The 226,055-nt window shown below is 70.8% G+C and carries 200 protein-coding genes, 16 pseudogenes and 1 riboswitch (1 of these 217 only partly in view); of the genes and pseudogenes, 96 read left to right on the plus strand and 120 right to left on the minus strand.

From position 1 onward, the window contains the following. The first annotated feature begins 87 nt into the window (after window positions 1-87). Window positions 88-600: an ATP-binding protein gene (locus ACIQ7Q_RS10350; protein WP_403858627.1), complete on the plus strand. Its 513-nt coding sequence runs from the start codon at window positions 88-90 to the stop codon at window positions 598-600. Here the strand turns inward: ACIQ7Q_RS10350 and ACIQ7Q_RS10355 are convergent. The 3 genes from ACIQ7Q_RS10355 to ACIQ7Q_RS10365 all read right to left on the minus strand — a co-directional run bounded on the left by ACIQ7Q_RS10355 (window position 544) and on the right by ACIQ7Q_RS10365 (window position 2,609). Further along, a complete protein-coding gene (locus ACIQ7Q_RS10355; RefSeq protein WP_403858629.1) occupies window positions 544-975 on the minus strand; it encodes a hypothetical protein in 432 nt (143 codons plus the stop codon). The two genes, ACIQ7Q_RS10350 and ACIQ7Q_RS10355, sit on opposite strands and share 57 nt — an antisense overlap. A gap of 353 nt (window positions 976-1,328) precedes the next feature. Beyond that, the gene (locus tag ACIQ7Q_RS10360) at window positions 1,329-1,562 is read right to left on the minus strand and encodes a hypothetical protein (protein ID WP_403858631.1); all 234 of its coding nucleotides are present in this window, start codon (window positions 1,560-1,562) and stop codon (window positions 1,329-1,331) included. A 129-nt stretch (window positions 1,563-1,691) separates the two neighbouring features. Further along, entirely contained in the window at window positions 1,692-2,609 is a 918-nt protein-coding gene (locus ACIQ7Q_RS10365; RefSeq protein WP_403858633.1) for a S1 family peptidase, read from the minus strand. Between the two features lie 723 nt (window positions 2,610-3,332). Here ACIQ7Q_RS10365 and ACIQ7Q_RS10370 point away from each other — a divergent pair. Further along, entirely contained in the window at window positions 3,333-4,007 is a 675-nt protein-coding gene (locus ACIQ7Q_RS10370) for a DUF6629 family protein (protein WP_403858635.1), read from the plus strand. A gap of 239 nt (window positions 4,008-4,246) precedes the next feature. Here the strand turns inward: ACIQ7Q_RS10370 and ACIQ7Q_RS10375 are convergent, their stop codons facing one another. Next, on the minus strand, window positions 4,247-5,824 hold the full coding sequence (locus tag ACIQ7Q_RS10375) for an MFS transporter (protein WP_403858637.1): 1,578 nt from the start codon (window positions 5,822-5,824) through the stop codon (window positions 4,247-4,249). A 344-nt stretch (window positions 5,825-6,168) separates the two neighbouring features. Between ACIQ7Q_RS10375 and ACIQ7Q_RS10380 the strand changes: the two genes are divergently transcribed. The 7 genes from ACIQ7Q_RS10380 (at window position 6,169) to ACIQ7Q_RS10410 (ending at window position 11,507) form a co-directional block, all read left to right on the plus strand. Continuing rightward, window positions 6,169-6,555, plus strand: coding sequence for a hypothetical protein (locus ACIQ7Q_RS10380; protein WP_403858639.1), 387 nt, complete (start codon window positions 6,169-6,171; stop codon window positions 6,553-6,555). An 88-nt stretch (window positions 6,556-6,643) separates the two neighbouring features. After that, a complete protein-coding gene (locus tag ACIQ7Q_RS10385; protein ID WP_403858641.1) occupies window positions 6,644-8,038 on the plus strand; it encodes an NADP-dependent succinic semialdehyde dehydrogenase in 1,395 nt (464 codons plus the stop codon). 12 nt (window positions 8,039-8,050) lie between these two features. After that, window positions 8,051-9,016 carry an LLM class F420-dependent oxidoreductase gene (locus ACIQ7Q_RS10390; protein ID WP_403858643.1) on the plus strand — a complete coding sequence of 322 codons (966 nt, stop codon included), beginning with the start codon at window positions 8,051-8,053 and terminating at the stop codon, window positions 9,014-9,016. Window positions 9,017-9,025: 9 nt separating this feature from the next. Continuing rightward, entirely contained in the window at window positions 9,026-9,562 is a 537-nt protein-coding gene (locus tag ACIQ7Q_RS10395; protein WP_403858645.1) for an isochorismatase family cysteine hydrolase, read from the plus strand. 140 nt (window positions 9,563-9,702) lie between these two features. After that, window positions 9,703-10,059: an STAS domain-containing protein gene (locus ACIQ7Q_RS10400; RefSeq protein ID WP_403858647.1), complete on the plus strand. Its 357-nt coding sequence runs from the start codon at window positions 9,703-9,705 to the stop codon at window positions 10,057-10,059. Continuing rightward, window positions 10,056-10,979, plus strand: coding sequence for an anti-sigma factor RsbA family regulatory protein (locus tag ACIQ7Q_RS10405; RefSeq protein WP_403858649.1), 924 nt, complete (start codon window positions 10,056-10,058; stop codon window positions 10,977-10,979). Before ACIQ7Q_RS10400 ends, ACIQ7Q_RS10405 begins: the two co-directional genes overlap by 4 nt. A gap of 171 nt (window positions 10,980-11,150) precedes the next feature. After that, window positions 11,151-11,507, plus strand: coding sequence for a hypothetical protein (locus ACIQ7Q_RS10410; protein WP_403858651.1), 357 nt, complete (start codon window positions 11,151-11,153; stop codon window positions 11,505-11,507). Between the two features lie 101 nt (window positions 11,508-11,608). Here ACIQ7Q_RS10410 and ACIQ7Q_RS10415 read toward each other — a convergent pair whose 3' ends face one another. The 20 genes from ACIQ7Q_RS10415 to ACIQ7Q_RS10510 all read right to left on the minus strand — a co-directional run bounded on the left by ACIQ7Q_RS10415 (window position 11,609) and on the right by ACIQ7Q_RS10510 (window position 41,363). After that, a complete protein-coding gene (locus ACIQ7Q_RS10415; RefSeq protein ID WP_403858653.1) occupies window positions 11,609-12,481 on the minus strand; it encodes a peptidoglycan-binding protein in 873 nt (290 codons plus the stop codon). A gap of 24 nt (window positions 12,482-12,505) precedes the next feature. Beyond that, entirely contained in the window at window positions 12,506-14,071 is a 1,566-nt protein-coding gene (locus ACIQ7Q_RS10420) for a DUF6519 domain-containing protein (protein WP_403858655.1), read from the minus strand. Window positions 14,072-14,119: 48 nt separating this feature from the next. Next, window positions 14,120-16,288, minus strand: a complete 2,169-nt coding sequence (locus ACIQ7Q_RS10425) for a hypothetical protein (RefSeq protein WP_403858657.1) — start codon at window positions 16,286-16,288, stop codon at window positions 14,120-14,122. After that, complete coding sequence (locus ACIQ7Q_RS10430) at window positions 16,285-20,073, minus strand: putative baseplate assembly protein (RefSeq protein WP_403858659.1); 3,789 nt, start codon at window positions 20,071-20,073, stop codon at window positions 16,285-16,287. The genes ACIQ7Q_RS10425 and ACIQ7Q_RS10430 overlap by 4 nt, the downstream gene beginning before the upstream one ends. Next, window positions 20,070-23,336, minus strand: a complete 3,267-nt coding sequence (locus ACIQ7Q_RS10435; RefSeq protein WP_403858661.1) for a putative baseplate assembly protein — start codon at window positions 23,334-23,336, stop codon at window positions 20,070-20,072. The genes ACIQ7Q_RS10430 and ACIQ7Q_RS10435 overlap by 4 nt, the downstream gene beginning before the upstream one ends. Further along, window positions 23,333-23,710 (minus strand): GPW/gp25 family protein, encoded by a 378-nt coding sequence (locus ACIQ7Q_RS10440; protein ID WP_403858663.1) that lies wholly within the window; start codon window positions 23,708-23,710, stop codon window positions 23,333-23,335. Before ACIQ7Q_RS10440 ends, ACIQ7Q_RS10435 begins: the two co-directional genes overlap by 4 nt. Then, on the minus strand, window positions 23,707-24,057 hold the full coding sequence (locus ACIQ7Q_RS10445) for a hypothetical protein (RefSeq protein ID WP_403858665.1): 351 nt from the start codon (window positions 24,055-24,057) through the stop codon (window positions 23,707-23,709). The genes ACIQ7Q_RS10440 and ACIQ7Q_RS10445 overlap by 4 nt, the downstream gene beginning before the upstream one ends. A 21-nt stretch (window positions 24,058-24,078) precedes the next feature. After that, window positions 24,079-24,606, minus strand: a complete 528-nt coding sequence (locus ACIQ7Q_RS10450) for a phage baseplate assembly protein V (protein WP_403858667.1) — start codon at window positions 24,604-24,606, stop codon at window positions 24,079-24,081. A gap of 34 nt (window positions 24,607-24,640) precedes the next feature. Beyond that, a complete protein-coding gene (locus ACIQ7Q_RS10455; protein WP_403858669.1) occupies window positions 24,641-25,780 on the minus strand; it encodes a hypothetical protein in 1,140 nt (379 codons plus the stop codon). Further along, a complete protein-coding gene (locus ACIQ7Q_RS10460) occupies window positions 25,773-26,147 on the minus strand; it encodes a hypothetical protein (RefSeq protein ID WP_403858671.1) in 375 nt (124 codons plus the stop codon). Before ACIQ7Q_RS10460 ends, ACIQ7Q_RS10455 begins: the two co-directional genes overlap by 8 nt. 9 nt (window positions 26,148-26,156) lie before the next feature. Further along, window positions 26,157-26,849 carry a hypothetical protein gene (locus tag ACIQ7Q_RS10465; RefSeq protein WP_403858672.1) on the minus strand — a complete coding sequence of 231 codons (693 nt, stop codon included), beginning with the start codon at window positions 26,847-26,849 and terminating at the stop codon, window positions 26,157-26,159. Then, window positions 26,846-27,622, minus strand: a complete 777-nt coding sequence (locus ACIQ7Q_RS10470) for a hypothetical protein (RefSeq protein ID WP_403858674.1) — start codon at window positions 27,620-27,622, stop codon at window positions 26,846-26,848. Before ACIQ7Q_RS10470 ends, ACIQ7Q_RS10465 begins: the two co-directional genes overlap by 4 nt. A 29-nt stretch (window positions 27,623-27,651) precedes the next feature. After that, complete coding sequence (locus tag ACIQ7Q_RS10475) at window positions 27,652-34,005, minus strand: DUF4157 domain-containing protein (protein ID WP_403858676.1); 6,354 nt, start codon at window positions 34,003-34,005, stop codon at window positions 27,652-27,654. Beyond that, the gene (locus tag ACIQ7Q_RS10480; RefSeq protein ID WP_403858678.1) at window positions 34,002-34,304 is read right to left on the minus strand and encodes a hypothetical protein; all 303 of its coding nucleotides are present in this window, start codon (window positions 34,302-34,304) and stop codon (window positions 34,002-34,004) included. Before ACIQ7Q_RS10480 ends, ACIQ7Q_RS10475 begins: the two co-directional genes overlap by 4 nt. Then, entirely contained in the window at window positions 34,295-36,505 is a 2,211-nt protein-coding gene (locus ACIQ7Q_RS10485) for an ATP-binding protein (RefSeq protein WP_403858680.1), read from the minus strand. Before ACIQ7Q_RS10485 ends, ACIQ7Q_RS10480 begins: the two co-directional genes overlap by 10 nt. 32 nt (window positions 36,506-36,537) lie before the next feature. Further along, the gene (locus tag ACIQ7Q_RS10490) at window positions 36,538-37,428 is read right to left on the minus strand and encodes a Pvc16 family protein (protein WP_403858682.1); all 891 of its coding nucleotides are present in this window, start codon (window positions 37,426-37,428) and stop codon (window positions 36,538-36,540) included. 4 nt (window positions 37,429-37,432) lie between these two features. Then, window positions 37,433-38,143 carry a hypothetical protein gene (locus ACIQ7Q_RS10495; RefSeq protein WP_403858684.1) on the minus strand — a complete coding sequence of 237 codons (711 nt, stop codon included), beginning with the start codon at window positions 38,141-38,143 and terminating at the stop codon, window positions 37,433-37,435. Further along, window positions 38,136-38,882 carry a hypothetical protein gene (locus ACIQ7Q_RS10500; protein WP_403859170.1) on the minus strand — a complete coding sequence of 249 codons (747 nt, stop codon included), beginning with the start codon at window positions 38,880-38,882 and terminating at the stop codon, window positions 38,136-38,138. Before ACIQ7Q_RS10500 ends, ACIQ7Q_RS10495 begins: the two co-directional genes overlap by 8 nt. Window positions 38,883-38,958: 76 nt before the next feature. Further along, window positions 38,959-39,483, minus strand: coding sequence for a phage tail protein (locus tag ACIQ7Q_RS10505; RefSeq protein ID WP_403858686.1), 525 nt, complete (start codon window positions 39,481-39,483; stop codon window positions 38,959-38,961). Between the two features lie 29 nt (window positions 39,484-39,512). After that, window positions 39,513-41,363: a phage tail sheath family protein gene (locus tag ACIQ7Q_RS10510; RefSeq protein WP_403858688.1), complete on the minus strand. Its 1,851-nt coding sequence runs from the start codon at window positions 41,361-41,363 to the stop codon at window positions 39,513-39,515. An 883-nt stretch (window positions 41,364-42,246) separates the two neighbouring features. Here ACIQ7Q_RS10510 and ACIQ7Q_RS10515 point away from each other — a divergent pair. Then, a pseudogene (locus ACIQ7Q_RS10515) lies at window positions 42,247-45,323 on the plus strand (carbohydrate-binding protein); the annotation flags it as partial. A 151-nt stretch (window positions 45,324-45,474) separates the two neighbouring features. Here ACIQ7Q_RS10515 and nagB read toward each other — a convergent pair. After that, complete coding sequence (gene nagB, locus ACIQ7Q_RS10520) at window positions 45,475-46,260, minus strand: glucosamine-6-phosphate deaminase (RefSeq protein ID WP_403858690.1); 786 nt, start codon at window positions 46,258-46,260, stop codon at window positions 45,475-45,477. Between the two features lie 154 nt (window positions 46,261-46,414). Next, window positions 46,415-46,630, minus strand: coding sequence for a hypothetical protein (locus ACIQ7Q_RS10525; protein WP_403858692.1), 216 nt, complete (start codon window positions 46,628-46,630; stop codon window positions 46,415-46,417). Window positions 46,631-46,720: 90 nt separating this feature from the next. Here ACIQ7Q_RS10525 and ACIQ7Q_RS10530 point away from each other — a divergent pair, with 90 nt between their 5' ends. Then, window positions 46,721-47,056, plus strand: a complete 336-nt coding sequence (locus ACIQ7Q_RS10530; RefSeq protein WP_403858694.1) for a hypothetical protein — start codon at window positions 46,721-46,723, stop codon at window positions 47,054-47,056. A 314-nt stretch (window positions 47,057-47,370) separates the two neighbouring features. Here ACIQ7Q_RS10530 and ACIQ7Q_RS10535 read toward each other — a convergent pair whose 3' ends face one another. Continuing rightward, entirely contained in the window at window positions 47,371-47,781 is a 411-nt protein-coding gene (locus ACIQ7Q_RS10535; protein ID WP_403858696.1) for an ArsR/SmtB family transcription factor, read from the minus strand. Window positions 47,782-47,904: 123 nt separating this feature from the next. Between ACIQ7Q_RS10535 and ACIQ7Q_RS10540 the strand changes: the two genes are divergently transcribed. Then, window positions 47,905-49,872, plus strand: coding sequence for a heavy metal translocating P-type ATPase (locus ACIQ7Q_RS10540; RefSeq protein ID WP_403858698.1), 1,968 nt, complete (start codon window positions 47,905-47,907; stop codon window positions 49,870-49,872). Window positions 49,873-50,376: 504 nt separating this feature from the next. On the opposite strand, the gene ACIQ7Q_RS10545 is transcribed toward ACIQ7Q_RS10540, so the two are convergent. The 10 genes from ACIQ7Q_RS10545 to ACIQ7Q_RS10590 all read right to left on the minus strand — a co-directional run bounded on the left by ACIQ7Q_RS10545 (window position 50,377) and on the right by ACIQ7Q_RS10590 (window position 58,982). After that, window positions 50,377-51,246 (minus strand): energy-coupling factor ABC transporter ATP-binding protein, encoded by an 870-nt coding sequence (locus tag ACIQ7Q_RS10545; RefSeq protein WP_403858700.1) that lies wholly within the window; start codon window positions 51,244-51,246, stop codon window positions 50,377-50,379. Further along, a complete protein-coding gene (cbiQ, locus tag ACIQ7Q_RS10550; protein WP_403858702.1) occupies window positions 51,243-51,992 on the minus strand; it encodes a cobalt ECF transporter T component CbiQ in 750 nt (249 codons plus the stop codon). Before cbiQ ends, ACIQ7Q_RS10545 begins: the two co-directional genes overlap by 4 nt. A 6-nt stretch (window positions 51,993-51,998) precedes the next feature. Then, complete coding sequence (locus ACIQ7Q_RS10555; protein WP_403858704.1) at window positions 51,999-52,361, minus strand: energy-coupling factor ABC transporter substrate-binding protein; 363 nt, start codon at window positions 52,359-52,361, stop codon at window positions 51,999-52,001. After that, window positions 52,358-53,047 carry an energy-coupling factor ABC transporter permease gene (locus ACIQ7Q_RS10560; RefSeq protein ID WP_403859172.1) on the minus strand — a complete coding sequence of 230 codons (690 nt, stop codon included), beginning with the start codon at window positions 53,045-53,047 and terminating at the stop codon, window positions 52,358-52,360. Before ACIQ7Q_RS10560 ends, ACIQ7Q_RS10555 begins: the two co-directional genes overlap by 4 nt. A 29-nt stretch (window positions 53,048-53,076) precedes the next feature. Continuing rightward, a riboswitch (cobalamin riboswitch) is annotated at window positions 53,077-53,272 on the minus strand. Between the two features lie 95 nt (window positions 53,273-53,367). Further along, window positions 53,368-53,778 (minus strand): dihydroxyacetone kinase phosphoryl donor subunit DhaM, encoded by a 411-nt coding sequence (gene dhaM / locus ACIQ7Q_RS10565; protein WP_403858706.1) that lies wholly within the window; start codon window positions 53,776-53,778, stop codon window positions 53,368-53,370. Then, a complete protein-coding gene (gene dhaL, locus ACIQ7Q_RS10570; RefSeq protein WP_403858708.1) occupies window positions 53,775-54,392 on the minus strand; it encodes a dihydroxyacetone kinase subunit DhaL in 618 nt (205 codons plus the stop codon). The genes dhaM and dhaL overlap by 4 nt, the downstream gene beginning before the upstream one ends. Before the next feature lie 71 nt (window positions 54,393-54,463). Then, complete coding sequence (gene dhaK / locus ACIQ7Q_RS10575; protein ID WP_403858710.1) at window positions 54,464-55,456, minus strand: dihydroxyacetone kinase subunit DhaK; 993 nt, start codon at window positions 55,454-55,456, stop codon at window positions 54,464-54,466. 164 nt (window positions 55,457-55,620) lie between these two features. Continuing rightward, window positions 55,621-55,836 carry a YbdD/YjiX family protein gene (locus ACIQ7Q_RS10580; RefSeq protein WP_403858712.1) on the minus strand — a complete coding sequence of 72 codons (216 nt, stop codon included), beginning with the start codon at window positions 55,834-55,836 and terminating at the stop codon, window positions 55,621-55,623. Window positions 55,837-55,841: 5 nt separating this feature from the next. Continuing rightward, window positions 55,842-58,037: a carbon starvation CstA family protein gene (locus ACIQ7Q_RS10585; protein WP_403858714.1), complete on the minus strand. Its 2,196-nt coding sequence runs from the start codon at window positions 58,035-58,037 to the stop codon at window positions 55,842-55,844. Window positions 58,038-58,511: 474 nt separating this feature from the next. Further along, window positions 58,512-58,982, minus strand: coding sequence for a hypothetical protein (locus ACIQ7Q_RS10590; RefSeq protein WP_403858716.1), 471 nt, complete (start codon window positions 58,980-58,982; stop codon window positions 58,512-58,514). 440 nt (window positions 58,983-59,422) lie between these two features. Between ACIQ7Q_RS10590 and ACIQ7Q_RS10595 the strand changes: the two genes are divergently transcribed. The 3 genes from ACIQ7Q_RS10595 to ACIQ7Q_RS10605 are packed head-to-tail and all read left to right on the plus strand — an operon-like array spanning window position 59,423 to window position 62,957. Beyond that, window positions 59,423-60,637 carry a lycopene cyclase family protein gene (locus ACIQ7Q_RS10595; protein ID WP_403858718.1) on the plus strand — a complete coding sequence of 405 codons (1,215 nt, stop codon included), beginning with the start codon at window positions 59,423-59,425 and terminating at the stop codon, window positions 60,635-60,637. Next, window positions 60,637-61,371, plus strand: coding sequence for a class I SAM-dependent methyltransferase (locus ACIQ7Q_RS10600; protein ID WP_403858720.1), 735 nt, complete (start codon window positions 60,637-60,639; stop codon window positions 61,369-61,371). The genes ACIQ7Q_RS10595 and ACIQ7Q_RS10600 overlap by 1 nt, the downstream gene beginning before the upstream one ends. After that, on the plus strand, window positions 61,368-62,957 hold the full coding sequence (locus ACIQ7Q_RS10605; protein ID WP_403858722.1) for an FAD-dependent oxidoreductase: 1,590 nt from the start codon (window positions 61,368-61,370) through the stop codon (window positions 62,955-62,957). The genes ACIQ7Q_RS10600 and ACIQ7Q_RS10605 overlap by 4 nt, the downstream gene beginning before the upstream one ends. Before the next feature lie 58 nt (window positions 62,958-63,015). Here the strand turns inward: ACIQ7Q_RS10605 and ACIQ7Q_RS10610 are convergent, their stop codons facing one another. The 6 genes and pseudogenes from ACIQ7Q_RS10610 to ACIQ7Q_RS10635 all read right to left on the minus strand — a co-directional run. Beyond that, window positions 63,016-64,023 carry a DUF5914 domain-containing protein gene (locus tag ACIQ7Q_RS10610; RefSeq protein ID WP_403858724.1) on the minus strand — a complete coding sequence of 336 codons (1,008 nt, stop codon included), beginning with the start codon at window positions 64,021-64,023 and terminating at the stop codon, window positions 63,016-63,018. Beyond that, window positions 64,020-65,006, minus strand: coding sequence for a phytoene/squalene synthase family protein (locus ACIQ7Q_RS10615; RefSeq protein ID WP_403858726.1), 987 nt, complete (start codon window positions 65,004-65,006; stop codon window positions 64,020-64,022). The genes ACIQ7Q_RS10610 and ACIQ7Q_RS10615 overlap by 4 nt, the downstream gene beginning before the upstream one ends. Continuing rightward, window positions 64,993-66,555, minus strand: coding sequence for a phytoene desaturase family protein (gene crtI / locus ACIQ7Q_RS10620; protein WP_403858728.1), 1,563 nt, complete (start codon window positions 66,553-66,555; stop codon window positions 64,993-64,995). The genes ACIQ7Q_RS10615 and crtI overlap by 14 nt, the downstream gene beginning before the upstream one ends. Further along, window positions 66,552-67,688: a polyprenyl synthetase family protein gene (locus ACIQ7Q_RS10625; protein WP_403858730.1), complete on the minus strand. Its 1,137-nt coding sequence runs from the start codon at window positions 67,686-67,688 to the stop codon at window positions 66,552-66,554. The genes crtI and ACIQ7Q_RS10625 overlap by 4 nt, the downstream gene beginning before the upstream one ends. A 318-nt stretch (window positions 67,689-68,006) precedes the next feature. Further along, window positions 68,007-68,051, minus strand: a pseudogene (locus tag ACIQ7Q_RS10630) (hypothetical protein); the annotation flags it as partial. A 17-nt stretch (window positions 68,052-68,068) separates the two neighbouring features. Then, window positions 68,069-68,245: pseudogene (locus ACIQ7Q_RS10635) on the minus strand (deoxyribodipyrimidine photo-lyase); the annotation flags it as partial. A 193-nt stretch (window positions 68,246-68,438) separates the two neighbouring features. Here ACIQ7Q_RS10635 and ACIQ7Q_RS10640 point away from each other — a divergent pair. Together ACIQ7Q_RS10640 and ACIQ7Q_RS10645 are read left to right on the plus strand one after the other, a co-directional pair. Beyond that, window positions 68,439-69,017: a Dps family protein gene (locus ACIQ7Q_RS10640; protein WP_403858732.1), complete on the plus strand. Its 579-nt coding sequence runs from the start codon at window positions 68,439-68,441 to the stop codon at window positions 69,015-69,017. 20 nt (window positions 69,018-69,037) lie between these two features. Then, window positions 69,038-70,150 (plus strand): amidinotransferase, encoded by a 1,113-nt coding sequence (locus ACIQ7Q_RS10645; protein WP_403858734.1) that lies wholly within the window; start codon window positions 69,038-69,040, stop codon window positions 70,148-70,150. Between the two features lie 30 nt (window positions 70,151-70,180). Here ACIQ7Q_RS10645 and ACIQ7Q_RS10650 read toward each other — a convergent pair whose 3' ends face one another. The 4 genes from ACIQ7Q_RS10650 to ACIQ7Q_RS10665 all read right to left on the minus strand — a co-directional run bounded on the left by ACIQ7Q_RS10650 (window position 70,181) and on the right by ACIQ7Q_RS10665 (window position 73,408). Beyond that, entirely contained in the window at window positions 70,181-70,855 is a 675-nt protein-coding gene (locus ACIQ7Q_RS10650) for a pyridoxamine 5'-phosphate oxidase family protein (protein ID WP_403858736.1), read from the minus strand. Then, window positions 70,852-72,009 carry a globin domain-containing protein gene (locus ACIQ7Q_RS10655; RefSeq protein ID WP_403858738.1) on the minus strand — a complete coding sequence of 386 codons (1,158 nt, stop codon included), beginning with the start codon at window positions 72,007-72,009 and terminating at the stop codon, window positions 70,852-70,854. Before ACIQ7Q_RS10655 ends, ACIQ7Q_RS10650 begins: the two co-directional genes overlap by 4 nt. A gap of 653 nt (window positions 72,010-72,662) precedes the next feature. Beyond that, window positions 72,663-72,911, minus strand: a complete 249-nt coding sequence (locus ACIQ7Q_RS10660) for a helix-turn-helix domain-containing protein (RefSeq protein ID WP_403858740.1) — start codon at window positions 72,909-72,911, stop codon at window positions 72,663-72,665. Then, a complete protein-coding gene (locus tag ACIQ7Q_RS10665; RefSeq protein WP_403858742.1) occupies window positions 72,911-73,408 on the minus strand; it encodes a DUF2975 domain-containing protein in 498 nt (165 codons plus the stop codon). The genes ACIQ7Q_RS10660 and ACIQ7Q_RS10665 overlap by 1 nt, the downstream gene beginning before the upstream one ends. 269 nt (window positions 73,409-73,677) lie before the next feature. On the opposite strand from ACIQ7Q_RS10665, the gene gvpO reads away from it, so the two are divergent. The 10 genes and pseudogenes from gvpO (at window position 73,678) to ACIQ7Q_RS10715 (ending at window position 81,109) form a co-directional block, all read left to right on the plus strand. Further along, complete coding sequence (gene gvpO, locus ACIQ7Q_RS10670) at window positions 73,678-74,130, plus strand: gas vesicle protein GvpO (RefSeq protein WP_403858744.1); 453 nt, start codon at window positions 73,678-73,680, stop codon at window positions 74,128-74,130. Continuing rightward, window positions 74,060-74,882: pseudogene (locus ACIQ7Q_RS10675) on the plus strand (GvpL/GvpF family gas vesicle protein). Before gvpO ends, ACIQ7Q_RS10675 begins: the two are co-directional and overlap by 71 nt. Before the next feature lies 1 nt (window position 74,883). Next, window positions 74,884-75,144: a gas vesicle protein GvpG gene (locus tag ACIQ7Q_RS10680; protein ID WP_403858746.1), complete on the plus strand. Its 261-nt coding sequence runs from the start codon at window positions 74,884-74,886 to the stop codon at window positions 75,142-75,144. Further along, window positions 75,141-76,085, plus strand: coding sequence for a histone H1-like repetitive region-containing protein (locus ACIQ7Q_RS10685; RefSeq protein WP_403858748.1), 945 nt, complete (start codon window positions 75,141-75,143; stop codon window positions 76,083-76,085). Before ACIQ7Q_RS10680 ends, ACIQ7Q_RS10685 begins: the two co-directional genes overlap by 4 nt. A gap of 6 nt (window positions 76,086-76,091) precedes the next feature. Further along, window positions 76,092-77,072, plus strand: coding sequence for an SRPBCC family protein (locus tag ACIQ7Q_RS10690; protein WP_403858750.1), 981 nt, complete (start codon window positions 76,092-76,094; stop codon window positions 77,070-77,072). A 9-nt stretch (window positions 77,073-77,081) separates the two neighbouring features. Further along, window positions 77,082-77,171: pseudogene (locus ACIQ7Q_RS10695) on the plus strand (gas vesicle protein); the annotation flags it as partial. 47 nt (window positions 77,172-77,218) lie between these two features. Then, complete coding sequence (locus tag ACIQ7Q_RS10700; RefSeq protein ID WP_403858752.1) at window positions 77,219-77,446, plus strand: gas vesicle protein; 228 nt, start codon at window positions 77,219-77,221, stop codon at window positions 77,444-77,446. Continuing rightward, window positions 77,443-77,721: a gas vesicle protein K gene (locus ACIQ7Q_RS10705; protein ID WP_403858754.1), complete on the plus strand. Its 279-nt coding sequence runs from the start codon at window positions 77,443-77,445 to the stop codon at window positions 77,719-77,721. Before ACIQ7Q_RS10700 ends, ACIQ7Q_RS10705 begins: the two co-directional genes overlap by 4 nt. A gap of 235 nt (window positions 77,722-77,956) precedes the next feature. Continuing rightward, window positions 77,957-79,474 carry a PHB depolymerase family esterase gene (locus ACIQ7Q_RS10710; protein ID WP_403858756.1) on the plus strand — a complete coding sequence of 506 codons (1,518 nt, stop codon included), beginning with the start codon at window positions 77,957-77,959 and terminating at the stop codon, window positions 79,472-79,474. Between the two features lie 177 nt (window positions 79,475-79,651). Continuing rightward, entirely contained in the window at window positions 79,652-81,109 is a 1,458-nt protein-coding gene (locus ACIQ7Q_RS10715; RefSeq protein WP_403858758.1) for a 3-hydroxybutyrate oligomer hydrolase family protein, read from the plus strand. A 10-nt stretch (window positions 81,110-81,119) separates the two neighbouring features. On the opposite strand, the gene ACIQ7Q_RS10720 is transcribed toward ACIQ7Q_RS10715, so the two are convergent. Next, the gene (locus tag ACIQ7Q_RS10720) at window positions 81,120-83,177 is read right to left on the minus strand and encodes a phosphocholine-specific phospholipase C (RefSeq protein WP_403858760.1); all 2,058 of its coding nucleotides are present in this window, start codon (window positions 83,175-83,177) and stop codon (window positions 81,120-81,122) included. Window positions 83,178-83,925: 748 nt separating this feature from the next. Between ACIQ7Q_RS10720 and ACIQ7Q_RS10725 the strand changes: the two genes are divergently transcribed. Beyond that, window positions 83,926-85,722 (plus strand): protein kinase, encoded by a 1,797-nt coding sequence (locus ACIQ7Q_RS10725; protein ID WP_403858762.1) that lies wholly within the window; start codon window positions 83,926-83,928, stop codon window positions 85,720-85,722. A 532-nt stretch (window positions 85,723-86,254) separates the two neighbouring features. Here the strand turns inward: ACIQ7Q_RS10725 and ACIQ7Q_RS10730 are convergent. Continuing rightward, window positions 86,255-86,803 (minus strand): hypothetical protein, encoded by a 549-nt coding sequence (locus ACIQ7Q_RS10730; RefSeq protein WP_403858764.1) that lies wholly within the window; start codon window positions 86,801-86,803, stop codon window positions 86,255-86,257. 105 nt (window positions 86,804-86,908) lie between these two features. Here ACIQ7Q_RS10730 and ACIQ7Q_RS10735 point away from each other — a divergent pair. Continuing rightward, window positions 86,909-87,153: pseudogene (locus ACIQ7Q_RS10735) on the plus strand (transposase family protein); the annotation flags it as partial. Here the strand turns inward: ACIQ7Q_RS10735 and ACIQ7Q_RS10740 are convergent. From ACIQ7Q_RS10740 to ACIQ7Q_RS10755, 4 genes and pseudogenes are all read right to left on the minus strand, one after another. Beyond that, window positions 87,143-87,418 (minus strand): annotated as a pseudogene (locus ACIQ7Q_RS10740) (inositol monophosphatase family protein); the annotation flags it as partial. The pseudogenes ACIQ7Q_RS10735 and ACIQ7Q_RS10740 overlap by 11 nt on opposite strands. Window positions 87,419-87,653: 235 nt before the next feature. Next, window positions 87,654-88,523, minus strand: a complete 870-nt coding sequence (locus ACIQ7Q_RS10745; RefSeq protein ID WP_403858766.1) for a hypothetical protein — start codon at window positions 88,521-88,523, stop codon at window positions 87,654-87,656. Between the two features lie 519 nt (window positions 88,524-89,042). After that, on the minus strand, window positions 89,043-89,207 hold the full coding sequence (locus ACIQ7Q_RS10750) for a hypothetical protein (protein WP_403858768.1): 165 nt from the start codon (window positions 89,205-89,207) through the stop codon (window positions 89,043-89,045). A gap of 300 nt (window positions 89,208-89,507) precedes the next feature. Next, entirely contained in the window at window positions 89,508-89,882 is a 375-nt protein-coding gene (locus tag ACIQ7Q_RS10755; RefSeq protein ID WP_403858770.1) for a hypothetical protein, read from the minus strand. Between the two features lie 101 nt (window positions 89,883-89,983). Here ACIQ7Q_RS10755 and ACIQ7Q_RS10760 point away from each other — a divergent pair, with 101 nt between their 5' ends. Then, complete coding sequence (locus ACIQ7Q_RS10760; protein WP_403858772.1) at window positions 89,984-90,178, plus strand: Tn3 family transposase; 195 nt, start codon at window positions 89,984-89,986, stop codon at window positions 90,176-90,178. Here the strand turns inward: ACIQ7Q_RS10760 and ACIQ7Q_RS10765 are convergent. Continuing rightward, entirely contained in the window at window positions 90,171-90,455 is a 285-nt protein-coding gene (locus ACIQ7Q_RS10765; protein ID WP_403858774.1) for a hypothetical protein, read from the minus strand. The genes ACIQ7Q_RS10760 and ACIQ7Q_RS10765 overlap by 8 nt on opposite strands. A gap of 260 nt (window positions 90,456-90,715) precedes the next feature. On the opposite strand from ACIQ7Q_RS10765, the gene ACIQ7Q_RS10770 reads away from it, so the two are divergent. Further along, window positions 90,716-90,868 carry a hypothetical protein gene (locus ACIQ7Q_RS10770; RefSeq protein ID WP_403858776.1) on the plus strand — a complete coding sequence of 51 codons (153 nt, stop codon included), beginning with the start codon at window positions 90,716-90,718 and terminating at the stop codon, window positions 90,866-90,868. Between the two features lie 49 nt (window positions 90,869-90,917). On the opposite strand, the pseudogene ACIQ7Q_RS10775 reads toward ACIQ7Q_RS10770, so the two are convergent. From ACIQ7Q_RS10775 to ACIQ7Q_RS10785, 3 genes and pseudogenes are all read right to left on the minus strand, one after another. Continuing rightward, window positions 90,918-91,208: pseudogene (locus ACIQ7Q_RS10775) on the minus strand (transposase); the annotation flags it as partial. Between the two features lie 111 nt (window positions 91,209-91,319). Further along, complete coding sequence (locus ACIQ7Q_RS10780; RefSeq protein WP_403858778.1) at window positions 91,320-92,105, minus strand: hypothetical protein; 786 nt, start codon at window positions 92,103-92,105, stop codon at window positions 91,320-91,322. Window positions 92,106-92,517: 412 nt separating this feature from the next. Continuing rightward, a complete protein-coding gene (locus tag ACIQ7Q_RS10785) occupies window positions 92,518-93,102 on the minus strand; it encodes a DinB family protein (RefSeq protein WP_403858780.1) in 585 nt (194 codons plus the stop codon). Between the two features lie 27 nt (window positions 93,103-93,129). On the opposite strand from ACIQ7Q_RS10785, the gene ACIQ7Q_RS10790 reads away from it, so the two are divergent. Both ACIQ7Q_RS10790 and ACIQ7Q_RS10795 read left to right on the plus strand, forming a co-directional pair. After that, window positions 93,130-93,357 carry a hypothetical protein gene (locus tag ACIQ7Q_RS10790; protein WP_403858782.1) on the plus strand — a complete coding sequence of 76 codons (228 nt, stop codon included), beginning with the start codon at window positions 93,130-93,132 and terminating at the stop codon, window positions 93,355-93,357. 129 nt (window positions 93,358-93,486) lie between these two features. After that, complete coding sequence (locus ACIQ7Q_RS10795; RefSeq protein WP_403858784.1) at window positions 93,487-94,716, plus strand: PP2C family protein-serine/threonine phosphatase; 1,230 nt, start codon at window positions 93,487-93,489, stop codon at window positions 94,714-94,716. 137 nt (window positions 94,717-94,853) lie between these two features. On the opposite strand, the pseudogene ACIQ7Q_RS10800 reads toward ACIQ7Q_RS10795, so the two are convergent. The 4 genes and pseudogenes from ACIQ7Q_RS10800 to ACIQ7Q_RS10815 all read right to left on the minus strand — a co-directional run. After that, window positions 94,854-95,081 (minus strand): annotated as a pseudogene (locus ACIQ7Q_RS10800) (IS5/IS1182 family transposase); the annotation flags it as partial. Window positions 95,082-95,376: 295 nt separating this feature from the next. After that, complete coding sequence (locus tag ACIQ7Q_RS10805; RefSeq protein ID WP_403858786.1) at window positions 95,377-95,667, minus strand: hypothetical protein; 291 nt, start codon at window positions 95,665-95,667, stop codon at window positions 95,377-95,379. Window positions 95,668-96,243: 576 nt separating this feature from the next. Beyond that, a pseudogene (locus ACIQ7Q_RS10810) lies at window positions 96,244-96,675 on the minus strand (inositol monophosphatase family protein); the annotation flags it as partial. 109 nt (window positions 96,676-96,784) lie between these two features. Further along, window positions 96,785-98,173 (minus strand): amidohydrolase, encoded by a 1,389-nt coding sequence (locus ACIQ7Q_RS10815; protein ID WP_403858788.1) that lies wholly within the window; start codon window positions 98,171-98,173, stop codon window positions 96,785-96,787. 246 nt (window positions 98,174-98,419) lie between these two features. On the opposite strand from ACIQ7Q_RS10815, the gene ACIQ7Q_RS10820 reads away from it, so the two are divergent. Then, window positions 98,420-98,755 carry a hypothetical protein gene (locus ACIQ7Q_RS10820; protein ID WP_403858790.1) on the plus strand — a complete coding sequence of 112 codons (336 nt, stop codon included), beginning with the start codon at window positions 98,420-98,422 and terminating at the stop codon, window positions 98,753-98,755. Window positions 98,756-98,776: 21 nt separating this feature from the next. On the opposite strand, the gene ACIQ7Q_RS10825 is transcribed toward ACIQ7Q_RS10820, so the two are convergent. Continuing rightward, window positions 98,777-100,006, minus strand: a complete 1,230-nt coding sequence (locus ACIQ7Q_RS10825) for a cytochrome P450 (protein WP_403858792.1) — start codon at window positions 100,004-100,006, stop codon at window positions 98,777-98,779. Between the two features lie 104 nt (window positions 100,007-100,110). Between ACIQ7Q_RS10825 and ACIQ7Q_RS10830 the strand changes: the two genes are divergently transcribed. The 4 genes from ACIQ7Q_RS10830 (at window position 100,111) to ACIQ7Q_RS10845 (ending at window position 103,040) form a co-directional block, all read left to right on the plus strand. Continuing rightward, window positions 100,111-101,388, plus strand: coding sequence for an FAD-dependent oxidoreductase (locus tag ACIQ7Q_RS10830; protein WP_403858794.1), 1,278 nt, complete (start codon window positions 100,111-100,113; stop codon window positions 101,386-101,388). A gap of 96 nt (window positions 101,389-101,484) precedes the next feature. Continuing rightward, the gene (locus tag ACIQ7Q_RS10835) at window positions 101,485-102,141 is read left to right on the plus strand and encodes a maleylpyruvate isomerase N-terminal domain-containing protein (protein ID WP_403858796.1); all 657 of its coding nucleotides are present in this window, start codon (window positions 101,485-101,487) and stop codon (window positions 102,139-102,141) included. Between the two features lie 151 nt (window positions 102,142-102,292). Further along, entirely contained in the window at window positions 102,293-102,529 is a 237-nt protein-coding gene (locus ACIQ7Q_RS10840) for a winged helix-turn-helix domain-containing protein (protein ID WP_403858798.1), read from the plus strand. Between the two features lie 262 nt (window positions 102,530-102,791). After that, complete coding sequence (locus ACIQ7Q_RS10845; RefSeq protein ID WP_403859174.1) at window positions 102,792-103,040, plus strand: transglycosylase family protein; 249 nt, start codon at window positions 102,792-102,794, stop codon at window positions 103,038-103,040. A gap of 34 nt (window positions 103,041-103,074) precedes the next feature. Here ACIQ7Q_RS10845 and sbnA read toward each other — a convergent pair whose 3' ends face one another. The 7 genes from sbnA to ACIQ7Q_RS10880 form a co-directional block, all read right to left on the minus strand. Then, complete coding sequence (sbnA, locus tag ACIQ7Q_RS10850; protein ID WP_403858800.1) at window positions 103,075-104,115, minus strand: 2,3-diaminopropionate biosynthesis protein SbnA; 1,041 nt, start codon at window positions 104,113-104,115, stop codon at window positions 103,075-103,077. Window positions 104,116-104,280: 165 nt separating this feature from the next. Beyond that, complete coding sequence (sbnB, locus tag ACIQ7Q_RS10855) at window positions 104,281-105,348, minus strand: 2,3-diaminopropionate biosynthesis protein SbnB (protein ID WP_403858802.1); 1,068 nt, start codon at window positions 105,346-105,348, stop codon at window positions 104,281-104,283. Continuing rightward, window positions 105,345-106,334 carry a TauD/TfdA family dioxygenase gene (locus ACIQ7Q_RS10860; protein WP_403858804.1) on the minus strand — a complete coding sequence of 330 codons (990 nt, stop codon included), beginning with the start codon at window positions 106,332-106,334 and terminating at the stop codon, window positions 105,345-105,347. The genes sbnB and ACIQ7Q_RS10860 overlap by 4 nt, the downstream gene beginning before the upstream one ends. A 21-nt stretch (window positions 106,335-106,355) precedes the next feature. Then, window positions 106,356-108,839 (minus strand): amino acid adenylation domain-containing protein, encoded by a 2,484-nt coding sequence (locus ACIQ7Q_RS10865; protein WP_403858806.1) that lies wholly within the window; start codon window positions 108,837-108,839, stop codon window positions 106,356-106,358. Beyond that, the gene (locus tag ACIQ7Q_RS10870) at window positions 108,839-111,391 is read right to left on the minus strand and encodes a Pls/PosA family non-ribosomal peptide synthetase (RefSeq protein WP_403858808.1); all 2,553 of its coding nucleotides are present in this window, start codon (window positions 111,389-111,391) and stop codon (window positions 108,839-108,841) included. Before ACIQ7Q_RS10870 ends, ACIQ7Q_RS10865 begins: the two co-directional genes overlap by 1 nt. 285 nt (window positions 111,392-111,676) lie before the next feature. After that, window positions 111,677-112,441, minus strand: a complete 765-nt coding sequence (locus ACIQ7Q_RS10875) for a 4'-phosphopantetheinyl transferase family protein (protein ID WP_403858810.1) — start codon at window positions 112,439-112,441, stop codon at window positions 111,677-111,679. Continuing rightward, window positions 112,441-113,991 carry a SpoIIE family protein phosphatase gene (locus tag ACIQ7Q_RS10880; RefSeq protein ID WP_403858812.1) on the minus strand — a complete coding sequence of 517 codons (1,551 nt, stop codon included), beginning with the start codon at window positions 113,989-113,991 and terminating at the stop codon, window positions 112,441-112,443. The genes ACIQ7Q_RS10875 and ACIQ7Q_RS10880 overlap by 1 nt, the downstream gene beginning before the upstream one ends. Window positions 113,992-114,228: 237 nt before the next feature. On the opposite strand from ACIQ7Q_RS10880, the gene ACIQ7Q_RS10885 reads away from it, so the two are divergent. From ACIQ7Q_RS10885 to ACIQ7Q_RS10895, 3 genes are all read left to right on the plus strand, one after another. After that, a complete protein-coding gene (locus ACIQ7Q_RS10885; protein WP_403858814.1) occupies window positions 114,229-114,669 on the plus strand; it encodes an ATP-binding protein in 441 nt (146 codons plus the stop codon). 99 nt (window positions 114,670-114,768) lie between these two features. Continuing rightward, a complete protein-coding gene (locus tag ACIQ7Q_RS10890) occupies window positions 114,769-115,107 on the plus strand; it encodes a hypothetical protein (protein WP_403858816.1) in 339 nt (112 codons plus the stop codon). A gap of 134 nt (window positions 115,108-115,241) precedes the next feature. Beyond that, window positions 115,242-115,910: a dienelactone hydrolase family protein gene (locus ACIQ7Q_RS10895; protein ID WP_403859176.1), complete on the plus strand. Its 669-nt coding sequence runs from the start codon at window positions 115,242-115,244 to the stop codon at window positions 115,908-115,910. A 61-nt stretch (window positions 115,911-115,971) separates the two neighbouring features. Here the strand turns inward: ACIQ7Q_RS10895 and ACIQ7Q_RS10900 are convergent, their stop codons facing one another. Next, window positions 115,972-116,298 (minus strand): hypothetical protein, encoded by a 327-nt coding sequence (locus tag ACIQ7Q_RS10900; protein ID WP_403858818.1) that lies wholly within the window; start codon window positions 116,296-116,298, stop codon window positions 115,972-115,974. A 111-nt stretch (window positions 116,299-116,409) separates the two neighbouring features. Further along, window positions 116,410-117,315, minus strand: a complete 906-nt coding sequence (locus ACIQ7Q_RS10905; RefSeq protein WP_403858820.1) for an SDR family oxidoreductase — start codon at window positions 117,313-117,315, stop codon at window positions 116,410-116,412. A gap of 180 nt (window positions 117,316-117,495) precedes the next feature. Here ACIQ7Q_RS10905 and ACIQ7Q_RS10910 point away from each other — a divergent pair. Both ACIQ7Q_RS10910 and ACIQ7Q_RS10915 read left to right on the plus strand, forming a co-directional pair. Beyond that, window positions 117,496-117,724 (plus strand): annotated as a pseudogene (locus ACIQ7Q_RS10910) (DUF2945 domain-containing protein). Next, a complete protein-coding gene (locus ACIQ7Q_RS10915) occupies window positions 117,721-118,065 on the plus strand; it encodes a DUF3140 domain-containing protein (protein WP_403858822.1) in 345 nt (114 codons plus the stop codon). The pseudogene ACIQ7Q_RS10910 and the gene ACIQ7Q_RS10915 overlap by 4 nt, the downstream one beginning before the upstream one ends. A gap of 73 nt (window positions 118,066-118,138) precedes the next feature. Here the strand turns inward: ACIQ7Q_RS10915 and ACIQ7Q_RS10920 are convergent, their stop codons facing one another. Both ACIQ7Q_RS10920 and ACIQ7Q_RS10925 read right to left on the minus strand, forming a co-directional pair. Beyond that, window positions 118,139-118,633, minus strand: a complete 495-nt coding sequence (locus ACIQ7Q_RS10920; RefSeq protein ID WP_403858824.1) for an MSMEG_6728 family protein — start codon at window positions 118,631-118,633, stop codon at window positions 118,139-118,141. Window positions 118,634-118,678: 45 nt separating this feature from the next. Beyond that, window positions 118,679-120,202 (minus strand): SDR family oxidoreductase, encoded by a 1,524-nt coding sequence (locus ACIQ7Q_RS10925; protein WP_403858826.1) that lies wholly within the window; start codon window positions 120,200-120,202, stop codon window positions 118,679-118,681. 143 nt (window positions 120,203-120,345) lie between these two features. Between ACIQ7Q_RS10925 and ACIQ7Q_RS10930 the strand changes: the two genes are divergently transcribed. The 4 genes and pseudogenes from ACIQ7Q_RS10930 to ACIQ7Q_RS10945 all read left to right on the plus strand — a co-directional run bounded on the left by ACIQ7Q_RS10930 (window position 120,346) and on the right by ACIQ7Q_RS10945 (window position 125,360). Then, on the plus strand, window positions 120,346-121,554 hold the full coding sequence (locus tag ACIQ7Q_RS10930) for a DUF4032 domain-containing protein (protein WP_403858828.1): 1,209 nt from the start codon (window positions 120,346-120,348) through the stop codon (window positions 121,552-121,554). Window positions 121,555-121,957: 403 nt separating this feature from the next. Beyond that, window positions 121,958-123,143 (plus strand): annotated as a pseudogene (locus tag ACIQ7Q_RS10935) (right-handed parallel beta-helix repeat-containing protein); the annotation flags it as partial. Window positions 123,144-123,412: 269 nt separating this feature from the next. Continuing rightward, on the plus strand, window positions 123,413-124,162 hold the full coding sequence (locus ACIQ7Q_RS10940) for a tRNA-dependent cyclodipeptide synthase (RefSeq protein WP_403858830.1): 750 nt from the start codon (window positions 123,413-123,415) through the stop codon (window positions 124,160-124,162). Continuing rightward, complete coding sequence (locus ACIQ7Q_RS10945; protein ID WP_403858832.1) at window positions 124,152-125,360, plus strand: cytochrome P450; 1,209 nt, start codon at window positions 124,152-124,154, stop codon at window positions 125,358-125,360. The genes ACIQ7Q_RS10940 and ACIQ7Q_RS10945 overlap by 11 nt, the downstream gene beginning before the upstream one ends. A gap of 169 nt (window positions 125,361-125,529) precedes the next feature. Here ACIQ7Q_RS10945 and ACIQ7Q_RS10950 read toward each other — a convergent pair whose 3' ends face one another. After that, window positions 125,530-125,823, minus strand: a complete 294-nt coding sequence (locus ACIQ7Q_RS10950; protein ID WP_403858834.1) for a hypothetical protein — start codon at window positions 125,821-125,823, stop codon at window positions 125,530-125,532. Between the two features lie 254 nt (window positions 125,824-126,077). On the opposite strand from ACIQ7Q_RS10950, the gene ACIQ7Q_RS10955 reads away from it, so the two are divergent. Continuing rightward, complete coding sequence (locus ACIQ7Q_RS10955; protein ID WP_403858836.1) at window positions 126,078-126,914, plus strand: alpha/beta fold hydrolase; 837 nt, start codon at window positions 126,078-126,080, stop codon at window positions 126,912-126,914. 25 nt (window positions 126,915-126,939) lie between these two features. On the opposite strand, the gene ACIQ7Q_RS10960 is transcribed toward ACIQ7Q_RS10955, so the two are convergent. From ACIQ7Q_RS10960 to ACIQ7Q_RS10995, 8 genes are all read right to left on the minus strand, one after another. After that, window positions 126,940-127,512 (minus strand): YdeI family protein, encoded by a 573-nt coding sequence (locus ACIQ7Q_RS10960; protein WP_403858838.1) that lies wholly within the window; start codon window positions 127,510-127,512, stop codon window positions 126,940-126,942. A 260-nt stretch (window positions 127,513-127,772) separates the two neighbouring features. After that, on the minus strand, window positions 127,773-128,297 hold the full coding sequence (locus tag ACIQ7Q_RS10965; RefSeq protein WP_403858840.1) for a hypothetical protein: 525 nt from the start codon (window positions 128,295-128,297) through the stop codon (window positions 127,773-127,775). Between the two features lie 112 nt (window positions 128,298-128,409). Next, entirely contained in the window at window positions 128,410-129,639 is a 1,230-nt protein-coding gene (mmsB, locus tag ACIQ7Q_RS10970) for a multiple monosaccharide ABC transporter permease (RefSeq protein ID WP_403858842.1), read from the minus strand. Window positions 129,640-129,648: 9 nt separating this feature from the next. After that, entirely contained in the window at window positions 129,649-131,184 is a 1,536-nt protein-coding gene (mmsA, locus tag ACIQ7Q_RS10975; protein WP_403859178.1) for a multiple monosaccharide ABC transporter ATP-binding protein, read from the minus strand. A gap of 17 nt (window positions 131,185-131,201) precedes the next feature. Next, window positions 131,202-132,356, minus strand: coding sequence for a multiple monosaccharide ABC transporter substrate-binding protein (gene chvE / locus ACIQ7Q_RS10980; RefSeq protein WP_403858844.1), 1,155 nt, complete (start codon window positions 132,354-132,356; stop codon window positions 131,202-131,204). Window positions 132,357-132,360: 4 nt separating this feature from the next. Then, window positions 132,361-133,329, minus strand: a complete 969-nt coding sequence (locus ACIQ7Q_RS10985; protein WP_403858846.1) for a hypothetical protein — start codon at window positions 133,327-133,329, stop codon at window positions 132,361-132,363. 121 nt (window positions 133,330-133,450) lie between these two features. After that, the gene (locus tag ACIQ7Q_RS10990) at window positions 133,451-134,482 is read right to left on the minus strand and encodes a zinc-binding dehydrogenase (protein WP_403858848.1); all 1,032 of its coding nucleotides are present in this window, start codon (window positions 134,480-134,482) and stop codon (window positions 133,451-133,453) included. Next, a complete protein-coding gene (locus ACIQ7Q_RS10995; RefSeq protein WP_403858850.1) occupies window positions 134,458-135,612 on the minus strand; it encodes a mandelate racemase/muconate lactonizing enzyme family protein in 1,155 nt (384 codons plus the stop codon). The genes ACIQ7Q_RS10990 and ACIQ7Q_RS10995 overlap by 25 nt, the downstream gene beginning before the upstream one ends. Window positions 135,613-135,816: 204 nt before the next feature. Here ACIQ7Q_RS10995 and ACIQ7Q_RS11000 point away from each other — a divergent pair, with 204 nt between their 5' ends. Then, window positions 135,817-136,587, plus strand: a complete 771-nt coding sequence (locus ACIQ7Q_RS11000) for an IclR family transcriptional regulator (protein WP_403858852.1) — start codon at window positions 135,817-135,819, stop codon at window positions 136,585-136,587. Next, a complete protein-coding gene (locus ACIQ7Q_RS11005; RefSeq protein WP_403858854.1) occupies window positions 136,584-137,435 on the plus strand; it encodes an SMP-30/gluconolactonase/LRE family protein in 852 nt (283 codons plus the stop codon). Before ACIQ7Q_RS11000 ends, ACIQ7Q_RS11005 begins: the two co-directional genes overlap by 4 nt. Before the next feature lie 3 nt (window positions 137,436-137,438). On the opposite strand, the gene ACIQ7Q_RS11010 is transcribed toward ACIQ7Q_RS11005, so the two are convergent. Further along, window positions 137,439-138,437, minus strand: a complete 999-nt coding sequence (locus ACIQ7Q_RS11010) for an MASE1 domain-containing protein (protein WP_403858856.1) — start codon at window positions 138,435-138,437, stop codon at window positions 137,439-137,441. Between the two features lie 64 nt (window positions 138,438-138,501). Continuing rightward, on the minus strand, window positions 138,502-139,365 hold the full coding sequence (locus tag ACIQ7Q_RS11015; RefSeq protein WP_403858858.1) for a PP2C family protein-serine/threonine phosphatase: 864 nt from the start codon (window positions 139,363-139,365) through the stop codon (window positions 138,502-138,504). A 176-nt stretch (window positions 139,366-139,541) separates the two neighbouring features. Here ACIQ7Q_RS11015 and ACIQ7Q_RS11020 point away from each other — a divergent pair. Beyond that, window positions 139,542-139,750: pseudogene (locus ACIQ7Q_RS11020) on the plus strand (VOC family protein); the annotation flags it as partial. Window positions 139,751-140,075: 325 nt separating this feature from the next. Then, window positions 140,076-141,800, plus strand: a complete 1,725-nt coding sequence (locus ACIQ7Q_RS11025; RefSeq protein WP_403858860.1) for a SpoIIE family protein phosphatase — start codon at window positions 140,076-140,078, stop codon at window positions 141,798-141,800. A gap of 111 nt (window positions 141,801-141,911) precedes the next feature. Here ACIQ7Q_RS11025 and ACIQ7Q_RS11030 read toward each other — a convergent pair whose 3' ends face one another. The 3 genes from ACIQ7Q_RS11030 to ctaD all read right to left on the minus strand — a co-directional run bounded on the left by ACIQ7Q_RS11030 (window position 141,912) and on the right by ctaD (window position 145,036). Next, window positions 141,912-142,796 carry an oxygenase MpaB family protein gene (locus tag ACIQ7Q_RS11030; protein ID WP_403858862.1) on the minus strand — a complete coding sequence of 295 codons (885 nt, stop codon included), beginning with the start codon at window positions 142,794-142,796 and terminating at the stop codon, window positions 141,912-141,914. A 114-nt stretch (window positions 142,797-142,910) separates the two neighbouring features. Then, window positions 142,911-143,279, minus strand: coding sequence for a hypothetical protein (locus tag ACIQ7Q_RS11035; RefSeq protein ID WP_403858864.1), 369 nt, complete (start codon window positions 143,277-143,279; stop codon window positions 142,911-142,913). Next, window positions 143,276-145,036, minus strand: a complete 1,761-nt coding sequence (gene ctaD, locus ACIQ7Q_RS11040; RefSeq protein ID WP_403858866.1) for a cytochrome c oxidase subunit I — start codon at window positions 145,034-145,036, stop codon at window positions 143,276-143,278. Before ctaD ends, ACIQ7Q_RS11035 begins: the two co-directional genes overlap by 4 nt. Before the next feature lie 241 nt (window positions 145,037-145,277). On the opposite strand from ctaD, the gene ACIQ7Q_RS11045 reads away from it, so the two are divergent. Further along, the gene (locus ACIQ7Q_RS11045) at window positions 145,278-145,445 is read left to right on the plus strand and encodes a hypothetical protein (protein ID WP_403858868.1); all 168 of its coding nucleotides are present in this window, start codon (window positions 145,278-145,280) and stop codon (window positions 145,443-145,445) included. A gap of 8 nt (window positions 145,446-145,453) precedes the next feature. After that, entirely contained in the window at window positions 145,454-146,194 is a 741-nt protein-coding gene (locus ACIQ7Q_RS11050) for an SDR family NAD(P)-dependent oxidoreductase (protein WP_403858870.1), read from the plus strand. Window positions 146,195-146,232: 38 nt separating this feature from the next. Here ACIQ7Q_RS11050 and ACIQ7Q_RS11055 read toward each other — a convergent pair whose 3' ends face one another. Continuing rightward, the gene (locus tag ACIQ7Q_RS11055) at window positions 146,233-147,342 is read right to left on the minus strand and encodes a galactosyldiacylglycerol synthase (RefSeq protein ID WP_403858872.1); all 1,110 of its coding nucleotides are present in this window, start codon (window positions 147,340-147,342) and stop codon (window positions 146,233-146,235) included. Between the two features lie 288 nt (window positions 147,343-147,630). On the opposite strand from ACIQ7Q_RS11055, the gene ACIQ7Q_RS11060 reads away from it, so the two are divergent. After that, window positions 147,631-148,506 carry a DMT family transporter gene (locus ACIQ7Q_RS11060; protein ID WP_403858874.1) on the plus strand — a complete coding sequence of 292 codons (876 nt, stop codon included), beginning with the start codon at window positions 147,631-147,633 and terminating at the stop codon, window positions 148,504-148,506. Then, window positions 148,500-149,246 (plus strand): polysaccharide deacetylase family protein, encoded by a 747-nt coding sequence (locus ACIQ7Q_RS11065; protein ID WP_403858876.1) that lies wholly within the window; start codon window positions 148,500-148,502, stop codon window positions 149,244-149,246. Before ACIQ7Q_RS11060 ends, ACIQ7Q_RS11065 begins: the two co-directional genes overlap by 7 nt. A gap of 25 nt (window positions 149,247-149,271) precedes the next feature. On the opposite strand, the gene ACIQ7Q_RS11070 is transcribed toward ACIQ7Q_RS11065, so the two are convergent. Then, entirely contained in the window at window positions 149,272-149,502 is a 231-nt protein-coding gene (locus ACIQ7Q_RS11070) for a DUF1737 domain-containing protein (RefSeq protein ID WP_403858878.1), read from the minus strand. 161 nt (window positions 149,503-149,663) lie between these two features. Here ACIQ7Q_RS11070 and ACIQ7Q_RS11075 point away from each other — a divergent pair, with 161 nt between their 5' ends. From ACIQ7Q_RS11075 to ACIQ7Q_RS11100, 6 genes are all read left to right on the plus strand, one after another. Continuing rightward, window positions 149,664-150,425 (plus strand): DeoR/GlpR family DNA-binding transcription regulator, encoded by a 762-nt coding sequence (locus ACIQ7Q_RS11075; protein ID WP_403858880.1) that lies wholly within the window; start codon window positions 149,664-149,666, stop codon window positions 150,423-150,425. Then, window positions 150,422-151,369 carry a 1-phosphofructokinase gene (pfkB, locus tag ACIQ7Q_RS11080; protein ID WP_403858882.1) on the plus strand — a complete coding sequence of 316 codons (948 nt, stop codon included), beginning with the start codon at window positions 150,422-150,424 and terminating at the stop codon, window positions 151,367-151,369. The genes ACIQ7Q_RS11075 and pfkB overlap by 4 nt, the downstream gene beginning before the upstream one ends. A 166-nt stretch (window positions 151,370-151,535) precedes the next feature. Further along, a complete protein-coding gene (locus tag ACIQ7Q_RS11085; RefSeq protein WP_403858884.1) occupies window positions 151,536-153,602 on the plus strand; it encodes a fructose-specific PTS transporter subunit EIIC in 2,067 nt (688 codons plus the stop codon). A 198-nt stretch (window positions 153,603-153,800) separates the two neighbouring features. Then, window positions 153,801-154,079: an HPr family phosphocarrier protein gene (locus ACIQ7Q_RS11090; RefSeq protein WP_403858886.1), complete on the plus strand. Its 279-nt coding sequence runs from the start codon at window positions 153,801-153,803 to the stop codon at window positions 154,077-154,079. Next, window positions 154,076-155,806 carry a phosphoenolpyruvate--protein phosphotransferase gene (gene ptsP / locus ACIQ7Q_RS11095; protein ID WP_403858888.1) on the plus strand — a complete coding sequence of 577 codons (1,731 nt, stop codon included), beginning with the start codon at window positions 154,076-154,078 and terminating at the stop codon, window positions 155,804-155,806. Before ACIQ7Q_RS11090 ends, ptsP begins: the two co-directional genes overlap by 4 nt. Window positions 155,807-156,320: 514 nt before the next feature. Beyond that, window positions 156,321-158,195, plus strand: a complete 1,875-nt coding sequence (locus ACIQ7Q_RS11100) for a SpoIIE family protein phosphatase (RefSeq protein WP_403858890.1) — start codon at window positions 156,321-156,323, stop codon at window positions 158,193-158,195. Here the strand turns inward: ACIQ7Q_RS11100 and ACIQ7Q_RS11105 are convergent. Further along, a complete protein-coding gene (locus ACIQ7Q_RS11105; RefSeq protein WP_403858892.1) occupies window positions 158,163-159,035 on the minus strand; it encodes a universal stress protein in 873 nt (290 codons plus the stop codon). The two genes, ACIQ7Q_RS11100 and ACIQ7Q_RS11105, sit on opposite strands and share 33 nt — an antisense overlap. Window positions 159,036-159,178: 143 nt before the next feature. Here ACIQ7Q_RS11105 and ACIQ7Q_RS11110 point away from each other — a divergent pair, with 143 nt between their 5' ends. Together ACIQ7Q_RS11110 and ACIQ7Q_RS11115 are read left to right on the plus strand one after the other, a co-directional pair. Then, complete coding sequence (locus ACIQ7Q_RS11110) at window positions 159,179-159,475, plus strand: DUF1876 domain-containing protein (protein WP_403858894.1); 297 nt, start codon at window positions 159,179-159,181, stop codon at window positions 159,473-159,475. Between the two features lie 170 nt (window positions 159,476-159,645). After that, window positions 159,646-162,045 (plus strand): glycoside hydrolase family 65 protein, encoded by a 2,400-nt coding sequence (locus ACIQ7Q_RS11115; RefSeq protein WP_403858896.1) that lies wholly within the window; start codon window positions 159,646-159,648, stop codon window positions 162,043-162,045. Window positions 162,046-162,121: 76 nt separating this feature from the next. Here ACIQ7Q_RS11115 and ACIQ7Q_RS11120 read toward each other — a convergent pair whose 3' ends face one another. Together ACIQ7Q_RS11120 and ACIQ7Q_RS11125 are read right to left on the minus strand one after the other, a co-directional pair. After that, window positions 162,122-162,721, minus strand: a complete 600-nt coding sequence (locus ACIQ7Q_RS11120; protein ID WP_403858898.1) for a CBS domain-containing protein — start codon at window positions 162,719-162,721, stop codon at window positions 162,122-162,124. Window positions 162,722-162,814: 93 nt separating this feature from the next. Next, the gene (locus ACIQ7Q_RS11125; RefSeq protein ID WP_403858900.1) at window positions 162,815-163,381 is read right to left on the minus strand and encodes a rhodanese-like domain-containing protein; all 567 of its coding nucleotides are present in this window, start codon (window positions 163,379-163,381) and stop codon (window positions 162,815-162,817) included. Between the two features lie 260 nt (window positions 163,382-163,641). Here ACIQ7Q_RS11125 and ACIQ7Q_RS11130 point away from each other — a divergent pair, with 260 nt between their 5' ends. Continuing rightward, window positions 163,642-164,352 (plus strand): helix-turn-helix domain-containing protein, encoded by a 711-nt coding sequence (locus tag ACIQ7Q_RS11130; RefSeq protein ID WP_403858902.1) that lies wholly within the window; start codon window positions 163,642-163,644, stop codon window positions 164,350-164,352. Between the two features lie 75 nt (window positions 164,353-164,427). Here the strand turns inward: ACIQ7Q_RS11130 and ACIQ7Q_RS11135 are convergent, their stop codons facing one another. Then, window positions 164,428-164,925 carry an ATP-binding protein gene (locus tag ACIQ7Q_RS11135; RefSeq protein WP_403858904.1) on the minus strand — a complete coding sequence of 166 codons (498 nt, stop codon included), beginning with the start codon at window positions 164,923-164,925 and terminating at the stop codon, window positions 164,428-164,430. A 192-nt stretch (window positions 164,926-165,117) separates the two neighbouring features. On the opposite strand from ACIQ7Q_RS11135, the gene ACIQ7Q_RS11140 reads away from it, so the two are divergent. Both ACIQ7Q_RS11140 and ACIQ7Q_RS11145 read left to right on the plus strand, forming a co-directional pair. After that, the gene (locus tag ACIQ7Q_RS11140) at window positions 165,118-165,378 is read left to right on the plus strand and encodes a DUF397 domain-containing protein (RefSeq protein WP_403858906.1); all 261 of its coding nucleotides are present in this window, start codon (window positions 165,118-165,120) and stop codon (window positions 165,376-165,378) included. Window positions 165,379-165,468: 90 nt separating this feature from the next. Next, window positions 165,469-166,371, plus strand: a complete 903-nt coding sequence (locus ACIQ7Q_RS11145; RefSeq protein WP_403858908.1) for a helix-turn-helix domain-containing protein — start codon at window positions 165,469-165,471, stop codon at window positions 166,369-166,371. A 198-nt stretch (window positions 166,372-166,569) separates the two neighbouring features. Here the strand turns inward: ACIQ7Q_RS11145 and ACIQ7Q_RS11150 are convergent, their stop codons facing one another. Both ACIQ7Q_RS11150 and ACIQ7Q_RS11155 read right to left on the minus strand, forming a co-directional pair. Further along, window positions 166,570-167,379 carry an SAM-dependent methyltransferase gene (locus tag ACIQ7Q_RS11150; RefSeq protein ID WP_403858910.1) on the minus strand — a complete coding sequence of 270 codons (810 nt, stop codon included), beginning with the start codon at window positions 167,377-167,379 and terminating at the stop codon, window positions 166,570-166,572. 165 nt (window positions 167,380-167,544) lie between these two features. After that, a complete protein-coding gene (locus tag ACIQ7Q_RS11155) occupies window positions 167,545-168,450 on the minus strand; it encodes a LysR family transcriptional regulator (protein ID WP_403858912.1) in 906 nt (301 codons plus the stop codon). Window positions 168,451-168,569: 119 nt separating this feature from the next. Here ACIQ7Q_RS11155 and ACIQ7Q_RS11160 point away from each other — a divergent pair, with 119 nt between their 5' ends. After that, the gene (locus tag ACIQ7Q_RS11160) at window positions 168,570-169,274 is read left to right on the plus strand and encodes a type 1 glutamine amidotransferase domain-containing protein (RefSeq protein ID WP_403858914.1); all 705 of its coding nucleotides are present in this window, start codon (window positions 168,570-168,572) and stop codon (window positions 169,272-169,274) included. Between the two features lie 52 nt (window positions 169,275-169,326). On the opposite strand, the gene ACIQ7Q_RS11165 is transcribed toward ACIQ7Q_RS11160, so the two are convergent. Then, on the minus strand, window positions 169,327-169,734 hold the full coding sequence (locus tag ACIQ7Q_RS11165) for a VOC family protein (RefSeq protein ID WP_403858916.1): 408 nt from the start codon (window positions 169,732-169,734) through the stop codon (window positions 169,327-169,329). 203 nt (window positions 169,735-169,937) lie between these two features. On the opposite strand from ACIQ7Q_RS11165, the gene ACIQ7Q_RS11170 reads away from it, so the two are divergent. Together ACIQ7Q_RS11170 and ACIQ7Q_RS11175 are read left to right on the plus strand one after the other, a co-directional pair. Continuing rightward, the gene (locus tag ACIQ7Q_RS11170; protein ID WP_403859180.1) at window positions 169,938-170,756 is read left to right on the plus strand and encodes a VOC family protein; all 819 of its coding nucleotides are present in this window, start codon (window positions 169,938-169,940) and stop codon (window positions 170,754-170,756) included. Between the two features lie 21 nt (window positions 170,757-170,777). Further along, complete coding sequence (locus tag ACIQ7Q_RS11175; protein ID WP_403858918.1) at window positions 170,778-171,449, plus strand: HAD family hydrolase; 672 nt, start codon at window positions 170,778-170,780, stop codon at window positions 171,447-171,449. 25 nt (window positions 171,450-171,474) lie between these two features. Here ACIQ7Q_RS11175 and ACIQ7Q_RS11180 read toward each other — a convergent pair whose 3' ends face one another. Then, complete coding sequence (locus ACIQ7Q_RS11180) at window positions 171,475-172,512, minus strand: NAD-dependent epimerase/dehydratase family protein (protein ID WP_403858920.1); 1,038 nt, start codon at window positions 172,510-172,512, stop codon at window positions 171,475-171,477. Between the two features lie 184 nt (window positions 172,513-172,696). On the opposite strand from ACIQ7Q_RS11180, the gene ACIQ7Q_RS11185 reads away from it, so the two are divergent. The 6 genes from ACIQ7Q_RS11185 (at window position 172,697) to ACIQ7Q_RS11210 (ending at window position 177,905) form a co-directional block, all read left to right on the plus strand. Further along, window positions 172,697-173,383, plus strand: coding sequence for a HemK2/MTQ2 family protein methyltransferase (locus ACIQ7Q_RS11185; RefSeq protein WP_403858922.1), 687 nt, complete (start codon window positions 172,697-172,699; stop codon window positions 173,381-173,383). Between the two features lie 61 nt (window positions 173,384-173,444). Continuing rightward, window positions 173,445-173,627 carry a CDGSH iron-sulfur domain-containing protein gene (locus ACIQ7Q_RS11190; RefSeq protein WP_403858924.1) on the plus strand — a complete coding sequence of 61 codons (183 nt, stop codon included), beginning with the start codon at window positions 173,445-173,447 and terminating at the stop codon, window positions 173,625-173,627. Window positions 173,628-173,632: 5 nt separating this feature from the next. Then, window positions 173,633-174,652: an iron-containing redox enzyme family protein gene (locus ACIQ7Q_RS11195; protein ID WP_403858925.1), complete on the plus strand. Its 1,020-nt coding sequence runs from the start codon at window positions 173,633-173,635 to the stop codon at window positions 174,650-174,652. 177 nt (window positions 174,653-174,829) lie between these two features. Further along, window positions 174,830-175,084, plus strand: coding sequence for a DUF5133 domain-containing protein (locus ACIQ7Q_RS11200; protein WP_403858927.1), 255 nt, complete (start codon window positions 174,830-174,832; stop codon window positions 175,082-175,084). 65 nt (window positions 175,085-175,149) lie between these two features. After that, window positions 175,150-176,391 carry an aromatic acid exporter family protein gene (locus tag ACIQ7Q_RS11205; protein ID WP_403858929.1) on the plus strand — a complete coding sequence of 414 codons (1,242 nt, stop codon included), beginning with the start codon at window positions 175,150-175,152 and terminating at the stop codon, window positions 176,389-176,391. A 23-nt stretch (window positions 176,392-176,414) separates the two neighbouring features. Beyond that, entirely contained in the window at window positions 176,415-177,905 is a 1,491-nt protein-coding gene (locus ACIQ7Q_RS11210) for an MFS transporter (RefSeq protein WP_403858931.1), read from the plus strand. 88 nt (window positions 177,906-177,993) lie between these two features. Here the strand turns inward: ACIQ7Q_RS11210 and ACIQ7Q_RS11215 are convergent, their stop codons facing one another. Continuing rightward, window positions 177,994-178,686 (minus strand): ANTAR domain-containing response regulator, encoded by a 693-nt coding sequence (locus ACIQ7Q_RS11215; protein ID WP_403858933.1) that lies wholly within the window; start codon window positions 178,684-178,686, stop codon window positions 177,994-177,996. Between the two features lie 121 nt (window positions 178,687-178,807). Between ACIQ7Q_RS11215 and ACIQ7Q_RS11220 the strand changes: the two genes are divergently transcribed. Then, window positions 178,808-180,019, plus strand: a complete 1,212-nt coding sequence (locus ACIQ7Q_RS11220; protein ID WP_403858935.1) for a PAS domain-containing protein — start codon at window positions 178,808-178,810, stop codon at window positions 180,017-180,019. On the opposite strand, the gene ACIQ7Q_RS11225 is transcribed toward ACIQ7Q_RS11220, so the two are convergent. From ACIQ7Q_RS11225 to ACIQ7Q_RS11240, 4 genes are all read right to left on the minus strand, one after another. Beyond that, window positions 180,000-180,788 (minus strand): RNA polymerase sigma factor SigF, encoded by a 789-nt coding sequence (locus ACIQ7Q_RS11225; RefSeq protein ID WP_403858937.1) that lies wholly within the window; start codon window positions 180,786-180,788, stop codon window positions 180,000-180,002. The genes ACIQ7Q_RS11220 and ACIQ7Q_RS11225 overlap by 20 nt on opposite strands. A gap of 165 nt (window positions 180,789-180,953) precedes the next feature. Further along, complete coding sequence (locus ACIQ7Q_RS11230; RefSeq protein WP_403858939.1) at window positions 180,954-181,706, minus strand: metallophosphoesterase; 753 nt, start codon at window positions 181,704-181,706, stop codon at window positions 180,954-180,956. Then, on the minus strand, window positions 181,703-181,957 hold the full coding sequence (locus ACIQ7Q_RS11235; protein ID WP_403858941.1) for a BON domain-containing protein: 255 nt from the start codon (window positions 181,955-181,957) through the stop codon (window positions 181,703-181,705). Before ACIQ7Q_RS11235 ends, ACIQ7Q_RS11230 begins: the two co-directional genes overlap by 4 nt. Then, window positions 181,944-182,639 carry a nucleotidyltransferase family protein gene (locus tag ACIQ7Q_RS11240; protein ID WP_403858943.1) on the minus strand — a complete coding sequence of 232 codons (696 nt, stop codon included), beginning with the start codon at window positions 182,637-182,639 and terminating at the stop codon, window positions 181,944-181,946. The genes ACIQ7Q_RS11235 and ACIQ7Q_RS11240 overlap by 14 nt, the downstream gene beginning before the upstream one ends. Before the next feature lie 279 nt (window positions 182,640-182,918). On the opposite strand from ACIQ7Q_RS11240, the gene ACIQ7Q_RS11245 reads away from it, so the two are divergent. From ACIQ7Q_RS11245 to ACIQ7Q_RS11255, 3 genes are read left to right on the plus strand one after another with little or no spacing between them, the layout of a single operon-like run. Further along, complete coding sequence (locus ACIQ7Q_RS11245) at window positions 182,919-183,317, plus strand: STAS domain-containing protein (protein ID WP_403858945.1); 399 nt, start codon at window positions 182,919-182,921, stop codon at window positions 183,315-183,317. Between the two features lie 56 nt (window positions 183,318-183,373). Next, complete coding sequence (locus ACIQ7Q_RS11250; RefSeq protein WP_403858945.1) at window positions 183,374-183,772, plus strand: STAS domain-containing protein; 399 nt, start codon at window positions 183,374-183,376, stop codon at window positions 183,770-183,772. A 14-nt stretch (window positions 183,773-183,786) separates the two neighbouring features. Further along, a complete protein-coding gene (locus ACIQ7Q_RS11255; protein WP_403858947.1) occupies window positions 183,787-184,236 on the plus strand; it encodes an ATP-binding protein in 450 nt (149 codons plus the stop codon). Here ACIQ7Q_RS11255 and ACIQ7Q_RS11260 read toward each other — a convergent pair. Further along, on the minus strand, window positions 184,199-185,104 hold the full coding sequence (locus tag ACIQ7Q_RS11260; protein ID WP_403858949.1) for a SigB/SigF/SigG family RNA polymerase sigma factor: 906 nt from the start codon (window positions 185,102-185,104) through the stop codon (window positions 184,199-184,201). The two genes, ACIQ7Q_RS11255 and ACIQ7Q_RS11260, sit on opposite strands and share 38 nt — an antisense overlap. A 128-nt stretch (window positions 185,105-185,232) precedes the next feature. On the opposite strand from ACIQ7Q_RS11260, the gene ACIQ7Q_RS11265 reads away from it, so the two are divergent. Next, window positions 185,233-185,658 (plus strand): ATP-binding protein, encoded by a 426-nt coding sequence (locus tag ACIQ7Q_RS11265; RefSeq protein WP_403858951.1) that lies wholly within the window; start codon window positions 185,233-185,235, stop codon window positions 185,656-185,658. Window positions 185,659-185,805: 147 nt separating this feature from the next. Then, the gene (locus ACIQ7Q_RS11270; protein WP_403858953.1) at window positions 185,806-188,745 is read left to right on the plus strand and encodes a HAMP domain-containing protein; all 2,940 of its coding nucleotides are present in this window, start codon (window positions 185,806-185,808) and stop codon (window positions 188,743-188,745) included. Window positions 188,746-188,794: 49 nt separating this feature from the next. Here ACIQ7Q_RS11270 and ACIQ7Q_RS11275 read toward each other — a convergent pair whose 3' ends face one another. Then, the gene (locus ACIQ7Q_RS11275; protein WP_403858955.1) at window positions 188,795-191,095 is read right to left on the minus strand and encodes a SpoIIE family protein phosphatase; all 2,301 of its coding nucleotides are present in this window, start codon (window positions 191,093-191,095) and stop codon (window positions 188,795-188,797) included. Window positions 191,096-191,352: 257 nt separating this feature from the next. Between ACIQ7Q_RS11275 and ACIQ7Q_RS11280 the strand changes: the two genes are divergently transcribed. Then, complete coding sequence (locus ACIQ7Q_RS11280; protein WP_403858957.1) at window positions 191,353-191,676, plus strand: plasmid stabilization protein; 324 nt, start codon at window positions 191,353-191,355, stop codon at window positions 191,674-191,676. A gap of 89 nt (window positions 191,677-191,765) precedes the next feature. Here the strand turns inward: ACIQ7Q_RS11280 and ACIQ7Q_RS11285 are convergent, their stop codons facing one another. Continuing rightward, window positions 191,766-192,440, minus strand: coding sequence for an endonuclease (locus ACIQ7Q_RS11285; protein WP_403858959.1), 675 nt, complete (start codon window positions 192,438-192,440; stop codon window positions 191,766-191,768). Further along, a complete protein-coding gene (locus ACIQ7Q_RS11290) occupies window positions 192,437-193,588 on the minus strand; it encodes a Vms1/Ankzf1 family peptidyl-tRNA hydrolase (protein ID WP_403858961.1) in 1,152 nt (383 codons plus the stop codon). Before ACIQ7Q_RS11290 ends, ACIQ7Q_RS11285 begins: the two co-directional genes overlap by 4 nt. A gap of 102 nt (window positions 193,589-193,690) precedes the next feature. Here ACIQ7Q_RS11290 and ACIQ7Q_RS11295 point away from each other — a divergent pair, with 102 nt between their 5' ends. Further along, entirely contained in the window at window positions 193,691-193,936 is a 246-nt protein-coding gene (locus ACIQ7Q_RS11295) for a DUF6158 family protein (protein ID WP_403858963.1), read from the plus strand. A gap of 125 nt (window positions 193,937-194,061) precedes the next feature. Here the strand turns inward: ACIQ7Q_RS11295 and ACIQ7Q_RS11300 are convergent, their stop codons facing one another. The 5 genes from ACIQ7Q_RS11300 to ACIQ7Q_RS11320 form a co-directional block, all read right to left on the minus strand. Further along, window positions 194,062-194,619 (minus strand): type 1 glutamine amidotransferase domain-containing protein, encoded by a 558-nt coding sequence (locus ACIQ7Q_RS11300; protein WP_403858965.1) that lies wholly within the window; start codon window positions 194,617-194,619, stop codon window positions 194,062-194,064. Window positions 194,620-194,621: 2 nt separating this feature from the next. Beyond that, window positions 194,622-195,050, minus strand: coding sequence for a CBS domain-containing protein (locus ACIQ7Q_RS11305; RefSeq protein ID WP_403858967.1), 429 nt, complete (start codon window positions 195,048-195,050; stop codon window positions 194,622-194,624). A gap of 279 nt (window positions 195,051-195,329) precedes the next feature. Continuing rightward, the gene (meaB, locus tag ACIQ7Q_RS11310) at window positions 195,330-196,325 is read right to left on the minus strand and encodes a methylmalonyl Co-A mutase-associated GTPase MeaB (protein ID WP_403858969.1); all 996 of its coding nucleotides are present in this window, start codon (window positions 196,323-196,325) and stop codon (window positions 195,330-195,332) included. A gap of 8 nt (window positions 196,326-196,333) precedes the next feature. Beyond that, window positions 196,334-198,541 carry a methylmalonyl-CoA mutase gene (gene scpA / locus ACIQ7Q_RS11315; RefSeq protein ID WP_403858971.1) on the minus strand — a complete coding sequence of 736 codons (2,208 nt, stop codon included), beginning with the start codon at window positions 198,539-198,541 and terminating at the stop codon, window positions 196,334-196,336. After that, the gene (locus ACIQ7Q_RS11320) at window positions 198,541-200,436 is read right to left on the minus strand and encodes a methylmalonyl-CoA mutase family protein (RefSeq protein ID WP_403858973.1); all 1,896 of its coding nucleotides are present in this window, start codon (window positions 200,434-200,436) and stop codon (window positions 198,541-198,543) included. Before ACIQ7Q_RS11320 ends, scpA begins: the two co-directional genes overlap by 1 nt. A gap of 224 nt (window positions 200,437-200,660) precedes the next feature. Between ACIQ7Q_RS11320 and ACIQ7Q_RS11325 the strand changes: the two genes are divergently transcribed. The 6 genes from ACIQ7Q_RS11325 (at window position 200,661) to ACIQ7Q_RS11350 (ending at window position 206,432) form a co-directional block, all read left to right on the plus strand. After that, entirely contained in the window at window positions 200,661-200,888 is a 228-nt protein-coding gene (locus ACIQ7Q_RS11325; protein ID WP_403858975.1) for a DUF6458 family protein, read from the plus strand. A 126-nt stretch (window positions 200,889-201,014) separates the two neighbouring features. Then, entirely contained in the window at window positions 201,015-202,340 is a 1,326-nt protein-coding gene (locus ACIQ7Q_RS11330) for an NAD(P)/FAD-dependent oxidoreductase (RefSeq protein ID WP_403858977.1), read from the plus strand. A 1-nt stretch (window position 202,341) separates the two neighbouring features. Further along, the gene (locus tag ACIQ7Q_RS11335) at window positions 202,342-204,186 is read left to right on the plus strand and encodes a transketolase (protein WP_403858979.1); all 1,845 of its coding nucleotides are present in this window, start codon (window positions 202,342-202,344) and stop codon (window positions 204,184-204,186) included. Then, window positions 204,183-205,094: a non-homologous end-joining DNA ligase gene (gene ligD, locus ACIQ7Q_RS11340; RefSeq protein ID WP_403858981.1), complete on the plus strand. Its 912-nt coding sequence runs from the start codon at window positions 204,183-204,185 to the stop codon at window positions 205,092-205,094. Before ACIQ7Q_RS11335 ends, ligD begins: the two co-directional genes overlap by 4 nt. Window positions 205,095-205,164: 70 nt before the next feature. After that, window positions 205,165-205,674 (plus strand): DUF6328 family protein, encoded by a 510-nt coding sequence (locus ACIQ7Q_RS11345; RefSeq protein WP_403858983.1) that lies wholly within the window; start codon window positions 205,165-205,167, stop codon window positions 205,672-205,674. Between the two features lie 119 nt (window positions 205,675-205,793). Then, a complete protein-coding gene (locus ACIQ7Q_RS11350; protein ID WP_403858985.1) occupies window positions 205,794-206,432 on the plus strand; it encodes an LAETG motif-containing sortase-dependent surface protein in 639 nt (212 codons plus the stop codon). A 118-nt stretch (window positions 206,433-206,550) separates the two neighbouring features. Here ACIQ7Q_RS11350 and ACIQ7Q_RS11355 read toward each other — a convergent pair. The 5 genes and pseudogenes from ACIQ7Q_RS11355 to ACIQ7Q_RS11375 all read right to left on the minus strand — a co-directional run. Next, a pseudogene (locus tag ACIQ7Q_RS11355) lies at window positions 206,551-206,911 on the minus strand (TauD/TfdA dioxygenase family protein); the annotation flags it as partial. After that, window positions 206,906-207,163, minus strand: a pseudogene (locus ACIQ7Q_RS11360) (ATP-binding cassette domain-containing protein); the annotation flags it as partial. The pseudogenes ACIQ7Q_RS11355 and ACIQ7Q_RS11360, both read right to left, overlap by 6 nt. 3 nt (window positions 207,164-207,166) lie before the next feature. Then, window positions 207,167-207,808, minus strand: a complete 642-nt coding sequence (locus ACIQ7Q_RS11365; protein ID WP_403859181.1) for an ABC transporter substrate-binding protein — start codon at window positions 207,806-207,808, stop codon at window positions 207,167-207,169. 18 nt (window positions 207,809-207,826) lie between these two features. Further along, window positions 207,827-208,192, minus strand: a complete 366-nt coding sequence (locus ACIQ7Q_RS11370) for a hypothetical protein (RefSeq protein ID WP_403858987.1) — start codon at window positions 208,190-208,192, stop codon at window positions 207,827-207,829. Between the two features lie 262 nt (window positions 208,193-208,454). Continuing rightward, window positions 208,455-208,538, minus strand: a complete 84-nt coding sequence (locus ACIQ7Q_RS11375) for a putative leader peptide (RefSeq protein WP_403859183.1) — start codon at window positions 208,536-208,538, stop codon at window positions 208,455-208,457. Between the two features lie 280 nt (window positions 208,539-208,818). Here ACIQ7Q_RS11375 and ACIQ7Q_RS11380 point away from each other — a divergent pair, with 280 nt between their 5' ends. Further along, window positions 208,819-212,301: a phosphodiester glycosidase family protein gene (locus tag ACIQ7Q_RS11380; protein WP_403858989.1), complete on the plus strand. Its 3,483-nt coding sequence runs from the start codon at window positions 208,819-208,821 to the stop codon at window positions 212,299-212,301. A gap of 172 nt (window positions 212,302-212,473) precedes the next feature. Continuing rightward, a pseudogene (locus ACIQ7Q_RS11385) lies at window positions 212,474-214,673 on the plus strand (SpoIIE family protein phosphatase). Window positions 214,674-214,784: 111 nt separating this feature from the next. On the opposite strand, the gene ACIQ7Q_RS11390 reads toward ACIQ7Q_RS11385, so the two are convergent. After that, on the minus strand, window positions 214,785-215,888 hold the full coding sequence (locus tag ACIQ7Q_RS11390) for an enoyl-CoA hydratase/isomerase family protein (protein ID WP_403858991.1): 1,104 nt from the start codon (window positions 215,886-215,888) through the stop codon (window positions 214,785-214,787). 147 nt (window positions 215,889-216,035) lie between these two features. Between ACIQ7Q_RS11390 and ACIQ7Q_RS11395 the strand changes: the two genes are divergently transcribed. Continuing rightward, window positions 216,036-217,202 (plus strand): serine hydrolase domain-containing protein, encoded by a 1,167-nt coding sequence (locus tag ACIQ7Q_RS11395; protein WP_403858993.1) that lies wholly within the window; start codon window positions 216,036-216,038, stop codon window positions 217,200-217,202. A 118-nt stretch (window positions 217,203-217,320) separates the two neighbouring features. Further along, a complete protein-coding gene (locus ACIQ7Q_RS11400; RefSeq protein ID WP_403858995.1) occupies window positions 217,321-218,508 on the plus strand; it encodes an acyl-CoA dehydrogenase family protein in 1,188 nt (395 codons plus the stop codon). 26 nt (window positions 218,509-218,534) lie between these two features. Here ACIQ7Q_RS11400 and ACIQ7Q_RS11405 read toward each other — a convergent pair whose 3' ends face one another. Beyond that, window positions 218,535-219,491, minus strand: a complete 957-nt coding sequence (locus tag ACIQ7Q_RS11405; protein ID WP_403859185.1) for a DUF4344 domain-containing metallopeptidase — start codon at window positions 219,489-219,491, stop codon at window positions 218,535-218,537. A 253-nt stretch (window positions 219,492-219,744) separates the two neighbouring features. Then, a complete protein-coding gene (locus ACIQ7Q_RS11410) occupies window positions 219,745-220,236 on the minus strand; it encodes a lamin tail domain-containing protein (RefSeq protein ID WP_403858997.1) in 492 nt (163 codons plus the stop codon). Window positions 220,237-220,981: 745 nt separating this feature from the next. Between ACIQ7Q_RS11410 and ACIQ7Q_RS11415 the strand changes: the two genes are divergently transcribed. Together ACIQ7Q_RS11415 and ACIQ7Q_RS11420 are read left to right on the plus strand one after the other, a co-directional pair. Then, on the plus strand, window positions 220,982-223,246 hold the full coding sequence (locus ACIQ7Q_RS11415) for a tetratricopeptide repeat protein (RefSeq protein WP_403858999.1): 2,265 nt from the start codon (window positions 220,982-220,984) through the stop codon (window positions 223,244-223,246). Window positions 223,247-223,300: 54 nt separating this feature from the next. Next, complete coding sequence (locus tag ACIQ7Q_RS11420; RefSeq protein WP_403859001.1) at window positions 223,301-224,833, plus strand: phytoene desaturase family protein; 1,533 nt, start codon at window positions 223,301-223,303, stop codon at window positions 224,831-224,833. Between the two features lie 52 nt (window positions 224,834-224,885). On the opposite strand, the gene ACIQ7Q_RS11425 is transcribed toward ACIQ7Q_RS11420, so the two are convergent. Further along, on the minus strand, window positions 224,886-226,055 hold the 3' portion of the coding sequence (locus ACIQ7Q_RS11425; protein ID WP_403859003.1) for a serine hydrolase. 666 nt of this gene lie beyond the right edge of the window; only the last 1,170 of its 1,836 coding nucleotides appear in the window; its start codon lies beyond the right edge, outside the window — the gene reads right to left on this strand; its stop codon occupies window positions 224,886-224,888.

The raw sequence follows: 226,055 nt of genomic DNA on the forward strand, positions 1-226,055 counted from the left end.
ATGCTTACCCAGAAGCGACACAGGCTCACTCTTCGTACTCGGGGGCCGCATACGAATGACGGGCCGTCGCGGTGAGGAGCCACGGTCATGAACGTCCCGGTTGCCTGCCACTACAGAATCGAAGTGCCGGCCTCCCCAGAGCGCATTCCCCGGATACGGCGTATCCTCGCCGCGCATCTGCGGCACTGGGGCCTCGATACCCATGTCACACCGGTCTGCAGCGCTGTCGACGAACTCGTCGACAATGTCGTCCATCATGTCGACGGCGACAAGACGTGCGTGGTGGAGCTGCGCTGGACGGGCCGTCATCTCAACGCGTCCGTCTCCGACCTGGATCGCACCCTGCCGAGGCTGCACACCTCGTCACCCACCAAGGGCGGGCTCGCCAAGGTCGCGATGCTCAGCGACAGCTGGGGAACGTGTGCGACGGACGAGGGCAAGGTGATCTGGTTCAGCCGCCGGGTGAAGGAAACCCAGCGCGTCCTGTGCGGTCCGCAGGTGACCAAGCCGCCGGTCCGTGAGTTCAGGCCGATTCCGCTGGAATCAGTGCCCGCCGACCGGTTCGACGCACCCGCCCTCCACGTAGAAGCCGTGCGGTGACACGTCGATGTCCTTCCCCACGAAGATGTCTCCGGTGACGCACGGGCCTGTCTCCGGGACCGTCACCGTGAAGTGCACCTGGCCCGACCACTCGGACACCTGCACATTCTCCTCGGGGTAGCCGAGCTCGACGAGCGCGCCGGTCATCTGACGGGCGCTCGGTGCGGCGGAGCCTCTGGCGGTGTCACGTGCCCGGGCGATCCGGTCCGCGTGGGCCGCCCTCCCCCTGCACTGGGCGGCGCCGTCCAGCGGCACCTGCTTCTTGAAGGCGTGGTTCTCCGCGTACGTGGGGTTCTCCGGCGGCGGGCCATCCTCCGTGGTCCGCGACGGCGAGGGGCTCGTTGCCGCCGGGCGACCGTGGCAACGTGCTGCCACGTCCCTTGAACATCCGGTCGTGCTGCCCCGATGTCGCCTTCTCCGTCCCCGTCCGGCCCTGCTGCGCGGAGGGCGCGGCGGAGTTGGCCTTCACCGATGACGGGGTGCGCGCCTCGACACCGCAGCCGGTCAGCGCGACAGCGAGGAGCGTGGCGGGGTGGCGGCCGTGTCCCCGGTCACCCCGACGGTGTGTCCGGCCGTCTCGGGCCCGACGGGCGTCGCGGGCCTGGCCGAGGACGGTCGTCGCACGGCGAGTTGCTCCGTTTCCGGTGGCCGTCGGCGGGCAGGACGATTGTCAGGGACCGGTCGGACCGTCGCCTGAGTACGCGTACTCAGGCGACGGTCGCGGGACTTCATGCCGCCCTTGGGTCCTGCCGCTCCGCGGGGTGCACCGTCGCGAGCAGCCGGAAGAAGTCCGCCTCGTTGCCCGCGAGGCCCACAGCGCGCAGTGCGTCGTCCGCCTCCGCCATCGGCCCGGCCAGCAGCGGGACCGCGAGCGGCGCCCGCTGAGGATCCGCCAGCACGGCCCTGGTGGTCTGCAGCAGTCGCACGTACGCCTGGGCGGCGGCGAGCTCGGGATCGTTCATCTCGCTGTTCCCCTCGTCAAGGTGTCGTGTCGTCAAGCATCTCCCGAGCCACTGACAAGGGGCCTGCGGCAACAGCGAAGCCGGCGGCCCGCCCAGGGGTGGCGGACCGCCCGCTCGACGCCTTGGGAACTAGAAGACGCTCACGCCGTAGGCGCTGAGCGCCTCGGTGACGGGCTGGAAGAACGTGGTGCCGCCCGAGGAGCAGTTGCCGCTGCCGCCGGAGGTCAGGCCGAGGGCCGTGCTACCGGAGAACAGCGCGCCGCCGCTGTCGCCGGGCTCGGCGCAGACGTTGGTCTGGATCATGCCGTAGACGATGTCGCCGTTGCCGTAGTTGACGGTCGCGTTCAGGCCGGTGACGGTACCGCTCCGCAGGCCGGTGGTGGAGCCGCTGCGCTGTACGGACTGGCCGACGTACGCGTTGCCGGCGCCGGTGATGTCGCGGTAACTGCCGTTGTAGAGGTAGACACGGCCGTCCGCTGCCGCCGCGTTGGAGTGGCGGATGATGCCGTAGTCGTTGTTCGGGAAGCTGGAACCGGCCCTGGTGCCGAGCACCGTCGTGTTCGACGAGTTGGTGTACCAGGTGCTGCCGATGTTGGTGCAGTGACCGGCCGTCAGGGCGTAGTAGGTGCTGCCGCTGCGGACGTTGAACCCGAGCGAGCAGCGTCCGCCGCCCGCGTAGATGGCCTGGCCGCCCGCGATGAGCTTGTTGAAGGTGCCGGGCGTGCGCTTGATCTCCAAGGCGCCGGCGCGGTCGCCCGCCGCCTTCTTGATCTGGGCGATCTCGGCGGACGAGACGGTCGAGTCCGCCGTGACGACGAGCTTGCCGCTCTCCTTGTCGGTGTACCAGGCGGTGCCGGGCACATCCGCTCCGAGTACGGCGTCACTCGCCTGGGTGAGCTGGGCAGTGGTGGCCCGCGCGGAGTCGGCCGGTTCGGCCATGGCGGACGGGACTGCAAGCGCGGATGCGGCCACGAGTGCGGAAGCGACGGCGATCAGCCGCGCGCCTCTCGAGACGTTGCTGAGGGGTGACAGGCGCTTGATGTTCACTACATCCTCCGGTGGGGGATCCGGGGCCCGCTGGGTGGTCGGGCCCGTCAAACGCGCCGGCTGCCGGAACGTGACACGAGGTGCTGCGTCATGATCCTGACAACCGCTGCGCAACGAATCCTGGGCTCCGGCCCGTTTCCCGACAAGATCGCCTTTCGGCCGCTCTACGCGCGTCCATTGGGCAGGGCTGCCGGGGCGCCGGGGGTGGCGGTCATCTCCGCTGCGTGGCCTCCGGTCGCAGTGGGCGTCTCCCGGCGTGGAGGAGGTCGTCGGTGACGGCGGAGCAAATTCGACGGATCGTTTGCTGACACGCCGTCAGTCAGTCGGTGTGCCGGAGGTGGTGCCGCCGTCGCGCATGTTGCCCTCGGGGTCACAAGCGGAATGACGCTTTTCGTTTTGGCTGCTCAGGGTCGACAGGGGCTGACCGGCGAGTGATCACTGCGCCGATGTGCCAGTTTCGATTGCTTACTCCGACGTCCGGGGGTTGCCCCGACCCGTTGCAGTGGCTCCCGCACATCCGCTGTACCGGGCCCGCCCCTGCGTCGCGTCCGCGAAGAGGCGCCTTGCGGGCCGTCCGCCCCCGGCGTGCCGGCGCGCCTCGGACGCGGAGGCGACGGCATCGCCTGCCCCTGGGGTCGCGCACACCACACCTTTATGCCTCAATCACTCCCGTTCGACCGGCGTCAACGGGTGGCCGAATATCGACCGTCGTACGGTGACGCCATGTGCTGGAGCGCGACGGCCGATCTCACGGCCGGCACGGGCATCGCGGCCGTCGGCGTGGCATGCGCGGCAGTCGCCGTGCGCCGCCGCCGGCTCAGGGATCTGCCGCTCGCCGCGCTGCCGCTGCTGCTCGGAGCGCACCAGATCGTCGAGTCGGTGGTGTGGCGCTCGGGCGGCGGGGCCGGCCCGGCCACCACCGTCTGGGCCGTCATCGCCCTGTCGGTGCTCGCCGTATGGGTGCCGTTCGGGGTGCTTCTCGCCGCGTCGCCGCCCGTGCGCGGCAGGCTCGTCGCTCCGGCGGCCTCCGGTGTGATCGTCGCGGCACTGCTCGCGCTGCGGATGATCACCGGCACCGTGACGGCGGAAATCCGACGCCACACCGTCGGCTACGCCGTCGACCTCCCGTATGCGCCACTCCTCGTCGCCGCCTATCTCCTCGCCACCGTCGGTTCCCTGCTTCTCGCCGGGGGCCGGGTGCTGCGCCTGGTCGGGGTGCTCGTGGGGGCGGGCGCGGTGGTGTGCCTCGCGCTGTGGCGTACGGCGTTCTTCTCCACCTGGTGCGCGGTCGCGGCGGTGGTCTCCGTCGCCCTGCTCGCCTGGGTGTGTCGTCCGGCGGGCCGAGGCACAGGGCGGGACCTTGCGGACACGGCATCGCCGGGTCACCCGCCCCACTAGTTGTGTCCGTGGTCAGACGGATACCGACGCTCGCCGGGAGCGGGTGCTCGGGGTCAGTATGGGATCGCACTCGACCGTGGCACTGCCCTGCCCCGTACAGCGCCCAGCGGGCGGGTGGCTCGTGGCCCGCCGCAATGCCGGCCGGCACACAGCCGCCGGTGGCCGGCGGCGCGAGCGCGTACCGCCCCTCGGTATCGTGGTCGTGAGACCCGTCTGCCGGCCTGCTCCGTCGATCAGCCTCATGCTCGCCCGGGTGACGGGGACGCGGTCCGTGTCCCGCACCCGGGGGCGGAGCCGTGCAGGCCCGCCGCCGAGCGCGCCGGACCAAGGTCCGTCTCCGCCATGTCGTCCGGCCCCGAGGCGACCGGCCACTGGTGCTCGACGTTCTCGCGGGCGGGCAGGAAGGCGGCCAGTACGAACCCGACGAGCACGGCCGCCGTGGCGATCAGGAACGCGATGCGGAAGCCCTGCATGCTCGGCACCTCCGCCGCGCCGACGCGCACGGAGGTGTGCGCGAGCACCATGCCGATGACCGCGCTCGACACGGACGTGCCGATGGAACGCATCAGCGTGTTCAGCCCGTTGGCCGCCCCGGTCTCCGACGGGTCGACGGCGCCGATGATCAGCGTCGGCAGCGACGAGTACGCAAGGCCGATGCCGGCGCCCACCACCACGGAGACGACCACCGTCTGCCAGGCCGCGCTCATCAGCCCGAGACCAGCGCCGTAACCGATCGCGATGATCAGCAGACCGAGCATCAGCGAGACCTTCGGTCCGCGCCGGGTCGAGATCCGCGCGTACAGCGGAGCCACGAACATCATCGTGATGCCGAGCGGGGCGACGCACAGACCCGCGACGACCATCGACATGCCCAGGCCGTAGCCGGTCGACCGGGGCAGCTGCAGCAGCTGGGGGAGCACGAGGGAAATCGCGTAGAAGGCGACTCCCACCATGATCGAGGCGAGATTGGTCAGGAGCACCTCCCGCTTCGCGGACGTCCGAAGGTCGACCAGCGGCGTCGAACTGCGCAGCTCCCACACGCCCCACAGAAGCAGCAGCACCGCGGCCCCGCCGAACAGGCCGAGTGTGGTCGGCGACGTCCAGCCCCAATCGGCGCCCTTGGTGACCGGCAGCAGCAGACACACGAGTCCGGCGCTCAGCCCGAGCGCGCCGAGCCGGTCGAAGCGGCCGGGCGCGCGCAGCGGCGACTCCGGGACGACAAGAACGGTCAGCAGCATGGAGAGAAGGCCCAGGCCCGCGGAGGCGAAGAACAGTGCGTGCCAGTCGGCGTGCTGGGCCACGAGTGCCGCGGCGGGGAGCGCCAGCCCGCCGCCGACCCCGATCGACGAGCTCATCAGCCCCATCGCGGCCCCGAGCCGCTGCGGCGGCAGCAGATCGCGCATGATGCCGATGCCGAGCGGTATCGCACCCATGCCGAAGCCCTGCAGCGAGCGCCCGACGATCATGATCAGCAGGTTGTCGGTGAAGCCGCAGACCAGGGAGCCGAAGACCATCACCGCGAGGCTGGTCAGCAGCGTCCGGCGCTTGCCGTACAGGTCGCCGAGCCGTCCCATGACGGGGGTCGCGACGGCGCCCGCGAGCAGTGTGGCGGTCAGCACCCAGGTCGCGTCGGCGGGCGACGCGGCGAGGAGCGCCGGCAGGTCCTTGATTACCGGGACCAGGAGGGTCTGCATCACGGCGACAGCGATGCCCGCGAAGGCCAGGACGGGCACGACGCCCCTGGTTCTGTCCTCCGGAGGGTCCACGGACATGTCCCGGGGCGTCCGCGCGGGCTGTTCGGTTGTCGGCTGCGGCATGCGGGCGCCTCCGGGGGCGGCGGTCGTGAAGGAGCGCCGGGCGATCGGCCCGGCGCTCGTGAGCGAGGGCGGGCGTCTGACGCCGTCCGCCCGAAGTACGTGAACCTTGAACATTCTTACGGTCCGCAGATATTCCGGGCCGCTACACCTTTCTCCATGTTCCGGCCGGAGGGCGCGTGGGTACCCGACGGTCCCCGCGGTCCGCCTCGGGCATCCGGCCCGGGTCGGCTCGCACCAGGACGGCCGCCGGGTCAGGCTGGAGTGGTTGCGGAGACTGCACGGCGGCGCGCCGGGAAGCAGGAGCAGGACACGCGGGGACAACATCCCGAGAGGCAGGAATCACGGTGAACAGTGCACAGGAATCCGCGACGTCCGTCGCTGTGTCGCTCAGCGGCTGCTCCAGGGAGGACGCCGACGCCGTCTTTCGCGCCCTGAGCCGGTCGTTCGACTCGGAGCGTGAGGCGGGGGACACCCCCCAGTACGTGTCTGAGGGGCACATGACGGTGTGGTCCTCGATCTTCGACGTGGCCGAGCCGCACGGCGAGGCGGAGCCGGTGCGGCTCGCGGCGCCGGTGACGGCGGAGCTGCAGGGCGGCTACTGGGCCGTGGACCGGATGCAGGCCACGCTGGCCGCCGCCTTCGACCTGGTGGAGGAGGGCATGGCCGCGGGCGACCAGGAGAAGGACGTCCAGCTGCGGCTCTGCAGCGGCGTCCACCAGGACGAGATCTGACGTCCGCGCCCCGTCGCCCGCTCGCCAGAACCCCCGCCCCGGCACGGCACAGGACCAACCGGGCACAGCAGCAGGAGGAGGACCGCTCATGCCCATCGCCACCGTCAACCCAGCGACCGGCGAAACTCTCAAGACCTTCGAAGCGCTGGGCCCCGAGGAGATCGAGCGACGTCTCGCCCTGGCCCGGTCAGCCTTCGAGCACCACCGCACTCTGCCCTTCAAGGACCGGGCCGCCCTGCTGAACCGTGCCGCCGACCTGCTGGAAGAGGACCAGCAGGACATCGCCCGGGTGATGACCACGGAGATGGGCAAGCCGATCGGCGCCGCCCGCGCGGAGGCGGCCAAGTGCGTCAAAGCCATGCGGTGGTACGCCGACCGCGCCGAGAAGCTCCTGGCCGACGAGCAGCCGCCGGCCGGCGACGTCGAGGACTCCGGAGCCGCACGGGCCACCGTGCGCTACCGGCCGCTCGGCGTGGTACTCGCCGTCATGCCGTGGAACTTCCCGCTCTGGCAGGTCGTCCGCTTCGCAGCGCCCGCCCTGATGGCCGGCAACGTCGGCCTGCTCAAGCACGCGTCCAACGTGCCCCAGACCGCGCTGTACCTGGAGGACCTGTTCAGCCGTGCCGGATATCCGCAGGGCTGCTTCCAGACCCTGCTCGTCGGCTCCGGCGCCGTCGAGTCCGTCCTGCGTGACCCCCGAGTGGCCGCCGCGACACTGACCGGCAGCGAGGGCGCCGGCCGGGCCGTCGCCACCGTGGCGGGAGACGAGATCAAGAAGACCGTGCTGGAGCTCGGAGGCAGCGACGCCTACGTCGTCATGCCGTCCGCGGACCTCGAGCGCGCGGTGGGCACCGCGGTGAAGGCCCGCGTCCAGAACAACGGCCAGTCCTGCATCGCCGCCAAGCGGTTCATCGTGCACACCGACGTGTACGACGACTTCTGCGACCGCTTCTCGGCCGCCATGAAGCAACTCACCGTCGGCGACCCGATGGACGAGGCCACGGACGTCGGCCCGTTGGCCAGTGAGCAGGGCCGTCAGGATCTCGAGGAGCTCGTCGACGACGCCGTGCACCGCGGCGCGACGGCACGGTGCGGAGGCCGCCGGCCGAGCAACCTCGACCGCGGCTGGTACTACGAGCCCACCGTGCTGACCGGTATCTCCGAGGAGATGCGCATCCATCACGAGGAGACCTTCGGGCCGGTCGCCGCCGTCTACCGGGTGTCCGGTGCCGACGAGGCCGTCGCCGTCGCCAACGACAGCCCCTTCGGCCTCAGCTCGAACGCGTGGACCCGCGACGAGGCCGAGGTGGACCGGTTCGCCCGGGATCTCGAGGCGGGCGGCGTGTTCTTCAACGGGATGACCGCGTCCCACCCGGCGCTGCCGTTCGGCGGTGTCAAACGGTCCGGCTACGGGCGCGAGTTGTCCGGTCACGGAATCCGCGAGTTCTGCAACGTCACGACCCTGTGGCACGGCGCGCAGTAAGGAGAACTGAGCATGGTGCGGTTCGGATACACGATGATGACCGAGCAGGCCGGCCCGCGGGAGCTCGTGGGCCATGTGGTCGCCGCGGAGAAGGCGGGCTTCGACTTCTCCGTCATCTCCGACCACTACTTCCCCTGGCTTGCCTCGCAGGGGCATGCGCCGTACGCCTGGAGCGTCCTCGGAGCAGCCGCCCAGGCCACGTCGCGCATCCCGCTGATGACCTTCGTGACCTGCCCGACCACCCGCTACCACCCGGCGGTCGTCGCCCAGAAGGCCGCGACGGTGCAGCTGCTGTCCGAGGGGCGCTTCCGACTCGGACTCGGCTCCGGCGAGAACCTCAACGAGCATGTCGTCGGAGCCGACTGGCCGGCCGCGCATGTGCGCCTCGAGATGCTCGGCGAGGCGGCGGGCATCATCCGCAGGCTCCTCGACGGCGAGCACGTCACCCACCACGGCGCGCACTTCGACGTCGTCGACGCCAAGCTGTGGGACGTGCCCGAGGAGCGGGTGCCGATCGGAGTCGCCGTGTCGGGCGACAAGTCCTGCGCGGTCGCCGGCCGGACGGCGGACCTGGTCATCGCCACCGAGCCGAAGCGGGAACTCCTCGAGGCCTTCGACCGGTACGGCGGTTCCGGCAAGCCTCGCATCGGACAGCTGCCCGTCGCTTACGACACCGACCGCGATGCCGCGGTGAAACGGGCTCACGACCAGTTCCGCTGGTCCCTCGGCGGCTGGCGGGTCAACGCGGAACTCCCGGGACCCCCCTCGTTCGAGCAGGCCACCTCACTGGTCACGCCGGACGACGTGGCCGAGGTGATTCCCTGCGGTGACGACGTCGGTGCCTTCACCGAGGCGGTGCGCCCCTATGTCGAGGCGGGCTTCACGGAGGTCGCCCTCATCCAGATCGGCGGCGACCAGCAACAGCCGTTCCTGGACTGGGCGCAGAGCAAACTGCTGCCCGCGCTGCGCGCACTGTGAGGCGGTGAGATGGGCGGCAGCGCGGTCATCGTCATCGACATGATCAACACCTATGACCATGCCGACGCCGACCTGCTGCTGCCTTCCGTCGAGAAGGTTGTGCCCGCCGTCGTGCGGCTGTTGGAGAACGCGCGCGACCAAGGCGTCCCTGTCATCTACGTCAACGACAACTTCGGCGAGTGGCGTTCCCACCACGGCGAGATCCTGCGGACCGCGCTGTCCGGCGACCACTCCCACCTCGTCGAGCCCTTGCAGCCCGACGAGAACTCGCTCTTCGTCGTCAAGGCCCGCCACTCGATCTTCTACGAGACGCCGCTGGCCTACCTGCTCGGTCGGTTGGACGTCCGGCACGTCGTACTCTGCGGTCAGGTGACCGAGCAATGCGTCCTGTACTCCGCCCTCGACGCCCATATCCGCCACCTGGACGTGAGCGTGCCGCGGGACGCCGTCGCCCACATCCACGAGGACCTGGCGGACGCCGCGTTGCGGATGATGCGGCGCAACATGGGCGCCGAGATCGTCACCGTCGACACCGTCCGGTTCTGAACCCCGCTTTCACGTACTGCCGGGCGGCGCCGCAGCTCTTCCGAACCATGAGCCGCACCACCAAGAAGCGAACGCCAGTGCCGGCCCGCCCCGTGCCGTGGGATGATGCCCCGGTACCCCATGGTCCTGGAGGTCCGCGGGTGGCTGACTCGTACGACGCGGACCCGCAGGAAGCACCGTTGCCCCAAAGGGTGGCCGCATTGAAGATCCGTCCGACGACGGACCCGCCGGGAATGCAGGTGACCGGCGAGGTCGTCCTGACCACGCACGACGCGTGGGAACATGCCCTCGAGGACCTTGTCGCAGGGGAGGGCGACGTGCATCTGGACCTGTCCAGCGTGACGTTCGTCGACGTCGCGGGGGCGTCCGCGGTGGCCGTCGCGGCCCAGCACCTCGGCACAGGACGACGCATGATCCTGCAGAGACCGCCGCGCGCACTGCGCCGTGCGCTGGAGATGTTCTGGCCGGATCTGTCGGTGATCGAGGTGACGCGATGACCCGCGTCGCCGATTCGTTCGTCCACCCCGCGCTGTTCTACCGGGGCACCGAGGAGTATCTCGCCGGGACGGTGCCGTTCATCCGGGACGGTCTCTCCGCGGGCGAGCCGGTGGCGGTTGCGGTCCCCGGCCGCAAGCTCGCACTGCTGAGGGCGGAGCTTGGGGCGGATGCCCAGGCCGTGCACCTCGTCGACATGGAGGACGCCGGCCGCAACCCGGGGCGGATCATTCCCCGGGTGCTCCGGGCCTTCGCCGACGCCCATCCGACCGGGCGGGTGCGCATCATCGGCGAGCCGATCTGGCCCGGCCGCACGCCGGTCGAATACCCCGCCTGTGTCCAGCACGAGGCGCTGATCAACGTCGCTTTCCATGGCCGGAGCGTCACCATCCTCTGCCCGTACGACGCCGCAGGGCTCGACGCCGAGGTCCTCGCCGACGCGTACGCCACGCATCCCGTCGTCGTCGAAGGAGGCAGACAGGAGCGCAGCGGTACATATGACCCCGACGGTGTCGTGGCCGCCTACAACCGGCCGTTGGTCCGACCGCCGCACGCCGACCCGTTGACCTTCGACGCCGAACGCCTCCCCGAAGCACGGAACTTCGCGGTCGGACAGGCCAAGGCCCTGGGCCTGTCCGGCGATCGCCTGGAGGACTTCGCCCTGGCCGTCGCCGAGCTGACCACCAACAGTGTGGTGCACGGCGGCGGGTCCGGCACCGTGGCGGTATGGGCGGAGGACGGCCAGATCCTCTGCGACGTCAGGGACTTCGGGCAGCTGAACGACCCACTTGCCGGCCGCCGCCCGCCCGCCCGCGACCAGATCGGCGGCCGGGGCCTGCTGATGGTCCACTACCTCTCGGACCTGGTCCGCGTCCATACCGGCCCGGAGGGCACCGCGATCCGCTTCCACCTCGCGACCTGACGGCGCCAGGCGGCGGCCACCAGAGCGAAGACCCAGGTGGCGGCAGTACGCGACGGAGACTGCGGCTATCCTGTGGGGCGCGCGCCGACGCGCGTTCAGCCCGCCCGGCAACGGGTGAACCACCCGACATGCCGGGGCCTTGTTCGGTGGCACGGCGGAAACGGAGCCGTCATGGACCAGCTGCACTTCGAGACGATCACCTCGTTCATCGAGGACCGGCTCCGCCCGCTCTTCGACGCCGGGACCGGCAGCGACCACGGCTTCGGGATGGACGACACCTCCCGGGCCCTGCGCGCACTGCGCGGCACCGTGTCGAGCGCGGCGGCGGTCAAGGGCATCCTCGAACAGCGCCCCACGGCCGAGGCAGAGCTCCGACAGGTCATGGACCAGACCATCGCGTACAACTGGGACCACCTGGTCGCCGTCGCACGGCACTGGGAGGACCACCCCGACTTCCGGCCCGCCTTCAAGCGCGGCTCCTGGGACTTCGACACCGAGCCGACCGGCCCGGCCGCCGCCAAGGGCTGAGCGGCGAAATCCCAAGACCGTGAGGGGTGGCACATACGACGGCCCGGCGGCCCCGTGCACAGCGCACAGGGCCGCCCGGCCGCTCGGCATGGGGCCGCCGGTCAGACGTTGGGCACCTTGAGCTTGTCCCAGCTCGTCTTGCCCGGAACGCCGTCCGCGTCGCTGCCCGAGTAGCCGAGCTTGCGCTGCCAGGCGGCGTACGACTTGCGGTCGGCCTCGGACCAGTCGGGCCCGGGGCCCACCTCGTACCGTCCGCAGCCCTCGGCGACCAGGCGCTTGCCCATCGCCGTGATGATGGCGCTGCGCCGGCCCACCTGGAAGAACGCCGCACCCGGAAACGGCTCGTACGTCGGAGCGGGCGGATTCGTCGGCCCCGGCGGCTTGCCGCCGAGCCGTTCCCGGATACGGCTGCGCATCGAGTCCATCGTGAACCCGCGCGGATCGACCTTCCCCGGCTGCCACTCCTTGTGCCCGATCACCGAGCGGTACGTCCAGCCGTGGGCACGGCAGATCGCGGCCGCCGCCTTCTCGACGGCTTCCAGCTGCGCCGCCGGCCACGGGTCCTTCCCGTCGCCGAGGTTGATGCACTCGAAGCCGTAGAAATGGCGGTTGCCATCGGTGTTGGCCTCGTTGTCCGCGGGCAGCGTCGACTCGTTGATCACGGCGCGCAGCACGTCGTCGTCGCCGAGCCCCGCGTGGTTGGCGCGCCCGTTGCCCACGAGGTACACCGTGCCGTCCTTGGCGATCACCCCGTGGCAGAGCGGGCCGGGCAGGCTCGAGTGGCCGTTGTAGCAGAGCTCGACGGAGCTCGAGGTGCCCGAGGTCACGGTGTGATGGATCATCACACCGTTCACCGGCCCCCAGGGGCCCTTGTGGTTGCGGTTGTGTGTGCGCCAACTGCGGTGCTCGACCACACGCAGTCCCTCGTTGCGTAAGGCTCTGAGCAGTTTGTCGGCGGTCAGAGGCGTTGCCATCGTGGTGCTCCTTCCGGGAGACGGTCAGTTCTCGGGCCGTCCCTGATCGTTTTGCCCGGTCGCGGGCCCGGCCGAACTCCCCGAGGCGGAACGCTCCGCCGCGACGGCCTCCTCCTCCGCGCTCGCCTCCGCGGCGAGCGCCTCCGCGTCCGCCGCGGGGATCGGCGCGGCCAACGGTCCGAAGACCAGGCGGAGATCGGCCACCGATCCTTCGCCGAGCACCCACGCCAGCGGCGCGTGGTGCACCCGGACGCCGTGCGGGGAGCGCAGCAGGGGGCGCCGGGCGGCGTCCGTCGGCCACTCGACACTGCCCGTCGCCGTACGCGCCGGCACCGTCCAGAAGTCACCGCTGCGGTACGTGCGTCCCGGCTCGAAGTACACGAACACCCCGTCCTCCAGGGACAGCCAGGTGCCCTCCTCGATCCGCAGCGCGCCGCCCCGCGACTTCAGCGCGCCGCCCTTGGACCGTCCGGAGCCCGCAGGGCGGGAGCCGGGGCGGTGGTCCCAGCGGCGGAGGTAGGGGTGCAGCTCGGGGCGGCGGCCCACCGTTGGATGCGGCTCAGCCGAAAGCCGCACCCGGCGTCCGGGCAGGTCGAGTTCCTCGATCCGCAGCAGCGGCAGGGGCTCCCGGCGGCTGGTGTAGGCGGTGTCGACGAACTCGACCCAGTCGCCCACGTTCAGATCGAGCTTGTCGTCGCTGCCGAGTGACGCCAACTCTGCCCAGGTGCCGTTGAGTTCGTCGACAGGGAAGGTCACGGAGCCGTTCTCCCTCGACCACTTGAACGTCGCGTCCTTCGCCGCGCCGCCCTCGTGGATCTCCACCCGGTACAGCTGGTTCTCCGGGCCGCGGTAGCGGGCGTCGGGCTTCACCAGGCACGGGTCCTCGTCCGCGTGGTCCGGCCGTTCGCTGCGTGCGGCCAGCCGGGCCGTCGGCGCCTGCGCCGCCGCCCACTTGTGGAACGCCTCGCGCACCTGGTCCTTCGTGGCGCCGTCCTCCACGTCCAGCTCCGAGCCGGGCACCGGCACCACCTGCCACACCACCTTCAGCCTGGCGGCCGTGTCAGGCATCGCGGACCCGAGCGCCACTTCACGCAGCAACGGGTCCTCTGCGGCGGTGACCGTCCGTTCCCACACCTTGAGGCAGGCCAGATAGGGGAACTGGGTGGGCAGCCGGTCGCCCGGCCGCTCCGGGTCGCGGTACCCGTCGGGCTGATCCCAGTACGTCCACGTGGCAGGCGGCTCCGGGGTGTTCGGGGCGGCCTCGTCCGTGCCGCCGTCGTCGACCACGGGGACGCCGGGCGCCGGGCGGGTCGCGTCGACGAGGATGCCGTCCACGTAATAGCGGCCCGCGCCGATGGACACGTCGTCGAGCTCCCGGCTGCCGCCGAGGAAACGCACCTCGAATCCGGCCGCGTCGCGCGGGCCGCCGTGCGCGCCGATCAGGTCGGACGCGACGGTACGGGCCTGGTGCAACTGGATCGCCGCCTGCTCGTTGGCGTCCGCGTCCAGCTGGACACGGCCCTGCTGCGCGACCACCGCCGAGTAGTGCCGGTCCGGCCGGAAGGTGTCACGGGAGATGTCAGCGTGCATGAGGAGGGGTCCCCCTAGATGAGATTCGCCAGTCGGAAGAGAGTGGTGTCAGGTGACGGGGATGATCCCGGCGTCCGTCCCGGCCGGGATGTACTCGGCGAGCCGGGCTCGCAGGCTGTCCTCGCGCTGCGGCTCGTACAGATCGTGGAAGACGCCCATCTGCGAACCGTCGTCCGCGCCCCGCCGGATCTCGTCGGGGCAACCGTCCGAGAGCCGGCCGTAGTCGGGAGTGCCGTACCGCTCACCGGCAAACAGCGGCCGCACCGGCGGCGTGGCCCCGCCGCCCGCGAGATCCGGTTGGCACCGGTGGCGGCGGGGAGTGCGCGAGCCGGGCGGCACATACGAGAACCGCAGACAGCCGACGCCCCGCCGGGCCACCCGCATCCGGCCGGTGAAGATACTGTTGCCGCCGATCTCGACCGCGTGCGTGTGCACTTCGCCGATGACGGTGGTCCGGTACACGTGCAGCACCGCGTGTGCGTGACGGCAGTCGGGGGCCGACAGCGCGGCACGGTCGTGACCTGTGGCGTCCAGGACGCTGTCCCGGATGTGGATGGGCAGCGGATCGTGATTCACCTCGTCGCCGACGACCTCGATCGTGCCGAGGATGCTGCGCTCGATCTGCACGCACGCCGTGGTGCGGTCCAGGACCAGGCTCGGCTCCTCGGGGGAGTGCGGATCGCACTCCGGCTCCAGCGACCAGCCGGGCACCAGCGTGCAGTGCCGCAGCACCACCGCGCCGACCGGACCGCTGACGTTGAGCCCCCGGCCGGTGACGAGCAGCCCGTCCAGCACGATCCGCGGCGCGTCGGGGCCGGGGCCGCAGTCGTCCTCGCCGGCGCGGACGTTGAGGGCGTCCGGCCGGTTGCTGTACCAGTCGAGCAGCCGGATCACCGGGCGGCAGCCCTCGGCGGCCCGCAGCTCCAGCCGGTCGCCGCGCTCCAGGTCGAAGTCCAGTTGCTCCTGGTAGGCCCCGCTGTGCGTGATCTCGATGACGCCTTCGGGACCGCAGCGGCCGGCCCGCCGGTCGCCGCGCCACTGCTCGTACGCGTCCATGATCCGCTGGAAACGCTGCCCGGGGCCCACCCGGTAGAACTCCGCCGCCGGCGAGGTGTCGCGCTCGCGCGGGTACTCGCCGCCGCCGATGTCGTCGCCGAACGCGTAGTGGTACGTGACCCACACGCCCTGCCGGGGTGCGGAGCGCGAACCGAAGGCGATCCGGCCGAGCACCGGGTCGACGGCCACCTGACCGCGCCGGGGCCGGTAGCGCCACTGGGAGAGATCCGCCACGACGAGGTCGGACATCGGCACCGGCTCGTCCTGGCCGTCCCGCCAGATCGTGAAGCTCTTGCCCGGCCCGTAATGGTCGGCGAGCCGTTCGGCGAGCTGCCGCCGTCGGATGTACGCGGGCACGTTGTCGATCGTCGCGATGTGCGTCGCCGACGGCTCCGACACCGGCCGGGTCACCAGCGGGCTGTCGTTGCCGAGGATGGAGAACGTGTACAGGCTCCGCGCCCGGTCGATGCAGTAGGCCGGCGCGCGGGTGACGTGGTACGGCTTCAGCCGCCATACGAACAGCCCCACACCGGCGGGGGACCAGCCGCCCTGACGCCGGGCGGAGCCCGCCCTGCGCACATCGACCGACCGGGCGGCCGTGCCGAACGGGCCGCCTGCCAGGTCGAGTCCGTAGCCGTCCCGTACGTCGCCCGAGCGGCCGCGTCCCAGCCGGCGGGCATCGGCCGCGGGCGTGCCCGAACCGTACAGCCTGACCGGCTGCTGGTGGGACACGAGCCGGGAGAACTCGACCGCGCGGGCCGGCCATCCCGCGACCTCCTGTGCCAGTTCCTCCAGCAGATGCAGGGTGCCCTTGCGCCGTCGGTTGGCGACGGTCCGGGCTACGTCACGGCGCGGCGCGAGAGCCTCGGCGAGTCGCCGGCGCGACTCGTCCTCGCCCGCGTCGCCCAGCCCCTGCGTCTGCACCCGCTCGTAGCCGGGCAGCGGCGTGTAGCCCACCAGATCGCCCAGATACGGCAGCGCCCAAGGGGCCGCGGTCTCCACGAACAGGTCCTCGTAGCCCTGTTCCACGCCGTCGCGCACCCGGTCGACCTGCTCGGCGATCACCGCGAGGAGCGCGCGCAGCGGCTCCCCGTGCTCGGCGTCGCGGAGCCGGTGCCACTGCGGCAGCAGCTCCCCGAGCCCGTCCGGTTCCCTGCTCATGCCGTGACCTCCGTCAGAATCAGTGTGTCGGCGACCTGCGGTGTCAGCAGGGCGAGTTGGGCGGGCCGGATACCGCGGAAGACGAACACGGCGCGCCCCTTCTCCAGCGGACGTGTGTCGGTGATGTCCGGGTTGAGCCGCAGCAGCTCGGCGAGCGGGATGCCGTGCCGCCCGGCGACGGCGGTCAGCGTTTCGCCGCCCTCCGCGGTGACGCGGTACACCACCTCGTCGTACTCGGCGAGCCGCGCGCCGACCGCCGTCCGGGGCTCACCGATCCGGTCCGCGAGGCCGGCCAGCTCACCGGGGGTGACCGAGGCGGGCACCCCCTCGAACACGTCGACGTCGACGAAGTCGACCCCCGGCACCCGGTGGGCCCTCGCCATCACCTCCGAAAGCCGCGCCGGACGCCCCAGCTCCCTGCGGACCGGCCCGAACTCCCGCAGCAGAGCCTGCCGCAGCCGGGGTTCGACCACCCGCCAGCTGTGGTCCGTGGCGACCTTCACCCTCACCGTCAGCAGCAGCAGGACCAGCTCGCGGACGTCGACCCGCACCGGCAGCCGCGCGTCGCCGTACTGGGCGAGCGACGACCGCAGTGCCCGCAGCACATCGGAGTCGGCGGCGATGGGGATGTCGTCGACGCCGGAGACCGTCACATGCAGCACCCGGCGACGCCCGTCGAAGACCTCCCGCGCCACGGCGCGGCCGATGCCCGCCCGGGAGCGCGCGAAGTCCTCGTAGTCCCGCACCGATACCAGCCGGTCGAGCGCCGAGACGGACAGCGGGACCGTGCGCCGGGTCAGTCCCGGCCCGTCGGCGTCCGCGCCGCCCGTCGCCGCCTGCGGGTTGGTGACACCGGTGACGCCGAGCGGGCGGGTGACGGCCTGGGTGATGCGGTTCGCCCGCACGTTCGCCGCCCGGCCCGTGCCGAAGCGGTAACGGGCCCGGACGTTCTCGCTGCCGCTGGGGAGCCGGGCGCCGTGCACCCCGTCGCCGAACGTCACCGTGGTGCGGCCGTCGCCGGTCGTGCCCGTCACATAGACGCGATCGCGCGGCCCGCGCCCCGCGAGACTGTCCACCTCGTGCCACAGCAGACCGTCCACGCGGACCTCCAGCGCCGGTTCGGCGCCCAGGGGATTGTCGGCGGGCAGCCACGTCAGCGGCGACTGCCACAGTGCGAACGTCTGATGGGCGCGATCGGCGTCGCCGCTGCCGATCGGTTCGTCCCTGCTCTCCCCGTGGGTCGCCGCCACCACATTGCCGAGCACGCGGACCGTGTCCCGACGGTAGCGGTAGGCCAGATCGGTGGTGAGCGTCAGCCTGGTGTGCACATGATCGCCGGGCAGCAGCGGGTCCACTACCTGCTCGACGCCGGCGACGGCCACCACTTCGGTGCCCGTGATCCCCGTCCCGGCGGCCGCGCCCGGCAGCACGTCCGTACGCTCGCCCGACACCACCAACTGCCGGCCGGGCCGCAAACCGTCGTACAGCTCGGCCAGTTCCAGCTCGTTGCCGTGGACGTCCTCGCCCAGCGGCTCGTCGGCGAGCCGCAGCGGCTGCCCGGCCGCGTGGACTGTGGCGTCACGGATGTTCGACAGCAGCACGTCGTGCTCGTCCAGCCAGGGGTCCGCCAGCGTCAGCTCCGTACCGCGGCCCGTGATGCCGAAGTCGGTGTACACGGCGCTTCGTACCGCGGTGACCCTGGTGGTGACGAAGGCGAGCGCCGGGTCGCCGGGAATCCCGTTCGGCGGCGCCTGCCCCTTACGGGGACGCTCGACGGCGACCCAGCTGCCGACCGTGATCGAGTCCTGTACGGAGTCGAGCGCGAGGACGTGCCGATTGGCGGGCTCCGGCACCGTCGCGATACCGATCTCGACGTTCGCGGGCTCAGTGCCCACCGTGTACCTGACCGTCAGTTCGTGGTCGCCGTGCCGGATCTGGTGGTGCTCACCGGGTGCCAGCAGCCAGCTCTTCGTCTCGCCGTTGTGCACGGCCACACGGACGCGGCCGTCGTCGCCGGGCCGCGACACGAACAGCGTCCGCTCGGGCAGCCCGTCCTCCAGCCGGGCCGTGACCCCCGGCTCCTGCGAGTCCGCCGGCCGCCGGCTCAGCCAGCTCAGGTCGTGGTCCTGGCCGGACCGGGTGCGCAGCGTGATCCGCCCGGGGCCCAGGTCGAACGACTTCTCCGACGGCAGATTCTCCGACAGCTGCACCGACGAACCCGTCTCGGTGTGCTGGAACTCGGCGCGAACCGGAACCCGCCCCGCCGGGTCGTAGACGACCCGCATCGAGGTCAGCGCCGCACCCGTCAGCGGCCAGTCGGTCTGCCTGATCACCCGGCCGCGGGCGTCCTGCACCGGCCTCAGCGGCGCGGTCGAACCGAACGGGGCCGCCCGCACCCGCATCGCCAGCACCTCGTGCAGCAGCGGCTGCGGCGCCGGGGCGGCCTGCCGCCACGCCGGGTACAGGCCGTCCGCCACCCGCGGGTCCAGCGCCGACAGCAGTTGCGCCCCCAGGTCCGAGCCCGGCGCCGACTCGGGGTGGGCGCCGCCGGAGCGGGCTCCCGCACCGGGCCGCACATCCCTGGTGCGCAGCGCGGGCAGTACCGCGCCGAGCGCCATCAGCGCCGAGGCGCCCGGGGACGGCAGCGTCTGATCGGGCGGTGCCGGGCGGGACGGTTCCAGGTCGGCGGCCCGCTCACGCAGATCGCCGACCACCGCCTCCAACTGCTCGAACCAGGCGGCCACATCCTCGTGCGCCGCGGCCACGACCCGAGCCTCCGCCAGCCGTTCGTGCGGACCGGCGAGGCGCGCGGCAAAGGCGGCAGGCGACTTCACCGAGTCCAGATCGGCCCGCAGCGGGGCCAGCACCTGGGCGTCGAACTCCTCGATGTACCGGCTCACCGGCCGCGGGTTGGGGTTGTCCGGGGCAGGCTGCCCGTCCTCCACCGCCCGCTCGTCCTCGGTGATCCACTCCCGCAGTTCGTCGACGAGCTCGCTCAGAATCGGCGGTGCCGACTGCGGCAGACCGATCACGGTGACGTCGTCGTCCCGGTCGATCCGTATCCGGGCAACGGTCAGGAGGCGGCGGTCGCCCTTCGTGGCGGCAGGGCCGTCACCCTTGCCCCGTTCACCCCCGAAGACGAAAAGCAGCCGGTCCCCGGTGTTCAGAGCCGACACCGTCCCCGCGATCTGGATCTGCGAACGCCGCGCGAGGTCGGCCGGGACGAGCAGTGACGGCCTGCGCCGCCGCACCGCCAGTTCGTTCCACGACGCGCGGGCGGTGAGGTCCTCGCCCGTCTCGAACACCTGGGACTGCTCGTCGGACGTCGTCGGCACGCTGTTGCTGCGCGCGCCCCGCGGAATCACCACGGAGACCTCGGCCTCCCGCGGATCCCGGTCCAGCGTGTACGCGAGATGCGTGTCCGCGGCGACACCCGGACGGGGACGGTGTCCCACCAGCCGCCCGAGCAGCGCCAGCGAACGGTGCTCGTTCGCCGTGCGCAGGTACGCCTCGTCCGCGATGCGCTCCGAGTGGAACGTGAGGAGGTCTCCGACGACCGCCCACGACTGCAGCAATCCGATCGCCGGATCGTCGGGCGCACGCACCGTAAGCCCCCGCAGCGCCGGATAGGCGGGGGAGGCCAGTCGGTCCAGCATGGCCGCCAGGAACGAGCCGTACTCGCCGACCCGGTAGTCCAGCGACGTACGTCCGGGCGGGTTGTGCAGGGTCGGCGGGGCTTGGCGCTCGCCGTGGCCACCGCAGCCGCAACCGCACATGCCGCTCATCGCGCACCTCCGCCGAGCTCGATGGACAGCCGCCCGTTCTCGGGCCGTTCGGGGTCGTTGTCGCAACGTGCGATCTCCAGCGGGCCGAGCCGCAGCACGCCTGCCTCCAGTGCCGTGTCGTCGAAGCCGTCGGGGTTGTACGTGGTGTCGGGCCGCCCGGCGTCGAAGAGCCGTGCCAGGCGGGTCACCCGTACGCTCTCCACGCCCTGGACGGCCGCCGCCGCGGCCACCAGGCGGCTCAGCCGCACCGGTTCGCCGAACGTGAGCGCGTCCGGATGGAAGAAACCGAGCCGCCCGTCGGCCAGGCGTCCGCGACCCAGCAGCCGGTACAGCTCGGCAAGGATCTGCCCGTGCTGATGCCCGGGCGCGGCGCACACCGTGAGCCCGATGTCGAGCGGGACCACGCGTGCCGGTCCGACCACCAGGTCGTGGCCGATGCGCCGGTAGCTCTCGAGCGCGTGCGACACCGAGTCGAGCAGCTCCGCGTCAGGCTCGCCGGCGCCCAGCGCGTCGATCGCCACATGCGCCTCCTGCACGCTCCCCGTCCAGCGGATCTCCGCGGCCGCCCGCTGAACGCCCGGCAGGCCGGAGGCGAGGGCCGCGTAGTCCGCGGCGGTCACCGCCCGCATCCGGGTGCGCTTCAGATCGAGCGGAGCGAGTTGCCGCACCCGTTCCAGCGGCTCGGGTTCCGTGCCGCCCACGGCGGGAAGCGGATTGCGCACCCCCGCCACCGGCAGCGGGTCGCCCGCCTCGGTCTCGTCCGGCTCGCGGCACAGCACCAGATGGTTGATCGCCTCCGCGCCGACATTGCCCGGCGTGCCGCCGCCGAGCCGGTAGTGCAACTCGAGGCGCGCGCCGGGGCGGGGCCGTGCCCCCTGCCTGCCGTCGCCGAAACGCAGGGCGATCCGACCGTCGTCCTCCAGTTCGCCCACGACGTGCCGGTCCCTGGCGCCGCTCGCCAGCAGATCCCGCTGCGGCGTCCAGACCTCGTCGCCGTCCGTGACGCGCACCGCCGGCAGCGCCTGGCGCGGATCCTGGACCAGGGCGGTCGCAGGGCCTCGTAGTTCGGCCTCGTCCGGGTGCAGCCCGCCGGCGTACGCGGGCCCCCATGTCCGCGCGATCTCCCAGGCGATGTCCCCGTCGAGCACCGCGCCCGCCCGGGCCCTGGCCGTCAGCACGCCCAGCCTGCGCCGCTTCGACGTCAGCAGCCGCTCGCTGCGGTGCAGCAGCTCCCGCAGCGCACGGACCGGGTGGCGGCGGAGCTCGAACCGCTCCAGTACCTTCAGCCCGAACAGCACGGTCAGTTCGGCGATCTCCTCCTCCGTCAGCCCGTCGCAGTCACGGGCGCTGCGCCACAGCTCCACCAGCCGCTGCCGCACCCGCGCCGGGATGCCCGCCAGCCGGACAGCCTGCCCGGCGCTGACATGCGCGGGCAGCGGGAACGGCACGCACTGGACGACGGGGGAGCGCTGCAGCCGGGGACGGAACCGAGGCCGGATCCCCGGGTACACGACTTGGGCCAGCAGGGTCTCCAGCGCCTCTGCCTGCTCGTACGCGGTGCTCGGGACCACCTTCTCCCGTCGCCGTCCCGCCAGTTCGAGGCCGAGCCCCGCACGGGCCGTCTCCGCTTCGCCGACGACGGCGGACAGCTCCCGCATGTGCTCGGCGGTGAGCAGCCGGCCGTGCCGGGCCCCGTCGAGCCGTGCGGTGATCAGGTCGGCCGTGGCGTTGCCGGCGTCCGGATCCCAGCAGCCGAAGCCGGCGGGGTCGCAGGAGCCGAGCACCGCCGGATCCGGCGGCACGGTCACGGTCTCCGGCGACGGGCCGCCGAACGTGAGCGACCGCCCGTGGTCCACCAGCGCCACATTGGCCCGCGCCACAGTGACATCGCCGACCGGCTCGCAGTCACGGCCCGCACGGGTGGTGAGGCAGACCGGGAACGCGGGCGCGTCCTCGGCGGCCCAGGTCACCTCCAGCACCGGCTGGTCGCACAGCGCGTCCACGACCGGGGTGACGGAGGTGAGCCGTACGGCCTGCCGGTGCGCAGGGTCCGCGTCTCCCGGCGTCCCGGAGCGCGGCCCGCGCACCTCCTCGATCAACAGCACGTCACCCGGACGCAGTTGCAGCCTGCGCGTGGCGCACTCCTCGTCGGCCCAGTCGTCGCGCAGGGTCGCGGACGTGGCCCCCTCCGGGAGCGAGCAGACCTCGTCGCCCCATGTCCAGAAGCGGATCGTGTTGTGTTCGGGGCGCAGGACCAGCGGCTCGCCCGCCACCACCGGCTCGAACACCTCGACGGAACCGCGCTCCCCGAGAACCGCCAGGTCACGGTCCTCGATCACCGCGCCGATCTCCGGACGGTCCCGCGGCCCCAGCGTGCGGACGTCGACGGCGGCGAACCGGAACGTGCCCGGCAGCAGCGTCAGCTCCCGCGCCACCTCCACCGTGACGAAGGCGCGCGCATTGCAGCCGTCGTGCATCGGATAGTCGATCAGCCGCACATGGCGCCGCACCGACACCCGGCGGCGCGCCGTGTCCAGATACGCCTCGGTCGCCACGGCGTCCTGCTGGTAGCTGATCCGGTCCCCGGTGTGCGCCAGCAGCTCCACCAGCGTCATGCCGAGATCCGCCGGGTTGCGTTCCACCCAGCCGGGTGTGGTCAGCGCCAGCCGGTCCAGGATCAGCCGGCGGATCGAGTCGTAGTCCCGGGCGGTGTAGTCGATGACCGGCGCCGCGGTGGGTGCGGGCGTCGGTTCCGGCGGACCGCCCGCCGTGTCGTCCTTGCAGTCCAACGGTGTCGGGCAGTCGGCACGGAAGTCGAACTCGGCCGAGTAGTACCGCTGGTCGAAGCCGGGGAAGGGCTCCGTACCGGGCCGGCCGTACGGGTCCGTGTCCACGACCGAGAGCCGGTAGCGGCTCGTGTCCCCGGACCGGTCCAGTGTCACCAGCAGCCGGTCGTCGAGTTCCGGGTCCTCCTCGCGCTCCATGGCGACGTCGACGGCCTCGATGCCGGTGATCCGGCGGCCGCCGTCGATGCGGATGTTCTCCGGGCAGAGTCCGTGCGGAGCCTTGCCGAGGAACGTGACGGTCAGCGTCAGCCCGTCGTCACCCACCTCCACGGTGTCCACGCCGCCGAACTCCGCGGTCCGGACCCGGGCGCGTCGGCTGCCACCGCGCGTGCCCACCTCGTGCCTGCCGCCAACGCGTCCGCCGTCCTGGTGCCTGCCGCCGCCGCGGCGGGCCGGCTCCTCGCTCGTGTTGCTCATGCGGGGGCGCTCCCTTCGAACACCTCGTCGCGACGGCTCTGCGTGGAGCGCACCACGTAGCGCAGATACACCCGGACCACGTTCTCCTCGCTCACCACGTCCAGCGCCTCCACCTCGATCAGATCGCCCAGCCAGCGCTGCAGCGACGCCTGCACGGACAGCTCGAGGGCGGAGGCCAGCTCGGGACTGTTGGGTGTGAACACCAGGTCGAGCAGCCCGCAGCCGAAGTCGGGCCGCATGACACGCTCGCCGGGGCTGGTGAACAGCAACTGCTCCACCAGATCCCGCACATGTTCGTCGTACGAGGCGTGCCCGGTACGCCCGCGCCGGTCGGAGCGGAACGGAAAGGCGATGTCGTCGCGTACGGTCCTCATCGGCACATCACCCCGTGCCGCGCCGCGAGCACGACCGGCGGGCCCTGGGGAACGAGCGTCGCACCGACACAGACGGCCTCCGTCGTGTCGAGCAGCGCCGGCTTCCCGTCGACGAGCACTCCGCCCGCGTGCGGACTCCACCGCACGGAGGTGCAGGGGTGCGGCACCCGGTCGATCGTGTGCGTGCAGCCCGACACGGCGAAAGTGTCGGACCCGGTGTGGACGGGCAGCCCGTCGATCCGCACGTCACTCGGCGCGGACGTGGCGAAGACACGGCCCCCGTGCGGGCAGTGGAGCGCGGCTGCGGCGCTGACGAAGGTCCCGGTGGTCCCGGAGTGTCCGGACATGACTTCTCTCCCCCTGGTCGGTTACTGCTTCTTCGGCACGATCAGCCGGCCGTCGTTGATGTTGACCTCGCCGCCGGTCAGCAGGATCGACGCGCCCTGCCCGTTGGCGATCGTCACGCCCTTCTCGTCGACCTGGATGTACGCCCCGGTCGCGGCCTGGAGCCGGATGCCGTTGCCGCCGGGCACGTCGCCCATCACGAACTTGTGCCGGTCCGAGGTCTGGATGACCACGTTCTGATGCGCAGGCCCACCGGCCAGCGCGTCCGGCGGCAGCTCGGCACTGTCCCCGTACCAACAGCCGCTCCAGATGGGGTAGCTGGGGTCCCCCTGCTCGAACTCCACCCACACGCCCGCCCCGGCCGAAGGAACCACGTACTGCCCGGACTCCCGCCCCGTGAACGGCAGACAGGGCAGCGCCCACGTGGACGTCTCGTCTCCGAGCACGTCCGGCACCTTGACCGTGACACGGCCGATCCGCAGCGGATCCTCGTTGCTCACCACCCGCCCCCGGAACTTGCCGAGAAACCGGTTGTTCGGTCCTGCAGCCATGCGAAGTTCTCTCCCTGGTCCTTGCCTTCAGGCCTCACGGCCGTACGGTGCCGCTGCGGGCGATCAGTCCCTCGCGCGACAGCGTGAAGTTCTGCTGGTACGAGCCGGGCCTGATGTTGTGCGTCACCGACCTCACGTAGTAGTCGCCGTCGTACGTGACCCCGGCGCCGCGCACCCCGACCAGCTCGCGGGGCCGCAGGATGTAGCCGTGCCGGTTGACGTCGAGCGATCCGGAGCCGGAGACGGAGTCCGCCGACACGGCCGCCCGCGCCAGCAGCTCGGCCCGCGCCTGCGCCGACTCCTTCTTGGCCGTGCCGGACAGCGTCCTGCGCTTGAGGGCGGGCGTCGCACGGCGCCCCAGCGGAGGGCGTAACGGCCCGATGTCGGGCTGCGGCAGGAGCACGGTGTCGCGGGTCGCGGGATTCTGCACGCGCGCCTGCGGCTCCTCGCGAGCCGTCCCGTCGTAGGCGAACGTCAGCTGGTCGACGGTGGAGTTGGCGTCCATGTTCACGTTGAGCGCGTGCTGACGCTGCCCGAGCCGGATCTCCGGCCCCCACACGGCGGTGGAGTGACCGGGGCGGGGGCCGGGCTCCAGATAGAAGATGTAGCCGTTGGCGCGGGCGAGTTCATTGACGTAGCTCAGATCGGTGCCCGTCTGGTACTCGACCCTCAGCTGCTCCCGCGGCGGCTGCTCGATCTTCTCCTGGAACACGCGCGACCCGATGCCGTAGTCCGCGTACTTGGCGAGGATGCGGGCCACCCGCTCGGACGGCCGCAGATTCGGATACCGGTCGGTCCGTTCCTCCAGATCCATCAGCACGGTGAGGTCCTCGCCGGTCACGGTGAGAGTCGAATGCCCGGGCTGATTGCTCGCGCCGACCTCCTGCCGCACGATCAGCCCGTCGAGCAGCACGACGGCCGTGCCCCTGACGCTCACGGTGAGGATGACCCGGGTCTTCGGGTCGAAGAACCCTTCGGGGAGCAGCCGGCGCGACAGGGCGCCCTGCTTGGTGAGATCGAACGCGATCTGGAACCCGCTGCGTTCGCCCGCGGTCGTGGTGACCTGGGCGGACAGCAGCGCCTCCGTCACCTCCGGCGGAACGGGCCGGGTCAGCTGGGGGCCCATGTGCAGGGTGACGTGGATGGGCCCACGCCCGACGGGCTGATCAGGCATACCGGTCTCCCGGCGCCGGGAAGCCGCCGGCGTGCGGGATCTCGATGACGCGGCCGGCCTCCTCCGTCAACTCCTGTGGATCCAGCACCGGGTTGGCGTCCGCCAGCTGCCACCACTGTCCCGGGTCGCCGAAATACCGCTGCGCGAGCAGGTCCGGCCGCTCACCGCTGTTGACCGTGTGGGGGGCGCTCTCCCCCCTGGCCGCCTCCAGCGGAGGCAGCAACCGGCGCTTGGCGTACCGCACTTCGGTACCGTCCCGCAGCCGGTGCACACCGATCTCCGCGTCGTGGTAGCGGCTGGAACGGGGATAGGGGTGGGCGCCGGGTATCGCGTCCAGCGCGTTCTCGTACGGCTCGATGCCTGCCATGTCCGCTGCTCAGCCCCTTCCCAGCCCGGCGTCGCGCCCGGCCAGCCCCAACGCCGCGAGCCCGCCGCTGCGCGCGGCCCTCGCCAGACGCTCCTTCTGCGCAAGATGCGCCATGTACAGGTCCGCCCCGCGGTGCCCGGCCGGCAGGTCGCTGACACTGAGCACCTTCATCCCGATGCTCAGCGAGGCCCGGATCGGATTCAGATTGACGTCGAACGCGGACTCGTTGACGGACAGCTCGGTCAACCGCACCGGCATGACGCGCTTGCTGCCCCAGGTGAAGAGGGTGAGCGGCATCTCGATCGGACTGATCTCGATGGTCCCCTTCTTCGTCAGCCGCGAAGCCTCCAGGAGCTGTGCGGTGGTGGGATGCACGAGCATCTCCAGGGTGGCCAACTCGGGATGGATCCCGTCGGGCGCCGCGACCTCGAACTGATCGGTCGCGTCGATCTCGGCGGTGAACTTCCATGTCTCCTCGGCGGGCCCCTTGAGCCTGAGCGCCTCGTTCCTGTCCCCTCCACTTCCCCCGCCGCCCCCGCCCCCCGCATCGCCCGCACCGCCGGCGGCCTGGGGGGCGAGAGATCGCTCAAGGGTGTCGGGGTTGAACTGGAGGACGATGATGCGCTGGGGGGTGCCGCGTTCAGGGTCGACGACGACGATGCCGGAGCGGATGGGTTTGGGTATGTCGGCGTAACGGGTCACTGGATTCCCTCGCTGTCCTCTCGCAGCAGACGCCGGACGTCTGCGGCCGGGTAAGGCGCTTCCTCGGGCCAGGAGGCCGCACGTTCTCGGACGAGGTCGCGGTAGGTGTCCATGTCGTGGAAAGCGAGCGCCTGGACGGCCGTCACCTGCAGAGTCAGCTCATTCACCGCAGAGACCCGAACGTGCACAGCCACCACATCGGGAGAACTCCCCTGGGCGAGTGCCTGCAGCGCCTCCAGCCGCTCGTCGAGGTCCGCGGACTCGTCGAACACGATGCGTTCCAAGGCGGCGACCAGGCGCCCGCCGGGTTCAGGGGCGGAGCCCAGGATGGTGCCGGCAGCCAGTAGAGCCGCGGAGAACTCATCAGGCCCGGGACGGTCTTCGATGCTCTCGGCGATCAGCTCGGAGTCCTCGGGCGTGGCCTCGTTGAGCAGGACGAGCAGCGCGCTGGCACGACCTGCCCGGTCCACATCGGTACCCGCAGTCGGGTCGAGGGACGAGGCTCGCCGGAGAATCATCCTGGCGCGGTCCAGTACCTCGGAAGCGTAGGGGGCGAAGAGGCCGGCAATTCCGTGCCGTTCGCCCGACAACCCGTAATGGTAATGATCGAGTGCGATCCCGATCGCCGGAACGCTGGTGCTGTGCAGGAGTCGGGTGAAGGCGCTCAGTGCGCCATCTCGGGTCCGGGGCGCCACCAGTTCGAGCCGTGCCGCCTCGAGTTCAGGGTCCTCCAGGCGGTGTCTCTGCCAATGGTAGGTGTCGAATTTCTCCATGCTCTTTCCTGGTTGGTGGCCGGACCGCCTCAGCGAGTGACGCGCTTTCCGTTCTTGTCGATGATGAGGGTGATGGCGCCGGGGGGGACGGTGCCACGGACGAGGACCTCTTGCGTGCGTACGACGTCGCGGAGTGCCTGTTGCCTGATTTTCTTGCCAGGCGCCTTGAGATCCCACTCCTGCTGACCCTTCCTCGTCGTGAGGTCGAGAATATAGTCAGGGTTTATATGGGCTAGGTCGATCTTGATGGTGCCGTAGTAATTGAAGCCCTCCGCGGTGCTCCATTCCTTACCTTTAGGGTCGGTGATCTTCCCTTCTCCGATTTTCGTGGTGGATATGAAGGGTGAATTCTTCGCGCCGGTGACATGTTGCCACGGAGCAATGTTGGCACGCTTCTTCCGTGCCGATATTCCATTGTCCTTGTAATTTGCCAAGTCCGCCTCGGACATATTGCGGGTCACGTATCGAGGGACGTACTGGCCCTTCTGATCCCGCACGTACTGGCCTCCGTTGCTGTCCGCGAACACACTCTGGGCAAGCACCTCGCCGGTGGGTTCGTACAAGCTCTGCTTCTGGAAACGTCCAACGGCTGAAATGGCGGCGCCCGGGTGATCGATCAACAGCGTCGACGCATCAGGCGATTCGTCGAGCCACTTCAACTGCTGAGCCTTGATGCCGCGTGACGTGTTGGCCAGGCGGGCGCACAAACCCTTGACCTCGTTGAGGGTGGCGTCTTCGTTCAGGTCCTTCAGCCGCTCGGCGACAGCCCTCCTGAACGCTGCGACGTCGGGGTCATCCTCCTTGAGGTCCTTGTCCTTCTTGTCCGGTGGATTGGTTTCGAAAGGTTCGAAGCGGGCTACCTTGTAGCCGTCCTCGTCCTCGTCCCAAGTTCCTGGCGTGACAGTGCCACTGGGATTCAGAGTGGCGGTGACACGGAAATCGGGACGGCCGGACGATGTGAGACGCGTCAGTCGATGCCATACGCGAAGCGCCTGGAGCAGACCGTAATAGATCGGCCCCCGAAGGCCCTTCTTCAGAAGGGGGACGATTGTGCGCCGGAGGCGCTCAATGATCAAAGAGAGACGTCGCTGCTTCGACTCAGGGGATCGTTCATTCCTGCGCCGGTCATCGTGGCGCCTTTTCCTGTCGTCGACGCGTCGCCTGTGGCGATCGCGCATCCGGTCACGCTTCTTCGCGAACGCGTTCCGCAGCTTGGCCGCACTGTTCTTCAGTGCCTTGCCCGGCTTGCTCTTCTTCAGCTTCTTGCCCAACGTCTTCGCCGCGTTACGGACCTTCTTCAGCGCGGTCTTGACAGCCCTCTTCGCTTTGCCGAGAGCGTTGCCGAGCGGTGACTTGGGCTTCTTCGGCGTGGTGGGCTTCGGCCCCTCGATCTCTTGTCGCTTCTTGGAGGTCTGCGGTGTGTTCTCGGAGGACTTGTCCTTCGACCGCAACGGCGCCGTGTCCTTCGGCTTCGACGGAGACGGCGTCTTCGCCGGCCCCTTCGGCGTCGCCGTGTCCTTCGGCTTGACCGGACTCTTCGGGTTCGGCGAAGGCGCCGCCTTCGGCTTCGGCGCCGTCGCCGGCCTGCGCATCGCCGTCTTCGCGTTCCGCACCGCGTCCCGCGCCTTGTTGACCGCGGAGCCCGCCGCCTTCTTCGCGCCCTTGCCCGTCTTCTTCAGGCCCTGCATGATCTTCTGGGCCATCGCCTTCAGGCGCTTGCCGACGCCCTTCGTCGCGCCCGTCAGGCGGATCATCAGGAAGTTGGCGATGAAGTCCAGCAGCGCCACGATGCCCGCCGCGACCGCCTCCGCGAACAGGCAGGCGGCCGGACCCGCCTTCACCGCCTTCAGGTAGGCCCAGAACTTGCCGAACGCCGTGAGGATCGAGCTCAGGCTCTGCCAGGCGGCCATCAGGCCCTGAACGATCGTCAGGATTGCGCCCGCCGCCGGCACCAGCATGGAGACGACCTTCTCGATGACGATCGACGCGATCATCATCGGCAGCGACGCGATGATCGCGTCCCACGCCATCTTGCCGATCTGCTTGACCGACACGCAGCCCTTCACCAGGACGTCGATCACGGTCTTGCCGAGCCCGAGGATTCCCTCGACCTTCGTGTCGAACCACCGCTTGACGCCCGTCTTGATCGCGCCCCACAGATGGTCCTGGATACCGGACTTCGCCGAGCTGCCCGCCTTGCTCAACCAGCCGCCCGGGTCCGGCGCGATGTCCGCGACCAGCGCCGCGAACTTGCCCAGTGCCTCGATCGCCGCCTGCGCGAACTTGATCGCACCCAGGATCACCGCCTCGTACGCCTTGATGACGGCCTTGAGGCCGGCCTCGAGGACGTCGAGCAGCTTGTTCAACCCGGCCGCCAGCGCGTCCAGCAGCGCGTTCACGGCCTTCTTCAGGCCGTCCGCAAGCCGGTTGACCGCGTCGATCGCCTTGTCCCGCAGGCCCTCGATCGCCTTGCGGAACTTGTCCCGCAGCTCCGGGAACGCCGCCAGCAGCACGTCCCCGATGGCGATCAGCGCATCCGCCAGCACGTTGATCGCCTTGATGGCGAGATCGCGTACGAAGTCGATGGCCTTGTCGGCCCACTCCTTGAACGTGTCGATGATGCTGTTCACGGCCTTGCGCGCGGCGTCGAAGACCGCGGTGACCGCCTCCAGGAGCGCGTTGAAGAAGCCCTTGACCTTGTCGGCGAGCCAGCCGAAGAAGCCTCCGGACGGTTTCTTCTCCTCCTTCTTCTTCTCCGCCTCCTTCTCCGCGTTCTCGCGCTCCGTGTCGATCTGCTGGTTGTCCTTGTCCTTCCTGTCGTTGACCTCCTTGTCCTTGTCGTCGCGGGCCTTGACGATCTCGGTGTTCTTCTCGCTGTGCTCCTTCTCGGACTTGGTGTCCGCATCCTTGATCTTCTTGTCCTGCTCGGAGCGCCAGCTCTCCCGCTCCCGCTGCGCCTGCTCGGCCGACCTGCCGCGTTCCGCCGTCTGCTTCTCGGCGTTCTGCGCGACCTCACGGTCGATCTCGGTCTGCTTCTCCTGCTTGGCCTGCTGCTCGCCCTGCTGCTGTTCCTTCTCCTTGGCGACCAGATCGCCCTGCGCCTGGCCCGCCGCCCCCTGGATCTCGCCGCCGCGCTCCTGCTTGGCGACCGCGCCCACACCGGGCTTGGCCGCCGAGCCCTTCTTCGCGCCGCCGACGCGGCCCTTGCCGCCCACGCGGCCCGTCGCCTTGCCGACCAGCTGCTCGCGCGGCGCGTCGGGGAAGATCTGGTCCTCGCCCATCGGCTTGGAGGTGTCCTCGCGCCCCGTGCGCTGGATGTCGGACTGCTTCTCCTTGAGGGCCCTGGCCTGGTCGTCCGTGCGTTTGGGGTCGCTGGCGCCCTCCAGCCTGATCTTGGGCGCGGGGCCGACCGTCTTGTTGCGCAGTTCCGGGTCGACGGTCGGCACGGCGTCCGCCGCGGCCTCGACGTTCTCCGCCTCGTCGGCGCTCAGCTCCGCCGTGACCGGCATGGGGGGCGGGGGAGTGCTGTCCGTGGGCTTCGCGCCGGCCGCCTTCTCACTGCCCTTCGCCTGCTGCTTGTCCCCCTGCTCCTTTGGCCCCAGCTTCTCGACCTTGCCGGTCACCGCGGCGGCCGGCGGGGCCGCCTCCGGCGGGCCGGACTGCGTACGCGGCGCACCGGAAGGGCGCTCCCGGGTCGGCGGGTCGGCTGCCAGACGACGTTGCTCCTCGCCGACCTTCTTGTCCGCCGCCGCGTCCACGCCGGGCATGGCAGCAGCCGCCTGGTCCGGCGCCAGCTTGCTCACGGTGCCGATCGCGGCCTTGGGGTCCTGGCCGGAGACGTCCGGCGGCGCCTCGTCCTTCTTCTCCTCCGGCGCCGCGCCGCCACCTCCGCCGCAACTGCCGCCCGCCTCCTCCTTCTCCGCCGCGGGCTCCGGCGGTGCGCACCCGCCGCCGTCCTTCTCCAGCGACGCTTCCGGCGCGGGCCGAGCGCCCTCCGGTGCCGGGGCGCCCATCGCGCCCGGGCTGGGGGCCTGCTCGGCGACCGGGCTCACAGCGGCCTGGGCGGCCGACGGTGCGGCGCCGGGTCCCGCGGCGGCGGTCGGGCCCGTTGGCTCGTTCCGGCCGACGGTGCCCCGAGGGGCGGCTCCGGGGCCGGTCTCCTTGGGGATGCCGCTCTTCGGACCGGCCGCCTCCCGTTCCGGCTTCGGCGGCTCTGCCTCGCGCCGTGCCGCGGGGGAGGGGTTGCGGTCCTCGACGGACGTCCTCTGCGGCTCGGCACCGGCCGGCCGCGTCGTCGCGGGGCCGGGAGGCGACGTCGTGGTCGGAGACGGCCCGTCGGCACCGCTCTGCGGCGCGCCGGCGGCTCCCCGGCGTGCCTCCAGCTGCCCGCGCTCGCTCAACTGCCGCTGCTCGTCCTGGGCGTCGGGCCCGTCCTCGCGCTCCGCCGGCTCGGCGGCCTGCTTCTCCTGGTCCTGCGCGGGTTCCGGCTTTTCGGCCTCCGGCGCCTGCTCGTCCTTGTCGGTCGTCTCCGGGTCGGGTCCGACTTCCTGCTCTGTCGACTGCTCCGTCTGCAGGTCCTTCGCGCTGCGGTCCTGTGCCTCCGCCGCCGGGCTGCCCTCGGGCTGCGGGGCCTCGCCCTCGACAGGGCCCTCGTCCTGGCCGGGTGCCTTCGCCTCGGGAGCCGCGGTGTCCTCGTCCTGCTCCTTCTCCCTTTCCTGCGCGACCCGTTCGGCCTTGGTCGGCGGCGGCGCCGGGAAGGAGGGCAGAGTGGGCTGGGCGTCACCGGGCTTCATCCGGTCGGCGGTCGGGACGCCGGACAGATCCGGATCCGTGTCCGGCAGATGGTCCTCGGGCTTCAGTTCCTGTTCGCGACGGCCACCGTCACGGCTCTCTTCGCGCTCCTGGTCCGCGCCGATCTCGTCCCCGGCGCCCGCCTCCAGGCCGAGCGGCTTCTCCTCCTCGCGCGGCTCGTCCTCGTTCTCGTCCTGCTCGTGGAGGCCGTGCTCGGACAGGGCGCTCTCGCGCTGCTCGGCCCGCTCGTCCACCTTCTCCGGCCGCACACGACCGGGCTGCGCCCCCGCCTTCGGGTCGACATCCTCCGGTTTCGAACCGGTCGCGGGTTTTGTCGCGTCGTCCTTGCGCTTGCGTTTGTCCGCACCAGGCGCGTTGGTCTGCTCCGGGTCCTGCTCCTCCCGGTCGCGCTGCGCCTTGCGCTCCTCCTTCGCCTGCTCCGTGCCCTCCTGCCGGCCCTGGGCCCGTTCGTCGGAAGCCTCGTCGACCCGCTGCCGTTCCTGGGACTGCTTCTCCTCCTCCTGCTTCTGCTCCTGGTCGGCACGCTTGCGGGACTCGGCGCGCTCCTCCTCCTGATCCTGGCGCTGCGCCGCCTCCTGGTCCTCCGCAGCCGCGTCGGCAGCGGCCCGGCTGCGGTCGCTGCTGCGCTTGGAGTCCCGGGCACCGGCCTCCTTCGCCTCCTCGCGGGCGTCCGCCTCGCGCTGCTCGTCGGATCCGCGCGCGCCCTCCTGGGCGTGCTTCCACCGCGTGCGCTCGACGCCCAGTTCCTCGAAGAGGTCGACCTCGGGCGCGGGCACCCCGGCCGAGGTGAGGCTCTCCGGACCGGTCTCCGATTCCTCCACCAGGTCGAGCAGCCGGTCGTACTCGGGCGTCAGCAGCCGGGCCTCCAGCCGGCCGAGCACAGAGTCCTGCAACTGCGGTGAGAGCCGGCCGAGCTCCCACCGCACACGGCCCGACAGGTCCTGCGGGTCGCCGCGCAGCGAACGCAGTAGGCCGTTCGCCAACCGGTCCACGAGCGTCGCCGGATCCAGCTGCTCGAGCCGGGTGCGGTCGGCGTCCACGGTCGCGTAGCGGAGCCAGCCGGGGGTCGACTGCCCCTCCTCGACCGCCTCGCCGATGCCCGGCCGCGACCCCTCGCCCCGCACCAGGTCCTGGGCCGCCGACTCCGCCTCGCGCTCCATCGCCTGCTGCGGCAGGCTCACCGCGCCGAGGTCACGGCCCGCGCGCAGCGCGCCCAGACCGTGCGGGTTCTGCACCGTGTGCAGCAGCTCATGGGCGAGCAGCCGCCGACCGTCGAGCGTGCCGGGCCGGTACGCCCCCTCGCGGAGGAAGATGTCCTGCCCGACCGCCACCGCGTCAGCGCCCAGCATCTCGGTCAGCGCGCCCGCGTCCCGGTCGGTGTGCAGCCGCACCCGGCCGAAGTCGTGCCCGAGTTGCTCCTCCAGCTCCCGGCGCACACTCACGTCCAGCGGCTGGCCGGCCCCACTGACGATGTTCTTCGGCTCCGGGGCGTGCGAGGTGACACGTTCCTTGCGCTTGCGCCGCTTGCCGCTCCGGTCGGCGCCGGTCTCCTGCGAGTGGGAGGTGCTCATGCCGTCACCTCACCCCGGCCGCATAGTCCCTCGTGCACCGCGCGCGCCAGCTCCTGGCCGAGCCGGCGGGCCGAGGCCGTCGCGGGCAGCGGCGGCAGCCCGGCGAGCCCCTCCAGCGCCCGGCCGCCGCCGGCCGCCAGCGGAACACCCCGCTCCCGCACCAGCCGGGACAACTCGTCCCGGAAGGCCGCCGACACCCGTTCCGGATCGACACCGCGGCCGAAACCGTCGAGCACCAGCTCGCCGATGTCCACACGCACGGCGCGCGGGTCGTCGCGCCGAGCCTCGTTCAGACCCATCCGTGGACCTCCGAGGGTGTCAAGGAGCGGTCCAGCTTGAGGTATTCGGTGCGCGCAGCCTCCAGCATGTGGCGCATCTGGAGCCGGTCGCCCTCCTCCGCGGCGAGGAACGCGCCCGAGAGCGCGATGTTGCGGATGGAACCTCCGGCCACGGTCAGGCGCGCCAGCAGCTCCGGGTCCACGCCCTTCATCGGCGCCTGCGCGGGCAGCACCCGGCGCCAGATCTCCGCCCGTTCGCTCTCCCCCGGGAACGGGAAGTCGACGACGAACCGGATGCGCCGCATGAACGCCGTGTCCAGCGCCTGCTTCAGGTTCGTCGTCAGGATCGCCAGACCGCGGTACGCCTCCATCCGCATCAGCAGATAGCTCACCTCGAGGTTGGCGTAACGGTCGTGGCTGTCCTTGACCTCGCTGCGCTTGCCGAACAGCGCGTCGGCCTCGTCGAACAGCAGCAGCGCGCCGCCGCGTTCGGCGGCGTCGAACACCTTGCGCAGGTTCTTCTCGGTCTCGCCGATGTATTTGCTGACGACCTGGGACAGGTCGATGATGAACAGGTCCAGGCCCAGCTCCTTGGCCATCACCTCGGCTGCGAGCGTCTTGCCGGTGCCGGACCCGCCGGCGAACAGGGCGGTCACGCCGAGACCGCGGCGCAGCGTCGCGGCGAAGCCCCATTCCTGATAGACCGTCGGCCGCTGCCGCACATGGGCCACGATCTCGCGCAGCACCCGCAACTGCCGCTCGGCGAGCACCAGGTCGCGCCAGCCCGCCCGCGGTTCGATCCTGCGGCCGAGCTCGTCCATGCCCATCCGGGCCTCGGTCAGTCCGGCCTGCCAGGCCAGCCCCGCCGCGTCCAGCTCGTCCTCGCCGGACAGGTCCCGTACGACGGCCGCTCCGGCGGAGCGCACCAGATGCGGCGGCAGCGAGAACTGTTCCACGAGCGCCCGCAGATCGTTCTCCGACACCTCGGGCACGCCGGCGAACGCATCGGCCCACACGCCGAGCCGCTCGTCCGCGTCCAGGTCCGGCACGGTCACCCGCTCACCGCGCGGCCGTGCCGTCTGGCGCGGATCGGGGCTCGCGACCACGAGAGGAACGGCGGCGCTCTCGATGAACGCCTCCGTGGCGGCGACCTGTTCACGGTCCATGTCGCCGACCTCGATCAGCAGTGCGGCGGGCAGCAGAACCGCCTCGCGCTGCCACAGCCGTGCGAGCCGGTCCCGCTCGGCCGGGTCGCTGGGAATGTCGTCCGCGGCCATCTCGTAGAGGCCGAGCCCGGAGCGGCGTGCCGCAGCCGCCGCAATGTCGGTGCGGGTCCGCAGATCGCCACCGACCAGCTCCACGCGGCGCGTGCGGCCCGCCCATCCGGCCGCGACGCGGTCGGCGGCCAGGCCGTACGAGGCGGGCAGCGTGTCCGGCGCGGTGGTGCGGCGCAGCAGTCCGTGCAGCCGGGCGTCCAGGTACGGCGAGCCCACCAGGAAGTGCAGGATGCGTTCGTCGAGCCTGAGCCGGGACGTGGTCAGCCGGGACTCGTCGTCGAGCTCGACGATCCGCCACCGCCGCAGGGGCGCCACGGGGGTGAGGGCGCTCCAGTGGGGGGCGCCGAGCGCGGCGAGCGCGAGGGAGAAGGTGGGGTAGGCCCGCTCCGGGTCGCCGCTCGCCGCGGCGCACCTCGCGTTGGTCGTGGGCTCCAACTCGGCTGCCGCCGCGAGCAGGACGAGGTCACGCTCGAAACCGCTGAGTCCGAAGCAGGCGACGAGCGCGTCGAGTGCGGCGGGCGCGGCGACCGGCGCGCGGGCAGAGCCCCGCTGCGTGCCGGTCGCGCTGCCGGAGTCGTCGGTGCCCGGGTCGTCGGGTGCGGCGTGGGGCGCGTCCTGGGTGGCGCTGTGCGGCGAGAGCGCCGAGTCGGTGTGGGGACGGGCGGCTTCGGCCGCCGTCGATGCCGTGCCCGCGGCACCGTCCGTTGCCGGCCTGGGGGAGGTGCCTGCCGGGTCGTTCAAGGCGGCGGCGCGCTCCCGGGCGGCGCCCCCGCCGCCGGTCGCCGTCGCCTTCGCCGTGGGCGCCGCGGGTGCGCTCCCACTGCGCGCGGCACGTGCGGCGTGGGCGTCGATGCGGGACAGGACGGCCTGGACCGCAGCCGCCAACGCACGGCTGTTGGCCGCCGTCTCCGCGACGTCGCCTGCTCCCTCGTGCGTGCCGCCCATGTCCTCACCCGCCCCCGTCGTCCGCACCCGGCTCAGTTCTTTCCGTCCCGCTTCGGCTCTTCCGCCTTCGGCGCTTCCTCTTCGGATGCGTTCGCCTTACGGGCACGCGCCGGTGAACCGGCCCGTTTCGCCGCCGGCGTGCGCCCGCCGCGCTGCGCCGTCGGGGCGGCCCGTTTGGCCCCGGCCTTCCGGCCCTCCGGGACGGGCGAGGCCGCCTCCGCGGGCTCGCCCGTCCCGGAGGGCTCCGCGATCTCCTCGGCCCTCGGACCGCCCCCGGCGGGCTCTTCGGCCCCGGGCGGCACGGGCGCTCCTGGTGCTCCGAACGGCAGCACCGTGACGGTGCGTTCGGCCACCTGCTTCGCCGGCACCGGTCGCTCCCGGCCCTCGACGAGCACGAGTGACGCCTGGTAGGCCACCGAGAGCGAGTACGGGGTCTGGTGCAGCATCCCCCACAGCTTCGACGTCTCGTCGACGTCCATCACCGTGGGGGAGAAGCGCACCTTCTGGGCCGACGCCGCAAGGTCGCTGCCCGCCAGATACGGCCGTTCCGCCGCCAGCTCGATCAACTCCCGTGGAAGCACGGGCGTTTCGTGCAGCGTCCGGACGACGCACCCGATCAACCGCTGGCCGACGAGTTCCGCCTCCTCCCCGTAGGCGCTGATGAGGTAGTGCAGGTCGAGTGCCGCTGCCGGGCGCTTGCGCAGCGAGCCGTCGGGGCCGCGGGTCGGCAGATCGACATGGCGCATGGAGACGTTCGGTGTCACCTGGTAGAGGAATACGTTGATCGTCGGTTCGAGCGGCGGCTCGGCCGGTGGCTTGCGTGTCTCCACCTTGACCGCGATGTCCATCTCCGGGCCGAGGCTGCTCTCGATGAGGATGGCGAGCGCCTGGGTGACCGTCGCGAGGGCGAGTGCGTTGCTCATGACGTCAGTCCCTCTTCCCGCCGCGTGACAGATAGTCGTCCAGGGTCAGTACGGGGGCCGCGCGGCCAGGTCGGCTCGATCCCGCGGGCCCGCGGTCCGCCCCCGGCGGCGGCGCCGTGGTGACCTCCAGGCGCCCGATCTGCACATGCACGACCCGCTCCGCGGGCTTCGGGGCCCGGCGTCCCACCGAGCCGAGCGCGGCGCTTCGGGCGGCGGCAGTGTCGGACCCGCGCGGCACGGCCGGCGCAGCGACGGCAGTGGGCGGTGCGGCAGACAACTTCGGAGCAGGGGCAGTTGGCCGTGAGGGTGTGTCAGCGGCGTCGGCCGACTGTCCGCGGCGCTCCGCACGCGGCACTGCTGTTGCCGCCGCGGGCCGAACCGTGGGCGGCACTGCGGTCACCGGCCGCGGCAGCCGCTCCTGAGCCGCCGGAGCCGCCTGCGGCGTGTCCGCCTCCCGGATGTGTTCCGTGCGCACCACCGTGTGGTGGTCGGTGCGTACCTCGCGATCGTGCCGGACACTCTCCCCGGCCGCCGGCGCGGCCACCGGGGCAGCCGGGATCAGGGCGGCGGGCTCGTCCGGCTCCGGCGGCCCGTGCCGCAGGGCCTCGACCCGTTCGAACGGGCCGGGCAGGCGCGGTCGCACCCGGGTCGTCACGCCGTCCCGCGCGCCCACCGGGGTGTACCGGGCGAGCAGCCGGTCGAAGTAGTCAGGCATCTGCGCACAGCTCCAGGTAGTAACGACGCCGCAGTGGACTGAGCGCCAGGATCTCCGGCTCGCTCCAGCCGTAGGCCGTCGCGAGCAGATGGACGTCGAGCATCAGATCCCGGGCCCAGGTGTCCAGCTCGGTCCACAGGTAGGAGGCGATGTCCAGCTCGGCCCGTGTCGCGTCACCGCAATCGGGGCACGACACGTTCAGGGTCACGTCCGCGGTCGGGTCGGCCTCCGCAGCTTTTTCCGCGATGCGCCGCTCCACCCGTTCGGGCAGCAGATCGGCCAACTGCCGGGAAGCCACCGGCGTTCCGTCGCGCAACGCCCGGACCGTGCACCGCGTCACCAGCAGCCGGCGTGCCTTGTCCGGCCCGTCGGCCGTGCCTGCCGCCGCGAGGTCGGCGACGGTGGGCAGCCGGAACTCGACCGCCCAGTCGTCCACCTCCACCCTCAGCGGCGCCTCGGACGGCGCTGCTCTCGTGGCGAGAGCGCCGGCGTCGAGGTCGAACTCCATGGCCTCGCCGCAGGCACCGCACTCGATCCGAACCTGCATCCGCTCGCCGAACAGCGCCCTGCGCAGCGCGAACAGATCGGCTTCCCGTTCGCCGACCGGCACCGACAGCAGCTCGTCGGTACCGGCCTCGGGCCGGGCAGCCCGGTGCAGCAGCAGCGGCCGGTCCCCGGCGTGCCCTGCGAGTCCCGCCTCCCAGGTGGCCAGCAGTTCCACCGGACCCACCGGACCCACCGGACCCACGGGACCCACCGGACCCACCGGACCCACAGCGCGAGTCATACCCCGTTCCTCCGTGCCCGTGCCGCGGTCAGGCCGGGTGGGTGTAGGACGGCTCCACCGGTTCCGGCACCTCGTAGTCCCGCTCCCAGCCCTCGCACTCGAGCTTGACGCTCTGAATGGCGACCGCGTTGGCGTTGGCGTCGAGCTCACCGAGCACCTGGTACTCGCTGACCCAGGCCCGGTACAGCTTGTGCGAGACGGCCACCTGCCCGGCCTCGTTGAGGACCTGGATGATGATGTCCTTGCGGAAGTCGCGCAGCGAGACCTCGGAGCCGAGCCCCGCGCCGACCTGCCAGACCTTGTTGGCCCAGCGGTCGAACTCGGGGTCGTGCGTCACTCCGCGTTCGAGGGTGACACCCTCGAACTCGGAGCGCCCGGGCGACTTGCGCGGGGAGCTGGGGTCGCCGCCGTGACGGTGCTTGACCACTTCCGTGGTGCGCTTGAGCGGACTGATCTTGCTGATGCCCGCGACCGTTCGACCGTCCCACAGGACCAGGAACTTGAAATTCTTGTAGGGGTCAAAGCGATGGGCGTTTACCTGGAACTCAGCCATCGGTTTCCTTCGCGTTCCTATTCCTGTGGTTACGAGAGATCGAACTGACCGGCCATCTGCTGGATCTTCACGATCACGAACTCGGCGGGCCGGACCGGCGCGATACCGATCACGACATTCACCACTCCGCGCTCGATGTCGGCGTCCGTGGTGGTGTCCTTGTCGCACTTCACGAAGTACGCCTCGCGTGGCGTTCCTCCCTTGAACGCGCCCTGCCGGAAGAGGTCGTTGAGATACGCCGACGCCTTGAGCCGGATCTGCTGCCACAGCTGTTCGTCGTTGGGTTCGAAGACGACCCACTGCAGACCCCGGTACAGACTCTCCTCGACATTGAGCGCTAGCCGGCGCACCGGCACGTACTTCCACTCGCTGTCGAGCGCGTCCGCGCCCTGCAGGGTGCGCGCGCCCCACACCAGGGGGCCCACCACCGGGAACGTGCGCATGCAGTTGATCCCCAGCGGGCCCAACAGGCCGTTCTCCCTGTCGGTGAGTTTCACCGACAGGGACCTGACGCCGGCGAGGCGTGCCTCGGTGCCGGCCGGTGCCTTCCACACGCCCCGCTCACCGTCTGTGCGGGCGATGACCCCGGCGACGGCGCCCGACGGCGGGAACGACCGCAGCCGGCCGGTCAGCGGGTCGGTGAGCTGCAGATGCGGGAAGTACAGCGCGGCATGGTCGCTGCGGACCGGATCGAAGGCGCCGATCCCCGCGCGCGCCGCGTCCACACTGCCCCAGGTCGACGGCGAGTCGACCAGCAGGAAGATCCGCCGCTCCCGGCACAGCTGCCCGGCCGCGGAGAGCACGGTGACCATGTCCTGGGAGGACTCGTAGGCGGCGAGCTCGGGCAGTGCCAGCAGGTTGACGTCGTCGACGTCGCGCAGGGCCTGGATGCCGGTCTTGCGCGCCTCGCTCCCGATGAGGTCCCCCGGGCCGGGCGCGTCGCCGTCCTTGCCGCCCTCGAGCGGGAAGACCGGCGGGTTCACCGAGGACTCGAGGCCCAAGTCGTTCGCGCACTCCCCGACGAAGCGCACCACGTCCTTCGGGTCCAGGGAGCCGGCGACGACCTGGAGACGGCGGCCGAACGCGGTGACCTCCACGCCCGCGAACGCGTGCTTGCCCGGTGCGTCCGGCAGCGCCCGCAGCTTGCGCTCCAGCAGGAGGGCCAGCTCCGTGACGTCCGTCGGCGGTTCACCGTCGTGGTCCGGTTCGAAGAGGGTGAACTCCCGCTCCACGTCGCCGATCTTGACCTTCAGCTCGACGTTCAGGTCGGGCAACTCGGCGGCGAACGGCTTGGAGACGGTGCCCGACGGGTCGGGCCGGCCCTCGTCGAGGACCTTGACGCGCACCAGCGAGGACCCGGAGCCGACCACGGTCTCCACGAAGCGGCCGTGACCGGAGTGCATCGACAGCCCGGTGAACGACTCGCGGGCGCCGCCGCGCGCATCCAGAATGTGCAGGTTGAACGTCTTGTCGGGGGTCCGGGTGTCGTGGTCGACGGCCACCCGCAGCCCCGAGCCCCAGACGCCGGGCTCCTTGGCGTGCACCTCGAGCACCGGGCACTCGCTGTGCCCCTCGGTGGACTGCAGGGTGACGCACGCCTCCTCGCCGGTGCCGGCCTTGGCCACGCGGACGATGACCGCGAGCGTGCCGCCGTTGCCGAAGAACTGGTGCACCGCGTAGCCGACCGCGCTCTGCGCGGTGAGCCCGCCGAAGCGGCGCTCGAAGTCGGCGAAGCTGGTGATCCGGACCGGCTGGTTGAGCGGCCCCCGGCGGGTGTGCCCCACGAACGCGGTCACCGATGTGGTGACCGAGGCGATGGTACGGACGCTGCTGGGAAGTTCCTCGATGTATACGCCGGGATAGCCCATGTGCGTCGGCATTCCCCCTCCATTCCCTTCCGCGCACCAAGAGATGAGGGGAGGAGGTGCAGGAATTGCGCGCACGCGTCGACGCATGCGAGACCATCACTGTTTTCCCCCGCCACACACCCCGTGCGATATCGGTCTCGCAGGGCCATTTGCAAGCACAAGTGCTTGTGGCTCCTGATGCATGAGTGCCACTGCGAGTCTCGTTCGTCGCTCGAGTGATGGTCAAGAGACCGATTCAGTCATCGGTGCGGAAATCGAATGTGAATGGCGTTGGCACTGATATGCGTGGTCAGGGCGGTGCCGGCGGTCCTTCATGGAGGAGGATTCACGAGCGCTTCACATGATTCGGGCCCGTGAGGGGCAATTCCAGCCGATCCTCGGTGCCGTCGGCGCGCCGTCTTGAGTCCCTTTGGCGAGGAACGGTCTGTTTGTTCGCTTTTGTTCGGTCATGTTCGACTTCGTCGTTCGAGTCCGCGCCGCTTGAGCCGGCGTCGTTCGAGCCCGCCGGGCCGAGGTCCGGCAACCGCCGCCGCCCGCCGTCCACTTGGCGGCTCGTCACGGAATTTTGACATAGCCTTGACAAATTATTCTTGCGTTGCGAGCATGCAAAACACTTGCACAGCAGAGACAAGAGTTCCGTGATCTACGCAAGAACTCTGCACGCAATGCGCGACGGCGCGCGCCTTGCCTGACGCACCCCCACAGCAGGTCAGGAAAGGAACCCCATGCCCTTACGCCTTTTCAGGGCGTCATCGCTCTCTCTCGCGCGCTCGTGCTGTCCGGCGGCGCCGTAGCCACCGGCACGGCCACTGGAGCGCAGCACGCGATCCCGCCCGGCGACTACCAGCAGGTGCAACTCGCCTATGGGACCGCCGAGATGGGAGAGGCCATGTCGCTGGCGGTGCTGCCCGACCGGGCCGTGCTGCACACCGCCCGCGACGGCACGGTCCGCCACACCGACGCGGCAGGGAACACCAAGGTCGCCGGCCGGCTCGATGTCTACACCCATGACGAGGAGGGGCTCCAGGGCGTCGCGGCCGACCCCGGGTTTCGCCACCAACCGCCATGTGTACCTCTACTACTCGCCCAGGCTGGCCACTCCGGCGGGAGACGCCCCCACCTCAGGCAGTCCGTCCGACTTCGAACCGTGGAAGGGGCACCTCAACCTGTCCCGCTTCACCCTCAAGGCGGACAACACCCTCGACATGGCAAGCGAGAGGCCCCAACGACCGCGGCCAGTGCTGCCACGTCGGCGGTGACATCGACTTCGACGCCGCCGGAAACCTCTATCTGACCACCGGCGACGACACCAACCCCTTCGAGTCGAGCGGCTACTCGCCCATCGACGAACGCACCACCCGCAACGCCCAGTTCGATGCCCAGCGCTCCTCCGGCTCGACGGCCGCTTCTTCGCCGCCGAGTACGGACGCCGCTGGATCAAGTCCGTCGAGGTGAAACCGGACGGCTCGTACGGCGTGATCGAGGACTTCCCCTGGACAGGGACTCAGGTGATGGACACCGAGTTCGGTCCCGACGGCGCGCTCTATGCCCTCGACTACGGTTCCGGCAGCGGCAATCAGGCGCTCTACCGCGTCGAGTACATCGGCGGCAGCAACCGCAACCCGGTCGCAAAGGCCGCCGCCGACAGGACCTCAGGTCCGACACCCCTCACCGTTGCGTTCTCCTCCGCGGGCAGCTCCGACCCCGAGGGCGGAGCGCTCACCCACCGCTGGGACTTCGGCGACGGCACCACATCCACGGCCGCCGACCCGGGCCACACCTACACGAGCCCCGGCACCTACCGGCCCACACTCACCGTCCGCGATCCCGAAGGGCTGACCGGCACCGCCAGCCTGGTGATCACCGTCGGCAACACCGCCCCGAGCGTCAACCTCACCACGCCCGCCGACGGGGCTCTGTTCACCTTCGGCGACACCGTGCCGTTCACGGTCACCGTCACCGTCACCGACCCCGACGAGGGCACCGTCGACTGCTCCAAGGTGAAGGTCGCCTACCTCCTCGGACACGACAGTCACCGACACGAGATCACCTCCAAGAACGGCTGCAGCGGGTCGATCACCATCCCCACCGACGGCGAACACGACAGCGCCGCAAACCTCTACGGCGTCTTCGACGCGCAGTACACCGACACGGGCGGACTGACCTCCCACAGCGTGCGGATACTCCAGCCCCGCCACCGCCAGGGCGAGCACTTCGGCGCCCAGTTCGGCGTCCAGACCGCCGACCACCAGGGCGCGGAGGGTGGAAAGACCGTCGGCTTCACCGACAACGGCGACTGGATCTCCTTCGAGCCGTACAACCTGGCGAACGCCAGGACCTTCACCGCGCGTGTCTCGTCCGGCGGCGCCGGCGGCACCATCGAGGTCAGGGCGGGCTCCGCGACCGGGACCCTGCTCGGTTCAGTGAGGTCGCCCCCACCGGGGGCTGGGAGACCTTCGTCGACGTCAGCACCGGCCTGTCGGGCGCCCCGGCGGGCACGACCAAGCTGTTCCTCGTCTTCAAGGGGGTCACCGGCCAGGGCAACCTCTTCGACATCGACGCCTTCACGCTGGCGACCTCGGGTGCCACCGGGCCGCCCGTCGAGGGGGAGTCGTACAGCTCGGGCTCCGGTGTGCAGCGGGCCGGTCATGCGAACGCGAGTGGTGGGCAGACCCTCGGGTACATCGACAGCGGCGACTGGGTCGGTTACGCGTCGGTGTCCACCGCGGGTGCGACGTCGTTCAGCGCGAAGGTCTCCTCGGCGGGTGCGGGCGGCACCATCGAGGTGCGCTCCGGCTCGCAGACCGGCACATTGCTCGGGTCGGTGGACGTGGCGCCGACGGGAGGCTGGGAGACCTTCACCACCGTGTCCACCGCGCTCACCGCGAGCGGGAGCGGCCCGTTGTTCCTGACCTTCACCGGCGGTGCCGGCGCCCTGTTCGACATCGACACCCTCACCCTCGCTTCCGAACCGGCCGCGGAGGAAGGCCTCTCCGCGAATGTGCACCTCACTACTACCCCTGGTACGGCAGCCCGGCCGTCCTCGGCAGCTGGCGCCACTGGCAGCAGGGCGGACACACACCACCCCAGGAGATCGGCGCCGACCTCTAACCGAAGCTGGGCGCCTACGACTCCGGTGACCTCGCCGGAGCCGTCGACCAGCACATGGAGTGGGTCGCCAGGTCCGGAGCGGGCGTCATCGTCTACAGCTGGTGGGGCCGCGGCGGCTACGAGGACGGACTCGCCCGCCGTGTCATGGACGCCGCCGACCGCCACGACATCAAAGTGGCCTGGCACCTCGCGCCGTACGGGGGGCGCACCGCCCGGTCGACGGTCGACGACATCCGCTACATCAACCAGACCTACGGCAGCCATCCGGCGTTCTACCGGGACGCCGCCCATGGCAACGGCTCGGCGTTCTACGTTTTCGAGAGCCTGCGCATCAGCGACTGGTCCGCGCTCGACGAGGTGACGTCGTCCAGCATCGTGCTGGCGCAGACCACGGACACCACGAAGATCGCCCACTTCTCGGGTCTCTACACCTACGACGGCATCGCCGGCGCGACCGCGCCCGGCTGGAAGCAGGCAGGGGATTACGCCAAGGCCAACAACCTCATCCGGGCGCCGTCGGTCGCCCCCGGCTACATCGACGACCGCGCCGTGCCGGGCAACACCACGCCCACCCTGGGCCGTGCCGACGGCGCCACGTACGACAAGGAGTGGTCCAACGCCCTGGACCCGGCCATCGGCGGTGACCCCACCTGGGTGTCGGTGACCTCGTTCAACGAGTGGCACGAGGGCAGCTCCATCGAGCCGGCCGCGAGCGACCCGCCGGCGGGGCATGGCTACCGGACGTACTCGGGCGCTTACGGGAAAGCCGGCGCGGCCGCGGAGACGGCGTATCTGGACCGTACGCGGTACTGGGCGGACAGGTTCGAGACGAGCCGACGGGCGAAGGCCGGAGGTCCCTGACGCCGGCGGGTCCTGACGCCGGCGGGTCCTGACGCCGGCGGGTCCTGACGCCGGCCGGTCCTGAACGCCGGCCGGTCCTGACGGGCCATCGCGGGCGGGTGGCGGCCCACGAGGGGCCGCCGCCCGCCCGGCGAAGTCCGGACGAAAGGCCTTACACGCCCTGCCACTTCGGCTTGGCCGCGTACGTCGCGCGGAAGTAGTCGGCGAGCTTCAGGCCGGCCGCCGCCGCCTCGTCGACCACCACAGTGGCGTGCGGGTGCAGCTGCAGGGCCGACGCCGGGACCATGGCCGACAGGGGGCCCTCCACGGCCCGCGCCACGGCGTCCGCCTTCGCCGCCCCGGTGGCGAGGAGCACCAGGTGGCGTGCCTCCAGGATGGTGCCGATGCCCTGGGTGATGACGTGGTGGGGGACCTGCTCGATGTCGCCGTCGAAGAAGCGTGCGTTGTCGACGCGGGTCCGCTCGGTGAGCGTCTTGATGCGGGTGCGGGAGGCGAGCGAGGAGCACGGCTCGTTGAAGCCGATGTGACCGTCGGTGCCGATGCCCAGCAGTTGGAGGTCGACGCCGCCTGCTTCCGCGAGGGCGCGGTCGTAGGCGGCGCAGGCGGCGGCGACGTCCTCGGCCGAGCCGTCGGGCCCCATGAAGCAGCCCTCGTCCAGCCCGAGCGGTTCGACGACCTCGCGCAGCACCACAGAGCGGTACGACTCGGGGTGCCCGGAGGGCAGGCCGACGTATTCGTCGAGCTGGCAGATGCGGGCCCGGGAGGCGTCCACCTCCTTGTCGCCGACCTTGGCCGCGAGGGCCTGGTAGACGGGGAGCGGGGTCGAACCCGTGGCGACGCCGAGAAGGGCGTCGGGCTTGCGTCGCAGCAGGTCGGCCATGGCTTCGGCGATGAGCTCGCCGCCCGCGGCGGAATCCGGAACGATGACAACTTCCACGAAGATCCCTGTCTCTGAAAACACCCAGTGGTGTAGACCAATCTACTCGGTGACGGGGGTGCTGTCCTGTCCTGACAGCATGTGGACACCGTGGCGCGGGTGTCTTTTCCGTCGAGCGGGCCGCCGCAGCTCAGGACATGCGGGTCGCCGCAGCTCAGAACAGCGGCAGCTGCCCCGGGAAGTCGTGATCGAAACTGCCGTCGAGAGAGGGCTGAAGCGCGGGATCGAGCGGCGCCTGCCGCCTCGAGCCGGGGCAGGACACCAGCTCCGCCCCCGTCCTCGACCCGGCAGGGTCGTGACGGGCGAACCGGCCGGCCACGACGGCGATCTCGCGGCGGCACACGGGGCACAGGCGGCGGGGAGCAGACATGCCATAAGTCTGCCTGCCTGCGGGGGCCGCGCGTCCCATCCGCCGGGACCGGCACGAGCCTCGGACGCCGGCCCGGACGGCGACGATGAGGTGGCGACCTACCGCTACCTCGTCCTCGGCACCACCCGGGCCCTGCGCCCCGACGGTTGTGACGCTCCCGTGAGCGGAGCCCGGCTGCGCGCGCTCCTCGCCGCGTTGGCCGCCGGCGCCGGGCAGCCGGTGCCCGCACGGGAGCCGACCGCCCAGTCGTGGGGCGGTGAGGACGGGCCGGCCGACGCGGTGCCTGCCATGTTCACCGGCGCGGTGGCGGGCCTGGACTGCCGGCTGGACTGCATCGACGGCGAGCACGGCAGCGCCCGTGCCCGCGCGCGGCACAGGCGGTGCGGCGGCTGGAGCCGTTCGTCCACAGGGTGGCTCCTCATCTGATGGACGATCAATGTTGTGTGCGGGCTGGGCGATGGTGCAGACGAGGGCCACGCCGGACGGCGCTCGGCTTTGGGCGCGTACGACAACAGCGACCGCCTGTCGGGCGGGCTGGGATTCCGGCCGTTCGGCTTCTGGGATCGCCGAGTGCGCGGCGTGCCAGCGCATCACGTCGCCGTCGGCGTCCGGCTCCGGCAGCCTGGGCGCCTGGCGGCCGGTACGGGGGAAGTGCAGCTTTACCTGCTGGTCGGGCCGGCGAGAGACGGATCGGCGAGCTCGGGGCCGCCGAAGGCCTGATGCGCCGCCCGTCCCAGCCGTCAGCCGGTGCGGGCCGCGTGGTCCCCGCCGTCCGCGCCGTCGGCGCTGTCGTCGTCGGTCTCCGGCAGGTCGCGGGAGCCCAGCCGCAGATGCTCGATGTGGTAGACGGCCTCGTCGAGAAGCTGGGCGACGTGGTTGTCGTAGAGGCTGTACTCGATGCGGCGGCCGTGCCGGGTGCCGGTGACCAGGCTCAGTGCCCGCAGCAGCCGCAGCTGGTGGGAGACGGCGGACTGCTCCATGTCGACCGCCTCCGCCAATTCGGTGACTCCGCACGGCCCCTGGCGAAGCCGCGTGAGGATCATCAGGCGTGACGGCGTGGCGAGCGCCTGCAGGGTCGCGGCGATGGTGGCTGCGGAGTCCGCGTCCAAGTGGGCGGCCGGGGTGGTCCCGCCGCTGACTCCGTGTCCCATGGTGCACATCGTAGCCGCGCGACGAATCGTATGAATGAAGAGCTCTTCATGTGTTCCACTATGCTGATGGTGATGGCGTTCCGTTCCGAGCCTGCGCGCGGAACCCGACGAAGAGGTGTGCCGATGGCTTCCCCGATGCCCCCGCCGGCCGCGCCGGTCCGCGACGCGGTACCCGTCGCCCCACGGCCCGCAGTGCCGGGTCGGCGGCAGACCCGGCTGTTCGCGCTCCCCGAGGTCCGGTGGGCGGCGCTCTCCGCCGCCGCGTTCCTCTGTGCGCTGCCGCTCGACCTCGGGGGTGCTCCGGCATGGGCCTGGGGCCCCCTCTACGCCCTGTGCTACGCGGCCGGCGGCTGGGAACCGGGCTGGGCAGGTGTCCAGGCACTGCGCGACAAGACCCTCGACGTGGACCTGCTGATGGTCGTGGCCGCTCTCGGAGCCGCGGCGATCGGGCAGTTCCTCGACGGCGGCCTGCTCATCGTCATCTTCGCCGTGTCCGGCGCGCTGGAGGCGCTCGCGACCCGGCGCACCGCCGACTCCGTCAGCGGCCTCCTCGACCTCGCGCCCGCGCAGGCCGTCCGCCTCGTCGACGGCGCTGAACAGGTGGTGCCCGTCGCCGACCTGCGGGTCGGCGACACCGTCCTCGTGCGGCCCGGTGAACGGCTACCGGCGGACGGGACCGTGGTGGAAGGGGCCAGTGAGGTCGACCAGGCAACGATCACGGGAGAGCCGCTCCCCGTCGACCGCGCCGCCGGCGACACCGTCTTCGCGGGCACCCTCAACGGCACCGGCTCTCTGCGCGTCCGCGTCGAGGCGGACGCCGCCGAGTCTGTGATCGCGCGGATCGTGGCCATGGTCGAGGAGGCGAGCGCGACCAAGGCACCCACGCAACTGTTCATCGAGAAGATCGAACAGCGGTACTCCGCCGGGGTCGTGGCGGCCACGGTCGCGCTGGTCGCCGTACCGCTTGCCTTCGGCGCAGACTTCACCAGCACGCTGCTGCGCGCCATGACGTTCATGATCGTCGCTTCGCCGTGCGCCGTCGTACTCGCCACCATGCCGCCGCTGCTGTCCGCCATCGCCAACGCGGGCCGCCACGGCGTGCTCGTCAAGTCCGCCGTGGCGATGGAGCGCCTGGGCTCCGTCACCCGGGTCGCACTCGACAAGACCGGCACGCTGACCGAGGGCGCGCCCCGCGTCGCCGAGGTGCGGCTGCTGCTCGCGGCCGGCCTCGACGAGGACACGGCGCTGACGCTCGCCGCGGCGGCGGAGCTGCACAGCGAGCACCCCCTCGGCCGGGCCGTCGTCGCGGCCGCCCGCGAACGCGGACTGACACTGCCGCACGCGCGGGAGTTCGTCTCGGCGCCCGGGCGGGGCGTCTCGGCGCTCGTCCGCGGACGCGAGATCCGGGTGGGAAGTCCCGCCGCACTGCTCACCGACGAGTGCCCGGCCGTCACGGCCGCCGAGGCCGGCGGCCGCACGGCGGTCGTCGTCGTGGCGGACGGCGAACCCGTCGCGGTCCTGGCGGTCGAGGACCGGCTGCGGCCCGGGGCCCCCGAGGCCGTCGCCGCTCTCGCCCGGCTGACCGGCAAGGGACCGGCGCTGTTGACCGGCGACAATCCGCGGGCGGCGGCGCGCGTAGCGGACGAGGTCGGCATCGGTGACGTACGGGCCGCCCTGCTGCCCGAGGACAAGGTCGCGGCGGTACGGGAGTGGGAGCGGGCGGGCGACAAGGTCCTTGTCGTCGGCGACGGCGTCAACGACGCCCCGGCGCTGGCCGCGGCGAGCGCCGGGGTGGCGATGGGCAGGGCAGGCTCCGACCTGGCGCTGGAGAGCGCGGACGCCGTCGTCGTACGCGACGAACCGGCCGCCGTCCCCGCCGTCGTGGCACTCTCGCGGCGCGCCCGCCGACTGGTCGCGCAGAACCTGGTGATCGCGTCCGTGTGCATCGGCGTGCTGGTCGTCTGGGACCTCGCCTGGCACCTGCCCCTGCCCCTCGGGGTCGCGGGTCACGAGGGCTCCACGGTCCTGGTCGGCCTCAACGGCCTGCGTCTGCTGCGCGAGTCGGCATGGCAGGACGCCACGCGCGCGTGACGTGCGGGCCCGGACGGCGCACGGTGCGCGGGCGTCGCGGCCAGGGGCGCGGTGCGTGGGTGTCACGGCGGGGGTGCCCGACCGGTGGCGGGGGCCCGGGCCGCGGCGCGGCTCGCGAGGCCATGCGCCCCCACGCGGTGCGCCCGGACGCCGTGCGTGCGAGGGCGTTGCAGCCGGGGTGTGGTGGACCGAGGGTCGGCCCGGACGGCGCGCGGCTCGCGACGCCATGCTTCCGGACGCGGCGGGCCGCATGCCGCGCGGTGCGCGGGTGTGCGAGGGGTGCGCGGTACCGAGGGCCGGCCCCGGACGCCGCACGGACCGTCTGGGTGTCATGGGGGGCGCCGGACCGGTGGCGGGGGATGCCGCACGTCACGCGCGCGTGTCACGGCCGGGGAGGGCCGCACCGATGGCGGGCGCGACGCAGGCGCCCGGCAAGTTGGGGGGCAGCCCCGGGGCGCCCACCGCCCGGCGGGTCGGGTGCGCCCCCCAGCGCCCGCCCCCTCCTCAGACCCCCGCCCCGCCCACAGACGCCTGCTCCGCCCACGCTGCAAGCTCCTCCGGCGTACGCGGACCGATCTGCGACGCGCCCAGCAGCCCGTGTGCCCGCAGGACCTCCGCGACCGCCGTCCCCCATGGCCTCCGCAGCCGCGCCGCGTCCAACAGCCCCTGATCCGCCAGGAGTTCTGCGACCGGGCCGGTGCGCAGGCCGTCCGGCGAGAGTACGGCCGCGTCATCGGCCCAGCGCAGCGCCAGATCGACGTCGTGCGTGGCCATGACGACCGTCGTGCCGGACGCGCCCAGCCCGCCGAGGACGTCGAGCAGCCGTTCCTGTCCGTGCGGATCGAGCCCGGCGGTCGGCTCGTCGAGGATCAGCACCCGAGGTCGCATCGCGACCGCACCAGCGATCGCGGCCCGTTTCCGCTGCCCGTACGAGAGCAGGTGCGTCGGCCGGTCGCGGAGCGCCACGATGTCCATCGCGGCCAGCGCCTCGTCGACCCGCGCACGGACCTCGTCCTCGCCGAGCCCCAGATTCATCGGACCGAACGACACGTCCTGCTCGACCGACGCCGCGAACAGCTGGTCGTCCGGATCCTGCACGACCAGCTGCACCGTCGTACGGAGCCTGGTCAGTCCCGCCCGGTCGTAGGTCACGGGCTCACCGTTCAGCCGCAGTTGGCCGGTGGCGGGACGCAGTCCGCCGCTCAGGAGCCGCAGCAGGGTCGTCTTGCCGCTGCCGTTGCGTCCCAGCAGCGCGGTCGACCGGCCCTCCGCGAGGCCGAGACCCACGCCGCTGAGCACGGCGGGACCGTCCTCGTAGGCGTAACCCGCGTCGAGGAGTTCCACGACGGCCGGGGCCGTGGGGGAGAGGTTCACAGCGCGTACCTTTCGAGCAGGAGGGTGAGGGCGACGATCCCGGCCAGCAGTGCGCCGACCCCGGCGAGGAACGGACGCGACACCGTCGCCCGCGGTACCAGCACCCGCAGCGTGCCGTCGTAGCCGCGGCCGGCGAGCCCGGCCTGCAGCCTGCTCGCGCGGTCGAACGCCCGCACGAACGCGGTGGCTCCCAGCCCCGCCAGCGAACGCCACGCCGCGGCCCTGCTCGTGTGGCCGAGACGGGCGGCCTGCGCCTGGCGGATGTTGGTGACGGCGTCCAGCAGCAGAAAGCTGATCCGGTACATCACCAGCGCCACATCGACCACCGCCGGCGGCACCCCCGCCCGTACCAGCCGCGGCAGCACGTCGGACACCGGTGTGGTGAAGGCGAACAGCAGCACGCCCAGCGAGGCGGCGGAGGTGCGCAGCAGCAGCCGTACCGCGTCCGCCGGTCCGCCGGGCGCCGGCGCGACCAGGCCGTCCGGGCCGCCCACCGCGAACAGCAGCGGCACGGCGCCGGTGACACAGAAGCCCAGCGGGATACGGAAGGCCCGCCACAACTGCCGCGGCGCCACACCGGCCGGACCGAGCAGTACGGCCAGGGTCGCCGCGGCGACGAGGACGGCCCCCGGCCAGGGCGGCAGGCAGACGGCCGTCACGGTCAGACCGAGCCCGAGGACGGCTTTTTCGCACGGGTGACGGCGGCGCCAGCGACTGCTGTGCGCTGCCGCGTCGATCGGCAGCATCTGCGGCTACGAAACCGTCGTGGTGCTGTCCGCGTCCCGGTCGGCGGCCTCGGGCACCTTCCCCAGGGCCCGTTCCTCACCCTGCCGACGGCCCTTGCGCAGGCCGAAGTAGTACGCCAGCACACCCGCGCCCAGCGCCGCCTGCAGCGAGAACAGCGCCGATTCGACCTCACCGGACGGCGGTTCGTACAGGGGCGAGAACCACGGTTCGTAGTCCGGCTCGAGCTCCGTGATCGCCGCCTCCGCCTCTCCGTCGGCGCCGGCGAACGGCTCCTCCTTGTGGTCACCGAGCCCGAGGACCAGCGGCAGTACGGCCAGTGCCGCCACGATCAGCAGCAGCAAGGTGTTGATCTTCGCGTTACGGCTCATCGGACCGCCTCCTCCTTCTTCGCACCCTTGACCAGGACACCGAGCCGCGACAGCTCGCCCTTGCTGGACTGGCTGAGCAGCCGCATCACCAGCACCGTGAGCAGCCCCTCGCTCACGGCCAGCGGCAGCTGCGTGACGGCGAAGATCCCGCCGAACTTGGCGAGCGCGCCCAGGAAACCGGTGCCCGGGTCGGGGAAAGCGAGTGCCAGCTGGACGCTGGTGACGCAGTAGGTGGACAGGTCGGCGACGAACGCGCCGAAGAAGACGCTCACCATCAGCGGCACGTCGAACCGGCGCAGCAGCCGGTAGATCCCGTACCCGGCCCACGGCCCGACGATCGCCATCGAGAAGACGTTGGCGCCGAGTGTGGTGAGCCCGCCGTGCGCCAGCAACAGCGCCTGGAACAGCAGGGTGATGGTGCCGAGCACCGCCATGATCGGAGGTCTGAACAGAATCGCACCCAGACCTGTACCGGTCGGATGCGAGCAACTGCCCGTGACGGACGGAATCTTCAGCGCCGACAGGACGAACGTGAAGGCCCCGGACGCGCCGAGCAGCAGGGTCGATTCGGGATTGGCCCTCACCTCTCGGGTCAGGGCCCGTACGCCGTGGACGACGAACGGGGCGGACGCCGCGCCCCAGGCGGCCGCGTGCAGCGGGGGGAGATAGCCCTCGGCTATGTGCATGATGTGGGAGACCCTCTCCAGCACCTCGTGGATGGACAACGCACCTTGGCCGGTCTCCTGGCTGACGGGTCATGCCGTCCGGGCTCCGCCTTCCCGGGCACCACGCGCAGGCGCGGTGTCCCAGTGGCTCCCCGTGAGGGGTGGAACCGGACTTCCCGATCACAGTGGCGAGGGCCGCACCGGTACCGCACCGGTTTCCCGAACACCAAGGCCCCGTGACAGTAGTGCGCCGACCAGGGACATCACAAGCCGCGCACGGGCGCACCGGCCCGCGGCCGGGTGAGCTGTTCACCACACCCCGGCCGCGTGCCGCCCACGGGTCACTGTTTGCGGTAGCCGTACGCCTCCGACGCCGCGGCCTCCACCGCGTCCAGATCGCCTCCCGCGCCGGCCGTCACGACGGCGGCGACGGCGCCCTCCAGGAACGGCGCGTCCACCAGCCGTGTCCCCTCAGGAAGTTCATCACCCTCGGCCAGCAGCGCCTTGACCGTCAGCACGGCGCTGCCCAGATCGACGAGGACCGCGACGCCCGCGCCACGGTCGACCTGCTCCGCGGCCGCGGTGATCAGCTCCGAGCTGGTGCCGAGGCCGCCGTCCGGGGTGCCGCCCGCCGGGGCCACAGGAGCTGTACCGCCGCCTCCCGCCAGTTGCCTGGCGAGTTCCGCGACGGCCGTGGCCACCTCCTTGCTGTGCGAGACCAGCACGATGCCCACCTGCTTGCCGTCGCTCATGAGCCCGCAGCCTCCACCGTCTCGGCGAGCGTGGCCACGATCAGGGCCGAGGAGGTCGCTCCTGGATCCTGGTGTCCGATGCTGCGTTCGCCGAGATAGCTCGCCCTGCCCTTGCGCGCCTGCATCGGAATCGTCGCCAGTGCTCCCTGTTCCGCCGCCTCCCGGGCCGCGGCGAACGACTCGGTGCTGTCGCCGAGCGCCGCCACCGCCGGCTCGAGGGCGTCCAGCATCGTCTTGTCGCCGGCCTTCGCACCGCCCAGCTGCGCCACCGCCGCGACGCCCACCCGCAGGGCCTCGGCGAACTGCCCCGGGGCCACCTGCTCCTCGTCGCCCAGCGCCTTGCCGGTGCGCCGCAGCAGTGTCCCGTACAGCGGCCCGGACGCGCCGCCGACCGTCGACACCAACTGCCGCCCGGCCAGCATGAGCACAGCCCCCGGCGTCGCCGGCGGCTCCTTCTCCAGAGCGGTGCCGATGGCCGCGAAACCGCGCCGGAGATTGCTGCCGTGGTCGGCGTCGCCGATCGCCGAGTCCAGCTCGGTCAGTCGGTCCGCCTCCCGGTCCACGGCGACCGCGGTGGCGGCCAGCCAGCGGCGGAAGAATTCGGCGTCGAGCACAAGCACTCCCTGGGGTGAGTCGAGTCTTCACAGCGTTGACATACGGCGCACGACGTATGGTTCGGGCCCTCTCACCGCCCCCAGCGCAGCCCCGGCGTCTGCACCGGCGCGTCCCACAGCCTGAGCAGCTCCTCGTCCACCTGGCAGAGCGTCACGGAGGCGCCCGCCATGTCGAGGGAGGTCACGTAGTTGCCGACGAGCGTGCGGGCGACGGGCACCTCCCGCTCCGCCAGTACCCGCTGGACCTCGGCGTTGAAGCCGTACAGCTCCAGCAGCGGCGTGGCACCCATTCCGTTGACGAGCGCGATGACGGGGCCCTGCGGACGCAGGTCCTCGAGCACGGCGTCAACGGCGAAGTCCGCGATCTCCCGCGAGGTCATCATCGGGCGGCGTTCCCGCCCCGGCTCGCCATGGATGCCGATGCCCAACTCCAGCTCACCGGGCGGAAGTTCGAACGTCGGGCTGCCCTTGGCGGGTGTGCTGCACGCACTCAGCGCCACGCCGAAACTCCGGGAGGACTCGTTCACCTGCCGGGCGATCGCCTCCACCCGCTCGAGCGGCATCCGTTCCTCCGCGGCGGCCCCGGCGATCTTCTCCACGAACAGGGTCGCCCCCGTACCGCGCCGCCCGGCGGTGTACAGGCTGTCGGTCACGGCGACGTCGTCGTTGACGAGAACCTTCGCGAGCCGGACCCCCTCGTCCTCGGCGAGCTCGGCCGCCATGTCGAAGTTCAGCACGTCACCCGTGTAGTTCTTCACGATGAACAGCACGCCCTCGCCACTGTCCACGGCGGCGGCGGCCCGCGCCATCTGGTCGGGCACAGGGCTCGTGAACACCTCCCCCGGGCAGGCCCCGTCGAGCATCCCCACCCCGACGAACCCGCCGTGCAGCGGCTCGTGCCCCGACCCACCCCCGGAAATCAGCGCCACTTTCCCCGCGACGGGCGCGTCACGCCGCACGATCACCCGGTTGTCCACGTCCACGGCCAGCTCGGGATGGGCAGCCGCCATGCCGCGCAGCGCGTCCGCGACAACGGTCTCCGGCACATTGATGAGCATCCTCACGGTTCCTCCTGGGAAGGTTGAAATCCGGGCCTCTGAAGGGGATCTTGCAGGTCGGCGGGTGGACGGAGGCATGGCCCCGAGCCGTCGCCGGCGGCTCGGGCGGAGGCGGGGCCGACGCCGACCCCATGCCCGCAGCGGACTCCGCCGCACACATGGGTTCTGTCTCAGCAGCAGCGGAACCCCTCACGGGGATCGGCCTCCCGGGCATCCATGCGGCTGCGTTCGAACTCGCGGCGGGACATCAGCTTCGCGCCCGGGTCGTGCGACCTGGCGTGGGCGACGTAGTGGTCGTACACCGACTCTCCCGACACCTCGCGCACATACCAACGGGCCCAGCCCGCTGCACGCCGCGCCCCGTTCACCGCCGTCCTGCATGCCATCGTGATCACGCCTTGCCGCCTCCCGTGGCCTCGCGGTCCCTGCCGCCGGCCGCGGCCGCCGCCAGCTCCGCCTTCTCCTTCGGGGTGGTGATCAGCCCGGCCGGCGCGACCAGTTTCGACTCGACGTACGGGACCTCGGAGAGGCGGACGCTCCGCGGATCGCGGATCGCTCTGACACTTACCCTGGCCGCGTCCGCGAGGACCACCACGATGAGGATCGCGAAGAGGGCCGCGAGAACGCCGTCGACGGTCGAGTTGGTCACGATGGTGCGCATCTCGTCCATCGTCGTCGCCGGCGGCAGCACCTCGTTGGCGTCGATACCCGCCTGATACTTGGCGCGCTGGGTGAAGAAGCCCACCTTGGGATCGCCCGAGAAGACCTTCTGCCAGCTAGCGGTGAGGGTGACCGCGGCGTCCCAGACAAGAGGAACGGCCGTCACCCATGCCCACTTGAGACGCCCGGACTTGATCAGAAGCGTGGTGCAGACGGCGAGCGCCACGGCGGCCAGCAGCTGGTTGGCGATGCCGAAGAGCGGGAAGAGCTGGTTGATTCCGCCGAGCGGGTCGTGCACACCGACCCAGAGGAAGTAACCCCAGCAGCCGACGACGATGGCGCTTGCGAACCAGACGCCCGGCTTCCAGCTGACCTGCTTCATCGGCTTGTAGACGTTGCCCAGCGTGTCCTGGAGCATGAACCGCCCCACCCTGGTCCCCGCGTCGACCGTGGTGAGGATGAACAGCGCCTCGAACATGATCGCGAAGTGGTACCAGAACGCTTTCAATCCGGCGCCGCCCACCACCGCGGAGAAGATGTCCGACATGCCCAGGGCGAAGGTCGGCGCTCCACCGGTGCGCGAGAGCAGGCTCGCCTCCTCGACTTCCTCAGCGGCCTGTGTCAGCTGCTCGGGGGAGATGGTGAAGCCGAGATTCGCCACGGCCTGCGAAGCGGATTCCACCGTGGTGCCGAGCACGCCCGCCGGGGCGTTGATCGCGAAGTACAGACCGGGACTGAGGATGCAGGCGCAGATCATCGCCATGACCGCGACGAACGACTCGGTCAGCATGGCGCCGTAGCCGATCATCCGGATCTGGGACTCCTTCTGGATCATCTTCGGGGTCGTACCCGAGGCGATCAGGGAGTGGAAGCCGGACAGCGCCCCACAGGCGATGGTGATGAAAACGAACGGGAACAGCGAGCCGGCGAAGACCGGCCCCTGGCCGCTGCCCGCGAACTCGGTGACCGCCGGCATCTTCAGCGTCGGCAACGCGAGCACCACGCCCAGCGCGAGGAGCAGGATCGTGCCGACCTTCATGAAGGTGGAGAGATAGTCGCGGGGCGCCAGCAGCATCCAGACCGGGAGTACCGAGGCGACGAAGCCGTACGCCACCATCCAGATGACGAGCGAGCTCGGCGCCAGGGTGAAGAAGTCCGCGAGCGAGGACTCGGCGACCCAGCCGCCCGCGACGATGGCGAGCAGCAGCAGCGCGACACCGATGACCGACACCTCGACGACCTTCCCCGGCCGCAGGACGCGCAGGTAGAAGCCCATGAAGAACGCGATCGGGATGGTCATGCCGATGGAGAAGACGCCCCACGGCGAGTTCGCGAGCGCGTTGACGATGACCAGTGCCAGCACGGCCAGCAGGATGATCATGATGACGAAGACCGCGAGGAGGGCCGCCGCGCCGCCGAACGGGCCGATCTCGTCCCGCGCCATCTGGCCGAGCGAACGGCCGTCGCGGCGGGTCGAGAAGAACAGCGTCACCATGTCCTGGACCGCGCCGGCGAAGATCACACCCGCGATGATCCAGATCGTTCCCGGCAGGTAGCCCATCTGGGCGGCGAGAATCGGACCGACCAGCGGACCGGCCCCGGCGATCGCCGCGAAGTGGTGCCCGAAGAGGACGCGGCGGTCGGTGGGGTGGAAGTCGATGCCGTTGTTGAGCCGCTCGGCGGGGGTGGCACGCGTCTTGTCGGTTCGGAGCACGCGGTGCTGGATGAAGCGCGCATAGAACCGGTAGGCGATGGCGTAGGAACCGAGGGCGGCCGCGAGCATCCAGACGGCGGAGATCTCCTCGCCGCGTGAGAGGGCGAGCACGCTCCAGCCGACCGCGCCGACCAGGGCGACGATCACCCAGATGACGATCGACTGTGGACTCATGCGCCGCTGGGCAGTGTTCGTCGACTCCGGCTCGGCCATGGCGTGGCTCCCGTCCCGTCACGATCACCTGCAACGCGAAGTGATCCAGTGGACCGTTCACCAGACTACCCGCGCCCTGTGACGATCACCGAAGTTCGGCCTGCGCCACAGCGGCGCTGCTCCGTGCGTGAGCACCGGTCGGGCCATCCGGAGCAACCTCCCATCCGGAGGAACCTCGGACGCGCGCGAACCGCGGGGCGTCGTGCGGCATCCCGCACGATCCGTCCCGCACGCCGTGCGCGGCTGCCGCCCGCGATGTGCTCGCGCGCGGGAGGAGCGGCAGCGGATGCGCGGCGGGCCTCAGGAACCCGGCGGGCGGGTAGGCAGGCGCAGGACCACGTCGATGCCTGTCTCACGTGGGGCGGGGGCCCTTCCGGCACCGGCACTCGCACGCTGTCGGTGAAACCCAGGCGCGGGGCGACGGATCCGCCGGCGGTCCCCGGGATCAGCAGCGGCGCCCGGGCCCTGACCGTGTCACCGTGCCCTGGGCTCTTCGCCGTCGAGGGACGACGCGGTGGCCGTATGGTCCGGGTGGTTCCTGGTCCGGCGGGTCTCTTTCATCTCTGCTTCGTAGAGATGGTCTCTCCCGTCCGCCAGAGCGTGGCGAATCGACTCTTCGATCGTGCGGAAGGGGCGGTAGTAACTGGCGTTGTACTCCTCGACGATCTGAAACGTCCAGTGCCCGGGGATCACGTTGCGGCCGAGGACTTCTCGTTCGACGCGGTCCGCGTCATCGTGGTGCCCGGCCTCGCGCAGCAGCCGCACGGCGTCGTCCAGCTGGAGATCGGCAGTCCCGGTGAGCTGATGGAACTCGTAGAGCGCGCCGCGAGCCCGCTCCGTGGTCTCCAGCGCCTTCGAGAGAGCCCCGAGTGCTTCCACGGTGAGGTCCGTGACACCCGCGGGCCGTCGGTGCTGGTCGTCCGGGCCGTCGTGCTCAGTGGTCATGTGCTGTCTGCTCCCCGCGTGGTCGATCCGGCATGGGGATGGCGGCGGGCCGGTCGAACACGAAGCTGTGCGCGCAGGCGCTCGGGCTGCTCGGCCGCTCGGGACGCTCGGGACGCTCGGGCCGCTCGGGCCGCTCGGGCCGCTCGGGCCGCTCGGGCCGCTCGAAAGGAAGAGCGTACCGGCGATCACGTCGAGGGTGGAGGAGGCACCGCCCGGTCGGGTCACACCGAGTGGTAAGTCCGTGGCGGCTCCTGGCATCGGCGTCCGAGGCGTGGTCGGCTTGGCCGCCCCTCAGCTGATGCGCTCCGCAAGGTGAAGGAGACGGATGATGACCGATCAGCACCGTCCGCTGCCCGATGCCCTCGTCGTCGGTGCCGGTCCGGCAGGCCTTGCCTGCGCACTCGACTGACGCGCGCCCGGACCGAAACAGGGCGGACCAGGTGAGCCGACATGGCCTCGACGAGAACCGGGTGGCCGACGCTGTGATCGTGGGCGGTGGCGCGGCCGGTCTCTGCCTCGCCCAGTCGCTGACCACCACCGGCACGACCGCCGTGACGGTGGTGGAGGCACCCGACGGCCCGCTGCGGCCGGCGGAGCGCACCTGGTGCCACTGGGAGGACGGGCCCGGAGAGTTCGAGGACGCCGTCGCCGCCTCCTGGCCGCGACTGCGCGTCCGGGGCACCGACGGCCACGTCGTCGAGGCGGCCCCCGCGCCGCTGCGCTACCGCATGATCCGCTCGGGCCCCTTCGAACGACTGGTCCACGCGCGCCTGGCCGCCTGCCCGGCAGCACATGTCCTGCGAGCGACCGCCGAAGCCGTGCGCTCCGTGCCGGAGGGAGCCGAGGTCCGCTGCACGACACCCGATGGACGGGTGCTGACCGTGCGCGGCAGGTACGTCTTCGACTCGCGGCCGCTGCGCAGTCCGCCACCTGCCCGTACGGTCCTGCTCCAGCACTTCCGCGGCTGGTTCGTACGCACCGCCTCCGCCAGGTTCGACACCGAGGTGGCGGACCTCATGGACTTCCGGGTGCCGCAGCCGCGCCACGGGCTCGCCTTCGGATACGTCCTGCCGCTCGGTCCGGACCGCGCACTGGTCGAGTACACCGAGTTCTCCCGGACCGTGCTGACGACGGCCGCGTACGAATCGGCCCTCCGCCAGTACACGACGAACATGCTGCGGCTCGGCCCGTTCACCGTCGAGTCCGCCGAGCAGGGAATCATCCCCATGACCGACGCGCGTTTCCCGCGCCGGATCGGACCGGCCGTCTTCCGTATCGGGGCCGCGGGCGGCGCCACACGGCCGGCGACCGGATATACGTTCGCCGCCGTGCAGCGGCAGAGCCGGGCCATCGCCGCCGCGCTGCACCGCGGCGGTGAGATCGTTCCCAGGCCCCACGGCCGCAGGGCGCTCGCGATGGACGCCGTCCTGCTGAGGGCACTCGACACAGGCCGGATCGACGGGCCGGGGTTCTTCACCGACCTGTTCCGCCGCGTCCCCATGGAGCGGTTGCTGCGCTTCCTCGACGGCGGGAGCACCCCGTGGGAGGAGTTCGGCATCGGCCTGCGCACCCCTGTCGGCCCCATGCTCCGCACGGCGGCCGAACTGCCCTTCCTGCCCCGCCGTGCCCCCGCCCGACCCGAGGAGAGCCACTGATGACGCTGCTGCGAGACCAAGACCTCGCCCGCGCCTTCGATCACGCCTCGCACACCTACGACCGCCTGACGGCGGTGAACCCGGGCCACCGCACCGATCTGCTCCGCTCGGCACGCCGTTTGCGACTGCCCCGCGGCGGAGAAGGCCTTCGGGTGCTCGACCTCGGCTGTGGCACGGGCGCGTCGACACGGGCCCTGCTGCGGGCCGCCCCTCACGCGCGTATCACTGCCGTCGACGCGTCCGCCGGCATGCTGGAACGGGCTCTCACGAAGCCCTGGCCCTCGACCGTGCGCTTTGTGCACCTGACCGCAGAAGAACTGCCCGGGGCCGACGAAGACGCCCCCTACGACGCCGTCTTCGCCGCCTATCTGTTCCGCAACGTCACCGAACCCGACGCCGTCCTCGGCGCCGTCCGCGCACTGCTGGGACCTGGCGGACGCCTGGCGGTGCACGACTACTCTCTGAGCGGTTCCTTCGTCCACCGGGCCCTGTGGAACGCGGTCTGCCGAGGCGTGATCATCCCGGCGGGCACGCTGACCGGAGACCGTGAGCTGTACCGCCATCTGCGGCGCAGCGTCCTCGCCTTCGACACCGCCCCCGCTTTCGCGGCTCGCCTCACCCGCGCAGGCTTTCCGTTCGTCCGCGTCCTGCCGGTCGGTGGCTGGCAGACCGGCATCGTCCACACCTTCCTGGCCGGGGCGCCTTCCCGCCCCGAGAAGGGCGGCTCCTCATGAGCGCGTCGCAGCAGCGCACGGCCTCCCGGCACGGACGCGACAGGCAGACGGCGACCCGGCACGGACGCGACCGGAAGGCCGCCGTCATCATGCCCGCGTCGGGACGCGACCGCTTCACCGGCGACGCGCCCAGCACCGCGGTGATCGGCGGCGGTATCGCTGGTCTTGCCGCGGCGACCGCGCTGGCCGAACGCGGGGTCCGGGTCACCGTGTACGAGCGTGAGGCGATGCTCGGCGGACGGGTCGCGGGCCGGCGCACCCGTCTCGCGGACGGCTCCGAGGTGACCATGAGCCGCGGCTTCCACGCCTTCTTCCGCCAGTACTACAACCTGCGCGGGCTGTTGCGCCGCACGGACCCGGACCTCTCCGCGCTCGCACCGCTGCCGGACTACCCCCTGCGGCACAGCAGCGGCCTGACCGACAGCTTCGCCCGCGTGCCCCGGACGCCGCCGTGGAGCGCCCTCGGATTCGTCGCCCTCAGCCCCACCTTCGGATGGCGCGACCTGGCATCGATGCATCCGCGCGCGGCGCTGGCCCTGCTCGACGTCCGGGTGCCCGAGGTGTACGAGCGGTACGACGGCGTCAGCGCCGTGGACCTCCTACGGGGCATCCGCTTTCCCGAGGCCGCCCACCATCTGGCCTTCGAGGTCTTCTCCCGCAGCTTCTTCGCCGACCCGGGCGAACTGTCCGCCGCCGAACTGCTGGTGATGTTCCACATCTACTTCCTGGGATCGTCCGAGGGCCTCCTCTTCGACGTGCCGCGCGAACCCTTCCCGCAGGCGCTGTGGGAACCGCTCGGTCGCCACCTGGAACGACTCGGCGTCGATGTGCGCACCGGCACGCCGGTCCTCGGCGTCCGGCCGGTCGCGGGCGGCGAGCTGGCCGTGGACAGCGACCGGACGACCGACCGGTACCAGGCTGTGGTCCTCGCCCTGGACTCGACCGGCCTGCGTCACGTCGTCGGCGCCTCCCACGAGTTGGGGAATGCGAAATGGCGACGGGACATCGCCGGCCTGCGCACCGCACCGCCCTTCCTCGTCTCCCGTCTCTGGCTCGACCGGCCCGTACGTGCGGAGCGCCCCGGATTCCTGGGCACCAGCGGCTACGACGGCCTCGACAATGTCAGCGTCCTCGAACGCTGGGAGGGCGAAGCGGCCCGCTGGGCGGAGCGAAGAAGCGGATCCGTGGTGGAACTGCACGCCTACGCCGTGGAGGAGAGCGCCGAGCCGAAGGACGTCCAGGAGCGGCTCGTCGCCCGGCTTCACGAGATCTACCCGGAGACCCGGGACGCCCGGGTCGTCGACGCCCGCCACGAATGGCGGGCGGACTGCCCGCTGTTCCCCGTCGGCGGCTACAGCCGCCGCCCGTCCGTCCTGACCCCGCACCCGCGGGTGATGGTCGCGGGCGACCTGGTCCGCACCGGCCTCCCCGTGGCTCTGATGGAACGCGCGGCGACGTCGGGTTTCCTGGCGGCCAATGCCCTGCTCGCCGCTTGGGGGGTCCGTGGACAGGTGCTGTGGACGGTGCCGCGTGCCGGCCGCTCCTGGGCGCTGAGGGCCCTCGCCGCTCTGGCTCCCCGCGAGTGAGGCCCCCGGCCCGGCAGCGGACCCCTCGAGTGCAGCCCGTGGCAGGTCGCGACGCCCGTCAGCCGGGGAAGCGTCCCGTGCTGCGCAGCGACCAGCGCCGCTCGGCGTAGGCCAGATCGTCGCGCCACAGGCGGCCGGCCGTCCGGCGCATCAGGGGGCGCAGTGCAGGGGCCGCGGCGCGCGCCATGGCGAAGCCCCGCCGGTCAGAGGCCGCGACGACTGCCTCCACCACGGCCGTCCGTGGGCTCGCGTCCCCCTCTGGGGTGAGCGGCGTGGCATGCGTCTCCACCACCGAACCGGTCCCCTCGCCGTCCGTGATGTGCATGACGACCGTGCGCGGTGCGGGCGCGGTGAACTCCGCCCGCACCGGCACCACCAGTCGGCCTGCGACCTTGAACGACACATCAACGGCGAACGCGTCGTCCTCGTCGCCTCGCGGGGTGCCGACCACGCGCAGGTCGACGAACGCATACGGGTGGAACCAGGAACCGTGCCAGGGATCGAGCCGGTTCGCGACCACATCCTCCGGCTCGCACCGCCCCACCGTCCTGAACACCGCGTCCACACCGCTCCCGGAGCGGGGCCGCACCGGCACCACGGGGCGCTCCAGAGGAGGCTCGCCCCCGACCGCGTCCAGCCGTACCCACACCAGCACTCCGTCGTCATGGACGGGAAACGGCTCCCAGCCGGCGAACGGGCCGCCTCCCAGGGACAGTCCGTGCCAGTGGCACACCAGCCTCCCGCACACCACCCTGCTGTTGCGCAGCGGAGCCCCGAGGTGCGGGCACACCCCCGGCCCGGCCAGCAGCTCTCCCGTACTTGTCCGCCACAGGACGACCTCCACGCCGCCCACGGTCCTGCCGTACGGGCGGCTGCCTGCCAGGATCTCCCGGGACGCCCCGACCACGAACCAGTTGCCCGACGGCCTTGCCGCTGCCCGCTTGAGTGCGCCGGCGATCACGGCGGGCTTCGCCTCCCGCCACGTGGACGCCTGCCGTGCCCATCCAGGGCCGCGACGCACCCGCAGCGGCGAGGTCCACCGCTTCCCGCCTTCCCGGTCGTTCATCGGCCGGATCCCTCCGCTCGAGCCACCGTGCTCCGCGCCGGCAGCGGAGGCCGGGTGCGCAACCGTGCCCCGGTGATCCGCACGACGCCTGCGGCCGCCGTGGCCGCCCGCCGTCGGCGGGGCACGGCGGCGCGGCGGTGCAGCACGGCGTAGTCGTCGTCGGCGATCGCGTCCAGGATTCCGCCGTACAGGGTGAACGCGGTGCGGATGCACGGCCGTACGCGAGGGTCGAGCATGGCGATGCCCGGCTCTGCCTCCCGGTACACCGCCCGGGTCATCGCCTCGGCTTCGACGAAGGCGGCCCGGATGCGCGGGTCACGGCCCCCGGTGCGACGGCTCCACTCGAGCAGCGGCCGCTCCACCCCGTGCGCGGCGAGCAGATCCGTGGGCAGATAGACACGCCCCCGGTCCAGGTCCTCGCCCACGTCACGCAGGAAGTTGGTCAGCTGGAACGCCACCCCGAGAGCCGACGCGTGCGGAGCCGCCTCCTCACGGGCGACGACGGTCCCGAGCACCGGCAGCATCTGCAGTCCGATCACCGCGGCCGAACCGTGCATGTAGGCACGCAGATCCGCGTACGTCGGGTAGTCCGTGACGCTCAGGTCGCTGCGCATCGAGGCCATGAAGTCGGCGAAGAGCCGGGGGTCGATGGCGTAGCGCTCGGCGGTGTCGGCCACAGCCCTCACCACCGGCTCGTTGCCACGGCCCGTGCGCAGTCCCTGTGCGAGGTCGCTCTCCAGCAGGCGCAGCAGGCGGTCGCGTTCCTCTGGGGTCTGCCGGCGGTCGAGGTCGTCGACGATGTCGTCCGCCCACCTGGCGAAGCCGTACAGCGCGTGCACGGCACTGCGGCGTTCGACCGGCAGCAGACGGGTGGCCAGGAAGTACGTCTTGCCGTGGCGGGCGTTGAGCCGACGGCACTGCTCGTAGGCGCCGCGGAGCGCGGGGTCGGTGATGCCGGCGGTGTCCAGTTCACGACGGGTCATCAACGCTGCCTTTCGAGGACGGGACAACGGCGCGCGTCGCCGGTACGCCGGACGCGCGTACCGGACGAGAGGTGCCCGTGATGCGGGCGGCGGCGAGCTTCCCGCTGATGAGGACCGTGGGGACGCCCACCCCGGGTGTCGTCCCGCACCCGGCGAGGACGACGTTCTCGTACCCACGCACGAGATTGCGGGGCCGGAACGGGCCGGTCTGCGCGAAGGTGTGCGACACGGAGAACGGCGTTCCCGCCCCGTGACCCTGTGCGATCCAGTTCACCGGGGTGATCAGCGCCTCCCGGTCGATGGACGCCCCGAACCCGTGCAGACCCCGGCGTTCGAGCTGGGCCAGCAGGCTGTCGCGGTAACGCGGGCCGAGGTCGCGCCATGCGCCGGCCGACGGGCCCGTCACGGTGTTGGGGCACGGCGCGAGGACGTAATGCAGGTGCTTTCCCTCGGGCGCGAGCCCCGGGTCGTGCGTCGTCGGCCTGGTGATCAGCAGTGACGGGTCGCTCATCAGCCGTCCGGTGCGGGTCAGTTCGTCGAAGGTCCGCTCCCACGCGGCACCGAACGAGATCGTGTGGTGGGCTAGTTCGGGCCAGGTGCGGTCCGTACCGGCGTGGAGGATCACGGCGGAAGGCGAATGACGGAGACGTACCGGGCGCCGTGGAGCCCGTCCCAACAGGCGGTGCGCCACGGGCAGATCCGGTGTCAGGACCACCGCGTCGCAGGCGATCCGCTCGCCCGACGCCAGCCGCACGGCCCGTACCCGACCGGCCGAGCGCTCCAGTCCCGTCACCTCGGCCGACCAGCGGAACTGCCCGCCCGCGTCGCTCGCCGCGTCCGCCATCGCCCGGGGGAGCGCGTACATACCGCCCCGGGGGAACCAGACGCCCGCGACCGTGTCCATGTAGGCGATCACGGCGTAGGCGGCGAGCGCACGGGCCGGCGCCACTCCGGCGTACAGCGACTGGAAGGAGAACACCCTCCGCAGCCGTTCGTCCGTGAGGAACCTGCCGATCTGCCGGTCCAGCCTTCCGAAGCCGCCGAGGGCGGCCAGCCGGGCCAGGTCGGTGTGCACGAGTTGGAAGGGGGAGTCGAAGTTCGTGTCGATGAACCGGCGCATCTGCGCCTGGTACAGCCGTCGCAGCCAGTCACGCAGCCGGCGGTAGCCCGCGGCCTCGGCGGGACCGGCGAAGCGCCGCACCTCGGCCTCCATGGCGTCGCCGTCGGTGTGGACGTCCACCTGGGCGCCGTCGGCGAAGCGCGCACGGTAGGCCGGATGCAGCGGGATCAGATCCACCCGCCGGTCCAGACTGTCGCCGACCGCGGCGAAGGCCTCGTCGGCCAGGTGCGGCATGGTCAGCACGGTGGGGCCGGTGTCGAGCCGGTAGCCGCCGAGTTCGATACGGCCCGCGCGACCGCCGGGGCCGGTGTCCCGTTCGACGACGGTCACCCGGCGGCCGGCGCCGAGCAGATGCAGGGCTGCGGCGAGACCCGACAGACCCGCACCGACCACGACCACATGGTCCGTGGCCCCCGGCACGGTTTTCACGCGTTCTCCCTGCTCCGGGCCGGCGCGTTGCCCACCGCGCTCTGCACCAGCGAGGCGAACTCCCGCCGGGCGTGCTGATCCGCCCCGCTGGCCCCGAAGTGGCGCAGGCTCAGCGCGGACAGATCGGCGATCTCCGCCTCCACGGATGCGCGTGCGCCCGTGCGTTCCAGGGCGGCGCGCATCCGGGCGACCTGGTCGTCGGAACGGGGGAGCCCGTGCGCACTGAGGGCGAGGGCCGCCGCTCTGTCGTTCGACGCGCCCGCGAGCCGTACGGCGACGGCGAGGAGGTACGTGAGTTTCCGTCCACGCAGGTCCTCGTCCGCCGGCTTGCCCGTCACCGCCGGGTCTCCGAAGGCCCCCAGCTGATCGTCACGAAGCTGGAAGGCGAGACCCACGCCTCGGCCGGCCGCCCGGAGCGCTTCCATGGTGCGGGCGTCGGCGCCGGCCAGGGACGCGCCCAGCGCGAGCGGCCGCTCCACGGTGTAGCGGGCGCTCTTCAATATGGCGATGGTCCTTGCCTCGTCCACGGCCGTCGAGCCGGTCGCCTGGGCACGCATGTCCAGGTACTGACCCGCGACCATCTCGGTGCGCATCGCCTGCCATTCACGGTGCAGCCGGGGCCCGTGCGGCGTGCTGAGCGCGACGTCGGCGAGCAGGTCGTCGGCCCATGCCAGGGCCAGGTCGCCCGCGAGCACGGCAGCAGCGGTCGAGTAGGACTCCGGCGATCCGCTCATACGACTGTTCCGGTGTATCCGTGCGAACTCGGCGTGCACGGCCGGCGCGCCCCGGCGCAACGGGGAGCCGTCCATGACGTCGTCCTGAATGAGCGCGCACGCCTGGAGGAGCTCGAGGGCCGCCCCGATCCGCAGCGGCGTCCCCGCGGCGCCGTCCCCGCCGGCGGCCCGCCACCCGCACCACACGAACGCGGTCCGAAGCCGTTTTCCCCCGCGCCGGACGAAATCGGCGACCCGGCCCGCCACCTCACGGGCGAACACGGCGTCCGTCTCCTGGGCCTCCTGGAGCCTGGCGTCGAGGTACTCAGCGAGGACGCCGTCGACTGCTGCGGCCGCCTCGCGAGCCGTGCACGGCCCCGTACCGGAGCCGGCACCGCCGGCCCGCCGCAGTCGTGTCATCCGCGTACCCGGCATCGGCAACCCCCTTCAGTCCTGGCTCCGGCTCATCAGGTACTTCGTCTTCGGCGGGATCCGGATGCACCTATCCCTGCCCGATACGCGACCCCATCGGAGCGCCGCTCACTCCAACGGCCCAGGAGAAGTCCGCTCCATGTGCCGGCGCTCAGTCCCTGCCGCGGGCGTGCTTGAAGCGGGCCGGCCCTTCCGGAAGGCCGATCAGCGGCTCCGGACAGTCCAGATCGGCCAGATCGCCCGGGGGCAGCCGCCAGGGCTCGTGCACGAATCTGTCCGCACATCGCGGAGCTCCGGCACCCAGCGGCGCACGTAGGCGCCCTGCGGGTGGAAGCGCTTGCCCTGGATCACGGTGTTGAGGACGCGGTGGCCAAGCAGTCGGCCAGGAAGGCACGGCGGTTCGGCGCGTCGAAACCTGCCGCATGAATGGCAGGGTCGGGGACGGAAAGGGGCACCACCGCGTCGGCGGAGCTCGGGGCGGCCCGCAGAGGCGGATGGTCGTGGAGACGCAGGTCCGAGGTGAAGAGGACGACCGCGACGGTCATGGGTGTCACTCCGGTGCTGTGCGGGAGGTGCTGAGGGGATGCCGACCGCAGCTTCCCCCCGCGCCGATTCCGCGGACCTGCCCATACGTCCGCCAAGGTGAAAGAGCGGTCGGATCTGCGCGGCCACCGAAGGAGCGAGCCCCACGGCTGATTGTCTGACGAAATCAGCTCAGACCACGCTAGGAGCACAGCCATGGCATCCCAGGCCCAGGACGTCTCGTACACAGTGCCGGGCATGAGCACCGAAGACAGCAGCCGGATCATCACGCTGCTCCAGATGCGCCTGCACTCTCTCAACGATCTCACCCTGACTTTGAAGCACATCCACTGGAATGTGGTCGGCCCGCACTTCATCGCCGTCCACGAGATGATCGACCCGCAGGTCGACCAGGTCCGGGAAATGAGCGACGACCTGGCCGAACGCATTTCCACCCTTGGTGGCGAACCGAAGGGAACCCCCGGGGCCCTGGTCGACGAGCGCACGTGGGACGACTACTCGATCGGTCGCGCGGAATCCATCGAGCACCTCGGCGCCCTCGACCTCGTCTACACCTCGATCATCAAGGACCACCGCGAGGCCATGGAGGCCACGGAGACCTCCGACCCGGTCACTCAGGACATGCTCATCGAGCAACTGCGCAGCCTCGAGCTCTTCCAGTGGTTCGTCCGCGCCCACCTGGAGTCCAGCGGGGGCAAGCTCAGCACCCGCGGCGCCACGACGGAGACCGCCGCCGCCGGCCAGGCCGCCGACCAGGCCCGGAAGCAGCCCTGACCGGGACGGGTGGGACGCCGATGCGCGCGCAACCTGTCGGCGCTGCCGAATCTCTGGTGTCGCCGGTCAATTCGCACAACGAGTGGGACCCGCTCGAGGAGATCGTCGTCGGGCGTCTCGACGGCGCGACGATTCCCTCCGACCATCCCGTCGTCGCCTGCAACATCCCGCCATGGGCGGCCCGGTTGCAGGGGCTCGCCGCCGGTTTCAAGTACCCGCGCATGCTGATCGAGCGGGCGCAGCACGAGCTGGATCAGTTCATCTCCCTCCTGGAGTCCCTCGGCGTCACGGTCAGACGTCCCGACGCGGTCGACCACAAGCAGCGCTTCGGCACCCCCGACTGGTCGTCGCGCGGTTTCTGCAACACCTGCCCGCGCGACAGCATGCTCGTGATCGGCGACGAGATCATCGAGACGCCGATGGCATGGCCGTGCCGCTATTTCGAGACCCACTCCTACAGGACTGTTCTCAAGGACTACTTCCGGCGCGGCGCGCGATGGACGGCGGCGCCCAAGCCGCAGCTCACCGACGAACTGTTCGAGGCGGATTTCCGTATCCCCCGGGCGGAAGAGCCCATGCGCTACATCCTCACCGAGTTCGAGCCGGTGTTCGACGCGGCGGATTTCGTGCGCGCGGGACGCGACCTGTTCGTCACGCGGAGCAATGTGACCAACCGGATGGGCATCGACTGGTTGCGCCGTCACCTCGGATCCGGCTATCGCATCCACGAGATCGAGAGCCGCTGCCGCACACCGATGCACATCGACACGACGTTCGTCCTGCTCGCGCCCGGCAAGGTGATGGTCAATCCCGAGTACATCGACGTCGACCGCCTTCCGGACGTGCTGAGTTCATGGGACATCCTGGTCGCCCCCACACCCGACCCGATCGGCGAACGCCTGCTCAAAGTCACCTCGATGTGCGGCAAATGGCTCAACATGAATGTGCTCATGATCAACGAGAAGCAAGTGATCGCGGAGCGGCACCACACCGACATGCTGCGTGCGCTCGAAAAATGGGGGTTCGAGCCGATCCCCTGCGATCTGCTGCACTACGCGCCGTTCGGCGGCTCGTTCCACTGCGCGACACTCGACATCCGGCGTCGCGGCACGCTCGAATCGTATGTCGACTGATGCCGGCCCGCGTTCGGCACCCAGTACGGGTCAGCCGTAGATCGGAGCCTGCGGGCTGTACGGGCTGCTGCTGGGTGCCGGCGCCGGCGCCGGCGCGCGATCGTGCCGGACCTCCGTTGCCGGGACGAAGTACTCGGCGTCCTTCGGGCGACCGGCAGACGCACTGCGGGGGCGCGCCGCCGGCTCCAGGTGGGGGATGTGCTTCGAGCAGTGCACATAGGCCTCCTCCACCATGATGTGGACCCACAGTTCGGGGCGGCGGCCGGGCGCGGTGTCGACCGGAAGCTGCGGGTAGGCCAGTCGCTGGTCCACATCACGGTGGAGCCGTGCGATCCCATTGACGTGCAGACCGATGTGGTGGTGGGTGAAGTCCATGAAGAGAAGACCGATGTGCGGGTTCTCCGTGAGGTTTCCGGCGCTGGCCATCACGCCGTTTCCCCGGTACTCGGGGTAGGTGAGGGTGTGGTCGTCGAGAACGGTGACGAAGCCGGGCGGGCCGGCGCGGAAGCTGCTGTCGCAGGCCCCGTTCGCGTCGGCCGTCGATATGAAGACCATCGTCTGCTGGGCTATGAACTCCCACATCCGGGACGTGAGGCGGCCTTGGACCTGACGTCGGTAGAAGCCCGACGCCTGATGCGTGGTACCGAGCCGGCTCTGCAGCTGACGCTCACCGATCGACTGCGACGGAACGCTGTGACTGCTCACGGAAGTCGGGCCTCTTCGTCTCGGGGGTAGGCGGATTGCAGGGGGATGCTCAGCACGGGTACGTCGAGCGGATCGTGGTGAATGTGTGAGGGCGTGACGCCCCGCTCCAGCAGCACCGCTGTTGCCGCTCTGATCATGCCGGGAGGACCGCTGAGGAACACGTCGTGCCGTAGCCACGGTCCGAACTGAGCGATGACGTCGGGCAGGTTCCCCTCGGTCCCGGGGATGCGCTCATGGGAGACGGCGGCTCTGACATTGAGCCAGTGGTACCGCTGCGACATGCGGAGCATGTCGTCGAGGCCGTACAGCTCCTGCCCCGTCCGGGCGCCGACGAACAAGTCGACGCGACGCTCGGTGTGGCCTTCGGCAATCTGCTCGATCAAGGCCCTGATCGGGGCGAGCCCCGTGCCGCCGGCGACGCACAGCAGATCCCGCCGTGACTGCGCGTTCAACGTCATGTCGCCCTCGGGCGGGCCGAGACGGATGAGGTGTCCTGGCTGCGCCTGCTGGACAAGGGCATTGCTGACGCGGCCACCGGGCACGGCCCGCACATGGAACGTCAGTGTCGAATCCGCTCGGGGAGCGTTGGCGGGGGAGTAATAGCGCCATTCCTTGGGCCACCACGGAGTTTCGACGCTCGCGTACTGACCGGGAATATAGGGGTATTCCGGTGCGGGCAGCACGGTTATCTCCGCCAGCCCGTGTCCCAACCAACGATGGTCGACGATCTGGGCGTCCCATACCGCGGGGCGGAGCCGGGCGTCGTTGTCCGCGGCGAGCATCATGGTTCGCGAGGCCGCGGTGTACGCGCGCTCCCATGCGCCGGCGAGCTCCGGAGTCCAGGCAGGGCCGGCGAACCGCGCCAGCGAGTCGAGCAGGCACTCGCCGACGGCCGCGTAGTGGGCGTTGACGGTGCCGAACTTCCGGTGGTCGCGGCCCAGACGGGAGCAGAACTGGACGAGGTGGTCCGGATGGTCGACAAGGTCGACAATCCGGAGCAGAGCTCGTAGCAGCCGGTCCCGCTGAACATCCATCTCCGGCGGGAACAGGCCCCGCACCTCGGGGTGGCGTACGAAGAGGATGGCGTAGAAGTACACGGCCATCTCAGCGGCCTGAGGCTCGACGACCGTGAGGCTGGCACGTATGAGCGCCACGTCCTCGGGTGCCAGCGCCCCCGGCAGGGCGGCGAGGGGGCTCCCCGGCGAAGTCGGTGCTCGACCGGCCGCTGGGGGCGGAACCGGTCCTGAACCGCTCAGTGGCGAAGGCACGTCGGGGCGCGACTGGCGGAAGAAGGGCGTCACCGTCGAGCTCGCAGGCTTCCCGTTTCTGGTCCGTAGGGGCCTACGTCGAAGTGCCCGTTCACGCCGTACGTCCTTTTCATGGCTTGCGGGGGATCGGGGCCGGAATTGCTGTGGGGGAGGTCCCGGATGATCTTTGCCTTGCGGCAATGCTTACCATTGGTAATGCATTGATGCCGGTCAGGGCAAGCGAGTCGAGCGCAAACAGAGTTCGTCGGGGGTTCACTCCGGTGCTTGGGCCGTCGTCGACGCGCAGGGTAGCCCAGGCGGGTCCGGTGGGCGGCATTCGGCCGGCCTGTCCGGCAATTCGGCGGACCGCCAGGGTAGTCGGCCGATCGGGTGATCCGGCTTCGTGTCGTCGTGGTGGTGCTCGCTTTGGGGCGGTGGGCCGGTGTCAAAGTGGTCGGGGCAACTTCTGAGCAGCAGCCACGCCGGAGTTGCCGAGCTGGGGCCTCCGAGGTCGTTGTCACGTCCGGCCCGGAGGCCCCAGCCTGTAGAGGCGGCCGGCGTCAGGCGTGCGCGGCGTCTTCGGTGTCGGCGGCGTCCTCCGTGTCCTCGGCTTCCCAGCGCAGCAGGTCTCCCGGCTGGCACTCGAGCACCTCGCAGAGCGCCGAGAGCGTCGCGAAGCGCACCGCCTTGGCGCGGCCGTTCTTGAGCACCGCCAGGTTGGCGGGCGTGATTCCGACGCGTTCCGCGAGCTCGCCCACGGACATCTTCCGCCTGGCCAGCATCACGTCGATGTCGACGGTGATCGGCATCAGATCACCTCGTCCAGTTCGGCCTGCATCTGTGCCGCCTGGGCGTCCCGCGCGACCGCCTGGGCAAGCAGCATCCGTAGCACAAGCACGATGAGCGCGACCCCCAGCACCGCAACGCCGACCCCGCCCACCAGGAGGACGACGCCCGGGGCGACAGCCTCTCCGGGTGCCAGGAAGCAGCCGAGCACGAACACCAGCACGGCGGCCGCCGTGAACGCGCCGATCACGACGTCCACGTACCGGAACGCCGCATGGGAGAAGACCGTTCCCCGTCGTACCATCGTCACCAGTCGCCACACGCACACCAGGACGATCTGGGCCGCCACGACGCCCAGCACCGTGATCACGAGAACCGGAGTGCGCGGGAACGCCAGGTCCGTGTCGAGCCCCTCCAGGTCGGCGGCCAGCAGCGGCACCATCACTGCTTCAACGAACACCGAGCCGGCGAGCAGCACCCCCAGTACGGCGCGCAGCGCAAGCGCTGTCAGCTTTCCCATCGCTTCTCCTTCGATCGATCCACGATGGAAATCTATCGAGTTTCGATAGGTGCGGCAAGGGGTGGATCGGTGGGCAGGAGAGGCGAGCGGGCGCGTTCAAGGCGCCCCGCGACCGTCCTCGCACCCATTGGGCGTACCGCTCGCGCGGCATCGCGCCTGCCGTGCGGCCGAGGACGCAGCCGAACCGCCTCGCCAACGGACCGCAGCCACCCCTTGTCGCGGTCGCCGCCCAAGATGCGCGAGGCGGGATCGTGACCAGACTTGGCCGTATGGCAGAGCGACGTCGCACCCAGGCCCGGCCTGCGTCCGCAGCAAGCAGTCGGCGCAACTCCTCCCAGCCGGGGCTGCGGGGCGCTGCTCGTGCTGCCTCCGACGAATTGCAGGAGCTGATCGGTCACCCCGCGGAGGGGGTCTCGGCGGTGCGGCGCAACGAGGACGGCTGGTGTGTCGTGGTGGACGTTCTCGAGGTCCCCCGTATCCCGGACACGACGAGTCTGCTCGCGGCCTACGAGGTGCAGCTCGGCGGCGTCGCCAAGTCCGTGGGCAAGCGCAAGGTGAGGAAGGCGGCGGAATCCGACGGCGACACCGTGCGCAGAGCAGTCGGCGGTGGCCGCGCAGACGAAGCCGACGAAGCCGACGACGCGTACGAGGATGAGCAGGAGCGGCCGCGGCGCCGCGCACCCGCCCGGAGCAGCAGCCGTCGCCGGCGCGTGGAGGCATGACGTGAGCGACAGTGGCGTGTACGTCTACGCGATCCTCTGGTGCGATGCCGCACCACTGCCGGCGGACATCACCGGCGTGGGAAGTCCTCCTGGACTGCTGCGGGTGCTGGAAGGGGGAGCGGTCTCAGCGGTTGTCAGTGACGCGCCGCCGAAGGTGCGCGCGCGTCGGCGGGACCTGCTCGCCCACCAAGGGCTGCTCGATCACCTCGCCGACGCCGGCACCCCTCTGATCCCCATGCGCTTCGGCATGGTGGCTGCCGACGAAACGACCGTCCGCGCACAGCTGCTCGCGAATGAAGCCAGGTATCTCGAGACGTTGCAGCGGCTCGCGGATCGGGTTGAGATCAACGTCAAGGCGCTTCCGGCCGAGGACGCCCTGCGAGGCCTCGTTGCCGAGGACGACACAATCCGCAGGCTCAGGCAGGCGGCACTCGCACGGCCCGCCTACGAAGCGAACCTGCGGCTGGGCGAAGCCGTTCACACGGCCCTGACGCAGGGCCCTCCAGGCGGGGCGGCGCATGCTGCGGGAGCTCACCCCCATGGCGCATGCGGTGGCGGCCGGGCCGGAAGTCCACGGCTGCGTTCTCAACACGTCGTTTCTCGTCGATCGCGGAGAAGTCGAGAAATTCGAGGCGGCAGTGCGGACCTTCGCGGAAGGCAACCGCACCTACGTCGAACTGCGTGTCGCCGGTCCCTTGCCGTGCTACAGCTTCAGCTCCTTCGAGCACACTCTCGAAATGTCCGGAGCCTGAGATGGGGGTGATCACGGGACTTCTCGCACTGCCCCTCGCTCCGGTGCGCGGTGTCGTCTGGGTGGCGGAGCAACTTCAGGACGCCGCGGAACGGGAACTGAATGATCCGCTCGTCCTGCGAGCCCAACTCGCAGCGCTCAACCAGGGCTTCGAAGACGGGCTCCTCGGAGAAGAGGAGTTCGAGCAAGACGAAGAGCGGCTTCTCGACCGGCTGCACGAGTCGGTTGCACGCGCCGAACGATCGAAGGTGACTTGCTCATGAATGACTCGGAAAAGGTAGCGCTCGCGGCGGCAGTCGTCGGCGGCTACGTACTGGGCCGCACCAAGAAGGGCCGGCTCGCCATCACGGTGGCCACCTATCTGGCAGGCAGGCGATTCGGTCTCGAACCGCGCCAGCTCGCCGCGGAGGGCATGCGCAGACTCGGCGAGCTTCCGCAGGTCGCAGAACTTCAGCAACAACTCAAAGGGGAAGTCCTCGAAGCCGGTCGCAAAGCGGTGACCGCCGCGGCGAACCGCAGCATGGGCTCCCTCGCCGACGCCCTCCGCGACCGCACCGCCGGCCTTGGCCGGGCGGCTGAACCGGAGGAAGAAGAGGAGGAGGAGCCGGAGGAGGAGTACGAGGAGGAGGAGGAAGAGCCGGAGGAAGAGGAGGAAGAACCGGAGGCAGAGTACGAGGAAGAACCTGAAGAGGAGGAAGAGGAGGAGGAAGAAGAGCCCGAGGAGGAGCAAGAGGAAGAGGAACCTGAGGAGGAGGGAGAGGAGGAAGAGGAGCCGGAGAAGGAGCGCCCCGCCAGGCGCCGTCCTTCCAGGGCGGAGGCCAGGAGGAGAACCTCGAGCCGACAGCCTGGGAAGACCTCTGCTGCGCACCGGAGGGCAGGTCGGGAGGAAGCGCGAAAGCCGGCGGCGGAGAAGGCCGCGGCCAAGAAGGCGGCTCCGGCCAAGAAGGCAGCCGCGAAGAAGGCTCCGGCCAAGAAGACCGCAGCCAAGAAGACGGCCCCTGCCAAGAAAGCCCCGGCCAAGAAAGCCCCGGCCAAGAAAGCCCCGGCCAAGAAAGCCCCGGCCAAGAAAGCCCCGGCCAAGAAGGCGCCCGCAAAGAAGGCTCCGGCAAGAAAAGCCGCGGCCAAGAAGACGGCGTCGAAGAAGACAACGTCGTCGAAGCAAGCGGCCAAGAAGACAGCCAAGCGCTCAGATCGCCGGAGGTAGGCGGCCATGGCAAAGACTCTGCAGAACGAGCCCGAGGAACAGGAATCCGGCATCGACCGGCTGCGCGAGGAACTTTCGAACTACCTCACTGCCCAAGTGGAGAGCCTGGCCGAGAAGGCGAGCGGCAAACTGACCGACGTCACCGGTCAGCTGTCCGACGTCGCTGAGAAGGGAGGCTCGCTGCCGGCCATCGGCTCCAGGATCCTCCAGGGCGAATCGCCGGTGAAGGCGTTCCTGTCCGAGAAGGCGAAGGGCGTCAAGGACTCCGTGGTGGGCAAAGCCAAGGAGGCTCTCGGCGGCGGGAAGGGCGGCGGCCGGAAGGCCGGCGGCAAGGTCATGAACATCATCGAGGTTCTCGATGTGGGAGTGCCGCTGCGTACCGCGTACGACCACTGGACGCAGTACGAGAACTTCAGCAGCTTCGCCAAGGGCGTCCGCAGTGTTTCCACGAGCGACGAAGTGACCAGCGGCTGGCAGGTCAAGGTCGGCCCCTCTTCCCGGAGCTACAGGGCGACGGTGCAGGAGCAGATTCCCGACGATCGCATCGTGTGGACCTCGGAGGGCGCCAAGGGGACCACGCGCGGGGCCGTCAGCTTCCACGAGCTGGCTCCCAATCTCACCCGCATCGTCCTGGTCCTCGAGTACTACCCCGCCGGATTCTTCGAGAAGACCGGCAACCTGTGGCGCGCTCAAGGCCGTCGGGTGCGGCTCGACTTCAAGAACTTCCAGCGCTATGTCTCGCTCACCGACGAGGAGCCCGACGGCTGGCGCGGTGAGATCCGCGACGGCGAGGTCGTCGTCACGCACGAAGAGGCGATGGAAGAAGAAGAGGCGGAGAACGAGAACGGCGAGGACGAGGCGTACGAGGACGAAGCGGAAGAGGCTGAGGGGGAAGGCGCCGAGGACGAGGACGAAGAAGCCGACGAGGGCGAGTACGAGGACGAGTACGAGGACGAAGATGAGGATGAGGATGAGGATGAGGACTGAGGTGCGCACGTGACCGACGTGGAGTTCAGGCCCGCCGCCTACCCGGCCCCTGGGCCCACGACCACCAATCTCGCGGACATCCTCGAACGCGTCCTCGAGGTCTCCGGGCCCTGGGTCCCGTATTCCTTTGTCGGCGAGCCTAGGAGATGACCCACGAAGCAGCACCCTGGGACAGCCCGGAGCCGCTCTCGGGCCCCGTCGGAGTCCCGTTGGTCGACCTCCTCGACCGTGTCCTGGCGACGGGGGTGGTGATCAGCGGCGATCTGGTCATCGCGATCGCCGATGTACCCCTCGTCCGGCTCTCGCTGCACGCACTGCTGTCGTCCGTCAACGAGCGTGTCCCCGCCCCCTGGGCGGACGGAGGGCCCCTGTGACCGACACCCGGGTGGTTCTGGACCGCGAACAGATGGGACGAGACCTCGTTGCCCTGGTCCTCACGATCGTGGAGCTGCTGCGGCAGCTGATGGAGCGCCAGGCGATCCGCCGGATCGACCAGGGCGACCTCGACGAGGAGCAGGTCGAACGGATCGGTACGACGCTGATGCTGCTCGACGAACGGATGACCGAGCTCTGTGAGCAGCACGGGCTGAGCCCCGACGACCTGAACCTCGACCTTGGGCCTCTCGGTACGCTCCTCCCTCGCAGCTGAGCCGCATACCGGGACTCACCAGGACCGCACCACGGGAGAGGGCGGGCGGATAGCAGCAGAACGGTCCGTTCCGCAACGGGCTGTGCGCCTGTGCAACTGCCGTGGTTGTGGCATCCGGAGACATTTCGAGGTGGCAGGCGCCTTCCTAAGGTGACGGCACCTCGGCCGCAGCCCCGCTCGGGCGGCTGAGCCGCAGGCCAACCGGCCCCGGTGCCGCCACCCGCAGGAGGCTCGAATGCCGCTCGTCGAAAGACCATCACCGCCCGTACCGGGCAGCCGTCCGCCCCGCAGATCGGGGCGGCTCGCACGACGGTTCGCAGGCGCCGTCAGGACCGCGACCGCCTTGGCACTCGCCTTCGGTGCGGCGCTGGTCGCCCCCGCACCAAAGGCGCACGCGGCGGTCACCCTGGAGAAGGTCACGAACTTCGGGTCCAACCCGGGCGCACTCAACATGTACGTGTACCGGCCGGCGTCGCCGGCCGCGGACCCGGCTGTGGTCGTGGCCCTGCACGGCTGCAGCCAGGACGCTCAGCTCTACGCGGACAATTCGGGGCTGAGCAAGTTCGCGGACCGGCACGGCTTCCTCCTCGTCTTCGCCGAGACGACGACATCGAACAACGGCAGCAAGTGCTTCAACTGGTTCGAGCCCGCGGACACCGCTCGCGGCAAGGGCGAGGCCGCCTCGATCCGGCAGATGGTCGCCCACGCGGAGTCCGCCTACAACGTGGACCCGGCACAGACGTACGTCACGGGCCTGTCCGCCGGCGGAGCGATGACGTCGGTGACGCTGGCCACCTACCCGGACGTCTTCGAAGCCGGTGCCGTGATCGCGGGCGTGCCGTACGGCTGTGCCGGCGACATCCCCTCGGCGTTCACCTGCATGAGCCCGGGGGTCGATCGGACCCCCGCTGCCTGGGCGCAGGGCGTACGTGACGCGAATCCCGGCTACGGCGGTCCGTGGCCGAGGGTCGCCATCTGGCACGGCGACAACGACCCCACGGTCGTGCCGAGGAACGCCGACGAACTGCGCGACCAGTGGACCGCCGTGCACGGCCTCGACCAGAGTCCGGACCGCACCTCCACGATCGGTCCCGACTCGACCCGCAGGGAGCAGCACCTCTCGCCGGCCGGCACCGCCGCGGTGGAGGTCGACCGAGTACCGAGGATCGGCCATGGCACACCCGTGGATCCCGGCACGGGAGCGCAGCAGTGCGGCGCCACGGGGACGGCCAACTTCATCGCCTCCATCTGCTCGAGCTACTGGATCACGTCCTTCTTCGGCCTGAACGGCTCGACCCCCGAGCCGGGCGGTCTGCCCGCTCCGACCGGAGTGACGGTGACGGGCACCACGGACACTTCGGTGGGCCTGAGGTGGAGCAGCGTGACAGGAGCGACTTCGTACGCGCTGTACCGCGACGGCTCACGCATCGCCGTTCCTTCGGGCACGGAGTTCACCGACACCGGTCTCAGCCCTGGGACCAGCCACACCTACACGGTCGCGGCCCGCGACAGCGCCGGTGCGGAAGGTGCCCGTTCCACGACGGTCAGCGCGACCACCGCCGGCTCCCCGGCAGCCTGCTGGACCGCCTCCAACTACCACCATGTGCAAGCAGGACGAGCCACCACGAACGGCGGCTACGCCTACGCCAAGGGCTCGAACCAGAACATGGGCCTCTACAACACGTTCGTCACCCACACCCTCAAGGAATCACCGGCCGGCTACTACGTCATCGCTGACAGCGGCTGCCCCTGAGCGGAGGCCCTGCCGCGGCGCGGGGTGAGCCCGAGAGGCCCACCCCGTGGCTTGCCACATGGTGGAGAGCACCATTGCCACGGCTCGGAGTGTGTCGCTGCGCCACCCTGTTTGCGCGGTGCGCCCTCGATAGCGTCCGGCCACTGTCGAGCGACATCCCGCAACGGAGGTCTGCCCATGCCCCTTGCCACGCCATCTCCCCCCGAGCCTGCCGAGCCGCATGTCCCCGCCCGACGCCACTGGGCCCGCGGAGGCGCCGCCGGGGCCGCGCTGCTCCTGGCCCTCGCCGCATCCCCGGCCGGCGCACATGCTCCGGAGTCCGCCGACGGCACGCACTGCCGGTGGACGCACAGGCTCCAAGTCCCCGGAGCGGAACGGCAACAGGCCGCATGTCTGACGGAGTTGACCACGGCTGGGACCGTTGCCTCAGGGCACACCGACCCCGCCGACTGGGCAGGGCTGACACCCGCCGGCCTGGCCACACCGTCGGGTGTGCCCGGGGTCCAGATCGACGGCTACTTCCCGGACACCTCCACGACGAACACCAATCACGGCTGGAAGCACGACGCCCAGTTCGTCATCCGGCTGCCCGACGACTGGAACGGCGGTCTGGTGATCTCGGGAACCCCGGGAAATCGCGAGCAATACGCCAATGACCGGGCCATCGGCGACTGGGCCCTCGCACGCGGCTACGCGTTCGCCGCAACGGACAAGGGCAACACCGGCACCGGCTTCCATCGCGACGGCACGAAACCGGGCGACGCCGTCGCCGAATGGAACGAGCGCGTCACCCAACTCACCCGCGCAGCCCGCTCGGTGGTGGCCCAGCGCTACCACCGGCCTCCCGCGCGCACCCTGGCTACCGGCATCTCCAACGGGGGCTACCTGGTGCGCTGGCAGCTGGAGAACCATCCCGAGCTGTATGACGGTGGTGTGGACTGGGAGGGCACGCTCTGGCGCAAGGGAGGACCCAATCTGTTCACCTTCCTTCCCGCCGCCCTGACCTCCTACCCCGCGTACGCGGCCGGGGGAGTGGAGGCGGACCGTGCACAGCGGGACATGGTCTCCGCCGGTTTCCCCGCCGGCTCGGAGTTCCTGTGGCCGTACCACCACAAGGTCTACTGGGATCTGACCCAGCGGATCTTCCGCGAGGAGTTCGACCCCGCCTTCGACGGGGCCACTGAAGCGGGTACGCCGTACTGCCTGCCCGGCACTCCGGGCTGCGATGCGGACTACGACTACGCGGCCCGCCCGCCGGAGGTGCACGACGCCGTCGAGAAGGTCGCGCTCACCGGGCGCATCGGGAAGCCCCTGATCACGCTTCACGGCACACTCGATGTCCTGCTGCCCATCGGCCGTGACTCCGACGTCTACGCCGGCATGGTGGAGAAGGCCGGCCGTGGCAGCTTCTTCCGCTACTACCGTGTCGACGGCGGCACACATGTCGACTCGCTCTTCGACACGTTCCCGGACCGGCTCAGGCCCTTGGTTCCGTGTCATCGCGCCGCGTTCACGGCGCTCGAGAAGTGGCTCGACAAGGGGCAGCGGCCCCCGGCGAGCCGGACCCTGCCCCGCCCGCCGGACGCGGATCCGGCCGCCTTGGTCTCCCACTGCGCGCTGAACGGGCGTGGTTGAGCAGGCCCCCTCAGTCCGTGAGGATCCCGGGGTCGGACATGCTCGGGCTGCCGGTCTCCACATGGCCCGCGAGCCGGCGGAGGAAGACCGCGGATGCGTTGGACGTGACCGTCACGTCGTACCAGTGGTCGGAAGCCGCCAGGCCGACGGAGTGCCTGACGGTGCCGCCGGCGCCGACCGTGAAGCTCCTGGACGTGCCGCCGTAGGCGTTGGTCACGGTGAGCCGGACGGCGGTAATTCCGGCGTTCGCGAGGACCAGATCGAGGTTGCCGGACGACGTGTTGTGACGTGCGGTGACCTCGGGGCCCGGCGTCCTGCCCGGATTGCGGAAGCCGCGCAGGAAGCCGTTCGGACCGTGCACGGTCAGATCGGTCGTGCCCTTGGAATAGCGGGTGTTCCACGTGTCCGCGATCGATGCGCCCGGCTCCGCCGTGTAGGTCCAGGGGGCGTCGGTGCGGTTCGCGGAGGTGACGTAGAACTGGGCGCCCGCGGCCGGTCCGCCGCTGAAGGAGAGCCGGTACGTGCCGGCGGCGGGGTCCGCGGCGCCGTCGACGTACGGCGCGTAGGTCAACGGGCGGGTGGGTTTGCGCCCCGGTTCCTGTCGCGGCATCGTGCCGACGGCCGGGGCGGTGGGACGGAAGTCGGGGTGACGGTCGCGGTCCGGCGGGTAGTAGCCGGCCGTCGGCGGAAGCCCGGACGGCGGAGCCTGCGCGCTGGCGAAATCGAACGCCGAGGTGAGATCGCCGCAGACGGCACGACGCCAGGGCGAGATTTGGGGCTCGCGCACCCCGAAGCGGCGCTCCATGAAGCGGATGATCGACGTGTGGTCGAAGGTCTCGGAACAGGTGTACCCACCGGTGCTCCACGGCGATATGACAAGCATGGGCACACGGGGGCCGAGGCCATAGGGGCCGGCCACATAGCCCGGGGCACCGGGGAAGCGGTCGAGCTTCGTGGGCGTCGTGGACAGGCCCTGGGAGGCGTCCGCGGGGGCGTACGGCGGCACGACGTGGTCGAAGAAGCCGTCGTTCTCGTCGTAGGTGATGAACAGTGCGGTCCGGGCCCAGACATCGGGGTCCGACGTCAGGGCGTCGAGAACCTGCGCGATGTACCAGGCACCGTAGTTGGACGGCCAGTTGGAGTGCTCGGAGAACGCCTCCGGCGCCGCGATCCAGGAGACCTGGGGCAGGCGTCCGGCCTGGACGTCGGCCTTCAGGACGTCGAAGAAGCCGTCGCCGCGGCGGGCGTCGGTGCCGGTGCGGGCCTTGTCGTACAACGGGTTGCCCGGCTGGGCGCCGCGATAGGTGTTGAAGTACAGCAGGGAGTTGTCGCCGTAGTTGCCCCGGTAGGCGTCGCTGATCCAGCCCCATGATCCGGCGGCGTCGAGTCCGTCCCCGATGTCCTGGTAGACCTTCCACGAGATCCCGGCCGCCTCCAGGCGTTCCGGGTAGGTGGTCCAGCCGTATCCGGCCTCGGCGTTGTTGAGGACGGGGCCTCCGCCGGTGCCGTCATTGCCGGTGTGGCCAGTCCACATGTAGTACCGGTTGGGATCGGTGGAGCCTATGAACGAGCAGTGGTAGGCGTCGCAGACGGTGAAGGAGTCGGCGAGCGCATAGTGGAAGGGGATGTCCTCGCGGGACAGATACGCCATGGTGGTGGCGGTCTTCGCCGGCACCCACTGGTCGTACCGGCCCTTGTTGAACGCCTTCTGGCCGCCCGCCCAGTCATGGTTGAGACCTTGGAGGAACTCCATGCCCAGGTCGTCCCCGGCGGGGCGGAACGGGAGGGTCACCGTCTTTCCGTCCGACTGGTTCCAGACGCTCTTGCCGCTGGGCAGCGTGACGGGCCGGGGATCACCGAAGCCGCGTACGCCCTTCATCGCGCCGAAGTAGTGGTCGAAGGAACGGTTCTCCTGCATCAGGACGACGATGTGCTCCACGTCCTGGATGGAGCCGGTGCTGCCCTGGGCGGGGATGGCCGCCGCGCGGGCGATGCTGTCGGACAGCATGGTCAGAGCGGTGGCACCACCGGCCAGTTGAAGAAAGCGGCGGCGGTTCAGCGGCGTCATGGATGGATGGTCCCTTCCTGTGGGGGGTCGGCCCGCGGTCGTCCGTAGTCCGTGGCGCGTTGGGCCGTCGGCGATGTGGCGGACGCGTCGTACGTCCGTCTCATGTGTCATATCCGACGCGGAGGAGGAGAGGTGTGTGAAAGTGCTTCGTTCGCCTGAAGTTCACGCAGCTTTGCGCAAGACTTTGAGGGTCAATCGACCATGCGTCAAGAGGTGTTCGCGGAGGAGGTGACCGCCGTGGCTGATGCCGACTCCTCCGTCCGGCGGGGACTTGGTCACGACCCGACCTCCAGCCGGCCGGCTGCCACGGACGGTTGATGCGATCGGCGCACATTTGAGCTCGTTCAACCAGGGGGAGGTCGGTGATCGATCCGGCCGTGCCCGACCGATCCGGCACACCCGCCGTCGCCCTGGGCTCCACGGCCTTGACCCTCGGAGTCGTCTCCGCCGTCAGCGCGGGGGTGCCCGCGCTCGCGTTCGTGACGCTCCCGTGGGGGATCATCGCCGGAGCCCTTGCCGTCACCCTCGGCGCCGCGGGCATCCACCAGGCCCGCAACGGGACCGGCCGCCCGGGACCCCCATCGCCGGAACCTTCCTCGGTGCCATCGGATTCACCGCCGCCACCCCCGTCCGATCGCTCGGCGCCTGACTGAGCCCCCCATGCCAGGTGCACGGCCGTCGCCATGCGGGCGATTGCCTTTAGTCTTGGTGCGCCGTAGTGATGTTCGCGGGGAGGGAGTCGTCAGCGGTGCAGCCTCTGCAGGGACAGGACCCTGATCGGATCGCGGACTACCGGCTCATCGGCAGGCTAGGGGAAGGCGGCATGGGCGTGGTCTACTTGGCCCGCTCCCCGCGTGGCCGGATGGTGGCGGTGAAGACGATCCGCACGGAACTGGCGGCAACCCCGGACTTCCGGCTCCGGTTCGCCAAGGAGACCGCCCTCGCCCAGCAGGTCGGCGGGGAGTGGACGGCAGCCGTGCTGGACGCCGACCCCGACGCGGAACTCCCCTGGGTCGCCACCGCGTACGTCGCAGGGCCGACCCTGCACCAGGTGGTGGCCGAGCAGCACGGGCCTTTGCCGGAACGCTCGGTGCGCGGTCTGGCCTCCGGCCTGTACCAGGCCCTCGGTGACATCCACGCCGCAGGTCTCGTCCACCGCGACCTGAAGCCGTCGAACGTCATGGTCACCATCGACGGGCCCAAGGTGATCGACTTCGGTATCGCCCGCGCCCTGGACTCCTCCACCACAGAGGGGCTGACCTCCACCGGAGTGGTGGTCGGCTCACCCGGCTTCATGTCACCCGAGCAGATCCGGGGCGAGAGACTGACCGAGGCGAGCGACATCTTCTCCCTGGGAACGGTACTGGCCTACGCCGCCGCCGGACGGCTGCCGTTCGACGCGACCGAGGGCCAGTTGCACGCCCTGATGTACCGGGTGGTGCACGAACCACCGGATCTCGTCGGCGTGCCGGAGCCGCTGCTGGGGCTGATCAAGGACTGTCTGGCCAAGAACCCGGCCGACCGGCCCTCCCTGGCCGAGCTGCGGGACCGGGAAGAGACGCAGTACCGCTCGCTGGGGCCTTGGCTGCCGCCGGAGGTCCTGGCTCGGCTGGGCCAGGAAGCGGTGCAGCTCCTCGATCAGGAGGACCCGCACACTCGGATGGCCCCCGGCGCACAGGCGGATGCTGAGGCGATGGCCGCGGCCGGGGCCGTCCTGCCCAAACCGCCCACCGCGCCGCTGACCGTGCCCTCCGGTGACTCCGCGGCCCGCGACGGCGCCGGCACCGGTCAGGCGGGGGCGCCCAAGCTGCGGCTCGCCGACGAACGCCGCCGCGCACGCAGCCGCGAGGCCCCGGCCGACGGGTACCGGGCCGCTGTCTCCTGGCTCCTCGCCCTCGTCGCCCTGACCTCCGCGCTCACGGTCATCCACCAGCTCGTCACTACCTCCGAACCGGGCCGCCTGCACGACGAACCTCTCCCGCACGCAGACGAGCTTTGGGAGGAAATGTTCTTCGTGGACAATTGGGGCAGCCCCGCCTACCACCTTCTGTGGAACGCCCAGCTCTTCTTCGGCGCAGCCCTGCTGGTGTGCTGGCTCATCTGGTTCGCCCGCGTACGGGTCACCGCCGAGAAGTTCGCGCCCGGTCGGCTGCGGTACCGCCCCTCCATGGCGGTGATCGGCTGGTTCATCCCCATCGCGAACGTCTTCCTCCCCAAACAGATCGCCAACGACGTCTGGCATGCCTCCAGCCCGCCCGGCCGCAGCTACGGATCCGCCCCGACCCATGCGCTGAACGCTTGGTGGGCGCTGTGGCTGCCCACCTTCCTGACCTGGCCCCTCTTCTGGACCCCATGGGCGGACCTGCTCAGGGAGCGGACCGAATTCTCGGATGACGGGAACCTGAGCACCCTCTACCGGTACGAATTCCTGCCAGAAACCTGGATCAACCTCATCCTGCACGTCCTCGTTGTACCGGCATCCGCCGCCGCAGCGCTCTACGTCCATCGGCTGACCGCCATGCAGGCCGCCCAACTCAACAACTGACCACTCGGCACGCCGCTCATCCGCATGCCGAAGGTGTGATGGTCGTGCGGCGGCCGTCAATCACGCAGCGGGACTGGCTCCGGACCACCGGGCGCCTGGCCACACGGCGCGGGTCTGCCTGGGGAATCAAGTCGAGCAACTTTGAGGTCACCCCGAGCACCTGGTGGGGAGATTCAGATATCGCCATCAGGGTGCGGTCGGCGAGCTGGAGCACGAGGGCGGCGGGGCGGTCTTGGCGGCCGGTGAAGCCGACCACCGCCGCGTCTGATGTCTCGGTGTGGCGCAGCTAGGACCAGCGCATTGCTCTTCGGTCCCGGCGGCTTCGGGCAGCAGGTCGTGCCACAGCTGGGCTTGGTCGGGGTCGCGAGTCATCAGGACTGGCTGCAGTGGCGGCACCGATGTTGGTCAGGACCTGCTCCAGCAGCGCGCGGCGCCGCTCGTAGGCAAGGCTACGGATGTCGCCGGCCTTGGTGGCCAGGACGACTTGTCCCGCAATTCTTTGCGGGCCTTCGCGAGGGCTGACGGTGGGCGCTCAGCGCCTCTCCATCAGTGTCGAGTAGGCCCTCTCAAGGCCCTGGGCGTAGTCGGCCCCCAAGTCGACGTAGACGTGCCCGCTGGCCGCACAGGCTTCACGCAGGGCAGTGCTTTGTTCCCTGACCCACGCGGCGATCTCCCGATAGGTGGTGTCATCCGCTCCGTCGAGCCAGTCCGGGGCAGCCCTCAAGTGTTCGGTGGTCAGCTCCGCCTTCCCAAGGAAGACGCAGCTCAGTGGCATCCCGAGACCAGCGGCGGCTGTGGCCGCCGCCGGCGTGACGATGTCGCCCTCGACCACATAGCCGTCCAGGGGATCAGAGTCGTCGAGGCTCTCCGCGGTGGCACGGATGAACTCAACGAGGAAGGGCTGCGCCGGTACGGCCTTGTCCGGGTGCGTGCCGTGGCGCACGCCATGCTGGGGCGCGGCGCGCTGCAGCATCGAAACCAGAGCGTCGGTCGGGCATCCCGGGATGCCGTCCCGTTCCAGCAGCATCCACGCGAGGGTGCTCTTGCCCACCCGTGGTGGGCCGCCTATCAGGTAGATCATGTGCAGACCGTACCCCGGGCGGCAGTTCGGGTGATCTCACGGTGGCAGAGCCGTGACCACACCTCCAGATCGGGCAGGTGAACGCTCCATGGGACGATCTTGGCCGTGGCTGGTGTGATCACGGCGTCGCAGCCGTCCTGGATAGCCCCGTTCACCGGGCTGAGCCCCCGGTTTTTCGGCAAGTTGGTGACGATGCTGCGGCGTGAAGGCGCGAACGCGGTCCGCCGGGGCCGAGCGTGGAACCTGCCGCTGGAAGACCGGTGCTGCTGGTCGCGGCGTACTGGCGCAGCAACTTGACGCGGCGGCAGCTCTCTGCGCTGTTCGGCATCTCGAGGTCCGCGGAGCGCCGTCGATCCCGGTGACCACGCAACCGGCGGCCTGGCACAGGGCGATGCCTGCGGCGAAATGCACGCTCCCGGACAGATCGCCGCCGTCCGTGACGTACGCGGCGCGCTTGCCTGCGGCGACCCAGGCCAACGCCGGCGTCGTGGACACCACCCGGGGCCGGAACCGTTCCACGAACCCGGCGTGTGCCAGCAGGTCCACAGTCCGAAAGCCGGGCGCGCTGGGGAACGGCGGGTCCAGATTGACATCCACGAGTCGGGTGGCGGGCGTGGCTTGTCCGCCGCCCGCCCGGCCTCGCGCGGAAGGTGAGCGAATTGGTAGGCGTAGCCGAACGAGCGAGTTGAGGCGTCCAGCAGCCTCCGGTATGCCTCCGCCCGATCTTCCTTGCTGCCTAGGCGGGGGACGCCCGTGGGCCGGTAGCGTCCGATCAGGGCACCGGCCACGCTGCCCGTGGCCTTGATGCCGGCAGCGGCCAGGCCGGGCGTTATGAAGGTCATGCCACCTTCTACCACCCGGCGGGCCCGGCGACGGCCGAGACGGTGCAGCAGCGGTGTGAGGTTGCTCCGCCTGCTATGGCGACCGTGGTCTCGCATGCCTCGCCGAAGGCGGTGTCGCCCGCGGGGATACCGCCTTCGGCGGGCTCGAAGGTCTGGATGGGGGCGCCGCCGTTCGCGATGTTCCACGGGAACAGGTGGACGGCGTGGCCGGCCTGCGGGCCGTACGGCATGCCGACGTACAGGCCCGCCGTGGAGCCCGCGACGCTGAGGCCGGCGAGCTGCACGGGGGCGGGCTCGCGGGGGATGCCCCGGCCCGGGTCGATCCAGGAGTCCGACGCGCCGGGCGCGCCGACCATGGGCACGATGTGGACACCGCCCTTCTCGCGGTGCTCCTCGGCCGACTCCTCACCCGGTACGCCGATCGCCAGGCGGGCGGTCGTGCCGGATGTGGTGCTGCTCGGGGCGGTGTTGACCGCGGCGAGGCGCTGGCCGAAGAAGTTGCCCGGGTCGCCCTCCTGCTCGACGTTCGCCGTGTCCTGCGCGATCTCGGTGAACGTCCCGGACGCGGTGACCCGGAAGACCTGCACCGCCCCCGCGTCGACGGTGGAGGACAGGTCCTCCCCCGGCACGCCGGCCGCGAGCAGCGACTCGGTGGTGGCCGTGGCCCCGGAAGCCCGGCACGGAACCATCGCGAGGGCGGTGGCGAAACCGTCGCCGAACTCCTCAGCGCCGGCGACGTCGCTCTGGTCCTGGCCAAGGGGCTTGGGCCAGCCGTAGACGATCCTCACGAGCCCCGCCTCTGCCCGGCCGGCGACGGTCGCCTCCGGGTCGGCGATCGCCGTGTCGCGGATGCCGTCACCGTTGAAGTCCGACTCCACGCCGGAGCATCCGGCGGCGACCGCGGCGACCGGCGCCGGGGCGGGCCCCAGGGGCGGACGCGGCCAGGACGAGTGCGCCCCGCCGTCGGACCGCCCGCGACCGAGGGCGCGTTGGACTGCTCACTGATGTGATCCCTCCCCTGGGCCGGCGGCATCTTCCGCCGGCTGTCCGGAGGCAAGTGCGGGAGGTCCCGCCTCGGCCTGCCGGCCGTGCGCGGGGCGCACTTGAGCACTGCTGCCTTGCCCTGTCCTTCCGGACAGGGCGGGCCCTGACGGCCCGTCGGTCCGCCCCGCGCGGGGCGGTTGCGACGGGCCGTCAGGGCCGGTGGGTCGACTCTGGTGGGGCCGCGTTCCACCGGGCCGGACACGTGGCCCGGCCGGTCCGGCGGAACGCCCCTCTACGGGGCTGCCGCGGTGTCCACCCGCACGGGTTCTCCCCGGGGACGCGCTGATTCCGTGCGGCCCCCGGGGAACCGGCGACGGCCGGTCCGGGCACGTGGCCCGGCCCGGCCGGTCCGGCTACGGGCCGAGGTCGAGCCCTACCTCGTCCGCCAGTTGCCGGGCGGTCGGGTTCATCGCGAGCGCCGGGTGGTCCGCGACGACGACGGCCAGTTCCCGCCGGACGAAGTCGCGGCACGCGTCGACGAACCTCCGTGTACGTGGGTGACAGCACGATGTCGTCACCGCGGCGCACGATCCGGATGTGCTCGTCGTTCTCCGTGAAGTCGATCCGGTCGTGCGCCTCGCCTTCACGGGCGGACTCCATGACGTCCCGGACGCCGTAGAAGGCGTCGAAGAGCGGCGTCCAGCCCCACGGGGGGCTGATGTCCGTCGTTCCGTGCTCGATCCGCCAGGCACCGAGGAAGCAGTACCACCGCAGGTCGGAACGGGAGACGGTCGTCAGGTCCACACGGGACTCGTGTCCCTGCGGCCCGTACCAGGCGTCCGCCGAGAAGGCCATCCGCATACTCGTTCCCTCCTCCTCTACCGCTTCACCGGGAAGGCCTTCTTCACGTGGTTCTCGTCCGGGTCGTAGTAGACCCGCATCACGTACAGCTTGTTCCTCGGCACCTTACGGTCGTAGCCGATGGGGTCGCTGTACCGGAACTCGAACACCTTTCCGTCCCTGTTCTTGGTGTCGTGCACCTCCCGGCCCTCGCTGAGAACCTCCTTGATGATCTTCGCCCGCGAGTCCTGGGTCGTGCCCGGCAGCCACTCGGTCTTCGAGGCGTCGTTGTTGTTGAAGCCCTCCGGAGTGTGGTTGAAGACGATGTGCGAGTCGGCGATCGTCAGGCAGTCCAGGTTCATGTTGTGCACGAGCACCGGTTCGGCGCCCGCCAACACGAAGTACGCGTGCACTCCGGAGACCGTGAGGTCGTGCGTGCGCTGGCGCTTCTCGAAGCAGGAATCAGCTGTCGGCGCTGGGGCTCACTCTCAATGCCTGCATCCTGTGGAATTCGGTGTATCTCCAGGAGGCCGTCAACCAGCTCCGCGCCGAGGGCCGCCACATTTCCGATGCCGACCTCGCCCGGCTCTCCCCGCTCGGCCACGACCACATCCGCATGATCGGCCGCTACCACTTCCGGCTCTCGCCGGAACTCGCCGCCGGCAAGCTCCGCCCCCTGCGTACCACGCGGGAGACCGTCGTCAGCTGACCGGCGGGCCGCCCTGGGCCTGACGTTCGGCCAGCAGCCGCCGCACCTGTTCGTGCGAGACCCCGCAGAACGCCCCGATCCGCCGCAGCCCCCACCCCTCATCCGAGGCCGCCGCCATCGCCTCCACCCGGGCCTCGTCCAACGCACCCACCAGCGCGCTGCGCAGCTCCTCCAGCAATCGCATCCGCAACGCCGGGGCCAGCCCGTCCAACTCCCGGCAGAAGCGCTCCACATCCGAACGCAAGAACCCCACCCGCGGGTCACTCACCTCATCCACGCGGCACAGCGAACAACCAGCTCAACGCAGGTGACAAATCATGTGACAGTAAACTGCACTCTCTGCATGGTTCCTACTCGACCCCCGAGGACACCAAGTACCGCTACACCACCGCCCTGGCCCACTGGCCCGTCCACCCTCCAGGCCAAGCACCCCACGACCAGGCCTGGTTCACCCACATCGGCCCACGTATCTGGCACCTCACGCCCGCCGACATCCGCGCCTGGACCAGCGGCCACACGAACCACGACGGCACCCCCATGAGCGACGCCGCACGATCCCGGGCCGCCTCCGCCGTCCGCTCCTTCTACACACACTGCGAGGAAGCCCTCGGAGCCCGCTCCTGGAACCTCCCCCCACGCTCCCAGCTCGTCGGCCCCCTCCCCACCACCGAGCAACAGACCCTCATTTGAGCGCACCCCGTGCGGGGGGCCTCTATGTCTTTCGTCAAGCCGGAGCTGGTCATGCGAGGGCTGCTTCGGGGAGGCGTGGTTCGTAGAAGGTGCCGTCGCGGAGCATGGCGAACAGGACGCTGATGCGGTGGCGAGCGAGTCGGAGGAGGGCTTGGGTATGGGTCGTCCCGCGGGCACGGCATCTGTCGTCGTAGGTGCGGGAGGCTGGGTCGTGGAGGGCGGCGAACGCGGACAGGAACGTCGCCCGTTTGAGCTGACGGTTTCCGCTTCGAGGTGCGTGTTCGCCGTGGATCGAGGTTCCCGAGGACTTGGTGGCCGGAGCGAGGCCGGCGTAGGAGGCGTGAACGGGCCGTTATCGGAAACAGAACGTCTGTCATGGGTGCGGTCATCGTAGGCAGGTGGACCTCGGCGGCCGCGGGAAGCGTGCGGGTCCGCGCGTGGCGCGCAGACGTCAGCCTTTGACGATGTCGTCGGCGACCGCCACCAGCGTGCCGATGGCGGCGACGCCGGCGACGGCCACTCCAACGGCGGTGATCTTTTCGATCGCGCTGAGCTGCTGCCACGGGCTGCCGGGCAGGAGGTCCTGCGTCGGCTCCAGCACTCCCCTGGTCGCCCGCTCCCGCAGTAGAAAGCCTCCGAGCCGCGCGAGGCCGACCAGCAGCAGGATGACGGCGCAGGCACAGATGAGCAGGAGTGCTGCGGGCCACAGGTGGGCCGTCTCCGGTTGCAGGTACGGATCCTCGAGCGGGTGGAAGTACAGGACCAGCGTCCACGCCACTATGAGGAACGGGAGCAGCACAGTCGAGAGGCGGCGCCTCATTTCATACCACTTGTGCGGTGCGTGCCTCGAGCCTCCGATCGCTTCGTCCGTCAGGAACAGCATGATCTGGGTTTGGGTGCCGTAGACGAGGGTGGCGTCGGTGCCGGTGACCGTGAGGTCGGCCTTGTCGGGTGTCAGGCGCAGGGTCAGGGTGCGGCGGCCTGCGGGGTCGGTGGCCGTGAACGTCAGGTTGGCCCACACGTCCGGGTCGCCGGGCAGGGGTGCCGCCTGGACGTCGGCTATCAGGCCGGCCAGGGTCGCCGAGGTGAAGGTCCGGCTGTGCCGTTCGTGGGAGAACTGGAGCTCGCCGGGGGCGTAGCCCTGGGAGGCGACGGTGAACAGGGAGCCCAGTTCCCGCTTCCCGAGTCTGCAGCGGTACAGGGTCAGGGTGAGGTGCAGGGCAGGTGGGGTGCACATGGCCCGAAATCCTCCCACCATCAGTCCCTGATGCGGGGGGAGTTGGGAGCTCAGGGCTACCCCTTGCAGCGGCGTCACCGAAGCGGGGGGCCGCCCGCCCGCCGTGCCCGAGCGCCGAGACAGCTCAGGCCCACCGGGACGCGCCTCCCGGTGGGCCTGAGCATCACGGCGCATCCGCGCGCCGGGACGGGTTCGGAGAGCGCGAAGGACGCCCCGGCTCCCCTAGAACTCCACCCCGGCCGCCGGCGCCCTGCGCCCGCTGCGCGACCCGGACGCGCCCGAGCTGGACGAGGACGACGAAGACGGGCTGAACGCCCACATCGGGTGACGCGAGCATTGCCAGGTAGTCGGGGTGTTCGGAAATCGCAAGCGCCGGTAGGGGAGCTGATGTCAGGCTGCCTGGCTTGTCCAACTAAGCCTTGATTGGTGCGGCCGATCTGGCGGCCTGCTCGATCTTCGCCCAGTGGGCTGCACGGGCTTCCCCGTCGATCTGCTGCTCGTGTTCGGGGCGCATCCCGGTCCGGCCGTCGAGGCCCTCGCGCAGGATGTCGGCGTGCCCGGCGTGCCGGTTGGACTCGCCGAGGACATGGACCATGATGGCGAACAGGTTCGTGTTGAGATAAGGCTCCGGCCACCACGGCACGTGGCCCGGGGCGTCGAGGGGAAGCTCGTTGATCGTCGCGTCCGAGTGTTCCCACGTGCGCCGGTAGAACCCGATGATCTGATCGCGGGTCTCGTCCTCGGCGGCCCACTGATCGCTGCCGTCGGAGTCCTGCCACCGGGGCAGCGGTTCCGGGGAAGGGCGGTCGAAGACCTCGCCGAAGTACCTGGCCTCGACGGTGGCCACGTGTTTGACCAGGCCGAGGAGGTTGGTTCCGGTCGCTGTCAAAGGTCGGCGGGCGTCGTATTCGGACAAGCCGTCGAGTTTCCAGAGCAACGCCTTGCGGTCCCGCCGCAGTCTGCCGTGCAGGTTGTCCCTCGCGAATTCATCGATCATGCGGCATGAGCCTGCCATGGGCTGCTCGTGGTCTCAAGATCCACCAGGGCCAACCTGATCTACAAGCGGGTGTCGACCGACCAGCAGTCGACCGACCGTCAGAACCTGGTCCTGGACGAAGCCGGGATCGAGGACCCGGTCGTCTTCGAGGAGGCCGCGGGCACCTCCAGCCGCCTCCACCCGCGGGAGCGTCCGAAGTTCGCTGAGAACCTGTGTCTTAACCTCGAACCCGCAGGTCACAGCACGGACGGCTGACAGATTGCAGCAGCGGCGCCATTCGCTTGGGCTCATATCGTCAGTCTTCACTTACCGTGACGGGCGGCGATTGACGTTCACCGTGGCGGTGCCCAAGCTGGTAGCAGGGGCCGGTGAAGGGATCGTGACGTGAGTGGTGGGCGGAGTGAGCTTCCCCGGCTGCTGACGGCAGCGGAGCAGGCGGCGCCGGTGGAGGCCGCCGATGTTGTCGCGGAGGACCTGCGGCGGCGTTTCAGGGCCCGAAACGTCTCTTTCCTTATCGTGGACCTGACAGGGAAAGCGGTGGCACGGCTGTCCACCGTCGGTGCCGCGGAAGGGGGGCGGGGAGCGGAGCGGATCCCGCTCTTCGGCAGCGTCTACGAAAAGGTGATCCGAACCCAGCGGCTGTACCAGGAGGCCGCCGACCAGGGACAGCGGGTGATCGTGCCGGTCACCAATCGGGGGGATGCGATCGGGCTCCTGGAACTCCTCTTGTCGGCTGCCCCCGGCGAGGACGTCCTTGATGAGATCGGGGAAGCCGCCCACGTCCTGGCCTACATCGTGATCGCCAACGGCCGCTTCACCGACCTCTACACCTGGGGCAAACGCTCCAGGCCCCCCACCCTGGCAGCCGAGATTCAGTACCAGCTGCTGCCCTCGTCACTGACGTGCGAGGCCGCACAGTTCACACTGTGCGGGAGCCTGGAGCCCTCCGAAGACCTCAGCGGCGACACCTTCGACTACACCCTGGACCGCGACGCCCTTCACCTGTCGGTGACCGATCCCATGGGCCACGACATCGACGCCGCCCTGGCCGCCACGGTCTTGGTGAGCGCTCTGCGCGGCGCCCGCCGGGCAGGAGCCGGCCTGGCCGAGCAGGCCCACCTGGCCGACCGAGCTCTGGCCGACCACGGCCACGGCCACGCCACCGGACAGTTGCTGCGCATCAACCTCCACACCGGGCGGGCCCAGCTCGTCAACGCCGGCCACCCCTGGCCACTGCGCATGCGGGAGGGGACCGCGGAGACGATCACCTGCGAGGTGGACCATCCCTTCGGGCTGTCCGTGCGCGTGCCCCACCCCTACCGCGTTCAGGACATCGATCTGCGCCCCCATGACCGTCTGCTCATGCTGACCGACGGCATGCTCGAACATCATGGAGAGAAGATCGACCTGCCCGCCCTGCTGGAGCGCACCCGGGACCTGCACCCTCGGGAGGCCGCGCTGACACTGACGTCCGCCATCCTGGACGCTGCCGGAGGCCAGCTCGACGACGATGCCACCGTGATGTGCCTGGACTGGCACGGCCCCCAGGAGACCCAGCGGCACGTCAGCTCCGGCGCGGACACCGGGCAAGCCTCAGCCACCCGTACGAAGTAGGGCCATGACCAACCTTCCTCGCCCGACGGGCCTTCGGCATCTGGTCACCGGAGTGGCTCACCAGCGTTGAGCAAGATGGCTCGGACGTTCCCCAAGACCGTGTCCGCGGTGCTGCCCTTGTCTCGTTAGAAGGCCTGCTCAGGCAGAACGTCGGCGGTGAACTTGGGCTTCTTCGACCAGGTGGTGGGGCCTTTGCGGGCCAGTCGTTTGGTCATCAGCGTGATCGCGGCCCAGGTGATCAATGTTTCGGAGTGCTGGACGAGCCGTTCGTAGTCCCGGGCATGCCGACGCGCGTGCTCGGCCGACGTGTAGTGCGCGTTCAGGGTGTTCTGTCGGGCCGCTACCCATTCACGCTCGGACAGCAGCGGCCGGACCTGCTCCCGCGCCCCTCGGTGAAGGACTCCCAGCGCTCGACAGCCCGCTCGTATGCGTCATCCGATGGGAACGCCTGGCGCGCCGGCCGCATGTTGAAGATGGCGGGCAGTGCGCCCCACCCGGACCAGCGGGCCAGGACCGCCTGCTCCGCCGCGGTCGCCGGACGCTCCTCGGCCTCCAGCGCCTGCAGGGTCTCCAGGGCCGCCAGGTTGGCGCGAGCCCGCTCACGCTGCCCGGAAGGGGCCAGGTCGCCCTGGCCGCCAGGCCGGAATCTCGGCAGCGCTGCTAGATCTCCCGGTGCTCCGTCCCCGGCTCCTTCTCCAGGAAGACTTCCTCCGCGTACACCCTCTCCTGCGCCTGCGAGCGGACCGCCCGCCGAGCCGTCGCCCGCTTGTCCGACGGGAGCTCCTGCAGCAGGTCGTCTGCCAGCATCCCGATCCTCTCCGTCAGCCGCAGATCCAGGGCGTGGAAGAACTCCGCCTGCTCCTCCGGGCTGCCCAGATTTGCCAGGGCCCGCGGCCGGTACGCCTGCCAGTACTCCAGAGCTAGCTTCCCGTGCCTGCTCAACTGCGTCACTACGGCTCTCCTCGTCCCCGCGGAGCAGCGGCTCCACTCCCTCAGCACTCAACGGCGTTCTCCCCCGTAATGTTGCCGCGGTGACCTCTCGTCAGCCGGCGCCGACGTCCGGCTCGAAGACCCGGCAGGGGTCCCGGCTCCCGACTCCAGCGCCCCAGCTCCGGGTCCGGCGTTGAGACCCGCTCCTCCGCTGCACTCGCCACAGCGCCACACCGCGCGGCCGACGCGTCGGCGAGCACCCCACTCATCCTTGCGACATACGCAAAACGCGCCACTAAAGGGAAATCCGGTTTCCCCTTCCCTGTGGGGGAGCCGGAACCACCCCTGCCCCACGGAGGCACCCGCCACAGTTGTCTGGCGCCGCACCGCCTACTGCCCCGGCACGGAACCGTGGAGGCCCTACACCAGCGGGCCGACCGCTGGGCGACGGTGTCGAAGTTGCCACGCGTGAAGCCGAACGCGACGTCATCCCTGCGGAACTCGCCCTCATCGCGGCCTCCGGACACCTCTCCGCCCCTCAGTCCGCGCTAGAGATCCACAACCGACTCCCTCAACATTCGCGCCGCAGCAGAGCTGCGCCAGCGCGGCATCGGCGCCGTCGTGCCGTACCCGGCCGGTCTCACCGTCGGTGAAGAAGACCTCGCCGCTGAACGGGTCGGCCACCGCCGCCGCACCGCCGCGCAGGGACACGTTGACGGCCACCAGCATGTTGCCGACGGCGTAGTTCAGCGTGCCGCACAAGGGATCCACCAGCCACTGACGCGCGGCCCCGGCGGCACCCTGCCGGCCGCCCTCTTCGCCGAGCACGGCGTCATCGGGTCTGGCGGCATGAAGGATGCCGAGGATCGTCTTCTCGGCCTCCAGATCGGCGGCGGTGGCGAAGTCCCCGGCGCCCTTGTCGATACGGGTGAGCCGCCGGCCGTACACGCCGCGCACGACGTCCGCTCCCGCCCGCGCAGCGACTACGGCGACCTCGGTATCGTCAAGGCCTGCATAGGAGTTGAGCATGTCCGGCAGGATATCGGCGGCAAGGAATCGGAACCGCGCCGTTCGACGTGTGCGCCAGACAGCCGTTCCCGTACCGGCAGTCAGCCCTGCGCGACGCGTGACGCACCGCTCAGGTGTCGTACTGCTGGATGCGCCGGCCGTCCTTCCTGCGGGTCAGCGCCGGGAGCTGTTCGGCCAGTTCGGAGGCGATCGCCGCCACGTCGAGCGTCAGCAGCCGGCGGTCCCGCATCAGTACGCGTCCGTCCACGACCGTCGCGCGGACGTCCGACGAGCGTACGCTGTGCACCAGCGTCGCCGCGTGATCGTGCAGCGGCAGCGTGTGCGGTCCGGTGAGGTCGACCAGGATCAGGTCCGCCCGCCGGCCGGGAGCCAGCGACCCGATCCGGCCCTCCAGGCCGAGAGTGCGGGCGCTCTGCGTCGTGGCGTGGTCGAGCGCCTGCCGGGCGGTCAGCCATGTCGGGTCGCGTTCGACGGACTTCTGCACCAGCGCGGTGAGCGTCATCGACTCCCACACGTCCAGGGTGTTGTTGGAGGCCGCGCCGTCGGTGGCCAGTCCGACAGGCACTCCGACGGAGGCGAGTGCTCTGACCGGCGTCGTGTCCCAGCCGAACTTGAGGTAGCCCCTCGGCGAGCTCGCGACCGCGGTCCGACCGCTTGCGTGCCCCAGCATCGGCAGGTCGTCCTCGGTGATGCCGGTGCCGTGCGCGATCAGCAGGTCGGTGTCGAGCAGCCCGGCCCGGTCGAGGACGGCGATCGGCGTGAGGCCGTGCCGTTCACGGCTGTGGTCGGTCTGCGCCCGGTTCTCCGCCGCGTGCAGATGGACCGGCAGGCTGTGTTCCCGGGCGAGTTCGGCGGTGGCGGCGAGATCCGCGTCGGTGACGGTGTACGGGGCGTGCGGTGCGAGCGAGGTGGTGATCCGCCCGTCGGCAGCGCCCTGCGTGCGCAGCGCGAAGTCGAGTGAACGCTCCCTGCCTTCGGGACCCTGACTGGAGAAGAACGCCCAGCCGAGATCCGCTCGCAGTCCGCTGCGGGTCACCGCCGCGGCGACCCTGTCCATCGCGAAGTAGTGGTCGGCGAAGGTGGTGACACCGCCGCTGATCATCTCGGCGCAGGCCAGCAGCGCACCCAGTTCGACGACGGATTCGGTGAGGTTGGACTCGATGGGCCAGATCCAGTCGTTGAACCACTCCTCGACCGGCAGGTCCTCGGCAACTCCCCGCAGGGCAACCATCGGTGAGTGCGTATGGCAGTTGATCAGCCCCGGCATGGCGAGCTGTCCGCGTCCGTCGATGTGGTCCACGGCGGGGAGTCCGGCGACTGCGGCGGTGGTCGTCACCTCGTCGATGACCCCGTCGCGTACGACGATCGCCGCGTCGTCGGCGAAGCCGATCCGGCCGTCGTCGTCATGGACCAGCGCGGTACAGCCGGAGACCACAAGATCCGCGGGCGGGTGCGGATCCCGCCTCCGGTGCTGCTCTGCCGGGGTCGCTCCTGCCATGGGGCGGTTCCTTCCGCGGAGTGGGGGCGACGGCCCTCGGTGTCTGCCCCCGGAGTGCTGCCGGCGCCATTGTCGTCCATGGCAGGGCTTGATCAGCGCAGAACGGGTGACATGAAGCGCGCTGCCCCGGTCGAAGCCCCCAGGCGGCCCCGACGGCAGCTCCCACCTGCCACTTTCCCCCGTGGAGGCTTGCGGGAGTGACGGCTACGGTGAGGTGAGGAGCCCGCGGGAACACCCGGAGCCGTGATGCGCGGACATCGTCCGGAACCGCCCGACAGCGCGCAGCAACTCCTGACCGCTCTCGGGCAGCTCGTCGATCAGGCCCTGGGACAGATCAAGTTCCAGCGGGCCAGGGTCGAGCCGGCCATGGCTCTGCAGCGCCAGATGCTGCCGCCCGGGCTGCCGGAGCTGCCCGGGCTGCATTTCGCCGCACGGTACATGCCGTCACGGGACGGTCTGGACGTGGGCGGCGACTGGTACGACGCGCACTTCAGCCGGGAGAGCACTTCAAAGCCGCTACCACCACAGGTGGAGAGCGAGGGGCTGCCGAGCGCGGAGGCGCGGCTGCTGCCCGGAGACTGAGCCGAAGAGTCCCTCGAGCGATCAAACGGTCCGCGGTCCGGGGGTGAACGTGACAGGCAACTGCACCGGGCCGCGGAGCCCGCCGGGCCGCCACCTCAGGTCGTCCGGCGGCACGGCCAGGGCCAGGTCGGGAAGGCGGCGCAGCACCGTTCCGATGGCGATCTGGCCCTCCAGCCGGGCCAGCGGCGCGCCCAGGCAGTAGTGGAGGCCGTGCCCGAACGCCAGATGGCCGTTGTCACGCCGGGTGACGTCCAGCCGGTCCGGGTCCGGGAACCGCGCCGGATCGCGGTCGGCGATCGCGGACGCGATCACCACGGTCGCGCCGCGCGGGACGGTCACGCCCGCGATCTCGACCTCCTCGCGTGCGAACCGGGCGATGCCCGGGCTGACCGGGCCGTCGTAGCGGAGGAACTCCTCGATCGCACCCGGCAGCAGCTCCGGATCGGCCCGCAGCAGCTCCAGCTGGTCGGGGTGTGCGAGGAGCGCGGCGATGCCGCCGCCGATCAGGTTGACCGTCGTGACGTACCCGGCCACCAGCAGCAGGAACGTCATGGCGATCAGCTCGTCCTCGTTCAGCCGCTGTCCCTCGTCGCGGGCGCTGATCAGCGCGCTGAGGAGATCGTCCGCGGGGCGCGCGCGCTTGGTCTCCAGGAGCTTCGTCACATACGCACGCATCCGCTGCCAGGCCTCGTTCACGACAGCCGGGTCCGGCATCTTCTCGCCGCGCATGAGCATGTCGTCGGTCCAGCGCTGGAAGTCGTACTGGTCGTCCACCGGCACGCCGAGCATCTCGCTGATCACCGTGACCGGGAGGGGCAGCGCGAAGTCCGCGACGAGTTCGGCCCGGCCGGCCGGCACGACCGTGTCGAGCAGCCGGTCGGTGATCTCCTGGATCCGGGGCCGCAGCTCGGCGACCCTGCGCGCGGTGAACGCCTTCGAGACCAGACGGCGCAACCGGGTGTGGTCGGGCGGGTCGGAGCGCAGCATGTTGCTCATCATCGACTCGCGCTCGAACTCGGGCAGCTGCTCCATCAGCCGCGGGTCCGAGGCGTCACCGGCGTCGCTGCTCAGCCTCGGGTCGGACAGGGCGGCGAGCCCGTCCTCGTAGCGTGTGACCAGCCAGGCGTCCAGACCGCCCGCGATGACGGCGCGCCGGACCGGGCCGTCCTCACGCAGCTGTCGGTAGAGCGGGAAGGGATCCGTCACGAAGGCCGGGTCCGCGTAGGGGAGAAGGACCGGCTGTTGACTCATCATGCCTCCCGGGCACGTAGCGACCATGGACGCGGTTTGCTGCTCTTTGAGGGTATATACCCAACGGTGACCGATCCGCGGAACAAGCGAAAGCGAGGGACGCGATGGACACGAAGAACGCCACGGAGGCGGGGGAGCGGACGACGTGCTGCGTGGTGGGCGGCGGGCCCGCCGGAATGGTCCTCGGCCTGCTCCTGGCCCGGGCCGGGGTGGAGGTGACGGTCCTGGAGAAGCACGGCGACTTCCTGCGCGACTTCCGCGGCGACACCGTCCACCCGACCACCCTCGCGCTCCTGGAGGAGCTCGGCCTCGGTGAGCGGTTCGCCCGGCTGCCGCAGCGCCGGGTCACGACGATCCAGCTGCCCCTCGGCCCCGATGGTTCGCTGGTCACCGTCGGAAACATCGGCGCACTGCGCGGCCGGTACAACTACGTCGCGCTGGTGCCGCAGTGGGACCTGCTCGACCTCCTGGCCGACGAGGCCCAGCAGGAGCCGTCCTTTTCTCTGCGCATGAGCACCGAGGCGACCTCCTTCCTCGTGGAACGGGGACGCGTCACCGGGGTGTCCTATCGCACCGCCGACGGCCGCACCGGTGAACTGCGGGCGGCCCTCACGGTCGCCTGCGACGGCCGGGGGTCGCTGGCCCGCTCGCTGCCCGACCTGGGGCTGCGGAGTTTCGGCTGCCCGATGGATGCCTGGTGGTTCCGGCTGCCGCGGCGCGACAGCGACCCGCACGGGCTCGTGGGGGGCGTCGGCGACCGGTTCCTCAGCGCCATGATCGACCGCGGGGACTACTGGCAGTGCGCCGCGCTGATCCCCAAGGGCAGCGACGCCAGGCTCCGCGAGGCCGGTCTCGACCGGTTCAGGGACGTGTACGGGGCCGCGGTTCCGTGGGTCGCGGACCGGATGCGCAGCCTCGTGTCGTGGGACGAGGTGAAGCTGCTCGACGTACGGCTCGACCGGCTGCGGCGCTGGTACCGGCCGGGGCTGCTGTGCATCGGCGACGCCGCGCACGCCATGTCGCCGGTCTTCGGCATCGGCATCAACCTGGCGGTCCAGGACGCCGTGGCTGCCGCGCGCCACCTCGTCGGACCGCTGGGTGACGGCGCGGCCGGTCTCCCGGCGGCCGTGCGCCGAGTCCAACGCCGCCGCCTGCCGACCGCGGCAGCCACCCAGGCCCTCCAGCGCTTCGCCCATGCCCACGTCATCGAACCCGTTCTGCTGGGCCTGCCTCCCTTCAGCAACCCCAAGCGCGCCAAGCGTCTGACCGAGCTGGTCACCACGTCACGCCGACTGAACCGGCTGCCGGCGTACTTCCTGGCCTACGGGGCCCTGCGCGAACGCCCCCCGGCAGCGTCGGTGCGCCGAACGGCGACGCGCTGAGGCGACGACTGGCCAGGACGGTCCCGGGCCCGGACACGCGAGCCGACCTTACGAAGGCGCTTGTCCGCCGTTCCGGCACCGCACTACCGTGCCGACGTGGATCTCTTCTCACGCTCGTGGACAGCGTTGCGCACGGCGGTCGCCGAGCTCCCGGACGAACATTTCGCACAGCCGTCCGGCTGTACCGGCTGGCTCGTACGGGACCTGGTGTGTCACCTGATCATCGACGCACAGGACGTCCTGATTACCCTGGTGACCCCCGCCGACACGGAACCGACGCGCGACGCGGTGACGTACTGGGAAGTCGCCAGTACGTTGCCGACCGGTGACGACCCGTTCGCCACGCTGATCGTCCGACTCGCCGCCGCGTACGAGGAGCCGCGGATGCTCAAGTTCCACTTCGGCGACGTCGCTTCCGCCGCCGGTCGTGCCGCCGAACTCGCTGACCCGGCCCTCCGGGTCGGCACCCGCGACGAGGTTCTCACCGCAGGCGACTACCTCCGCGCGTACGTCCTGGAGTGGACGCTGCACCACCTCGACCTGGTCGCACATCTGCCGGACGTGGCAGGACCGTCCGCGGAGGCACTGGCGCAGTCCCGCGACGTGCTCGAGAAGATCGCCGGAGCCGCGTTCCCCGCGTCGTTCTCAGACAAGGACGCGTTGCTGGTCGGCACCGGACGGCGCGCCCCGACCGACGCGGAGAAGGTCCAACTGGGCGAACTGGCCGCGCGACTCCCCTTCGTCGTCGGGTGATCGTCCCGGCTGTACGGGACCGACGGCCGGCGGTCGGCGCAGGACGAAATCAGGACAAGCCCTCTCGTCGTCCTTCAGGGAGAGGTGTAGACCACTGCTGACGTCGGCGCGACATGTCACCCGCAGCACCTGCCGTGATCGGCGAGCCGCCGTGTCCAGCCAGCACGAGCACGAACCCTTCGCCACCCCTGTCCATCGGCGCATCGCCGTCGCCCTGGGTCGCGACATCCGCGACGGGCGTATCGAGCCGGGCAGCCGGCTGCCCGCAGAGCGGACGTTGGCCCGCCGTTTCGGCGTGAACCGCCAGACCGTCCGCGTCGCACTGCAACTTCTGCGCGAGGAGGGCCTCGTCACGACGGAAAAGCGCGGCAGAAGCCACCCGCCGTAAGGCCACGCCTCGAGCCGCTGCCCGAACACGTTGCCCGGAGGCGGCGTACGCCGGTCGGGGGCCGGCGCCGCGTCCGCGCCCACCGATGGGCCTAGCACCATGTGCCTGATCCGGCAAGCCGCCTTACGTTCGGGGCAGGCGAACAGAAAGGCTTCTGATGTCACGTCTTGCCCCCACCACCCGTAACCGACTGCTCGTCAGGATGCTGGTGACAGCCCTCGCGTGTGCGCCCGTCCTCCTGCTCGCAGTCCCCGTCCAGGCGATGGGGCACACCGCCCGCGGTGCCGACTGGGACGCCATCGCCCGGTGCGAGTCCTCCGGGAACTGGCGCGCCAACACCGGGAACGGGCACTACGGCGGCCTGCAGTTCACCCGCTCGAGCTGGGCCGCGGCGGGCGGTCTGCGGTACGCGTCGCGGGCCGACCTGGCGACACGGTCCGAGCAGATCGCCACCGCCGAGAGGCTGGCCGACCTGCAAGGTATGGGCGCTTGGTCCTGCGCCCGTCGGTGAGCGGCGGTACTCGCCGGAGGCCGGTCATCCGGCGTCAGCGCCCGCGGTGCGGTTGCGAGCCGTGTGCCGGGGTCCTGCGGGAGGTGTCGGCGCCGAGAGCGTCCGGGCTCTGCGGTGTGTCGTCGTCGAGGACTTCGTCCCCGTAGAGGCCGTGCACCCAATTCGTCTGATAGACGGTGTCGAGGTAGCGCTCGCCGAGGTCAGGGGCGATGGCCACCGTGGTCAGTCCCCGGGCGTCGTGCCGGTCCAGCCAGTCCGTAGCGCCGCTGACCACCGTGCCCGTGGAGCCGCCGAAGACAAACCCTCTTCTGGCCAGGCGGCGGCAGGTGCGGATGGTGTCCACCTCCTCGACGCGCACCGCCTCGTCCACATACGACTCGTCGAGCAGCGGCGGCCGTACGCTCATGCCCAGGCCGGGAATCATCCGGCGGCCCGGTTCGCCGCCGAAGATGACCGAGCCGGCTGCGTCCACCGCGACGATCCGCACCGGGCGGTGCCACTGCCGGAAGTAGCGGGCGCAGCCCATCAGCGTCCCGGTGGTCCCGACACCGATGAAGAGAACGTCCAGCCGCGGGAACGCACGGGCGATTTCCGGGCCCGTCCGCGTGTAATGGGCCTTCCAGTTGTTGGCGTTGGTGTACTGGCTGAGCCACAGGCACCGGTCGTCGGAGTCGCAGAGCTCCCGCACGTATGCGAGCCTCGCCGCCAGAAGACTGCCGTGCGACCCCGGCGAGGCGATGACATGCACCTGACTGCCCAGCGCTTCCATCATCAGCCGGGTCGACAGGTTGCACCGGGAGTCCGTCACGCAGATGAACCGGTAGCCCTTGCTCGCTGCGATCATGCTCAGTGCCACGCCGAGGTTCCCGGACGACGACTCGACAAGGACCGAGTCAGGTGCCAGAGTCCCGCTCCGCTCGGCGGCCTCCACCATCTCGGTCGCGGCCTTCAGCTTGATCGAGCCGGCGAAGTTGAATCCTTCGCACTTGAGGAACAGAGGGTGCCCCAGGATCGACCGGAGGTCGACGTAGAGCTCCTCCTCGTTGAAGGCCTGAGGAACGGATATTACGGGCACGACGGTCTCCTCGTCAGTTGCCGGCACCTCGGGGGCTCATGGGGGGAGCCGTACCGGGGGTCGCGGTGGGTCGGGCGTTGATCTGCGGCGCCGTCGACGTCGCACTCGCCTTGGGTGGGACGGGCATGTGCCTCCTTGTCGTCACGTCCGGGGCCGGCCGGCTGCTCATCCGTACCGGCGCAGTTCTTCGAAGAAGTCGTCGATGATCCGCAGTTCTCCGGCGCGGGCCACCTCGTCGTAGACGTACTTGCCGACCGCCAGATCGAGCACCCCGAGGCCGAACGGCGAGAACACCGCCGGCCGGTCCGCCGGCACATGCACCCGCCCGGCCATCACGTCGTCCAACGTGCCGTGGACGAAGTCCCGGTTGCCCGTGAGCTGTTCGGTCAGATGCGGTGACGTGGCCGCCCGCAGGCAGTGGTCGACGTCGTCGACGATGTTGGTCGAGGCGAGCAGGATCTGCGGTGCGAGGTCGCGCAGGGACACGTGGAGGACCAGCGGGTTGTGGACGAACCACGAGAGGTCGTCGACATGCGGCTCACCGGCGATCGTGGCGAAGACGACCAGGTCGCTCTGCCGGATCAGTTCCCTGGCGCTGTCGTGCACGGTGATCCGGCCGTCGGTGCCCGACTGCTCCAGATAGAGGCGGAAGCCCGCCGCGCTGTCGGGGGACACGTCGTGCACGCCGATCTCGTCGAAGGACCAGCCGGTGCCCGCCAGGAAGGTGTGGATGTAGCGCGCGATCAGGCCCGCACCGAAGAATCCGACGCGGGTGGGGCGCTGCCGGTCACGGCTGAGCCAGTCGGCTGCCGCAGCGGCGGACGCGGCCGTCCTGGTGGCGCTGATGATCGAGCTCTCCATGCAGGCGAACGGGTAGCCGGTGGCATGGTCGTTGAGGATGAGCACCGCCGACGCCCGGGGGATGCCGGACTCCACGTTTCTCGGAAAGCTGGAGATCCATTTCAGGCCGTCGACCCGTGAGTCTCCGCCGATCGAGGCGGGCAGCGCGATGATGCGCGACGACGGCCGGTCGGGAAAACGCAGGAACGAGGACGGTGGGTTCACCGAACGACCGCTGCCGTGCAGCCGGTACGTGGCCTCCACCAACTCCACAACAGCCTTCTCGCGCCCTTGGAGCGCGTTCTTGACCTGGGCTCCCGAGATGACCGCGAACGGGGGTACCGCCGGCTGGTCGGACGCTGCTTCAGTCGAGGTGAATCGGTCGGTGGTCATGCGACAGCCCTCCCGGAGTCGGGTGCACAGTCCTCCGCACGAACCGGATCCGCCATCGCCACCACCACGTCACGCGGGCCCTGGAAGGCCTCCCTGCTGTGCGCGGTACGGATGTTGTCGACGATCAGAAGGTCACCGGCCTGCCACGGCCTGCGTACGGTGTTCGCGTCGTAGATCTTGTTGAGGAGGGCCACGATGTCCTCGGTGATGGGGTCGCCGTTGCCGTAGCGGGTGTTGAAGGGAAGGCCGTCGGCGCCGTACTCGTCGATCAGGTACTCCCGTACCTCGGGGGCCATCGTCCACTCGTTGAGGAACGCGATCTGGTTGAACCAGCAGCGCAGGCCGGTGACCGGGTGGCGCACCACGGCGCTGCGGCGCTGTCGGGTGCGCAGTCCGCCGTCGGGCTGCCAGGCGAACTCGATCGCGTTGGCACGGCAGTAGCTCTCGACCGCGTCCCGGTCGTCGGTGCCGAAGGCCTCGGCCACGGTGGCCCCGATCTCGTCGTTGTAGCTGCGGGTGAGCAGCCAGCCCTCCCGCTCGAAGCGGTCCGTGAGCTCCGGCGGCAGAGCCCGCAGCACAGCGGCCGCGTCGGCCACGCCGGTCGCACCGCCCTCTTCGGCCGGGTCGATGCACGCGAACAGCATCAGACCGGGGAACTCGCTCGCGTAGCTCAGCTCGTGATGCATGCACATCGGCTGGTTCGGCGGCCACTGCGCCGAGGAGTACACGCCCTCGGAGTACATCCGCCGGGAAGTGAACGCCTCCCGCTCGGTGACGGGAGCGTCGGTCAGCTCCCGGACGACCGCGGCGACCCCGCTCGCATCGCGGAGATCCAGACCGCGGACCATCAGCGCTCCGTGCTCGGTGACGAAGGCGCGCAGCGGATCCCGCTGTTCGGCTGCCCAACGTGCCGGGGCGGCGGCGGCTTCCACCCGCAGGGTCGCGGGTGCGCCGGGGTCTGTCTCGACTTGGAGCAGTGCGGGCATCTTTCTTCCTTTCGTCACGGCTCAGCGCTGAGCCGGTGAGGGCCGGCTCGCCCGGCCGTCGATCAGGGCGGCCAGGTCGGCGAGGACGGGGTGGGCGGTCAGGTCGGTGAGGGAGACCGCTCGGTCGAGGGAGATCGCGAGCCGCACCGCCGACAGCGAGGTGCCTCCACGGTCGAAGAAGTGGTCCTGCCTGCCCACCCGCTCCAGCGGAACGCCGAGCACCTTCGCCCAGGCTGCGGCCAACCGCCGCTCGGTCGGAGTGCCGGGGGCCCGGTAGCCGTCCTCCGTCGCGTCGAGTTCCTCGGCGAGTACCGCCAGCGCCTGCTTGTCGATCTTCCCGTTCGCGGTCAGCGGCAGGCTCTCCCGGTGGTGGATGGTCGTCGGGACCATGTACTCCGGCAGCGACCGTGCCAGCCGTTCCCGCAGGACGTCCGTCTCGATCGGCGCAAGGGCCGAGTAGAACCCAACCAGGTCCTTGCGTCCCGCCCGTTCGACGACCACCACCGCACCGTCGCCGACACCGGGCACGGTCAGGAGAGTGTTCTCGATCTCGCCGAGCTCGATACGGAACCCTCGGATCTTGACCTGTGCGTCCCGACGGCCCAGGAACTCGAGCTTCCCGTCCGGCCGCCAGCGGCCGAAGTCGCCGCTGCGGTGCAGCCGTTGGCCCGGGCGGTGCGGGTCCGCCATGAAGGAGAGCCGGGTGCGCTCAGCGTCGTTGACGTAACCCCGGCCGACGCAGACTCCGGAGAAGACGATCACACCGGGGGCGCCGAGCGGGACGGGCGACAGGTTCTCGTCGACGACGTAGATGCGCACGTTGTTGACGGGCCGTCCGAGCGGGACCCGCTCGGTGTCCGGCACGCGGTCCATGACCTCGTGGTTGGTGTCGTCCGACGTCTCGGTCAGGCCGTACGCGTTGACCAGCCCGATACCGGGTTCGGCAGCGAACCAGCGCTGAACGAGCTCCTTCTTCAGCGCCTCGCCGGTGACCGACACGCACCGCAGGTCCGACAGGGTACGAGGGTGCCGCTCCAGCCCGGACAGCACGACGTCCAGGTAGGACGGCACCACCTGGAGCACGCCGACCCGGCCGTCGATGATTGTGTCGAGGAACCGCTGGACGTCGAGGATCGCCTCCTGCTCCACCAGCAGCGTGCGTCCGCCCACGAGGAGCGGTGCCATCAGCTGCCACATGGAGATGTCGAAACACTGCGGAGCGGTCTGCGCGACGACCGTGCCCTCGCCGATGCCCAGGTCGTCGATCTTGGCGTACAGGTGGTTGAGCATGCCCGCGTGCTCGCACATGGCGCCCTTGGGGGTGCCGGTGGAGCCGGACGTGAAGTAGACGTAGGCGAGCCGGTCCGCGGGGAACGTGATGCCGAGGTCGCCGTCGGCCGCACTCCCGATGAGTGTCGCGTCGATGAAGAGCCTGCGGGTCCCGGGCAGGGACTTCAGGGCCTGGTCCACGTTGGCCGTGCCGGCCGCTTCCGTCAGCACGAGCCGGCATTCGGCGCGGGAGAGCATGGTGGCGATGCGATCCGCCGGGAAGCGCGGCTCGACGGGCAGGTAGACGCCCCCGGCCTTGAAGACCGCGAGGACGGCGGCCATCCAGTCCAGGTTGCGTTCGGTCACGACGGCGACGACGCCTTCCGGACGCAGACCGTTCGCCAGCAGGGCGTGCCCCAGCCGGTTGGCGCGCGCGTTGAGCTCCCGGTAGGTCAGCCGGCGGCCGGCGTGTTCGGCGGCGACGGCGTCCGGATGCGCCCGTACCCGCTCCTCGAACAGCTCGTGGAACCGGCGGTCGGGCACCTCGCGGCACGGTCCCGCGAGCCCGTCGATCTGGAACCGGAGTTCCTCGGCGGACAGCAGGCTGCTGCGCCCGTGTGCGGCATCCGGATCACCGGCGATGAGCTCGAGCGCGGTGAGGTGGTAGCCGGTGATCCTCGCCGCCGCGTCCTCGTCGAGCGCGTCGGTCCGGTACCGCAGCCGCAGGGCGCGGCGGCCGTCGAGGTCGGGGAAAGCCACGCAGAGAACGGCGTCCTCGGCCGGGCCGCGGCCGTCACCGGCTGCATCGAACACGACCTCGGGGCGTGCTCCGGCCGTTCCTGGTTCGCCGGTACCGGCCGGCGGGAGGTCCTGGTGGGCGAGCAGCTCCGACATCACCCGGTGGGTGTCGGCCAGCAGCTCGCGCCAGGTGCCGGCTGCGGTCGTCAGCCGGCAGGGCGACGGCGCGGTGCCCGGCGTCGTCACGCACGCGGTCACGACGGCCTGTTCACCGCAGAGCGCGGCGAGCACCTTGGCATGTGCGGCCATCAGCACCGAACTGAGCGGCACGCCCGTCTCGTCGGCCAGGCGGCGCAGCGCCGAGACCAGGTCGTCGGGGATCGCCGTCTCATGTTCGGCGCTGCCCGGCACCGGAGCAGCGGTCCAGCGCGGTACGACGGTGAAGCCGCTGGGTTCGGCCGTGCGTTCGGCCCTGCGTTCGGTCAACGACGTTGCCATCAGAATCCACCTCCCGTGGCGCCGCGCTTCTCGTCCAGCGGCCGGGCGGGGTTCCCGCCCCACCGTGCACCGTCCGGGACGGTCTCGCCCTTCATGAGGAAGGAGTCGGCCTCCAGCAGGGCGCCGTCGCCGATCGTGACGCCGTAGTGGACGAAGGCGCCGACCCCGAGGGTGCAGCCCGAGCCGATCGAGATGAAATCGGACTTGAAGGTGCCGTCTTCCTGCGAGTGGCACTGGACGGCGCTACCGGAGTTGAGCGTGCACTCGTCGCCGATGGTGGCCATCGCCCGCTCGGTGAGGCTGCAGCCGTCGTCGAACACCATGCGCCCGATGCGGACGCCCAGCAGCCGCCAGACGATGTTCTTGAACGGGGTCCCGTTGAAGATCCTCAGGTAGTTCTCCGACGGCACCTTCCAGTAGCGCTCACGGCGCCAGAACCTGCGGTCGTAGATCGAGCAGAACAACGCACCCAGTGGGTTGAACGCCGTGGTGACGCGCTCGACGAACACGTAGTACAGGGTGGTGAACAGCAGCACGAACACATTCGCGAGGGCGACCGCCGATATCCCCAGCGAGGCGTAGAGTTCCGCGGCGGCCGAGAAGAGCACCGTGACGACGAAGAAGTAGAACCAGCCCATCAGCAGAAACCGAGCGATGGTGCCGGCGTTGTGCCGGGTCTTGGCCCGCAGGAGAGTGCGCAGTGCGTCGCCGCTCGTCAGGTCGTCGAACGTGGCGTCCCGCGCGACCGAGCGCGGGATCTCGAAGCTGGGGGAGCCGAGCAGTCCGACCCCTTCACGGATCTCCCCGTCCACGGGGATCGCCACCTTCGTCGCGAGCAGGCAGTTGTCGCCGGTCCTGCCCCGCGACGGGTACGCGATCCGGTTCCCGAGGAAGTTGTGCGCTCCGATGGAGGTCCGGGACACCTGGAAGGACGTACTCGAGTACTCGGCGTTCATCATCGACAGACCGTCGGCGATCATCGTGCCGCTGCCGACCGAACTCAGGAAGGGCGTCTCGTGTTTCACCATGGTGCCGAAGTTGGACCCGGTCTGCTCGAACGTCGAGAGGTCCCAGCCGACCCAGCGCAGGTAGTGGACGATGGCGACGCTGTCGCCGAACAGACGAGTCATGAAACGCCTGTTGGTCAGCACGACAATCACCCGGTGTGCCGCGTGGGCAACGCCGTAGAGGGGGTGGGCCCGGTCCGGTGTGACGAATTTGCTCAGCAGCCTGGGGACGGTGGCCACCACGAGGAGGCCGACAAGGATGCCGCCGAAGAACACAACGGCGGTGACCCCCAGCATGTCGACGTAGAACACCCAACTGGTGAGGACCGCGGGGCCGGGTTCCAGTGCCACCGCGAGCTGCGGCATGCCGGCGAGCAGGATGTCCACACCGCCGATCACGAGCGGTACGTAGAACAGCAGCAGGGTCGCCAACTGCAGCACACCGTGGGTGGTCCTGCGCAGAAGACCGCAGGAGGCGGGAGCCGCGACCCGGAAGTCCACATCGGTCGGCTGCGCCGGCGAACCGTGCCAACGCTCGCCCGCGGGCACCGCCTGCTCCCTGTACAGGGTCGAGGCATGGCCGAGCTGGGAGCTGTCGCCCAGCGAGGTGTCGATGTCGATCACCGTCGCCTCGCTGACGTACACGTTCTTCCCGAGCGTGACGGAGCCCGTCTGGATCATCCGGTCGTGCGCCCGGTAGCAGCTGAGGAACGAGTCCTTGCGGACCACGGTGTCGTCGCCGATGGTCAGCAGGTCGGTGCACACGGGCAGATTCCGCGAGAAGATCGTCACGCCGCGCCCTATCCTCGCGCCCAGCGCCCTGAGGTACAGCGAATAGAGGGGCGAACCGACGAAGAGGACCAGTGGGTTCGACCGCACCAGTGTCTTGACGAGCCAGAACCGGATGTAGGCCGGTCCCCACACCTCGAAGCGGACGGGCTTCCACCGGCCGACGAGCACCCACTTGACCAGGATCGGCAGGCCGCACAGGACCACGAGGGTCACGGCACCGAAGACGACGGCTCGCAGATACGCGTCGAACAGGCCCGCCCCCGCGGATATCCACTCGTACCCCTGCACCGCGACCACTGCGATGAGGTAGGCGTAGCCGAGAAAACACAACAGCTGGAACACACCGCACAGCACGTAGTGCGACCGGCGGGTCGGGGCGGTCGGCTCCGGTACCTGCGGTTCTTGCGTTGTCTGCGGGGTTTGCGCCGCTGCCGGGGGAGACGGCGTGGAATCCGCGAGAGCCGTCGCGAGTGCCCTGATGGTCGGGTGCCGGTACACGTCTTTCATCGACACCGACGGCAGATCCGCCCGCTTCCTCACCTTCGCACAGAAATGTGCCATGACCAACGAATCGGCACCCAACTCGTGGAAGAAGTGGCTGTCGGGCCGCACTTCACTGGCGCCCGCGACGTCGGCGAGCAACTCGGTGAGTATCTGTTCGGTGTCGGTGGGCGGGTCGGCACCGCGGTCGATGCGGGGGAGAGCGATTTCTTTCAGATCCATGGGCAACGCTTCGACGGGCTTTCCGGCCATGAGGTCTCCCTGGGGAAGGTCACACCACCGTCGCCCCACGCCGCGCCGTACCGGCGGGCCTGTGGAGTGCGGAGGGGGAGTCGGCTGGGCAGCGGCCCCGCAGCTCCCGCGCGCCCCATTGGAGCGCGCAATGGTCGGTCGTCGTGACCGTTGTTCTGCTGGGAAGATGTATGGACCCGGCGCATCCTTCTTGCTGGATGATCGCCCATCTCGCCATATGGACCACCCGTGCTCCGTGCGGCGCGGTGACCGCTGTGCTCGGTGCCTCTCCGGTCCCGGTGACGTTCACGACAAGGACCGGAACGGTCTGTGATCTCCCGGGTCACGATCCGGCCGCCGTACGGCGACAGCTGCCGCGTACCCGGGTTCCGTGGTCACATCGGCCAGCAACCACGCCTGTTGCGACGCCGGTTGGGCTCCTGCGCCCACGTAGGTGAGAGCCGGTTCCACGTTCAACCCTACGCCCGATGCCTTGAGTACCGCCTCTTTGCGAGTCCAGCAGCGAGTGAACGCCCGGGGACGGGCCTCGTACGGCACGACGGCCAGCTCGGCGGCCTCGTCCGGATGCAGCTGGAAGGTCAGTTCGTCGACGGCGGAAGCGTCTACGAGGGTCTCGACGTCGACGCCCACAGGCCTCGACGCGAGCGCGATCAGCACCATGCCTCGGGTGTGCGACAGTGAGAAGTGGACGCCTCTGCCCGGCACATACGGCCGCCCGTGCGGGCCACCGCAGTGTGAACAGGGCTCACGCAGCAACGACACGGCCTCCGGGGCCTGCCCCAGCCGCTCGGCGAGGAGCCGTCGCAGCGTCACATGGGCCACCAGGTAGGCGTCTCGGTCCTGTGCCCGGCGCAGCGCCGCGAGACGCGCGGACTCCGAGGCGTCCAGCAGATGAAGCCGGCCCGCGGCCTCCTCCGCGTGGTCGGGCACGCTGCCGGACCACAACAGCTCCAGCCCCGGCAGAGCCTGCGGTGTGCCGAGTTGCGCGATGCGCGACGGGTGACACCGGTGTGCTGCACGCGGTGCATGAGCCTGAGCGTCATCGGCCATTACGCACGGTTGCCTTCCGGATCGGACATCGACGCCGCGTCGATGCCGGCGATACCGTCTCCCGTTGCTCTGACGACGAGCAGTGCGACGTCGTCGTGGTCTCCGGACTGCCGCAGGGCGTCCAGCAGCCAGTCGCAGGTGTCCTCCAGCGGCCGGCCCGGATGGTCGAGGAGGGAGACGAGGAGATCCAGCCGCTTGTCGATGGCGGTGTCGCGGATCTCCACCAATCCGTCGGTGTAGAGGACGAGCTGGTCGCCAGGGCGCAGGCTCAGGGTCGTGGTGGTGAACGGGACCTCACCGACGCCGAGAGGTGCGCCGGTGGGCAGTTCGAGCAGTTCGGCCCTGCCGCCATGACGGAGCAGTACGGGAGGCAGATGCCCGGCGAGGGAGATGCGGCACCGGGCGTGGTGAGGGTCGTAGACGGCGTAGACGCAGGTGGCGATGGCCTCCCCCAGGCCGGAGGTGACGCGGTCCAAGTGGTGCATGACCTGGGCGGGAAGCAGGTCCAGGTCGGCCAGGGTCCGGGTCGCGGTGCGCAGTTGCCCCATCGTCGCGGCGGCATTGATGCCGCTGCCCATCACATCGCCGACGACCAGGGCGGACTTGTCGCCGCCGAGGGGAATGACGTCGAACCAGTCGCCGCCGATCTCACTCGTGGCCCGCGCCGGGCGGTAGCGGTAGGCGATGTCCAGCCCGGGCCGCTGCGGCGGCGGGTGGGGCAGCAGACTGCGCTGAAGCATCAGGGCGGTGCGGCGCTGCTCCTGCACCATACGGTGACGCTCAGTGACATCGACGCTGGCTGTGGCCACGCCGAGCACCTTTCCGTTGGAGTCCTCGAGCCGGAAGAACGAGATCGACCAGGCGTGCTCGTTGTCCGGATCGGCCGGGGTCCGGCCGACCGTGTACCGGTCCAGCACGGGGACACCCGATTCCAGAACCCTGCGCATGGTCGACTCGAAGGCCGCGGCGGACAGCGCGGGCAGCACCTCATGGACCGTCCGCCCCACATGCTCGTCCGCGCGCACACCGCTCAGCCGCTCCTCGGCCGCGTTGACGGTGACGTACCGGAGGTCGGTGTCCAGCACCGCCAGGCCGATCGGGGACTGGGACACCAGCCGCGTGGACAGGGCCAGGTCCCGTTCGACCCGCCGCAGGATCTCCTGGTCGGTGGCCAGCCCCAAGGCGTAGAAGCCCTGGTGCTCGTCCAGCAGCCGCATGTTGCGGAACTCGACCATGCGGGCACTGCCGTCCTTGTGCCGGACCGGAAACACCCCGGCCCAGCTACCGCCACCCGCCATGACGTCGGCGAACAGCTCCAGCACCTGATCCAGATGGTCCTCATGGACCAGCAGGGGGCCGGCAAACCGACCCAGAGCCTCCTCGGGGCTGTAGCCGAACAGATCCTTGGCCTGCGGGCTCCACAGCACGATCCGCCCTTCGGCATCCAGCACGACGGCGGCGACGCCCAGCATGTCCATCAGTCCGCCCGGGCCGGACGGGACAGCGCTCGCCGCCCCGCGATCGCCCCGGAAGGGCTCTGCAGCGACCATGTTTCAGGCTCTCCTTCCGGCCGGCTGCCACGCATGGCCCCGGCGAAGGCCGCGCCCCCAGCGGCCGGAGCCACGGCCTCTCCATCGTCCCCCTCCGTCGGCCGCTCCCGCACGCCATCGCGGCGAGCGGCGTGTGCGGAACAGTCGCCGACCCACCCCGGGCGGCGCGCGTAGTCCTCGCACGAGTGGGAACACGCAGTTCAATGCCGAATGTGACGAGAGGCAGGAGGACGCCACATGGTTGCCGGGCCGCGAAAGTACGACAGGAGCCGACCTTCCACGGAGGTCGGCGAAGACCTCACCGCTCACTTCGACGGCGACATCGACGACGTCACCGGTTCCCGCCTGGCGGCGGGGGTGGCCCTCGAAGCCCTCGCGCGCAGGGATCCGCCGAGCTGCCCGCAGAGCCACGGCGACATCCTGCTGGTGGTCACGGAGCTGGCCGCCAACGCCGTCCAGTACGCCCCCGGACCTTTCGTGCTGCGGATGCGCCGGACCTTTGACGGCCTGCACGTGACCGTACGGGACACCAGCCCCCGCCCACCCGTGCCGCGACCCTGCGATCCGGCACGCGGGACGGGCGGCCTCGGCTGGCATCTCATCCAGGCGCTCAGCCGCCAGGTCAGCGTTCTGCACGATCCGGGCGGGAAGGAAATCCATGCGTTCCTCCCGTGGTGAGATGGGGTGGGATCACGGACAGCGGAAGCGGACCGGGACGTCCACCGAGCCACGCCGAGAGTGAGCGTCGGTCCGCGCCGACGAGGAAAGGCGGTCAACGTGACCAGGAACATGGGACAGGACGAGCGGCGCGTGGGCGTCCGGACGTACGCGGACGTCGACCTGGCGCTCAAGGACCTGGCGGCGAGAGGGGACGGCGCGCAGTTCTCCGCGGGTGAGGCCGCCGCCTTCGAATGGGCCACGGGCCGCACCGACCGCTCGCCGGTCACCGGGGCGCACGCACCGGATGTTCCGGATCTGCACCTGCTGACGGCCGAGGTGGACGCGGCCGTCGTCCACCTCGAGGACCCGACCACCGCCGCCGGCAACCGCGACTACATGCACGGTGTGCACGACGCTCTGGCCTGGCTCTGCGGACACAGCGACCAGCTCGCCTGACCCGGCCATGAGGCCGGGTGATGCGGGGGAGACAGCCGGGGACCGTCCCGACGTCCCGGCATGGCGCGGCGAAGGAGGGCTACCCGCCCACTGACCGCGACGGACGCAGGGAAGCTCGGAGGGAGACGATGACGATGATCGTGGAAGCGGTTTCACTCCCTGCCGACGGGTCCACGAACGCCGGTGACCTGGTGGTCCCCCCGGATGCCCGGGGAGTGGTCCTCTTCGCGCACGGCAGCGGCAGTTCCCGGCACAGCCCACGCAACAAGGCGGTGGCAGCAGCCCTGCAACGGGTCGGCCTGGGCACCTTGCTGATGGACCTGCTGACCGTGCAGGAGGAACGGGTCGACGCCGTGACCGCGGAGCACCGGTTTGACATCGGCCTGCTGGGCCGGCGCCTGGTGGCGGCGATCGAATGGCTCGGAGAGCACCCCGCCACCGCCACGGTGCCGGTGGGGCTGTTCGGCGCGAGCACCGGCGCCGCGGCGGCGCTGGTGGCGGCGGCCGAACGGCCCGGTCGGGTCCACTCCGTCGTCTCGCGCGGCGGTCGCCCGGACCTCGCCGGCCAGGCTCTGCCCCATGTGCAGGCGCCCGTGCTCCTGATCGTGGGCGGCGACGACACGGAGGTGCTGCGACTGAACCGGGAAGCCGCGGGCCTGCTGCGCACCCCGCACCGCGTGCATGTCGTGCCCGGAGCGACGCATCTCTTCGAGGAGCCCGGTGCGCTGGAGGAAGTGGCGGAGGTCGCCGGCGACTGGTTCCTCCGGCCCGGGGCCCACGGATCCGAGGACGAATGGCAGTGAGCCGTGCAAAGAGTCCCTCGCGCTGCGGGAGGGGCGGAAGGCCGGGCCCGCGCGCGGACGGTCAGAACGCGTAGCGGATCCTCAGCCACGGGGCGTGAGTGCCGACGAGACGGCGTACGGTTTCCACCGCCGCGCCCTTGGGTGCGTTGCGATACCGCACATTCCCACTGCCTCTCGGCGAGGACGCAGCGGCGTCCTCGGCATCGATCCGAGCGAACGACAGCATCCGCCGCGCCTTTGGAGAGTCGCGGAACGTCGGCCCCGCGGTCCGCCGGACCGGACTGCTCGTCGGGATCTCGTCGAGGCCGAACAGCGCGTCCGGCGTTGTGTCCGTCATGCCGGACGGCTGGGAGGTGTGCATTGCCCGCTCCGGAATCTGCGACGTCATCCACATCCACCGTACGAGAACGGCCGCCGTGCACGCGTCGCCGTCGCACCGCCGGACCTTCCTGCCTCGCCGACAGGTGGTCGGTGCGGCCGCAACCGGCCGCACCCGGCGTCAGCCATCCGCCTGCCCGCTGCGTGACCGCTCATTCCCGGTCATGTCCGCCCGGCCGCCGGCGCCCAGCAGTCCCGTGGCCGCGAAAGCGTCCTTCCGCTCGAGGCGGGGGAGCTCGTACTTGGAGAACAGCGTGACCACCGGCGGCATGGCGGCGCGGACGAGTTGCGCGGCACGGAGCCATGCGGGGGCGTACACGGCCGCGCTGCGGCGTTCGACGGCGCGCACCATACGAGCAGCCACGGTCTCCACCGGATAGACCTTCCTCGCGGGCTTCGGCATGTGGGCCCGCAGTTCCCGCAGCACCGGATGCCGGTCCGCGTCGCGGATCATGTCGGTGTCGGTCCAGTTCAGGTAGGCGATGCCCACCCCGACCCCTTCATGCGCGAGTTCGGCGCGCAGCGAGTGGGCGAAGGACTCCACACCGGCCTTGGAAGCGCAGTAGGCGCTCATCATGGGCGCTGCTCCGATGGAGGCGAGGGAAGCGATCTGCAGGTAGTAGCCGAGTGACTCCCGCAGGTCGGGCAGGAAAGCACGTGCCGTGATCGCGCTGCCGATCAGATTGACCTCGATCACGCGTCGCCAGGTCGCCGGGTCGGACTCTGCGAAGGGGCCGCCCTCGGCCACTCCCGCATTGGCGACCACCACGGAAACGGGTCCGAGGCGGTCGCGGACGTCGGCGGCCACCCGTTGCATCGCGTCCTCGTCGGCGACATCGACCTCCCAGCACAGGGCTCGCCCGCAGATGGTGTCCCTTACCGCGGCCAGCGCCGGCCTCTCCCGGCCGAGCAGGGCCACGTGGGCACCGCGCCGGGCGAGTTGCAGCGCCATCGCCGCCCCGAGACCCCGGGCGGCACCGGTCACAACGGCCGTGCGGCCGTGCAGTGGGCGTGCTGCGTCTGTCACGGGTCCTCCTCGGTGGGAAGGGCGTGGGAAAGACGGCGGTGCACACCGCCGCGCAGGCAGGCCGTCCTTTCACCATAGGCAGGGGAGGGCCTGCTGTGCCCGCCCGTGCTGTGGCGGTTCACCCCGGGGCCGAACGGCACGGTCGGGGGCCGGTGACGACGAGCAGAGGGAGACCGGGACATGTCGAAGGCGAAGAAGAAGCTCGGCAAAGGAGACCGAGTCACCCGGAGCAGCCACGGCACAACGGTGCCCGGTGAGGTCAAGAAGAAGATCACCGAGCGTACGGAAGCGGCCGGGCGCACCGTGGACGCCTCGAAGGAGAAACCGCAGTACGAGGTGGAGAGCGACAAGTCCGGCCGCGGCGGTCCACAAGCCGGAGTCGCTGCGCAAGCGGGGCAAGACGTCATGAGCGGCGAACGGGGCGTGGATCGTGACGGGGCGACCGTCGCCCCGTTCCACGAGGCCGTCAACATGACAGCCGGTGAGCTGGAGAAGTGGCTGGAGACGGACGAGTCGAAGAGTGTCGGCCAGTGGGACGGCGACGGCGAGAGCGTGGGCCACGCCTCAGGACGACGGATCGTCGCGCTGCTGCGCACCAAGAAGACCGATCTCACCGAAGACGACGTCGCACATATGCGCAAGGTCGTCGGGTACGTACACCGGCATATCGAGCAGCGGCCCCAGGGGGACATCTCCGACAGCAGGTGGCGTTGCTCGCTGATGAACTGGGGCCACGATCCCGCCCCATGACGGTGCCCTCGTCCTGAACCGGGGCAAGCCCCGGACTCGTGGCGCCGTGGCCGGCAAAGGTGCGGCCGTGGTGTCACCCCGGTCCCCCCGCCCGCCCCGGTTCAGGATCCCGGTCGGAACGCGGCCAGACGTACGGCAGGTCGTCCGGCACCCCCGGGAACCGCTCCCGGTAGAAGTCCGGGTCCTTGCGCAACAGTGCCGACTGGTGGCTGCGGTGGAAGTCCGGGGTGCCGAACCACGGCGGAAGGTCGCCGTCCGCCGCGAGGCGGTCCTGGGAGCGCACGCTCACGCCGGGGTGCCCGACGAGGAAGTCGTTCACCAGGGTGACGGCGCAGGTGTCGGAGCGTCCCTCGCTCGTCCACACCCGGCAGACGTCCAGCCCGTACCGGACAAGTGCCTCCTCGTAACCGGCCCACATGCGGACCGCCGGATGTCTGCGCCAGCCGTATCCGGGCACTGTCAGACCGCGCAGCACCTGCAGAGCCTCGACCCGCTGCTTGCCGAGTCGCTGGGGGTCCAGCACCGCGGCTGATCGCGTGAAGTCCGGAAAGGGAAGGAACGTCTGCATACGAGGTGCCTACCCGCGCGGCCCGACACGTGCGCCGCCCGGGTGTCACCGGACCGTGCGCCGGTCGCCCGTGCCCTTGACGGCAGCCTGGGTGATGTTGCGGGCCATCCCGCCGAACACGACAGCGTGGAAGGGCGAGACGCTCCACCAGTAGGCGTGCCCGAGCAGCCCCCTGGGGTGGAACAGCGCCCGCTGCCGGAACCTGGCGCGGCCGTGCCCGTCGTCTTCCGCGTACATCTCCAGCCAAGCCAGCCCCGGCAGTCGCATCTCCGCACGCAGCCGCAGCAGATGACCGGGCTCGATCTCCTCCACCCGCCAGAAGTCGAGTGAATCACCGACGCGCAGCCGCTCGGCGTCCCGTCGGCCGCGCCGCAGTCCGACGCCGCCGACGAAGCGGTCCAGCCGGCCCCGCGCGGCCCAGGCGAGCGGGAACGAGTACCAGCCGTTGTCCCCGCCGATGCCCTCGATCACTTGCCACAGCGCTTCGCGCGGGGCGTCGACCGCCACGTGTCGCTCGTCGCGGTACAGACTGCCGCCGGCCCAGTCGGGGTCGGTGGGCAGCGGGTCGCTCGGGGCGCCGGGCAATGCGGCCGACGACCATCGTGTCGTCACCTCGGCGTCCTGGACCCTGCGCAGGGCCAGGGCGAGTGCCTCGCCGTACGGCAGGGGTTGGCCGGGGCCGTCGGGGACGTAGTCGGCGATGTCGTGTTCGTGGCAGACGACTTCGTGGCGCAGCGACTCGGTGAGCGGGCGGGCGATGGAGTGCGGTACGGGCGTCACGAGTCCCACCCAGTGACTGGAGAGCTTGGGGGTGAGGACGGGCACCGGCACGATGAGGCGCTTGGGCAGGCCGGCGACGTCGGAGTAGCAGCGCATCATGTCGAGGTAGGTGACCACGTCCGGCCCGCCGATGTCGAACGTCCGGTTCACCTCCGCCGGCATCCGGGCCGAACCCACGAGATACCGCAGGACGTCCCGCACACCGATGGGCTGGATGCGGGTGCGCACCCACTGCGGCGTGACCATGACCGGCAGCCGTTCCGTCAGGTAGCGCAGCATCTCGAAGGAGGCCGAACCCGAGCCGATGATCACCGCTGCCCGCAGGACGGCGGCCGGTACGGGGGAGTCGAGGAAGATCTGCCCGACCTCGTCTCGGGAGCGCAGATGCGGGGACAGCTCCCTCGGCGGTACGCCGCGAGGTGTCAGCCCGCCGAGGTAGACGATGCGGCGCACACCGGCGGCCCGGGCCTGTTCCGCGAAGACCTGGGCGGCCCGCCGGTCGGTCGCCTCGAACGTGGAGCCGGTACCGAGAGCGTGCACGAGGTAGTACGCGACATCGATGCCCCGCAGGGCCTCCGCCACCGAGGCGGCGTCGGTGACGTCGCCCTTGGCGACTTCGACGTCCTTCGCCCAGGGGTGGTCGCGCAGCTTTTCGGGGGTTCGTGCCAGACACCGCACCCGGTGCCCCGCCTTCAGCAGCTCCGGAACGAGTCGCCCTCCGATGTAACCGGTGGCCCCGGTCACCAGACACGTCAGGCCTGTCGCATCGTGCGCCGTGTCGCGGTCCATGGGAGCCTCCTCGACCGGTGGTGCGGCTCTCTTCCGGCTCCCACCTTGCCCGATCACGGCCCGGACCGCGTGATCTGCCCGTGGCGGGCCACGGCGGTGCGCCGTCACACTGGTGGCCCGTCACCGCACACGTGAGGCGACAGATGGCTTTGCAGATCAGTGCCACGAACCCCGAACACCCCGCCGTTCTTCTCGAACTGCCCTGGCACCTGCCGCTCGAGGACTGGCCGGAGAAGCATCTGGTGCCGCTGCCGCGCGGAATCTCCCGCCACGTCGTGCGCTACGCGCGCGCCGGGGCGGAGGTCGTGGCCGTCAAGGAGCTCGCCGAGCGCCCGGCGACGCGCGAGTTCGAACTGCTGCGCACCCTGGCCAGGCTCCGGATACCCGCGGTGGACCCGCTCGCGGTGGTCACGGGACGCAGCAGCGGCGGGGGAGAGCCCTTGGAGCCGGTACTGATCACCCGCCATCTGCAGGGATCCCTGCCCTACCGCTCGATGTTCGAGACAACTCTGCGCCCCAGCACCGTGCACCGGCTCATGGACGCCCTCGCCGTGCTGCTCGTCCGGCTGCATCTCGCCGGCTTCGCCTGGGGCGACTGCTCCCTCTCCAACACCCTCTTCCGCCGAGACGCCGGCGCCTACGCCGCGTACCTGGTCGACGCGGAGACCGGCGAGCTGCACGCGCAACTCAGCACGGGGCAGCGCGAGTACGACATCGATCTGGCCCGGGTGAACATCAGCGGCGAGATGCTGGACCTGGAGGCGTCGGGCGCGCTGCACCCGTCGGTGGATCCGATCGCCTTCGGCAGCGAGATCTGCCGGCGCTACGAGGACCTGTGGACGGAACTGACCCGCACATCGGTCTACCCGGCGGGCAGGTACCACTACATCGACCGCCGGATCCGGCGGCTCAACGCCCTCGGCTTCGACGTGGCCGAGATGCAGATCGAGCACTCCTCGAACGGCGACATGGTCACGTTCGTCCCCAAGGTCGTGGACGCCGGCCACCACCACCGCCAGCTGCTGCGGCTCACGGGGCTCGACACCGAGGAGAACCAGGCCCGGCGGCTCCTCAACGACCTCGAGAGCTGGATGGCCACCCAGGAGGACTTCGCCCCGGGTGACCCGCTCGGGGCGCGTGACGAAGTGCTCGCCCATCGCTGGGTCCGTGAGGTCTTCCGGCCCACGGTACGGGCCGTTCCGCAGCATCTGCGGGGCTCGATGGACCCGGCCGAGCTCTATCACGAGCTGCTCGAACACCGCTGGTACCTGTCCGAACGTGCCCAGCACGACATCGGCCTGGAGGCGGCGGTGTCGGACTTCGTCAGCAAGGTGCTTCCGTCCCGGGGATGACGACGCGCCGGTCACCGTGAGGCGTCGGCCGGCAGGACTTCACCGTCGGTCGGCGGAGTTTCACCGACGCGGACCCGGCGTGCCCGTCAACTGCGGCCGATGGTCGGGCCGTTGACAAAGCCGATGGCTGGTAGAAACCTGTCACCTTGACAGCGCAAAAGATTGACGGAATCGCTCAAAATGTTAGATGGCTCACGCACCTTGTCGCCAGGTCGCCATCGGCTGCCTGACGAGACCCGCCATCGTCCACCCGGCGCACCGGCACGCGCCTCGTCTCCCGCTCCCGAAGACGCCGTGCGCGTCGGATGGCGCGAGTGTCGTTGCGCCGCCGGACGCCCCAGGCCACGGAACGAGAGGGCACCATGAGAGGGAACCAACTGGGCTTGCGGACGGTCACCGGCTTGACCAGAAGGGAGAGATCGCCTGCGTGTGGATCCCGGCCGGCCAGTGGCGCCAGGAGCAGAAGATCCTCACCGACGACCCGCTCGACCGGGGGGAGTTCAACCAGGTCGGCATCAGGGACGTGACGATCCGCGGCGCCGGCATGTGGCACTCCCAGCTCTACACCCTCACCCCTCCGCACCAGGCCGGAGGCATCAACCACCCGCACGAGGGCAACTTCGGCTTCGACATCGATCACAACACCAAGATCTCCGACATCGCCATCTTCGGTTCGGGCACCATCCGGGGCGGCGACGGCAACCACGAGGGCGGAGTGGGCATCAACGGGCGCTTCGGCAAGGACACCAGGATCACCAACGTCTGGATCGAGCACGCCAACGTCGGTGTCTGGGCCGGCCGTGACTACTCCAACATTCCGGAACTGTGGGGGCCGGGCGACGGTCTCGAATTCACCGGAACGCGGATCCGCAACACCTACGCCGACGGCATCAACTTCGCCAACGGCACGCGCAATTCAACGGTGTACAACTCCTCCTTCCGCAACACCGGCGACGACGCGCTCGCCGTGTGGGCGAGCCGCTATGTGAAGGACCCGTCGGTCGACGTCGGCCACGACAACCACTTCCGCAACAACACCGTCCAGCTGCCATGGCGCGCCAACGGCATCGCGATATACGGAGGCCACGGCATCACGATCGAGAACAACCTCATCGCCGACACCATGAACTACCCCGGCATCATGCTCGCGACCGACCACGATCCGCTGCCGTTCTCCGGTCAGACCCTGATCACGAACAACGCACTGCACCGTACCGGGGGGTGCGTTCTGGGGCGAAGCGCAGGAGTTCGGCGCCATCACCCTGTTCGCGGCGGGCCAGGACATCACCGGCGTCACGATCCGCGACACCGACATCCACGACTCCACCTACGACGGTATCCATTTCAAGTCGGGCGGCGGCGCGGTACCCGGCGTGCAGATCAGGAACGTGACCATCGACAAGTCCAACAACGGGTCCGGCGTCCTGGCCCACGGCGGTACTCGCGGCAGCGCGACACTGACGGACGTGACGATCAGCAACTCGGCCCAGGGCGACATTCTCGTCGAGCCCGGATCGCAGTTCGTGATCAACGGCGGCACGGGACCGACTGCGATCCCGAGAGCGCTGCGACAGGCGCTGCCCCACTGATCACAACCCCGGCCGGCCCGGGCTCGCGCCGAGCCGGGCCGGCCGGGCTCGCGCCGAGCCGGGCCGGCCGGGCTCACGTGGCGGTGCAACCCGAAGATGAACGAGTGGTGACGGGAAGTTCAAGAAAGGGGTGACCGGCGTGAGCTGTGGATTCCCGGAGTCAGGAACCCGTTGACACTCTCCGTGTTCGATCGGTAACTTCACGGCGGCGTCGCCACACCAGGAGCACAGGGCTCCCCCGGGACTAGCGGCGCAAGGGAACTCTCCAGTTGACAACTGAGACAGTCTTCAAGGTCCAGGGCCTTGCCCCGCCGCCGTCAGCGGCCGCGACCTTCGATGTTCAGCCCTATACAGCCCACTGCCAAGTGATATGCGCGGAGGGCGCTCATGCCGTGATCGGCGTATCTCCCGGCAACAGCTACTTCTCCGCCCAGCGCCTCGTGGACCTGGCTCGATGGGGGGTCGAACATTTCGAGAGGGTGGACTTCGTCTACACCGATCTGCATGTGGCCGAGATGTACGAGACGTTCGGGTACAGCCCCGACGACGCTCGACGCAAGGCGGTGAAGAACCTCCGCGGTGTGCGGGCAAAGGTGTTCAACGCACTCGAGGTGGCCGGCCCCGCCGCGGCCGGGATCGGCGCCCACGCGATGTCGGGTTTCGTGGACAATCCGGCCTACCGGCGCCTTTACCAACACCTTCGGGGCCTTCTCGAGAAGGACGCCGAGTTCCGCACGACCTGCGACACGCTCGTGGACGGCTTCCTCTCCTCCAAAGTCCTGGACGGAAAAGCCGCCACCGCGCAGCAGCGCCAGGTGTGCCTGGAGTACGTCTGCGCCGAGGCGCCCCTGTTCCTGGACACTCCCGCCATCCTCGGAGTGCCTTCGTCGCTCAACTGCTATCACCAGCTCCTGCCGATGGCCGAGCTGCTCTACTCGCGCGGGTCCGGACTGCGCGCATCCCGCAACCAGGGCCATGCCATCGTCACGCCCGCTGAAGGAGACGCCGATGTCCGTTGAGACGCTTCTCGAGCCGTCCGACGACACCCTGTTGGCCTTCCCGTTCTCCTGGCGCGGTGACCGACTGCCAGGTGAGCTGGAGCAGTTGCGCAAGGAACCGGTCAAGAAGGTACGGACAATCGCCGGCGACGAGGCATGGCTCGTGTCCTCCCACGCTCTGTGCAAGCAGGTTCTGGAAGACCCGCGGTTCAGCCTGAAGGACACTTCGGCACCGGGCGTGCCGCGCCAGTACGCCCTGACGATCCCGCCCGAGGTCGTCAACAACATGGGGAACATCACCGGGGCGGGACTGCGCAAGGCGGTGCTCAAGGCGCTGAACCCGAAGGCTCCGGGCCTGGTGGAGTGGATGCGGTCGAACGCCGCAGACCTGGTCGACGGCCTTGTGGTCGAGGGCGCGCCGGCAGACCTGCGTGGTGGGTTCGCCGACCCCTACTCCGCGGCCATGCACTGCCACATCCTCGGCATCCCGCAGGCGGACGCACCTCGCCTGATGAGGAGTCTGGACATCGCGTTCATGAACTCCGCCTGCCCGATTGCCGGCGCGAAGCTGAACTGGGACCGCGACACGGCCTACATGGTGGAGCGTCTGGACGATCCGTCCACCTCCGGCTTGATGGCGGAGCTTGCGGCGCTGCGGCAGGATCCGGAGTACGCGCATCTCTCGGACGAGATGCTCGCGACGGTCGGCGTCACCATGTTCGGCGCGGGAGTGATCTCCACCGCGGGCTTTCTGACCATGGCCCTCGTCTCGCTCATCCAGCATCCCGAGCTGAGGGACGAGCTCGTTGCGGACCGCGGCAAGATCCCGGCCGCGGTCGATGAACTGTTGAGGATCAACCTGTCAATCGGCGACGGTCTGCCGCGCCTGGCCGTCGACGACGTCACGCTCGGGGAGGTGGAGGTCAAGAAGGGTGAACTGGTACTGGTCCTGGTCGAGGGCGCCAATTTCGACGCCGAGGTGTTCACCGATCCGCACACGGTGGACCTCACTCGTGAGAACAACACCGCGCACCTTTCCTTCGGGGGCGGACGGCATTACTGCCCGGCAACGGCGTTGGGCAAGAAGCACGCGGAGATCGCACTGGACACGCTGCTGGACCGGATGCCCGACCTCCAGCTCGCCGTCCCCGTGGAACAGCTCGTGTGGCGGACCGGATTCATGAAACGAATTCCCGAAAGGCTGCCCGTCATGTGGTAGTTGACCGCGACCGTCAGAAGAACGAACTCCGCGTTCCCGGCCGGAGTGCGTCGCCGATGTGATCACGTCGACGTGGGGACACGACCGCTGCCGTCAGCGGGCCGGTCGTGTCCCATCCGGCACGCGTCGCGCCGCGGCCTCGGCTCGCGGCGGCGGCACCCCCTGACGGTCAGGCTGCGGGGCGGCGCAGGAAGAAGATGTCACCGGCTGTAGCAGCGACAATGGCGGCTGAGCCGCAGGGGATGATCCCCCGCGTGTCGCCGGAGTGCGTGGTGCTGCCGGGCGCAGCTGTTCGATCGGGCGGCCAGGGTGGCGGCGGCGCCCCGGCGAGCGCCTGGTGCACGGCGCGGACGACGCTGCCGGCGCCCGAGGTCTGGGTGAAGGGGCACTCGACCGTGATCGTCACCGTCCCTCCGGCGTCCACCGGACGCGACAGCCGGGCCACCGACATGCCCGCGTTCACACGAGAACACCGAGACGATCCGCCAAGGAACCCGACGGGCCGTCACCAAGGATCGAGACTGGGTCCATTCCTTTCTGTCAGCGATCCGGAGCGGACATACGGGCCCTTGCGAACAGGCCGGGAAGGAGGGGAGTTCACCCTTTCGGGCGCAGCGTCAGGAATGCCGCTCGGTGCGGTCATGCACTATTCATGTCGTCCGCCTGTGGCACTGTGGGCCAATACGCCTCTGATCGCGAGGAAGGGAAGCGGAATCCATGCCGACGGTCGAGCTGAGCACGGCGCAGGACGCCACGGTCGAGCTTCACTACGAGGACTACGGCCAGGGCCGGCCGGTCGTGCTGATCCACGGCTGGCCACTCAGCGGCCGGTCCTGGGAGCGGCAGATCGGGCCGCTGGTGGAAGCCGGATACCGCGTCATCACGTACGACCGGCGGGGATTCGGCCAGTCGTCACAGCCGTGGGAGGGCTACGACTACGACACCCTCGCCGACGACCTCGGAGCCCTGCTCGTCCACCTCGACCTCAACCACGCCACACTGGTCGGCTTTTCCATGGGCGGGGGTGAAGTGGTGCGCTACATCAGCATCTACGGCACCGGCCGCGTCAAGCAGGCGGTCCTGGCGGCCGCGGTACCGCCGTACCTCTACAAGTCGGACGACAATCCGGACGGTGGCCTGGACGACGCCACCATCGCCCAGTTCGAGAACGGTGTCGTCGCAGACCGCCCGGCCTTCCTGGACGACTTCGTCACCAACTTCTTCAGGGCTGGTGACCGCACCGATCTCATCAGCCCCGCCCAGCACACCTACAACGTGGGCCTGGCCGCCATGGCGTCCCCCAAAGGGACCTTCGACTGCATCAGAGCCTTCGCGCGCACCGACTTCCGCGCGGATCTGGCCGCCGTGGACGTGCCCACTCTGATCATCCACGGCGACAGCGATCGCATCGTGCCGTTCGAGGTCAGCGGCAAGCGCTCTCACAACGACATCCCCGGCAGCACACTCAAGCTGATCGAAGGCGCCCCCCACGGGCTGAACGCCACGCACGCCGAGCAGTTCAACGAGGCTCTGCTCGAATTCCTCTCCCGCTGAACGGAACGGGTCACCGCTGGGAGGCCTACCCTTCGCCGGTCACCAGCGTCCGCAGCGTCCTGTCCAGCCGGGCTTGCCGCTGATCCGGCGTGAGGGCCTGAAGCAGCGGCAGGATGGTCAGATAGCGGCCGGTCCTGTCGAGCGCGTCGAACGCGTTCCTGGCCTCGGGGTCGGCGGCGAGCGCCGCCTCGAGGTCGGGCGGTACCGTCGCCGTCTTCTGCGACTCGTACGCCGCCGCCCACCGCCCGTCCTCCTGGGCCCTGCGCACCTCGGCCAGTCCCGGCTCGCGCATCCGCCCGTCGGCCGTCAGCACGGCCACCTTGTCCACGTTCACCCGCGACCACAGGCTCTTCGGGCGCCGCGGCACGTACTTCTGCAGGTAGTACTGCTCGTCGCAGGACCGCCGTTGCCCGGAGATCCAGCCGTAGCAGAGCCCGATGTCGACGAGTTCGCCGTCGGAGACCGTGGGGATGCCGGACTTCTTCTTCGCCACCTTGATCCACACGCCCTCGTGGCGTGTGTGGTGCTCGGCCAGCCAGTTCTCGAACGCCTCGGCGTCCGGGAAGGCGATGATCTCCACCCCGTCGATCTCATCCATACGGCTCAGATTAGTGGCTTCGAGCGTGGCTGAACGGGGCCCGCCGTCCCGTGGTGGGAACACCGGACGCAGGGGAGCCGGCGGCGTTCGCACGGAACCCCGAGCTGACGGATGTCTGACGGCCTGCGGGACGACGCCGTTTCAGGTCGGCTCTTCGGGCTGGTTACCGACGGCCTTTGAGGCCGAGCGAGCGTGTGCTGTGTCGATCTCCCGCAGGCCCGGGAGCGCCGCCGCCGAGTCGCCGGGGCGCTCCGTCTGCCTCACCTCCCGCACCCCGGCGCCGGACGGACGTCGAGCACGAAGCGCTCCGGCGAGTGCAGTGTGCGGGTCGTGAACACCGGCTTCGTGTCGAAGGCGGCGCCGAGCGTGACGACGCCCTCGAAGTCACCCGTCATGGCCAGTCCCTTGAGCGTGGGGAGCCAGACCTTGGTCAGCTTCGAGCCCTTGTAGACGGACCTGCCGGCGTCGTCGTGGGCGGCCGCGGGTGAAAGGCGGATCTCCAGGAAGTACTTCCCGGCGAGCGGGACCTTCGATCCCAGGCCGTCGTACCGAAGCTCCTTCACCGCTTTCACGGTGACGGGCGGCACCTTTCCACGGACGTCGAGGACGATCCGGTCGAAGGAACCGTGGCCGCCCCACCGTGCGTTGGTGACGAGCGCAGTCGCCGGAGCGGCCTGCGGGGCGGTGTTCTGTGGGGCGGCCGCGGAAGCGGGGATCGTCGCTCCGACCCCGGCCGTGAGAAGGATGCCGGCGGCGACGGCCGCGAAGCGTGGACGGTAACGCATGGTGTCCCCCCATTTCTTCTGATACGGGGACAGTGGTGTCACAAGCGGAGACACTCAGCGAAATCGTCTGGTTGCATGGAAAGCGGAAGAATCTTGCCCATCCGGGAACCTGCTACCGGCCGGCCTTCCGCTTGTTCCACACGTCGAAGCCGACCGCCGCCAGCAGCACAAGTCCCTTGATGACCTGCTGGTAGTCCGTGCCGATGCCGACGAGGGACATGCCGTTGTTGAGCACGCCGAGCACCAGGCCGCCGATCACCGCGCCCATGACCGTCCCGACACCGCCGCTCATCGAGGCGCCGCCGATGAACGAGGCGGCAATCGCCTCCAGCTCGAAGTTCAGGCCGGCCTGCGGGGTGCCCGCGTTCAGGCGCGCCGCGTACACACAGCCCGCGAGTGCCGCGAGCAGGCCCATGTTGACGAAGACCAGGAAGGTGACCTGCTTGTCCTTGACGCCGGACAGCTTCGCCGCCGCCTTGTTGCCGCCGAGCGCGTACACGTGCCGGCCGATCACCGCGTTGCGCATCACGTAGCCGAGACCGATGAGCAGCGCGCACATGATCAGCATGACGACCGGCACACCGTGGAAACTGGCGAGAGTCAGCGTAAAGGCCACCACCGCGGCCGTCATCGCCACGCACTTGGCCGCCCACAGGCCGGTCGGGAGCACGTCGAGCTCGTAGGCGAGCTGCCGCTTCCGGTCCCGCCACTCGCGCAGCAGCAGGAAGACGACGGCCAGGAGCCCGAGGACGAGTGTCGGGTTGTGGTACTGCGTGTACGGGCCCATCTCCGGGATGAAGCCCTTGGCCATGTTCTGGAAGCCGTCGGGGAACGGTGCGAGTGACTGCCCCTCGAGGACGATCTGGGTCAGCCCGCGGAAGAGCAGCATCCCGGCCAGCGTCACGATGAACGACGGGATGCCGACATACGCGATGAAGAAGCCCTGCCACGCTCCGGCGACCGCGCCTATCAGCAGCGACAGGACCAGGGCGAGCACCCAGGGCATGTCGTGCTTCACCATCATCACCGCCGACATGGCGCCGACGAAGGCGACAAGCGACCCGACGGACAGATCGATGTGGCCGGAGATGATGACGATCATCATGCCGATGGCCAGGATGAGAATGTAGCCGTTCTGCTGGATCAGGTTGGAGACGTTGTTCGGCAGCAGCAGCGTGCCGTCGGTCCAGATCTGGAACAGGACGACGATGAAGGCGAGCGCGACGAGCATGCCGTACTGGCGCATGTTGGCGCGCACGGAGCGAATGAGGAGCGCGCCCGCCGTCTGCGGGCCGGACGGCGCGGGGGACGCGTCCTTGGGGGGAGTGGTCGTGGTCGTCATGGCGGGGCCTCAGCTTCTGTTCATGGTCATGTGACGCATCAGGACTTCCTGTGTGGCCTCCGCGCGGCCGACCTCACCGGTCAGCCTGCCCTCGGCCATGGTGTAGATCCGGTCGCACATCCCGAGGAGCTCCGGCAGCTCGGAGGAGATGAACAGGACCGCCTTGCCCTGCGCCGCGAGCCTGTCGATGACCGTGTAGATCTCGTACTTGGCGCCGACGTCGATGCCCCGGGTCGGTTCGTCGAGGATCAGCACCTCGGGGTCGGCGTGGATCCACCTGCTCAGGACGACCTTCTGCTGGTTGCCGCCGGAGAGCCGGCCCACTTGCTCGAAGACCGTGGGGGCCTTGATGTTCATCGACTTCCGATAGCGCTCGGCGACGGACCGCTCGTGGTGCTCGTCGACGACGCCGCGGCGCCGCATGCCCGGCAGCGAGGCCAGTGAGATGTTGCGGTTGATGCTGTCGATGAGGTTCAGACCGTACTGCTTGCGGTCCTCGGTGACGTAGGCGATACCGGCTTCGATCGCCGCGGGTACGGTCCGGGTGGTCACCTCGCGGCCGCCCACCTGTACGGTTCCGCCGACGTGGCGCCCGTAGGAGCGGCCGAAGACGGACATGGCGAGTTCGGTGCGGCCCGCGCCCATCAAGCCGGCGATGCCGACGATCTCCCCGCGGCGCACGGTCAGCGACACATCGTCGACGACGAGGCGGTGCTGGTCGACCGGGTGCCGGACCGTCCAGCCCTCGACGGCGAGGGCGACCTGGCCGGCCCCCTCGTCCGTGCAGGGTGTACGGTCCGGGAAGCGGTGGTCGAGTTCACGGCCGACCATGCCGCGGATGATCCGGTCCTCGGACAGCCGGGGTTCGGCGTCCGGGGTCTCGCGGACCGTGAGGGTCTCGATGGTCCTGCCGTCGCGCAGGATCGTCACCGAGTCGGCGACCGTGCGTATCTCCCCGAGCTTGTGGGAGATGATGATGCTCGCGATGCCCTGTGCGCGCAGCTCCAGAATCAGATCGAGGAGCTTGGCGCTGTCCTCGTCGTTGAGCGCGGCCGTCGGCTCGTCGAGGATGAGCAGCTTCACCTGCTTCGCCAGGGCCTTGGCTATCTCCACCAGTTGCTGCTTGCCCACGCCGAGGTCGGCGACGGGTGTCTGCGGCTTCTCCCTCAGCCCCACGCGCCCGAGCAGCTTGCTCGCCTCGTGCAGCGTGCCGTTCCAGTCGACGATGCCGCGCGAGGCCCGCTCGTTGCCGAGAAAGATGTTCTCGGCGATCGACAGGTACGGGACGAGTGCCAGCTCCTGATGGATGATCACAATGCCGTGGCGCTCGCCGGCCCGGATGTCCTTGAAGGCCACCGGCTCGCCCTCGAAGTGGATCTCGCCTGCGTAGCTGCCGTGCTCGTGCACGCCGCTGAGCACCTTCATCAGCGTCGACTTGCCCGCACCGTTCTCGCCGCAGACGGCGTGTATCTCCCCGGCCCGCACGGACAGGTTCACGTCGGAGAGCGCCGTGACACCGGGGAACGTCTTGGTGATGCTCCGCATCTCCAGCAGCGGCCGCGTCACTTGAGCTGCCCTGCCGTGAAGTAGCCCTCTTCGACGAGGAGTTGTGTGTTGGCCTTGTCGATGCTGACCGGGTCCAGCAGATAGGACGGCACGTTCTTCTTGCCGTTGTTGTAGTCGGTCGTGTTGTTGACCTGCGGCTTCTTGCCGTTCAGCACCGCGTCGCCCATCCGCACGGTCTGCGCCGCCAGTTTTCGGGTGTCCTTGAAGACGGTCTGGGTCTGCTCGCCGCGGAGGATCGACTTCACCGAGGCCAGCTCGGCGTCCTGCCCGGTGACGACCGGCAGCGGCAGACTCTTCGTGCCGTAACCGGCGCTCTTGAGCGCGGAGATGACGCCGATCGAGATTCCGTCGTACGGCGAGAGGACCGCGTCTACGCGCTGCTCGGCGTAGCTCTTGCTGATCAGGTCGTCCATCCGCTTCTGCGCGGTGCCCCCGTCCCAGCGCAGCGTGGTGGCCTGGCTCATCTTCGTCTGCCCGCTGCGCACGACGAGCTGCCCGCTGTCGAAGTACGGCTGGAGCACCTTCATGGCGCCCTTCCAGAAGTACGTGGTGTTGTTGTCGTCGGGGGAGCCTGCGAACAGCTCGAGCGTGTGCTTCTCGTCCGCTTCCTTGTCGGGCTCGCCGAGTTCCAGCCGGTCGACTATGTAGCGGGCCTGCAACTCGCCGACCCGCTCGTTGTCGAACGAGGCGTAGTAGTCGACGTTCTGTGTGCCCATGATGAGGCGGTCGTACGAGATCACGGGGATCTTGGCGTCGTGCGCGCGTTGGAGTACCTCGGTGAGCGCCGAACCGTCGATGGCGGCGACCACCAGGAGCCGGCGCCCCTTGGTGATCATGTTCTCGAGCTGGGCGATCTGGTTCTCCACCTTGTCGTCGCCGTACTGCAGGTCGGTCTTGTAGCCGGCCTTCCGGAACTGCTCGGCCATGTTGCGCCCGTCGGCGATCCATCGCTCCGAGGACTTGGTGGGCATCGCCAGGCCGATCGTGCCGCCCTTGCCGTCGTCCGCCTGGTAGCGGCTGCCGCCTCTGGCCTCCTGGCCGCAGGCGGTGAGCGGAACGGCGAGCAGCGTGGCCAGTGCCGTGGCGGCGGCGATGCGCGCGCCGCGGGTGCGCGGGCGTGGGAGACGGCGGACGCGGGTGCGGGTGGTCATGGAGTCAGTCCCCTTCCGGGACGGCGAAGCGGCGGAGTTGGCCCGGCAGCCGGGAACCGAGCGGCGACATCCCGCCGTCCGCGCCCAGCCGGGCCAGCAGGTCGAGCGCAAGACGGCCGCGCCGCACCCGCTCACGAGCGGTGGCCAGCGTGTGGTCGCGCAGTTGGGCGCCGTACGGGTAGATGCCGGCCGACCGGCTGAGGCCGAACTTGAGGTAGATCGGGGCGCCGCGCCGGATCAGCTCGGCCGCCTCGTACATCCGGATGTAACCGCCGAGGTCGTCGGGCGCCTCGACGTACATGTCCATGGGGGCGCGGCTGACCCGGCGGATCTCGGTCAGGTGGTCCAGGGTCAGGTCGGAGGGCACATTGAGGGAGTCGGCGCCGAGTTGTTCGTAGACGGCGTAGGAGGCGGGGTTGACGGGGGCGGCGAGCGCGGACAGCTTGAACGTGGTGTCGGGGGGCAGCTGACCCGCGGCGCGCAGCCGGTGCAGCGTCCACAGCACGCCCTCGTCGGCGACGAGCAGGCAGCGCACGCCCAACCGGGTGGCCCGCAGGGCATCTTCGACGCAGCCTGCGAGTGCGTCGTGCCCTCGGGCTCGGAGCCCGGCACCGCCGGACTCGGTACGGGTGGCGGCCCCGATGTCCCAGGTGCCGCGCGGCCCGGTGAACAGGCAGAGCTCGATGCCGCGCTCGGCGCAGGACTCCGCCATATCGGTGATCTCGTCGTCGGTGAGCATCCAGACGCCGCTGCCCTGACTGATCCGGTGGACGGGCACGTCCAGGCGCGAGCTCTCCTTGAGGACGACGTCCAGCGCTTCCGGGCCTTCCACCGAGGGGATCTCCGTGCGCCAGGCACCGCCGTCGGGGAACGTGTGCGGCGAGGCGTCGGACGGATCGACGGGGGGGATGGGATGGCCGATGTGGGCGAGGGCTTCGCCGCCGGGGCGGCGAGCTACTGACGGGGCGGTCACAGGACTCCCAAGTTCGGTGTGTCGGAAGTAAAAGTTCGGTGTGTCGGAAGTAAAGGGGGGAGGGCGCGGCGGGAAGGGCGGGCTTCGGTTTGCCGTACGGGCGGAGAGTTCCCAGGGCCCTCTACGGGCGCAGCAGAACCTTTCCGGTCTTCGGGTCGCCGGCGCCGACCAGGGCGATGGCCTCGTCGAAGCGCTCCAGCGGATACTCGTGCGTGATCAGCGGAGCCGGGTCGATCAGCCCGAGCCCGAACGCCCGCACGGCATCCGACCAGGCGGACGACGACGCGCCGAAGATGCTCCGGATCTCCAGCTGGCTCACCGAGAGATGTACGGGGTCGATGCCGATCGCGCCGGGGGTGAACATGCCCGTGAGCACCACCCGGCCGCCCCGACGCGCCAGCAGGCAGGCAGAGGCCGCCGTGGTCGGCGCCCCCGCGGTCTCCACCACCAGGCCGAAACGGCCCCGCGCGGACGTGGACTGCTCGGGGCTCAGCGCCTCAGTCGCCCCGAACCGCAGCGCCTGCTCGCCGCGCGCCCGGCGGGGGTCGACCACGGTGAGCTCGGCCGGTGACGACGCGGCCAGCAGCTGTACGGCGAGCAGGCCGAGGGTGCCCGCGCCGACCACCGCGATCCGCTCCCCGGCGCCGGGCCGGCCGGCCCGCACGGCCGCGGCGACCACGGCGGCCGGCTCCAACAGGGCCGCGGCCCGCAGGTCGGCGGCGTCGTGCAAGGGATGCAACAGCCGTGCGGGCAACGTCAGATGATCGGCGAACGCGCCCGGCTCGGTGAATCCGGTCTCGGCGTATCCGCCGTCGCACAGACTTGTCTCGCCGCATCGGCAGCGCTCGCACACGCCGCATGCCCGGAACCCCTCCGCGACGGTCCTGCGGCCGGTGAGCGCGGGGTCCACGCCCTCGCCCACGGCTTCCACGGTTCCCGACCACTCGTGGCCGGGAACGACCGGATAGCGGACGTAGCCCGCGTCGCGGCGGCCGTCGTACACCTCGCGGTCGCTCATGCAGATGCCGGCCGCCGCGACCCGCACCAGGACCTCGCCGGGGCCGGGTACCGGGACCTCGCGGCGCACCAGGCGATGTGCGCCGGGCCGGTCGACGATCAGTGAACGGCTCACTTCGGCGCCCTCTGTTCCCATCCCTCGGCCCACAGGTCGAACCGAGCCTTCCGCTTCGGGAATTCGGCCGCGGCCGCCACGTCCAGCTCGACCCCGAGGCCCGGGGCATGCGACACCTCGAAGCATCCGGTCTCGGGATCAACGGCGGGGGCGCCCTTGACCACCTTCTTGATCTCCGCGTCGGCGAAGTCGTTGAAGTGCTCCAGGATCTTGAAGTTCGGTGTGCAGGCGGCAAGTTGGAGCGTAGCCGCAGTGAGCACCGAACCGCCGACGTTGTGCGGGGCGACAAGCATGTAGTGCGTCTCCGCCGTGGCCGCCAGCTTGCGGGTCTCCAGGATGCCGCCGATGTGGCCCACGTCCGGCTGGATGATGTCGGCCGCCTGGGACTCGAACAGCTCCCTGAACTCGATCCGGTCGTGGATGCGCTCGCCCGTTGCGACCGGCAGGTCCACCTTGTCGGCGACCTTCTTGAGCGCCTTGAGGTTCTCCGGGGGCACGGGCTCCTCCAGCCACGCGGGCCGGAAGGGGGCCAGTTCGCGGGCCAGGCGCACCGCCGTCGCGGGGCTGAACCGACCGTGCATCTCCAGCATCAGCTCCGTCTCCGGCCCGATCGCGTCACGGACCGCTTCGATCAACGACAGGGCGAGCAGGCTCTGTTCATGGCTCAGCTCGTAGTGGCCCGTGCCGAACGGGTCGATCTTCAGCGCGCGGTAGCCGCGGGCCACGACCTCGGCGGCGGCCTTGTGGTACGCCTCCGGCGTCCGCTCCGTGGTGTACCAGCCGTTGGCGTATGCCTTGACCCGGTCGGTCACCCTGCCGCCGAGGAGCTGCCAGACGGGCACGCCCAGCGCCTTGCCCTTGATGTCCCAACAGGCCGTCTCCACACAGGCGATGCCGGACATGACGATCTCGCCGGCCCGACCGTAGTCGCCGTACTTCATCCGTCGCACCAGGTCCTCGACCGCGAACGGGTCGGATCCGGCGATGTGGTTGGCCTCCGCCTCCCGGAGATATCCGATCAGCGCGTCGGTGCGGCCGAGCATCCGCGTCTCGCCGACGCCGGTGAGTCCTTCGTCGGTGTGGACGAGCACATAGGTGAGATTGCGCCAGGGGGTCCCGACGACGTGAGTGCTGATTCCCGTGATGCGCACGGCAGTTGCCCCTCGGGTCTGTTCGAAATTTCGTCATGTGTTCGAAATGTTGGCGAGACCGTAATCATCGTGCCGACGGGGTGTCAATGGGATACGCAGCGGCTGTTCCGGCGGGACCATTGCCCGGCCGACTGCCCTGCGGATAGCCTGCGTTCGTCATATCGGTCATTGGTCGGAGTATCGAACAGAGAGTGGGTGGCAGTCATGGCACGCCTTGTCCCCGCGGTGACGAGGGCTTTCGACATACTCGAGTTGTTCCTGGAGTGCGACGGGCCCCTCTCCGCACCGGATGTCACCCGCAAGCTCCAACTGCCGCGCACCACCGTGCACGAGCTGCTCACCACCCTCGCCGCCCGCTCCTACCTCGTCACCGTGCCGGAGCAGCCCGGCCAGTACCGCCTGGGGGTGCGCGCCTACCAACTCGGCAGTCGTTACGCGGAGCAGCTCGACCTGGCCGCGGAGGGCGGGCGGGTGGCTCGCGAGGTGGCGGAGACCTGCGACGAGACCGTGCATGTCGCGATCCTCGAGGACACCGACGTCATCTACATCGCGAAAGTCGACTCCACCCATGCGGTCCGCATGGTCTCTGCCGCCGGCCGCAGACTGCCCGCACACTGCACCTCCGTCGGGAAGATGCTGTTGGCGTCCCTCCCGGGGGACGAGCTCGACGCCCGCATCGAGGGCAGGGAACTGGTCGCGATGACACCCGAGAGCCTCACCGACCCTGACGAGCTGCGGGCCGCTCTCGCCGGGATCCGCGAGCGCGGCATCGCCGTCGAGCACCGTGAGTCCAACCCGGACGTGAGCTGCGTCGCGGCTCCCGTGCGCGACAGCGCGGGGCGGGTCGTCGCCGCCCTGTCCATCTCCGTGCCCATGATCCGCTGGAGCGAGGAGCGCGAGACCGAGCTCGCCCAGCTGGCCGACAAGGGGGCCGGGGACCTGTCCGTACGGCTCGGCCACCGGGGTAAGCGGTGAGGGCGCAGGTCGCGGAGGTCGCGGTAAGGGAATGGGCCTCGCTGGGAGAGGGGGCCACCTGGGACCCCGCGACAGGGCGGCTGATATGGGTGGACATCCTGGCCTGCCGGGTCCACACCTACGACCCCGCGAGCGGCCGCCGCACCGTCATGACCACCGAGCAGCACGTGGGGGCCGCCAAGCCCCGGGCGGGCGGGGGCCTGGTGGTCAACCTCCAGGAGGGCGTCGGCCTGTACGACACCGACGGCGTGTTCTCCTGGCTGGCGCGCCGACCGGTTCCGGGCCGGCGCGGCAACGACGCGGCCGTCGCCGCGGACGGGGCGCTGTGGGCGGGCACCATGCGCTACGACGAGACGGCCGGCGGCGGCAGCCTCTCCCGCTTCGCACCCGACGGCGCCGCCATCGAGGTGTTCGGCGACGTGGCCGTCAGTAACGGCACCGGCTGGAGCCCGGACGGCCTGCTCATGTACTACGTCGACAGCCCGACCCGGCGCGTCGACGTCTGCCGGATGTCCGGCGAACTGCCCCTCGACCGCAGGCCGTTCGTCACCGTCGAACCCGGCGCGGGCTTCCCGGACGGTCTCACCGTCGATGCCGAGGGCTGTGTCTGGGTCACCTTCTGGGACGGCGCCCGGCTGTGCAGGTACACCCCGCGCGGTGACCTGGACCGCACCCTCGAACTCCCCGTACGCCGCCCCACCGCCTGCGCCTTCGGCGGCCCCGGACTCCGCGACCTGTACATCACGACCGCCCGCACAGGTCTCTCCCGCCCGCACCCGCTCTCCGGCTCCCTGCTGGTGGTGCCGGACGCGGGAGAGGGGATGCCCTCCGCCGCGTTCGGGGGCTGACAGCTAATCCTCCAGACGCGGGCGGCGCTCGTAGGGCGGCCACAGGTGTGCCGTCTCGCCCGGCGCGATCTGGTCGACGACCTCGGCCAGAGACGCACATGCGTCTTCGATTTTGCGGCGGATGCCGATCTGCTCGGTGATGATCGCCGCCAGCAGCAGGCCGGTCAGTGCCGCACACCCGTTGAGAGCCTGGAGAATGATCATGACCTCCAGAATGGAACGGTCGGCGAACGGGCCGGCACGGTCCATGGCCGCCCCGATCGCCAGCACGGAGATCATCAGCGCGCACGGGGCGGAGCCGGGCAGCTGAAAGCGCAGGGCGGCCCAGATCAGCAGCGGGAACACCAGGAACAGCAGCGACAGTTCCACCCGGGTCGCGATCACCGCGACGGCCGGCGACGCCACCGCGAGGGCAATGGCCTCGGTCCACCAGTAGGGCCGGGTCACGCGGGGGACCGCGGCCCGGCGCAGCACGAGCAGAACCGGCGTGATCACGAGGACCCCCATGGCGTCTCCGGCCCACCATGCCGACCACACAGGCCAGAACTCGCCGAGCGGCAGGGATCCGTTCGCCAGCAGGCTTCCCGCGCCGAGCGTCGCGCTGATCAGCATGCCGCCCATCGCGCCGAGGAAGATGAGCGCCAGCCCGTCGCGCAGCCGGTCGAGCTCCGTCCGGAAGCCGATCCGCCGGAGCATCAGATAGGCGGCCACAGGCGCGATCGTGTTCCCGGCCAGGATGCCGAGGGATGCGATGTCCATGGAGTTGATGGTGGCGATGGTGATCGCCGTGCCGAGGGCGATCCCGGGCCACACCCCTGCCCCCAGCCACAGCAGGCAGGTCAGGGCGATGCCCGTGGGCGGCCACAGCGGCGTGACCACCGCCCCCTCCACGACCAGCTGCTGAAGCAGGCCGATCTGCCCGCCGACCCAGTAGGCGGCGGCAACGGCCAGGATCCGCAGCAGCGCTGCGGCCGTACGTCGGACTTGCTCGCTGCGGACCACGCCTTTCATCCCACAGCGTGCGCGCCGCCGAGTCCGCGTGACACGCGCGGCGCACGGCTCCGATCTATCCGATGTCCGATGCGTACGGCGCTGCCGCGGCGGCCTCCACCGGATCGTGGAGCAGCACCAGGACCGCCGCGTCGTCCGTGTGCTCGGTGAGCGCCGCCGCCTCCATCACCTGTGCGGCCAGTTCCCCCGCGTCCACGCCCTGCTGCACCGAGGAGTGGACCAGCCGGGTGACTGCCTCCAGGCCCGCCTCGAGGGTGTACGAGGGCCCTTCGACGACACCGTCGGTCAGCAGGACGAACGCGCCGCCGTCGGCCAGCCGGCGCCGCTGGACCGGGTACTGCTCGCCGGGCAGGATGCCGAGCGGCACACCGCCCTCGTCCTCGACGATCCCGCCGTACCCGCCGGCTGTCGCCCACACGGCGGGCACATGCCCTGCTCGGGCGCTCTCCAGCTCGCCGGTGGCCGGGTGGTAGCGGAGGAAGCTGCACGTCGCGAAGAGCCCGTGGTCCACTGACAACAGCAGCTCGTTGGCCCGGCGGAGCACTTCGCCCGGGTCGGGGGTGGCGGTGGCCACGGCGCGCAGTCCGATGCGTACCTGCCCCATGAAGGCGGCGGCCTCCACGTCGTGGCCCTGCACGTCGCCGATGGAGAAGCCGAGGGAGCCGTCGGGCAGCGTGAAGCCGTCGTACCAGTCACCGCCGATGTCGAGACCGTTGCGTGCCGGTGCGTACGCGGCCGCGACCCGCAGCCCCGGGACGGTCGGAAGGCAGGCGGGCAGCATCGAACGCTGCAGCGCCTCGGCCAGTTCGACCCGGGCCTTCTGCCGCTCCGCGCCTTGGCGCACACGGTCCGTGAGACGCCCAAGGGTTGTCAGCATCTCGTCGGCGGTCGCCGATCGCAGGGGACGGCGCCGGGTCATGGCCCTCTCCGAGCTGCGTCCGAAGGTCGACCGGCCCGGTCACTCGTGCGGCGCACGGTGGATCCGGATCGGCTGGGCCGCGGAGCCCGAGTTCATTGTATTTGCGCCGGGCGGTCTGTGCGCGGACGGTCCTCGCGGAGCAGGTGCCGCGATCGGTCCTTCGGCAGGCCCAGGGCCTCCAGTCGCAGCACTACGCGTTCCTCGTGCCCGACGAGCAGTTCGACGCCATGGTCGCCCGGCTCGATGCGGCCGGGGGCACCTGTTACGCCGACCCCAGCCACACCGAACCGGGTCGATCAATCGCCTCTTCGGCGGCCGTGGCGCGTACGTCGACGACCCGAACGGCCACAACATGGAGTTCACGAGGCCCTACGCCCATCCGTAGCGCGCTCCGCGCAGGGGCGGCCCGGCCCCCCTGCGCGGTCATGGACCAGCAAGCACGAACACCTGTCGGCTTCCGGAGCGGCCTCGGGCCCGCCCGGTCGTCAGCTCGGCAGACCTCCGCGTGCAATACCGTGGACCGGCCGTCCTCTGGCGGCAGCACGCCTCCGGGCGTGCACCCTGTCAGGGCGAACCCGGCGCATCCGGTGCAACGCCCTGCGGCCCGGCTGACCTGCGAGCGTCATATCAGCCCCTCGGGGCATGTGGAGAGATGACAAGGACGGACGCCGGACGGCAGGGTGGGCCCTTCGGCCAGAGGAGGCAACGACATGACGGACCCCAAGACGGTGGAAACGGTCGGCGACGGGTCTTCGGACAAGGCTCTGGATGCGCTGACCGGGGCGTTGGGTGCCCTGCATACCGGCGCCTATCTGACGGACGACGAGGGGTGCATCATCGGCGTCAATGCCCGGGCGGAGCAGCTCCTGGGCCGGGCCGCGGCAGAACTTGTCGGTCAGGACGCGCACGACATGCTGCACCGCAACCGCCATGCAGAGCCCATCGCGAGGGCTCAGTGCCCGGTGCGGCAGGCCGTCTTCGCCGGAGGCACGGCGCAAGGGGCGAACGAGTGGATCGAACGCGGCGACGGCTCGATGCTGCCGGTGTCGTGGTTGGTCACGCCCTGCGACATCGACGACCGGACCACGGCCACCCTCGTGGTCTTCCATCTCCGCGATACCTCGGGTGCGCCCGCCGAACTCCCCGACCGGCCCACCGCGTCGCTCTCCGAGCTCCAGCGGCTGGCCCTGCTGGCCGAGACGACCACGACGCTGACCTCCACACTGGACGTCGACGAGGCGCTGCGCAGGCTGGTGAACCTGGTGCTGCCCCGCCTCGCGGACTGGGCCGTCATCGACGTGATCACCGAGCGCGACGAGGTGTGGCGCCGCGCCGTCGTGCACGCGGAGGACGGGGTAATGGTGCACATGGAGGAACTCGAGGGACCGATGCCGCCGGTGCCGGAGGATTCGCCGATGCCCCTGTCCCGGGCCCTTCGCGGTGTGTCGTCCGCGTTGGCCGGACCGGAGACCTACCAAGGCCCACCGGACTCGGGTATCGCGGTGGAGCAGCGCCGCCTGTTCGGCATCACCGGCATGCACTCGGCGGCCATCGCCCCCATACGCGGCGTACAGGAGATCCTGGGAGCCATCACGCTGGGCCGCTCCGAGCAGCCGAAGCCGTTCACCGCGGCGGACATCGCGCTGCTCGAGGACATCGCACGCCGAGCCGGCCTGGCCCTGGCCAACGCCCGCCTCTACCAGCGGCAGCGCAAGGTCGCCGAGACCATGCAACGTCATCTGCTGCCCCAGCTGCCGAGCGTGCCGGGGCTGGAGATGACCGCCCGCTACCTGCCGGCACCCAATGCCTCGCAGGTCGGCGGCGACTGGTACGACGCCTTCACCCTGAGCGACGGCGCCACGGCCCTGGCCATCGGTGATGTCGTCGGACACGACCTGGACGCCGCCGCCGGTATGGCGCAGCTGCGCAACATGCTCCGCGCCTACGCCTGGGCGCATCACGAACCGCCGAGCAAGATCGTCGAGTGGCTCGACCACGCGTCCCTGCACATCGCCGAAGCCTCCATGGCCACCCTGGTCTACGCCCGGCTGACGGTGGGCGACGACGGACGGTTCCAGATGACCTGGACCAACGCCGGCCACCCGCCGCCCCTGCTGGTCACGCACGACGGCATGGCCGAGTTCCTCACCGACGGCCACGGCGTCCTTTTGGGCCTCGAGGCCCACGAGGCCCCGAAAGGCCGTGCCGATGGAACCGTGACGCTGCCGCCAGGATCGACCCTCGTGCTGTACACGGACGGCCTGATCGAGGCCCCGGGCCACTCCCTGGACGAGGGCCTGGAGCGGCTGCGCCGGAACGCCGCGTCCCTGGCCCACCGCACGCTGGAGCCGTTCAGCGACCATCTGCTCGAGCGGGCCCGCCCGCCGCAGAACGAGGACGACGTCGCGCTCCTGGCCGTACGGATCCCTGTCTGAACCCGGTTTGTACGGGCGCAACCCGGTCCTGTACGGACCCGGCCCCGTACGGGCGGTGGCTCCCCCGACAAACGGAGAGTGGCCGGCGCAGCGGGGTGGATACGAAAGACCTCAGCGGCTTGTGTCGCCGCTCCGGGCAGGCGGCGCCATGGCCCATCGGATCGTGCGGGTCAGCGCGAGCCCGCCGAGCCGCACACAGGACCGCTCGACGGTCGGCAGGTAGGGCAGGCCGAGCGGTTTGCGGGCCCACGGCGGAAGCATGGAGACCGCGTTCGCGGCCAGGAGCGCGTACGGGGTACGGGCCGCCCAGGGCAGCGGCGGATGGAGCAGCATGAAGCGGGCCGCCTCCCGGGCTTGCTCGGTGGGCCGGAGTTCGGCGCGGTAGGCGGCCAGCCGTTCGGCCAGCTCCCGTCGGTCCTTCGGCGGGTCGACGACGCCCAGCGCCGTCGCCACCCGTGCCGTGTCGGCGATGTAGCCGTCGCAGCCGGCGTCGTCCAGCGGGTGGGCGCCGTAGCGCTGGTGGGCGCGCAGAAAGCTGTCGACCTCCGCGACATGCACCCAGGCAAGGAGATGCGGGTCGGAGGCACGGTAGGCCTCACCGGTTTCCGCCGTGCCGGTCACCCTCTCGTGGACCGCCCGGACCATGTCCACCGCGTGCTGCGCGTCGTCGGCCGTTCCGTACGTCGTCACTGCCAGAAACGTGCTGGTGCGCTGGAGCCGTCCCCACGGGTCGCCCCGATAGCCGGAGTGGGCCGCCACGGCCGCCATGGCCAGCGGGTGAAGGGTCTGCAGCAGCAGAGCGCTCAGGCCGCCGATGAACATCGAGGCGTCGCCGTGGACGGTACGGATGGGCCGGTCCGGGCCGAACCACCGGGGCCCCGGGGTGTCATGGATCCGGGCGCGCGTCGCGGGGCCGGATGGCCCCGCGACGCGCGCGGAGAGGCTTCTGCCGAGGCGTTGCCGCAGGCCGGTCGCTCCGAGCGCAGACGTGCTCATCCCACCAGTATCGCCCGGCGAAAGGCCGTGCCGTGAGCCGGTGGCGCCCCCGGCTCACGGCACCGCAGGCGCCCATCCCTGGGAAGGGCCGCACCAGCGGAAAGTCCGAGGCCCCTAACGGTAGGCGGCCAGGAATCCCGCGAACACGCACAGGGCCGCTGAGCCGACCAGCGCCGCGACGCTCGCGCACAGCAGACGGCGCCTGAGCTCCTCGTAGCGGGCCGTGTACTCCGCACGCAGCTCCTGGGACCGTGCCACCAGCGCCTCGAGAACGCGCCGTGACACCGTGATGCGGTCCCCGGTGTAGACGCGGACGACTTCCTCGCGCTGCCCGGTGGTCAGCCAGGGCATCCGGTCGGCGAACGCCTCCGCATCCCGTTCGGCCTCCTGCACATGGCTCCGGGCGAGCAGATAGCCCTCGATCCGGGCGATACCCTCAGCGATCTCGGACTCGGTCTCCCGCTGCCGCACCGGACCGCTCACCTCCCGTTCTTGCCGTCGCCGAGCGGCGGAGCAACTCCCTGCCCCGGCTCGTACACATCGCGTCGGCCCGCGTCGGTCACATGGTCGAGCGTCGCGATGCCGGGATGGTGCAGGTCGAACGCCGGGGACTCGGAGCGGATGCGGGGCAGGGTGGTGAAGTTGTGCCGGGGCGGCGGGCAGGACGTGGCCCATTCCAGCGAACGGCCGTAGCCCCACGGGTCGTCGACCTCGACCATCTTCCCGTACCTCGCCGTCTTCCAGATGTTGTACATGAACGGCAGCATCGACGCACCGAGCAGGAACGAGGCGATCGTCGAGATGGTGTTCAGCGCGGTGAAGCCGTCGACCGCGAGGTAGTCCGCGTAACGACGCGGCATGCCCTCCGCGCCCAGCCAGTGCTGCACCAGGAACGTGCCGTGGAAGCCGATGAACAGCGTCCAGAAGGTGATCTTGCCGAGCCGCTCGTCCAGCATCCTGCCCGTGAACTTCGGCCACCAGAAGTGGAATCCGGCGAACATCGCGAACACCACGGTGCCGAAGACGACGTAGTGGAAGTGCGCGACGACGAAGTACGAGTCGGAGACGTGGAAGTCCAGCGGCGGCGAGGCCAGAATGATGCCGGTCAGGCCACCGAACAAGAACGTCACCAGGAAGCCGATCGACCACAGCATCGGTGTCTCGAAGGACAACGAGCCCTTCCACATCGTTCCGATCCAGTTGAAGAACTTCACGCCCGTCGGAACGGCGATCAGGAACGTCATGAAGGAGAAGAACGGCAGCAGCACACCGCCGGTGACGTACATGTGGTGCGCCCACACCGTCACGGACAGGCCGGCGATCGCGATCGTGGCACCCACCAGGCCGATGTAACCGAACAGCGGCTTGCGGGAGAAGACCGGAATGACCTCCGAAATGATGCCGAAGAACGGCAGGGCGATGATGTAGACCTCTGGATGGCCGAAGAACCAGAAGAGGTGCTGCCACAGCAGAGCGCCACCGTTGGACGCGTCGAAGACATGCGCTCCGAACTTGCGGTCCGCCTCCAGGGCGAACAGCGCGGCCGCCAGGACCGGGAAGGCGAGCAGGACCAGCACACCGGTCAGCAGCACGGTCCAGGTGAACATGGGCATCCGGAACATCGTCATGCCGGGAGCGCGCATGCAGATGATCGTGGTGATGAAGTTGACCGAGCCGAGGATCGTACCGAAGCCGGAGAAGGCCAGACCCATGACCCACAAGTCCCCGCCCACGCCCGGCGTGTGTTCGCCGTTGGACAGCGGGTTGTAGGCGAACCAGCCGAAGTCGGCCGCACCCTGCGGGGTGAGGAAGCCGGCCACCGCGATCAGCGAGCCGAAGAGGTACAGCCAGTAGGCGAACATGTTCAGACGCGGGAAGGCCACGTCCGGCGCGCCGATCTGCAGCGGCATGATCCAGTTCGCGAAACCGGCGAACAGCGGCGTCGCGAACATCAGCAGCATGACCGTGCCGTGCATCGTGAACGCCTGGTTGAACTGCTCGTTCGACACGATCTGCGTGCCCGGCCGGGCCAGTTCGGCGCGCATCACCAGCGCCATCAGTCCGCCGATGAGGAAGAAGCCGAAGGACGTCGACATGTACAGCGTGCCGATCGTCTTGTGGTCGGTGGTCGTCAGCCACTTGATCACTACGTTGCCGGGCTGCCTCCGGCGTACGGGCAGCTCGTCCTCGTATGCGTCCTCCGGCTGCACATCGAGGCGAGGACCTGGCTCAGATGTCACACGAACTCCCGTACGTTCGGGTGCCTTCTGCTCGATTCACGGCGCGGCCGCACCGGCAGAAGACGCTCCCAAGGACATATACCGGAGCAATCTATAGGTAGGTGACATGCAGGGCTGTTCCCGACATCCGCCATTTCAGTGACGCACAACCCCTACAGGGGACAACCGGCGCACCTCGCGCACGTTACGAGTCCCGGACGGCGGGTACCTCTGAGCGGTCGGTACGTCCAGTGCCGGCCGCATGACGCGGGAGGTGGACGTGGACGCCTCGGTGGACCGGATCGCCCAGCCCTGGGGCGGTCGTACACCGCTCATCGGCTCGTTGGCCCGACGGCTCATCCGGCCGGCCGGGGACACCCCGGCTGCCTTCGGCGGAAAGGACACGCCCACCGCCGAGCGACTCCTATGAGGAGACCGGTGGTCCTGGTCACCGGGGCGTCCTCGGGGATCGGCGCGGCCGTGGCGACCCGCTTCGCGGTGGACGGGTGCTGGCAGCTGCTGTTGCACGGGCGCGACAAGGAGCGCCTCAGCCAAGTGGCGGCACGCACGGGCGGGACGGTCCTCAACGCCGATCTGACCGACCCGGTCAACGCCGACCACCTCGCCCGTACGGCGGTGGAAGCGGCCGGCGGCGTGGATGTCCTGGTGGCGGCCGCGGGCATCGGCTGGGCAGGGCGCTTCGTCTCGATACCGCTGCCGGCGATCGACGAGGTGCTCGCCGTCGACCTGGCGTCCGTGGTGCGCCTGGTGCGTCTGCTCCTCCCGCGGATGGTCGAGCGGAGGAGGGGCCGAATCGTACTGATGGGTTCCATCGCAGGGGCGGTGGGAGTCGAGGACGAGGCCGTGTACTCGGCGGCCAAGGCGGCACTGGGGGCGTTCGCCGACAGCCTCCGGTACGAACTGCGGGGGAGCGGCGTCGAGATCTGCCTCGTCCTCCCGGGCGTGGTCGACACGCCGTTTTTCGTCCGGCGCGGGACGCCCTGCCGCAACACCGTCCTGAAGCCCGTCCCGGCGGAGCAGGTGGCAGAAGCGATCTGGCGTGCGGTCGTGCGGCGGAACCGGTCGGAGCTCTTCATCCCCAGGTGGCTGCGCCTGCCGGCCCGCATTCACGGCGTGGCGCCCGCCGTGTTCCGCCGTCTGGCCGAGCGCTTCGGCTGACGGGCCGGGCGTCCGGGCCGTCAGCCGGCGCCGGGATGTCAGGCGGCCGGGGGTACGCCGTCAGCCAGGTCGGCGACGAAGCGTGCCGCGTCGTCCTGAAGGACCGACAGGCCGCGAGTGATCCTTCCGTCCCGCACCGGGCCGGGAGGCAGCAGCGCGTCGACCGCCGACAGCAGTTCGTCGAGGCTCCGAGCACACGTTGTCAGACCATCCGCCGCCATCGCCCGCACGCCCGCGGCCCCGTGCCCCGCCAGGGGCCGGTAGCCGATGACGGGTAGTCCCGCCGCGAGGGCCTGCACCGCGGTTTGACCTGCCGCGTTGTCGATCAGAAGCCGTGCGGAGGCCATCAGTTGCGGCAGATCCTCCACCCAGCCCAGGGCGACCGCGCCCGGCACACGGGCGGCCTGCCGCCGCAGCCGCTCGTCGCGTCCGCACAGCAGCACCGGAAGGCAGCCGTGGCCCGCCAACGCCGCCGCCGTACGCGTCAGTCCGGACCCGACGCCCCAGGCTCCGGAGCCGATCAGCACCGCGGGGCGGTCGCCCGCCCAGTGCCACGTCCCCGGACCGGCCGGCCGGAGGAACGCGGGCGGCACGACGGGGCCCGGGGCGGCGACCGGGCACCCGGTCGCCGCGCGGACGGCTTGCGCGGCGACCTCGGTGACGCACAGGTACAGGTCGTTGGCCGGGTGGAGCCAGCCGCGGTGCACGGCGAAGTCCGTGACGAAGACAGCGCTGGGAACGGCGAGGGTGCCGCGTTCACGCATCCGGCCGGTGAATTGACCGGCGAGGTGAAAGGTGCAGACGACAGCGTCCGGCCGCCACCGGTCCACCAGCGCGCGGAGCCGGGCTTCGGCAAGGGCGGCCGGTACGGACACGCCTGGGTGCCGCCGCCGGCCCTGCGGAGCGTGCGTCCGCGCTCTCGGCGCGAGAAAGACGGCGTGGACGGCCGCGTAGGCACCGGGAACGTGGCGTACGGAGAAGCGGTAGCACGCACGCAGGGCCGCGCCGGTGCCCCTCGGGAGAAGCGTCAACACGTCGTGCACCAGCACCTCGTGGCCCGCGGCGGTGAGCCGGCGTGCCAGTTCACGCGCGACCGCGTCGTGCCCCGCGCCCATGGTGGCGCTGAGCACCATGAAGCGCCGGCCCATGGGCACCTCCTCGGCTGCAGTGCGCCGGACGGGATCCCGTTCGACCATGGTGCCCGGTCCGCAGACCGCTGACGGCCCGCGCCCCGGCCACCGGGACCGATCGGGTGAATCGGCTGCCGCCGCGTCTTCCGCCGGGGCAGGGCGGGTCCGTCGGTCGACAGGCTGGAGCTGCTCGGTCCGCGACAACTCGGAGGTCCGCATGTCCGTTGCGCTGCGCCCACCCGCGCCGTCCCGTACGGACAGGGGCGGGCGCACCGTGCGGCGAACACACAGGCAGGACGTGCCCCGATGATGGCTCTGTCCATCTGCCTGGCGCTGCTCGCGGCGATCGGCAACGCGGGGGCGTCCGTACTGCAGAGGCGGGCGGCGGCGGACATCGGTCCGGGGCGCCCGCAGGCGCGGTCGTCCGCGGTGGGCGCGCTGCTGCGTCAACGCGTATGGATGTGGGGCGCGGCGCTGCTCGGGCTCTCCGGGATCTGCCAGGCCCTGGCGTTGGCGACGGGGCCGCTCGCCGTGGTGCAGCCGGTGATGAGCTCCGAGCTGCTGTTCACCCTCGTCCTCGGAGGCGTCGTGTTCCGGCGGCGTCCGGACCGCCGGACCCAGCTGGCGTTCGCCGCCATGGCGGTCGGTCTGGCCGGCTTCCTGGCGCTGGCTGCCCCGACCGGTGGTCGCAGTACGGCGCCCGCTGCCGAGTGGTTGTGGACCGGGGTCTGTGTCGCCGCCACGGTCGGTCTGCTGATAGCCGTGTCGGTACGGCTGCCGTCCGCGCCGCGCGCAGCGGTAGTGGGCACGGCGACGGCGATCGGGTTCGCCCTCACGGCCGCGCTGATGAAGGACGCGCTGGGCCGGCTGCCGGACGGTGTCGGTGCGCTGCTGTCGACGTGGCAGCCGTACGCGGCGGTGGTTCTCGGGCTGGGGAGCTTCGTGCTGCTGCAGGTGGCGCTGCGGGCGGGTTCGCTGGCGGCTTCGCAGCCCGCTCTCACGCTGGGGGACGCGCTGCTGAGCGTGGTCCTCGGAGTGGTGCTGTTCGAGGAGCACGTACAGCTGGGCATCCGGGCCGTGTTCGAAGTGTTCGCGCTCGGCCTGCTGTTCTGGGGATGTCTGCAACTGGCCCGATCGCCGCTCGTGACGGAGGGCGGAGAGGGTGGAGCGGAGAAGTGGTGACGACTGCCGAGGACGGCGCGCCGCGCGCGATCGCCGTGCTGGGCGCGGCGCTCGTGGTGGCCGGAGCACACATCGGCCCCGCCGCGACCTGGCTGCCCGGTGTGCGCGGCGCGCTCAGCCCGGGGCTCGACGGACGGGGCGACTCCGACAGGGTGGCCCTCACCTTCGACGACGGCCCCGACCCCCGCAGCACCCCGCACTTCCTGCGGGCATTGGACGAACTCCGCGTAGGGGCAACGTTCTTCGTGCTGGGGAGCCGGCTCGCGAAGTGCCCCGACCTGGGCCGTCGGATCGTTGCCGAAGGCCATGAACTGGCCGTCCACGGCTGGCACCACGAAAGGCCGTGGTGTCCCCGGCCGCTGCGGGACGCAACTGAGCTGGCCGCGACGGCCGCCCTCGTCACGGAGATCTCCGGCACGCGCCCGCTCTGGTACCGGCCCGCCTACGGAATCCTCACCGGCGGACGCTGGGCCGCGGCCCGCGCCACCGGTCTGCGCCCGGTGCTGTGGACGGCATGGGGGCGGGACTGGAAGGCTTCGGCCACCCCGGAGAGTGTGCGCGCCGAGGTGATGAAGACGCTGCGCGGAGGGGCGACGGTGCTGCTGCACGACTCGGATGTCGTGAGCGCGGCCGGATCATGGCGATCCGCTCTGGGGGCGCTGCCGGGAGTGGTCGCGGAGTGCCGGGCGCGTGGTCTGGCCGTCGGACGGCTCGACGAGCACGGCGTTCGGCGGCGCTGAACCCGCGTTCGGGGCCCTGACGGCTTCAGTCCTCGCCGCCGGTGCCGGCTACGGGAGCCGCAGGGTCCTTGGCCTGCGGCCGTGGCCACAGCACAGCCTGTGCGACGACGACGCGCTCCCCGTCGAAGGTGAGAGCCGGCCCGCCGTGCAGCTGGTATCCGAGAGCGAGCACGTCCGTCACCCGTTGGCAGAACGCCGCGTCGTCGGGACCGGTCAGGACTCGGTAGGCGGGCAGGCCGTCCGGGGGCGTCGTCATGGGCACCAAGATCCCATACGGGTGCGACCGGAGATCCCCCGCGTCGATCCGAGGCATGTTTTCTGTCCGGTTGCATGCCCGGATCTGTTTACATCCCTGTGTGCCGGGCGTAGCATCCAAGAAAACAACAGGCTCGGTCATTGAAACGGATGTAAAACCACATGTTCGCAGCGGAGCGCCAGCAGGAGATCATGCGCCTGGCCCGCGAGAGCGGTCGGGTGGATGTGCTGTCCCTCGCCGAGGAGTTCCAGGTCACCGCGGAAACCGTGCGGCGCGACCTCAAGGTCCTCGACCGTGCAGGGCTGGTGCGGCGTGTCCACGGCGGCGCCATCCCGGTCGGCCATCTCGACTTCGAGCCCGACCTCGCCGAGCGCGACGCGGTTGCCGCCGACGAGAAGGAGCGCATCGCGCGCGCCGCGCTCGCCGAGCTTCCCGCCGACGGCAGCGTGATCCTGGACGCCGGCACGACCTCGGCGAGGCTCGCCGCCGGCCTTCCCGTGGAATCGCCGCTCACGGTAGTCACCCACGCCCTGCCCGTCGCGGCCCGGCTCGCGGACCACCCGGGCATCGCCCTCCATCTGGTCGGCGGCCGGGTGCGGCACCGTACCCGTGCCGCCGTCGACGCCTGGGCGCTGCGCGCGTACAGCGAGATCAAGGCCGACGTCGCCTTCGTCGCCACCAACGGGTTCTCCGCCGAGGGCGGCCTGACCACCCCCGATCTGGCCGAGGCCGCGGTCAAGCGGGCCGCCATGCAAGCCGCCCGCAGGGTCGTTCTGCTGGCCGACTCCGCCAAGTTCGGACAGCAGCACTTCGCACGATTCGGAGACCTCGCGGACGTGGACCTGCTGATCACCGACACCGGGCTCAGCCCGGACGACGCCCGCACGATCGAGCGGCAGGGGACGGAGGTCGTGCGCGCATGATCCTCACCATCACCCCGAACCCGAGCCTGGACCGCACCTACGAACTGCCGTCCCTGCACCGGGGAGCGGTGCTGCGCGCCGCCAACGACCGGGTCGACCCCGGCGGCAAGGGCGTCAACGTCTCACGTGCGGTCGCCGCCGCCGGCCACCGCACCGTCGCCGTCGTGCCACTCGGCGGTCCGGAAGGAGCACTGCTGGCCAGGCTGCTCGGCGACCACGGCATCGAGGCAGCCGGAGTCCCCATCGCCGGCTCCACCCGCGTCAACATCACGCTCGTCGAGCCCGACGGCACCCTGACCAAGGTGAACGCGGCAGGACCCGACATCGCCCCCGCAGAGGCCGAGGCCCTGCTGGAGACCGTACGGACGTGGTCGGCCGAGATCGACTGGATCGCCTGCTGCGGCAGCCTGCCGCGTGGCCTGCGCCCCGAGTGGTACGCCGAGCTGGTGGCCCGTATCCACGGCGTCGGCGCCCGCGTCGCCCTCGACACCTCGGGGGCGGCCCTGACCGCCGCACTGCGGGAGCAGCCCGACGTGGTCAAGCCCAACGCGGAGGAGCTCGCCGAAGCCGTCGGCCGCCCGCTCGCCACCGTCGGCGACGCCGTCAAGGCAGCGGAAGAAATCCGCGATCGGGGCGCCCGGGCGGTCCTGGCCAGCCTGGGGGCGGACGGCCAGTTGCTGGTCGACGCCACCGGCATCTGGTTCGGGCACGCGCCCGCCGCCGTCGTCCGCAGCAACGTCGGCGCCGGGGACGCCTCCCTCGCGGGCTTCCTCGCCGCCGGCGGCAGCGGCCCCACCGCGCTCGCAGCCGCGGTCGCCCACGGAACCGCGGCTGTACAGCTGCCGGGCAGCGTCATGCCGTCACCGGCCGACCTGGACCTGGCGGCGGTCACGACGACCGCTTCCGTGCCCTTGGACCGTGTTCTGGGGGAGCCGGTGCCATGACCGTCCACCCCCGCCCACCGGAGCGGCCGGCCGTGCTCGTCCGCGACACCCGTGCCGCCCGCCCGTCCGTTCGTCCATCCGCTCGGGCTGCCGTCGCCCGGACCGGCAGTGCACCGCCACGTCCCACCACCGCCCGTCGGGCGGTTCGCGAGCAAGGAGCCGCGTGATGAGTGAGTTGATCACCTCGGAACTGGTCGACGTCGACCTGTCCGCCGAGACCAAGCAAGCCGCCGCCCGCTCCCTCGCCGAGCGGATGGTCTCTGCCGGCCGTGTCACCGATCTCGACGGCTTCCTCGCCGACGTGGCCGCACGCGAGGCCCAGATGCCGACCGGTCTCGACGGCGGCATCGGCATTCCGCACTGCCGCAGCGAGCATGTCACCGCCCCGACCCTCGCCTTCGGCCGCAGTGGGCGCGGCATCGACTTCGGCGCCCCCGACGGGTCGGCCGACCTGATCTTCCTGATAGCCGCGCCGGCCGGTGCGGACGACGACCATCTGACGATCCTGTCCGCCCTCGCCCGGCGCCTCATGAACCCCGAGTTCACGACCGCGCTCCGTGCCGAGCGCGACCCGGCGGCGGTCGCGGCCCTGATCCGCGGCGAGGAGACGCCGGTTGAGGAGACGCCGGTTGAAGAGACGCCGGCTCAGTCGGCGCCGGCTGCGGAGGTCCCCGCCCAGGCGGGTGCGGGAGCGGCGACCGCCGCGCCGGCAACCGCAGAGCCTGCGGCCGAATCGGCCGGCGGCGCCCGCCCCTTCCGGATCGTTGCCGTCACGTCCTGCCCGACCGGCATCGCCCACACCTACATGGCCGCCGAGTCGCTGCAGAAGGCCGGAGAGGCCGTGGGCGTGGAGGTCGTCGTCGAGACGCAGGGCTCCGCGGGCTTCACCCGGCTCGACCCGGCCGTGATCGCGGCCGCCGATGGTGTGATCCTCGCGCACGACGTGGAAGTGCGTGAGAAGGCCCGCTTCGGTGGCAAGCCGACCGTCGACGTCGGCGTCAAGGCCGCCATCAACCGGCCCGCCCAACTCATCGCCGACGTACAGGCCAAGGCCGAGCGCGGCGAGGTCGCCGCCCCGGCCGCCGCCTCGGCACCCATGGACGCCGGGGCACCCGGAGACCACTTCGGCACCCGCCTGCGCAAGTGGCTCATGACCGGCGTCAGTTACATGGTTCCGTTCGTCGCCGCGGGCGGACTGCTCATCGCGCTGGCCTTCGCCATCGGCGGGTACGAGATCAACAGCGCCCCGTCGGTCGCCGAGCACTTCGTGTGGACCGAGGCCGCGAGCTGGGCCGCACTGCTGTTCCAGATCGGCGGCGCCGCGTTCGGCTTCCTCGTCCCGATCCTCGCCGGATACATCGCGTACGGCATGGTCGACCGGCCGGGTCTGGTGCCCGGCATCGTCGGCGGCGCCATCGCGGTGACCATCAACGCCGGCTTCCTCGGCGGCCTCGCCGCCGGCCTGATCGCGGGCGCGGTGGTGATGGCGATCCAGCGCGTCCATGTGCCGCCGGTGCTGCGCGGCATCATGCCCGTGGTCGTGATCCCCCTGATCTCCTCCGCGGCCGTCGGCTTCCTGATGTTCATCGTCGTCGGCAAGCCGATCGCCACCCTCCAGAAGGCCATGACCGACTGGCTGAGCGGCCTCTCCGGCGGCAACGCCGTCCTGCTCGGCGTCCTGCTCGGCCTCATGATGTGCTTCGACCTCGGCGGACCGGTGAACAAGGTGGCCTACGCCTTCGCGGTCGGCGGGCTCGCCGCCCCGGGCGACGGCAGCCTCAAGGTGATGGCCGCCGTGATGGCGGCCGGCATGGTCCCGCCGCTGGGCATGGCCCTCGCGACGACCCTGCGCGCGAAGCTGTTCACCAAGGCCGAGCAGGAGAACGGCAAGGCGGCGTGGGTTCTCGGCGCCTCGTTCATCAGCGAGGGCGCCATCCCGTTCGCCGCGGCCGACCCACTGCGGGTGATCCCCTCCGCGATGGCGGGCGGCGCCGTGACGGGCGCCCTGTCGATGGCGTTCGACGCGACCCTGCGCGCTCCGCACGGCGGCATCTTCGTCGTCCCGCTGATCGGCTCGCCGCTGTACTACCTGCTCGCCATCGCGGCCGGCACCGTCGTCACCGCAGGTCTGGTGATCCTCCTCAAGAGCCGCCGCAAGCCCGCGGGTACGGCGGAAACGACCCCCGCCACCCCGGCGGTCCCGGATCCGAAGGTCCCCGTGGCCGCCGCGTGATCCCCCGGCCCGGGTAGCAATGCCCGGGCCGGCGGGCACGGGCCGTACCCGACTTCCGTTCGCCGTATCCCCATTCCGTACCGTCCGCCCTGTCCCCTCCCGTACACACTCGGGGCCCAGCGTCGTGCCTCTCCGCGCCCGGACACGCATCCGACCGGCCGCACCCCCAACCCCCGTAACCCCGCAGGAGTTCACCCCATGCCCCAGCGCACCGTCGTCATCGGCTCCCGCTCCGGACTGCACGCCCGCCCCGCGTCGGTCTTCGTCCAGGCGGCCGCCCGCCAGCCCGTCAAGGTGACCGTCGCCCGTGACGGAGGCGCCCCGGTCGACGCCCGGAGCCTGCTGTCCGTGCTCGCCCTCGGCGCCCAGCACGGGGAACCGCTGGTGCTGTCCGCCGAAGGCGAGGGCGCAGAGGCCGCCATCGAGGAGCTCGCCGTGCTCGTCGCCGCCGACCACGACGCAGAGGCGCAGCGGTGACCGGTACGAGCACCCCCGCCGCCACCGCGCCCACGGCGACGGCGCAGGCCGCTGTGCTGGAGGGCATCGGGATCGGCGGCGGCAGCGCCGCCGGGCCTGTCGCCCGCATGGCGCCGCCCGCCGCCATGCCGCCGCCGCGGACCGTGGAACCGGCCGAGAGGCCTGCGGAAGCAGCCGCCGCCCGCGACGCGCTGGCCTGGGTCGCCGCCGACCTGACCGAACGCGCCGCCGCCACGAAGGGCGACGCGTCCGAAGTCCTCAGCGCCCAGTCGATGATGGCCGCCGACCCGGCCCTCGCGGACCGGGCAGAAGCCCTCGTCCACGACGGTTGCGACGCGGCCCACGCACTCGACGCGGCGTTCGGCGCCTTCCGCGCCTCCCTCGAAGCGGCGGGCGGCTACTTCGCCGAACGCGTCGCCGACCTCGACGACCTGCGCGACCGCTCGGTGGCGCGCGTCCTCGGGCTGCCCATGCCGGGTCTCCCCGACCCGGGCCACCCCCACATCCTGGTCGCCCAGGACCTCGCACCGGCCGACACCGCCCTCCTCGACCCGGCGAATGTGTCGGCCCTCGTCACCGAGCGCGGCGGTCCCACCAGCCACACCGCCATCCTGGCGAAGATCCTCGGCCTCCCCGCAGTCGTCGGCTGCGCCGACGCCGCGCTGCTCACGGACGGCCGGACGGTGCTCGTCGACGGCACAGCCGGCACGGTCGTGACCGACCCGGCACCGGATGCCGTCACTCAGGCGGCCGCGCGCGAGGAACAACGGCGGCGCGACGCGGCCCGGTTCAGCGGGCCGGGCCGCACGGCGGACGGCCATGCGGTCAAGCTGCTGGTCAACCTGGGAGCGCTGCACGAACTGCCGGCGGCCGCCGCTGCCGACAGCGAGGGCGTGGGGCTGTTCCGCACCGAGTTCCTCTACCTCGACCGGGACACGGCGCCCACCGCCGAGGAGCAGACGGACGCCTACCGCGCCGTGTTCGCCGCCTTCGCGGGACGCCGGGTCGTCGTCCGCACCCTCGACGCCGGTGCCGACAAGCCGCTGCCGTTCGTCACCGCCGCCGACGAGCAGAATCCCGCCCTCGGCGTGCGCGGTCTGCGGACGGCCGACCGCGATCCGCGCCTGCTCGAGACGCAGCTGGGCGCGATCGCCGCCGCGGCGGACAACAGCGGAGCCGAGGTGTGGGTCATGGCGCCCATGGTCTCGGTGCCGAGCGAGGCAGCCGCCTTCGCCGAACGGGTGCGGGCCCACGGGCTGCGCACCGCCGGCGCCATGGTGGAGGTGCCGGCAGCGGCGCTGCGCGCGGACAGACTCGTGCAGACGTGCGACTTCCTCAGCGTCGGCACCAACGACCTTGCCCAATACGCGTTCGCCGCCGACCGGACCCTCGGCAGTCTGGCCGAGTTCCTGGACCCCTGGCAGCCCGCGCTGCTCGAGCTGGTACGGAAGGCCGCGCAGGCGGGCGCCGGACACGGCCGCCCCGTCGGGGTGTGCGGTGAAGCGGCGGCCGACCCGCTGCTCGCCCTGGTCCTCGTCGGACTCGGGGTCACCAGCCTCTCCGCCGCACCGAGCTGCCTGGGCGACGTCCGGGCCTCGCTCGCGGGGCACAGTCTCGACGACTGCCGCCGACTCGCCGCGGTCGCGCTCGACGCCCCCGACGCGACGGCGGCTCGCGCGGCCGTGCGGGAAGCGTCGGCCGTGCGGGAGGCGCCGGAGACGCCCTGAACGTGGGCCGTGCGGGAAGTTCCGGCCTGAGGCACGGCCGGGGGCGGCGTCACCGTCCCGGGTGCCGCCACCCCCGGCGTGCCTCCTACCGACCGACAGTCCGGCGTGCCTCCTACTGACCACCACCCCCGGCGTGCCCCCCACCCACCGAGACAAGCCCGGGTGGCCGCCGGGGACCGCCACGTCGGCGACGAGTCCCCAGGGGGCCGCTGACCCGCCCCCTGCCGGGGCCGCGCTCGGCGTCGGCCGGAAGGACGCAGCATGGGCCCGTGCCCGCGGTAGCGGACCATGACGCAGGCGATCCGGCGGACCGGCCTGGCCCGGCGGACCGGCGGACTGCACGGCGGCGTGAACGCGTGCCCGGATCGCCGGGCCGCGCACTGGCCGCGGGTCCGGCCGACGGCGTCCGAAGCAGCCAACGGCCACCCCGGTGGCAACATGGCGGCAGGGCCGTCGATCGCGGGCCCGCGCCGGTGTGGGCAGGATCAACGGGAGGCCCGAGGATGGTGGGGCGTTGAATGCCGCTGACCGGCCACGGGAGGTCGAGTTCCTGCGCGCCGTGTTCGACAGCATGGGTGCAGGACTTTATGTCACGGACCCCGTGGGGCGCGTCGTGGCGTCCAACCCCTGGGCGCAGCGGTTGGTCGGCCGCACCGAACAGGAGACCCTCGGCCTGGATCTGCACGATCTGCTGCACCGCCGGGCCGACGGCACCCGGATTCCCCGGGAGGAGTGCCCGGTTCTGGCCGTCCTCGACAGCGGCCGTCCGGCGGAGGGCAGTGACGAGTTCTACCTGCGCCCCGACGGCACCGTCGTCCCGATCATCTGGGCCGCGACCCCTCTGCTGCAGCAGGGCGGTGTGGAGGGCGCGGTGATCACCTTCCACGACTTCAGCCTCCACCAGGAGGCCGCCGAGCAGCGGGCGACCCGTCTGCTGGCTCTGGAGGGGCTCACCGAGCGGCTGACCATGGTCGCGGAGATCTCCGCGGCGCTCAGCTCCACCCTCGACATCCCCCAGATGTTGCAACGGCTGGTCCGCGTCCTGGTGCCGGAAGTGGCCGACTGGGCTGTGGCCGACCTGCGCAGCGAGGACCAAGCGGCGGACATGCGGCGGATCGCGGTACGGACCAGTGAGGAGCACGGCGGAGGCCAGGCCTTGCTCGGTCCGCTGCCGCCGCTCGCGGAGACCGAGCCCGGGTCCGTGCTGGCGCGGGTGATGCGCGGGGACCGGGCGCGGCAGCTGGACGCCGAGGATCTCGCAGAGGACGCGGAACCACCGCTCGCCCAGGCGCACCGCGAACTCTTCGACCTGCTCGGCGGGCACTCCGGCGCCGTGGTGCCGCTGAGCACCCGCCGAACGGTGTTCGGCGTGCTGACCCTGGGCCGCACCGGCGACCATCCGCCCTTCACGGACGCCGAGATGCTCGTCCTGGCCGACATCGGCCGCCGCGCAGGCCTGGTGCTGGACAACGCCCAGCTGTTCGACCAGCAGCGGCACGTGGCGGAGATCATGCAGCGGCAACTGCTCACGCCGCTTCCGCAGGTCGACCACCTCCAGATGGCCGCCCGTTATCAGCCCGCGGAGAGCGCCACCGAGATCGGCGGCGACTGGTACGACGCCTTCCTGCTCGCCGACGGAGTCACCACGATGGTCATCGGCGACGTCGTGGGCCACGACCTCAAGGCCGCCGCGCACATGGCCGAGGTCCGCAATATGCTCCGCGCCCTGGCATGGGACCGCCAGGAACCGCCCAGCCTGATCATGCGCCGCCTGGACGAGGCCATGACCAACACCAGCGACGCGCCCATGGCCACCGCCGTCTTCGCGCGGGTGGAGGGGCCGGAGGGCGGGCCCTGGCAGCTGCACTGGGTCAACGCCGGGCACCCGCCGCCGCTGCTGGTCACCACCGACGGCCGGGCCCGCTTCCTCGAAGGAGGACACGGACCGCTGCTGGGCATGAACTCCGCCCTGCACCTCGGCCTGGACTGGCCGGACGCCCGCGAGGACCTCCCCGCCCGGTCCACCCTCCTGCTCTACACCGACGGTCTGGTCGAAAGCCGGACCCGCTCCCTCGACGCGGGCCTCGCCCTGCTGCGGCGTCACGCCGCCGACCTCGCGGACCTGGAGGTGGAGGAGTTCTGCGACGAACTGCTGCAACGCATCGGCCCGAGCGGTGACGACGTCGCCCTGCTCGCACTGCGCATCCCCGCATGGGGCATGGGGAGAGCCGGCGCACCCGCGCCGCGGATCCACGCGCACAGTCCGGCTGCCGCCAACCGAGCGGCCCCCGGTTCCCGTGTGGAGAACAGTCCGGTCAGGGACACCACCCGACGCTCGGTGCCGCCCGCCGATCCGTCAGTCGTGCGGGACGACCGCGACCGGGCATGACGCGTGGTGGAGCGCCGCGTGCGCCACGGACCCGATACGGCCGCCGATCGGGGAGCGGCGCACCCGGCGGCCCACCACCAGCAGCCCGGCGACGGCAGAGGCCGACAGCAGCACCTGGCCGGCGCTGCCGAGCTCCACACGGGCGGTCACCCGCACCTGGGGGAACCGTTCCCGCCACGGCTCGAGCGCCTGCTCCAGCGCCCTCCTCTCGAACGGCTCCAGCCCACCCAACTCGTCGGCGAGGTGCATCGTGCCCGGCTCGTAGGCGAACACCGGCGGCGGGCTCCACGCCCGTACGGCCAGCAGGTCTTCGCCACCGGCCGCCGCTGCCGCGAAGGCGAACCGGAGCACTGCGTCGCTCTCCTCCGCACTGCCCTGCTGGCCCACCACCACCGGCCCCTGGTCCGGGTCCGGATCGTCCCTTGGACGGGCCCGGACCGAGACGACCGGCCGGGTCGCCGCGGCGATCACCTGCCGGCCGTAGGAGCCCAGCAGAAAACCGACGAGGGCGCCGTGCCCGCGCGAGCCGAGCACCAGCATCTCGGCGCGTGCCGCCACGGCCAGCAGCGCGGGCACCGGCGTGTCCGGCACCGCCTCCGCGCTCAGAGGCACCCGCTCGTACTGCTCCGCCACCCGCAGTTCGGCCTCCCGCAGCACCGCCTCCGCCGCACGCACCTGGGCCTGACTGTCCTGCTCCAGGGGCGTGTCGACGGGCTGCCGGCGCCAGGCGTGCACCAGGTGGAGCGGCAGCTCCCGCCGTGCAGCCTCGCGGGCGGCCCAGTCGGCGGCGGCCAGGCTTTCCGGCGAACCGTCCACTCCGACAGTGATGGCGCGCGTCATGGGACATGCCTCCGTTTCGTCCGCTGCCTCCATGGTGATCCGCCCGGAGGGGTTCGGCGCCGTCGCCGGCGGACGTGTCGCAGAGGCGCCGGGCAGGGCGGATCCTTGAACCAGTACCGCCGACAGGTCGGGGAGAGTGCACCATGACAACGACGAGGGAGTGGAAGGTCGAACTGGTCCTCTCGGAGGAGGACGGGACGACGAAGGCCCGCGCCGTGCTGGACACCGGCAAGGCCACGTTCACTGGGTACGGCACGGCACACTGCAGTCCGCAGGACGTGGACGTTCCCGAGATCGGCGACGAACTGGCCGCGAGCCGTGCCATGCACAGCCTCGCCCGGCAGCTGATGAGGACGGCCGACCAGGACCTCGAAGCGATGGGCGCCGGCGTGGGGAGCCCTCCCGAGCCCGGCTACGGGTGGCCGTACACGGCGCCCTGAACCCACGGCCCACCCCTGAAGCGCTCGCCCGGCGACCCGCGCGGACGCCGGCCCCCGGCGTACGCGCACCCGAGCGGTTGGGCGCGCGGCGTACCCGGATCCGGCGGACAGACCCCACCCGACGACCCCGGCGAGCACCCCGAGCACCCCGAGCACCTCGAGGACTGACGATGCACGAGTGGATCTGGACGTACGAGGGATACGACCCCGCTCGTGAGCGGCTGCGCGAAGCGTTGTGCACGCTGGGCAACGGCTACTTCGCCACGCGGGGATCCGCCCCCGAGTGCACCGCCGACGAGACGCACTACCCGGGCACGTACGCGGCGGGCTGCTACAACCGCCTCACCTCGAGCGTCGCCGGCCGCCAGGTCGAGAACGAGGACATGGTCAACCTCCCCAACTGGCTTCCCCTGCGCTTCCGTATGCACACCGCCGACGGCGACGCGCCCTGGTTCACCCCCGACAGCCCGGCGCTGCGCGAACACCGCCAGAGTCTGGACCTGCGCGCCGGAACCCTCGAGCGGAACCTGCGGTACGTCTCGGAGGACGGACGCGGCCTCACGGTGCGTCAGCTGCGCCTGGTGCACATGGGCGACCCGCATCTGGCCCTGCTGCGCACCCAGTTCACCGCAGAGGGATGGTCCGGAGACATCGAAGTCGAAGTCGCGCTCGACGGTGCGGTCACCAACAGCGGTGTGGCGCGCTACCGGCAGCTCAACGGCAATCACCTCGTCCACGTCAACGCCGGTGACGGCGAGCCGGACACGGTGTGGCTGCGCTGCCGCACCACCACCTCCGACATCAGGATCGGCATGGCGGCCCGTACCGTCGCGCAGGACGGGCCGGACGACGAACGCGCCCACACCGCACACGAACCCCTGCGCTCCGTGCAGCTCCTGAGACTGTCACTGTCGGCGGGCGTCACCCGCACCGTCGACAAGACCGTGGCCCTGCACACCTCCCACGACCCCGCGATCAGCGACCCGCTGCACGCGGCGGTCGACCGGGTCCGCCGGGCACCGGGTTTCGAGGAGCTCCTGGAGTCCCACCGGACGGCATGGCGGCAACTGTGGCGACGCGGTGAGCTGGACGTGCCGGGCGAGGCGGGCAGCATCCTGAGACTGCACCTCTTCCACGTCCTGCAGACGCTGTCGCCGCACACCGCGGACCTCGACGTGGGCGTCCCCGCGCGCGGACTGCACGGCGAGGCGTATCGCGGCCACATCTTCTGGGACGAGCTGTTCGTCCTGCCGTATCTGAACCTGCATTTTCCCGAGGTCTCCCGGGCGCTGCTCATGTACCGCTACCGCAGGCTGGAACAGGCCCGACTGCTGGCCCGCGACGCCGGACACAGCGGAGCCATGTATCCGTGGCAGAGCGGCAGCGACGGCCGCGAGGAGACCCAGGAGCTGCATCTCAACCCCCGCTCGGGCCGCTGGCTGCCCGACCATTCACGGCTCCAGCACCACGTCGGTTCCGCCATCGCCTACAACGTGTGGCAGTACTGCGAGGGGAGCGGCGACGCGGAGTTCCTGCACACCAAGGGAGCGGAGATGCTGACGCAGATAGCGCGCTTCTGGGCCGGCTTCGCGACGTACGACGAGGAACTTCAGCGTTACCGCATCCGGGGCGTGGTCGGACCCGACGAATACCACGAGGCCTACCCGGACTCCGTGGAGCCGGGCCTCGACGACAACGCGTACACCAACGTCACCGCGGCCTGGGTGCTCGCCCGCGCGCTCGAGATGGTGCGCGAACTGCCCGAGCCGCGCCGCCGCGAGCTGTACGAGCGCACCAGCCTCGAACGCGGGGAACTCGCGCGCTGGGACGACGTCTCCCGACGGCTGTACGTTCCCTTCCACGCCGGGGTCATCAGCCAGTTCCACGGATACGGCGATCTGGCCGAGCTGGACTGGGACGGTCTGCGGGCCCGCCATGGCGACATCCGCCGCCTCGACCGGGTACTGGAGGCCGAGGACGACACTGTCAACCGCTACCAGGCGTCGAAACAGGCCGATGTGCTCATGCTCGGCTACCTCTTCTCGCCCACCGAACTCGGCGGCCTCTTCGAACGGCTGGGCTACGACCTGGACGACGACACCTGGCACCGGACCGTCGACTACTACCTGAAGCGCACCAGCCACGGCTCGACCCTGAGCGGACTGGTGCACGGCTGGGTGCTGGCCCGGGTGCGCCGCGAGGACGCCTGGACGTACTGCCGGGAAGCCCTGGAGGGCGACATCGCCGACCTGCAGGGCGGCACCACCGAGGAAGGCGTGCACCTCGGCGCCATGGCCGGCACACTCGACCTGGTGCAACGGGGTCTCACCGGGATGGATACCCGCGGCGGGGCGCTCTGGTTCGACCCGGTGCCCTCGCCCGAGCTGTCCGAATACGGCTTCTCCATCCGCTACCACGGGAACTGGGGCGTGCGGGTACGGATGCGGCCCGGCGAGCTGCACATCGGCGTACCGGCGTCCCACGAATCACCGATCGAAGTGCGCCTCTCGGACCGGGCGGTGACCGTGGAGCCCGGCGAGTCCCGCCTGATGATGCTGCCCGAAGAGTGACGGCACGGGTGACGCGGTGCGCCGACTGCCCGGTCAGGACGCTCCGTCCCGCCGCCCGCTCGTGGCGTCCTGGCGGTCAGCCCGTGTCGTCCTGCTCGAAGGACAGCCGGTCCACGACCTTGACGACGCCGTCCACGCTCTCGCACAGGCGCACCACGACCGGCACCAGGCCCTTGCGCGCGAGCGTCCCGCTGAGCGTGACCCTGCCGTCGGTGACGTCGACGGACACCGACGCCGGTGACACGCCCAGCGTGCCGACGAGCACGTCCTCGACGATCTCCTCCTGGATGGCGCGGTCCCGGCGCAGGAACAGTTGCAGCAGGTCGCTCCGGCTGATCACGCCGATCAGCCGCCCCTGGTCGTCGACCACCGGCAGCCGCTTGATGTGCCGGTCCTCCATCACCCTGGCCGCCTCGACGGCGCTCCATCGCGGCTGCGCCACCACGGCCGGGCTCGTCATGAGGTCGTCGGCGGTGTCGCCGCCGGCCCCAGAGGTCCGCTCGCGCAGGAGGTCGGCTTCCGAGACGACTCCAATGGGGCGGTGCGCGTCGTCGACCACCGGCACGGCCGTGATGTCGTACTCGTCGAGGAGCCGGGCGATCTCCTTGAACGTGGTTCCCCGCTGGACGGTGACGGCGTCCGGCGTCATCAGGTCGGCCACACTGCGCTGTCTCATCGCCCGTCGGGTCCCTTCACGGCGTCGCCTCACGTTCTCCTGGTCCTGGTGTCCTCTGCTCCGACCAGTCTCCCGCTTGCGGGCAGGCGTCGCTCAGCCGGACAGGGCGGCGACGGTCGCGTCCAGATCGGCGGGGCGGGGCCGGTTGTGCGGCAGCTTCGCGAGCACACGGGCCATACCGCACGTATCGGTCAGTGCGGAGAACACCAGGCCGCTCGCGACACCGGCCGACAGCATGCGGGCCGCGGGCCGGCGCCGTCCCGCGACGAGCCCGGCCAGCACCAGGGCCCCCGCCGCGAACCTGACCTGGCGCTCCATCGCCCACGCCGTTCGGGCTCCGGCCGGCCGGTGCACGTCGTGCCCGAGCTGGACCCAGGCTGCCGTGCCGCCGGTGAGCGTGGCGGCCGCCACGCCGCTCTCCGCGAGGGTCGCGCAGGCGTCGGCGGAGCGGGCGCCGGAGGCACACACCACGAGGAGATCGCCCCGGTCGGCTGCGGCCATCAGAGCGGGCAGCGCCGCATCGAGGTGGTCCAGGGGGATGTTGTGGGCGCCGGGCAGGTGACCGGAGGCGTACTCGCCCGGGGTACGTACGTCGACGACGGTCAGTTCGTGCAGCCGGGCCTTTGCCTGGGCGGGGGCGAGGGCGGTGTGGGTGGTCACGCGGCATGCTCCTTCTGTCTTCGGGTCCGGCCGGACTTCGGTGCGCGTGGCGCTCCTGGGAGGGCGGGCGTCGCGACTACCGGGACCAGTCTGCAGCACTGCCGGTGAGTCGCCGTGCATGGTCCGGCCCTGGTCCGCCTTGGGCGGGCCTCCAGCGCAGCACTGTCGTCGTGCGCCTCCGTGACCCGCTGGCTACCGTGAACGTGCGCGGCGATCCGCGTCGCCACAGCCGGCGGACCGACACGGGAAAGGTGCCCACCATGCCCGAACAACCGCAGACGGGACGTGGCGCCTCCGATCCCGGGCACCCCAAGGGCGACATCGGCCGCCGTGTGGCCGCCCGACGACAGCAGCTCGGGCTCTCCCGTGAGGACGTCGCCCTGCGGGCCGGTTCCGCGCCCGGATACATCGAGTACCTCGAGGAGAAGACCGCCACCCCCGGCATGGGCTTTCTGCTGCGGCTGGCGGACGCGCTGGAGACGACCGTCACCACGCTGACCGGTGGCGGCGCCGACCTGCCGCCCGGCATCGGCCGGGCAGGCGACCATCCCGAGCTGGTGGAACTCGGACGTGACCAGTGCTGGGCCCTGCTGGGCACACACGGTGTGGGCCGGATCGCCGTCACCACGACGGAGGGCCCGGCGATCCTGCCGGTCAACTATCTCGTCACCGAAGGGGAGATCGCCTTCCGCACGTCGTCCGACGCCCTGCCGGCCAGTGCCGCCGACGCCGAGATCGCCTTCGAGGTGGATCACATCGACGACGCGTTCAGCCAGGGGTGGAGCGTGCTGGCCGTCGGCAGAGCCCGTACGGTCACGGAGCCCGAGGGTGTCGCGAAGCTGGAGGGGCAGGCGTACAGCGCGCCATGGGCCGGCGGGGACAGCGACCTTTGGATCGTGGTGGCGCCCGACCGTGTGACCGGGCGCCGGATCCTGGTGCGCGGGGCACCGGGGCGGCTCGACGGCCGCTGAGCCGCTTTCGGAGCGGGCGAGTCATGTCGAAGGCCCACCAGGCAGATTGACGCGGTATCAGCCGCCGGGGCCGTATCAGCTGCCGGTGGGCGGCAGCGGCAGGGTGGCCCAGACGGTCTTGCCCTGCGGAGGTGTCAGCCGCCAGGACCAGGAGTCGCTCAATGTGCTGATCAGCATGAGTCCGCGACCGCCCACCGAGCAGGGGTCCGGCCGGCGACGGCGCGGCGGGGCCGGGCTGGGGTCGGTGACCGCGCAGACCAGGTGGCGGTTGTAGCGGAAGAGTCCGAGCCAGACCGGGTATTCGGCCGTGTGCGGTGGGACGGGCGGCAGCGCGTGCCGTACGGCGTTGGTCACGAGCTCACTGACGATCAGTTCGACGTTCGCCGCCAGGGACGGCAGTGCCCACTGGTCCAGGGTGCGGGCGGCGAACTTCCGTGCTTGGCCCGCGTTCTGCAGATGGCCGTCCAGCCCGCAGGCGGAGAAGCCGCTGGGCACGACCGGCTCCTCCGAGCCGCCTCCGGGCGCGCCGTGCCCGGGCACGGAGGGGCGGAACACCGGGGGCGGAGATTTCACGCCAGATTGGGCAGGCCGACTCCGGCCTGCCTGCCCGGTGTCGGTGCTCGACAAGGCCGCCGTGTGAGTCGCCACTGGTCATGTCTCCCTGCAGGCTTCGCCGTTCGACAGTAGACGCGGGACGAGTATTGTCGAGCCCACCCGAAGATGCAATTGCAGTTGGGATTGCACTGGCGGGATCCTGGTGAACGCATGTGCGAACAGAAGGAGTTGATGGGAGTGGAGTTCGTCAACGGAATGCAGGCCAGTGCCCTGGATTCGGTGCGGTGGATCAAGAGCAGCCACAGCAACGCCACCGGGAACTGCGTGGAGATGGCTGCACTTCCCGACGGCCGGATCGCCGTACGCAATTCCCGTGATCCGCACGGCCCGGCGCTCGTCTGCACACGCGACGGGTTCTCCGGGTTCGTGGCGGCCGTCGGGGAGGGGAATCTCGCCCCGGCAATCGGCTGAAAAACGCCGTAGGGCAGGCGACTTCCCCATGGCTTCACCGCGGGAGTGCTGGATACTGTCGTCGTCCCTATTTCTCCGCAGGAGCGCCTGATGGCTGCAGTCGAACCGAGCCCGTCGTTGTTCGTCCGGCCGCTGGGCGCGGTCGAGAACAACCCAACCGCCCTGAAGCTCATCCTTGGCGGCAAATTGCGCCAACTGCGGGTGAACGCCGGCCTCGACCCGGCGGACGGCGACGTCCAACTCGGTTTCTCGCGTTCCAAGACCAGTCGCATCGAACTGGGCCGCCACGGATGCAAGCCGACCGACGCCGAAGCCCTGCTGGGTCTGTACGGGGTGAAGGCGGAGGAGCAGGTCGCCGAATTCATGCGGCTGGTGACGCAATCCCGCCAGTCGGACTGGTGGCGCTCCTTCAGTGACGTACTCTCCGACTTCTTCGAGCCACTGGTCGCCCTCGAGGGCGCCGCGTCCACCATCCGTACGTACGAGCCGTTCTACGTCCCCGGCCTGCTGCAGACCCCCGCCTACGCGGAGGCGGTCGTCCGATCAGGACCCGGTCACCTCCTCACGCACGATGTCCGTCGCCGGGTCGATCTGCGCCGGGAGCGGCAGCGGCAGCTCGATACACCCGAGGCGCCGCGTCTGTGGGCCGTGATCGACGAGTCCGTGCTGATGCGCACGGTCGGCGGGCGGCTGCTGATGCGCGAACAGCTGGAGCATCTCGTCGCGATGATGCAGCGCCCGCGGGTGACTCTCCAGGTCGCCCCGCTGGAGGTGACCGCCTCCGTCGGCGTCGGTACCGGCGTGAGCTATCTGCGCTTCGCGCTGGGCGACTTGAAGGACGCCGTCTACATCGAGCACCTGACCGACAGCACCTTCACCCAGAAACCCCAGGCCGTCGAGCAGTACCGGGACATGCTGGACCGGCTCGGTGCCTGCGCGCTGACGCCCAGACAGTCGCTGGAGCTGCTCGAGGAGCGCATCGCCGGCCTGTAGCGGGTCCGTGGGTCCGCTGGGCCCCCGACTTCAGCATGCCCTTCGCTCCGGCGGCTCCCGACCTTCAGCAGGTCCCTGGGTCCGGCGGCGCCGGGCCTTCAGCGGCCCCCTTGCCGGCCTGGCAACGCCCGACGCCCGGTGCACCGCTTCTCGTAAGCGGTGCACCGGGCGTCGTTGTCGACCAGGAGCGTGCGGGCGCTACGGGAGGCGCGCGACGCCGCCCCACTCGATCCATTCGTCGGTCTGCTGCACCGGCGCGAGGTCGTTGTCCGGACGCCAGGTCGAGACCTCGACCAGGCCTGGCTCGAGGATCTCCAGTCCGTCCAGGTAGGCGGCGACCTCGTGTTCCTCGCGCACCCGACCCCAGTGGTTGTCCGTCGCCTCGGCCATGAAGTCGGTGACGAACTTGCGGATCTCGGGCCGGTCGCTCACCAGCTGACAGACAACCAGGAAACTACCGGGCACCAGCCGGTCGGCGACCCGCCGAACGAGCGCGGCCGGGTCGTCCTCGTCCGGAATGCAGTGCATCACCGACACGAAGAGAGCGGCAACCGGCTGGCTGAAGTCGATCAGCCGCTGAGTCTCCTCGTGGCCGAAGATGCCTTCGGTGTCGCGCATGTCGGCCTGGATGACCGTGGTGCGGTCGTTCTCGTCGAGCAGGGCGCGGCCGTGCGCGAGCACGATCGGGTCGCTGTCGATGTAGACGACCCTGGACTCGGGATCTACCGCCTGCGCGACCTGGTGGACGTTGTCCTGGGTCGGCAGACCGGAGCCGTGGTCGATGAACTGGCGGATTCCGTACTCGCTCGCCAGCAGACGCACCACGCGCCGCAGGAAGCGGCGGTTGTTGACGGCGAGCGTCTTGGTGCTGGGAACCTGCTTCAGCAGCTCCTCACAGGCGTCGCGGTCGGACTGGTAGTTGTCGTCGCCCCCCAGGAAGTAGTCGTACATGCGCGCCACGCTGGGCACCTTGGTGTCGATGGCGTCGGGGCGCCACGAGCTCTGCATCCAGTCCTCACCCGCGTTGATGGAGATCCGGTCAGTGGGAACAACATGCTAGGGAGAGCCGGGACGGCGGTACAGGTGATCGGCCGGCGAAGCCTTCTGACACGTCGGCTTTCGGCCAAGGCGAGGCGCCCCAACTGCCCGTTTCTGCCCATGGGTTGCAGGTGATCAGAGCGCGCCCCATGAGTGGGCGCGTGTGCGTAGATGGTCATGCACGAGGGCCAGCGGAGGGTGGACGAGCGCCCCCGTGCGAGTGGCCAGGTACAGCGTGTTGAGCGGTGGAGCGGCCGGCTCGTGGAGCAGTTCGACGGAGCCCGCGGAGAGGGCGGGCTCGGCGAGGTAGCGCGGCAGCGCGCTCACGCCCGCACCGGCGATCACGGCGGCGAGCACTGCCCGCAGGTCCGGGACGATCACGGCGATGGTGTTCGATGGGCGGCGGCCGAACTCGCTCAGCCAGTAGCGGCGGACGATCGGCAGATCGTCCGCGTAACCGACCAGGGGGAGATGCGCGAGGGCTTCCACGGGGTCGTCGGCCAGCCGGGCGGCGTCGACGCTGCGGGCGAGGGTCGGCGGCCCGACGAGGACGAACTCCTCGTCGACGAGCACGGTCGCCGCGATGTCCTGCTGGGTGGGCCTTATGGCGGACACGACCAGGTCCACCCGCCCGGCGGAGAGCTCACGGAGCAGCTCCTTGGCGAGGCCCAGCGTCACATGGATCCGCAGCCCCCGGGTGGTCAGCGGGGCGAGCGTGGGAAGCACGCGCATCGCGATCAGCTCGCCCGGTCCCGCGATCCTTACGGTCCCCACATGGGCCGGTCCCGCTCCGGACGGGGACAGGGCCGCCCGTAGCTCGTCGAGGTGGGTGCCGACGCGCGCGGCCAGGTCGGCGGCGTGGGCCGTGGGGGTGACGCCCTTCCTGGAACGGACGAAGAGCTGCTCGCCCAGCTGCTCCTCGAGCCGGGCCAGCTGGCCGCTGACGGCGGGCTGGGTGAGGCCCAGCCGTTCGGCGGCGGCGGACACCGACCCGCAACGGTAGATCTCCACGAAGGTCGCCAGCAGATCCAGTCCCGGCACGCAACACCCATTCCATAAGAGAACTTATGATGCTCATGATGCCCGGGGGCAGGTGGCGGTCAAAACTGAGGGTGTCCGCATTCGAAAGCGAACACATCACGCGAAGTAAGGACCACTCCATGTCCAAGATCCTCATGGTCATCTCCGGCGCCGACAGCCTGAAGCTGTCCGACGGCACGGTTCATCCCACCGGCTACTGGGCCGAGGAAGTCGCGGCGTCGCACGAGGTGCTGCGCGCGGCGGGCCACGACGTGACCATTGCGACGCCGGGCGGCGTCCGTCCGACCGTGGACCCGATAAGCCTCGACGAGCGCGGTGGTGTCGAGGATGCGGACGCCGAGCGATTCCGTGCGTACCTGGAGACGATCGACGCCGACCTGGCCGCGCCGGCCGACCTCGCCGACGTGTCCGCCGGCGACTACGACGCGGTGTACATCCCCGGTGGCCACGCCCCGATGGCCGACCTCGCCGTCAGTGCGGACCTCGGCCGGCTGCTGCACCACGCCGCCGGCCGCGGCACCGTCGTCGCGGCGCTCTGCCACGGCCCCTCGGCCCTGCTCAGCGCCGTCGGACAGGACGGCGCCTTCGCCTTCGCCGGGCGTCGGCTGACCGTGTTCAGCAATGAGGAGGAGCAGCAGGGCGGCCTCGGGGACAAGACGCCCTACCTCGTCGAGTCGCGGCTGCGCGACCTCGGCGCGGTCGTCGACCCTGGTCCGGCGTGGGGCAGCAAGGTGGTCGTGGACGGCAACCTCATCACCGGCCAGAACCCGCAGTCGAGCGCGGACACCGCCCGACGCGTGGTGGAGGCGCTGGGGTCCCGCTGACGATCACGGGGCAGGGCCCGGCCGGGCCCTGCCCCTCTGCTCTCCCGGCCTCCTAGAGTCGCGGCTCCGTCTTTGCCGGTGCCGGGGACACCGAGAAGGAGAACGAGTGTCCGGCCGGATCGGAGAAGACACGCTCCTCCTGCGGCCCACCCCGGTTGCTGCTGTCCACCGGCCGGGCCCCGAGCCCGACCGCCTCGCGTTCCGCCGCGTCCAGATCGTCGCGGGCGACCAGGATGCGCAGATGCGCCTGCTGGGAGTCCTCCGGTCGCGGCCAGCTGGGCGGCGCGTACCCGTGGTCGCGGCGCATCGCCAGATGCACGCCGCTGTGTCCGATCACCTCCACGAAGTCGGGATCGCTGCCGACGCGCACCTCCGCGCCGAACAACCCGGCGTAGAACTCGGCCAGTTCCATGGGTTCGGCGGCGTCGAGGACAAGGACGCTGGTCTTCTCAACGGTCATGCAGTCCAGCTACCCCCGGGCGTACCGGACATACGGAGCCGGTGTCCGGCCGGCCCCGGACAGAGGTGGTTACAAACGCCGCCGCCGGGGAACTCGTGGCGTGGTGCTCACGCACGGTCACCACCGCGTTCGCTCCTCGGCTTCCGGGGGAGGAACATGGAAGCCGCCCCCGCGTGAACCGCCCCCTACCGCCGGACATGGTGATGAACGAGAAGACCCCGGCCCAGACCGTCGGCGCCGCATCGTCCGCCGCGGTGTTCGGCGCGCCGTGTTGGGTCAGCCTCATGGCCCGTGACCTCCAGGAAGCCCAGGACTTCTACGGCGCAGTGCTCGGCTGGAGGTTCCGCAGAGGCAGGCTGGGCGACCAGTTCAGAGTCGCCGTCGTCGACGGGGCGCCGGTCGCCGGCATCGGTTCCCTGGCGCCCGCACTGAGCGTCGCCGTGGCCTGGACGCCCTATTTCGCCGTCGAGGACGCCGACAGGACGGCGGGCCGCATCAGGGAGCGCAGCGGGACCGTGGCGGTGGGGCCGCTGGCCCTGGCCATGGGGCGCGGTGTGCTGGCGGCCGACCGCGACGGCGCGGTCTTCGGGCTCTGGGAGGGCGAGCTCATGCGCGACTGGCCGGCGTGGCGCGACAAGGCGCCCGCGTGGATCCGGCTACTGGCCAAGGACGCCTTCGACTCGGCGATCTTTTACGGCGAGGTGCTCGAGTGGGCGTCCGACCGCGCGGGCTGCTGCGACGTCAGCTACCTGGAGGGCGCGGTCGTACTGCACCGTGAGGGACGGGTCCTCGCCAGACTCACCTCGGGCGCCGACGGCACGGCGGCCAACCCGCTGCTGCATCCGCGCTGGCACGTGCACTTCGCCGTGAAGGACCTGGAAGAGACGGTGCGGGCGGCCGACCGGCACGGCGGCACCGTTCTCGGCGAACGCTCCACCTCGCATGGCGCGGAGGCCACCCTGCGGGATCCCGACGGCGCCATCTTCACCGTGACCGCCACCGACAACGCCGTACCGGAGTAGCCACCGGAAGGATCTTCGCCCATGGACCGCGCCGCTGTGTTCGATGTCGACGGCACGCTGGCCGACACCAACCATCTGCACGTCACCGCTTGGTGGGAGGCCTTCCGCCAGGCCGGACACCGCGTGCCCATGCACCACATCCACCGCTCCGTGGGGCTGGCGGGCCATGACCTCATCGCCCATCTGCTGGGGGACGACCGCGACACGGGCAAGGACGACACGATCAAGGCCGCGCACCAGGCCCTGTACGCCACGTACTCCGACCGCCTGCCCGCCTTCGACCGGGCAGGGGATCTGCTGCGCGCGCTGGCGGGCGACGGCTGGACGGTGGTCCTCGCCACGTCGGCGGCCGGCGCCGAGCTCGCCGCGCTCAGGAAGGCGATCGACGCCGACGACGCCATCAGCGCGACCGCGAGCTCGGACGACGTGGACGAGGGAAAACCGGCCCCCGAACCCGTGGAGCACGCTCTCGAACTCGCCGGTGTCCCTGCCGGCAACTCCCTGTTCGTCGGCGACACGGTGTGGGACATGCAGGCGGCGACCCGGGCGGGGGTGCGCTGCGTGGGGCTGCTGTGCGGCGGCATCCCGCGTACGGCTCTGGAGGCCGCGGGAGCGTCGGCCGTCTACGACGACCCCGCAGATCTGCTCGCCGAGCTCGCCACCAGCCCGTTCGCCGAGCCCGCCCTGCCGTAACCGCCCAGAGAGGCGGCGGTGCGGTTCAGTGCGCCAGGTGCCCGACGAGTGGGGGAGTCGGCTCGCCCGCGCCTTTCCGCACCCCGCGCAGGAACTCCTCGAGCGCCGCCGTCGCGGTGTGGCGGGGCTGCCACTCCAGTTCTTCCCGCGCCCGAGCGGTGCTCATCACCGGCATGCGGGTCAGCGCGTCGAACAGATGTGGAGACGCGGGCACGGCACGCACCCTCCAGGCAGCCGACACCGCGGCGTGCACCGCTCGGCGCGGCACCCGGACCACCCGGGCCTGGAGCAGCTCGCCGAGGGTCTGCGCGTCGATCACCGGGTCGGCGGCGAGATTGAACGCGCCGCGGGCGTCGAGGAGGACCGCCATGAGGTAGGCGTGCGCCGCGTCGTCCGTGTGCAGTACTTGGAAACGCAGGCCCTCGAGGTCGGGCACGAAGGGCAGCAGCCCGGGCCTGATCAGCGGTCCGGGCAGGAACCGGCCCGCGAAGATCCGGCGCTGTTCGCTGGCCGCCCCCTCCTTGAACAGGAAGGCGGGACGCATGCGTACGACCCGTATCTCCGGGTGCTGCTGCTCGTAGGAGTCGAGCACCCGTTCCAGATAGGCCTTCTCGCGGCAGTAGGCCGCGTCCGGCCAGCCGTGGGTGGGCCATGACTCGTCGACGCCCGGGCCGGTCTTCGGTCCGGGCGCGTACGCGCCGACGGACGAGGCGTGCACGAGCACCGGCACACGGGCTGCGGCGACCGCCTCGAAGAGTCTCAGTGACCCGAGGACATTGGTCCGCCATGTGGTGACAGGTGAATGGGTCGGCTGGAAGCGCCAGGCGAGGTGGATCACCGCGTCGGCGTCCTCGAGATGCCGGGCGAGGGCTTCTTCCGCGTCCTCGGCGGCCAGATCGACGGCGGCCCAGGCCGCTCGGGAGATGGCGAGGTCCGGAACCCGGCGTGCGAGGCCCAGGACCGAGGCGATCCGCGAGTCCCCGGACAGCGCCCTCATCACGCTCGTACCGACGTTCCCGGTCGCTCCTGTGACAACGACCCGCAGGCCTGTCTTCACGCTCATCGGCTGCTCCGGTGGGTTGCCGCGACGGTAAGGCTTCTGGGCCTGCCGTGGGGGCCAGGCCCAGGCCGGGTCCCCTGAGCCGCTCGGCCGAAACGGATGAAATTCGCCGAAGCGGGCACCCGCTGATCAGCAACTTGCCGGGCGCCCCGGGAGGCCGCCCGCATCGTCTGCCGAAGGAGCATGAATGCCCAGTGTGCTGGGAGCGGATCGGGCGTATCGCGCTCTGTTGATCGCTCCGGGCGTGTACGCGCCGCAGGACGACACGTTTCTTCTCGCCGACGCGCTCGACCGCGAGCCCCGATTGCAACCGGGTACAGAGGTTCTCGACGTCGGCACCGGTACCGGAGCGCTGGCCCTGGCCGCCGCCCGGCGCGGTGCAGACGTGACCGCGATCGACAGGTCCTGGCGCGCCGTGGTCGCCACCCGCATCAACGCGACCCTCAGCCGTCGCCGGGTGCGGGTCCTGCACGGCGACCTGCTCGGCCCGGCCGCGGGCCGGCGCTTCGACCTGATCGTGTGCAACCCGCCGTACGTCCCCGCCCCGCAGCTCCGGCCGCCCCGGCGCGGCGCCGCCGTCGCCTGGGACGCCGGACACGACGGCCGGGCCGTGCTCGACCGGATCTGCGACGGCGTCGGTGAACTGCTGCGCCCCGAGGGCGTCCTGCTGCTGGTGCAATCCGCGCTGAGCGGAGTGACGCCCACCTTGCAGCGGCTGGAGCGGGCCGGGCTCGACGCCGCCGTCGAACAGCGGCAGTACGTCCCCTTCGGGCCCGTTCTGCGCTCGCGCGCGGACTGGCTGGAGCGCCGGGGGCTCATCGCTCCCGGCGAGGAGAAGGAAGAGCTGGTGATCATCCGTGCCGAACGGACCTGAGGGAGCGCCGAACGGGCCTGATGCACAGCAGCCGAGCGGCCTTGAGGGACAGCAGGGCCGGGTGCCCCGCCGCGTGACCGTGACCACGGAGGGCCCGATGCTGGTCGAGGGCCCCGTGGAGGTCGTCCTCGACGACGGGAGCACCGTGCGGTCCGACCGGTTCACCGTGGCACTGTGCACATGCCGCCGCAGCCGTGCCTACCCCTGGTGCGACACCAGCCACCGCCGACGCAGCAAGAGGTGAACGCGATGACGAAGCCCACCCCGGGCGCGGAGGCCGCCGCGCCCGCCGCGGGCGAACTGCCGCACGCCCGTGGAGAGCTGTCGCAGGGCGTGCTGGAGGCGTTGCGCGGCCCCGTCGGCGGCCCGCTGCCGCCCCCCGACTCCGCACGGCGCGCAGATCCGCTCGGCGACGACCTGCAGCTGGCCCTCTACCTCTGCTACGAGCTGCACTACCGAGGCTTTCGTGGCGTGGAACCGGCCTGGGAGTGGGAGCCGGAACTGCTGCGGCTTCGTGCGGCGATGGAGCGGCGCTTCCTCGGCGAGGTGCGCGACCGGGTCGCAGGGCATGCCGATGTGCACGACGCACTCGACGAACTGCTCGTCGAGCCGGTCGACGGCACCGGGGTCTCGTACTTTTTGAAGGACGAGGGCGAGCTGTGGCAGCTGCGTGAGTACGCCGCCCATCGCTCCCTGTACCACCTCAAGGAGGCCGACCCCCACGCCTGGGTCATCCCGCGACTGCGGGGCAGGGCCAAAGCGGCGTTCGTGGCGGTGGAGTTCGACGAGTTCGGCGGCGGGCGCGCCGAACGGGTGCACGCACGGCTCTTCGCCGAGCTGATGACGGACCTCGGCCTCGACCCCGCCTACGGCCGGTACATCGACGCCGCCGCAGCCCAGATGCTGGCCAACGTCAACCTGATGTCCCTCTTCGGACTGCACCGCGCCCACCGAGGCGCTCTGGTGGGGCACTTCGCCACGGTGGAGGTCACATCGTCCCCCGGTTCGCGCCGGCTGGCCGAAGCCATGCGCCGCACCGGGGCGGGGCCGGCCGCCGAGCACTTCTACGCGGAGCATGTGACGGCGGACGCCGTGCACGAGCAGATCGTGCGCAGGGACGTCGTCGGCGGACTGCTGGCCGACGAACCGGAGCTGGCGCCCGACATGGCGTTCGGTATCGCGGCCACCACCTGTCTCGAGGACCGGCTCACGGACCACCTTCTGGGCGCCTGGCGAACGGGTGCTTCGAGCCTCAGGACCCGGCTGTGAGAACGGCAGGGACGGTTGCGAAACGGGCTGCTCCGGCGTGCCGCCACCACTCCCCATATCAACGATTACCTAGAGTAGCCAGCTGTGTGGCGGGCTGGGCCGCTCCGGTTCACAATGAGGCACCGGACGGACGTCGCTCCGCCGTGTGCAGGGGGCCGCAGAAACCGGGAGACCACCATGCTGATGCCCGACACGAGTGTGATCACCAGGCTGATTGCCCGCTACCGGGCGCAGGAACATCACGTCCTCTCCGCGCCCCACGACGACTCCGCCCGGAGGCGGTTCGAGGACACGGCTTACACACTGTGCGTGCTGATGTGCGAGCGTACGGCGCGCGAAGCCGTGCTCGCGGCCGAGCACTATGTACACCGTCGTCTACGGCCCGCCGCGACGACCGTGGGCGAAGGCGCGGCGGCGGCCGGCGGGCGCTGACTCCGTTTCCGTGCACATCGACACGCCGATTCACGGAGTCCGGGCGGGAGCGGGGAAGGACGAATGTGCCTGAGCTTCGGACATGGCTACGCGAGCCGGTGGCCGGCATCGTCCGCCGGCACAACGAGCCGGCGGTGGTACAGACTTTCCGATCCACCGCGGCGGCGACCATCTCCTATGTGGTCGCCCTGCACCTGATCGACAGTCCCGCACCCCCGCTCACCGCGCCCCTGACCGCGCTACTCGTCGTCCAGGTGACCCTTTTCTCGACGCTGACGACCAGTGTGCGCCGGGTCAACTCCGTCGTCGTCGGAGTGCTCATCGCCATCGGGTTCAGCGCGCTCGTCGGGCTGAGCTGGTGGAGCCTCGGCCTGATCATCCTGGCCTCCCTGGTCATCGGAAGATTCGTGCGCGTCGACGAGTTCGTCCCCGAGGTCGCGATCAGCGCCATGCTCGTTCTCGGCGTGACCCAGGTGACCGACACCGCCTGGGACCGGGTCCTCGAAACGCTCATCGGCGCCGTCGTGGGGCTGCTGTTCAACTTTTTGTTCGTGCCGCCGGTCTGGGTCGAGGCCGCCGGCGAGTCGATCGAGGACCTCGGGCGCCGGATGCGGCGCCTGCTGCTGCGGATCGGCGAGGAGCTGACGAGCCCCACCCCGGTCGAGCGGGCGGCCGCCCGGCTGCACGAGGCCCGCAGGCTCGACAACGACATCGCCGAAGTCGACGCCGCGCTGCGCCAGGCGGAGGACAGCCTCCGGTTCAATCCGCGCGTCAAGGAAGGGCTGTTGCACCGCATCGTGCTGCGCACCGGCCTCGACACGCTCGAGATCTGCGCCGTCGTCCTGCGCGTACTCGCCCGCACCATCACCGACCTCGCCAAGGAACGCAGGGAGGAGGACCTGTTCACCCACGAGGTCGGCGTCGCACTCGAAGAGCTGCTGGCCCACGTCGCCGACACACTGGTGAGCTTCGCCGTCCTCGTCACCACACAGACAAGCGCGAGCGCCGACGCCGCGGAGGAACGGCTCACGGGCGAGCTCGCGGCCGCCCGCACCAGCCGCGACAAGGCCGCAGACCTGCTGCTCCAGGACGTCCAGCGCCTACCGCGACACTGGCAGCTGCACGGCGCGCTGCTCACCGAGATCGACAGGATTCTCGACGAACTCGACATGGACCACCGGTCGCGGCGCCTCATGGAGGAACTGGACCGTCACACGAGGGAACGGCGGGAGAAGCGCCCGCGGTTGTCCGCGCTCCGCGACTGGCTCTGGGGCAGGACCCCGCGTCGAGGGAGCCCCGTCCGCTGACACCGGCCAGGCAGGAGGAAGGTATGAGTCAGATCTCGGACGCCGAGACGGGAACCATCACCACCAAGGTCCCAGCACGACTCGACCGGCTCCCCTGGTCGCGCTGGCACTGGATGATCGTCGTCGGCCTGGGCACCGTATGGATCCTCGACGGTCTCGAGGTGACCGTCGTCGGCAACATCGCCAGCCGGCTCTCCGAGGAAGGCAGCGGGCTGCCCATCACGGACGCCCAGGTGACCGGCATGGCTGCCGCGCTCTACGTGGCGGGCGCCTGCTCCGGAGCCCTGTTCTTCGGCTGGCTCACCGACCGGTACGGACGCAAGAAACTCTTCCTCATCACGCTCGCCGTCTATCTCGGCGCGACCGCCCTGACGGCGGTCTCCTTCTCGGTCTGGTGGTTCTTCCTCTTCCGCTTCCTCACCGGTTTCGGCATCGGCGGCGAGTACGCGGCCATCAACTCGGCGATCGACGAGCTGATCCCCAGCAAGTACCGGGGCCGGGTCGACCTCATCATCAACGGCAGTTACTGGCTCGGAGCCATGGGCGGCGCCCTGCTCTCCGTCGTCGCGCTGAACACCGACATCTTCGCGATCAACATCGGCTGGCGGCTGACGTTCGCCCTCGGAGTCGTCCTCGGCCTGGTGATTCTGCTGGTGCGGCGGCAGGTCCCGGAGAGCCCGCGCTGGATGTTCATCCACGGCCGCGCGGAGGGCGCCGAACGGCTCGTCGCGGACGTGGAGCGCCAGATCGAGGAGGAGAAGGGGGAACGGCTGCCGGAGCCGGAGACCGCGATCACCATCCATCAACGGCGCAGCATCGGATTCATCGAGATCGGGCGGACTCTGTTCCGCGCCTATCCCAAACGGGCCACGCTCGGCTTCGCTCTCTTCATCGGACAGGCGTTCCTCTACAACGCCATCACCTTCGGCTTCGGCTCGATCCTGGTGCGGTTCTTCGACGTGTCCAGTGGGAGTACGGGCTACTTCTTCGCCGTCATCGCCTTCGGCAACTTCCTCGGACCGCTCCTCCTCGGCCGCCTCTTCGACACCGTGGGCCGCCGTCCGATGATCGCCGGAACGTACATCCTCTCCGGGCTTCTGCTCTTCGGGACCGCCTGGCTGTTCGGCGCCGGTGTGCTGAACGCCACGACGATGACCCTGTGCTGGTGTGTGGTGCTCTTCTTCGCCTCGGCCGGGGCCAGTTCCGCCTATCTCACCGTCAGCGAGATCTTCCCCATGGAGACGCGCGCCATGGCGATCGCGTTCTTCTACGCCATCGGCACCGCGGCCGGCGGCATCTCCGGCCCCCTGCTCTTCGCCGAGCTGACGGCCAGCGGCGTCGTCGCCGACGCCGTACTGGCCTTCTGCGTCGGAGCCGGTCTGATGGTCGCGGCCGGCGTCGTGGCGGTCTTCTTCGCCGTCGCCGCGGAACGCAGGTCCCTCGAGGACATCGCCACGCCGCTGTCCGTGGCCGAGTCGAAGAGCGACGACACTCTCGGCGCCTCGGCCGGGTGACCGGGGCACCGGACGTGTGCCGTCGGACGAGAGCCGGCGGTTCGCGGTACCGGCTCGACACGCGGCCGGTGCGCCCGTTCCGGCGGGGTCACTTCGAGGGCGGCTGCCGCTTCAGCCCGTGGCCCCGGCTGCGCACGATCTCCTCGGCGACCGCGCTCAGCTTGCGGTTCGAGCGTTGCGAGAAGCGCCGCAGGAGGTCGAAGGCCTGCGCGGGGCCGCAGCCGAGCGCGTGCATCAGGATGCCGCTGGCCTGGTCGATGACAGCGCGTGAGTCCAGCGCGGTCTCGAGCTGGTTCACGTGGGCGAGAGCCGCCCGGTAGAAGTGGTCACGGACCAGCCCCTGGGCGAACTGCTCGCCGAGCACGACCACCGGGTGGTGGGCCAGATGAGCGAACGCGCCGGGGTGGAAGCTGTAGAGACTGAGCGTCATTTCCACGTCGCCACGGCGAAAGGGCATGGTGACGCTGGACCGGATGCCCGAGTCGAGGGCCGCCGCGCGGTACTCGGGCCAGCGCTCCTCGTCGAGAAGGTCGGCGGCGGCAACGGGTTCGCCCGAGTCCAAGGCGCTGGACGTGGGGCCTTCACCCGAGTCGAACTCGACGGAGATCAGCGCGGTCAGGTCGGGATGGGTGGCGGCGGCGCGGCGCTCGGACGTGCCGTCGGTGACTGTGGTGGCGGCGCCGCAGCACGTGTCCACACAGCGCATCGCCGCTTCCGTGAAGTCCGACAGGTCGCGTGCGGTAGCAGCGGGTTCCACGCTGAAATCCGGCGGGGGCAACATGCGCTCGTCCTCCTTCGCACAGGCGGTTGCCCGGCCCCCGCAGCGGCAAACCCCCTGGCCGGGGGCGGCGACCCGGCAGTACCGCCGCACGCCGGCCGCCGGGTCGGATAGATTTTCTTCCATGGCGCAGACGGATGAGTTCGGCGACGATCTTGAGGATTTCGTCCGCCGGGTGGGCGAACTGAGGGCCGCGCGGGGGCTGCCCATCGACGAGCAGCGGACGCTGTTGGACGCCGCGCTCTTCGAACTCCAGCACGTCGCGGAGACACTCTGGCCGAAGTACGAGCGGCTCGCCACTCAGGGCCCGGCACGGGCCTCCGCGGACCGCACCGAACTCCAACTGCTGCGAGCCCTCTTCCAGCGGCTGCCGCTCCCCGTGGCGCTCATCGAGGGTGACACCGTCGTCCGGCGGATGAACCTCGCCGCCACGGACCTGACGGGTGTGCGGGCCGGGTACTCGGCCGGCCGCCCGTTGGCAGGGCTGCTCAGACCGGGCGACCGCGCCGCGCTGCGGTCGCAGGCGGCGGCCGTGGTCCGTGGCGAAGGGCCGCGCAGCCTGCGGGTGCATCTGCAGCAGCGGCCGGAAGAGACCCTCAGGGCCACCCTCACCGCCCTGCGCCCGCCCAACGAGCCGCACCCGGCTGTGCTCATGGTCCTTCAGACCGAGACGATCCCCGACGAGGGCGGCGAATCCTCCTCCGGCCGGGCCGCCGGCTCCCCTGCCGGCCCCGCGTCGGGCCACCCGCGGAGCGCACCGCCCAAGCTGCGCCGTGTCGCCGCTCCCGATCTCGCCGAGGCGGCCGGGCACGCGGCCCAGATGGACCTCCTCGACAACATGACGAGGGTTCTTCTCGGCACCCCGCCCGACGACCCCGAAGCGGCGCTGGGCGCGGCGGCGGAAGTCCTCGCAGCTCATGGCGCCGACTGGGTCGTCGCCGACCTCGTCACGGACTCCGGCCTGCGGCGTGCGGCGGTGCTCGGCCCCTCTGGTGAGGAGGCGGCCGGCCTGGCGGCCAGGATCATGGCCCAGGACCCGGCGCTCTGCCCGATCGTCGTCGACAGCGCGCGGGACGGGGCGGCGGTGCTTCAGCTGCGCCCCGAGGACCTCGACTGCTTCGGCCGTGACGCGGGGGGCGACTCGGTGCTCGTACAGGCCGGTGTGACGTCGCTGCTGTGCGCACCCGTCCGGGTGCCGGGCGAGGAGGGCGCCCCGGTGCTCGGGGTGCTGTCGTTGTTCCGCAGCGGGAGCACACCCGGCTTCTCGATGGCCGAGGCCCGGGCCGTGGACGTCGTGTCCCGGCACGTGGCGCTGGCTATGCGGCGTCGCGCATGACCTCGTTGCGCAGCTGATCGCAGGACCGGCTGATCAGCCGAGAGACATGCATCTGGGAAATCCCCAGCGTCTGGGCGATGCTGCTCTGCGTCATGTCGCGGAAGAAGCGCATGTACAGGATGTTCTGCTCGCGCTCGGGCAGCTTGCGCAGCCCCGGCTTGACCGCTTCGCGGTCGACGAGCACGTCGATGGCAGGGTCGGCCGAGCCCAGCGTGTCGCTGAGGGAGTAGCCGTCGTCGGCCCCGGGGAGCTCGGCGTCCAAGGACAGCGCGGTGAACGACTCCAGCGCCTCCAGACCGACCAGCGCGTCCTCTTCGGACACCCCGGCACGTTCCGCGATCTCCGCGACCGTGGGGGCGCGCCCCGAGATCGTCTGGGAGAGGTCCTGGCGTGCGAAGCGCACCCGGTTGCGCAGATCCTGGACACGCCGGGGCACATGCAGGGCCCACATGTGGTCGCGGAAGTGCCGCTTGACCTCGCCCACGACCGTGGGCACTGCGAAGCTCTCGAACGCGCCGCGTGAGGGGTCGTAGCGGTCGACCGCCTTGACCAGGCCGAGAGCGGCGACCTGTTGGAGGTCCTCCAGCGACTCGCCGCGGTTGCGGAACCGTCCGGCGATCCGTTCGGCCATGGGCAGCCAGGCCGCCACGATCTCCTGACGCATCTCCTGCCGCTCCGGCCCGTCGTCCAGCTCGGCCAGCCGCTGGAAGGCCGCCGTGGTGTCAGGAGCGTCGGAGTGAGAGTGCTTGGTGTGTGCGAACGTGGGCATGATGTCGCGACTCCCTGAAGGGTGTGGGTGCCGTGCCTGAATCGACTCACCCGAGGAAGACGGCGCGAACAGGACGTCACACGCCCGGAGCATCCGCTCCCACGGGGCGTGCCTCCTGTCCGAAGCACATTTCGCACCTGCCCGGGTCCGGACGGCGGAAACCTCTCACCCGACGGCCGGCAGCTCGATTCGCTCATTGACCGGTACGTGGTACACGGCGAAGGCGTGCCCGATGACCGGCTGGGCGACGTTGCGCACCTTCACCCCGCCCGTGGTCATGCCGTGTTCGGTTCCGTGGTGCGCATGGCCGTGCACGGCCAGATCCGCCTCGGCGTCGTCCACCGCCTCCGCGAGCAGGTAGCTGCCCAGGAAGGGATAGATCTCCAGCGGCTCTCCGGCCAGGGTGTCGGGAACGGGGGAGAAGTGCGTCAAGGCGATCCGCACCGCACAGCCGTGGTCCCGCAGATCCGCCAGCGACCGGGCCAGATCGGCCGCGCAACGGCGGGTGTAGCGGACGAAGGCCTTCATCTCCGGCTCGCCGAACTCACCCGCACTGCGGCCCGCGAAGCCGCCGCAGAAGCCCTTCGTGCCCGCGATGCCGACCTGGGTGCCGTCCACGTCCAGCACGGTGCTGTTCCCCTCGAGGACGATCGCCCCGGCGCGCTCCAGCACGGCTGTCACCTCGTCCTCGAGGTCGCTGTGGTAGTCGTGATTCCCCAGTACGGCGACGACCGGAACGGGCAGGCCCTTGATCTCCGCGGCCACCACCTCCGCCTCCTCGATCGTGCCGTGCCGGGTCAGGTCGCCGGCCAGCAGCAGCATGTCGGCGCAGTTGCCGAGCGTCTCCCAGGCGGGGCGCAACAGGCCGCGGCTGTCCGGGGCCAGGTGGATGTCTCCGACGGCGGCTACGCGGATCACTCGAGCTCCTCGGGGCCTTCGGGGGCCGTGGCGCAGACGACCGTGAGGTCGGCCCGCACCGGCAGCCCGCCGAGTTCGGTTTCTGCGATGCGTACGATCTCGTTTCTACAGGCGGCCGTGGAGACGGTGCCCCACAGGTGCACGTATCCGCCGCGCATGGCGATCTGTACGCCCAGTTCGGAGATCTCCTCGTCCGCGAGCCGCTCGCGGAGGCGGGCGATGCGGTACTCGGAGGCCTCAGGCACCTTCATGGGGCACCTCCCGCGGCGGGATGACGTCCAGCCGCTCCAGCAGGTAGAGGAACGCGTCCGGCATGGGTGAGTCCGCGTGGTCACGGCGCAGCCGGTCCCAGTCGACCCGCTCGCGCAGTGCGCGGGCCACCGGCAGCAGGGCGCCGAAGTCGCAGTGGTGCTCGGACAGGGCCGTGAGTCGGCTCTCCAGCAGATCGGTGGGGGCGAGCACCGGCATGTGCACAGAGTCGACCGGCAGGATCTCGGCGCGGTCGAGCATCTCCCTGGTGACGGGACGGTGGGCGAGCTCGAAGATCAGGTCGATCTCCTCGCCGTCGGCCCTCGCCTTCACCAGCCAGTCCTCCGGCGGCGAGGCGACCTGGATACCGCCCTCGGTGAGAGTCCGCAGCACGCCTTCCGCGTCTTCCCTGCGCAGGCAGAAGTCCGTGTCGTGCTGCAACCGGGTGGGGACCCCGTGTGCGTAGGCGGCCACGCTGCCGACCAGGGCGAACGGGTATCCCGACGCCTTCAGCAGTGCGCCCACCCGCTTCGTCGCCTGGAGGATCGCCTGCGTGTGGTCCTGCGGCAGCTCCTCGGGGCCGGTCTGTGCGACGGGAGCCCCGATCGCCGCTTCGACTGCCCCGGCGTTCCCGGCGGACAGATGCGGAGGCCCCGGCCGGGCCGAGTCCTTGGTGTGGTTCATCGCCGGTGCTCCGTCCTGGATCCGTTCGGAGGTGTGAGGAGTGGTTCGTGTTCGTGTACGTGAAGGCCGTGAGGACACGACACGTACCCCGTTGCGGGCAATTGACCCGTGCCGGGGCCTCGTAGTCTGCTCCGGCCAAGGGCTCGGCGGGTGCGAGTGGCGCGGCGGCGTGTGGCGGTGGGCGCGCTGGGTACACGAACGGCCGCGGGTGGCTGCGACGGCGGCCGCGGGCAACAGTCGACGATCCGGTACCAGCGAGCTTCGAGGAGGCGGAAGGCCATGGTCTCGGGAGCCACCAGGCGGTCGGACCAGGAGTCCGTCGCCGGAGATGAGCGGTTCGGCGTCGCCACCAGGCAGCGGGGGGTCACCGTCGTCCTCTCCCTCAGCGGCGAGCTCGACCACGACACGGCCGAGCCGCTCAGGAAGGCCCTCGACCAGCATGTACGGGCCGGCGCCGCACGGATCCTCGTCGACTGCGGGGAGCTGCGGTTCTGCGACTCCACGGGATTGAACCTCCTGCTGCACGCTCGGCTGGCCGCCCAGGAGACGGACGGGCGCATCGAACTCGCGGCCATGCGGCCGCCGGTGGCCCGCATGTTCGAGATCACCGGAGCGAAGGCGGTCTTCACGGTGCACGCCGGCGTGGACGAAGCGCTGGCGGACGAGCGAACCACCTAGCGGGGAGGTGGCTGATGGGCACGGGCCCCGGCGGGAAGGGGCAGAGGCGGAAGGCCATGGTCTCGGGAGCCACCAGGCGGTCGGACCAGGAGTCCGTCGCCGGAGATGAGCGGTTCGGCGTCGCCACCAGGCAGCGGGGGGTCACCGTCGTCCTCTCCCTCAGCGGCGAGCTCGACCACGACACGGCCGAGCCGCTCAGGAAGGCCCTCGACCAGCATGTACGGGCCGGCGCCGCACGGATCCTCGTCGACTGCGGGGAGCTGCGGTTCTGCGACTCCACGGGATTGAACCTCCTGCTGCACGCTCGGCTGGCCGCCCAGGAGACGGACGGGCGCATCGAACTCGCGGCCATGCGGCCGCCGGTGGCCCGCATGTTCGAGATCACCGGAGCGAAGGCGGTCTTCACGGTGCACGCCGGCGTGGACGAAGCGCTGGCGGACGAGCGAACCACCTAGCGGGGAGGTGGCTGATGGGCACGGGCCCCGGCGGGAAGGGGCAGACCCGCCGACTGGCGCTGTTCGGCACCAAGGGCGTGGTGAGCCGCTGCCGCGACTTCACCGAGCAGGCGCTGGCCGACTGGGGCTGGACGGAGAACGGCCGCGAGGACAACGATCTCGTCGAGGACGTGCTGTTGCTCGTCTCAGAGCTGGTCACCAATGCCTGTCTGCACGCGGGCGGCCCCGAGGAGCTGATGCTCAACCGGTCGGGCGGGCGGCTGCGGATCGAGGTGGCCGACGCGGAACCGCGCCCACCCCGGCGACGGCTGCCGAACGAACTCTCCCAGCCCGGCGGCCACGGGCTGATCATCCTCGAGCGGCTGGCGCACCGCTGGGGAGCAGAGCCCCGCGGCACCGGCAAGGTGGTCTGGCTGGAGGTGCGGCTCACCCCTGCGCGGGGGCAGGTGGCGCATCGTCCATGATCCCGGTCCGCAGCTTCGCGAGGATGCGGCCGAGCAGGCGCGACACATGCATCTGGGAGATCCCCAGCCGCTCACCGATCTCCGACTGCGTCAACTCGTCGATGAAGCGCAACGAGAGGATCAGCCGGTCCCGCTCGTCGAGCGTGGCGATCAGGGGCTTGAGCGCCTCCAGCGAATCCACGATGTCGAAGGCGGGTTCCTCCACGCCGAGGCGGCGCGAGACGGAGTTGAACGCCTCCTCGTCGTTCACCGTGGCGTCCAGGGACTGCGCGGTGTATCCGTTGGACGCACGCTCGCCCTCTACGATCTCCTCCTCGCTGACGTGGAGGTAGTCCGACAGCTCCGCGGTCGTCGGCCTGCGGCCCAGCTGCTGTTCCAGCACGTCGAGCGCCTTGGCGAGGTCGATGCGCAGCTCCTGGAGTCTGCGCGGCACCCGCACCGACCAGCTGGAGTCACGGAAGTACCGCTTGATCTCGCCGACGATGGTGGGGAGCGCGAACGAGGTGAACTCCACCTCGCGCTCGACCTCGAACCGGTTGATCGCCTTGATCAGGCCGATCGTGCCGACCTGGACGATGTCCTCCATCGGTTCGGCCCGGCCGGCGAAGCGCACCGCCGCGAACCTGACCAGGCTCAGATTGAGTTCGACCAGCGTGTTGCGGACGTAGGAGTACTCCGCTGTGCCTTCCTCGAGGACGGCCAGCCGTTCGAACAGGGTGGTCGACAGCGCGCGGGCGTCCATGGGGCTGACGGTCCGCGGATCGGGGATCTCCGGGAGGTCCTCAGGTGCGCCACGGACGACCGTGTCGCGGCGGGGGAGTGCCCGGCCCGCGGGCACGGGCTGCTGGATGTGCGCTGAGGTGGACATCAGGCTCCTTCGACGGGGCCGGGGCCGGCGCTGTCGGCTGCAGCGGGGACCGTCGGGGTGAGCACTTATGTACCGATGATTCCCCTTCGGGGTGCTTTGAAGCAATTCCTGGGGGCACTGGGTCCGGTATGGAACGCACACCGGACAAGCCGGATATTTCTCAGAGCCGACGCTTCCCGCTCGAGGGAGGCCCGGGTGCGGTGGGCCGGTGCCGTGATCTCACGAGGCGGGTTCTCGACGAGTGGTTCCCCCCGCCCCGGCCCTCCCGCCGTGTCGCGCTCGACGACGTGCTGCTCCTGGTCTCCGAAGTCGTCACGAACTCGTGCACACACGGTGGCGCTCCGTGCGAGCTGCGGATGGACCGGGGACCTGGACGCGTCTGGATCCAGGTCAGCGACACCAGCGCCGCCGGGCCACGGCCGATCGGCCGCCACCGGCCCGCCCGGGCCTTCGGACACGGCGTCTACCTGCTGGAACGTCTCTCCGCCGAGTGGGGGTGGGTGCGGCGGGGGGCGGGCAAGGCCGTCTGGTTCGCCGTCTCGATCCCCGAGTGAGTGCGCCGCCGGGCGGCCCTCGAGCAGTCGCCGACGCCGGGGTGTCGGCGGGGTGCACGCGTGCCACAGTGGAGACAGCCGTAGCCGACGCCGCTCCGGCGGTGGATCGACCACGGCGCCGCATGTCACGACAGCGCGAGGTCTGCGATGGACGCGTCCGCCCCTACGCCCGGCCCGCCGACGGGCCGGCCTCCCGCGGAGCTGAGCGAGGAGGGACTCAGAAAACTGCTGGCCGGCCTCACCGCCGTAAGGGACGGCGACCTCTCGGTCCGGCTGCCCTACGACGCCGGACTCCTCGGTGAGATCGCCGCCATCTACAACGGCATGGTGGAGCAGCTCTCCCTGGTGACCGCCGAGGTCACCAGGGTGGCGGGGGAAGTGGGCGGGCAGGGCCTGCTCGGCGGCCAGGCGCGCGAACCGCAGGTCAGCGGCGCATGGCGGGAGCTCACGAGCAGCGTCAACACCATGGCCGACAACCTCACGTCTCAGGTGCGGTCCATCGCCCAGGTCGCGACGGCGGTGGCCCGCGGTGACCTGACCCAGAAGATCCGGGTCGAGGCCAGGGGCGAGATCCTCGAGCTGAAGGAGACCATCAACACGATGGTGGACCGGCTCTCGTCGTTCGCGGAGGAGGTGAGCCGGGTCGCCCGCGAGGTCGGCACCGACGGAAACCTCGGCGGCCAGGCCACCGTCCGCGGCGTGTCCGGCACCTGGAAGGACCTGACCGACAACGTCAACTCCATGGCGAACAACCTCACCAACCAGGTCCGCAACATCGCCCAGGTCACCACCGCGGTCGCCGGCGGAGACCTGACCCGCAGGATCGACGTCGACGCGCGGGGCGAGATCCTCGAGTTGAAGACCACCATCAACACCATGGTCGATCAGCTGTCGTCATTCGCCGCAGAGGTCACCCGCGTCGCCAGGGAGGTCGGCAGCGAGGGCCGGCTGGGCGGGCAGGCGGAGGTCGAGGGGGTCTCCGGGACGTGGAAGCGCCTCACGGAGAACGTGAACGAACTCGCCGGCAACCTGACCCGCCAGGTCCGCGCCATCGCAGAGGTGACCAGTGCCGTCGCGGAGGGCGATCTCACCCGGTCGATCACGGTGGAGGCGCCGGGTGAACTGGGCGATCTCAAGGACAACATCAACGCCATGGTCGAGTCCCTGCGCGCGACCATCCGCGCCAACGAGGAACAGGACTGGCTCAAGACGAATCTCGCCCGGATCTCCGGACTCATGCAGGGCACCAGGAACCTCACCGCGGTCGCCGAGCTGATCATGGACGAGGTGCCGCCGCTGACAGGTGCCCAGTACGGAGCCTTCTTCCTGGCGGAGGAGAGCGCACAGGGCGTCGAGCTCGTCATGATCGCCTCGTACGGTGCCCCCGACCCGGATGCTCAGGGGCGACGTATCCGCCTCGGCCAGTCCCTCGTGGGGCAGGCGGCCCGCAGCCGGCGCACCATCGAGGTCCACGACCTGCCGCCCGGATATGCGACGGTCTTCTCAGGAACCGGACAAGTGGATCCGAGCCATCTGATCGTGCTGCCCGTGGTTCTGGAGGACCAGTTGCTGGGCGTCGTCGAGCTCGCGTCGGTGCGGCCGCCGACCGTCGTCCACCGCGACTTCCTCGGCCAGTTCATCGAGTCGGTCGGCATCAACGTCAGCACGCTGATCGCCCACACCCGCACCGACGAACTGCTCGGCCGCTCCCAGCGGCTCACCGCCGAGCTCAGCGCACGGTCCAAGGAACTCCAGGCCCGCCAGGAGGAGTTGCAGCGCTCCAACGCCGAACTCAAGGAGAAGGCGGCACTGCTCGCCGACCGCAACCGCGACATCGAGCGCAAGAACCTGGAGATCGAGCAGGCCCGCCAGGAGCTGGAGGCCCGGGCACAACAGCTCTCCCGCACTTCGATGTACAAGTCGGAGTTCCTGGCCAACATGAGCCACGAACTGCGAACCCCGCTCAACAGCCTGCTCATCCTGGCCCAGCTGCTCGCCCAGAACCTCGAGGGCAACCTGACGGAAAAGCAGGTCGACTACGCCGAGGTGATCCACTCCGCGGGCTCCGACCTGCTGCAGCTGATCAACGACATCCTGGACCTGTCCAAGGTCGAGGCGGGAAAGATGCCCATCCACCCCGCGGCGTTCCCGCTCACCGGGCTGATGGAGCACGTCGAGGCCACCTTCCGCCCCGTCGCCACCGAACGGGAACTCGCCTTCGAGGTCACCGCGGAACCGGACGCACCGCAGTGGCTCACCTCCGACGAGTCCCGGCTCCGCCAGGTCCTGCGCAACCTGCTGTCCAACGCTCTGAAGTTCACCGACCAGGGCCGGGTCGAGCTGCGCATCGCCCACGCGAACGAGGAGGAACTGCCGCCCTCCCTGCGGGACTCCGCGCCCGTCGTCGCCTTCCGGGTCCTCGACACGGGCATCGGCATCCCGGCAGACCGGCTGGAGAGCATGTTCGGCGCCTTCCAGCAGGGCGACGGAACCACGTCCCGCCACTACGGAGGTACCGGCCTCGGACTGTCGATCAGCCGGGAGGTCGCCCGGCTGCTGGGCGGCGCCCTGGAGGCACAGAGCACCCCCGGCCGCGGCAGCTGTTTCACCCTCTACCTGCCGGTCCACCGCAGCAGCTCCACCCAGGCGGAGCCCCAGGAGGAGACCCGAGCGCACGGCGCGGCCGACCCGCGGGCGAAGTCCCCCGCGCCCGGGCACACGGTGCTGCTGGTGGACGACGACACGCGGAACGTCTTCGCCCTCACCGAGGTACTCGAGCGCGAGGGCGTTCACGTCCTGCAGGCGGACAACGGCAGAGCCGGCATCGACCTGCTGCGGGCCCACCACGAGGTCGATCTCGTGGTCATGGACGTGATGATGGCCGGCATGGACGGCTACGCGGCCATGGCGGCCATCAGAAAACTGCCGCACGCCGCGGAAGTACCGATCATCGCGGTCACCGCCAAAGCCATGCCGGGCGACAGGGCGGAGGCGCTCGCCGCCGGAGCGGACGACTACGTGGCCAAACCGGTCGACGCGGACCACCTCATGGCCAAGATCCGGCAGTGGCTGGAGGAGCTGCACTGAGTTGCCCCCGCCTGCTCGCCGGCGGCGGACGCGGGCCGACGAGGGGGCGTCAGCCGAGGCGGATGGCGATGAGGCTCGTGTCGTCGTCCGTGTCACCCGTCGCCGCGCTCAGCAGCCGGTCGACCTGCTCGTCGATCCCGCACGACGTGAGCTCCTCCGCGGTGCGGCACAGCGCCGCCAGCCCTTGGTCCAGCCCGCCATGACGGCGCTCGATCAGCCCGTCCGTGTACAGCAGGAGCGTGTCGCCGCAGCGCAGCTGCGTCGTCTGCTCCCGGTAGTCGGGGGAACGCGCCGCGCCGAGCAGGAGGTCGTGCGGGGGTTCCAGCAGCTGCGCCGTACCCTCACGCAGCAGCAGGAGCGGCAGATGACCGGCGCTCGCCCAGCGCAGCGTTCGGTCCTCGGGGTCGTACAGCGCGCACACCGCCGTGGCCGTGGGACGCCCCGGAGCATGCAGGGTCACTTCGTTGAGCCACGCCATGAGGCGGCCGGGGGAGTGGCCGGTGAACGCGAGGCCACGCAGCGCGTTGCGCAGCGCGACCATGCCGGTGGCCGCGTCGATGCCGTGGCCCGCGATGTCGCCGACCGCCATCAGGACCTTTCCGCCGGGCAGCGGCAGGATGTCGTACCAGTCGCCGCCCACGCGGTACTCCTGCGCCGCGGGCCGGTAACGTGCCGCCGCGCCGAGCCCCTGCAGCTTCGTCAGCGACGGCACCTCCGGCACGATCGCCTGCTGGAGTTGGAGCACCAGCCGGTGCCGCAGGCTCGCCTGCGCCCGCACCGCCGTGAGCTGGTCGAACGTCGCCGTCAGCGCGACCTCGGTGTGGTACTCGGCCGAGATGTCCTGGTAGACACCGGTGATCCCCGACAGGGCCGCCCCGTGCAGCAGCGGCTCCGCGGCGATCCTCACATGGCGCAGCCCGCCGTCCTGGCGGACCACCCGGACCACGGCCGCGGCCCCCTTGCGGCGGTCGACGAGGTCGGTGAGGAGCTCGGCGAGCTCGTCCGCGTCATCGGGATGGACGCGCGGCCCCAGCTCGGAGAGCGGTACAGGCGGCGAGCCGCGCTCCATGCCGAAGATCGCGTACGTCTGGTCGGTCCATGTCGACCGGCCCGTGCCGAGGTCGTCCTCGAACAGGGCGAGACCCTGCAGCCGGCCCACGGCGCGCCCGACGGCCGTGCGGCGGTCGGTGTACGTGTGCCACAGCACGATGGTGCGGTCCGTGTCCACCGGAAGCACCCTCACGTCGAGGAGCGGACCCGCGGACTCGGCGGTGTGCTCGGCGGGCAGGCGCGCGGCCCGCTGCGGGAAGCTCGCGTAGTGCGCGCGCCGCGACATGGCCTCCAGATCCGCGTGGAGCAGCGGGAACGCGGCCTCGACCGGCAGCCCCACGGTGCGGTGTGAACCGCCCAGTGCCTCACCGGCCGGTCCGTTCACGTGCTCGACCAGCAGAGCCGAGGTGTGCCGATCGCGTTTGAGGGTCATCGCCGGGTGGACCAGGGCGTCGAGCAGGTCGTCGAGCGCCGGCTGCTCCGACGGCGTCAGCGGTTCGGCCGCCAGCACGTTCGCCGCGACCTCGATCAGGTCGGTGAGCGCCGCGCGGAGCCTGTCGTCCAGGTCGGCGCTCTCGGGCCACACGGCAAGCGCAAGCCCCACGGTCCTGCCCCGCAGCCGCAGCGGGAAGAGGGCACGAGCCGCGCGGTCGGAGGGCCCGGGCAGCACGTCCGGTGGCGCGGGACCTGTCGGCAGCCACACGGGCGCGGCGTCGGCGAAAGCCGAGCGGACCGACACCGGGGCCGCCGGGGGGATCCAGTACCACTGTGCCGCCTCGAGGGCGCTGGCTCCGGCATGTCCGGCCAGGCGGAGACAACCGGAGCCGGTCAACTGCCACAGCCACAGAGCCTCCACGCCGAGCGGCTTCAGACCGCCCTCCAGCAGCGTGGCAGCGCCCTGCGTCACCGTGTGGGAAACCTCGGCGGCGGTGAGCACCCGGCGCAGCCGACGGGCTTCCGCAGGGGACGGCGCCGCCTCCTCGTCGGCGTCGCCGGGCAAGTCCGCGGACGGACCGGCCGTGGAAACGACGACAGCTCCGGCGACACCGTTGACGATGTCCGCGGCGATGTCCTCGGGGCTCAGCGAGGCCGATACGGCGAGCCGGGCGAGATGTTCACCGGCCTCCGAGGGCGATGTGCGCAGCTGCGCCGCGAGGATCCCGACGGCGAGGTCGGTCAGATGACGCCGGCTGAGTTCCTCGCGGAGGGCGGTGTTCTCCTGGGCCAGACGGACGACGGTCGCCGTCGACCCGCTCCGGACGCCGCCCGCTCCGGAAGCGCCGTGGGGTGGCTTGATCACGACCACTCCCATCTCGAGCAGCCAAGGCGATCAGTCCAGTGGGTGATCGCGCCCGGTCAGGATTTTACGCGCGCTCACCCCGCCCGGCAGATGCGTGGAACGCCAGGAGCGGGGCGGACGCGGAATGCCCGCGGGAGCCCTGGGTACCCGCATTACCCGATCGGCCGCGCCCACCACCTCGGCAATTGCCGTCCAGTGGGGTACGGCGCACGGTGAAGGGGTTGGTTTTCCCGTCCCCGGGTGACAAAGGAGTGGTCATGCCTCGCGGTTCGAGTCCTAAGAGGGAACGACAGTACGAGCACATCAAGGAAGGGGCTGAGCAGCGCGGAACGAGCGAGGAGCGCGCCAAGGAGATCGCCGCGCGCACGGTCAACAAGGAACGCGCCCGCTCCGGAGAGTCCAAGACCGCGAGCAAGAGCTCCACGCAGGACATGTCGTCCTCCAAGCGGGGCGGCCGGCGATCGCACAGCGGCTCCGAAGGTCCGACCTACGACCAGTTGTACGCGGAGGCGCAGCGCCGCAATGTGCACGGCCGGTCGTCGATGAACAAGGAAGAGCTCAAGCGGTCCCTGGGAAAGTGACCGTGCGACGAAGTTCCGACGCGCGTTGCCGGATGCCGAGGGGTTCGGTCCCGCGGCATCCGGCCTTCGTGTGAAGAAGGTCGGGCCGGTCAGGCGGCTGCGTGCTCCTTCACGGACCCGGCCAGCTCCTTGTCCAGCGCGGCCCGCACCAGCCCGGCGGCCAGATGCGCGGCGTCGGCGTCGTCCGCCAGCCTCAGCAGCGTCTCGGGATCGTCGGCGATCCCCAGAAGGCGAGCGCCTTGCAGGGCCTTCTCGTCCAGCAGCGGCCCCGCCTCGGGCCAGACGCACTGGACCTCGCGCAGAAAGATGTCGATACCCGCGGGGCCGAGGCCCGGTATCTCCCGCAGCAGTCGGCGCAGTCCCCCGATGTCGCCGCCGGCCGTCTCGCGCATGCGGCGCAGATCGCCGCCGTACCGATCGATCAGCAGCTCCGCCCCGTCGCCCAGTTGGGTCGCCGTGCGCTCGTCGTAACGGCGGTAGCCGCCGCGGCCGAGGGCGTCGACCCGGTCCTGCCAGGAGGCCCGCGCCATGGCCTGGGGGCTGCGCATCCCCGCCCGGCTCAGCTCCTCGGCGGCGGCCACCGCCACGGAAGCGCGGATGCGGGCGCTCAGCAGATGGGCGAAGACGAGCAGCCGGTAGAGCGGCTGCGGGGTGTCGCGCAGCTTGATCCCCGCTTCTTCGGCGTATGTGCGGCCGTGGTCGTCGAGGAGCGCGTGCAGCACCGCGCGCTGCTGCTCCCGCCCGGGAGTCCGCTTGGTGCTCATCGCCCCTCCAGCTCCTGGTACGGCCGGCGCAGCAGGGCGCCCAGGCCGCCGACCGGGACGTCGTCGGCCGTCTCGGCAGTGTCGGTGGTGTCGGCGGGGTGGGTCGACAGGCTCTGCACCGCGGCGCCGGTTACCGCCGCCGAACGCAGCAGTGCGTCGTCGGCACGGGCGGCAACCGGGTGGGCGTCGCCCAGGTACTGCGACTCCGTGCGGCGTACGGCCAGTTGGTCGGGCTCGATGCCCACCCAGACCTCGCGGCGCGTGTCGGGTCCGTCCGGCCGTACGAGGAGCTCGGCTATCCGGTGCTCGCGCGCCGCCTCCACCAGTGCGGGCACACCCTCCGCGGTCGCGTCGGGGGCGGAGCGGAAGCGGGCCAGCTCCTCGTCGGCCGTACGGCGCAGATGCTCCCGGCGGGCGCGTTCGATGTCCTCGTCCAGCAGCCGGGTGGCGGCGCCCTGCGAACGGCCGCCGTGCGTGGTCTCGACGGCGCGGGGGCGCAGTCGCACGGGCAGCTGGTCGTGGACCAGGCGGCGCTCGCGGACGTTGCCGGCCAGTACCACCAGATCGGCGCCCACCTGCTCGTCGCAGGCGGCGATCGCATCGGCGATCTCACCCGCGCTGTACTCCCAGGTGTTCTCCACGCTCTGCTGGAACGGCAGCTCCGACCAGTCGTCCCGGCCGGTCCCGCGGAGGGGCCGGTCCCGCCCCTCGGCCTGCCCGGCGCGCCTGGTACCCAGCGGGGTGCGCACCTCCAGGTCCGCGCCCAGCCGGTCGATGTACGCGACGAGACACACGGGTTCCTGTGCGGCGAGGTCGAGCAGGGGAGCCACGTGCGGCAGCGCCGACCACCGGGCGTCGACGGCTACCGAGGGGCGGGTGGCCAGCGGCGGATCGAGGACAACCCGGCCGGAGGTGGCGAAGACGGCCCGCCCGGCGCCGTGGGTCCTGTCCGGTACGGACATCAGCGCGTCGTACACGGCGCGCCCGGTCGCGTCGTCCGCCCCTTGGCGCGAGAGGGAGTCGCACACATTCCTGGCCTGCAGCTCACGGCGTGTCCTGGTGGACTCGTCCTCCTGGCCCATGTCGATGTGAACGCTGGCCCAAGGGCCTGGACGCTCGTAGAGAGGGGTGAGAAACGAGAGCTGCATGACTTCCTCCCTCGCCGTCCGGGGTATCGCGTCACGAGCGGGTACCCGTGAGGCCATCCACCACACGCCACGAACACCACCACTCGGAAGGGGACGGTTGCCGTGAACGAGAGCGAGCACCGGCACAAGGGCGTCGATCCGGCGGACCTCGGCGAACAGGATCTGCTGCGGGAACTGGAGACCATCCACCGCAGCCGTCACGACACCCTGCTCTACGGCTCGGCCGCCGCCCTGGATGCGCACAACGTGCGGATGGCCGACCTGGAGGCCGAGTACCTCCGGCGTCACCCGGAGCGCCCCGTCGCGCCGGGCCGCACCCGCTCCGGCGCCCGGGCCAGGCACACCTGAGCGCCAGGACATCGCGCCGGGCCTGAGGGCAGCAGCACGGAGCGCCGGGCGCGCGCTCGACGCGCGGCCCCGGCGCTCGGCGGGGCAGGAGCCGGGCACGGCACGGCCAAGCGGCCGCCCGTGGCTCAGCGGCCTGCGGCGGCGCCGGAAACCTTGGCGAACTCGCTGGTGAACGCCTCGCAGAACGCCTTGAGGTCGCCCGGCTTGCGGCTGGTGATCAGGGTTCCGGGTGCGGCCTCGCAGACGTGCACCTGCTCGTCCACCCACTCGCCGCCGGCGTTGCGGATGTCCGTGCGCAGACTCGGCCACGACGTCAGGGTGCGGCCACGCACCACATCGGCCTCGACCAGCGTCCACGGCGCATGGCAGATGGCCGCCACCGGCTTTCCCGCCTCGAAGAACGCCTTGACGAAGGCCACCGCGTCCGCGTCCATCCGCAAAGCGTCCGGGTTGGCCACACCGCCGGGCAGTATCAGGGCCCCGAAGTCGTCCACCGAGGCGTCGGAGACCACATCGTCGACGGGGAAGGTGTCCGCCTTGTCGAGGTGGTCGAAAGCCTGCACCCGCCCGGACTGCGTCGACACAAGTCGGGGTCGGTCGCCGGCGTCGGTCACGGCTTTCCACGGCTCGGTGAGTTCGACCTGCTCCACACCCTCCGGCGCGATCAGAAACGCGATCTGCATGATCAGGTCCTTTCGTTGTTGCTCTCGGCCAGGCTGATGTCCGCCAGCGCGGAGTGCGGATCCTGGGCGACGGCGAGATCGCCGATGCTCACCACCCCGAGCGGGCGGCCGTCCTCAACCACCGGCAGCCGGCGCACCGCATGCGTGCGCATCAGCCGGACGGCCGATGCCACCGCGTCGTCGGGGCCGACGCACACCGGGTCCGGGGTGCACGCGGAGGCGACGCTGACACCTGCCGGATCCGCGCCCTCGGCGACCGAACGAAGGGTGATGTCCCGGTCCGTGAGCACGCCGACCACGTGATCGCCTTCGGCGACCAGTACATCTCCGATGTCCATGTCGCGCATGAGCCGCGCCGCTTCGACGAGTGAGGCGTCCGGCCGTACCGCCGCCGCACCGGCCGTCATGACTTCTCTCACCAACTGTGCCATTGCTGCTCGCCTTCCAGTGTCTTGCCGTACCAGCCCTGTCGGGGCGGCTGCCGGGCCCGGGTACCCGGGCGACGGCTTGCGACACAGGGCGATAGGAGCGGGGTGAGAGCGGCGCGAACAGCGGGGCCCGATATGAGGCCGAGTCCCACCGGGATGCGGGGGCGATGTTTGGACCCGGCGAGGGCGGGGACCCGGAGATCGGCCGAGCGGCCATGGGATGGGAGAACGGGCCGGGTGCCGAGGATCGGCGGACCTCCGCACCCGGTCCCGCCCGATCCCCTAGCGAGGCTCCGGCCGTCCGAAGGCGTCGAGGATGCGTTCGGCCGCCAGTGTGGCGGTCAGCTCCCCACTCCGTACCAACTGCTCCAGCCCGGGGGCGAGTTCGCGTACGCCGGGATGCCGGCGCAGTCGGTCCAGCAGCGTGTCGTGGACCATCGCCCACGTCCACTCGACCTGCTGGTCACGGCGTTTGGCGTCGAGAGCGCCGGTCGAGTCCAGTACCGCGCGGTGCTGCTCCAGCCGCTCCCACAGCACCTCGAGACCGGTGCCCTCCCGGGCGCTGCACGACAGCACCGGAGGAGTCCACGCGGCGTCGGCGGGATGCAGCAGCCGCAGCGCGCCGGCGAGCTCGCGGGCGGCCGAGCGGGCGTCGCGCTCGTGCGGTCCGTCCGCCTTGTTGACGGCGATCACGTCGGCCAGTTCCAGCACGCCCTTCTTGATGCCCTGCAGCTGGTCACCGGTGCGGGCGAGGCTGAGCAGCAGGAACGAGTCCACCATGCCCGCCACGGCGGTCTCCGACTGACCGACCCCCACCGTCTCCACCAGGAGGACGTCGTAGCCGGCGGCCTCCATCACGACCATCGTCTCCCGGGTCGCCTTGGCGACCCCGCCCAGCGTGCCGGAGCTGGGGGAGGGGCGGACGAAGGCCGCCGGGTCCACCGCCAGGCGCTCCATGCGGGTCTTGTCGCCCAGGATGGAGCCCCCGGTGCGGGTGGAGGACGGGTCGACCGCGAGGACGGCGACACGGTGGCCCAGAGCGGTCAGCATGGAGCCGAGCGCGTCGATGAACGTCGACTTGCCCACTCCGGGCACACCGCTGATCCCGACCCGTCTCGCCGCTCCCGCGTACGGCAGAAGCCCGGTCAGCAACTGCTGGGCCAGCGCCCGGTGGTCGGGACGTGAGGACTCCACGAGCGTGACGGCGCGGGCGATGTACGCCCGCGACCCCTCCCGGACGCCCTTGACGTAGGCGTCGATGTCGATCTTCGGCGGCATCGGCCGCCCTAGATCTCGTGGCCGAGTGAGCCGGCCAAGGTCCGCACCAGGTCCCGAGCGGCGTCCGGGATCACCGTGCCCGGCGGGAAGACCGCCGCCGCACCCGCGTCGCGCAGCGCCTGGACGTCCTGCGGCGGGATCACACCGCCGACCACGATCATGATGTCCTCGCGCCCCTCGGCCGCCAGCTCCTCGCGCAGCGCCGGCACCAGCGTCAGATGACCCGCGGCCAGCGACGAGACACCGACGATGTGGACGTCCGCCTCCACAGCCTGGCGGGCCACCTCCGCCGGCGTCTGGAACAGCGGGCCGACGTCGACGTCGAAACCGAGGTCGGCGAAGGCGGTGGCGATGACCTTCTGGCCGCGGTCGTGGCCGTCCTGGCCCATCTTGGCGACCAGGATGCGCGGCCGCCGGCCCTCCGCCTGCTCGAACTCCTCGACCAGGGCGCGGGTTCCGTCCACCGCGGGTGACATGCCGGCCTCGTTCCTGTACACACCGGAGATCGTACGGATCTGACCGGAGTGCCGGCCGTACACCTTCTCCAGGGCGTCGGAGATCTCTCCGACGGTCGCCATGGCCCGGGCCGCGTCCACCGCCAGCGCCAGCAGATTGCCCTCCAGACCACCTCCCTGCCCCGGACCGGCCTCGGCCGCCGCGGTCAGGGCGCGCAGCGCGTCCTGGCAGGCGCTCTCGTCGCGCTCCGCGCGCAGCCGCCGCAGCTTCTCGACCTGCTGGGTGCGCACCTGGGAGTTGTCGACCTTGAGTACCTCGATCTGCTCGTCGCTCTCCACGCGGTACTTGTTGACGCCGATCACCGGCTGTCGGCCGGAGTCGATACGGGCCTGGGTGCGGGCCGCGGCCTCCTCCACGCGGAGCTTGGGGATGCCGGCGTCGATGGCCTTCGCCATGCCTCCCGCGGCCTCCACCTCCTCGATGTGCTGCCAGGCGCGCCGGGCGAGGTCGTGCGTGAGCTTCTCCACGTACGCGCTGCCGCCCCACGGGTCGATGACCCGGCAGGTGCCCGACTCCTGCTGCAGCAGGAGTTGGGTGTTGCGGGCGATCCGGGCGGAGAAGTCGGTCGGCAGGGCCAGCGCCTCGTCGAGGGCGTTGGTGTGCAGCGACTGGGTGTGTCCCTGGGTCGCGGCCATCGCCTCGACACAGGTGCGGGTGACGTTGTTGAAGACGTCCTGCGCCGTCAGCGACCAGCCGGAGGTCTGCGAATGGGTGCGCAGCGACAGCGACTTGGGGTTCTTCGGATCGAACGTCTTCACCAGCTTCGCCCACAGCAGCCGCGCCGCGCGCAGCTTGGCGACCTCCATGAAGAAGTTCATGCCGATCGCCCAGAAGAACGACAGCCGGGGCGCGAAAGCGTCCACGTCCATGCCCGCGGCGATCCCCGCCCGCAGGTACTCCATGCCGTCGGCGAGGGTGTACGCGAGCTCCAGGTCGGCGGTGGCTCCTGCTTCCTGGATGTGGTAGCCGGAGATGGAGATGGAGTTGTAGCGGGGCATCTTCTGCGACGTGTACGCGAAGATGTCCGAGATGATCCGCATCGAGGGGCCGGGCGGATAGATGTAGGTGTTGCGGACCATGAACTCCTTGAGGATGTCGTTCTGGATGGTCCCCGCCAGCTTCTCGGGCGGTACGCCCTGCTCCTCCGCGGCCACGATGTACAGCGCGAGGACCGGCAGGACCGCGCCGTTCATCGTCATCGACACGCTCATACGGTCCAGCGGGATGCCGTCGAACAGCTGCCGCATGTCGTAGATCGAGTCGATCGCCACACCGGCCATGCCGACGTCGCCGGTCACCCGAGGGTGGTCGCTGTCGTATCCGCGGTGCGTCGGCAGGTCGAAGGCGACCGACAGACCCTTCTGGCCGGCCGCGAGATTGCGCCGGTAGAAGGCGTTGGACTCCTCGGCCGTGGAGAAACCCGCGTACTGACGGATGGTCCACGGCTGGTTGACGTACATCGTGGGGTACGGGCCGCGCAGATACGGCGCTACGCCCGGATAGGTACCGAGGAAGTCGACGTCCGCCAGATCGCGGTCCGTGTACAGGGGCTTGACCGGAATGCCTTCCGGCGTCTCCCACGCCAGCTCGCCGGCGTCCTTGCCGGTGGCCGTCTCGACGGCCGCCTGCCACTGCTCCTCATCGGCCGTGCCCGCGGCTGCGGGCCCCAGCTCGATACCCGTGAAGTCCGGGATGCCCATCACGCCACTCCGATCCGGTCGAGGGCCGTGGCCAGCACGGCGACCGCGTCGCCGCCCGCGACGACGAAGTCGTCGACGCCGGCCCTCTCGTACGTCTCACGCTGTTCGCCGGGCCGCCCGGCGAGGAGCACCCGCAGTGCGCCCGCGGCCTTCAGGGCCTCGGCCACCGCTCCGGCCTGCTCCGCGTAGAGCGCGTCGCTGGAGCAGATGCACGCCACGGACGCGCCGCTGGCGGCGAACGCCGCCGCGGCGGAGGCCGCGTCGACGGTCACCGGGTCGTGGACGGGTTCGATGCCGCCGGCCTGGAAGAGGTTGGCGGCGAAACCCGCCCGCGCGGTGTGCGCCGATGCCGGGCCGAGCGCCGCGAGAAACACCTTGGGCCGTGCCCCGGTCGCTGTCAGATGCGCGTCCGAACGAGCCCGCAGCGTCTCGAACGCCTCGTCACGGCGGACCACAGGCAGTCCGCCGCCGGGCCGTCGCGGAGCCGGATCGCGCTGCACCGCCGGCTGCCCGAGCAACGGGAACTCGCTGACTCCGGTGACCGGTTCGCGGCGCGTGGCCAGCTTCCGGCTGCGGCTCGCCCAAGCGGCGCCGATGCGCTCTCCGACCAGCCCGCTGCTCAGCGCGGCGGCCTGGCCGCCGGACGCCTCGATTTCCTGGAACCACGCCCAGGCCGCCTGCGCCAGTTCGTCCGTGAGCTGTTCGACGTACCAGGAGCCGCCCGCCGGGTCCACGACCCGGCCCAGGTGCGACTCCTCCAGCAGGATCGTGGAGGTGTTGCGGGCGATCCGGCGCGCGAAGGCGTCCGGGAGGCCCAGCGCGTGGTCGAACGGGAGCACCGTCACCGCGTCGGCGCCGCCCACCCCCGCGGCGAGCGATGCGACCGTCGTACGCAGCATGTTCACCCACGGGTCGCGCCGGGTCATCATCACGGAGGAGGTCACGGCGTGCTGCCGCTGCGCTCCGGCACCGCCGGTCACCCCGCACACCTCGGCCACCCGGGCCCACAGCCGGCGGGCCGCGCGCAGCTTGGCGATCGTCAGGAACTGGTCCGCGGTGGCTGCGTACCGGAACTCCAGCTGACCGCAGGCCGCTTGCGCGTCCAGGCCGGCTCCCGTCAGGTCACGCAGCCAGGCGACGCCGGTGGCCAAGGAGCACCCCAGCTCCTGGGCGGCCGTCGCACCCGCCTCGTGGTACGGCAGCGCGTCGACCGTCACCGCCCGCAGGCCCGGACGAGTGCTGTGGCACAGGGTGGCGAGCTCGGCTGCCGCGGCCGTTTGCTCGTCGAGCCCGTCATAACGGCCGGTGCGCGCGGCATGGCCCAACGGGTCGGCGCCGAGGTTGCCGAGCGCCGCCCCCGGGGCCACGCCCCTCTTCTCGTACAGCGCGAGCAACTCCCGGGCCGCCGCCTCGAAGGCACTGCCCGCGTCGAGCACCACAGGAGCCAGGTCAAGATAGACGCCCTCGAGCGCCGCGCCGAGACCGTCGAGAGGCACACCGGACTCGCCGACCGCCAGCCACACTGACGCGGCGCCGTTCTCGAGGTCGGTCAGGACCGCCTCGTTGGTACGGGCCGGATCAGGCCTTTCGTGGCGCTGGCGTACATCCCAGCCGGCGAGCGAAGCGCCCTGGGGCCTGCCGCCGCGGGTGAACGGGGCGAAGCCGGGGAAACCGGACGCGTCCGCACCGCCGTGGGGCGTGCCGGGGGAGGTGTAGAGAGGACGGGTGGTGATCCCGTCCTCCAGAGCCGTGGACAGCGCGTCCTCGGCCGCCGTGCCCGTCACGTCCTTGCCTGCCTTGCGCAGCACGCCTTCGACCAGGCGCTGCCACTGCTCATGGGTCGCATCCGGGAACTCGGCGGCCAGTGAGAACCCGTCATCGGGGAGGACCGTCATGCTCCGGATGTTAGGACAGACACCCAGAGTCACAGCAGTGCCGACGGCTGTGACCTTGCACTCCCCGGCCCGCTCTTGATCGATTGCGCGCCGTGCCCTATCCGGACGGCCCGTCTCGCGTCCACCGTCGGGCGGCCCATGCATGGCGTTACCTGGGGCGGGTACCCGCAACCCGACCAGGACGGCATCGAAGAAGCCGACGACCAGAGAAAAGGGTGAGTCAAATGGGTCTGGGTGGTTGCATCATCCTGATCGCGGCCGGAGCGATCCTCACGTTCGCCACCGACTGGGAGGTGAAGGGCGCCAACCTCGACGTGATCGGCCTGATCCTGATGGCCGTCGGCATCATCGGAGTCGCCACCTTCACCAGCATCGCCCGGCGTCGGCGCGTGGTCGTGCCGCCGACGACTCCCGTGGTCGAGGACCGGCCGAACCACCGTACGTACGAGTAGAGACGCACCGCACGAACGAGCAGGGCGGCCCGTCCCGGCCAGGCGCGCGCAGTGTTTGGCGGCCCAGCTCAGGGGCACCCGGATGCCGCTCGCCGTACACACCCCCGTTCGCGAACGGAGCCAACCGTGAGCCGTTCCCGTGTTGTAGTCGTCGGAGCCGGGTTCGCCGGATTCCACGCCGCCCGCACGCTCGTGCGGACCCTGCGCGGCCAGGCCGAGGTGGTCCTGCTCAACCCGACCGACTACTTCCTCTATCTGCCGCTGCTCCCGCAGGTAGCGGCGGGCATCCTCGAACCGCGCCGTGTGACGGTCTCGCTCCCCGGCACCCTTCCTCAGGCCCGTCTGGTCCTCGGCACGGCCACCGTGGTCGATCTCGCCGAACGGCACGTCCACTACGAGGGGCCGGAGGGCGAAAGCGGCCGGCTCGACTACGACCGGCTCGTGCTCGCCGTCGGCAGCGTCAACAAACTGCTTCCGGTGCCCGGCATCGCCGAGCACGCGCACGGCTTCCGCGGCCTGCCGGAAGCCCTCTACCTGCGCGACCACGTCACCCGGCAGATGGAGCTCGCCCTCGTGGCGGACAGCGCGGAAGAGCGTGCCGCCCGCCGCACCTTCGTCGTCGTCGGCGCCGGATACACCGGCACCGAAGTGGCGGCCCACGGCGCCATGTTCACCCGGGCGCTCGCGGACCGGCAGCGCGCCGGGAACAGGGACGGCCGGCCGCGCTGGGTGCTGGTGGACATCGCGGACCGGGTGCTGCCCGAACTCGACCGCAGGCTCTCGGACACCGCGGACCGGGTACTGCGCGAACGCGGCGTCGAGATCCGCACCAAAACGTCCGTCAAGGAAGCCACCGCGAACGGAGCGCTCCTCGACGACGGCGACGACATCGCCACCCGCACCCTGGTCTGGTGCGTCGGCGTACGCCCCGACCCGCTGGTCTCCGACATCGGGCTGCCCGTCGAACGCGGCCGGCTGGTCGTCGACTCCGCGCTCACCGTGCCCGGTCACCCCGAGGTGTTCGCCTGCGGGGACGCCGCCGCGGTCCCCGACGTCACCCGCCCCGGCGAGTACACACCCATGACAGCTCAACACGCCACCCGTCAGGGCAGGACGGCCGGCCACAACGTCGCCGCCTCCCTCGGCCGGGGCGCCCGGCGCGCCTACGTCCACCACGACCTGGGTTTCGCCGTGGACCTCGGCGGCGTCAAGGCCGCCGCCAACCCCCTCGGGGTGGCGCTCCCCGGCCCGCTCGCCGGGGCCGTCACCCGCGCCTACCACCTTGCCGCGATGCCCGGCAACCGGGTGCGCGTCGCCGCCGACTGGGCCCTGGACGCCGTACTGCCCCGCCAGGCGGTCCAACTGGGCCTTGTGCGTTCCGGATCGGTCCCGCTCGACACCGCCTCGCCGGAACTGGCGCGGTTCGCGGGCGCCCCCTCCAAGGAGCAGTGAAATGCAGGACGAACAACTTGCAGAGCTGGCACAGCAGTTGCGCGTGGACGCCGTACGCGCCGCCGACGCCGCAGGTTCCGGCCACCCGACGTCCTCCATGTCCGCGGCCGAACTCGGGGCCGTCCTTCTGGCCCGTCATCTGCGCTACGACTTCAGCCGCCCGGAGCACCCCGGCAACGACCGGCTCGTACTCTCCAAGGGCCACGCCTCGCCGCTGCTGTACGCCTTGTACCGGGCCGCGGGGGCGATCGACGACGAGGAACTGCTCACCTTCCGCCAACACGGCAGCCGCCTCGAAGGGCACCCCACTCCGCGACTGCCCTGGGTGGACGTCGCCACCGGCTCACTGGGTCAGGGGCTCCCTGTCGGTGTCGGCATGGCACTCGCGGGCAAGAGGCTGGACCAGATCCCGTACCGCGTCTGGGTGTTGTCCGGTGACAGCGAGATGGCGGAAGGGTCGGTGTGGGAGGCCGTCGAGCACGCCGCCTTCGAGCGGCTGGACAACCTGACGCTGATCATCGATGTGAACCGGCTCGGCCAGCGCGGTCCCACCCGCTTCGGCTGGGATCTCGACGCGTACGCCCGCCGGCTCCAGGCCTTCGGCTGGCACACCGTCGAGATCGATGGACACGACGTCAGGGCCGTCGACGACGCCCTGTCCGAGGCGGCGGCCACCGTGGGCCGGCCCACCGCCGTCATCGCCCGCACCGAGAAGGGCCGTGGAGTGAGCGCGGTCCAGGACCAGGAAGGCAAGCACGGCAAGCCGTTGCCCGACGCCCAAGAAGCGATCGAGGAACTCGGCGGCGTACGCACCACCACCGTCGAGGTCCAGCCGCCACCCCAGGCCCGCGTCCTGCACGCCCGCACCGCCGGGCTCACCCTGCCCGTGTACGAGGTCGGCGACGAGGTCGCCACCCGCACCGCGTACGGCCAGGCCCTCGTCGCCCTGGGCTCCGCACGCACCGACGTCGTGGCACTCGACGCCGAAGTGGGCGACTCCACACGCACCGAGTACTTCGCCAAGGAGCACCCCGGCCGCCACTTCCAGTGCTACATCGCCGAACAGCAGCTTGTCGCCGCGGCCGTGGGCATGTCCGCCAGGGGCTATGTTCCCTTCGCCGCGACGTTCGCCGCCTTCCTGACCCGCGCCCACGACTTCGTGCGCATGGCGGCCGTCAGCCGCGCCTCCATCAACCTCGTCGGCTCCCACGCGGGGGTCGCCATCGGCCAGGACGGGCCCTCCCAGATGGGCCTGGAGGACCTCGCCATGTTCCGCTCGGTGCCCGGCAGCACCGTCCTCTACCCGTGCGACGCCCACCAGACGGCCCGGCTCGTCGCGGCCATGGCGGACCTGCCCAACGTGAGCTACCTGCGCACCAGCCGCGCCGACATGCCGGTGCTCTACGGGCCGGACGAGGACTTCCCGGTGGGCGGCTCCAAGGTGCTGCGCTCCTCCCACCGCGACCGGGTCTGCGTCGTGGCCGCCGGTGTGACCGTGCACGAGTCGCTCGCCGCCGCGGCTCTGTTGGAGCGCGAGGGCATCTCGGTGCGCGTCGTCGACCTCTACTCCGTCAAGCCCGTCGACAGCGGGACGCTGCAGAGCGCCGCAGACGACACCGGCTGCCTGCTGACGGTCGAGGACCACCGCCCGGAGGGCGGCATCGGCGACGCCGTGGCCGAGGCGTTCTCCGACGGGCAGCCCATGCCCAGGCTGGTACGGCTGGGGGTACGGAACGTGCCGGCGTCGGCAAAGCCCGAGGAACAGCTCCACGCGTCCGGTATCGACGCCGAGTCGATCGCGGCGGCGGTGCGCCTGCTCGTCGCGGAAGCGATGGTGCGCCCGTGACAGAGAGCAGGACGCACAGTGTGCGGGCCGGCGGACGAACGGTACGGATCAAGCGGCCCGACAAGGTGCTTTTCCCCGACGACGGGATCACCAAGGCCGACCTCGCCGACTACTACCGGGCGATCGCACCCCATATGCTGCCGCACCTGCGCGGCAGGCCGCTGATGCTGGAACGCCACCCCGACGGCATCGACGGCCCCCGCTTCATGCAGAAGAACACCCCGGACAACTACCCCGACTGGATACGCAGGGTGGAGGTCGCCAAGGCCGACGGCACCGTGAACCACACCGTCTGCGACACCACCGCCACCCTCCTGTACCTCGTCGACCAGGCGTGTATCACATTCCACCGCTGGCAGTCCCGAGTCGGCCGCCTGGAGCGGCCCGACCGGCTGGTCTTCGACCTCGACCCGACGGGCGACGACTTCGAGCCGGTGCGCCGGGCCGCGCGGCAGCTCGGCGACCTCCTGGACGAGCTCGAGCTGCCGTCCGTGCTGATGACCACCGGCTCCCGAGGGCTGCATGTGATCGTGCCACTCGCCGGCGACACGGACTTCGACAGAACCCGTGCCTTCGCGCAGGAGGTGGCGGAGACACTGGCCCGCCGGGATCCCGACCGGCTGACCACAGCGGCACGCAAACAGGCACGCGGGAACCGCCTCTACCTGGACGTGCAGCGCAACGGCTACGCCCAGACGGCGGTGACGCCCTACTCGGTGCGTGCCAGGCCCGGGGCGCCGGTGGCCACGCCGATCGGCTGGGAGCAACTGGAGGACCCGGAACTGGCCCCGGGGCGCTGGACGGTCGCCGACGCACTCGAACAGGCACGGAGCGACCCCTGGGGGGATGCGCTCGGCAGACGGCGGGCCGTGGGGCCGGCCGGCCGCCGACTCGCGGCTCTTCGATAGGAGGCTGCGACACAGACGTTCCGGCCGCCCTCCGCCGATCCGGCGCCGGAAAGAAGGGAGCCGCAGTGCCATGGACAGGAACAGGGGCAATGGCAAGGGAAAGGGCAATGGTGGACCCGGGCGCGACGAGACGGAAGACGAAAGGGCCGACCGGAGATGGGCCGACCTGATCCAGGAATTGCGCGTCGCCCAGACCGGAGTGCAGATCCTTTTCGGTTTCCTGCTGACCGTGGCTTTTCAGCCACGCTTCGTCGAACTGTCGCAGACAGACCAGACCATCTACTCCGTGACCGTCGTGCTCGGGGCGGCGACCACAGGAGTGCTGATCGGCCCCGTGGCGTTCCACCGGATGCTCACCGGCCGCCGGCTCAAACCGCAGACGGTCTCCTGGGCGTCGCGGCTGACCGTCCTCGGACTGGTGCTGCTGCTGTGCACGATGGCGTTCGCCCTGCTGCTGATACTCCGAGTGGTCCTCGACGACACGATCGCGCTCTGGCTGGTCATCGCCATGGTGGTGTGGTTCGTGGTGTGCTGGTTCGTTCTGCCCGCGTGGACCCGCGCCACACGACGCGGGCCCTGATTGACGCGTTTTCAGCCGCCGCGTCTGTGCGTCGGTTGGGGCGATTGCGGAGCCATGAGGCCCTGGCGGTACTGTGCGCGCACCGCCAGAGGAATGGCGCGGCAATCGTGGAGGACTCAGTGACAGAAATCAGAAGATCGTGGCGGCGCACGGGAGCGTTCATAGCCGTCGCTTCGGCCGGCGCGCTCGGCGTCGGCCTTTCCGCCGCACCGGCGATCGCGCACACGCCGGTGTGGTCGGTGACCTGCGACGAGGTCAGCGTCGACCTGACCGCGTACAGCCCCACCAAGGACAACACCGTGACGATCACGGTGGACGGCAAGGACCTGCTGCCGGCCAAGACGTTCAAGGGCGAATTCCACGACAAGCTCGACCTTCCCGAGCACAGCGAGGAAGTCACCGTCCGTCTGATCGTCAAGGCCGGGGACGACGACAAGTTCTCGCGCGACGAGACGAAGACCGCTCCGGTGTGCGAGGACGACAGCACGCCGAGCCCCTCGCCGTCGACGACGCCCCCCTCGCCGACGCCGAGCGAGTCCTCGCCCGCGCCCAGCGCCACGCCGAGCACCAGCGCGCCCGCCACGAGCGCCCCCGCGACGCCCTCGGCCCAGCCGAGCACCGACGCGCCGGGCGGCGGCCTGGCCGAGACCGGTGGCTCCAGCGCCACCCCGCTGATCGCGGGTGCGGCCGCACTGGTCATCGTCGCCGGCGGTGGCATCATGTGGGCCGCGCGCAAGCGCCGCAGCGCCCAGCACTGATGTGACACGGGGCGGGCGGGTCGTGACGGCCCGCCCGCCCTTTCGTGCTCCCGGTACCCTTTGTGTTCCCGGCGCCTTTGTGTTCCCGGCGGCTCCGACGCCGGGTGGGCCCACCGCGTCAGGCGGCGGCCGGCGTGTAGTGAGCCGCCCCGTTGCCCTCCACGATCACGCTCGTGCGGCCGTCGACCCCGACCGGCACATCCCCGGCGACCGTCACCCGGTGCAGCAGCCGCGGCAGGTCGCCGTAGTCGTCGGGTGCGTAGTGCTGGGTGATGCGGTTGTCGAACAGGACCAGGTCCCCCGGCGCCCAGGTCCAGCGCACCACGTTCTCCGGGCGGGTCACGTACGACTGGAGGATCCGCAGGATGTCCCGGGATTAGCCCCCGTTCGCCCGACTCCGGATGGACCCGCACCACGGGGTGCTCGGTGCGGTACTTCGTGGAGAAGGCCGCCGAGCACCGGCGTCGCTTTGCCCGGTCCAGGCCCGGTCCGGTGACCGGCTTGCCGTCGAGCAGGATCTCGTCCGCGGTCGGGCGGGACAGGCCGCCGAGCAGGTCCAGCAGCGTCGACTTGCCGCAGCCGCTCGGCCCGACGACCACGGTGAACTCCCCGGCGGCGATGTCGAGGTCGATGCTCTCCAGGGCCGTGGTGTCCGAGCGGCCGCGGCCGCCGGGGAAGGACTTCCCCACGCCCCGGAAGCTGATCTTCGGGTTGATGTCCCGGGTGGTCATGCGTCAGCGCCCCTTCGCGGCGCGCCCGCCGCCGTTGAATTCGTTGGTGTACAGCTCGTCGACGCTGACCTGCCGGGTCTTGATGTCGCCCCGGTCGGCGAGCCAGTCGGACCAGACGGACAATTCGTCGGCGGCGATACGGCCGCCGGGCGCGGCGACGCCGAACGACTGCCAGTACCTGAGCGGGTCGGTGCTCTCGTTGCGGCCCCGCCGTTCGACGATCTCCGTCATGCGGGCCACCACCTCGTCGCGCGGGGTGGTGCGCGACCAGTCCAGGGCCTTGCCGACGCCGGTCACGAAGGTCCGTGCCGTCCGCGGGTTCTGTTCGAGGAAGCGCTGGGTGAAGACGTACGTGCCGGCGGCACTGAACGCGCCGCGCAGGTCGAAGTCGCTGAACAGCTTGCGCACCCCGCCGGTCTCGAGTGCCTTGTCGCGGAGAATGCCGCCGAGGACGGCCACGTCGATCTGTCCCCGCCGCAGCGTCTGTTCGGTGTTGACGGGAGGGACGACGATGCGTTCGACCCGTTCCGCCTCCGCCCGGCTCAGCCCGTGCTTCTCGAGATAGATGTCGAGCATCGCCTCGTGGTGCGCGCCCAGGGTGTTCATGCCGACCTTCTTGCCGATGAGGTCGCGCGGTGAGCGCAGAGGGCTGGTCCGTGTGACCTAGAAGCCGCTGTAGGCGGCCTTGTCGGAGCCGTAGTAGCTGATGACGGCCTTGATGGGCGCGTTGCGGGCGGCGAGTTTGACGACGGCTCCGTTGAAGGCGCCGCCGAAGTCGATCTGTCCGGAGGCGGCGGACTGGATGTCCTGCGGACCGCTGGTCGTGTTGCCCACCCACTCCAGCGTCAGTTCCTCCAAATAACCCAGCTCGGCGGCGAGTTCGGCCGGGGTGACCTGACCGGCCCAGCCCTGGTAGCGCAGCGTCGTGGTGTTCCGTGTGCCGCTTCCGCTCGCCGTGCCGCAGCCGGCGACCGCCAGTGCGGAAAGGCCGGAGAGCGCGAGAAAACCGCGTCGGGATATGTGGTGCACGTCGAATTCCTTCAATGGCTGCGCAAGGACCGCAAACCGCAGAGGCGATGCAATCCGAGCAGGGGGCAGTAATTCGGGGGAACGGGAAAGGTGAAGGGGGCAGGAACGGGTGAACCGGAATCCTGCTCGGTGTAGGCGCGCCGCCGCGAAGGCGTACCCGCCCCGCTCCCGGCCCGAGCGCCCGACGGCCCTATGGGCGGCGGGTGTCGGCCCTGTTCAGGGCTGGGTGTGTACGGGGAGAGGAGTCAGCGGTGCGCGCGCTTCAGCAGCCGGCGGCACAAAGTGCGCTGGCGTGACGTCGCAGATCGACGTGCAGACGCGATACGAGAATCTCGGCTTGACTCACGAAAGAGAGACTGTCAGCCAATTCCGGCCGCGTCAATCTCCGATGGGACAACGTCTCGCATCGTGAATTGTTTCAGATTTCTTGCGCCGAACGGCGGGGCGGCACGAGCAGTCGGCGTGGTGACAACGGAGTCGGGAGGCAGGTCACGCCGGGCTGATCGGGACGTCACCTGTTCCTCCGTCCTTCACTCCGACCCTCTGGCGCGATGCTCCCGGCCCGGCGATGCTGTCCGCCGACAGCGCTTACTACGTGCTCAACCAGCCATCCTTCAGGAGAACTTGTGGGCCTTGGCAGAGCAAGACACACCGTCGTGCTGGTCGCGGCGCTCTCCGCACTCACTGCAGGGGCCACCGCCCCCGCAGTCGCCGATCCCCAACCTGTCCCGCCGCCGCGGAAGTCCGCCGAGATACTGCGGCCCATCGTCCCGCCGCCCGCCAGTGGCTCCGGCAGCGGCCAGGCCGCCGTGGCAGACCCGGACGGCATCGAGACCGGCAGAAGCTCCCGGCCGATAGCCCCCGGCGTCCTGCTCACCTCGTACGACCGGCTCGAAGCCGACAAGTGGCTGCGTGTCGACACGCTCGCCGTCGACCTCGGCGGCAGCGGGACACAGGCCGACTACCTGTCGTCCGGCAAGGTCGCCGAACGGCGCAGCGTTTCCGAACTCGCCGCCCACCACGACGCGGGCGAGGGCCGGCGCACCGTCGCCGCCGTCAACGCCGACTTCTTCGACATCAACCAGACAGGCGCGCCGCTGGGACCCGGCATCAAGGACGGCGCCGTCACCCACTCGCCCGCCCCCGGCGCAGGGCGCGCCGTGGGAATCGGCCCCGACGGGGCGGGCCGCGTCCTGCAGTTGTACTTCGACGGCACACTCACCGTCCCCGGCGGGCAGCACGTTCTCGGCGCGTACAACGCCGCCAACGTCCCCGCGGGCGGCATCGGCGCCTACACCTCGGCCTGGGGCGAGGCCGATCGGGCCCTCACCGTCGACGCCGCGACGCCCGTCGCGGAGGCCGTCGTGCGCGACGGCAAGGTCGTCACGGTGCTCGAGGGGCCCGGTGCCGGCCCCATCGAGGCGGACACCACCGTGCTCGTCGGGCGTGAGGCAGGGGCGGCCGTCCTCGCGGCGCTGCGGCCCGGCGACCCGGTCGAGATGGCGTACCGGCCCCGTACGAACGGCGGGCCGGTGCCGCGCACGGCCGTCGGCGGCCGTGAACTCCTCGTCGTCGACGGCGTCGCACAGAACCACGACGGCACCGGCAACAACGCCGCCGCGCCGCGCACCGCTGTCGGATTCTCCGAGGACGGCCGCGCGATGCAGATCATCACCGTCGACGGCCGGCAGGCCGACAGCGGCGGAGTCAGCCTCACCGAGCTCGGCCTGATGATGAAGAAGGCCGGCGCACACAACGCCCTCAACCTCGACGGCGGCGGCTCCTCGACCCTTGTCGCCCGCGAACCGGGCAGCGACACACTCCAGGTGGAGAACAGCCCCTCCGACGGCAGCGAACGGGAGGTCCCCAACGGCCTCGCCCTGACCGCTCCCGACGGCAGCGGCAAGCTGCGCGGCTACTGGGTCGAGACCCAGGTGCCGGCGGTGGACGCGCCCACGGCCGACCCTGTCAAGGGAGGTCACCCGGAACGGGTGTTCCCCGGCCTGACCCGCCGGCTGACGGCCGCGGGGTACGACGAGACATACGGTCCCGCCGCCGGAGACCCGCGCTGGCGCTCCCTGCGTCCCTCCGTGGGCAACGTCGACCCCGACGGCGTATTCCGGGCGCGGCGCAGCGGCATCACCGACATCCGTGCCGAGCGGGCCGGCGCCCACGGCGGCATCCGGCTCACCGTGCTCGACGACCTGGCCCGCATCGAGCCGACCACCCGCCGCGTCTCACTCGCCGACCCGGACGCCGTCGGCAGCTTCGGCATCCTCGGCCTCGACGCCCAGGGCAACAGCGCGCCGATCGAGCCCGGTGACCTCCAACTCACCTACGATCAGGCTCTGTTCGACATCCACGACGACGGCCGCGGCTCGTTCACCGTCACCGCGCGCACCGGAGGAAGCACGGCCGGCCGGATCACCGCGACCGCCGCAGGTGTGACCACGACCCTCGCCGTGAGCGTCGGCCTCGCCGAACAGGCGGTGACGGGATTCGACGACGCGGCTGCCTGGACCTTCAGCCAAGCCCGCGCGAGCGGCTCCGTCGCAAGGACCCCGGACGGACACAACGGCGCAGGCCTTCAACTCACCTACGACTTCACGCAGTCGACCGCGACCAGGGCCGCGTACGTCAACCCGCCGCAGCGGATCGCCGTCGACGGGCAGCCGCAGTCCTTCACGATCTGGATCAAGGGTGACGGCAACGGAGCCTGGCCCACCCTGCACCTCAAGGACGCTGCCGGTTCCGACCAGTTGCTGCGCGGTCCGTACATCACCTGGACCGGCTGGCAGCAGGTGAAGTTCCCTGTGCCGCAAGGTGCGGCGACGCCGCTGTCCGTCCACCGGTTCTATCTCGCGGAGACCGCCGCGAACAGGCAGTACACCGGGCAGATCGTCATCGACGGCCTCGATGCGCAGGTGCCGCCCGCGGTCGACCTGCCGGAGCCGCCGGCCGTCGTCGACCCGCTCATCGACCCCGCGGCCACGACAGAGCGGCGGGACTGGCAGTTCGCCGTGATGTCCGACGCGCAGTTCGTCGCCCGGGCCCCCGACAGCCCGATCGTCGCGCAGGCCCGGCGGACGCTCCGGGAGATCAAAGCGGCGCGGCCCGACTTCCTCGTCGTCAACGGCGATCTCGTCGACGAGGGCTCACCCGCCGACCTGGCGTTCGCACGCCGTGTGCTGACCGAGGAGCTCGGGGACGAACTGCCCTGGTACTACGTGCCGGGCAACCACGAGGTGATGGGCGGGAAGATCGACAACTTCGTCGCCGAATTCGGCCCCGCGCACCGTACGTTCGACCACCGCGGCACCCGGTTCCTCACCCTCGACACGTCCAGCCTGAGCCTCCGCGGAGGCGGCCTCGCCCAGATCATGCAACTCCGTGCACAGCTCGATTCGGCGGCCGGCGACCCCCGGATCGGCTCCGTCATGGTGATCGAGCACGTCCCGCCGCGGGACCCCACCGTCCAGCAGGGCAGCCGGCTCGGAGACCGGAAGGAGGCGGCACTGCTCGAGGACTGGCTCGCGGAGTTCCGCCGCACGACGGGCAAGGGCGCGGGGATGATCGGCAGCCACGTCGGCGTCTTCCATGCCGCCCACGTGGACGGCGTGCCGTACCTCGTCAACGGCAACTCGGGCAAGGCCCCGGCCGGGCCGGCCGGCGAGGGCGGCTTCACCGGCTGGTCGCTCGTCGGCATCGACGGCATCTCGCACGCCGAGCAGGCGGTCGCCCGCCGGGCGCCGTGGGAGGCACGGCCCGACTGGCTCTCCGTCCAGACCCGCTCGCACGTCGACACACTCCTGCTGGACGCACCCGTCGTCCTGCGGCCGGGCGAGACCGGCGATGCGCAGGCGACCGTCGTCCAGGGCACGCGACGAGTACCGGTGGCCTTCCCCGTCAGCGCGGACTGGACAGGCTCGCCGAATCTCCACATCGGCCCGGCGGACTCCGCGCGAGGCCGCCACGCCGCGGCCTTCGACCCGGCCACGGGCCGCGTCACCGCGCTGCGCGCGGGCACCTTCACCCTGGCGGTGACGGTCAACGGCACGACGACGGAGGTGCGCACGAACGTGGTGACGGCCCGCGACCGGGCGGCCTGAGGCCGGGAACCGTCAGGGAAGGCGCGCGCCCCTTCCCTGACGGGGCCGGGCCCCGGATCCCTCGCCCGGAACCACCACCGGGCAGGGCAACGGGCAGGGCCCCACCGTCGTCGTGCGGGATATGCCCGCAGCGGGCAGCCTTGGTCGTGAGCTGTGCGGAGGAGGTGGGCCCATGTCCGAGGAGGTCGCCTCCGGGTCCGCGGCGTCGGACGGAGGGGGCGAGGGCTCCCATCCCCTCCTTTCGCTCGCGCTCGCCGGGATGATGGACGACGTCCAGGCCCACTCCGGCGCCGTGTATCTGCTGTCGGACCCTGCAGGTGCTCGAGATGGCCGTCATGGCCGGCCTGCCCCGTGCCTTCGCGGCACCCTGGGAGCGCGTCGCGCTCACCTCGCGCCTCCCGTCGCCGAGGCCGTCCGTGAGCGGCGGTTCGTCTGGGTGCCCGGAGAGGACGACATGGCCCGGCGGTACCCCCGTGTCTCCGTCGTGCTGCCCTACCGCTTCGCGCTCGCCGCGCTGCCCGTGGCAACGGCGGACAGGGTGTACGGCGCCGTCTTCGTCACGTGGCCCGCGTCGCACCCGCCGGAGATCTCGGCCGGAGATCTCGGCCGGGGAGCGGGCCCACCTGATCGCGGCCCGCGACCGCCTCGCCCTGCGGCTCCAGCGGGCCGGCGAGAGGGCAATGACATCGTTCACGAGCCCGACTTCCTCGGCTCGGCGCCGATGGCGGGCGCCCGCGGCGCCGCCGAGGCCGTGGAGATGGTGGCCCGTGTCCCCGACGGCATGTGCGCGCTGGACGTCGACGGCCGTGTCACCTTCGCCAACACGGCCATGGCGGAACTGGTCGGCGCACAGGTGACCGAGCTGCTGGGCAGCACCCTGTGGACCACGCTGCCCTGGCTGAACGACCCGGTCTACGAGGACCGCTACCGCGCGGCCATGCTGAGCCAGCACAGCACGTCCTTCGTGGCGCTGCGCCCGCCGCAGGACTGGCTGTTGTTCCGGCTGCATCCCAGCAGGAGCGGTATCAGTGTCCAGGTCACCCCGGCCGACCGTACGGCGCGGGACGCGCCACTCGGGGGTCCGCGGGACGTGCCGGTGGTCGGTGACCCCCGGAGCCGGCCCGCCCGGTTGGTGGCCATCTCCCACCTGCTCAATCTGGCGAGCGCCCTGACGGAGGCCGTGGAGGTCTCCGACGTCGTCGAGCTGGTCGCCGACGAGATCATGCCCGCCGCCGGGAGCAGCACTCTGGTCATGCTGAGGCCCGACGTTCGGGCGGCTGCGCGTCCTGGGCCAGCGAGGCTACGAAGATCCGAGGGTCGTCGAACAATTCGACGGCATACTGCTGACCGCCCGAACGCCCGGTGCGCATGCGCTGGCGACCGGTGTTCCGTCGTTCTTCGAGTCGCGAGAGCAACTGGAGCGCCTGTATCCGGCGCGTGCCGCCACGCCGGACGGCATGGCCGCCTGGGCGTATCTGCCGCTGATCGCCTCCGGGCGCCCCGTCGGCACCTGCGTCCTCGGCTACGCGCAGCCGCACAGGTTCAGCACCGACGAGCGGGCCGTGCTCACCGGTCTCGGCGGGCTGATCGTTCAGGCCTTGGAGCGCGCCCGCCTCTACGACACGAAGCACCGTCTCGCCCACGGCCTGCAGGCCGCGCTGTTGCCGCACTCGCTGCCGAAGCTGCCCGGGCTCGAGGTCGCCGCACGCTATCTGGCGGGAACGCAGGGCATGGACATCGGCGGCGACTTCTACGACCTGATGCGCGGCAGCGCCGAAGGAGACCTGTTCCGCGGGGCGGTGCACGCGGAGGCGGCCGCTGTCATCGGCGACGTACAGGGCCACAATGCCGCCGCCGCCGGCCTGATGGGGCAGGTACGCACCGCGGTGCGGGCGTACACCGCGGTCGGGCAGCCGCCCGGCAGGGTTCTGGCGAGTACCAACCGGCTGCTCATCGACCTCGACGCCGAACTGCTGGCCAGCTGTGTCTACCTGCATCTGGACCTGCCCCACCACCGTGCCCTGCTCGCCCGAGCGGGTCACCCGCAACCGCTGTTGCGCGATCCGGGTGGCCTGGTCCACGTCCTCGACCTCACGGGCGGCCCGCTGCTGGGCATCGATCGGTTGTCGTTCTATCCGACCACCGCGGTGCCGCTGCTGCCGGGGTCCGTGCTGGTGCTGTACACGGACGGGCTGATCGAGACGCCCGGCGCCGACATCGACGACGGGCTGGCCGAGCTGGCCGAGCGGCTTGAGCAGGGAGCCGATCAGCCGCTGGATGCGCTGGCGGACAGCCTGATCGGCGACCGTGCCGAGGCGCCCACCCGCGGCGACGACATCGCGCTGCTGCTGCTGCTCCGTCCCCGGCGATGACGGGGTGCCCCGGCCCGAGGCGCGCGGCACTGTGCTCCCGCCCAGCGGGCGGCGCTGTCAGCCGCCGAGGTTCCGCGCGGGGTACCGCCCTCTCGTAGCCGGGCGGCGCTGTCAGCCCTCGAGCGACAGGCCGCGCGCCGCCCCCGGCTCGCGGTCTTCGAACGGGGCGAAGTGCCGGGCCACCTCGGAGTCGGCGACGTCCGCGAGGGCGGCCGGCGACCAGCGCGGGCTGCGGTCCTTGTCGACGACCTGCGCGCGGATTCCCTCGACCAGGTCGTGCGAGGAGAGCGCCGCGCACGAGACGCGGAACTCCTGTTCCAGAACCGCCTCGAGCTCTCCCAGCGCCCTGGCGCGGCGGATCGCGGCGAGCGTCACCTTCACGGCGGTGGGGGAGCGCATGAGGATCGTCTCCGCCGCTTCCTTGGCGGCGGTTTCTCCGCAGGAGGACAGCCGCTCGACGATCTCCTCGGCCGAGTCGGCGGCGTAGCAGTGGTCGATCCAGTGGCGGTGTGCGGCCAGCTCCGCCTCGGGCGCCGCAGCCTCGTGGCGCCGTACCGCCTCGGCAGCGTCGACCGTGGCCAGGGACGCGGTGAGGTCGGCAAGCCGATCGGAGGGTACGAAGTGGTCGGCGAGCGAGAGCAGCAGCGCGTCGCCCGCCCCGACCGCTTCGCCGGTCAGCGCCAGGTGCGTGCCCAGTTCACCGGGTGCCCGTGCCAGCAGGTGTGTCCCGCCGACATCGGGGACGAAACCGATCCCGGTCTCCGGCATGGCGACGGCGGACCGTTCCGTCACGACCCGCACGCTGCCGTGGGCGGACACACCGACGCCGCCGCCCATCACGATGCCGTCCATCAGGGCCACGTACGGCTTGGTGCAGCGCGCGATACGGGCGTTGAGCCGGTATTCGTCCCGCCAGAAGTCCACCGACGCGCGCCCGCCGCCGCGGGCGTCGTCGTGGATGGCTCGGATGTCGCCGCCCGCGCACAGCCCGCGCTCGCCCGCGCCGGCGATGACCACGACGTTGATCGCCTCGTCGATTTCCCAGGCGTCGAGTGCGGCGTGGACGGCGCGCACCATCGGGTGCGTGAGGGCGTTGATGGCGCGGGGCCGGTTGAGCGTGATGTACCCAGCGTGTCCCTCGGTGTGCAGGAGTACGGAGTCGTCGCGCAACGGACCTGACTTCTCGCGCGGCAGGTCCGGGTCGTCGAGGGCCATCGCTTCGTCCTTCCGGTCTGGATCTTCCGGGTCCATCCTCGCTCACCCACAAGGAACGTTCGGATGCCCCCTTCCCGGCCGGTCCGACCAGTCGGTATGTTCACTGGAGAGCAGGCGAGCGGGACAGGCGACGGAGGTTTGCCGGACATGGCGGAGCAACCCATCACGATCGAAGGCCACTGCGACGAGCGCTTCTCGGCGGTCCGTGCCGCCTTCGAGGAGAACTTCCGTGAGCGAGGAGAGCTCGGTGCCGCCGTGACCGTCCTGGTCGACGGCGAGAAGGCCGTCGACCTGTGGGGCGGCTGGGCCGACGGCGAAAGAACCCGCCCCTGGGAGAGGGGCACGCTGGTCAACGTGTGGTCCACGACCAAGGGCCCGACCGCGCTCTGCGCCCACCTGCTCGCCGACCGCGGTCTCCTCGACCTGGACGCGCCGGTCGCCCGCTACTGGCCCGAGTTCGCGGCGGCCGGCAAGGAGGGCGTCCTCGTGCGCCATCTGCTGTCCCACAGGGCGGGCCTCGCCGGGCTGCGCGAGCCGCACTCGATCGAGGAGCTCTACGACTGGGAGCTGACCTGCGCACGGCTGGCGGCCACGGAACCGTGGTGGGAGCCGGGCGCCGGCTCCGGCTATCACGCGCTGACGTACGGGCATCTCGTCGGCGAGGTGGTACGCAGGGTCACCGGCCTGATGCCGGGAGACTTCCTGCGGCAGGAGATCACCGGGCCCCTCGGAATCGACTTCACCATCGGCCTGCCGGAGGAGGAGACACGGCGGGTTGCCGAGCTGGTGCATCCGCCCGCCGGCGAGCGCAGTGAACAGGCGGCGATCTATGCCCAGTTGGAGCCTGTAGCGCTCGCCGCCCTGACCAATCCGCCCGTCGGGGTGGGGGCTGCCAACTCGGCGGGCTGGCGGGCCGCTCAGATTCCCGCCGCGAACGGCCACGGCACGGCCCGCGCCGTTGCCGCGCTGTACGGAATCCTCGCAGGGTGCGGCGAGCTCGACGGCCACCGTGTTCTGACGCCGGCGGCGGCGGAGCGCGTGCGCGAGGGCCAGGGAGCCTGCCGTGACCTGGTGCTGGGGGCAGGTTTCGCACATGACACCGAGGTCGGCCTCGGGCTCTGGCTGAGCGGCAAGAACGGTTCGTACGGGCCCAATCCGAGGGCGTTCGGCCACGACGGCTTCGGGGGCTCGTGCGGGCTCGCCGATCCGGAGGCGGGCATCGCCATGGGGTACGTCATGAACCGCATGGGCCCGCACATCGCCGACGACCCGCGCAAGATGGCCCTCATCGACGCCGTGTACGCCTGCCGGTAGCCCACAGGGCCACGGCTCTTCCGGCACCCACCACGGCACGGCCCTTCCGGATTCTTGCAACACGTTCTACTGTGTGCGCCGCCGCACAGGGACGGACCGTGAGACGCCTGGAGGGGCCGTGCACCTTCAATACACGCCGCAGCAGGAGCAGTTGCGCGCCGAGCTCCGTGACTACTTCGCCGGGCTCGTCCCCGACAACGCCTACGCGAGATACGCCGAGGCTGCCGCCCGTAAGCGCTTCTACCGTGAGACGATCCGCCGGCTCGGCGCCGACGGCTGGCTCGGGGTCGGCTGGCCGCAGGAGTACGGCGGCCGGGGGCTCAGCCCCATGGAGCAGTTCATCTTCTTCGACGAGGCGGCACAGGCCGGAGTGCCGCTGCCGTTGATGGCGCTCAACACCGTCGGTCCGACGATCATGCGATTCGGCACCCACGAGCAGAAGGACTACTTCCTGCCGAAGATCCTTTCCGGCGAGATCGACTTCGCCATCGGCTACAGCGAGCCCGACGCCGGCACCGACCTCGCCGCCCTGCGCACGCGGGCCGTGCGGGACGGCGACAGCTACGTGGTCAACGGACAGAAGATCTGGACCACCAACGGCGACACCGCCGACTGGGTCTGGCTCGCCGTCCGTACCACCCCGGTGGAACCAGGCGTACCGCCACACAAGGGCATCACCATGCTTCTCGTGCCGACGTCCGACCCGGGCTACTCCTGCACCCTCATCAACACCCTCGCCTCCCACGACACCACCGCCTCCTACTACGAGAACGTGCGTGTCCCCGTCTCCCATCGCGTCGGCGAGGAGAACAAGGGCTGGCGGCTGATCACCAACCAGCTCAACCACGAGCGCGTCACCCTGGCCGCCCACGGCACGATGGCGATCCGCGCCCTGCGGGACGTCCAGCGCTGGGCCGCGGACACCAAGCTCGCGGACGGTCGCCGCGTCATCGACCTCGGCTGGGTACGCGGCCGGCTCGCCCGCACCCACACACGTCTCGAGGCGATGAAGTTGCTCAACTGGCAGATGGTGAACGCCGTGCAGAACGGCACCCTCACCCCGCAGGACGCCTCGGCCGTCAAGGTCTACGGCTCCGAGGCCCGACGGGACGCCTATGCCTGGCTCATGGAGGTCGTCGGCGCGGCGGGCCCCCTCAAAGAAGGCTCGGCAGGGACGGTCCTCGGCGGCGAACTCGAGCGCGGCTACCGCACCGCGGTGATCTTCACCTTCGGCGGCGGCAACAACGAGATCCAGCGCGAGATCATCTCGTGGATCGGGCTCGGGATGCCGCGGGTCCGACGCTGAGGGATGCGGGCCGAGGCTTCGCGTGCTCACTGCCCGCCGCGGATCTTGTCGAGTTCCTTCTCGAAGGCCTCCGTCTCCTCGATCAAATTCTCGCGCGCGTTCTCCTGCGTCTTGTCGCCCTGATCCTTGAACGCCTCGCTGAAATGCGGCTTGAGCTGGGTCCACCAGCCGTAGTCCAGCATCGCCCATGCCTGCGGGCACAGCGGAGCACGGGTCTTCGGCAGATAGCCCGCACCGACCAAGGGCCCGTGGAACTTCTTCGGGTCGCTTCCCTCGAGGTAGCACAGGAAGTTGAAGACCCGTTGCTGCGTGACCGGGTGATCGCTCGAGAGACCTTCCAGCGTCAACTTGCCTTCCTCGCGGGCGATCTCGTCGAAAAGGATCGCTGCTGCCAACGACGGGTTCGGTCCGACCTCGTTGACGGTGTAGAACGACGCGAACCCGTCGGCGGCGTCCTCTTCGAGGCCGAGGTTCGGAAGCAGCAGCTGACGCTGCAGGGCATGGCCCATTTCGTGGCCGAAGATGAACTGCGTCGACAGCGCGGTCAGGTCGGCGGCGTTGTAACTGGCCTCGGGGAACAGGGCGGGACGCTTGACGGTCTTGACCACCTTGCCGAGGACCTCTTCGATCTGGGTGAGGAACGCAGGGGGGACGTAGATCGTCCTGCCGTCGGGCTGGGTCACCGCGTCCGTAACCCCCGGTGGGACCTTGTCGGTGACTCTCACGACCAGGTCGTTCGGGAGGGCGACCGACTTGTTCACCCAGCCGGCGACTTGCTCGAGCACGCGGGACTTCCGGATCACCGCCACGGCCTGACGGCCCTTCGGCTTGATCGTGTCGTGTTCATAAACGACCGTGACCTTGCCGTTCGCGTCAGCCTCGCTGCCGGCTCCGCCGCATGAGGCGACTGCGAAGCCGGCGAGGGCTAGCGCCCCCGCGGAAGCAGCCCGCACAACGGCCGAGTACCCGTGACTGCTCTGCACCCTGCTCAACTACTTCCTTGGTCGTGGCACTGGGGCGGGACTCGAAACTGGCATGGATGACGATCGCCAGACTCTGAGCCCGCAATGAGCATTATGCGGCGATTCCTGTCCTATGGGTTCGCGTCCTGGGTGGTGACACAGGTGTGCGCCGGGCGGTCGGACCGCCCGGCGCACACGGGTTCACAGCCTCACGGATTCACGCGGTACGGGTCGTCCTGTGTCGACGGGCGGACGGACCGGTCGCAGCTCTGTATCAGTGGCGGCGGTTCCAGGACTCGGTGTCGACGGTGTTGCCGCGGTGGTCCCGCAGGGTCGCCTTGTCGGAGTGGCTGTCCCACACGTAGTCGCGGCGGTCCTGGTAGAGGTCGGTGCGGGTGTCACGGCCCTGGCCGGTGTGGACGCGGACGGTCGCGCGGCCGGCGAGACGGAAGTCGTCGAAGCGGTAGCGGTTGCCGTCGCGGTCGCGCAGGGTCCAGCCGTCCAGGTTCACCGAACGGCGGGAGTTGTTGGTGATCTCGACCCATTCGGCGTTCAGGGACCGGTTGGAGCGGTGGTGGTGGTGTCCGGAGCTGCCGGCATTCACGTCGCTGATCTCGACCCGCGGGTCCTGGCTGTGGTGCCGACGGTCGCGGTCGAGGTCGCGGTCGCCGTCGTGGGCGGCGGCCGGCAGGGCAACGGCCGAGACGACGGCTCCGGTCGCGAGGGCGGTCGCGGCGATGCGACGAGCGGTCGAAGAAGCAGACATAGGTGATGTCCCCTCGAAAAACAGTGCCCCACCGGCCTCTACGGCTGGTGGCGGCAGTTGCGGGTTCCCGACCCAGGTGTGGGCCGAGAACCCAAACTGTGGAGCTTCGGTGAACCTCGTCGACACATGGACCGGCTCCAGTTACCAATTGCAGACATTTCCGTAACTGTCGGATGTGTGGATCAAACACATCGGGCGGGCGTGGCCCTGACATTCACTGATCACTACACCCACCCGTTCAACGGTCAACAGCAAGCCCTTACTCGCCGGACCGCACCACCCTGCGCGCCACCCCAGGGCCCACCCCGACGGAAGCTCCGATCTTGGTAACAGTCGTTCTGCACGTTTCTTCGCTCAGCTGATCCCACGTCGTGTGTCTGAGTGAACAGTTGGAGGCCCCACAGGGCGGGCGGCCGTAGATCAGGCGTCGAGCTTCTCCTCGGGCACGGACTCGAAGCGACGGAGGCGCATCTGTCGGGTCACCCCGACCCATGTGCGGCAGCGGCGTTGGACCGATTGAGCGGGGCCCCGGAGAGCGGTTCGACGCCGGTGGCCATGGGACTGCCGGCCGTGCCGCGTACCCTCCCGTATACGCTGGCGACCACCGCCCGCCCGGTCACCTTTTCGAAGCGATGGCGCGCCTCGGGCCGGGCGTACGTCCGGCCCCGTACAAACTACGCAGACGGGCCGCCATACTGGACCGGCCGGGGAGGGCGCAGCAGAGCGACGGGGGCGACAGCACGAGATGGCGGAAACCAGGCTGATCCAAGGCCGGTACCGACTGCTCGATCTCATCGGGCGCGGCGGCATGGGCGAAGTGTGGCGGGCCCACGACGAATCGCTCGGGCGGCATGTGGCCGTCAAGTGTCTGAAGCCGATCGGCTCCCAGCCCGACCAGTCCTTCTCCGGGGTGCTCGAGGAACGCTTCCGCCGCGAAGCCCGTGTCGCCGCGGCGCTCCAGCACCGGGGCGTCACCGTCGTACACGACTTCGGCGAGCACGAGGGCGTGCTCTATCTCGTCATGGAGCTCATCGAAGGCCGCAACCTCAGCCAACTCCTCGAGGACAACGCACAGCAGCCGCTGCCCGTCGGTGAAGTCGTCGACATCGCCGACCAGATCGCGGACGCACTCGACTACACCCACGAGCAGGGCATCGTGCACCGGGACCTCAAGCCCGCCAACATCATGCGGGTCACCGGCGGGGGCGTGAAGATCTGCGACTTCGGAATAGCGCGCCTGGGCGCGGACATCGGCTTCACGTCCAAGCTCACCGGCACCGGAATCGCCATGGGCACCCCGCACTACATGTCGCCCGAGCAGATCAGCGGCGGGGAGGTCGACCACCGGAGCGACCTGTACTCGCTGGGGTGCGTGCTCTACGAGCTCGCCACCGGCTCCCCGCCCTTTGACGTCGGCGACACCTGGTCGATCCTCGTCGGGCACCGGGACACCGAACCCCGGCCGTTGCGCGAGCACCGCGAGGAGATCCCCGAATTCCTCGACCTGATGGTGCTCGACCTGCTCGCCAAGACACCCGAGAAGAGGCCGGCCGCGGCGGGCGATCTGCGCCGGCGGATCGGCGCTGCCGGACGCTCGCGCCAGGTTGCCGCAGCCGTTCCGCTGCAGCGCGCCGCCCTGCCGGACAACGCACGCGAGCCCTCCCTTCCGTACTGGACACGCGGCATGACCTCCGGTCACAAGGCGACCGGTACCCGCACCGCGCACTTCACCCGGCCCGGCCACGACCCTGACGACCACGCGGCATTGCTGACCGGAGAGTGGACCACCCGCCCGGTGGCACACTCTGCCGTGCCCGGGGGCTCCCGGGTGCCCGCGCAGGGCACGGAGCGGCCGACCCCGCCGCCCGAGCTGCTCGCCGTCCTCGCCACGCGGCACAACGCGGGGCTGAGTCTCGGCCGCCTGGGCCGTTGGGAGGAGGCCGGCGAGGTGCACCGCGCGGTCGCCGCGGAGCGCGAGCAGCTGCTCGGACCCGACCACCCCGAGACCCTGTCCAGCCGATACGAGGTCGGCTTCAGCCTCAGCCGCACCGGCCGTGCGACGGACGCGCTCGAGGAGTTCGGGGGCGTCGCCGAGGGCCGCGAACGCGCCCTGGGCGCCGACCACCCCGACACGCTCGCAGCCCGCCAGGAGACCGCGTACGTGCTCGGCGGTCTCGGACGGCACACCGAGGCCGACCGCGTGTACGCGGCGGTCCTCGAGGCACGCGAACGCACCATGGGCGCCGACCATCCCGACACCCTGCGCTGCCGCCACAACCTCGCGTTCAACCTCAGCCGCATGGGCCGGATCGAGGAGTCGTACAGGATGGCGGAGGGTGTCGCCGCCGCCCGCGCGCGGGTGCTGGGCGCCGACCATCCCGACACCCTGGTCACCCGTTACGAGGTGGCCTATGCGCTCGGATTGACGGGACGGTGGCCCGAGGCGCTCGACACCTACCGGGACGTGGCCGCCGCCCGCTCCCGGACCCTGGGCCCGGACCATCCCGACACGCTCGCTGCCCGCTACGAGATCGGGATCTGCCTCGGCCGGCTCGGTCGCGGGGCGGAGGCCCTGGACGTCTACCGCGGACTCGTCGACGACCGCACGCGCGTCCACGGACCCGACGACCCCGAAACACTGCGCGCCCGGCACGGGCTGGGAGTGAACCTCGGCCGGCTCGCCCGCTGGCCTGAAGCGCTGGCCGAGGCACGGGAGGTGAGCGCCCTGCGCGAGCGGGTGCTCGGCCCCGACCATCCCGACACCCTCGTCAGCCACCGCGAGGTCGCCGTCGCGCTCGGCTGGCTGGCCCGCTGGCACGAGGCACTGAACGTCTACCAGCAGGTGGCGGGGGCCCGTGAGCGGGTGCTCGGCCCCGACCACCCCGACACGCTGGCCAGCCGCAACGACGAGGCGCACTGCCTGGAGCAGCTGGGCCGCCACACGGAGGCCGTCGAGCTGTACCGGCAGGTCGCCGCCCTGCGCGGGAGCGCGGCGGGGGAGACGAGCTAGGGGGTCGCCGCCCTGCGCGGGAGCGCGGCGGGAGAGACACGCTAAGGTCCGGCCATGCCTGCACATGCCTCGTACGACGTCGTGATCGTGGGCGGAGGCCACAACGGCCTGGTCGCCGCCGCCTATCTGGCTCGCGCCGGACGCTCAGTCCTCGTCCTGGAACGCATGCCGCGCACCGGTGGAGCGGCCGTGTCCACGCGTCCCTTCCCCGGTGTCGACGCCCGGTTGTCCCAGTTCTCCTATCTCGTCTCGCTGCTCCCCGACAAGATCGTGCGCGACCTGGAACTGGACTTCGCCGTGCGCAAGCGCACCGTCTCCTCCTACACGCCGAAGGGCAGCGGGGGCCTGGTCGTCGGCGGTGACCGCACTCGGCAGTCCTTCGCGGAGATCACCGGCGGGGACCGGGAGTACGCGGCCTGGCAGGAGTTCTACGGCATCACCGCAGACGTCGCCCGGCGGGTCTTCCCGACGCTGACGGAGCCGCTGCCCACGCGGGACGAGCTACGAGCCCGCGTCGACGACGAACAGGCCTGGCGCCTGCTCTTCGAGGAGCCGATCGGCGTCGCCGTCGAGAAGCGGTTCGCCGACGACCTGGTCCGTGGCGTGGTGCTCACCGACGCGCTGATCGGAACGTTCGCGGACGCCCACGATCCGTCCCTGGTGCAGAACCGCTGCTTCCTCTACCACGTCATCGGCGGCGGCACGGGCGACTGGGACGTACCGGTCGGCGGGATGGGAGCGCTCACGGACGCACTGGCAGCGGCGGCACGCGCCGCCGGTGCGGAGATCGTTCTCGAACACGAGGCCACCGCCGTCGAGACCGACGGGGAGCGGGCCGAGGTCACCTTCCGCGCCCCCGAGGGCGCCGGCACCGTCGCCGCCCGCCACGTGCTCGTGAACGCGTCACCGCAGGCACTGGCCGGGCTCCTCGGCGAGGAGGCTCCCGAGTCCGCGGAGGGGGCACAGCTGAAGGTCAACATGCTGCTGCGCCGGCTGCCGAGGCTGCGGGACCGGTCCGTGGATCCCAAGGACGCGTTCTCCGGGACGTTCCACGTCTCAGAGGGCTACGAGCAGTTGGCGGCCGCCTACCGGGAGGCGGCGTCCGGCAGGTTGCCGAGCGCCCCGCCGTCCGAGATCTACTGCCATTCGCTGACCGATCCCTCGATCCTGGCGCCGGAGCTCGTGGCGCAGGGCTACCAGACGCTGACGCTCTTCGGGCTGCACACCCCGGCCCGGCTGTTCGCCGCGGACAACGACCGGGCGCGTGCCGATCTGCTGGCGGCGACCCTTGCCGAGCTCGACTCGCATCTGGAGGAGCCGGTCGCCGACTGCCTCGCGCTCGACGGGAACGGCAACCCGTGCATCGAGGCGAAGACACCGCTCGACCTGGAGAAGGAGCTGCGGCTGCCCGGCGGCCATATCTTCCACCGCGATTTGTCCTGGCCGTACGCCACGCCCGCCACGGGCCGCTGGGGTGTCGAGACGGCGCACGCCAATGTGCTGCTGTGCGGCGCGGGCGCCGCCCGCGGCGGCGGCGTCAGCGGTGTGCCGGGGCACAACGCGGCCATGGCGGCGCTCGGCCGGTGAGGAGAGCGGCGCCGGCCTCTCGACCGGCGCCGCCGTGCGCCGTGACCGGTCGTCAGTCCCGCGAAGCGGTCCAGCCCTCGGCTTCGATCCGCGCGGCATCCTCGGGCCGCGCCTCGTCGAACACCGTGCCGCGGTTGCCGTCCTCGACACGGATCGCATCGACGTAGGCGCCCCGGCCGACGTAGAGCTGGTCGGTCGTGTACCGCCAGCGCAGCCGTACCGGCGCACCCCGCCACGCCGTGAGGTCGGCGGTGAGCCGGTGCCAGACGCGGCCGGACCAGCCGGTGGCCGAGCCCGCCGGGTGCGGCTCCTCCGCGCCGTTCCGGCGGGCCGTGGTGAAGGGGAGTGGCCGCCAGCTCGCCCCGTCGTCGGCGGACGCCTCCAGGAACATGGCGTCGACACCGGGCTCGGTGTCCCACCACAGGGAACACCTGAGCAGGGGGCGGTCGGAGGTGAGGGTGAGGGCGGGCAGGGTGAGCGTCGCCGCGGTGGAGCCGGCCATGCCCGAGAACCAGGCGGTGCGGCCGTGCTCGGGACGAACGGCGACGGCCCTGGCCATGTTGTTGGCGGCGGCCACCCGAGGGGCGCTTCCGGAGCGCCAGCTGCGTACCGGGTGCACGGAGTTGCCCAGAAGGATCAGGAAGGAGTCGGTGGTCGGGTCGAGGACGAGGCTGGTGCCGGTGAATCCGGTGTGGCCGGCGGTCCGCGGCGTCGCCATCGCGCCCATGTACCAGTGCTGGTAGAGCTCGAACCCGAGGCCGTGCTCGTCGCCCGGGAAGTCCGCGTTGAAGTCGGAGAACATCAGGTCGACGGAGGACGGGCTCAGGATGCGGATCCTGCCGTAGACACCGCCGTTGAGCAGCGTACGGGCGAGGACGGCGAGGTCCCAGGCGCACGAGAACACCCCGGCGTGGCCGGCGACACCGCCGAAGCTGTACGCGTTCTCGTCGTGGACCTCGCCCCACACCAGGCCGCGCTCGAGACCGGACCAGGGCAGCCGGGCGTCCTCGGTGGCCGCGATCCTGGGTTTCCAGGAGGCGGGCGGGTTGAACCGGGTGCGGTGCATCCCCAGTGGAGCGGTGATCTCGTCGTGGAGCAGTGCATCCAGCCGGTGACCGGTGATCTTCTCCAGGACCAGCTGGAGGGCGATCAGATTGAGATCCGAGTAGAGGTAGTCGGTACCGGGTGTGGTCGCCGGAGCCTCGTCCCACAGCCGCTGGAG

This window comes from Streptomyces sp. NPDC096176, from assembly GCF_044763255.1.
Classification (GTDB): domain Bacteria; phylum Actinomycetota; class Actinomycetes; order Streptomycetales; family Streptomycetaceae; genus Streptomyces.

Bases quoted from the DNA above. Each gene is read 5' to 3' on its own strand.
- ACIQ7Q_RS10350 (WP_403858627.1), top strand. From the start codon at position 88: ATGAACGTCCCGGTTGCCTGCCACTACAGAATCGAAGTGCCGGCCTCC.
- ACIQ7Q_RS10360 (WP_403858631.1), bottom strand. From the start codon at position 1,562: ATGAACGATCCCGAGCTCGCCGCCGCCCAGGCGTACGTGCGACTGCTG.
- ACIQ7Q_RS10370 (WP_403858635.1), top strand. From the start codon at position 3,333: ATGTGCTGGAGCGCGACGGCCGATCTCACGGCCGGCACGGGCATCGCG.
- ACIQ7Q_RS10375 (WP_403858637.1), bottom strand. From the start codon at position 5,824: ATGCCGCAGCCGACAACCGAACAGCCCGCGCGGACGCCCCGGGACATG.
- ACIQ7Q_RS10385 (WP_403858641.1), top strand. From the start codon at position 6,644: ATGCCCATCGCCACCGTCAACCCAGCGACCGGCGAAACTCTCAAGACC.
- ACIQ7Q_RS10390 (WP_403858643.1), top strand. From the start codon at position 8,051: ATGGTGCGGTTCGGATACACGATGATGACCGAGCAGGCCGGCCCGCGG.
- ACIQ7Q_RS10395 (WP_403858645.1), top strand. From the start codon at position 9,026: ATGGGCGGCAGCGCGGTCATCGTCATCGACATGATCAACACCTATGAC.
- ACIQ7Q_RS10405 (WP_403858649.1), top strand. From the start codon at position 10,056: ATGACCCGCGTCGCCGATTCGTTCGTCCACCCCGCGCTGTTCTACCGG.
- ACIQ7Q_RS10410 (WP_403858651.1), top strand. From the start codon at position 11,151: ATGGACCAGCTGCACTTCGAGACGATCACCTCGTTCATCGAGGACCGG.
- ACIQ7Q_RS10415 (WP_403858653.1), bottom strand. From the start codon at position 12,481: ATGGCAACGCCTCTGACCGCCGACAAACTGCTCAGAGCCTTACGCAAC.
- ACIQ7Q_RS10420 (WP_403858655.1), bottom strand. From the start codon at position 14,071: ATGCACGCTGACATCTCCCGTGACACCTTCCGGCCGGACCGGCACTAC.
- ACIQ7Q_RS10425 (WP_403858657.1), bottom strand. From the start codon at position 16,288: ATGAGCAGGGAACCGGACGGGCTCGGGGAGCTGCTGCCGCAGTGGCAC.
- ACIQ7Q_RS10430 (WP_403858659.1), bottom strand. From the start codon at position 20,073: ATGAGCGGCATGTGCGGTTGCGGCTGCGGTGGCCACGGCGAGCGCCAA.
- ACIQ7Q_RS10435 (WP_403858661.1), bottom strand. From the start codon at position 23,336: ATGAGCAACACGAGCGAGGAGCCGGCCCGCCGCGGCGGCGGCAGGCAC.
- ACIQ7Q_RS10440 (WP_403858663.1), bottom strand. From the start codon at position 23,710: ATGAGGACCGTACGCGACGACATCGCCTTTCCGTTCCGCTCCGACCGG.
- ACIQ7Q_RS10445 (WP_403858665.1), bottom strand. From the start codon at position 24,057: ATGTCCGGACACTCCGGGACCACCGGGACCTTCGTCAGCGCCGCAGCC.
- ACIQ7Q_RS10450 (WP_403858667.1), bottom strand. From the start codon at position 24,606: ATGGCTGCAGGACCGAACAACCGGTTTCTCGGCAAGTTCCGGGGGCGG.
- ACIQ7Q_RS10455 (WP_403858669.1), bottom strand. From the start codon at position 25,780: ATGCCTGATCAGCCCGTCGGGCGTGGGCCCATCCACGTCACCCTGCAC.
- ACIQ7Q_RS10460 (WP_403858671.1), bottom strand. From the start codon at position 26,147: ATGGCAGGCATCGAGCCGTACGAGAACGCGCTGGACGCGATACCCGGC.
- ACIQ7Q_RS10470 (WP_403858674.1), bottom strand. From the start codon at position 27,622: ATGGAGAAATTCGACACCTACCATTGGCAGAGACACCGCCTGGAGGAC.
- ACIQ7Q_RS10475 (WP_403858676.1), bottom strand. From the start codon at position 34,005: ATGAGCACCTCCCACTCGCAGGAGACCGGCGCCGACCGGAGCGGCAAG.
- ACIQ7Q_RS10480 (WP_403858678.1), bottom strand. From the start codon at position 34,304: ATGGGTCTGAACGAGGCTCGGCGCGACGACCCGCGCGCCGTGCGTGTG.
- ACIQ7Q_RS10485 (WP_403858680.1), bottom strand. From the start codon at position 36,505: ATGGGCGGCACGCACGAGGGAGCAGGCGACGTCGCGGAGACGGCGGCC.
- ACIQ7Q_RS10490 (WP_403858682.1), bottom strand. From the start codon at position 37,428: ATGAGCAACGCACTCGCCCTCGCGACGGTCACCCAGGCGCTCGCCATC.
- ACIQ7Q_RS10495 (WP_403858684.1), bottom strand. From the start codon at position 38,143: ATGCCTGACTACTTCGACCGGCTGCTCGCCCGGTACACCCCGGTGGGC.
- ACIQ7Q_RS10505 (WP_403858686.1), bottom strand. From the start codon at position 39,483: ATGGCTGAGTTCCAGGTAAACGCCCATCGCTTTGACCCCTACAAGAAT.
- ACIQ7Q_RS10510 (WP_403858688.1), bottom strand. From the start codon at position 41,363: ATGCCGACGCACATGGGCTATCCCGGCGTATACATCGAGGAACTTCCC.
- ACIQ7Q_RS10525 (WP_403858692.1), bottom strand. From the start codon at position 46,630: ATGTCTGCTCCCCGCCGCCTGTGCCCCGTGTGCCGCCGCGAGATCGCC.
- ACIQ7Q_RS10535 (WP_403858696.1), bottom strand. From the start codon at position 47,781: ATGGGACACGGAGTCAGCGGCGGGACCACCCCGGCCGCCCACTTGGAC.
- ACIQ7Q_RS10540 (WP_403858698.1), top strand. From the start codon at position 47,905: ATGGCTTCCCCGATGCCCCCGCCGGCCGCGCCGGTCCGCGACGCGGTA.
- cbiQ (WP_403858702.1), bottom strand. From the start codon at position 51,992: ATGCTGCCGATCGACGCGGCAGCGCACAGCAGTCGCTGGCGCCGCCGT.
- ACIQ7Q_RS10555 (WP_403858704.1), bottom strand. From the start codon at position 52,361: ATGAGCCGTAACGCGAAGATCAACACCTTGCTGCTGCTGATCGTGGCG.
- ACIQ7Q_RS10560 (WP_403859172.1), bottom strand. From the start codon at position 53,047: ATGCACATAGCCGAGGGCTATCTCCCCCCGCTGCACGCGGCCGCCTGG.
- dhaM (WP_403858706.1), bottom strand. From the start codon at position 53,778: ATGAGCGACGGCAAGCAGGTGGGCATCGTGCTGGTCTCGCACAGCAAG.
- ACIQ7Q_RS10580 (WP_403858712.1), bottom strand. From the start codon at position 55,836: ATGGCATGCAGGACGGCGGTGAACGGGGCGCGGCGTGCAGCGGGCTGG.
- ACIQ7Q_RS10585 (WP_403858714.1), bottom strand. From the start codon at position 58,037: ATGGCCGAGCCGGAGTCGACGAACACTGCCCAGCGGCGCATGAGTCCA.
- ACIQ7Q_RS10590 (WP_403858716.1), bottom strand. From the start codon at position 58,982: ATGACCACTGAGCACGACGGCCCGGACGACCAGCACCGACGGCCCGCG.
- ACIQ7Q_RS10600 (WP_403858720.1), top strand. From the start codon at position 60,637: ATGACGCTGCTGCGAGACCAAGACCTCGCCCGCGCCTTCGATCACGCC.
- ACIQ7Q_RS10605 (WP_403858722.1), top strand. From the start codon at position 61,368: ATGAGCGCGTCGCAGCAGCGCACGGCCTCCCGGCACGGACGCGACAGG.
- ACIQ7Q_RS10610 (WP_403858724.1), bottom strand. From the start codon at position 64,023: ATGAACGACCGGGAAGGCGGGAAGCGGTGGACCTCGCCGCTGCGGGTG.
- ACIQ7Q_RS10615 (WP_403858726.1), bottom strand. From the start codon at position 65,006: ATGACCCGTCGTGAACTGGACACCGCCGGCATCACCGACCCCGCGCTC.
- ACIQ7Q_RS10625 (WP_403858730.1), bottom strand. From the start codon at position 67,688: ATGACACGACTGCGGCGGGCCGGCGGTGCCGGCTCCGGTACGGGGCCG.
- ACIQ7Q_RS10640 (WP_403858732.1), top strand. From the start codon at position 68,439: ATGGCATCCCAGGCCCAGGACGTCTCGTACACAGTGCCGGGCATGAGC.
- ACIQ7Q_RS10645 (WP_403858734.1), top strand. From the start codon at position 69,038: ATGCGCGCGCAACCTGTCGGCGCTGCCGAATCTCTGGTGTCGCCGGTC.
- ACIQ7Q_RS10660 (WP_403858740.1), bottom strand. From the start codon at position 72,911: ATGCCGATCACCGTCGACATCGACGTGATGCTGGCCAGGCGGAAGATG.
- ACIQ7Q_RS10665 (WP_403858742.1), bottom strand. From the start codon at position 73,408: ATGGGAAAGCTGACAGCGCTTGCGCTGCGCGCCGTACTGGGGGTGCTG.
- gvpO (WP_403858744.1), top strand. From the start codon at position 73,678: ATGGCAGAGCGACGTCGCACCCAGGCCCGGCCTGCGTCCGCAGCAAGC.
- ACIQ7Q_RS10680 (WP_403858746.1), top strand. From the start codon at position 74,884: ATGGGGGTGATCACGGGACTTCTCGCACTGCCCCTCGCTCCGGTGCGC.
- ACIQ7Q_RS10685 (WP_403858748.1), top strand. From the start codon at position 75,141: ATGAATGACTCGGAAAAGGTAGCGCTCGCGGCGGCAGTCGTCGGCGGC.
- ACIQ7Q_RS10690 (WP_403858750.1), top strand. From the start codon at position 76,092: ATGGCAAAGACTCTGCAGAACGAGCCCGAGGAACAGGAATCCGGCATC.
- ACIQ7Q_RS10700 (WP_403858752.1), top strand. From the start codon at position 77,219: ATGACCCACGAAGCAGCACCCTGGGACAGCCCGGAGCCGCTCTCGGGC.
- ACIQ7Q_RS10710 (WP_403858756.1), top strand. From the start codon at position 77,957: ATGCCGCTCGTCGAAAGACCATCACCGCCCGTACCGGGCAGCCGTCCG.
- ACIQ7Q_RS10715 (WP_403858758.1), top strand. From the start codon at position 79,652: ATGCCCCTTGCCACGCCATCTCCCCCCGAGCCTGCCGAGCCGCATGTC.
- ACIQ7Q_RS10720 (WP_403858760.1), bottom strand. From the start codon at position 83,177: ATGACGCCGCTGAACCGCCGCCGCTTTCTTCAACTGGCCGGTGGTGCC.
- ACIQ7Q_RS10730 (WP_403858764.1), bottom strand. From the start codon at position 86,803: ATGATCTACCTGATAGGCGGCCCACCACGGGTGGGCAAGAGCACCCTC.
- ACIQ7Q_RS10770 (WP_403858776.1), top strand. From the start codon at position 90,716: ATGAGCGACGCCGCACGATCCCGGGCCGCCTCCGCCGTCCGCTCCTTC.
- ACIQ7Q_RS10780 (WP_403858778.1), bottom strand. From the start codon at position 92,105: ATGTGCACCCCACCTGCCCTGCACCTCACCCTGACCCTGTACCGCTGC.
- ACIQ7Q_RS10785 (WP_403858780.1), bottom strand. From the start codon at position 93,102: ATGATCGATGAATTCGCGAGGGACAACCTGCACGGCAGACTGCGGCGG.
- ACIQ7Q_RS10815 (WP_403858788.1), bottom strand. From the start codon at position 98,173: ATGGCAGGAGCGACCCCGGCAGAGCAGCACCGGAGGCGGGATCCGCAC.
- ACIQ7Q_RS10820 (WP_403858790.1), top strand. From the start codon at position 98,420: ATGCGCGGACATCGTCCGGAACCGCCCGACAGCGCGCAGCAACTCCTG.
- ACIQ7Q_RS10825 (WP_403858792.1), bottom strand. From the start codon at position 100,006: ATGAGTCAACAGCCGGTCCTTCTCCCCTACGCGGACCCGGCCTTCGTG.
- ACIQ7Q_RS10830 (WP_403858794.1), top strand. From the start codon at position 100,111: ATGGACACGAAGAACGCCACGGAGGCGGGGGAGCGGACGACGTGCTGC.
- ACIQ7Q_RS10845 (WP_403859174.1), top strand. From the start codon at position 102,792: ATGGGGCACACCGCCCGCGGTGCCGACTGGGACGCCATCGCCCGGTGC.
- sbnB (WP_403858802.1), bottom strand. From the start codon at position 105,348: ATGACCACCGACCGATTCACCTCGACTGAAGCAGCGTCCGACCAGCCG.
- ACIQ7Q_RS10860 (WP_403858804.1), bottom strand. From the start codon at position 106,334: ATGCCCGCACTGCTCCAAGTCGAGACAGACCCCGGCGCACCCGCGACC.
- ACIQ7Q_RS10865 (WP_403858806.1), bottom strand. From the start codon at position 108,839: ATGGCAACGTCGTTGACCGAACGCAGGGCCGAACGCACGGCCGAACCC.
- ACIQ7Q_RS10870 (WP_403858808.1), bottom strand. From the start codon at position 111,391: ATGGCCGGAAAGCCCGTCGAAGCGTTGCCCATGGATCTGAAAGAAATC.
- ACIQ7Q_RS10875 (WP_403858810.1), bottom strand. From the start codon at position 112,441: ATGGCCGATGACGCTCAGGCTCATGCACCGCGTGCAGCACACCGGTGT.
- ACIQ7Q_RS10880 (WP_403858812.1), bottom strand. From the start codon at position 113,991: ATGGTCGCTGCAGAGCCCTTCCGGGGCGATCGCGGGGCGGCGAGCGCT.
- ACIQ7Q_RS10885 (WP_403858814.1), top strand. From the start codon at position 114,229: ATGGTTGCCGGGCCGCGAAAGTACGACAGGAGCCGACCTTCCACGGAG.
- ACIQ7Q_RS10895 (WP_403859176.1), top strand. From the start codon at position 115,242: ATGATCGTGGAAGCGGTTTCACTCCCTGCCGACGGGTCCACGAACGCC.
- ACIQ7Q_RS10900 (WP_403858818.1), bottom strand. From the start codon at position 116,298: ATGACGTCGCAGATTCCGGAGCGGGCAATGCACACCTCCCAGCCGTCC.
- ACIQ7Q_RS10915 (WP_403858822.1), top strand. From the start codon at position 117,721: ATGAGCGGCGAACGGGGCGTGGATCGTGACGGGGCGACCGTCGCCCCG.
- ACIQ7Q_RS10920 (WP_403858824.1), bottom strand. From the start codon at position 118,633: ATGCAGACGTTCCTTCCCTTTCCGGACTTCACGCGATCAGCCGCGGTG.
- ACIQ7Q_RS10925 (WP_403858826.1), bottom strand. From the start codon at position 120,202: ATGGACCGCGACACGGCGCACGATGCGACAGGCCTGACGTGTCTGGTG.
- ACIQ7Q_RS10930 (WP_403858828.1), top strand. From the start codon at position 120,346: ATGGCTTTGCAGATCAGTGCCACGAACCCCGAACACCCCGCCGTTCTT.
- ACIQ7Q_RS10945 (WP_403858832.1), top strand. From the start codon at position 124,152: ATGTCCGTTGAGACGCTTCTCGAGCCGTCCGACGACACCCTGTTGGCC.
- ACIQ7Q_RS10955 (WP_403858836.1), top strand. From the start codon at position 126,078: ATGCCGACGGTCGAGCTGAGCACGGCGCAGGACGCCACGGTCGAGCTT.
- ACIQ7Q_RS10960 (WP_403858838.1), bottom strand. From the start codon at position 127,512: ATGGATGAGATCGACGGGGTGGAGATCATCGCCTTCCCGGACGCCGAG.
- ACIQ7Q_RS10965 (WP_403858840.1), bottom strand. From the start codon at position 128,297: ATGCGTTACCGTCCACGCTTCGCGGCCGTCGCCGCCGGCATCCTTCTC.
- mmsB (WP_403858842.1), bottom strand. From the start codon at position 129,639: ATGACGACCACGACCACTCCCCCCAAGGACGCGTCCCCCGCGCCGTCC.
- mmsA (WP_403859178.1), bottom strand. From the start codon at position 131,184: ATGCGGAGCATCACCAAGACGTTCCCCGGTGTCACGGCGCTCTCCGAC.
- chvE (WP_403858844.1), bottom strand. From the start codon at position 132,356: ATGACCACCCGCACCCGCGTCCGCCGTCTCCCACGCCCGCGCACCCGC.
- ACIQ7Q_RS10990 (WP_403858848.1), bottom strand. From the start codon at position 134,482: ATGGGAACAGAGGGCGCCGAAGTGAGCCGTTCACTGATCGTCGACCGG.
- ACIQ7Q_RS11000 (WP_403858852.1), top strand. From the start codon at position 135,817: ATGGCACGCCTTGTCCCCGCGGTGACGAGGGCTTTCGACATACTCGAG.
- ACIQ7Q_RS11015 (WP_403858858.1), bottom strand. From the start codon at position 139,365: ATGACCCGGCGCCGTCCCCTGCGATCGGCGACCGCCGACGAGATGCTG.
- ACIQ7Q_RS11025 (WP_403858860.1), top strand. From the start codon at position 140,076: ATGACGGACCCCAAGACGGTGGAAACGGTCGGCGACGGGTCTTCGGAC.
- ACIQ7Q_RS11030 (WP_403858862.1), bottom strand. From the start codon at position 142,796: ATGAGCACGTCTGCGCTCGGAGCGACCGGCCTGCGGCAACGCCTCGGC.
- ACIQ7Q_RS11045 (WP_403858868.1), top strand. From the start codon at position 145,278: ATGACGCGGGAGGTGGACGTGGACGCCTCGGTGGACCGGATCGCCCAG.
- ACIQ7Q_RS11055 (WP_403858872.1), bottom strand. From the start codon at position 147,342: ATGGGCCGGCGCTTCATGGTGCTCAGCGCCACCATGGGCGCGGGGCAC.
- ACIQ7Q_RS11060 (WP_403858874.1), top strand. From the start codon at position 147,631: ATGATGGCTCTGTCCATCTGCCTGGCGCTGCTCGCGGCGATCGGCAAC.
- ACIQ7Q_RS11070 (WP_403858878.1), bottom strand. From the start codon at position 149,502: ATGACGACGCCCCCGGACGGCCTGCCCGCCTACCGAGTCCTGACCGGT.
- ACIQ7Q_RS11075 (WP_403858880.1), top strand. From the start codon at position 149,664: ATGTTCGCAGCGGAGCGCCAGCAGGAGATCATGCGCCTGGCCCGCGAG.
- pfkB (WP_403858882.1), top strand. From the start codon at position 150,422: ATGATCCTCACCATCACCCCGAACCCGAGCCTGGACCGCACCTACGAA.
- ACIQ7Q_RS11085 (WP_403858884.1), top strand. From the start codon at position 151,536: ATGAGTGAGTTGATCACCTCGGAACTGGTCGACGTCGACCTGTCCGCC.
- ACIQ7Q_RS11090 (WP_403858886.1), top strand. From the start codon at position 153,801: ATGCCCCAGCGCACCGTCGTCATCGGCTCCCGCTCCGGACTGCACGCC.
- ACIQ7Q_RS11105 (WP_403858892.1), bottom strand. From the start codon at position 159,035: ATGACGCGCGCCATCACTGTCGGAGTGGACGGTTCGCCGGAAAGCCTG.
- ACIQ7Q_RS11110 (WP_403858894.1), top strand. From the start codon at position 159,179: ATGACAACGACGAGGGAGTGGAAGGTCGAACTGGTCCTCTCGGAGGAG.
- ACIQ7Q_RS11115 (WP_403858896.1), top strand. From the start codon at position 159,646: ATGCACGAGTGGATCTGGACGTACGAGGGATACGACCCCGCTCGTGAG.
- ACIQ7Q_RS11120 (WP_403858898.1), bottom strand. From the start codon at position 162,721: ATGAGACAGCGCAGTGTGGCCGACCTGATGACGCCGGACGCCGTCACC.
- ACIQ7Q_RS11130 (WP_403858902.1), top strand. From the start codon at position 163,642: ATGCCCGAACAACCGCAGACGGGACGTGGCGCCTCCGATCCCGGGCAC.
- ACIQ7Q_RS11140 (WP_403858906.1), top strand. From the start codon at position 165,118: ATGTGCGAACAGAAGGAGTTGATGGGAGTGGAGTTCGTCAACGGAATG.
- ACIQ7Q_RS11145 (WP_403858908.1), top strand. From the start codon at position 165,469: ATGGCTGCAGTCGAACCGAGCCCGTCGTTGTTCGTCCGGCCGCTGGGC.
- ACIQ7Q_RS11150 (WP_403858910.1), bottom strand. From the start codon at position 167,379: ATGCAGAGCTCGTGGCGCCCCGACGCCATCGACACCAAGGTGCCCAGC.
- ACIQ7Q_RS11160 (WP_403858914.1), top strand. From the start codon at position 168,570: ATGTCCAAGATCCTCATGGTCATCTCCGGCGCCGACAGCCTGAAGCTG.
- ACIQ7Q_RS11165 (WP_403858916.1), bottom strand. From the start codon at position 169,734: ATGACCGTTGAGAAGACCAGCGTCCTTGTCCTCGACGCCGCCGAACCC.
- ACIQ7Q_RS11170 (WP_403859180.1), top strand. From the start codon at position 169,938: ATGAACGAGAAGACCCCGGCCCAGACCGTCGGCGCCGCATCGTCCGCC.
- ACIQ7Q_RS11175 (WP_403858918.1), top strand. From the start codon at position 170,778: ATGGACCGCGCCGCTGTGTTCGATGTCGACGGCACGCTGGCCGACACC.
- ACIQ7Q_RS11180 (WP_403858920.1), bottom strand. From the start codon at position 172,512: ATGAGCGTGAAGACAGGCCTGCGGGTCGTTGTCACAGGAGCGACCGGG.
- ACIQ7Q_RS11185 (WP_403858922.1), top strand. From the start codon at position 172,697: ATGCCCAGTGTGCTGGGAGCGGATCGGGCGTATCGCGCTCTGTTGATC.
- ACIQ7Q_RS11195 (WP_403858925.1), top strand. From the start codon at position 173,633: ATGACGAAGCCCACCCCGGGCGCGGAGGCCGCCGCGCCCGCCGCGGGC.
- ACIQ7Q_RS11200 (WP_403858927.1), top strand. From the start codon at position 174,830: ATGCTGATGCCCGACACGAGTGTGATCACCAGGCTGATTGCCCGCTAC.
- ACIQ7Q_RS11210 (WP_403858931.1), top strand. From the start codon at position 176,415: ATGAGTCAGATCTCGGACGCCGAGACGGGAACCATCACCACCAAGGTC.
- ACIQ7Q_RS11215 (WP_403858933.1), bottom strand. From the start codon at position 178,686: ATGTTGCCCCCGCCGGATTTCAGCGTGGAACCCGCTGCTACCGCACGC.
- ACIQ7Q_RS11220 (WP_403858935.1), top strand. From the start codon at position 178,808: ATGGCGCAGACGGATGAGTTCGGCGACGATCTTGAGGATTTCGTCCGC.
- ACIQ7Q_RS11225 (WP_403858937.1), bottom strand. From the start codon at position 180,788: ATGCCCACGTTCGCACACACCAAGCACTCTCACTCCGACGCTCCTGAC.
- ACIQ7Q_RS11235 (WP_403858941.1), bottom strand. From the start codon at position 181,957: ATGAAGGTGCCTGAGGCCTCCGAGTACCGCATCGCCCGCCTCCGCGAG.
- ACIQ7Q_RS11240 (WP_403858943.1), bottom strand. From the start codon at position 182,639: ATGAACCACACCAAGGACTCGGCCCGGCCGGGGCCTCCGCATCTGTCC.
- ACIQ7Q_RS11245 (WP_403858945.1), top strand. From the start codon at position 182,919: ATGGTCTCGGGAGCCACCAGGCGGTCGGACCAGGAGTCCGTCGCCGGA.
- ACIQ7Q_RS11250 (WP_403858945.1), top strand. From the start codon at position 183,374: ATGGTCTCGGGAGCCACCAGGCGGTCGGACCAGGAGTCCGTCGCCGGA.
- ACIQ7Q_RS11255 (WP_403858947.1), top strand. From the start codon at position 183,787: ATGGGCACGGGCCCCGGCGGGAAGGGGCAGACCCGCCGACTGGCGCTG.
- ACIQ7Q_RS11260 (WP_403858949.1), bottom strand. From the start codon at position 185,104: ATGTCCACCTCAGCGCACATCCAGCAGCCCGTGCCCGCGGGCCGGGCA.
- ACIQ7Q_RS11265 (WP_403858951.1), top strand. From the start codon at position 185,233: ATGGAACGCACACCGGACAAGCCGGATATTTCTCAGAGCCGACGCTTC.
- ACIQ7Q_RS11270 (WP_403858953.1), top strand. From the start codon at position 185,806: ATGGACGCGTCCGCCCCTACGCCCGGCCCGCCGACGGGCCGGCCTCCC.
- ACIQ7Q_RS11280 (WP_403858957.1), top strand. From the start codon at position 191,353: ATGCCTCGCGGTTCGAGTCCTAAGAGGGAACGACAGTACGAGCACATC.
- ACIQ7Q_RS11285 (WP_403858959.1), bottom strand. From the start codon at position 192,440: ATGAGCACCAAGCGGACTCCCGGGCGGGAGCAGCAGCGCGCGGTGCTG.
- ACIQ7Q_RS11290 (WP_403858961.1), bottom strand. From the start codon at position 193,588: ATGCAGCTCTCGTTTCTCACCCCTCTCTACGAGCGTCCAGGCCCTTGG.
- ACIQ7Q_RS11300 (WP_403858965.1), bottom strand. From the start codon at position 194,619: ATGCAGATCGCGTTTCTGATCGCGCCGGAGGGTGTGGAGCAGGTCGAA.
- ACIQ7Q_RS11305 (WP_403858967.1), bottom strand. From the start codon at position 195,050: ATGGCACAGTTGGTGAGAGAAGTCATGACGGCCGGTGCGGCGGCGGTA.
- meaB (WP_403858969.1), bottom strand. From the start codon at position 196,325: ATGCCGCCGAAGATCGACATCGACGCCTACGTCAAGGGCGTCCGGGAG.
- scpA (WP_403858971.1), bottom strand. From the start codon at position 198,541: ATGGGCATCCCGGACTTCACGGGTATCGAGCTGGGGCCCGCAGCCGCG.
- ACIQ7Q_RS11320 (WP_403858973.1), bottom strand. From the start codon at position 200,436: ATGACGGTCCTCCCCGATGACGGGTTCTCACTGGCCGCCGAGTTCCCG.
- ACIQ7Q_RS11325 (WP_403858975.1), top strand. From the start codon at position 200,661: ATGGGTCTGGGTGGTTGCATCATCCTGATCGCGGCCGGAGCGATCCTC.
- ACIQ7Q_RS11335 (WP_403858979.1), top strand. From the start codon at position 202,342: ATGCAGGACGAACAACTTGCAGAGCTGGCACAGCAGTTGCGCGTGGAC.
- ACIQ7Q_RS11345 (WP_403858983.1), top strand. From the start codon at position 205,165: ATGGACAGGAACAGGGGCAATGGCAAGGGAAAGGGCAATGGTGGACCC.
- ACIQ7Q_RS11390 (WP_403858991.1), bottom strand. From the start codon at position 215,888: ATGGCCCTCGACGACCCGGACCTGCCGCGCGAGAAGTCAGGTCCGTTG.
- ACIQ7Q_RS11395 (WP_403858993.1), top strand. From the start codon at position 216,036: ATGGCGGAGCAACCCATCACGATCGAAGGCCACTGCGACGAGCGCTTC.
- ACIQ7Q_RS11410 (WP_403858997.1), bottom strand. From the start codon at position 220,236: ATGTCTGCTTCTTCGACCGCTCGTCGCATCGCCGCGACCGCCCTCGCG.
- ACIQ7Q_RS11415 (WP_403858999.1), top strand. From the start codon at position 220,982: ATGGCGGAAACCAGGCTGATCCAAGGCCGGTACCGACTGCTCGATCTC.
- ACIQ7Q_RS11420 (WP_403859001.1), top strand. From the start codon at position 223,301: ATGCCTGCACATGCCTCGTACGACGTCGTGATCGTGGGCGGAGGCCAC.